Here is a 165,955-nt window from a genome sequence, read left to right as displayed (position 1 = left end):
CACCGCCGCTACTCCCGCTACCAGCTGCGCATCGCCGCCCGCGCCCGCGAACTCGTCGACCAGGGCACCCCCATCGAAGCCGCCTGCCGCATCATCATCCTCGAGGACCAGCTCGAAGAAGCACAGCGCATCAACGCCGAACACCGCGCCGCCGAAGCAGCCCAATCAGCCGAATCGAAGAAGCCCACGGCCCCGGCCTGAGGCGGCGTGCGCCTGGCGCTTCGCCTTCGCCCCCTCCCGGAACACTGTATTTGGGATGAAGCAATATCTGTAACCGCGAGGCGAGAGTTTAATGCTCCGCGCGGACAGCGTGTTTCCTGCATCGAACAGAGCGGAATTATTTACCGTACGCAGGCCGCTACCGCATGCTACTGTCGGTCCTAGTTGCAGTCGTGGTTCCCAAAAACTTCAACGCTCCCGTCGGCATTATCGGTCACGGGAAGTGTTTTGTATTTCCGGTCATTCTCCGGGCGGGGCATCATCGCGGCGACCCGGTGTCCGTGGATTACGGGTCCGGCGTACTGCCCCAAAGGAGATATGGCATGGCATCTGGCACTGTGAAGTGGTTCAACGCGGCCAAGGGTTTCGGCTTCATCGAGCAAGACGGTGGCGGCGCTGACGTGTTCGCCCACTTCTCAAACATCGCCGCCCAGGGCTTCAGTGAGCTTCTCGAAGGCCAGAAGGTCACCTTCGAGGTCGCGCAGGGACCGAAGGGCCAGCTGGCCGAGAACATCGTTCCGGTCTGACGCTGACGCACACTTCGTAGCTGGGGCCCGCATCCCTCGGGGTGCGGGCCCCAGCTGCGGATATTCCCTGGGTTTCACTGGTTTCACTGCAAGACCACACCCCTGGGACCCCTTTTCCAGGAACATGGGTTTTCTGCATCATCTCCCGTTGGTGCCCGTCCTGGATTTCACGTCTGCGCGACGCCCTCCGTTCCATCTCCTGCGCAATGTGCCAACAGGCATCGAATCTGCTTTCGCATTCTATTCGGCCCGTTCATCGGATTCTCTGCGCTGTTCTTCCGCTGCGAGAATTCCTTGGTACGTGCCGTATCAAGGAAGGTTCTGAATGAACCCCTCACGTACGAACAGTCGCTCTTCCCGCACTCGCGGCCGTACCGGCGGTCCCGCCTTCGGCTCCGGTGCCGATTCACACCGGAGCAGCCGTTTCGGCTCGTCGACCAAGAGGCGTTCTGGTGGCCAGAGCCGCCCGGGCGGCCAGGGCCGGCGGCCCGCGGCGGCCTCGGGTGAGTTCGCCCTGCCGGAGACGATCACTCCGGCGCTGCCCGCCGTCGAGGCGTTCGCCGACCTCGACCTGCCCGAGCAACTGCTGGCCTCGCTCACCACGCAAGGCATGCGCATCCCGTTCCCGATCCAGGGCGCGACCCTGCCCAACACCCTCGCGGGCCGCGACGTCCTCGGCCGGGGACGTACCGGTTCGGGCAAGACCCTCGCCTTCGGCCTGGCTCTGCTGGCGCGCACCGCCGGGCAGCGCGCCGAGCCCGGTCAGCCGCTGGCCCTGATCCTGGTGCCGACGCGTGAACTGGCCCAGCAGGTGACCGATGCCCTTACGCCCTACGCACGCTCGGTGAGGCTGCGGCTGGCCACCGTCGTCGGCGGCATGCCGATCAGCAGGCAGGTCAGTGCGCTGCGCCGTGGCGCCGAAGTCGTCGTCGCGACGCCGGGCCGCCTCAAGGACCTCATCGACCGGGGCGACTGCCGGCTGAACCAGGTCGCCATCACCGTCCTGGACGAGGCCGACCAGATGGCCGACATGGGCTTCATGCCCCAGGTCACCGCGCTCCTGAACCAGGTACGCCCCGAGGGCCAGCGGATGCTGTTCTCCGCCACCCTCGACCGCAACGTCGACCTCCTGGTCCGCCGCTACCTCACCGACCCGGTCGTGCACTCCGTCGACCCGTCCGCGGGCGCGGTCACCACGATGGAGCACCACGTCCTGCACGTCCACGGCGCCGACAAGCACCGGACGACGACCGAGATCGCGGCCCGCGAAGGCCGAGTGATCATGTTCCTGGACACCAAGCACGCCGTCGACCGGCTCACCCAGGACCTGCTGAACAGCGGTGTCAGGGCGGCCGCCCTGCACGGCGGCAAGTCCCAGCCGCAGCGCACCCGGACCCTGGCCCAGTTCAAAACCGGGCACGTCACCGTGCTCGTCGCGACGAACGTCGCGGCACGCGGCATCCACATCGACAACCTCGACCTCGTCGTGAACGTGGACCCGCCGACCGACCACAAGGACTACCTCCACCGCGGCGGCCGTACCGCGCGGGCCGGCGAGTCCGGCCGTGTCGTCACCCTGGTCACCCCCAACCAGCGCCGCGACATGACCCGCCTCATGGCCGCCGCCGGCATCGTCCCCCAGACCACCCAAGTCCGCTCCGGCGAAGAGACACTCAGTCAGATCACCGGCGCCCAGGCTCCTTCCGGCATCCCCGTGACGATCACCACGCCGGCGGCCGAACCGCGCCGGCGCAGCACGGCCTCCCGCGGCCGACGCAGCCCCGCTTCGGCGGCCCGGCGCACGAACGCGCGGCGAACCGCCTTCGACGCGGCGGCCTGAGCCCCGCGTGATCAGGAAACTGACCCATCTCTGCAGGAGGCACATGTTGACACTGGTTCAGATGCAGCCCCGTTCGGCAAGTGCCGCCCCCACGCACGGGACGGTGACCGACGCCATGGATACGGCCGGACCGCAGGTCTGCGACGACATGACCGTCGAGGTCGCCCTGTCCGTCATGGCCGGCGCCCGCACGGAGCACCTGCTCGTCTGCGACAACGACGGCCTGTGCACCGCACGGGTCACCCGGACCCAGCTCACCGCCGTCCGTGACAGCTCCTCGTACACGGACCGGTTCCAGCTACGCGACCTTCTCGACGACCAGGGGCCGCTCACCTCGCCCGTGGCCACGAGGGCCGACGCCCCGCAGACCACGCGCCAGCGGCTCGTCGCCCCGTCGGTCTTCGACGAGCAGTGCGGCACCCCGGGCGTCCTCGCCCTCGCTCGCTGAACCGCCTCACCGCGGCAGAACCATCCCCTTCTCTCCCTGTGAGGCATCATGCGCTGCGTCATCGCCCGCTTCCCGTTCGACCTCACCAAGAGTGGCGTCCTGGAATCCATGAAGGGCATCAAGCCCGAACAGGTCATCGGCGAGTCCGTGATCATCGGCCGCCGCACCTACCCCGTCAAGCAGGTCGGGCAGGTCATCACCCGCCAGGACCGCCGCGACTTCAGCGCCGGTGAAGTCCTCCGGGCCATGAGCCGGCTCGGCTTCACCTGCCGCAGCGCTCTCCCCATCGCCACGCCCACGCGTGTCCTGAGCCCGTTGCAACAGGCTTCCGCGATGCTCGGCGCCCCCGCGGCCGTCTGACCGACGGTCAGGCGCGAGCCGCCACCGACACACCAGAGAGGGCCCGACCGGGATCTACCGGTCGGGCCCTCACCCCGTCTTCGACCACCGGCCGAGTCCACCAAGACCTCCGCCATCCGCAGCCTCCACACCGCCTCGGGAGCCAGCCGCCCCGTGATGACCGCACCACCGGCGACCACGGTCAGAGCCATCTGATTGCTGTGCCCGGACTCCACCAGGGCGGCCACGTCAACAAGCAGTTCGTCAGGCTTCGACATATACGCGCGAACAGATGACGGCAGGGGCCTCCCGGCTGTCCACCACTCAGGACACTCCCGCCTCGCCCGCACCTTGCGTAGCCTGGTGCGCGGGCCGGCGGCCAGGCAGGCTAGTTTGCTCGGATGAGTCTTCTTGATGATGTGGCCGAGCGCGACGGCTGGCTGTGCTGGGTGTGTGACGAAGCAGTCGACCCGAACGAGTCGGTGAACGACGTACGGGGGCCCAGCGTCGACAGTCGGACCGCCGACCGCAAGGCCAAGGTCGCCGAGCGGCTCGCACACCGCGGATGCAACAGCCGCAAGGGCGCGGTCAAGGTGGTCATCGCCTGGCCGGACCGCCTGTACGTGGTCGAACCCGCGCCGCTGATCACCGTTGCAGGAAGGCTGGAGCGCAAGGGGGGCCGCGAGATGGTGGGCCGTTGTCCGACCAAGCGAGATGCCCAAGAAGCGGCGGATTGGCTGGTGGACCGGTTCTCCCGACTCGTACCGGGGCTGCCGTTGACCGCCGACATCGAGGCGGGCGGTGGCCAGTTCCTCGTCATCCTGTCCGCCGGCCGCCGCTGACCAGGATTCACCGGCGCACGCTCACGATTACGTAGTTGGCGCAGGGGATTGACAGTGCGGCGGTGCCCCGATCACGCGGAGACGGCCTGCGTCGCGGCGGCGGGCGGGAGCGTCGTTCCTCGTGCCCAGCCAATCCCTGACGGGGCATTGACCGTGCCGCACGGTGCTGACAACGTTGTCCCGCCTGCTCGTCGGAGATCCAGTGTGGAGGTCCCACCGTGTCACTCCCCAACCCCAGTCGGCGCAAGATGCTCGGCCTGCTCGCCACCACCGGTGCGGGTGTCGCGCTCGCCGGGGCGATGCCCAACACCGCGTCGGCCGCGGCTCCACCGGCGGGCGGCCTGTCGTGGCCGCGCGAGCGAATACTGCCCGGCTTCGCCGAACCCCGCACACTGGACGTCGCCGACCTGACGGCGGCAGACGCCGACGAACAACTGCTCTTCGCCACGTTGCAGGGCAACGTGAATCGCAGACGGCCGCGAATCGCCCTGCTGCGCGAGTCCGACGAGGGGGCGACCACCTGGCTGAAGACCGCCGGCCTGACCTACCGCACGGCCGACGATCCATGGTCGCTGCTGTCGAAGTACCGCTCGGAGATCAGCGGCGTCATCGTCACCGACCCGGCCCAGCCCGCGACCGTCAACCTCGCCACCACTCTTGCCGGCCTGCGCAACGCCGTGGCCGTCTCCCCCGACCAGTTGCCCAAACTGACCGCCGCGCCGTACGACTTGAAGATCCTGGACGACCTGCGCGGCCGGTTCACCGACGAACTGTCCGCCTACCGCTGGGCAGTGGACAATCTCTGGCCGCGCACCAGCCACCGCCTGCTGGTCGGGCTCGACCCCAGCGTCGGGGCCTATCTGCGCGACTACGCGGTTGCCACCCGGGCGCTGGTGCTGTGGATCCACGCCGACCAGCCCGCCTCCCGCGAGCTGGGCGAGCGGGTGATGTCCCAGATGCGGGCCGGCTCCCCCTATATGGGCTGGTTCCCCTCCGGCGTGGGCGGCGAGAGCGACGGCACCGAGCTGACCTCGAAGCACGGCCTCGTGGTGCTGGCCAGCGACTGGTCGCAGAACCTGACGGTCTTCGGCGGAGTGAGGGCGCCGGTGATGACTCGTCAGACAACGCTGCCGACGCCGCAGTTGGGCAACCGTATCTACGTCACCTTCACCATGACGGAGGGCGACAACCTCCAGTACAACCAGCACCGCATGCGGGTGCTGTGGGACGACCCGGCGCGCGGCGAGGTGCCGATCAACTGGTCCACCACCCCGGTGCTCGCCGACGCCGCACCCACCTTCCTCTCCTACTACCAGCGCACCGCCACCCGGCAGGACTACCTGATGGCCGGGCCCTCCGGCGCGGGCTACGCGTATCCGACGCCCTGGCCGGACGACACCTTCCGGGTCTTCACCGAGACCAGCGCCCGCTACATGCGCCGGACAGGTCTTGACAGCGCGGTGATCCTCAATCGCACGTCCGGCTCGGACGTGCCGCTCACCGGTGCGAAGGCCCGCCAGTACCTCCACGACGTGCGTCCGCTCGGCCTGTTGGAGGCGTGGACCACCCGAACCGGGACCAGCGTCCTGGAGGGCAGCGTGCCGCTGTCCGTCAGCTACCTGACCGACTCCGTGGCGGACGCCCGGGACGCGATCGCGAAGGCATCCGCCGACTGGGACGGGACCAAGCCGCTGTTCCTGTCGATCGGCACCCTCGCCTGGAACCTGACCCCGGCCGACGTGGCCGCGATCGCCGGCTCGCTCGACTCCCGTTACCAAGTGGTCCGCGGCGACCAGTACTTCCGGCTCGCCCGCAAGGCGCTGCACCTTCCGCCCGCCTGACCGACAAGGCGGACAGCCCGCCGGAGGCCGGGGCGGGCATCGACCGGGGAGCGGCGCCGCGGCCACCCGCAGCGGCCCCTCCCCGCCGTCGGCACCGTCCCGGACGAGCGCGGCGCTGCCGTGCGTGAACCCCGCGGACGCCGCCGCGTGGCGTAACCCGGTAGGCCACCCACTCATCCGCGCCGCCCGCCGCCGACGCCTGCCGATACTCCCGGTCCTGGCCAACATCCCCTGCGCCTACGCCACTAAGAACATCAACCCGATCTACGCCTGGAAGGCCCTCCCGGTCGAACTCCTCCTGGTGCCGCTGGGCCTGATCCGGGGCCTCACGGTGTACGAGAAGGGGCACGGGCCGGGGCCGGCCGCGGACGACCAGGAGGGCGCCCGGGAGGGGCCAGGGGGCAGAGCACTCACCTCGCCGTAGCGACGGCGACGGCCGCGGCCGCGGCCGCGCGCAACGCGCTCAATCCCTGCGCGATGACCGGATGTTCCTCGCCTCCACGCCGCACACAGGCGGCGAAGCGCCGAACCGGCGCGGGGGCACCGCGCAGCGGAACCCGCACCAGCTCAGGCTGCCGAGGCACCGGCGCGAGGCGTGGCACCAGCGCGATCCCGTGGCCGTGTGCGACCAGGGCGGCCACCGCGTACCAGTCCACTGCGGCATGCGAGGTGCGGGGCGTGAAGCCTGCCGCCGCACCCGCCGCCGTGAGCAACTGCTCCTGGTCCAGCGGGTCTCCGGCCCTGATCCAGATCTCTTCGGCGGCCTCGGACAGTTCGACGCCGCCGGTGCGCGCAGCGAACCGGTGCCCGGACGGCACGAGGACGTCGAGGGGCTCCTCCAGAAGCGGAAGTCGGGTGAAGCGTGCGTCGTCCCGCGCGGGGGCGCCAGGCACGGGGATCACCACCGCGATGTCGGCGCGCTCGGTGAGCAGCAGGTCGTACCGGTTCTCGCCGTGGTCCTCGCCGATCTCCACCGTCATCCGGGGATACGCGTCGAGGAGTTGCCGGGCGGCGGGCGCGATCACCGCGGCGATGGCCGTGGCCGCACCGGTGATCCGCAACCGGCCCGCATGGTCCTGTCCGTAGGCCGCCAGGTCCGCGCTCGCCTCCTCCCACCGGGCGAACAGTGCGTCGGCGTGCCGGATCAGGGCCAGCGCCGCAGGCGTGAGACGGACCCGGCGGCCATCCGGTTCAAGGAGCTGGACACCCACCTGGTCCGCGAGTTGCCGCAGCTGCTGGGAGACGGTGGAGGGGGTGAGGTGCAGCATGCGGGCGGTCGCCGTGACCGTGCCCTGATCACGCAGCACCCGCAGGGTCTGGAGCCGGGGGTCGATCATCCGGCCATCCAACCACCACCACCGTCCGCACCGTTCGGCAAGACCGCATGGTCATGAGCGGAAACATTCGATGGACGCGCACGCTCGTGACCTCGGAGACTTCCCGAATGGTCGGATCCGAACTCCTCAACGACGCCTTCCTGCCTGGCCTGTGGGCCGGCTACGCACTCGCCGTGCCGGTCGGCGCGCTCGCCGTCCTCCTCGTGAGCCTGACCGCGCGGACCTCCCTGCGAGTGGGCGCGTCGGCGGCGCTCGGAGTGGCGACCGCCGACGGGCTCTACGCGGCGCTCGCCGTGCTCGGCGGGGCGGCGCTGTCCCGGGCCGTCCAGCCCGTCACGGGGCCATTGCGCTGGGCCGCCGCCGCGATCCTGTTGAGCCTGGCGGTCCGCACCGCGCTGGCGACGGTACGGGAACGGGGTCGTGCTCCCGACGCCGTGGCCCCTTCGCCCGTCATGGCCAGACCGCACCGCGCCTATCTCGGCTTCCTTGGGCTGACCCTGCTCAATCCCTGGACCATCGTCTACTTCTCGGCGCTCGTACTGGCAGGCCCCGGTGGCGGGGGCGCCAACGGCGCGAGCCGCGCCGCGTTCGTCGCGGCCGTCGTCGCCGCCTCCGCGAGCTGGCAACTACTCCTGGCCACCAGTGGAGCCGTACTGGGCAGGGCCCTGACCGGACCTCGGGGTCGGCTCATCACCGGCCTGGTGTCGAGCGTGGTGATCGGGGCGCTCGCGGTGGCCTTGGTGGCCTGAGCCCGCCGCCCCCGAACCGAACCTGGGCGCCTTGCCGATCGACATAGTCGACATAGAGGCCCCGCCAACGACGGAGAACGGCGAGGCACCCGCTCCCGATTCACCACTGCGAGCAGCAAAAGCGTTTCGACGGGCCCCACCCTGAGCCGTTCAGAACCACGGATAAAGACCACTGATCCTGCAACAGCGGGGATCGTGACCAGCACGGAAACCAAAGACCCGACGACTTCCATCCGCCACCTGCCAGGATCATCATGCTCGTCCACCTGTGACCCGCGGCCCGCGCGTGGAGCAACATGGCAGGCAATCGCCGGTTAGCGAAACCGACACTTCTTCGGATCATTTCTCGTGCGCCGCCGGACCAAGCTGCGGGACAAAGGAGCGTCCAAGACGCCCAGACGCCTACAGCCGGGCGCACCCCGGCACCGGCATGATCCAACCTGCGAACGAGGGGCGATCTCTACGCGCTTCCTCCCGCCGCCGGAAGCAGAACACACCTGAAGGGCACCGCTAACAGGAATGCCCAGCCAGAACAGCCAATCGCTGCACGAACCGTTCAGTCCAGAGCGCATCCGATCTACCTGGAGCGGTACCGCGAGCGTCGTGGACGCCGCCCAGGTGTTCGGCATATCGAGATCAAAGGGATACGACCTCGTGCGTCGGGGGGAATTCCCTTGCCGCGTGCTGCTGATCGGCCGCGCGTCCCGCGTTGTCACCGCCTCGCTCCTAATGAGCGTGATTGACCAGGTGGTGCATGGAGTGGCTAGCAACAACCCAGGCTGTGCGCCGGCTTCCTGCCGCGGTTGCCCATGCGGAACTCGATGCCGAGGCGGTGAGCCACAGGAGGCAGCGGATGATTGCGCGCCGGGTCTTGCCTTCTTTGAGGCGGCGCTCGTAGTACGCCTGAGTGCGCGGGTCTACTCGCAGCCGGGTGAACACGATCCGGTGCAGGGCGACGTTCGCCTGCCGGTTGCCCCCGCAGTTGAGTCGACGGGACTCCCCTGCCGCCCGAGGAATACTCCACGGGGCCGGCCCCGCACAGCGCGGCGAAAGGTGCCTCACTGCCCAGGCGTTCCGGGTTGTCCCCCACCGTGGTCAGAAGCGTAACGGCGATGTCCGGACCAACCCCCACCACATCCAGCAGCTGCGGGGCACGACGAACCGGTCAGGACGGTCGCGGGCCGGCTCAGCCGCCAGGTCGTGGCGGCGGGATGCCGCCAACCGGATCGGTGCCCTCGTTGGTTGACTGCCAGAAGAAGTCGCGCAGCATGTGGTGGTGGATGTCCACGGTGAAGGTCATGGCAGTATCCGTGCTCAGTCGGCGTAGACACGCTGATAGATACGTTCGGCCAGCATGATTACCGTGACGTTGGTGGTCGAGGACAGCGCTTCGGGAATGATCGCCGCATCCACCACCCGCAGCCCGCTGACGCCCTTCACGGCCCCGACCGAATCAACGACCGCCCATGGGTCGCCGAGCCCGCCCATCGGCGCCGTCGACGTCGGATGGCCGTAGATCGCCGGATTCACTGCGATCACCCGGGCCAGCGCCTCGTCGTCGGTCACCGCGTCACCGGGCGCGAGCTCTTGCACCACGAACGGGGCAAAGGCCGGGTCACGGGCGATCGCGCGACCGAGCTTCACCGCCTCCAGCATGCGGCGGGCGTCGCGCTCAGTGCCGAGGTAGTTGGATTCGATGAGAGGCGCGTCCTGCGGGTCCCGGCCGGCCAGCTTCACTGTTCCCGCCGACTCCGGCAGAGCGAGAGCGGCCATCAGTACGATCGCCCCTCCCGTGGGGCTGAACTCCCCGGGCATCAAGTGCGTCGCGGTGACATGGAGATCAAGCTCACCGGCCGCGGCCTCGCTGGACGACGTCCATAGCAGGCTCCCTACCGCCGGTGTCATCTCGAGGTGGCCAGGAGCCAGTGCGTAGGCGTTGTAATAGCCCGGCTGGTCCTGGAGCCGCCGCCCGACGGGCAGGTCGGCCACGACGCCGATACCGAGGTCTGCCAGGTCGTCCGACGGGCCGACGCCAGAGCGCAGCAGAATGGCGGGGCTGCCATACGCGCCGCCGCAGAGGATCACCTCACGGCCTCGGTACACAGTGCCGTCCGCGGCCAGTACACCTGTCGCGAGTGTCCCCTCGAACAGCACACGGTCGACGTTCACTTCGCCCCGGATGGTGAGGTTGGGCCGTCGGCGCACCTCAGCGGTGAGATACACAAGACCCGTGTTCTGCCGGACTCCGTCGACCACGTCGACCGGGTAGCCGCCGGCCCCGTTCTGCTCGGCACCGTTGAAGTCGAGCACCCGCTTGTGCCCCTGAGCGACCGATGCCTCGATGAACCCCCGGAGCGACGGGGTCAGTTCGTCGTCCGCACGCTGCCGGATCGGCAGCGGGCCGCTTCGTCCGTGGTAGACGTCATCACCGGTGGGGGTGCTTTCCAGCAGCTTGAACGTCGGGAGGACATCATCGAAGGTCCAGCCCTCGGCACCGTGCTCGCCCCACTTGGCGAAGTCGGCCGCACGCGCCCGCAGCGCAACGCCGGCGTTGACCGCGGAGCTTCCGCCGAGCACCTTGCCCCGAGGGGTCGGCAGCGGGGGCGATTGGGCGGTGCCGCGCGAGGTGTAGCCCCAGTCGTGATCTGAGTCCGCGACCGTGTCCGCGTCCAGCAGGGGCAGCGGATACGCATCGGGAGCGTAGACCTGACCGGCCTCCAGCAGGAGGACCGTTCGCGCAGGGTCTTGGCTGAGGCGGGCCGCGAGGACGGCACCGGCCGAACCGCCACCGACGACAATGGCGTCGACAGTCTCATGCTCGTTGGACATACCGATCTCCTCGCGTCGAAGGCGCTCAGTTGGCGAGCGTGCCGTCGAAGTCGGTGGTGAGGTGACTGCCGTCGCAGAACGGCTTGTTCGCGGACGCCCCGCAGCGGCACAGGGACACCGGGTCAGGGTGCGGGATCTCCCGCCCGTCGACATCGGTCAGAGTGACCGGCCCGGACACCAGGTAGGGGCCGTCCTCGCTCGGGGTGATCGTGGCGTCTGACATGTGAAGCGCCCCTTCTCAAGAGACTCGGATGGTCTTGCTGACAGGCAGCCGGCGGATTCGGGTACCGGTGAGAGCCGCGATGGCGTTGGTCAGGGCGGGCGCCGCGGTGGGCACGCTGACCTCGCCGACTCCGGTCGGGGGCTCCTCGGAATCGATGAGGACCACATCGATCCGAGGCACCGACTGCATCCGCATGATGGGGTAGCGGTCGAAGTTCTGGGTCACGATCTCGCCGCCCTCGCCGAGGACCATCTCGCCCCAGGCGGCGGCGCTCAGCCCGTAGATCAGGCCGCCCTCGACCTGGGCACGGATCAAGTCCGGGTTGACGGTGATACCGCAGTCGAGCACGAAGGTGATCCGCTCGATGTGGACCCGGTTTCGGCTGTCGAGGGAGACCTCCGTGACCTGGGCGCTGGCGGACAGGAAGCTGCTGCAGGCGACGCCGCGAGCGCGCTCCTCGGGCAATGGGCTGCCCCAGCCGCTGCGCTCGGCGGCCAGCTCCAGCGCGCGCAAGGTACGCGGATTGTCCGCCAGCAGGCCGCGGCGGAATTCCACGGGGTCGTGCCCGGCGGCGAGCGCGAGTTCGTCGATTGCGGACTCGCGGGCGAACTCGGTGTGAGAGTTGCCGACCGACCGCCACACCATGACCGGGACGCCGGTCTCCACATTCGTCGTCTCCAGCTTGAAGTTCGGCAGTCCGTACGGCGGGTCGACGGCGCCGCTCGTCGTCATGAAGTCGACGCCGTCGGTGAACAGCACATCGGCCACGAACGGCAGGTTGACCGAGGTCGGTTGGGCGGCGATGTGTTGGTGGAAAGCAGTGACATGGCCCTTGTCATCGGAACCTGCCCGCACCCGGTGCACGGCCATAGCGCGGTAACGGCCGCTCTTGAGCTCCTCCTCGCGCGGCGACTGGAGCTTCACGGGGTACTTCCAGTCCAGCGCTCGCGCGACCTGTACGGCTTCGCTGGTCGGGTCGTGCCCGGCACTGCTGTGCAGACCGAACGAGCCGCCGGCGTGCGGGACGTGGACCCGCACCTGGTCCTTGTCGATCCCGGCCGCCGCAGAGGCCGAGATGCGGGTGTATTCGGGCCCCTCGGTGCCGGCCCATACCTCCAGCACACCGTCCTCTCCCATGCGGCACACTGCGTTGTTCGGCTCCATCGGCGCGTGCGCGAGGTACGGAAGCTCGTAGACCGCGTCCACGACATGCGCCGCTTTCGCGAGCGCGGACTCCACATCCCCGTCCTCACGTGCCACCACGGCGTCTTTCCCGGATTCCAGCTGGTGACGATGGAAGGCCAACAGTTCCTCGACGCTTCGTTGTTCGGCGTTGGCCTCGTCCCAGTCCACCCGCAGCGCTCGCAGGCCCCGCTGGGCGGCATCGAAGGTGTCGCCGACCACCGCGACGCCCTCTTCGATCGGGATCACAGCGGTGACGCCTCGCTCGGCCAACGCCGCGCTGCAGTCGACCGACGTGGGTACCGCGCCGAACTTGGGCGGATGCAGCACTACGGCGGTCAGCAACCCGGGCAATGCGACGTCGATGGTGAACTGCGTCGTACCGAGGATCTTCCCGGGCGAGTCGACGCGGAGTCGCCCCTCGCGCCCGATCAATGTGTACCGATCGGGGTCCTTCGGGCGGACGTCGTGCGGGACCTCCAATTGCTCGGCGCGCGTGGCGAGTTCACCGAATCCCGCACGCATGCCGCTCGGGTGGCTCACCGTCCCCGCCTCCACCTCGACTTCCTCCGCCGGCACTTGCCACGTCTCCGCCGCAGCGGCGACCAGCCGCGCCCGCGCCTGGGCTGCGGCCAGCCGGTAGCGTTCCCAGTACCCCTGCGTCGAGGTGGACGCGCCCGAGAGCTGGATGAACCCGCCGCCCGCCGGGGTCGCGTACACGTCACCCTTGGCACTGGCTCCATTTGCCGCGTTGACCACGCGGACCGAGGCCATGTCCGCATCGAGTTCCTCGGCCACGATCGTCGCCAGGCCGGTATGGGCACCCTGCCCCATCTCGATCTGGTTCGAATACGCGACCACGGTCCCATCTGGATGGATGCGGACGTACGGATGGACTGGATCGGCCAACTCCTCCGGTGTCAGGGGCTGCACCTCCGGCGCCGGGTCCGCAGTGTCCAACCTGTTCGGAGTGCGGCCCTCGGCCAGTGCTTCGGCGGCGTTACCGATCGCCTCCCGGATCCGCGGGTAAGTGCCGCACCGGCACAAATTCCCGTTCATCCACCGGGTGATGGTCGCTTCATCCGGCGATCGGTCGGACTCCAGCAGGGCTGCGGCAGCCAGGGTCTGACCGGGCTGGCAGTATCCGCACTGGACCACGTTGCCTCGATACCAAGCCTCCCGGACCGCGTCGACGACCGGTCCCGACGCCCCCTCGACGGTGGTGATCGCCTTCCCGGTGGCGCGCTCGGCCGGAGTCTGGCACGCCTTGGTATTGCGTCCGTCGATCAGCACCGTGCACGCAGCGCAGGACCCGATCCCGCACCCGTACTTAGTTCCGCGCAGTCCCAGCACGTCCCGCAGCACCCACAACAGCGGGCTGGCTGCGGCAGCGTCGTCAACTTCGAATTCGGCACCGTTCACGTTCAGCTTCACGAAAGCCTCCCGGGCCTCGGAGCTGGCGGTGAGGAGACAGCCTCCGCCCGCCGGGGCTTGACCACGTCAGACTCGTCAGCGGCTCGGTGAGAGGACATCGCCGGATTCCGGTGATTCGTCCGGCCCAAGCGGCGCGTTCGTCGCTACGCCCATGTGGTCAGCGCTCACCCTGCCCTCGTGCGCTCGGGAACTCCGCAGGGGTGTGCGACTGCTGAGCAGCCGCACACCCCTGTCGGTCTGCCCTATCGTTCGGGCGCGGACGCCGCGTCCGCGGACGTAAAGTCCGGCAGAACGCCCATCTGCGCGAACATGCTGGTCATACCTACATGGCAGTTGAACTCCTGGACCTTGCCGTCGCGCACATACCAGAAGTCGGCGGTAGGGATGTCGAGCTTGGCCCCCGTCGGCTTGATCACGCCGGCAGGTGTCTCGAAGGCTCCGAGGAAGGTGCCTTGGATCGACAGCTCGATCGCGACGACGTCCCCGAGTACGTTGACCCGGTGCAGTTCCCGGTGAACGTCGGGAAGTAGCTTGCCCATCCAGACGACCACGTCGCCCAGGCGCTCACCCCGGTAGCTCTCCCGGGGAATCACACCGCCGATGCCGTTCATCACAGCGTCCTCAGCGAACAGGCTGACGAACCCCTGGACGTCCAGGACGTCACCCTCCGCCAAGTGGTACGCGCGGCGAACGAGTGCTTCGTTGCCGGTTGCCACAGTAATCTCCCATCGGGCGTCGATTCGGACGAGTCAAAGGCTCACCTCTGGGAGGGCGGGAGGCCATCACCGGATTCCGGTGATTCTCGAACGGCTTTGCCGAACACGCGGACACCTACGCCCGAGCACGTCGCCCATAACGAACGCGCCGATCGCGTCGGCCGGCCTCACCGTTCACCGCCCGGCCGGGTGCGCCGCCGGCTCCGGCCGCCAACGCCACTCGATCACTCGTCGTCCTGGTCCGTTCAGTCCGGCGGTCCCTGTCCCGCGGTGTGTCCTGTGTCAGGGCCACACCGGAGCAGGCGAGTACTCATCGCCGGAATCTGGCGGCTCACCCTGCATCGTTGACATCAGCATCTACGGCTGATAGCGAATTAATGGTGTCGCCCACCGTAGGCAAGCCAGCGCAGCTGCCCGGCCGGGACCTGAACGGCTCGCCCAGCCGACTGCGGCTCATCGACCGGGACGATCTGGTGGTCGCGCTCGACCAGGCATCGGCCGAGCCGGTGACGATCATCACCGCGCCGGCCGGCAGTGGGAAGTCGTCGCTGCTACGGGCCTGGGTAGACCGTCGCGACGAGGGGCACCGGCTCGCGCTCGTCCAGGTACAGCGCGATCAGCCGGACGCTCAGATCTTCTGGCTCGCCCTGCTGACGGCCGTGCGCGGCCTGTCCGATAATCCGGTCTCCGCGGAGCAGGCGACCGCGTCCCCTGATTTCAGCGGTGCGCTGACCGTGGACCGGATCCTGGAGGAGCTGGCCGGGCAGACCGACCGGGTCAGCCTGGTGATCGACGACGTCCACGAGCTGGCCTCGCCGCAGACCTACGCCGACCTGACCCGGCTGCTGAACGGCCTCCCACCCCACGTCCACGCCGTCCTGGCGACCCGCCGGGATCTGCCCCTGCGGCTGCACCGACTGCGGCTCGCTGGACAGTTGGCCGAGCTACGAGCGGCGGACCTGCGGTTCAGCGAGGCCGAGACGCGTGCATTGCTGACCGCGGCGGGCATCGATTTGTCGGACGCGGCCGTGTCGCGGCTGCACGAGCGCACGGAGGGCTGGGCCGCGGGTCTGCGGCTGGCCGCACTCTCGATGGCCGGACGCCCGGATCCGGAGCGCTTCGTCGCGGACTTCAGCGGCAGCAGCCGTACCGTCGCGGAGTACTTGGTGGCCGAGATGCTGGAGCGGCAGCCGGAGGAGGTGCAGAACCTGCTGCTGCGGACCTCGATCCTTCAGCGAGTCAACGGTGAGCTCGCCGACCTGCTCACCGGGCGTCCCGGCACCGAACGCATCCTGCTCGCGCTCGAGGACGCGAGCGCCTTCGTCGTCTCCCTGGACCCGGAGCGGACCTGGTTCCGCTACCACCACCTGCTCGCCGACCTGCTCCGTCTGGAGCTGCGCCGGATCCAGCCGGAGGAGGTGCCCATCCTGCACCGGCGGGCTGCCGCGTGGCTCACCGAGCACGGGCCTATCGCAGAGGCGGTACGGCACCTGCAGTCCGCCGGGGACTGGTCGGATGCCGCGGCGCTGCTCGCCGATCACTCGTTCGGCATGATGCTCGACGGCCAGGAAGAGACGATGCAGGCGCTGTTGGACGGCTTTGCGCAGCACGGCGGGACCAGCTTCCCGGAGTTGAGCCTCGTACGTACGACGGTCGACCTGGTCCACGGCCGCCTCGACGAGGCCGCCGCTCACCTGGCGGTCACCGATGCCCTTTCATCGTCCGCTCCCGAGCCGAGCCAGCGGCGGCTCCGCACGGCGATCGCATCGCTCAACCTGTCGCTGGCCCGGCGTCGCGGCGACCTCGCGGACGTCATGAAGCACGCCGAGTTCCTCGATTCGCCGCCCGGCGGGGACAGCGACGAGGAGATCGCCCTGGGCAGTGACCTGCGTGTGGTGGCGCTGATGAACCTTGGCACCGTGGAAGCCTGGGCGCTGAAGCACTCCGACGGCGCGCGCCATCTCCAGGAGGGCGCCGACCTGGCGCGGAAGATCGGCAGGCCCTATCTCGAGGTCGCCTGCCTGGCGCAGCTCGGATTCGCCTCGAAGCTGCCCGACTTCACCCTCTCCCGCAGGCGCTGCGAGCGGGCCATCGCCCTGGCCGAGGAGCACGGTTGGGATACCGCGTCGATCCTCGCCCCGGCCCTGGTCACCTTGGCCTGCTCGATGGTCTGGTCGGGCGAGTTCGACAGCGCCGAGCACACGCTCAAGCGTGCCGACGTCGCCCTCCAGGCCGACCGCGGACCGGGCATCGGGACGCTGCTTCACCTCGTCAAGGGGATGCTCCATGCCGGTCGCGGCCGAAAGCCCGAGGCCGCACAGGAGTTCGCCGAGGCGCACGCCCTGCAGTCGCGGCTTTCCAACCCGCACGCCCTGACGGGCTATGTGATCGGCTGGCTGGCCGCCACCCGCGCCCGACTCGGCTCGCCGGTCGAGGCACGCGCGATCCTCGACGCACTGGGCGCTCCGCTGAGCGACTCCGGAGAGATCCGCAATGCCCGGGCCGTGCTCCAACTGACGGAAGGCGATCCGGCGGCGGCACTGGCCGCAGTCTCCACAGTCATCGACGGGACGGTGCCCTCCCTCCATGTCGCCACCGTCGTCGAAGCCCAGGTCCTGGCCGCACTCGCCTACCGGGAGGTCGACGAGCCGCGCCGGGCCCAGCAGGCCGTCGAGCAGGCCCTCGCACTCGCCGAGCCCCAGCGGCTGGTCCTGCCCTTCGTGATGGCCGGCAGCGGGCACCTCCTTGAGGGCGTGCCGCGGAGTCGGTCGGCCCACGCCGCGCTGCTCACCGACGTCCTCGACGTCATCCACGGGTCGGCTCGGCCGACGAGCGCCTTGCCGCTGACGGCAGCCGAGGCGCTCAGCCCGACGGAACTGCGGGTCCTGCGCTACCTTCCGACCAACCTGTCGCGGCCCGAGATCGCCGGCGAGTTGTCCGTTTCGGTCAACACGGTCAACACGCATGTGCGCAAGATCTACGCCAAGCTCCAGGCCACCGATCGTTCGTCAGCGGTGCGGCGGGCCCGGGAGCTGCAGCTGCTGGCCGGTGGCGTCTCCCGGTAGCTGGTGTTCACCAGATCCTGGCGATGGCAGATCACCAGGCGGGAATCGAGCATCGAGGGCATGAGCGCAGAACCGGCCCTGTACACGATCCGCGTCGACGGCCTCCTCGGCGCCACTGTGCTGTCCGCGTTCCCCTCGCTGGCAGCCCAACATCAGGTCGCGCAGACCGTGATTGTCGGTTACCTCGATCGCTCAGGGCTGTACGGAGTGCTGTCGCAGCTTGAAATGCTCGGACTCGACGTGGTCGAGCTCAGCCGCGCCTGCCCGCCGAGCCCCTCGCCGGACTCCGGCTCATGACCTCCCGCATGACAGCCGCGGCGGCCGGTGAGCGTGCTGTACGCCCCGGCGTACCGGTTCGCTTCCGCGCTCTAGCATGAAACTAGAGGTTCGGCCCGATGTCCCACACCACCGGGTGAGGAGACCGCCATGTCGCAGCACGGCAGAGGTGGATTCGGTCAGTTGGGCGGTTCCCGGTATCTGCCGATCTCCGAGCACGGCCTGATCGGTGATCTGCGTACCGCCGCGCTCGTCGCCACTGACGGCACCATCGACTGGTACTGCTGCCCGCGCTTCGATGCGCCCAGCGTGTTCGCGTCCATACTCGACGCCGACCGGGGCGGCAGCTTCGAACTGTCCGCGGACGTGCCGGCCCGTACCCGGCAGTTCTATTTCCCCGACACCAATGTCCTGATCACGCGGTTCTTCGCCGCGGACGGGGTGGCGGAGATCCAGGACTTCATGCCCGTCGTTGACGAGTCCCGCGAGGCGGACCGCCACCGGCTGATCCGGCGCGTTGTCTGTGTCCGCGGAGTGCTCCCGTTCCGGGCGAAGGTCGCCCCGCGCTTCGGTTACGGGACCGAGGCGCACACCGTGGAACTCGAGGGCGGCCACGCGGTGTTCCGCTCCCCCTCGCTGTCCATGGCGCTGACCGCCACCGCGCCGATCGAGACCGACGGCGTGGACGTGTCGTCGCACTTCAAGCTGGTGGAGGGCGAGTCCAGGGTGTTCGCCCTCGACCGGGTGAGCGCCGATGTCATCCCGCGTGCCTGTCCAAGTTGGGAGGCGGAGCAGCAGTTCGAGGCGACGGTCCGGTTCTGGCGCCACTGGCTGTCCCGCTCGCAGTACCACGGGCGGTGGCGGGAGATGGTGCATCGCTCGGCCCTGGTTCTGAAGCTGCTCACCTACGCGCCCACTGGCGCGATCGTCGCCGCGCCGACCACCAGCCTGCCCGAGCAGATCGGCGGCGAGCGCAACTGGGACTACCGCTACGTCTGGGTGCGCGACGCGGCCTTCTGTACCTATGCCATGCTCCGCCTGGGCTTCACCTCGGAGGCCGAGGCGTTCATGGGCTTCATCTCCGAGCACGGGATCATGCGGGGCACCAAGGAGACCGGCCCGCTGCAGATCATGTACGGCATCGACGGGCGCCGCGACCTGCCCGAGTACGAGCTGCCCCACTTCGAGGGTTACCTCGGGTCCGCGCCGGTGCGGGTGGGGAACGCCGCCACCGGGCAGCTCCAGCTGGACATCTATGGCGCGCTGATCGACTCCATCTATCTCTACGACAAGTGGGGGCAGCCGGTCAGCAGCGGTCACTGGGACGAGGTCGGCGCCGTGGCGGACTGGCTCTGCGAGCACTGGGACCAGCCCGACGAGGGGGTCTGGGAGACCCGCGCCGGCCGGCGCGACTTCGTGTACTCGCGGCTGATGTGCTGGGTCGCGCTGGAACGGGCGATCCGGATGGCGAACCGGCGTGGGCTCCCTGCCGACCTGCCCCGCTGGCGGCGGTCCCGCGACGCGATCTACCGGCAGATCATGGATCGCGGCTGGTCGGCCGAGCGCGGCGCATTCGTCCAGGGGCTGGACGACAAGGTACTCGACGCGTCCCTGCTGATGATGCCGATGGCCAAGTTCATCTCGCCCACCGACCCCAAGTGGCTCTCCACCCTGGATGTGCTCACCTCGGATCTGGTCTCCGACTCCTTGGTGTACCGCTACGACCCGGCGGCCAGTCCGGACGGACTTCGGGGCTCCGAGGGCACTTTCTCGATCTGCTCTTTCTGGTACGTCGAGGCGCTGGCCCGGGCGAGCCGGCTGGAGGAGGCCCGGCTGGCCTTCGAGAAGATGCTCACCTATGCCAACCATGTCGGCCTGTTCGCCGAGGAGATCGACCGGACCGGCGAACAACTCGGCAACTTCCCCCAGGCGTTCACCCATCTCTCGCTGATCAGCGCCGCCTTCAATCTGGACCGCGCCCTGGGCTGACGGTGGCATCGCAGGTGTCGGCGCCGACTTCGCGATCCTGACCCAACTGGCCATGGTGGCCTGCGGACTCGGCGTGTCACTTGTGCCGAACGCATTCCGCGCATCGCCGCGGACTGTCCTCGCTGACGCGCGCCCCTGAAGTGCTGAAGTCGGGTGTCGCCCAGATCACCCTCCCGTCCCGCGTTGACCTGGTGCGGCGAATCACTGGGATCCGGTGACGACCTCTCACCTTGCCGGCCGTGAGCCTGGGCCCATCACGAAGGCTCGCACGGCCGCCAGGGACGTGCTCCGAGGCCCAGGGAGATACCGTGCCATCACCAGCCTCCGGCGCAGACGGCGCCGCCGACCCTCCCGAATACGCGACCATCCCGCAGTCGGAGCCGGGTCCGCAATCCGCGACCGGGCGCACCACGGCCCGCGGAGGCAACCGTCGCCTCGGCCTGGCTCTGCTGGTCATTGCCACCGCCCAGCTCATGGTCGTGCTCGACTCCACCATCGTCAATGTGGCGTTGCCGCAAGTACAGAGTGCGCTTGGCTTTTCCGGCAGCGGCCTGCAGTGGGTGGTGAACGCCTACGCAGTCACCTTCGGCGGCCTGTTGCTGCTAGGCGGCCGCGCCGGTGACATTCTTGGCCGACGGCGGGTCTTCGTCTTCGGGCTGCTGCTGTTCTCCACGGCGTCCCTGCTCGGCGGGTTCGCCACCAGCGAGTGGTGGCTGCTCACCGCGAGGGCTGTACAGGGCATGGGCGGCGCGGTGATCGCGCCGACCGCGCTGGCGCTGATCACCTCCAACTTTCCCGAAGGCGGGGAACGTAACAGGGCGTTCGGCATCTACGCCGCGATGGCGGGCGCCGGCAGCGCGGTGGGCCTGTTGCTGGGCGGCATCCTGACCACGTATGTGTCATGGCGGTGGGTGATGTTCGTCAACGTCCCGATCGGGATCCTGGTGGCGGCCACGGCGCCGCGCGTGCTTGCCGAATCGCCCCGCAGGCCGGGCCGGATCGACGTGGCCGGCGCGGTCGCCGGGACCGGCGGTGTCGCGCTGCTCGTCTACGGCCTGTCCCAGGCTGCCGCCGGGGCCGACGGAGTGTCGCACTGGGGCGACGCGCAGGTGCTGGCATCGCTGACCGCTTCCGTAGCGCTGCTCGTCTCGTTCGTCTGGATCGAAAGGCGCAGCCCCCACCCGCTGCTCCCGATGCGGGTGCTCGCCGATCGGAACAGGTCGGGTGCCAACCTGATCATGCTGTGCATCGCCACCGCGCTGTTCGGCCTGTTCTTCTTCCTCACCCTCTTCATGCAGACCGTGCTCGGCTACAGCGCGATCCGGTCGGGCATCGCCTATCTGCCGTTCGCCATCGGGGTCGTGATCGCTTCCGCGCTGGCCTCGCGGCTGATGGCGCGGCTCGGCGCCCGGCCCACGATTCTGGCCGGCGCCGCCGCGGTCGCGGGCGGGACATTCTGGTTCTCCCGGCTGACCGAACACTCCAGTTACGTTGACGCGTTGCTCGGTCCGCTGCTCGTGACCTCGTTCGGGCTCGGCCTTGTGTTCGTCCCGCTGTCCCTGGTGTCCCTGCACAACGTGGCCGAGCGGGACTCCGGTGTCGCCTCCAGCCTGCTCAACGCCGGCCAGCAGGTCGGCGGGGCGATCGGGCTGGCACTGCTCGGCACCGTCGCCTGGACCGCCGTCGCGAACAGCGTCAGGAGTCAGGGCGCGCAGGTTGGCACCGCCCCGCCTGAATCCATCTACAACCACGCCCTGGCAGTCGGCTTTTCCCGTGGATTCGCTGTCGCAGCGGGGGTCGCACTGCTCGCCTTCCTCATCGCGATCGCCACCATCCGGGTCAGCCGCCAGGAATTGACCGGTGCCGTTCCCGAACCTCAACAGGCCGCACCGCAGCCCGAGGCTGTGCAGCGGCATGAGGAACGGGTCTCTTTCGCCAAGGCGGCCCGTCCTTGCCGGTACTGCTAGCCGACCGGGTCAGGCTCTCATCGTGACAGGAGACAGAGTCAACGTGGCGACGCGAAGAGCGCTGGTGCAGTGGTCGCTGCCGACGCGTTCCTCGCCGCAGCGGCACTGCTGGTCGGGATCACCGTGAACGAACCGCGCCGCCTGCTCCACGTCCTGATCATCGAGCCCGACCGCCGCATCGACGTGACCACCTGGTGCATCGGCCGCCGCCTATACCAGGCCGTCACACCCATCAAACCCTCGCCGAACGTCGAAACAGATCTCCGGGACGAATACCCGGCGCCGCGGGCGAGGTTACGCCCTGCGTTGCGCGAATCACCTTAATCCGGTGATGCCTCCTCACCTGCCAGGCGGCAAGACTCACAGTGGTCCGCCCGGCAGGGAGTTTCAGCAGCGAATTGACATGGGCGAGCCCTCCCGGGCTACGGCCGGGCGAATGTTCCAGCCGAGGAGAGGTTCACTGTGAGCGCCGAACAGCGAGGGAACCTTGACGCAATCCTGCGGCAGTCGGCCTTCCCCGTTGACAGCGATGTCAGCGAACAGCGGCGGCAGCTCCGGGAGCTGCTGTCGGGGCAGCCACTGCCCGCCGATGTGACCGTGACCGCGGCCGAACTGGGCGGCGTCCACACCGCTGAGGTCACGGTCGACGGAGTACAACCGCGGCACGTCGTTCTGTACCTCCATGGCGGCGTTTACGTCCTGGGGGACGCCTTCGGCGCCGCTGACCTGGCCTCGCAGATCGGGCGGCGGATCGGCGCCAAGGTCTTCTCCGTCGACTACCGGCTGGCCCCCGAGGACCCGTATCCAGCAGCGGTGGACGACGCTCTGGCAGCCTACGAAGCCCTCCTGCATGACGGTATCGCTCCCTCGGACGTTGTCTTCGCGGGGGAATCGGCCGGCGGCGGGCTCGCCGTCGCCACCCTGGTCAACGCCCGTGATCGCGGGTTGCCTCTGCCGGCCGCGGCCTATGCCATGTCTCCGTATGCCGATCTCACCCTGGCCGGGGCGAGCATGGAAACCAAGCGCGAGGCCGACCCGCTGATGAGCCGGGAGCTCCTCCAGGCCCGAGTCGGCGACTATGCGGCGGGAAAGGACGCCGCTGTCGGCTTGATCAGCCCGATCTTCGCGGACCTGTCCGGCCTGCCGCCCCTGATCATCCAGGTCGGAACCCACGAGGTGCTCCTCGACGACGCCGTACGCCTCGCCGGTGTGGCGGCCACCGCGGACGTAGAGGTCACTCTCGACATCACCCCCGGGGTCCCTCACGTCTTCCAGACCTATCACGCGATCCTCGACGAAGCCGCCGCGGCGCTGGACAGGGCGGGACAGCTCCTGTCGGCGCGTCTCGCCCGCACACAACCACCCGGTCCCACCGCACGCACCGGGATCGTGAACGACAGGAGTTCGACATGAGCGAAACGCTCGATTGGAACGCGAAGACCATCGCGGAGTTCCGGGCGAACGAGGGCAGGGTCGGCGGGGTTTTCGAGGGCGCTCCACTGGCCCTGGTGCATCACCGTGGCCGCAAAAGCGGGCGCCAATACGTCACCCCGATGATGTATCTCCCGCACGACACCGAGCCGGACATCATCTACGTCTTCGCAACCAAGGGCGGAGCACCCACCAACCCGGACTGGTACCACAACCTGACCACCACCGGTGACGGAGTCATCGAACGCGGAACCGCGACATACCAGGCGACCGTCCGCGAATTGACCGGCACCGAACGCGACCGCATCTACGCCGAGCAAGCACGGCGCCACCCCGGCTTCGCCGAATACGAACAACAAACGGCTGGAGTCCGCACCATCCCCGTGCTCGAACTCAGCCGGGCATAGCCCTACGTCCAACGCCCGCCCGTCCATCTGAGCCAAGACCCCTGCGCGTCGGAGAGGAGAGATCATGCCAAAGGCGGTTAGGTACGACGAGTTCGGCGGGATCGACGTGTTGCGAGTCGACGAGGTGGAACGCCCGCTGCCCGGGGACGGGCAGGTCCTCGTACGCGTGAAGGCTGCCGGCATCAACCCCAGCGAGGCGGTCATCCGCACGGGGGCGGTGGCGGACATGTTCCCGTCGACGTTCCCGTCCGGGCAGGGCAGCGACCTCGCCGGGGTCATCGAGGAGGTCGGCGCCGGTCTCAACGGATTCCGGCCCGGTGACGAGGTGATCGGGTTCAGCAACAAGCGCGCCTCCCAGGCCGAGTTGGTCCTGGTCGAGGCCGGCAACCTCACGCCCAAGCCGGAGAAGGTCTCTTGGGAGGTGGCCGGCGGCCTGTACGTCGTTGGCGTGACCGCTTGGGGGGCGGTACACGCCGTCCACCCCAAGGAGGGCGAGACCGTCGTTGTCTCCGGAGCCGCTGGAGGAGTCGGCTCGCTCGCCGTCCAACTCGCTCGCCGTACCGGGGCCACGGTCATCGGCCTGGCGAGCGAGCACAACCACGAGTGGCTGAAGAGCCACGGCGTGATCCCGGTCGCGTACGGTGACGGCGTCGAGGACCGGATCAGGGCGACCACGCCCGGCGGTGTGGACGCCTTCATCGACACCTACGGCGACGGGTACGTCGAGTTGGCTCTCGCCCTCGGCGTGGCGGCCGAGCGGATCGACACCATCGCCGACTTCGCGGCCGCCAAGAGGCATGGGGTGAAGACTGACGGTGGAACAGCGGCCGGGCCGGGCGCCAAAGTACTCGCCGAGCTGGCCGGCCTGATCGCCGACGGACACCTCAACGTACCGATCGCGCACGTCTACCCGCTGGCACAAGTCCGCGAGGCATATACCGACCTCGAACGCCGCCATACCCACGGCAAGATCGTCCTCAGGCCCTGACGGGACCGCCCTGCCCCTCACGGACGGGCAGGGCCCCTGCCCCCATCCAGGGGCCAAGCTCAGGGCGAGCGCACCAAGAAGTCGCCGAGTGCGACCGCAACGTCTTCGTCATCTCTGAGCGGCCTCCCTCACGGAGGTCTACGCGTGTCCACCGCCGGACCAGAAACGTTGAGGGTCAGCGCAGAACGAGCAGGACGGCCAGGGCGATGAGCAGCGAATCGATCCGGTCCAGCAGGCCGCCGGATCCTGGCAGCCAGCGGCCTGCGTCCTTGGCCTGCGCACCTCGCTTGACCATGGATTCGAGAAGGTCACCGGCCGGTCCGCCGACCGCCGCCGCCACTGCCATCGGCCAGCTCAGGGCGGACAGCACGGCGAGCACACCAAGGCCGGCCGCGGCCCCAGCCAGAGTTCCGCTCCACCGCTTGGCCGGCGACAGTGGCGAAAGGCGCGGCCCGCCCAGGCGTTGGCCGGCGAAGTACGCCACGATGTCGGCGACCGAGACCGCCACGAACAGCGCGAGGGCACCCGCCCCAAGTACCACCAGCGCGGCCAGCACACTCAGCCAGGCGAGTCCCAGCAGGCCGGCGCCGAGCCGGCGCAGACCATCGTCGGCGTCACCGGCCAGGAGCGGCACCGCGGCCACCGCGAGCGCCCCGATCCCGACCGCCCGGAGCTCCTGACCGGGCGCCAGCCAGGCGGCAAGGACCACGCCTGTCACCGCTGCGGCCAGCACGGCCCGGTCCGCCTTGCCAAGACGCATCAGCCCGCCGAACTCCATCGCCGCGATCACCCCGACCAGGATGGCGAGAGCCGCGGCGCCCGGGCGGCCCCACCAGAACGCGGCGGTGACCAGCGGTACTCCCACCGCCCACGCGCACCACCGCACCCGCAGCTCTCGGCGCTGGGACGCCGCCACCGCGATGCCGCCAAGGGCCAACGCCCCACCGAGGTAAGGCGCCAGAGAGGCCGTGGTGATCACCGAGCGGATCCGGCGGAGGGAACGCTCTCAGCCATCGAAACGAGCGAGGCCGAACGCGACGGCCGCAGTACGTCCAGGGCGGCCCGACAGGCGGCCACGATGCGCGCGTTCTCGGCGGTGTCCTTGACCGCGATCCGCACGGTGCGCCCCTCGTACTCCGACGACATCGGCGACAGGTCGCGCAGGTATACGTTGTGGCGACGGCACTCGTTCACCAGTTGTGCGGCGCTGGGCCCGCCGGACGGCAGGGTCACGGTGAGGAAGTTCGCCACGGCCTCCTCGACCACCACGGTCTCGTCAAGACCGCCCAGGGCTGCGGCCAGCTGCCCGCGCAGCGCGTGGGTGCGCAGCCAGCAGTCGCTGTAGTACGCCGGGGCGCGCAGTGCTGCCACCGCGGCCAGCTGCGCCGGAAGGCTGACCGGCCAGGGCGGCGTCCATCGGCGCAACCGCTCCGCGGTGTCCGGCTCGGCCACCAAGTACGCCGCCCGCATGCCGGACAGCGCGTACATCTTGGACAGCGAAGTGCAGACCACGACCCGCGGGTCCGTCGCGGCGAGGCCGGCGAGCGACTCGGTCGGATCGACATAGCCCAGGTACGCCTCGTCGATCCACCAGCGGGTTCGATCCGGCGCCGTCGCGATCACCGAACGCAGCTCAGCGGCCGGTGCGTGGCGTCCGGTCGGGTTGTTCGGGTTGACCAATACCACGAGGTCGTAGCGGCCCGACCCGACGACAGCGGACAACCGGGCGGGATCGATCCGCCAGCCCTCTTCGCGGCGCAGCCGGAACCGGTCCACCCGGCATCCGATCACTCTTTCTGTGACGTGGGCGTACTCGCCATAGCCCGGGTCCATCAGCAGCACCCTGCTCTCCCGGGTCAGCCACTGGCCGAACGCCCTGAAGATCAAGTCGGAGGAACCCGCGCCGACTGCGAGCGTCCGCGCGGGCAGCGCACGGGCCGTGGCGGTCTCCGCCAACAAGCCCTCCGCGCCGGTCGGCGGCGAGGTCCGGGCGGCCCAGGCCGGATCTTCCGTGAGCGCCGCCCGCACCCCGGGGGCCGGCGGGAACCAGGCGTCCAACACGTCGGCCGCGACCACCTGATGGCGACGGTGCAGGCTGCGGAAATCCGTGCCGATGGCGGTGAAGGAGGCTCCTCCGTGCTCGCAGCCGTCCGGCCGTGGTGCGAACGCCGCGTCAAGCCGCCAGTCGACTTCGGACTCCAGACGCTCCAACGTGGTGCGGTAGCGGTCCATCGTGAGCTTCGTCAGCTCGGCCACGCCGCCCGTCAGGACCTCGAACGTCACCGCACCGCTGTGGACGGTATGGCCGACCGGGCGCAGGCCGACCGCCAGGTACATGCCGAGCAGCTCGGTGAGCCCCATCGCCACCACCCGGCGACCGCCCCGGGCAGCGATCCAGCGCAGCGCCGCATACATCAGCAGCGGCGCCGCCGCCGTGGTCCGCCAGCGGGGCTCGACGGTGAGGATGCGCACCTCGAACAGATCATCCTCGGCCAACAGCGGCAGTTCGTCGTGGGTCAGGTATTTCTCCAGCGCGTACCGCCCCAGCCAGGGCGGCGTCAGGCTGACGAAGCCGATCCGAGCGGTTCCCCGCGCCGCGACAAGGTAGACGTTGTCGCCGTCAAGTCCGTCGCGAAGCCTGCCGGTCGGATCCGGCACGTGCTGTCCCAACTCCTGCGCGTACACCCGGTGACGCAGTTCGTGGATCCACTCAAGATCCTCCGGAGTGGCAGCACGCAGCTGCAGGTCACGACCCATGAGCACCTCTTTCGACGCAGGATGGGGGGGCCGTTGCATCATGGGGAAAGCGGATCGGCCGCGACAGGGCCAAGCAACCCAGCCAGCCTGAGTACGCGCACTCAGGCCCAGGAGCCTCCCGTGCACTCCCCCCGCAAAGATCAGTGGCAGCGATCACCAAGGACGATCTTCGTTGCCGCGTCATCGGCGGTCCGAACACTTCCATCGCGTTCTGCGGGCAGGATCGCCGCGACACGGATCAAAGAGGGCAGGCGGCCCGGCGCGCTTGAACCACCACCGTGTGTGCTGTGGGGCTCGGCAGAATCCACAAGGGCTCGCCGACTCCGCCCAAGGGTGCACAAGCTGCCCTACTGAGCGGTGCAGGCCGCACGGCGCCAGCTGTTCCCGCTCCTGCTGCACGCGGTGCTGTTCGGGCCCGACTACGCCGAGCGGGATCTGGCCGCGGCGATGCGGCAACTCACGCGGCAGGTCTATGAACTGACGGCACGTCAGGTTACGCTCCGGCGCATGACTTCCACGGTGGTCTGGGGCACCGGGAACGTGGGACGCGCGGCGATCCGAGCCGTCGACGCCCACCCCGGGCTCGAACTCTGCGGCGTGCTCGTGCACGACCCCGCCAAGGACGGCCGCGACGCGGGCGACCTGGCCGGGCTCGACCACGCCCTTGGTGTCACCGCGACGACGGACGTCGACGCGGTGCTCGCGGCCCGGCCCGGCGCCGTCTTCTACGCGGCCTCCGGCGAACTGCGCCCCGACGAGGCCCTCGACGACATCTGCCGCGCCCTGCGCGCCGGTGCCGTCGTCGTCTCCCCGGCCCTCTATCCGCTGTACGACCACCGCAGCGCACCGCCGGACTTCACGGACCCGGTGCGCGCGGCGATCGCGGCGGGCGGCGGCTCGCTGTTCGTGTCCGGCGTCGACCCCGGCTGGGCCAACGACGTACTGCCCCTGCTGGTCAGCGGTCTCGGCACCCGCGTCGACGTGCTGCGCTGCCAGGAGATCTTCGACTACTCGACGTACGACCAGGAGGACTCGGTACGCCATCTCGTCGGCATGGGACACCCCATGGAGTACGAGCCCCTGATGCTGGCGGAGTCCATACCGACGATGGTGTGGGGCGGACAGCTGAGACTGGTGGCGCGGGCGCTCGGGGTCGAACTCGACGAGATCCGCGAGACATTGGAGCGTCGGCCCCTGGAGAGCGACGTCACGACGGCGGCCATGGGCGACTTCGCCGCGGGCACCCAGGGCGCGGTCCGCTTCGAGGTGCAGGGCGTCGTGGACGGCGAGGTGCGCATCGTCGTCGAGCACGTGACCCGGATCCATCCGTCCTGTGCGCCCGACTGGCCGGTGCCGCCAGGCGGCGGGGCCGGCGCGCACCGGGTGATCGTCGAGGGCCTCCCCCGCATCGAGGTCACCGTCCAGGCCACCGACGAGGGCGGCAACCACGCGGCGGGCGGCAACGCGACCGCCGTCGGGCGCCTCATCGGCGCGATCGACTGGCTTCTGGCCGCGCCCCCCGGACTCTACGACGCGCTCGACGTGCCCGTGTCCCCTGCCGTCGGCCGACTCGGAAGGAAGCAGCCATGAGCGAAGCAGCCATGAGGATCGACATACCTGACGGCCAGGAACCCATCCCGTACGTGTGGGGCGAGATGGTGCCCGGCATCGGGCCCGCGGCGGCGCAGTTCTCCATGGCCGTGTACGACCACTCGTCCCTGGGGCTGAGGGAGTTCGAGGCCGCGCGGCTGCGGATCGCGCAGATCAACGGGTGTCTGTTCTGCCTGGACTGGCGCACCGAGCGGGACGGCGAGAAGGTCGAGGAGTCGTTCATCGACGCCGTCGAGGGCTGGCGCGAGACCGACGCGTTCGACGAGCGGACCCGGCTCGCCGCCGAGTACGCGGAGCGCTACGCCGTCGACCACCACGGCCTGGACGAGGAGTTCTGGAAGCGGATGACCGCCCGCTACAGCCAGGCCGAGATCGTGGAGCTGAGCATGGCCATCGGCTCCTGGCTGGCCTTCGGGCGGCTCAACCACGTGTTGGGGCTCGACGCGGTGTGCGTCCTGCCCAAGCCGTGAACCACCCCCGGGCGGCCGCGACTTGGGCAGGTCGCGGCCGTCACAGGTCAGTGGCGACGATCTTGGCGATATTGCGCTCGGCGAGCGCCGTGATCGTCACGAACGGGTTGACGCTGGTGTTGCCCGGGATCAGCGCGCCGTCGATGACGTAGAGGCCCTGATAGCCGTACAGGCGGCCGTAGTTGTCGGTCGCCTTGTTCAGCACGGCGCCGCCCAGCGGGTGGTACGTGAGGTGGTCGCCCCAGATCTTGTACGTACCGAACAGGTCGGTGCGGTAGATCGTGCCCTCCTTCGCGTTGATCTTGTCGAAGATGGTCTTGGCCGCGTCGATCCCCGACTGCTTCCACGCCGTCTGCCAGTTCAGGTCCACGCCGCCGGACGTCGGGTTGTACGTGAACTCGGCCCGGTGCGGGTTCTTCGTGATGGACAGATAGAAGGACGCGTACGTCTCGATGCCGGTCGGCAGCGGCGCCACCTCGGCGAAGGCGCCGCCTGCGGCCCAGTTGTCGATGCCGCCGGTGGGGATCGACGCCTGGAGCGAACCGGTCGGGTCCCACAGGTGGTTGGCGCGCCCGCACATGACGTTGCCGTTGTCGCCCCAGCCCTTGCCGATCTCGCCGTTGAGCGCGGACAGTGCGCCGGTCGCCTTGAGCCTGGTGAGGAGCTTGCTGGTGCCGACGCTGCCCGCGGCGAAGAAGACCCGGTCCGCGGTGACCTCCTTGGTGGCGGTGACGGCTCCGGTGGTGTCGAACTGGTCGATGCGCACGGTGTAGCCGCCGCCGGCGGCCGGGGCGACCGAAGTGACCTTGTGCAGCGGGGAGATGGCGACCTTGCCGGTGGCCGTGGCCCGCGCGAGGTGGGTCTTCTGCAGTGACTTCTTGCCGTAGTTGTTGCCGTAGAGGATCTCCCCCGCGAGCGCCGACTTCGGCACCGTCCCCGCGGCCTCCTGCTTCATGTAGTCCCAGTCGTACACGTCGGGGACGAACACGAACGGGAAGCCCGAACGCTGGGCGTGCTTACGGCCGACGCGCGCGTACTGGTAGCACTCGGCCGACTCGAACCAGTTCGGGTCGATGGTGGCGACGCCGAGCCCCGCGTTGGCGCGCGGGTAGTACGTGCCGTACATCTCGCCCGCGTCGACGGAGGGCAGGATCGCCGCGAAGTTCTCCCGCTTGGGTGTGACGGCCATGCCGCCGTTGACCAGGGAGCCGCCGCCGACGCCGCGGCCCTGGTAGACGGTGATGCCGGCGAAGCCCTCGGCGTCCAGGATCCCGGTGTACTTCGGGATGTCCTTGTCGATCGGGAAGCCGAGGAAGTTGCTCAGAGGCTGCTTCGTTCTGGTTCTCAGCCAGAAGGATCTGTTGTCGGGCTTGGTGGTGTTGGCGAAGATCTTGCCGTCGGATCCCGGGGTGTCCCAGGCCATGCCCATCTCCACCATCTGCACGGCGACGCCGGCCTCTGCGAGCCGGAGCGCGGCCACGGAGCCGCCGTACCCGGTGCCGATGACGAGGGCGGGCAGGTGTGCCCCGTCGACGACGGGGGCGACGGCCGCCGCGGTGGTGCGGTCGGCCGCGGCGGCGTGACCACTGAGCGCCACGGCACCGAGAAGAGAACTTGTTCCTGCGAGGAAGCCTCGGCGGGAGATCCCGTTACGGGCCACTTCAGGGCGGGTTGAGTCGGTCATTGCGGGTTCCTCACTCTCGACGGAATGGGAACGAGTTCTACTGTTGATCGCCAATCAAGTCGATGCATACCGATAGGTAACGTGCGTCCAATTCACGCCAACTTCTCCCGATCTTGGACGCCGACCTGGGAGCCGATCTTGTGCGTCGATTGGATCATGTGCGCGCGGGCCCGGCCGGTGAGCGCCGCAGTAGACCGCCCGGGTGGCTGATCGCATCGTTTGGGCCACCGGCTGTTACCGATTGGCGGTCGCGGGATAGGCCCGCAGCATCACTCCCTGCACGAGGAGCACACATCATGCGTATCCGAGTTGCCGCCGCCACCCTGGCCGCCGCTGCCATCATCCTGGGGAGCGCCCCTACCGCGCTCGCGGGCGACGGCCCGCTCGTCAGCACTGAGACGACATGGGGCACGGGCGTGCAGGTCGACAGGGTGATCAGCCTCCTTGCGACGCTCACCGGTATCCCCTTCCAGTGAACCCTTTTCCAACCTGCCGGTTCTGACCACGAGTTGGACCGTCCTGCGCCCCTCCACCCGTCCTCGATGATCTGTCCAGCCCTACCTTGCGGTTCCTGACACGCGGGGCGCCAGACATGCGCCCCGCGGCACACTCGGTCAGTCCACGAGCTCCGTCAGCGCCACCGACTCCCCCGGCTTCAAGGTGACGGTCATGCTGCGGCCGCCCGCGGTGACCGTGGCCTCGCGGCCTCCGACGCTGTGCAGGGTCGCCCGCCGTACGCGACCCCGTTCCCAGGACATGTCGACGGTGAAGCCGCCGCGCGCTCCCGCCCCCTTGAGTGAGCCGGACGCGGACCATGCCTCGGGGAGGGCCGGGAGGAGTTCGATGGTGCCGGGCCGGGAGTAGACGAGCATCTCCAACATGGCGGTGGGAGTACCGAGGTTGGCGTCGATCTGGAAGATGGCGCGGGTGTCGGAGACCCGGTACATGTCGAAGAAGTTCATCGCCGTGCCGGTGTCGCTGCCCGCCCATGGCTTCAGGTTCGTCAGGAGCAGCTGGTACGCCTTGTCGGCGTCCTTGAGCCGTGCCCAGCACGCCGCCCGCCAGGCGCAGGCCCAGCCGTAGCTCTCCATGCCGCGGGCGGTGAGGAGTGCCGTCGCGCCCTTGAGGATCTCGGGGTCACCGGCGTCGGGACGGATGCGGTCGCCGGGGAACAGGTTGATGAGCGGGGAGAGATGACGGTGGGTGGTCTCGCCGAGGTCGTCCTCGCTCATCCACTCCTCCAGCCGGCCGGACTTCGGGCTGACCTTCGGGAGATAGAGGCGGTCCCTCAACTTTCCTATGGCCGCGGCGTGTTCGACGTCGCGGTCGAGGGTGCGGCAGGCCTCTCCGTAGTGGCCGAAGAGGGACCACAGGAGTTCCTGGGTGTACGTGATGCCGCGCGCGTCCTGCGGGCCCTGCTCGGGCGACCAGTCGTGGTCGTCGATCAGGACTTCGCGGCCGTCGACCGTCGTGGTGATGAGGCGTGCCTCCCAGAACTCACAGGCGCCCTTCAGCAGCGGCATGATCCGCGCGAGGTACGCGGCATCCTGCGTGAACTCGTAGTGCTCGTAGAGGGATTCGCACAGCCAGGCGTTGCCTGCCGGATGCCACCACCAGCCGTTGCCGCCGTTCGGGTTGGTGGAGAAGGCGACGGTCCAGCCCGCGACCTTCTCCGAGGTGTTGCGGTAGCGGTTGCGGGAGTCCTGGAACCGCTCCTGGGTGACCGCGCTCCAGGCCGGCAGCTGGGCCAGACAGTAGTCGGCGAACGCGGGGAAGGTGTCACCGAGGCCGGCCCGGTCGGACAGCCAGTAGTTCATCTGGATGTTGATGTCGGTGTGGTAATCGCCCATCCAGTCCGGCGTGTTGCCCTCCAGCCACAGCCCCTGCAGGCCCATGGGCAGCCCGTCGCGCGAGCCGCAGATGGTCAGGTAGCGGGCGAACTGGAGGTAGCTCGCCTCCAGTTCCGGGTCAGGCGTGGCCCCTTCGGCGGCGCGCTCCGTGAGCCGGGACCAGGTGTCGAGCTTGCGCTGGCTCCGGGAGGAGGAACCGAGGTCGAGCGTGAGCCGGTCGTAGCGCTTGCGGTAGTCGGCGACGTGGGTGTCCCGCAGCGTCTTGCCCGAACTCTCCGCCGCCGAGGCGGCCTTGGACTCTGCGAGGCGCAGCGGGTCGACGCCCGGGGCGCGGTAGCCGGCGGCGTGGTCCGGGGCGTAGTCGGTGCCGCCGCTGATCACGACCACGACCTCGGTGCAGTCGGTGAAGGTGACGCGACTGCCCGTGGCCCTGATCGTGCCGTCGCCGGTGGCGGTGACAGCGGCCGCGTAGCGCAGTTCGTTGGCGAAGGCGGCGCTGAACGAGGCGAGGTGGCGGGCGGCGTCCGGGGTGGTCGTCTCACCGTGCGTACCGGACAGGACGAGGCTGCCGGTGAGCGCGCCGCCGCCGCTCTGGCTGAGTCTGATGATGAGGGCGTCGTCGGGGGCGCTGACGAACATCTCCCTGACGTAGCGCACCTTGCCCTTGGTGTACGCCGTGGTGACCAGGCCATTGCTCAGGTCGAGGGTGCGGCGGTAGCCGGTGACTGCGGCAGGGGCGTGTCCCGGCATGCTCAGGGTGGCGCGGGCCAGGAGCGTCAGGCTGCCGAAGTCGTCGCGGCCGTAGGGGAATTGGCCGTCGCCGTCGAGCGTGGTGTTCGCGCCGCCGGTCCACATGGAGGCATCGGTGACGTGGAACAACTCACTGTCGGGGGCACCGCCGACGAGGGCGCCGAGGCGGCCGTTGCCGAGCGGCAGCCCTTGTTCGATGAGGCGGTCCTCGTCGGCGGGCGCGGGGTACCAGAGGGTGGTCGCCTCGCCGTCGGGGACGAGCGGGGAGGTGGTGGGGCGGTTCGGCGCGGCCTGGGCCGTGAAGGCGGGCAGGGCGCTCAGGGCGAAGGCGGCGCCGAGGCCGAGGAGTGTGCGGCGGGACGGGCTGGTGCTCATGTGCGGGTCCTTCCGTGGGCCCGCCGGGTCCCGCATGCGGCGCGGGACCCGGCGGGCATCGTCTGGGGATCTGGAGCCCTTCTGACGGATCTTGCTGGAGGCGCGGGGGCTGGCACGCACTCCCCCAAGCTCGGCCGGGCGACGCTATTTTCGAGACACGCCCTACGACAGCTTGATCAGCCGGGAGCCGTGAGCCGGTACGGACGGTGCGGTCCAACTCCCCTTGAAGGAGCCGAGGTTCTCGCGGGCGACGACGTCACGCAGCCGCTGCGGGCCGTGCAGGTCCAGGTCCTTGAAGTTCACACTGATGTCGGTGGCCGAGGAGCCGAGGTTGTACACCGCCAGGTAGGTGTCCTTGCCGATGTTCTTCGTCCACACCTGCGTGTCGCCGGAGCGGAGCTGCTTCGGCAGGACGGCGGCCTGGTCGACGGCGATGACCTCGGGGTTGGTGAGGATGGCCTTGGCCTTGTCGTCGAGGAAGTAGATGTCGCCGCCGACGTAGAGCGGGGAGGACGCCATCGACCAGAAGGTCATGACACTCTGCCGTTCGGTGTCGTTGATGCCGTCCTGCAGGCCGCTGCCGGAGTTGTTGTTGATCGGCATGGAGTCGAGGTCACCGAAGTAGCTGGGGGCGGACAGCTTGGGCAGCCACTTGGGCAGGTCGCTCCAGCGGTCGTCCACGGAGCTGGTCCAGGTGCTGGTGGTCTCGCAGTAGCACTCGATGTCGGTGTCGACGCGGACGCCGTTCGCGTGGGGCCGCAGGCCGTCTCCGGCCTCCAGGTCGACGGGCCAGGCGCTCGCGGAAAGCCACATCTTGCGGCCGCTGTGGTCGATGGCGGTGGACCAGGCCTTGATATCCTCGACGTTGTCCTTCGTCACGCCGTCGATCTTGATGAAGTCGACGTTCCAGGAGGCGTAGCGGGCGACGATGGAGTCGATGTAGTCCTGGGCGCAGGGGTTGCTGTAGTCGATCTTCCAGCTGCCGCCCCACTTGTTGGTCGGGGTCAGCGGCTTGACCGCGATGTCCTGGGCATGACAGTCGGTGCCGAGGATGGGCGCGTTCTTGTCGTACACCTCCCTTTCCAGTCCCGCGGCGCCGTACAGGCCGAGCTTGAGGCCCTTGCCGTGGACGTAGTCGGAGAGCGAGGCCATGCCGCTGGGGAAGCGGTCCTTGTCGGCGTTCGGGATGCCGTTGGCGTCGGTGTGGAAGTTCCAGTCGTAGTCGAAGTTCCAGCCCGCGTCGATGTTCAGGTTCTTGTAGCCGGACGAGGCCAGCTTGCTGCTGAGCGCGTCCGCGGCGTTCTTGATGTTCCCCTCGTTCAGCCAGCGGGTCCCGTAGTCGGGGTGCGAGGACGACTCCACGCTCCAGCTGGACCAGCCCATGAACGGCTTGACGTACGGGGTCTTCGCCTCGGCCGTGCCGGTGGACAGGGTGAGGGCGAGGGGCAGTGCGCAGGCGGCGGCGAGAGACGCGCGCCGGAACGATCTGGTCACGGGAAGTACCTCCGGGAGAAGGGAGTTCAGGACTTGAGACCGGACATCGCGATGCCCTGGACGATGTGGCGCTGGGCGACCAGGAACATGATCACGAGAGGGAGGATCGCCACGACCGTGCCCGCGAACAGCTCGGGCAGATTGACGGTCTGGGACGTGAGGAAGCTGGAGAGCGCGATCTGCACGGTCCAGCTGTCCGGGTCCTGGCCGATCATGAGCGGCCAGAGGAAGGAGTTCCACGCCTCGATGAAGGACAGCGCCCCGAGGGAGGCGATCATCGTGACCGAGTTGGGCAGGATGATCCGTCCGTAGACGCCGAGGTAGCTGAGGCCGTCGATGCGGCCCGCCTCCTCGATCTCGGCGGGGAAGGAAAGGTAGAAGCTGCGGAAGAGGACGACCGCGAACGCGTTGAACAGGCCTGGCGCGATCAGTCCCCACATCGTGTTGACGCCGCCCATGGAGCCGACCACGACGAACGTGGGCAGGAAGGTCACCGCCTGCGGGATCATCAGCGTACCGACGATCAGCGCGAGGACGATCCCCCGGCCCGGCACCTTGATGCGGGCCAGCGCGTACCCCGCCATCGAGGCGAGCAGCGTCGACACCGGGGCCGAAATCACCGCGATCACCAGGGAGTTGACGATCGACCGGCCGAACGGCCGCTCCGGGTTGTCGAACAGGGACGTGAAGTTGTCCAGGCTGAGGGAGGACGGCAGCCAGTGCCAGTCGGTGGCGGTGACCTCCGGCGTCGTCATGAAGGCGTTGCGCAGCAGGACGTAGAACGGGATGAGGAAGACCACGGCCATCAGGCACAGGCCCAGGTAGGTGACGGCGGAGCCGAGGACGCCGCCTCGCATACGGTTCATGGATCAGTCCTTGTCGCGGGAGAACCCGAGGATCCGGCCCTGGAGGAGCGTGACCAGGACGATCAGGAGGGTGAGCAGGAAGGCTCCGGCCGAGCCGACGCCGTAGTCCTGGTCCTGGAGTGCGACGCCGTACAGGTGCATGAGGGGCGTGCGCACGGGCTCGCTGCCGAGCGAGGCGCCGGTGGAGAAGATCGCGTAGAACTCGTCGAAGGCCTGGAGCGCGGCGATGAGCATCAGCAGGAGGATGGCGACCGAGGTGTTGCGCAGCATGGGGAAGGTGATGCTGCGGAAGGTGCGCCAGGGTCCTGCGCCATCGAGGGACGCGGCTTCGTAGAGGTGCGGTGGGATGGACTGGAGCCCGGCGATGAAGAGGATCATGTAGAGGCCGACCTGCAGCCACAGGCGCAGCGTGACGAGCACGATCCAGTACAGGGGTGGGCTCTGCGTCTGGATCCAGGGCGTGGCGTCGGCGCCGAAGAGGGCGCCGAGCGTGTTCGCGAGGCCGGACGGCACGCCGCTGAACAGGGCCATCTTCCAGATCATCGCGGCGGCGACATAACTGACCGCGGCGGGCAGCAGGAAGGCCGTGCGGAAGAAGGCCCGGCCGCGCCGAACCCGGTTGACGAGGACGGCGAGGCCCAGGGACGCGGCGAAGGTGACGGGCACGATGAGCGCCGTGAACAGGACGATCGTCGTGAGCGAGTCACGGAACCGCTCGTCGCTCAGCAGGTCCTTGTAGTTGTCGAGGCCGACCCACTTCCCGAGGGAGATCGTGCGGCGGGCCTCGCTGAAGCTGAGCAGGAAGCTCCAGCCGATGGCGACGTAACGGAAGAGGCCGAGGCCGAGCAGCATCGGCGCGGTGAGGACGGCGAAGGCGAGGGCCTTCGACTGTCGCTCGGTCAGCCGCCGACGGCGCGGCGCCGAGGCGGGCGCCGGCCGGGCCGCACTCCTGCGGCTCTTGCCACTCTTGCGCAAGGGCGTGGTGCCGGTGACGGTCACGACGGTCAGCCCATCTGCTTGTCGAGGTCGGACTGCGCCTTGGACTGGGCCTTCTTGAGGGTCTTCTCCGGCGCGGCCCCCTTGGCGATGTCGGACGCGGCGGCGATGAACTCGGCCTGCATAGCCTGTGTCCACTCGGCCGGGAAGGAGATGCCGTACTTGGTGCCGATGGTGACGGCGTCCTTCGCCGGCCCCTTGCTCAACTCCGGTGTCTTGGCGGCCACTTCGGTCTGCGGCGGCACATGGAAGCCGTACTTGACGGCCCAGTCGATCTGGATGTCGGCCTGCTTGATCCACAGCCATTGGAGGTACTTCTTGGCCTCCGCGACGTGCTTGCTCTTGGCGTTCACCGCCTGCGTCCAGCCGCCGAGCCGGGCGACGGGCTTCCCTGCGGAGTCGTACGCGGGCCAGGGCGCGACCCCGAAGTCGTCGCCGAGCTCCTTCTCGACGGTGGGCAACGCCCACAGGCCGCACCACTGCATGGCGGTGGCGCCCTGGGTGAAGGCCCCCGCGTCGTACCAGTCGGTGGTGAAGCCGAGCAGCACCGACTTGTCGGCGTGCAGATCGCGCAGGCCGCCGATGGACCGGGCGGCGTCGGCGTAGACGACCTTCTTCCCGTCGATGAGGTCCTTGCCCTGCGACCAGGCGAGAAGGTACGGGCTGTCACCGACGCCGTCGTTGCCTACGAAGAGGCCCTTCACGTCGCCGTCGGTCAACTTCTTTGCCGCGTCGGTGAGTTCGGCGAAGGTGGTGGGCACGCTGACGCCCGCCTTCTTCAGCATCGACTTGCGGTAGAAGAGCATCATGATGTCGTCGATGGTCTTCATGCCGTAGATCTTGCCGTCGACGGTGAGGTAGTCGAGGTCCGCCTTGACGAAGCCGCTCTTGGCGGCGCCGTACACGTCGTCGAGGGGTTCGAGCTGTCCCTTGCGGGCCATCTCGGCCCGGAAGTCGCCGAGTTCGAAGACATCGGGGGCGTCGGCGCCGAGCAGGGCGGCGTTCAGCTTGGTCTCGTACTGGGAGGTGTCGGCGCCCCAGACGACGTTGACCGCGATGTCCGGGTTGTCCTTGGTGAACTCCTCGGCGTACCGCTTCACCGCGGCCTGGGTACCCTCTTCCCCGTACTGGTGGTACCACTGCGTGAGCGTGACCTTGGCGCCCTTGGCGGACGCGGCCTCCTGCGGGTTGCTGGAGCACGCGACGGCGGCGCCCGCGACGAACAGCAGCGAGGTGCCGAGGAATCCCCGGCGGGACAGGGCGGAACTGGCAGTCATGACAGGGTCCTTCCGGGGACAACGATGTGCGAGCGGCAGAACGGTGGGGCCGGGCTGGGTTCAGGCGGGTCAGGCAGGTCAGGCAGGTCAGGCAGGTCAGGCGGGTCAGGCAGGTCAGGCAGGTCAGGCGGGTCAGGCGGGTCAGGCGGGTCAGGCGGCGAAGAGTGACTGGATGCTGACGGCGGCGGCCCCGCGCGCCCACTCCTCCCAGGGCAGCGGGCGCACCACGAGCGGGCAGCGGGCGGCGGCCCCGAAGGCCTGAGTGGTGAAGGCGGCGCGGATCTGCTCCTCGAAGAGGTCGTACGCCGCCACTCCCTCACCGGAGACGACGACCCGCTCGGGCCCGACCAGGTTGACCATGGCCGCGAGGCCGAGCCCGATGGCCTTGCCCGCCTCGTCGAACACGGCGCGCACGGCGGCGTCCCCACCGTGGGCGCGGTCGATCGCCCCGGCCATGTCGAGCTCCGGATCACCCGCCGCGCGCCGGGCGCGGGTGACGATGGCCTCCTCGGAAGCGATGGCCTCCACGCAGCCGCGGGCGCCGCAGTGGCAGTCGGGACCGTCCCCGGAGGCGACCGGGATATGGCCGATCTCGCCGGCCACCCCGTAACCTCCGGTCACCAGACGGCCGTTGACGACGAGTGCGCAGCCGATGCCGACTCCTACCGTGGCGAGCGCGAAGGAGTCCGCGCCCACTCCTTCACCGAACCACTGCTCGGCGACGGTCAGTGCCTTGACGTCGTTCTCGACGGTGACCGCCAACCCCGTTGCCTCGCCGACCAGTTCAGCCAGCGGGACGTCGTGCCAGCCGAGGAACGGCGAGTAGCGCACGACGCCGCCCGGCCGGTCCACGTCGCCGGATACGGACACCCCGATGTGGTGGGTCCGCTCGGCGTGTGCGGGGGTCAGCTCCGCGACGAGTACGGCGATGTCGCGCACGACCTGCTCGACCGACCGGTCGATCACCGGGATCCGGTGAGCGGCACGGACGACTTGTGCCCTCAAGTCGGTGACCACACCGATGAGTTCGTCGGCCGTGACCTTGACGCCCACGAAGAACTCACGGTCGGCGCGGACCGCGAGGGGACGCGCGGGACGGCCCGCGCCCTCGATGGTCCGTGGCCCTTGCGGCAGTTCCTCCAGGTACCCGGATTCGATCATCGGCTTGACCGCCTTGGTGACCGCGGCGGAAGAGAGACCCGTGATGCGGGCGATCTCCGGGCGGACGACCGGACCACGCGTGAGCACCGTCGTGAACACCGTGTTGGCCGCCGGAGACGCGAGCAGCCTTGCTCGGTTCAGCAACATGGAGGCAACGTAGGGGCAATAATTTCCTTCGTCAATATTTAAATTCAAGGAGTTCGGATCTAGGCTCCGGCTCATGTCACAGGTGTCCTTCGACCAGCCCAGTCGCACGTTCCTGCTCACGACCCCCGGCTCCGCGTACGCGCTGCGCATCGACGCGGACGACAGCCCGCGGCATGTCCACTGGGGCGCTCCCCTCACCCTCGACCGGGCAGCCGCACTGCCCACGCACGACGGAGCGACCAGCAGCTTCGCCTCAATGGGCGGGGAGGAGTTGGGAGTTGAGGGCGGGGCCCGGTTCGGGGTGCCGTCGCTGCTCGTGCGGTACGCGGATGGCACACGCGGCATCGAGTGGGCCTACGAGGGCCACGAGATCGACGGCGGCCGACTCCATGTACGGCTGCGCGACCGACACTATCCGCTCGGCTGCACGCTGCGGTACGCGGTCCAGCCGGACGGTGATGTCATCGAACGCTCCCTGGAGATACGGCACTTGGGCACACTCGAAGCGAGTGACGAGCCCATCGAGATCCTGCGCTGCGACGCCGCGAGCTGGTCCGTGCCCGCAGCCTCCGGGGTGCGGCTGAGCCACACGGTCGGCGAGTGGTCGGGCGAGACACAGCTGCGGCGCACCGAAGCGCCCTGCGCCGAAACGGTGTTCACGAGCCGGCGCGGAGTCTCGGGGCACTACGGGAACCCTTGGCTGATGGTCGACGCGGGCGACGCGGGCGAGAGTCACGGCGAGGTGTGGAGCATGGTCCTCGCCTGGTCGGGGAGTTGGCGGATCACGGCGCGGCGCGACCACACCGGCGGCCCGTTCACCGTGACCGGCGGCGCCGGGCACGAGGGTCTGACGTGGCGGCTCAACCCGGGCGAGAGCCACGAAACCCCGGTGTTCGCCGGGCAGTTCAGCCCGGACGGGTTCGGCGCCACGAGCCGCGGCTGGCACCGGTACGTCGCCGCGCACATCCTGCCGCGCCCCGACGAGGAGCGCCCCGTCGTCTACAACAGCTGGGAGGCGACCGGCTGGGACGTCACCCTGGAGGGCCAGAGCGCGCTCGCGGCGCGCGCCGCCGACCTCGGTGTCGAGCTGTTCGTGGTGGACGACGGCTGGTTCGGGCAGCGCACCAGCGACCGGGCCGGACTCGGCGACTGGCATCCGCACCCGGCGCGGTTCCCGCACGGCCTCGGTCCACTGGTCGAGGAGGTCCGGCGGCTCGGGATGCGCTTCGGCCTGTGGGTGGAGCCGGAGATGACCAACCCGGACAGCGACCTGTACCGCGAGCACCCCGATTGGGTGCTGCACATGCCGCACCGCCGTCGCACCGAACTTCGCCACCAGCTCGTCCTCAACTTCGCCCGCACCGACGTCACGGAGTGGGCCTTCAAGTGGCTGGACCGGCTGGTCTCCACGTACGAGATCGACTTCCTGAAGTGGGACATGAACCGGGCGTTCACGGAGGCGGGTTGGCCGGACCACCCCGACGCCGAGCGCCTGTGGACCGACCACACCCGAGGCGTGTACGCGGTGCTCGACCGGCTGCGCCGCGCCCATCCCGGGCTGCGGATCGAGGGCTGTGCGGGCGGCGGCGGCCGCGCCGACCTCGGCATGCTGGCCCGCACCGACCAGACCTGGATCTCGGACAACACCGACGCGGTGGACCGCATCGCCATCCAGCACGGCTACAGCCAGGTCTACCCGGCCCGCACCATGTCCGCCTGGGCCACCGACAGCCCCAACCCGCACACCCGCCGCGCCACCCCACTCCCCTACCGCTTCCACGTGGCGATGGCCGGCGCACTCGGCATCGGCGGCGACCTCTCCCGCTGGACCGAGCCCGAACTCGCCGAGGCCCGCGAACTGGTGGCGCTCTACAAGGAGATCCGTCCGGTGGTCCAGTTCGGCGAGCAGTACCGCCTCGACGACGCCGTGCAGTACCGGGCGGACGACCGGATCGTGGTGATCGCCTGGGGCCTGGACCGCACCCTTCGTCTCGCCGGACTGACCCCCTCGGCGGTCTACGTCGACGACGCGACCGGCGCCGAACACGATGCGGCGACCCTGCTCACACGCGGTCTGCCACTCCGGCTACCGAGGAGTGACCGGCCGAGCACGGTGGTGCGGCTGACCCGGCGGTGACCGCAGGGGGTGGCTCCGCCTGTCCAACCGGATCGAGGCCCAGTTCACCGCCCCGCGCTACTTCACCCTCGACGGCACCGACCACGCCAACCACAAAGAGCAGGGCAGCATGATCCGCCGCACCGACGGTCAGGCCTACGCGCGGTCGTCGACAGGGCGAACCTTGCCTGACGCGGCGCTAGCAACGGAAAGGCCGCCTCCGCGATCCTGCGGAGGCGGTCCGTGACCCGACCCAAAGCCGGCAGAGACGACAGGATGTGCACCTGCACCCCCAACCTCGACTCACGACGGATCGCCGCGCCTGCCCGGCATCGTGCCGCCCACCGTCACGTTCGACCCGAGCCAGGTGGTGAGCGCCTCGGTGAGTCCGGAAGCGGCAGCTGTGGCGTCACCCCGCCGGGCCTCGGTGATCCGCTCGGCGGCCTGACGGTGGTAATCGCGGACCACAGCTGCCGCGTGCCGCGGATCTCTGGAGGCGACCGCCGCGACGATGCGCATGCGCTCCGCATGCAAGGGCCCCGAAACCCGCCCGAAGTCGCCGTCGTCCCCGCCGGACAGCTGTACGGCGATGCCGATCTGCATCTCGGTGATGAACCGGCTCAGCGCGGCGAGCAGCGGATTGCGGGAGATCTCGGAGAGCGTGGCGAAGAAGTCTCTCAGGGCGGCAGCGGACTGCTGTACGCCTTCGGCAGCAGGGATTGCCCGCGCCGCTTCACGCAAGCGGTCGACCTCCTCCTCCGTGACGCGCTCGGCGGCCAGCTCGGCTGCGTACGCATTCAACGCGCCGAGCAGGCCGAACACCTCCTGAGCACCGGCCTTCTCGACCTGCACTACGGACGCGATGGACATCGCGAGCAGGGTGTCGCCCTGCGCGGTGACGGTCGCCCTGCTGCCATTACGGGCACTCACCAGCCCCATCGCGGTCAGCACGCGGACCGACTCGCGGACCGTGGGGCCGCTCACGTCGTAGTACGCGGCGAGCTCCCGCTCGGCCGGCAGGCGTGAGCCGTCGGGCAGCGCTCCACTCAGAATCTGGCCGCGCAGATCATCCACGATCTGGTCGGCCACACGGCCACGGAAGATTTTCGCGGAGCTCTGCTGCGCGGACATGGCACTCCCCGGTCTTATGCACAGGCGGTCAGTGAAACTGAGGCTACCAGGTAGGTAGCAGCGACCGAAGGCTCACTCGAATCCCGAGGAGAACAGCAGTGACATGGTGTTTTACCCATGAATTCCCTGTGGATCCCGCCGGGACCCACTCTTCACCTTGACGCAAACCTACTAGGAAGGTTCTCTGGAGAGGCGTTGCGGTGAACGGCGCCGAAGCCGTGTGGCACTGCCCGGCCCGGCACACCCCACACCCCACCCGCGCATCCACTCTCTGCCCACCCCACACCGGAGGACTGCGATGAAGATCGCGCCATTCGACGAGAACGCCTACAGCATGGACCACCCCAAGGGGACGGTCTCGTTCAACTACTTGCTCATGGGCGACCGGACCAAGCCGCTGGAGAACTACCGCTACATCCTGGGCCGCCAGGAAGCCGACTTCCTCATGCCGCGGCACTGCCACACCTTCGAGCAGATCCGGCTGCCGCTGGTCGGGAACATGAACCTCGGCGAGCAGGGCATCCTGCGCGAGGGCGAGGTCGGCTACTTCCCAGAGGGGCAGACGTACGGCCCGCAGGACGACAAGCTCACCGACCCCGCGCAGCTCCAGCTCGTGCTGCAGTTCGCGGGTGCCTCCGGCCTCGGCATGGGCGCAGGGCGCGGTCGCGGGCCGGGGAACAAGGAGGCCCAGACCGAGCCCCGTCGGCCGCGTGAGCAGAAGTTCCCCAAGCCGCGCTACAACGGGGTCGTCATCACCAACCCCAGCCACCTCAACTGGCTGCCCGTGACCGGCTGGGAGGGCGTGCAGCGCAAGCACGTCGGCACGTACACCGAGCGCGAGTTCTACGTCGAGTTCACCAAGATCGACGCCGGCGCCGAGTGGGTCTCGCAGAGCGATGTGGCCAGGCGGCTGACCGTCGTCCTCACCGGCACCGGGACGGTCGACGGCACGGAGATCGGGCGGCTCGGCGCCCTCGAGGTCGAACCGGGCGAGAAGGCCCGTTACGCCGCGACCGACGAACTGGTGCTCTTCACCATCGGCCTGCCTCCCGTCCAGCTGCCGGTCGAGTCGGACGACGACAAATTCGTCACCGGCATCACGGACGGCGGCATTCGCTTCGAGGACCCCAAGGAAGCCGGCAAGGACTGACCCGGATACGGCGGCGTCTCGGCCGGGCCCCGCGCCGTGCAGGCCCTCATCGCCGTGATGACCTCGCTCGGCATGCGGCCGCTCGCCACGTCCGCACACATCCCGTCCGTGCGAACCGCCGTCACCGAGCCCGGCGACACGTGCACACCCGACGCGGGGCGCGTCAACGCGCTCGGCCTCTACGCCGCCACCCGCGCCGGCGACACCGCTGCCGCCCCCACCATCCCGCCGCCCACACACCCCCACCCCGACGAGACATCACCGTCGGGTCGAAATGCCTCGTCACACACCAACACCTCGTCACACACCAAGGAGCAGAACCCATGAACCCGCTGACCCTGCGTCAGGCATCCGGCATCGTCGACGCCTCCCTGGCCCACGCCCACGAACTCGGCCTGCGCCCCCTCGCCGTCACCGTCCTCGACGCCGGCGGCAACCCCCTGGTCGTCAAACGTGAGGAGACCGCCGGCATCCTGCGCCCGCAGATCGCCCACGCCAAGGCATGGGGCTGCCTCGGCACCGGCCAGGGCGGCGCCGCCGGTGCCCGGCACGCCAACCGCGACCCCGCGTTCTTCGCCGCGCTCGCCACGATCTCCGAGGGCCGGATCGCCGCCTCCAAGGGCGGGGCACTGATCCGCGACGGGGAAGGCGCCCTGCTCGGTGCCATCGGGGTCAGCGGTGACCGGCCCGACAACGACGAGGCCGCCGCGGTCTTCGGCGTGCACAAAGAGGGTCTCGCCGCCGACGTCGGCTGACCCACCGCCTGAAGGCCGGGACCGGATCAAGGCCGTCCCTGACCCGCGCCGGAATCGGATGCGCACCGCGACCACGAGCCGCATTCCCCACGAGGCGCCCGCACCCGCGCGGCAGCGCCCGGCCACGGCATCGCGCCTCCCGCACGGACAGCCGATGGGAACAAGAGGGACGTCATGGCAAAGGCGCCGGAAGACCTCACCGCACCGCCTGGCATCCCTGGGGCGAGGGGCGTCCCGGGCTCGCGGCATCCGCCGCTCTCACAAGCCGGCGACGAGCCCAGGCGCCGGCCGTGTGCATCACCGCCGCCTTCCTGACCCTGCTCGACGTCGGCATCCTTCAGCCTGGCGCTGATCCCCAGCGGACGGCTCGGTGACGAGTTCGGCCGCCGCAAGGTGACGAGCGGACACCCGCCGCGCCGGCCTGCGCGCAGTCGCTTCATCGCGTCCTGGAGCCGGTGAGTGGTCGCGGGCTACGACGTCGGGCCACCGCTCCCCGGCAGGGTGACGGCACCCAGCTCGATCAGGGACTCCGCGGTCGCCACGATGGAGTCCTTGACGTCCAGGGGCTCCCAGCCAAGGACGGAGCTGGCCTTCTCGTGGCTGATGTCGGGGGTCCTGCCCTCCAGGACGGCGGCGTCGCGCAGCGCCGGCTCGGCCTTCGCGGCCTCGCGTACCTGATCGATCGTCAATTCCGTGGCGGGCAGCCGGTCGGCCATGGCGGGAAAGCGCTCACGAAGGATGTTCGCGATCTTGAACAGGCTCGAAGAGCCGCTGTTGGCGAGGAATCGTTCGCCCGCCGCCTTCGGGTGCAGCATCGCCCGCAGATGCAGGTCCACGACGTCACGCACATCGACGACGCCGAAGTTCCAGACCGGGACCGCGGAAGACATCCCTCCGGACAGCAGGGCCTTGATCAGTCCGATCGAGCCGGAGGGCCGGTCCACGAGTTGGGGACCGAAGATGCCGGTGGGGTTGACGACCGTCAGCTCGATGCCGCCGTTGGACCGGACGTAGTCCCACGCCGCTGCCTCGGCCAGCACCTTCGACTTGTGGTACGCGGGCAGTCCGGGGGTGTCCGGGTCGGTCCAGTTCTCCTCCGTGTAGTGGTCGTCGGGCGTCAGGGTGTACCCGATCGCGGCGAAGGAGGACGTCATGACGACCCGGGGGATCCCGGCCCCGCGGGCGGCGGCGAGCACCCGCAGGGCGCCGTCGCGGGCGGGCAGGATGACCTCGTCCTCCGTCTCGGGCGGGGCGGGCGGGAAGGGCGACGCGTGGTGCAGGACGTGCGCGATCCCGTCCATGGCCTGCGCCCAGCCGGCGTCGGCGCTGAGGTCCGCGACCGCGAACTCCAGCCGGTCCGCAGGATCGACCCCGGTCTGCTTCAGCGCCGCCCGCACTTGGGCCTGCTGCGCGGGCCCGCGGACCGCCACGCGGACACGGTGGCCCTCGCGCAGCAGCCGGACGACCGTGTGGCTGCCGACGAAGCCGCTGCCGCCGGTGACCAGGACCTTCTCCTCCTGGGGAAAGGAGAGGGTGAAGTCTTCTGTGCTCATTTTGTCCAGTCCTTCTGAGTGAAGCGGGAGGCGCCGGCCGTGCGGAGCGACGTCGCCGTCGATGACCTGCTCAGCCCTGTGCGATGCGGGACACGTGCTCCCAGTCGGCCCAGGTCCGCAGGCGCTGGGCGTACACGGGCTCGATGATCTCGATGGGTTCCGTGCCGAATAGCACCCGCAGCGGCGGGTTCTCTGCGTCGACGATCCACAGCAGGGCGGCGCCCGCGTCGGCGGACTCCGCGTAGCGGGCTTCACCGAAGCGGGCCGCGACGGCCTCGCGAACCTGGTCATAGGCGGGGTTGGGCTCGGCCTGTGTGGAGGAGGAGCCGCCCCAGTCGGTGCTGAAGCCGCCCGGCTCGACGATGGTGACCTTGATCCCCTGCCCGGCGACCTCCCCGGCGAGGGCTTCGCTGAAGCCTTCGAGCGCCCACTTGGACGCGTGGTACGCGCCCAGCGTCGGGAACGCGATGACGCCGCCGACGGACGAGATCTGCACAATGTGGCCGCTGCCCTGGGCGCGCAGGATCGGCAGGACGGCCTGGCTGACCCAGAACGCGCCGAACAGGTTCGTCTCCATCTGGTCGCGCAGCTGCTGCTCGGTGATCTCCTCGACCATGCCGAACAGTCCGTAGCCAGCGTTGTTGACGACGACGTCGAGGCGGCCGAACTTCTCGTGCGCGGCGGCCACCGCGGCGGTGACGGCCGCCTTGTCGGTGACGTCGAGCGCCAGCGGCAGGACCGCGCCCTCCCCGTACTTCGTGACCAGGTCGTCTAGGGCGGCCGCGTTCCTGGCGGTCGCGGCGACCTTGTCGCCGCGCTCCAACGCGGACTTTGCGAAAGCACGGCCGAGGCCGCGGGACGTACCGGTGATGAACCAGACCTTGCTCATGACTGTCTCCTACGAGGGTCGGCCGTCCGGGACCGAATTTCCCCGGGGCCGCTTCCACGGTAACCCAGAAAATTAGACCCGTCCAATATTCGACCCATCCATCTAGCTGTCATAGAATGAGCACGTGGAGAGAACGACCATGAGCCTGCGCGAGCGCAAGAAACTGGCGACCTGGCACGCCATCCGGACCGCCGCGCTGGAACTCATCGACGAGCAGGGCTATGAGGCCACGACGGTCGAGCAGATCGCGGCCGCCGCGAATGTCTCTCGCGCGACCTTCTTCAACTACTTCGCCGGCAAGGAGGCCGTGGTTCTGGACCAGGCCCCGGAGGAACGGAGGCGCTGGCAGGCACTGATGGACGACCGCCCCGAGGACGAGCCGCTCTGGGACTCGCTGACCGCGATCCTGACCGGGTTCTGCGAGAGCCTGCGGGACCGCATGCCGACACAACGCCTCCTCAAGGCACAGTCGCCCGCCTTCGCGCAGTCCGCGCAGAACTTCGGCGAGCAGTTCTTCACCGACCTGAGGGCCTGGGTGGAGTCCCGCACCGGCGCCGCCGACCAGTCGGCCGCGACCCTGCAGCGGAACGTCGCCGTCGCCGCCACCATGACCGCCTACGAGATCTGGCCCGCGGACGAGCCCTTCGACGGCTTCATGCGGTGCCTCGAAGACTGCTTGCGCCAGGCACGGCCCGGCACGGCGGCCAACTGACCTGCGGACAGGGCCGGCTGAGGAGGAGGCCGAGCCGGCCGCGTGAGCCGTCGGCGACAGCACATGCCTCGTCCTCAACTCTCCATGGACACCGCCCCTCTTGGCGGCACGTTGTACGGCGTGACCACCTGGATCGGCGAGGGCAGGTAAGGGCCCTCGTCGGGCAACGCCTTGTGGGCCCGCATGATGGTCTGGCAGGCATGGCGCATGTCCTGGCGCAGGTCGTGGTGGAGCACCGCGGAGATGCGTTGCTCGCGCAGGAGCCGGGTGTTGTCGTGGTCCAGGTCGTGGGCGATGAACACCGCGCACTGCCTGCCGAGGGCGTCGAAGGCCGCCACGGTCGACGCGTTGCCGCCGCCCATGGAGTAGACGGCGTTGACGGACGGGTCCCGTTTCAGGGCCTCCAGTACGAGGTCGTACTGGGTGGCGTCCAGACCGTCGCTGTCCGTGACCTCGACCAGGGTCCGGTGCGGCTGGTGGTGGCGCATCGCGCTGCGGAAGCCCATCTCGCGCTCCTCCTCGCCGCGGAAGAAGCCCCGACTGATCGTGGCGAGCACGTTGCCCGGCCGGTCGCCGAGCCATTGCCCGACCAGGTACGCGGCCGTGGCTCCGGCCGCCCGGTTGTCGATGCCGACGTACGCGCGGCGGGCCGTACCGGGCAGGTCGGTCACCAGGGTCACGACGGGGATGCCGGCCGCGATCAGCCGGCCGACGGCGCCGGTGACCTCCGGCAGGTCCGGGGCCTTGAGGATGACTCCCTGTGAACCGCGCTGGGCGATCTTGTCCAGGGTCGCGGCCAGCTCCGCGGCGCGCGCCGTCTCCCGGAAGTGGAAGCGCGAACGCATCACGGCCGGGTGCAGCGCGGGCAGTTCGGCCTCGAGTGCGTCGCGCACGGCAGTGGAGAACCGGTCGGGCGTCTGCATCACGATGTCGATCATGAAGGTGCGACCGCCGATCCGGACCTGGGTCCGCTGCCGGTCCAGGTCCTTGATCGCCTGTCGCACTTCCCGAACGGTGCTCTCCCGTACGCCGCCCCGGTCGTTGAGGACCCGGTCGACCGTGGCCTCGCTCAGCCCGGCCTGACGGGCGATCTCCCTGATCGTATAGGGGTGTCGCATGGCTCGGTCCCACTTTTCGTCGATGGTCGCCTGCTGCGTCGGCGGCCATTTCTCTGATGGCTATTTGATGGGTTTCTGCGGATTGAATGACGGTCCTTGGTTCCTCAGACTGGCAGAAGAACAACGACTTCGAAAGGATCCGGGATGTCCCTCACAGATGCGGGATCACGGGCATGGCTGAGCGAAGACGACTGCACACTGGACGAGTTCCGCGCTCTGGTCGAGCAGCGCACCGACGCGCGTGACTACCCGTCAGCAGCCGGCATCGAGCAGAACGTCGTCGTCTACGACAGCGACCGGCTCCGTGATCTCGGAGCCTCCCCTGAGGGCCGACGGAGCATTCAGGGCGAGCTGACGCGGGCCCTGCTGGACGGTCCCGGCATCGTCGTCCTCAAGCGCGCGTTCACGGACCCGGCCGTCGTGGACCGGGCGTCCGAGGTCTTCCGGGCGCTGATCGAGGAAGAGCGTGCGACAGGTGCGTCGCGCGGCGACCACTTCGCCAAGCCCGGCGCCAACGACCGGGTGTGGAACGCCCTGGACAAGGCGGCCGTCCGCGCGCCGCAGGTCTTCGCCGACTACTACGCCAACGACATGCTCGCCCTCGTGTCGGAGGCCTGGCTCGGCCCCGCGTACCAGGTCACGTCACAGATCAACGTGGTCAATCCGGGTGGCGCGGCCCAACTGGTGCACCGCGACTACCACCTTGGCTTCCTCTCCCAGGAACGGGCGGCCGCCTATCCCGCGCACGTCCACCGCCTCTCCCCCGTGCTCACTCTGCAGGGCGCGGTGGCGCACTGCGCGATGCCCGTCGAGTCGGGGCCGACGCTGTACCTTCCGCACTCGCAGAAGTTCGAGCCCGGCTATCTGGCATGGCGGCGGCCCGAGTTCATCGAGTACTTCGACGCCCATCATGTGCAGCTGCCGCTGGACAAGGGCGACGCGGTCTTCTTCAACCCCGCGCTGTTCCACGCCGCAGGGCACAACCGCTCCGTGGACATCAAGCGCATGGCCAACCTGCTGCAGGTGTCCTCCGCCTTCGGCCGCGCCATGGAGACCGTCGACCGCGAGGCCATGGCCAACGCCGTCTTCCCCGTTCTGCTGCGGCGCAAGGCAGAGGGCGTCTCGGACGACTGGCTGCGCCGCGTGGTCGCCGCCACCGCCGAGGGCTACCCGTTCCCGACGAACCTGGATCTCGACCCGCCGGTCGAGGGCCTGGCTCCGCCGTCCCAGGCGGACACCCTCTGGCAGGCCGTCCGTGAGGGCTGGGACCCCGCACGGCTCCGCGAGGAACTACGGGCGGGCGCGAAGCGCCGCCAGAACTGACCCCCGTCCGAACCCAAGGAGATACAGGAGATACAGCGGTTATGGGCCTACTGGAGACCCCCCTGCTCAAGGACAAGGTCGTCCTCGTCAACGGCGGCAGCCAGGGCGTCGGCGCGGGCATCGTACGAGCGGCCGTACGCGAGGGCGCGACCGTCGTGTTCACGGGACGCCGCGCCGAGGTGGGCGAGAAGCTCGCCGCTGACACCGGCGCGCTCTTCGTCCGCGCGGATCTCACGGATCCGGCGCAGGCGCGCGACAGCGTCACCCGGGTGGTCACGGCACACGGCCGCGTCGACTGCGTGGTGAACGCGGCCGGACTCACCTCGCGCGGCTCTCTCCTCGACACCACACCGGAGCTGTTCGACGCACACATGGCGATCAATCTGCGGGCGCCGTTCTTCGCCATGCAGGCCGCGGTGGCCGATATGACGGCCCGTAAGGCACCGGGCACCATCGTCAACATCGGCTCCAACTGTGCCCACGGCGGCCCGGCCCACCTGGCGGCGTACTCCGCTGCCAAGGCGGGACTCGCCGGGCTGACCAAGAACGCGGCGCACGCCCACCGTTGGGACCGCATCCGGATCAACGGCCTCAACATCGGCTGGACCGACACCGAGGGCGAGGACGCCACCCAGCGCGCCTTCCACGGCGCGGGCGACGACTGGCGCGAACAGGCAGCCAAGGCGCAGCCGATGGGCAAGCTCGGCCAGGTCGACGAGATCGCCGACTTCGTCGTCCTGCTGCTGTCCGACCGCAGCGGCGTGGTGACCGGCTCGGTCATCGACTGGGACCAGACCGTCTTCGGCGGACTCGACTAATACCCGCCCCCTGGGCTCAAGGAGCAGGATTTTCATGCGTATAGGCATCATGGGGCTCGGCCGGATCGGCGCGTTCCACGCGCAGACCCTGTCCGGACTCGACTCGGTCGACTCGCTGGTGGTCACCGACCCGGTGTCGGCGGCCGCCACTTCCGCCGCCGAGCGGTTCGGAGCCACCGCCGTGGACTCCCCCGAAGCGGTGCTCGCCGCGGGCGTCGACGGCGTGGTGGTCGCCGCCGCGACCGACGCACACCCGGAACTGATCCTCGCCGCGGTCAAGGCCGGGGTGCCGGTGTTCTGCGAGAAGCCCGTGGCCCGCGGCGTCGAGGAGAGCCTCGACGTACTGGACGCGGTCCAGGGCAGCGGTGTCGAGGTGCACATCGGCTACAACCGTCGCTTCGACGCGGGCTGCGTGGCGGCCCGCCAGGCGGTGAGGAGCGGGGAGTTGGGGGCGCTGCACACCGTGCGGTCCACCACCTTGGACCCGGCGCCGCCGCCGGCCGGTTATGTCGCCGTCTCCGGTGGCATCTTCCGCGACTGCAGCGTGCACGACTTCGACATCGTGCGCTGGGTGACGGGCCGCGAGGTCACCGAGGTGTACGCGACCGGGGGCAACCGGGGCGCGGAGTACATCCGCGACGCGGGTGACGTCGACACGGCTTCCGCGCTGCTCACGCTCGACGACGGAACCATCGCCGTCATCTCCAACTCACGGCACAATGCCCGTGGTTACGACGTGCGCCTGGAACTGCACGGCATGAAGGACAGCATCGCGGTGGGCCTGGAGGACAAGCTGCCACTGCGCTCCGTCGAGCCGGGAGTCACCTTCCCCGCCGGCACCCCGCACGACTTCTTCATGGACCGGTTCGCCGACGCCTACCGCGCCGAACTCGCCGCGTTCACCGAGGTCGTGGCGGGTTCCCGGCCCTCGCCGTGCACCGTGGCGGACGCCATCGAGGCGAGCCGGATCGCCGACGCGTGCACGCTGTCCCTGAAGGAGCACCGGCCGGTGCGGCTCGACGAGGTGCGCCAGGGACGAGGTGCGTAGGGCATGACGGTCGAGCCCCTGCGGATCGGCGTGCTCGGCGCTTCCCGCATCGCCGAGTTGTCCATGGTCGGACCGGCCCGGTCCTGCGGTCACCGGCTTGTCGCAGTGGCGGCCCGCGACCGCGAGCGGGCCGCCACCTTCGCCGAGGAACACGGCGTCGAGCGGGTCGTCGGCTCGTACGCCGATCTCGTCGCCGACCCGGAGGTCGAGGTCGTCTACAACCCCCTGGCGAACGGTCTGCACGGGCCGTGGAACCTGGCCGCCCTCGCCGCCGGCAAGCACGTCCTCACGGAGAAGCCGTCCGCGAGCAACGCGGCGGAGGCCACCGAGATCCGCGAGGCGGTGGCCAAGGCGGGCACCGTGTTCATGGAGGGCTTCCACTACCTGTTCCACCCGGTCACGCGTCGCCTGTACGAGCTGCTGGACAGCGGGGAACTCGGAGACCTCCGCCACGTGGAGACCATGGTGGCCATGCCGGCGCCGCCCGACGGTGATGTGCGCTGGTCCCTTCCGCTGGCCGGTGGTGCCCTGATGGACCTGGGCTGCTACGCCCTGCACGCCCAGCGGTCGCTCGCGCCGTGGGCGGGTGGCGCGCCTCGCCTGATCGGCGCGCGCGGCGAAGGTCGGCCCGGGGCACCGGAGGTCGACCAATGGCTCTACGCCGACCTGGAGTTCCCCGGCGGCGCGACCGGCAGCGCCCGGTGCCACATGGCGTACGACACGTGGCAGATGAGCTGCCGGGTCGTGGGCACCCGGGGCGAGGCCACCGTGGTGAACTTCGTCCAGCCGCACCTGGACGACCGGGTCCTGGTGCGCACGGCCGCGGGTGAACGGACGGAGGAGCTGGGCCGCCGGTCCTCGTACACGTACCAGCTCGAAGCTTTCGCGGCGCATCTGCGTGAGGGCGCGCCGCTGCCGTTTCCTCTCGATGCGGAGGACGCGCTGACCACCATGGGGCTCATCGACGACTGTTACGGGGCCGCGGGGTTCCCGGCCCGACCACGCACAGCCCTTCCCGTCACGGTGTGACCCTCAAGAACGACAAGGAGGGGCGGTGCCGGACCGGCACCGCCCCTCCTTGTCGTTCTTGTCATGCATCCGGCGCCGGACCAAGAATGCCCACTCACCGGTACAAGGCGGGCCGTTCGATCAACTCGACCTCGACACGCCGCCCTTCGCGCTGCGCGAGCACGCCTGCCTCGCAGACCGACGCGGCCGCGTAGCCGTCCCAGACACCGGGTCCGGCGACCTCGCCGCGCCGGGTGGTGTCCACCCATGCCTGGACCTGGCGGTCGTACGCGTCCTCGAAGCGCTCGATGTAGTCGGGCGTGATGCGGCCGCCCCACCGGCCCTCGGAACTGACCCGCGGCCCCGGTTCGTCGCCGATGCGTGCGGTGCCGCGCTCGCAGACCGCTTCGGCGTGCACCTGGTACCCGTAGCCGCAGTGGCCGAAGATCTCGACGTCGACGACGGCGCCCGACTCGGTCTCGAAGAGGACGAGTTGAGGGTCGTCCATGCCTTCGGGCGCCAGCGTCGACGCGGCCGGCTTGAGCACGGTGACCGCGGTGATCTCCTGATCGAGGAGCCAGCGCGTCACGTCCATCTCGTGGACCACCGAGTCGTTGATGAGCATCTCGTTGGTGAACCACGGCGGCATCGACAGGTTGCGGTGCCGGTGGTGCAGCATCAGCGTCCGGCCCAATTCCCCTGTACCCAGAAGGCGCTTGAGCCTCAGGTACTCGGCGTCGTACCGCCGCATGAAGCCCACCTGGATGCGCCGGTGCCCCAGGCGCTGCTCGGCCTCCAGAACACGGAGCGCGGAGGCCGCGTCGGGGGTGAGTGGCTTCTCGCACAGGACGGGCAGATCACGGCCGAGCGCTTCGAGCAGCGCCGTCTCGTGGGCGGGTCCTGGCGAGGCGATGAGGACGGCGTCCACGTCGTCCGCCGCCATGGCGGCGGCGGGTTCGGTGTAGGCCGTACACCCCTCGATCCCCGCGGCCAGGGACTTGACCCGCTCGGCCTCGATGTCGACGACGGCGGTCACCCGCGCGCCGCTGATGACATGTTCGATGCGGCGCACGTGGTCCGCGCCCATCTTGCCGGTGCCGACGACGGCCACACCGAGTTCTCGCTGAGGTGGCATGTGCGTGATGTCTCCCTACGTGGGTCATGGGTCACTTGGTCCGCTGCCGTCAACACGGCTTCCCCCATGAGGAGATGGAACCCCCGCCCCATCTCGGGGTCAACGTCCGCCAAGACATCATTTACCCCTCAAGACAAGATGTCCTTACATACGCTTGACCCTGGTCCCGCTCGCCGACTACACCTGAAATGGCCGGGACCCACCCGACCTCTCCCCTCGCCTTCCACCGCACCGGGGAGACGTATGCCCGTACGCCGCACCCAGGAGAGCCGGAGAGCCGCACATGAACGCTCCAGATCCTTTCGACGTGATCACCATGGGCCGCACCGGAGTGGACATCTATCCGCTGCAGACCGGTGTTCCCCTGAACCAGGTCTCGACCTTCGGCAAGTTCCTGGGGGGCTCCGCCACCAACGTCGCGGTCGCCGCCGCCCGCCTCGGCCACTCTTCGGCCGTCATCACCAGGACGGGGCAGGACCCGTTCGGCACCTACGTGCACGAGGCGCTCAAGGAGTTCGGCGTCGACGACCGCTGGGTGACACCGGTGTCCGCCTACCCGACCCCCGTCACCTTCTGCGAGATCTTCCCGCCCGACGACTTCCCCCTGTACTTCTACCGGCGGCCCAAGGCGCCGGACCTGGAGATCAACACCGACGAGCTCGACCTGGCCGCCATCCGCGCCGCCCGCATCTTCTGGATCACGGGTACCGGCCTGAGCGAGGAGCCCAGCCGCTCCGCCACGCTCGCCGCCATCGAAGCACGTGCCAAGCAGGGCACGACCGTCTTCGACCTCGACTGGCGGCCGATGTTCTGGGACGACGCCGAGGACGCGCACACCTACTACGCCGAGGCGTTGCGCCACGCCACCGTCGCCGTCGGCAATCTCGACGAGTGCGAGATCGCGACCGGCGTCCGCGAACCGCACGCGTGCGCGCAGGCCCTGCTGGACGCGGGGGTGGAACTGGCCGTGGTCAAGCAGGGCCCCAAGGGTGTGCTCGCCGTGCACCGGGACGGCACGGTCGCCGAGGTGCCGCCGACCCCGGTCGAGGTCGTCAACGGCCTGGGCGCGGGCGACGCCTTCGGCGGTTCCCTCTGCCACGGCCTCCTGTCCGGCTGGGACCTGACGCACATCATGCGGTACGCGAACGCGGCCGGCGCCCTCGTCGCCTCCAAGCTCGCCTGCTCCTCCGCGATGCCCACCCAAGAGGAGTTGGGCGACTTCCTCGCCCACCGCTGATCCCCTACGCCTCGCCGAATTTCGACCCTCGAAAGAGGTCACACCTGTGAACGTCTCCATATCCGACCTCACGGCGATACGGGCCCGCCACCCCGAGGCCATCGCCGACGCCGCCGCCCGGCGCGCCCGCCGCCCTCTCGTCGGCGACGGCGGACGGCTGATGATCGTCGCCGCCGACCACCCGGCGCGCGGAGCCCTCGCCGCGGGCGGTCGGCCGTACGCCATGGCACGGCGCGCCGACCTCCTGGAGCGGCTGTGCACGGCGTTGTCGCGCCCCGGTGTCGACGGTGTGCTCGGCACCGCCGACATCCTGGAGGATCTGCTGCTGCTCGGCGCCCTCGACGGCAAGGTCGCCATCGGGTCGATGAACCGCGGCGGCCTCGCGGGTGCCTCGTTCGAGTTGGACGACCGCTTCACCGGGCACCGCCCCGAGGACCTCGCCAGGCTGCGCTTCGACGCGGGCAAACTGCTGCTGCGCATCGACTACGCGGACGCGGGATCGCTCACCACCCTGGAGGCCACGGCACAGGCGATCAACGCGATGGCGGAGCGTCAACTCCCGGTCTTCGTCGAGCCGTTCATCTCCCGGCAGGTCGGCGACGGCGCCGACCGACGTGTCCGGAACGACCTGAGCGTCGAGGCCGTCACCCGTTCCATCGCCATCGCCTCGGGCCTCGGCGGCACGTCGGCCTACACCTGGCTCAAGCTTCCCGTGACCGACGACGCGGACGACATGGCTCAGGCCGTGGAGACGTCCACGCTGCCCACCGTCCTGCTGGGCGGCGACATCGGTTCGTCCGCGGCCGAGCAGGAAGCCGCGTACGAGAAGTGGCGCAAGGCGCTCCAACTCCCCACCGTGCAGGGCCTGGTCGTCGGCCGGTCCCTGCTCTACCCCGCCACCGGCAGCGTGGAGGCCGCGGTCGACACCGCGGTGGGCCTGCTGTGAGCGGCACACCGAACGGCACCCCTTGCGAAGGAGTTCAGCCCGTGACCACCCGTCAGACCCACGAGTGCCACCTGCCCGCAGGCAGCGCCACCGACAGCCCGTACACCACTGATGTCACACCGCGGACCGCCGGCTGGGCCTACTCGAGTCTGCGCGTCGTCGAGCTGGCGCCCGGCGGCCGGCACGACTTCGACACCGAGGACAGCGAGTGGATCGTCCTGCCGCTCTCCGGGTCCTGCACGGTCGCCGTCGACGGAGACACGTTCCAACTGGCCGGTCGGGAGAGCGTCTTCACTGGCGTCACCGACTTCGTGTACGCACCCCGCGACGCCCACGCGACGCTCACCACCCGCGACGGCGGACGCTTCGCCCTCACCGGGGCCCGCTGCGACCGGCGCCTGCCCGCCCGCTACCAGCCGGCCTCGGCCGTCCCCGTCGAGCTGCGCGGCAGCGGCCAGTTCAGCCGTCAGGTCAACAACTTCGCCGCCGCAGGAGCCTTCGCCTGCGACAAGTTGATCGCCGTCGAAGTGCTGACCCCGGGCGGCAACTGGTCCTCCTTCCCGCCGCACAAGCACGACGAGGAACGTGCGGGCGAGAGCCTCCTCGAGGAGATCTACTACTTCGAGATCGCCGGTGCGGGCGGCCTCGGCTATCAGCGGGTCTCCCCCTCCGGCAACGGCCGGGGCACCGACCTTCTGGCCGAGGTCCACGACCGCGACACCGTGCTGGTGCCGGACGGCTGGCACGGCCCCTCCGTCGCCGCGCCGGGACACGACATGTACTACCTCAACGTCATGGCCGGGCCCGGCGCCGAGCGCTCCTGGCTGATCTGCGACCACCCCGACCACGCGGGCGTGCGCGACAACTGGGACGGCCGTCCCCTCGACCCCCGCCTTCCCCTGTACACCGCGCCGGACGGCCGCGACGAGCCTGTCCCTACTGGGACTGCTTCATGATCCAGTCCCGGATGCCCGGTATCGTGTAGGCGACCTGCCAGGTGGCCATGTGGGCCATGGTGGTGCCGCCGGTGGCCTTCTGCACGGTGCCCGACTGCAACGGCGTGAAGTTCACCGGGGTGGACTTCGCCGTCACGCGGCGGACGTCCGTGGCGAACTCTGCGGCGGTGGAGGTGGCGTCCCAGACCGCCGTCGTGATGTCAGCGCCCTCGGCCTTGATGACCTTGAGGATGGCCTGCTGGCCGGGGTAGGCGCCGGAGTCGTCCTGCGAGGCGAGGAACCACTGGGTCTTGTCCGCGAGCGAATCGCACTGCTCGTCCGGCCACTGGCCGGCCACCACGAATGCGGCGGCGAACAGGTCCGGATACTTGACGTTGAGGCCGATCGACATCATCCCGCCCATCGACTGCCCGGTCGTGTAGATCCGCTTGCTGTCGACGCTGTACTTCTTCGCCACCGCCTTGACGAGCTTGGCGGTGGTGTCGAACAGGTCCGTCGGCTCATAGGTGTCGTCGAGCACCACCTCCTGGTACTCGGGCGCCACCACGAGGCACTCGTTCCTCGCCTGGTCCTCCGGGCCGGCCCAGCACACAGCGCCGAGCCCCTGCACCAGCGGGCCCTCCGTCGCGACGTTGACGACGCTGGCGTCGTGCATGAAAAGGACCAGGGGGTAGGACTTGCCGTCGTCGTAGTCGGCCGGCACGAAGAGGTTGTACTTCAGGGTTCGTCCGCTGACGGTGTCCTTGTAGGACAGCTGCTGGAAGTCGTCGACGATCAGGTTCACCACCTTGCTGGTGGTCAGTTTGGCGCTGCTCGCCGCGATGCCGGTGCCGTCGGTCGTGGTCAGTGTGCCGGTCTGGCGCACGGTGCCCTTGGCGGTCTTGATGGTGCCGCCGGGGGTGTTGTTGCCGGCGACGATCTTCCCGCCGGCACCGCCCGAGGGACCGGCGCCGGGGCTCGGCTTCGGGCCCCCCGAGGCGCTCGGCTTCTGGCCGCCGCGGGACGATCCCGAGCCTCCGCCGCCCTGATCCGTCACCCACAGCAGGGCGTCCGATTCGTCGGGGTCGAGCTCGACGATGACGTAGCGCCCGTCCGTGCCCTTCGCCGCGAGCGCGGCCTTGGTGTTGGCGTAGACCTTGGTCACGGTGCGCCCCGCGACCTTGAACGCGGTCTTCTTCACGCTCGCGTTGGCGATGGTGCTGTCGTACGAGACCGCCACGGCGATGAACTTCTGGCCCGCACCGTAGACCTTCGTGATCGCGGTCGCGGACCGCATTCCGGAGCTGCCCGCTCCGGAGGAGCCGCAGAGGCTGGACACGGCGAAACTAACGAAGGCGCCTGGCAGGCGGCTGGTGACCCGGCTGTGCGCACCACACAGCCGGGTCAGGACTACAGCAGCGCCGCCGCGGTGCGGTACGCCGCCTCGGTGGCCTCACGTACGGGAAGCGCCCGGTGCGAGTCGGAGAGGATCTCCACGCCCCAGGGCCCCGACCAGCCGGCCGTACGGAGCGCCGCGATGATGCCCGGCAGGTCGAACGCGCCCTCGCCGCACAACCGGCGGCGGCTGACGGTGTCCTCGAAGAGGGTGCCGATGACCTGCGGGTCGGCGTCATTGAGCTCCACGCCCACGATGCGCGACGCGGGCACGTGTGCCAGGTCGGCCGGAGGCGTACCGGCGCGCTCGGTGTGCCATGCGTCGATGATGAGGCCGCCCGCAGGATGCCCAGCGGTCTCGACGAGTTCGAGTCCGTCGTGCAGTGTCTTGAGGTTGGACCAGGGCAGGAACTCGATCCCGAGCCGGGCGCCCACGCCGTCCGCCTGAGCCGCCAGGGCAGCGAACTCCTTGGCCCAGGTGTCGAGTTGCCAAGGCCCGTCCTCGACGTCCGGTGCGATCTTGAGATGGTGCGCGCCGAGTACCTCGACGGCCCGCAGCAGATCGCGGCGTACGGCGTCGGACGCGGCGCGCTCGGGCCCGTCGGCCCACCAGTCGGTCAGGAGCTCCAGTTCGAGGTGGACGAGTCCGTTGTCCTCGAAGAGAGACCTGATGCCGGCGATCCCGTACTCTCGCTCGGCCTCCACCAGGTCCGCGTGCAGGAGTCCGAATCCCGTGAATCCGGCGGCACTTGCCGCCTCGGCACGCTCCCGCAGCGAGAGCGGACTGCGCTGGTCGTGCCGCCCGGGTGCGGCGTCGCCGGCCGTGGTCCAGCAGGTGGCCAGCAGATCGTCAGTGGGCATCCTTCGCACCTCTCGATTCTCGCTCTTCCGAAATTGACTCGGCCACGGCTACGCCTGCGTCAGTGTCCGTGCGTGCGCGGCGTCGCGCAGGACCGAGCGGAGGTGTTCGGCGCTCGCCCACACGTCGTCGACGGGGCCCCTCCCCCGGGGCTCCTCGGCCAGGATGGTGTCCTGTTCGAGGACGTACCAGCCGTCGTATCCGCGCGAGTCGAGGTGGGTCACGATGGCCTGGACGTCGACGTCTCCCGCGCCGAGGGGGCGGTACATGCCCTCTCGCACGGCGTCGGTGTAGGCGATACGACCGTCCTGGACCTTCGCGGCGAGCGAGGCGTCGACGTCCTTCATGTGCGTGTGGGCGATCCGCTCGGGTGCCTGGCGTGTCAGTTCCGCGGGGTCGGTGCCGCCGATGAGCAGGTGCCCGGTGTCGAGGCAGAGGGAGATCGCCGAGTGCTCCAGGACCCGCTGGACCTCGTCACCGTTCTCGACCATGGTGCCGACGTGCGGGTGCAGTACGGCACGTACGCCGTGTTCGGCGGCGAGCCGGGTCAGCCGGTCGAGGTGGGACAGCAGCAACTTCCAGCCGTCGTTGTCGAGTTCCGGGCGGGAGTCGTAGCCGTCCTGGCCGGTGATGGCCGACAGGACGAGGGTGTCCGCCTCGGAGGCGGCATAGCTCTCCAGGAGCCGCTCCACCTCGGGCAGCGGGTCGTGACCGGCGACATGCAGCAGGAGCGGGGTGAATCCGCCGACGGCCCGCAGGTCGTGGTGGGCGAGGGTTCGGGCCATCGCGTCCGGTGCGGCCGGCAGGAAGCCCTCCGGGCCGAACTCGGTCGCGGACAGACCCACTTCGCGCATCTCGCTCAGCACCCGGTCGGGCGCCAACTGGTATCCCCATCCGGGGACTTCGCACACCCCCCAGGAGATGGGCGCGCCCGCGATCCGGTTCAGCGAGTTCGGCGACTGCAACGGCTGGGTGTTCATGCCATGGCCTTTCGGTGGGTCCAGTCGGGATCGGCGACCGCCGTGGGCGGCCGGCCTGCGAGCACGTCCGCGACGCCGCGGGCGGCGTCGACGAAGGTCAGGGCCATCGCTCGCCGCGTCATGCCCATCAGGTGCGGGGTCAGGACGACGTCGGGGTGGTCGAACAGCGGGTGGTGGCGGGCCGGTTCGGGATCGAACACATCAAGGCCGACGCCGGAGAGCCGGCCCGCCTTCAGCGCGGCCAGGGTGGCATCCGGATCGATCAGGGCGCCCCGGCCGCAGTTGATGAGCACCGCCCCCGGTTTCACGCGGGCCAGGAAGGCCTCATCCACGAGGTGCCGCGTCTCGTCGGTGAGCGGCACGTGCAGGGTGAGCACATCGCTCGCCTCGGCCAGTTCCCCCGGATCGGCTCGGGCGATCTCGGGTGGCGGCGGGCTGTACGGGTCGTATGCGAGGGTTCGCATCCCGAACGCCGCCGCCAGTTCGCCCACCCGGCGGCCGATGCGGCCATGGCCGACGATGCCCAGGGTGGCGCCGTCGAGGTCGCCGACCGGTACGGAGTTCCGTTCGGCCCAACGGCCCTCGCGCACCAGGTCGGTGAGCGGGCGCAGCCGCTTGGTCAGGTGCAGGGCCATGGCGAGGACGCCCTCGGCCACGGCTCGGCTGCCACTGTTCGGGGTGATGACCACGGGGATGCCGCGGGCGGACGCCGCTGCCACGTCGACCAGGTCGACGCCGACGCCGGTGCGTGCGATGACCCGCAGCCGTGGCGCCCGTGCGAGGAGGTCCTCGTCGACGTGGCGGTCGGCGCGGACGATGGCGCCCTCGGCGACGGCGAGGTCGTCGGGGGTGGGATCGGGGACGAAGGTGACGTCCTCGCCGAGGACGTCACCGACGATGGCGGGGTCGACGGGTCCGAGGCCCACGACGACGTGCTGAGACGGTTGCTCGGGCTGGGACAGTGGCGCGGTCCGGGACGCCTTGGGCATGTTCTCTCAGCTCCCTGCCGGACGGCCGAAGGTCGCCCCGGGTGCCGGTGCCGCCTTCTCCCAGGCGCCGCTCGTCGCGGACGCGGCCGCTGCGGAAATGACCTCGGCGACGGCGTGCGCGTCCTCGATCGTGGAGTTGCGGTGCTCGATGCCGGCCACGGCGGCGAGGAACTTCTTGGCCTCGATCACCTTCAGGTCGTCGTAGCCCATGCTGTTGCCAGGACCGGGCTGGAAGTGGGCGTAGTCGCCGAGGTGACTGTTGCCGAGGACGGTGGTGTAGCCCTGGTGCGGGCCGCTGCGGTCGAGGGCGACGCGCAGCTCGTTCATGCGCTCGAAGTTCCAGGTGACCGAGCCGTCGGTGCCGTAGATCTCGAAGCCGATGCCACACTGCGGTCCGACGATGGTGCGCGAGGCCTCCAGCGTGCCGACGGCTCCGCCGCCGAAGCGGACGAGGGCGGCGGCGTAGTCGTCGTTCTCGACGGCTGCCATCTCGCCGTCCTCGATCACCGCGAAGTGCGTGCCCGACCCCATCGGGAGGACGGGGCGCTCGGTGTGGACGGTGCTGGTGAGCGCGGAGACCTCGCCGATCGGGGCGACGACGTAGCTGACGAGGTCCACGACGTGGCTCATCAGGTCGGCGAGGGCGCCGTGTCCGGCTAGGTCGCGCTTGAAGCGCCAGGACAGGGCGGCGTTGGGTTCGGCGGCGTAGCCCGAGAAGAAGGTGGCGCGCACGTTGGTGACGCGGCCCAGCTTTCCCGCGGCGATCAGTTCCCGGGCCCGCTCGACCGCGGGGGCGTGCCGGTAGTTGTAGCCGATGGAGGTGACGACGCCGGCCGTCCGCGCGGCGGCGGCGACCTCGGCGGTCTCCTCCGCGCTGCGGCCGACGGGCTTCTCGATCCAGAACGGCTTGCCGGCCTTCGCGGCGGCGATGCCGATCTCGTGGTGGAGCACGTTCGGGGCGCAGATCGACACGACGTCGACGGCGGGGTCGTCCAGAACGGCGCGGTAGTCGGTGCTCGCCCTCTCGTATCCGAGCACGTCACGGGCGTGGTCCGCGCGGTCCTCGGCCGTGTCGGCGGCGTGCACCAAGCGGGGCCTGATGCCGAGTTCGGGGTAGACGGACGGCAGTGCCTGGTAGGCGCGGCTGTGGAGCTTGCCCATCCAGCCGACGCTGATCAGTCCGACGCCGACCGTGCGGGCGGCGCTCGGGGTGGTGGTCATGAGGTCGTCTCCTCGTCGTCGTGGCGGCGGGCCTCGGTGAGGGCCTTGGACAGTGCTGCTGCCAGGAGGGTCGAGTCGGAGCCGATGGCGAGGAAGGTCCAGCCCTCGGCCCGCTGGGCGGCGGCCGCGGCTCCGTCGGATACGAGCAGGCCGCATGCCTTGCCGTGCGAGGCCGCCGCCTTGCGTACGCGTTCCAGGGCCTCCCGGTAGACGGGTGCGGTCAGATCGCCCGGCACACCCAGGTCGTGGCTGAGGTCGCGGGGGCCGACGAACAGCACGTCCACGCCGTCGATCGCCGCGATCTCCTCGACCTCGGCCAGCGCGCGGGCCGACTCGATCTGGACCACGCCGAGGATCTCGCCCTCCCGGTCCAGGGCGCCGGCGTCGAGTCCGAACCGGCAGGCACGGTTGTACGTGGCCACCCCGCGGTCACCGGCCGGTGGGTAGCGCAGGTGGCGCAGCGACTCCCGCACCTCGTCCGCGGAGTCGAGGCGGGGCAGCATGATGCCCGCCGCGCCGAGGTCGAGCACCCGGCCGACCCGGATACGGGCCGCGGACTCGACGCGTACGACGACGGGCACGCCGTAGGCCGCCGCGGCGGGGACGGCGTCGCGGACCTGTTCCTCGCCGCCCGCGCCGTGTTCGAGGTCGAGGAGCAGCCAGTCGGCTCCGGCCGCGGCGCAGACCTCCGCGGTGACCGGGGACGCCGCGCCGACGAAAGTGCCCAGTGTGTCCTCGCCGGACGCGAGTCGGGCGCGCAGCCGGCCGTGATCCAAGGGAGAGCGGTTCAGGGAAGAGCGGTTCAGCGGAGAGCCAGTCATCCGTACCACCTCTGGGAAGCCAGGCCTTCTTCGTACTCGGCACGCAGTTGCGCGACCGCTTCCTGCTCGGAGACCTCGGCCGGGGCCACGTCCCACCACACGCCGGCGCCGGGAAGGTCGACGTGCGGGATCACGGGGACCACCAGGACGACCGGGCCGTCGTGGTCGCGGGTCTCGGCCAGCGCGGAACGCACCTCGTCGGCGGTCGTGGCACGCAGCGCACGTGCGCCGAGGCCCTCCGCCGTCTTGACGAGGTCGACCTGGAGATAGTCACCCTCCAGACGCGCCGCCTTGCCGGAGCCGCCCTCCGGACTGCCGATCTCCAGGCCGGCGTCGCGGTACCGGAACTCGTTCCCGAACTCCCGCCCGCTGCGCATCATTTGGAGCCGGTGGATGACCTGGTAGCCGTGGTTCTCCGGGATGACGACGGTGATCGGGAGTTTCTCCTGTGCGGCCGTGACGAGTTCGGTCGGGGCCATCAGGAAAGTGCCGTCACCGAGCAGGGAGAGGACTCGCTTCGAGGGATCGGGCTTGGCGAAGCGGACACCGATCGCTGCGGGCAGCTCGTAGCCCATGCAGGAGAAGCCGAACTCCAGGTGTGCGAAGCGGCCTTCGGTGGCGTCCCACACCTTCTGCAGGTCGCCGGGCGGACCACCGGCGGCAGCGATGATCGTGTCGCCGGACCGCGCGTGCTCCTGCAGCAGGCCGATGAGCTGGCCCTGCGTGAGATGGGCGTCGGTGTCGGGGATGGAGTCCGCGCCGGCGGGCAGCGGCGCCCGGTCGAAGGGGGTGTCCGGGTCGAGTGCTGCTGCGCGTCGGCCGCGCCACTCCTCGTCGAGGGCCCGCGTCTTCTCCTGCCACTGCGGCGACGTGGTGGTGCCGTCGCGCCGGACCGCGTCAGTCAGTGCGGCGAGTGCGCGTTTGGCGTCGGCGACGATGCCGGTCGCACCGAGCCGTCCGACGTCGTGCACGTTGACGTTGATGCTGGCGAAGCGCACGTCGGGGTGCTGGAAGAGGGACTGCGAGGCGGTGGCGAAGTCGGTCAGGCGTGAACCGATGGTGAGGACGAAGTCGGCTTCCCTGGCAAGGGTGTTGACGGCCGGGGTGCCTTCGAGGCCGATGCCCCCGAGCTGCCACCATGCGCGGCGCTGGACCGCTCCCTTGCCCGCGAACGTCTCGGCGACGGGCAGGCCCGCCGCCTCGGCAAGTTCCTCCAGTTCCTCGGTGGCGCCGGAGTACACGACTCCCCCACCGGCGATGACCAGGGGCCGCTCCGCCTCGGCGAGCATCCGCGCGACCACCGCGACCTCGTCGACGTCCGGCGCGGGCCGCCGGATCGGCCAGTCGCGCTCGGCGAAGAACTCCGCCGGGAAGTCGTACGCGTGCGACTGGACGTCCTGCGGGAGCGAGACGACGACGGCGCCGGTGTCCAGATCCGTGAGCGCGCGCATCGCCGCGGGCAGTGCGGTGAGCAGCTGTTCGGGCCGGGTGATGCGGTCGAAGAACCGGGAGACGGGGCGGAAGGCGTCGTTCACCGAGGTGTCGGCCTCGACGGGGTGCTGCAGCTGCTGGAGCACAGGACCCTGGCCGCGGGTCGCGTAGGTGTCGCCGGGCAGCAGCAGGACGGGCAGCCGGTTGACCGTCGCGAGGCCTGCGCCGGTCACCATGTTCAGCGCACCGGGGCCGATGGACGCGGTGACCGCCAGGGTGGAGTGTCGCTTGGAGGCCTTGGCGTAGGCGGTGGCCACATGGACGAGGGCCTGCTCGTTGCGGCCCTGGACGAAGGGGAGTTCGTCGCTGAGCTGGTCAAGAGCCTGGCCGAGCCCGGCGACGTTGCCGTGGCCGAAGATGCCGAGGGCGGCGGGTATCAGGCGATGACGCTCACCGTCGGCGACGGAGAACTGTCGGGAGAGGTAGGTGACGACGGCTTGGGCCACAGTGAGGCGCATGGTGCCGTGTTGCTTGCGATGGGTCATGAGTCGGCTCCTGGTAGGGGTGTGTACGGGGATGCGTCGGCCGGGTCACCAGGGGCGACCGTGCAGCACGATGGTCTTGGCCTCGGTCATCTCGGCGACCGCCGCGCGCGGGCCCTCCTTGCCGTAGCCGCTGCCCTTCAGGCCGCCGTACGGCATCAGGTCCGCCCGCCACAGCGGCGTCCAGTTGATGTGCACCGACCCGGCGTCGATCTCCCGCACGGCCCGGACCGCGCCGGCGACATCGGAGGTGAACACACCGGCCCCGAGTCCGTACGCCGTCCCGTTGGCCTGCGCCAGAGCGGACTCCCAGTCCGCGGCGGAACTGACCGCGACGGCGGGGCCGAACAACTCGTGCTGGCTGAAAGGAGAGTTGGGGTCGACGTCGGCGACGACGGCCGGTGTGACGACGGCCCCTTCGCGCTCGCCGCCGGTCAGCACGCGTGCGCCGTCCGCGCCGGCCCGCGCGATGGCCCGCACCACCCGCTCCGCCTCGCGGGCGCTGATCAGGGAGCCCATGGCCGTATCGGGGGACGCGGGGTTCCCGGTGGTGATGGCCTCGACCTTGGGGACGAGTGCGTCCAGAAAGTCGGCCGTCACGTCGGGGTGCGTGATCACCCGCTGAACGGAGATGCACACCTGCCCGGCGTTCACGTAACCGCCCAACGCAACTGCCCCGGCGGCGAGTTCGATGTCGGCATCCGGCAGCACGACGACCGGGCAGGATGCGCCCAGCTCAAGGGAGAGCTTCTTCACACCTGCGACCCGTGTGATGTGTTCACCCGTGGCCGTGGAACCGGTGAAGGAGATCTTGCGGACGCGCGCGTCGGACACGAGTGCGTCCCCGAGAACGCCGCCCGATCCGACGAGCACGGAGAGCACCCCCTCGGGCAACCCCGCATCCACGAAGCACGCGGCAAGTTCCAGCGCGGTCAGCGGAGTTGAGGTGGCCGGCTTGAGGACGACCGCGTTGCCGGCGGCGAGCGCCGGTGCCAGCTTGTGGAGCACGAGGAGTGCCGGGTAGTTGAAGGGCGTGATGGCGACGACGACCCCGCAGGGCTGACGCACCGTGAAGCCGACCTTGTCCAGGCCGGTGCCACCGTTCGCGTCCAACGGCAGGGTGTCGCCATAGAGTTGGGTGCCCTCGAAGGCCGCGAGGCGGATGATGTCCCCGGAGCGCGACGCCTCCCCCGTGGCCTCGGTGATGGTCTTGCCCGACTCCGCGCTGATGGTCGATGCGACCTTCCCCGCACGCTCGTCGGCCAACTCGGCCGCCCGCAACAGGATGCGCATCCGCTCATGGGCCGGCGTGCGCCGCCACACCGCGGCTCCCCGCTCCGCCGCGGACAGGGCCGCCTCGACGTCATCGAGCCCGGCGAGCGCCACGGTACCGACGCTCGATCCGTCGAAGGGTGAGGCCACTTCGTGGGTCCGCCCCCGCCCGGCCGGTGCCTGCCACCGGCTTCCGATCAGCAATTCCGCGGGCGCCATTGCCTTCTCCCTTCCGTTTACGTGGACGCAACGTTAGGTGTGTGAGGGCGGACCGCTGAAGAGCCAGAACCCATCATTAGCCCATCATCGGAGACGCCATTTCTCCCTCATCCCGAACCCATCAAGAAGCCCTCATCGGAGGCTCGGAGGTTTCGGCTGGACCGGCGTCGAATGAGGGATTTTTGACGGACTCCCGCGGATTGCTCGGCCATCGACAGGCTCCCCACAATGACGGGCACCGCACCGGGCCACTGGACGAGGCACCCTCCACGGCCAGGGCCGGCCGGCCGTCCCGTCGCCGGCCGTCGTCACTGCGGGACACCCGAGGCCTGAACAAAGGAGTTCCCCATGACCTCTTCCGTCAGCACACGGAAATCGGCGCTTCCACCGCTCACACCCGGACCGCACCGCGAGAGGCTCGGCCTCATCTCCATCGTCGCCTGCTTCGGAGGCCTACTGTTCGGCTACGACACAGGTGTCAGCAACGGTGCAGAGCACCCCATGCAGCTCGAACTCGGTCTGGACAACCTGTCGTTGGGTGTCGCCATCAGCTCACTGGTCTTCGCGGCGGCGGTGGGCGCCCTGCTCGGCGGGCAGGTCTCCGACGCGTGGGGGCGTCGCAGGGCGATCATCCTGTTCGCGGTCCTGTTCTTCTCAGGCACGCTGTTCGTGGTGTTCTCGCCGAACTTCGGGCTCCTGGTGGCCGGACGGATCCTGGTCGGGCTCGCGGTCGGTGGCGCGTCGACCGTGGTCCCGGTCTACCTCGCCGAGCTCGCGGCAGTCGAGATCAGGGGCTCGATCACCGGGCGCAACGAGCTGGCGATCGTGATCGGGCAGCTCGCGGCGTTCGTGATGAACGCGATCATCGGCACCGTCCTCGGCGATCTGGACGGCGTCTGGCGGATCATGTTCTCCGTCTGCGCGCTCCCTGCCGTGGCCCTGTTCGTGGGGATGCTGCGGATGCCCGAGTCGCCTCGCTGGCTGATCGAGAAGGGGCACCACGAGCAGGCCCTTGCAGTGCTGAAGACCGTCCGCTCCGAGGAGCGGGCCATCGCCGAACTGGCCGAGGTGCAGCGCCTTGCCGCGGAGGAGCGGGGACATCACCAGGTTGGCGTCCGGGCGATCCTGACGAACAAGTGGCTGATCCGGATCCTGCTCGTCGGCATCGGGGTCGCCGTGGCCCAGCAGCTCACCGGCATCAACTCGATCATGTACTACGGCCAGCGGGTACTGATCGAGGCGGGATTCACCGCGAGCGCGGCGCTCGTCGCCAACATCGCCTCGGGTGTCTTCGCCGTCATCGGTGGCATTGTCGCGCTGCACAACATGGACAAGGTCGACCGGCGCAAGACGTTCGCCATCGGCCTCTCCTTGACCACGGCCTGCCATCTCCTCATCGGCACCGCTTCGATGACACTGCCGGTCGGCAACGCGCTGCGCCCGTACGTCCTCCTGTTCCTCATCGTGGCGTTCGTCTTCTCGATGCAGTCATGCCTCAACGTCGCGGTATGGGTGTGGCTGGCGGAGGTCTTCCCGCTGCACATGCGTGGCCTGGGGATCGGTGTCGCCGTGTTCTTCGGCTGGTTCGTGAACGCGCTGCTCGCCCTGTTCTTCCCGTCGCTGGTCACGGCGGTCGGCATCACCGGGGCGTTCTTCCTGTTCGCCGGCATCGGAGCGGTCGCCCTGCTCTTCGTCGTCACTCAGGTACCCGAGACCCGCGGACGGTCGCTGGAGACACTGGAGCAGGACATCACCAGCGGCACGGCCTACGACTTCAGGAAGACCAACCGTGTGACCCAGGAAGCTCCGGCCGCACCTTCTCGGTGACCGAGCCGTGCGAACGGACCTCCCGCGTACTTGCCAACGTCACGGCGCTCACGGTGACTCAGAGGTCGGTATCCAGCCTTGCGGAGCCCGAGGTGCTGCCCGTGTCGCGTATCGCGCCGCACGGAACCAACCCGACACACAAGCCACGAGCACGCGTGAGCAGCGGCTCCGCCACATTCGTCGCGATGAATACGCGGCCTTCATCGCGCACGGCAGCGAACTCCTGGACGGGCCGTTCCACGGAGTGCCAGGAGGCGAACAAGACACTCAGAAGAGTAAGCGTGCCCTGCCGGGCGCGAGGGAGGTGGCTCCCCTCCCCCTCCCTCGCGCGGGGCCCTGCGCTAGGGGCGGAGAGTTCAAGAGCTCGCTCCGCACAGCACGCGACAGGGCGGAGAACTGGAGCCGCGTATCGTCGGCGCCGCAGCTCCAGTGGGCCCAGCAGTGCACGAGGCTCGGGGGCCCGGAGCCGTGGCGGCACAACGACCGCCGGCACCAAGCGTATTGCCGTTGCCCAGAGATGGCCCATGAAGCAAGGCCGCCACCTGTAACCCACGCAGCCTCGCGAGCGTACGAACTGCTGTCGAACCTCGCCGTGCGAGCACGGTCAGGGAAGGGCCGAGAGGCTCAGACCGCAGGCGCCTCGACGGTGGTGGCGAGGGCACTGAGCACCTGCTTGAGCTGCGCGACGGCCTCGGTGTCATCGGCCGGGTGGGTCTCGGCAAAGCGGGTCACCGAGCCCGGTATCGCGAGCTTGGCGTCCTCCACGATCGTGGCACCGGCGATACCGGCCGACTTGCGGGCGTCGTCCTGGGCCCACACGCCGCCGTACTGCCCGAAGGCGGTGCCGACGACAGCCGTCGGCGAACCGGCCAGCGCACTGGACCCGAACGGGCGGGACAGCCAGTCGATGGCGTTCTTCAGCACGGCGGGCATGGTGCCGTTGTACTCGGGAGTGACGAGCAGGAACGCTTCGGCCTGCGCGGCGGCCTCGCGCAGCCGGGTCGCAGCGGCGGGGCGCAGCGCGTCGGTGTCGAAGTCCTCGTTGTAGAACGGCACTTCGGCCAGGCCCTCGTAGAGGGTGACCTCGACGTCCTCGGGGGCGTGCTTCACGGCGGCCTCGGCGAGCTGACGGTTGTGCGAGCCGGAGCGCAGGCTGCCGACGAGGGCGAGGATGTGGACGGACATGGGTTCTCCAGACATGGGCGTGCCGACGGAAGGCGTACGAAGACGTACGAAGAGGTACGTGCGGGACCGGTGCGGGTCGCGGTCGCCGTAGCGGGCCGTGCTACTCGCGCATGGTGACTCCGCCGTCGACCGACAGGATCTGGCCGGTGATCCAGGCGGCCTCGTCGGAGAGCAGGAAGACGATCATGTTGGCGACGTCCTCGGGCTCGCCGAGCCGCGGGAGCGCGGTCTTCTCCAGGAGGGTCTGGAGGATCTCGGGGGGCGTGCCGGTGCGGACGTTCTCGGTGAGGACGACCCCGGGGGCGACCGCGTTGGTCCGGATGTTCTGCTTGCCCCAGGCGTGCGCGGTGTGGCGGGTGAGCGCGTGCAGGGCGATCTTGGAGGAGGCGTACGCGGTGAGCCACTCCTCGCGCTGCCATGCCGCGAGGGACGAGACGTTGACGATCGATCCGCCGCCCGCGGCGGTCAGTGCGGGCAGGCTCTCGCGGATCACGAGGCCGGTGCCGATGACGTTGATGCGCATCATCTCGGCCCACACGTCGGGGTCCATGGTGTCGACGCCCTGGTCGCGCGCGGAGAGTTCCGGGCTGACGGCGGCGGCGACGTTGGCGACACCGTCGAGGCGGCCGAAGTGGTCAGTGGTCTGGGCGACCAGCGAGGCGATGGAGTCCGCGTCCCGGAGGTCGAACTGGACCGTGAGCAGTCGGTCGGCGGCCTCGCCGGCCTGCTCGCGGGTCCGGGCGAGCTTGTCGGGGTTGGTGCCGGCCGCGACCACCTTGGCGCCTTCGGCCAGCAGGCGCTGTACGGTGACCGCGCCCATGCCCGATCCGCCACCGGTGACGATGAAAACCTTGTCCTTGAGCCCTTCCATGACGGGGCACATCCTTTCGCTGCGTGAGGGTGCGATGCCGGTTCGGCAGACGGGAACCAACCGGGGACGAGGAGGCGGGAATACGCCTGACGTGCCCGGCGGTTGCCGACCTGTGCGTGCAGCACAACCGCTGCGCACCAGTGCGTTGACGCCCTGGTGCGCGGCCCACTGTGCACGAACGCGACAAGGGTTACAAAAGGTACTTTTATGTTCCTGAGGAACACCGGAAGGGCGTCATCCGTGAGCAACAACGAGGGCCAGGCGGCCTCCCCCGGCGAGGCGCGGCCGAACGTACTGCCCCTCTCGGGTCCGTGCGCACGCTGGGACGAGCAGGACGCGGACTTCATCCGTGAGGTCCTCGACCTGGTCGGCGACAAGTGGAGCATGCTGGTCATCGGCGTCCTGGCCGTCAATGACGCCCGTTACTCGGACCTCGACACCGCGATCCCCGCACTCTCCCGACGGATGCTCACCCTCACCCTCAAGCGCCTTGAGCGCAGCGACCTCGTCGACCGCACCGCCTATCCGGAGGTGCCGCCCCGCGTCGAGTACTCCCTCACCGACCTCGGCGCCTCCCTGCTCTCCGCCGTCGAACCCCTGGCCGCCTGGTCCGCAGAACAGCACACCGAGATCCGGCGCCACCAGGACGCACACGACAGGAGCGCCCCGCACGGCGGGTGACTCCACTGGACGCCGGTTCATGAGCCCAGATAAACAACCCAAGTAACTTGGCGAAGTTTCTTGGGTTGTTTAGGCTTGTGGGCATGGACAAGCACCCTGGGCCGCAGGAATCCACTGCGACCGCGCAGCGCCTCAACGACGCCATCACGCGGCTTCGAGCACGGCTGCGCACGGAATCGGGCCAGCACGCGACCGGGTTGAGCGCCACGCAGCTCGGCGTCCTGGCGGGCGTCGTGCGCGAGGGACCGGTCACCGCCGCCCGGCTCGCCTCGACCGAGCACGTCAGCGGCCAGGCCATCGCGCAGAGCCTGGCCGTACTGAAGGCCGCGGGCCTGGTGCACAGCGAGCCCGATCCAAAGGACGGCCGCAAGAAGCTGATGAGCGCCGACGCGTCCGCGACCGAGCTGATCGACAAGCTCCTCACGGGGCGCGCCGCCTTCCTGGCGCGCGCCATCGACCAGGTCGTCGTCCCGCAGGAACGGAAGGACATGGACAAGGCGATCGAGCTGCTGGAACGACTCGCCGACGCCGACCTGAACGAAGCCGTCATATGAGAGCCCGCACTGCCGATGCCACCTCCGCATCGGCCGGTGTCACCCGCAAGCCCTTTGCCTGGACCTTCACCGCGCCGCTCTATGTGGGCTCCAGCCTCAACCCGATCAACAGCTCCATCATTGCGACCGCGCTGGTCCCCATCGCGACCGAGATGAACGTGGCGGTGGGCGCCACGGCCGTCCTCGTCTCCTCCCTCTACCTGGCCAGCGCCGTCGCCCAGCCGACGGCCGGCAAGCCCGCCGAGGTCCTCGGCGCCCGGCGCGTCTTCCTCGCGGGCATCGTGCTCGTCCTGCTCGGCGGGGTCGTCGGCAGCCTGGGGCAGAACCTGGCGATGCTGACTGTCGCCCGGGTCCTGATCGGCCTCGGCACCTCGGCCGGGTTCCCCTGCGCCATGGTCATGATCCGGCGCCGCGCCGAGCAGGTGGGCCTGGATCAACCGCCGGGCGGCGTGCTCGGCGGACTGGCCATCGCCGGTATGGCCACCGCCGCGATAGGCCCGCCCATCGGCGGCCTCCTGGTGGGGGCGGCGGGCTGGCGCTGGGCCTTCCTCGTCAATATCCCGGTCACCGCGATCGCCCTGGTGATGGCCCTGCGACTACCCAAGGACCCGCCGCTGGAGAGCGCGAACAGCGGGCTCCGCCAAGTCGCGCGGCGGATCGACCTGACCGGCATCATCGGCTTCGCCGGCACGATGACCTCGCTGGTCGTCTTCCTGATGGCCCTGCCCGACATCCAGTGGGCCGCCCTGATCGTGTTCGTCGCGGCCGCGATCCCGACCGCCTGGTGGGAGCTGCGCCGCAACGCCCCCTTCTTCGACCTGCGCGGGCTGGCCTCGAACGGCGCCCTGACCCGCACCTACCTGCGCCAGGCGCTCACTCTGCTCGGCGTCTACTCGGTGATGTTCGGCCTGACGCAGTGGATGCAAGCCTCTTACGGCTTGTCCGCCCTCCAGACGGGCCTGATGCTGCTGCCGATGGGCGCCGTCTCCGCTCTGCTCTCCCGGCCGCTCGCCCGCCGCAACCTGGTGCGCGGGCCGATGATCGTCTCCGCGCTGACCATGCTGCTCGGATCGGCCGGCATCGTGCTGCTCGGTTCCGACAGCCCGGCGATCGCCCTCGTACTCGTCACGCTGATCTTCGGCGTCACGTCCGCCACGAGCACCGTCGGCAACCAGACCGCCCTGTACCAGACGGCGCCCGCCGACCAGATCGGCACCGCCTCCGGCCTGTTCCGCACCTTCGGCTACCTCGGCACCATCACCTCGTCCGTGATCGGCGGCATCGTCTTCCGCGACGGCGCCGGCGACCATGGACTGCACATCCTCGGCCTCGTACTGGTCGCGGCAGGGGTCGCAGTTCTGCTGCTGACCGTTCTGGACCGCGGCCTGATGCGTCACCGCAAAGCGACCACCTGAGAAGCGCCCTCATGGCCAGGCGGTTAGGCGTCAGCCCTGGTGTCGTATGCCCGCCGGCTGCTCTGGATCTCTTCACTGTGCTCCACGGTCCAGTCGTAGAGCTGCCCGAACGGCTCGCGCAGGGACTCGCCCAGGGGTGTGAGCGAGTACTCGACGCCGACCGGTGAGGTCGGCAGCACCGTGCGCCGAATCATGCCGTTGCGCTCGAGACGGCGCAGTGTCTGGGTGAGGACACGTTGTGTGACGCCCTCCAGACCTCGCTTCAACTCATTGAACCGGGTGGGCCGCTCCAGCAGCGCCATCACCATCATCGACCACTTGTCCGCTATCTGGTCGAGGATCGGCCGGCTGGGGCAGTCCGCCCGGAAGACCGGCCGCGTTTCGGCGTCAACGCCATGCAGATCGGTGTCCTTCATGATCCTTGGTGCCCCCAAAGTGCGTTCTTGACCAGCCGGGCGCCGTCTCCGACGGTAGGTATGCATGGCAAACCTACCTGCTCAGCGGTTACCAACGGAGACCCTCATGACGAACGATGCCTACTCGACCCTGCACATGAGCAGCGAACACGGCGTCGCCCGGATCGTCCTCGACAGTCCCCCGGTGAACGCGCTCGGAACGACGATGATGCGCGAGCTGCGGACGGTGCTGAACGGCCTCCGGGACGATTCATCCGTCCGCGTGATCGTCTTCTCGAGCGCCGACCCGGAGTTCTTCATCGCTCACGTGGACATGCACATCGGCGAGGAGATGGACGCCCTCCAGGAACTCGCCGCATCCGCGCCGGCGGACGTCAACGTGTTCCAGGCGATCGGTGAGCTGATCCGCCACCAGCCCCAGGTGACCATCGTGAAGCTCGCCGGGAAGGCCCGCGGTGGCGGCGCTGAATTCGTGGCCGCGGCGGACATGGCGTTCGCCGCCATCGAGACCGCTGGACTCGGTCAGATCGAAGCGCTCATGGGCATCGTCCCCGGCGGAGGCGGAACGCAGTACCTCCGGGACCGCGTGGGCCGCAACCGTGCACTGGAGGTGGTCCTCACCGCCGACCTGTTCGATGCCGAGACCGCGGCGTCCTACGGCTGGATCAACCGGGCCCTGCCGGCCGACGAGCTCGACGAGTACGTCGACCGTACGGCCCGCAATATCGCCGCGCTGCCCGACGGTGTCATCGAAGCGGCCAAGAGCGCGCTGCCCGCCGACGACTTCAAGGAAGGACTCCTTCGTGAGAACGACGCTTGGGCTTCTACGTTCAGCCTGCCGGCCGCTCAACACCTGATCAGCGGGGGCCTGCGGGACGGGGCGCAGACACCGGCCGGCGAACGCGACCTTGAAGGGCTGATGCGCAGCGTCGCTCGCTGATTGCCGGACGGCGACTGGACACATCACCGCACTGCCCTACCTCGGGGCCCGAGTTCCGGTCTGTCCGAGGTCCTCCAGGCTGCGGCCCCGGGTCTCGGGGACGAGGGCCGCCGCGAAGACCAGGGCGGCCAGGCAGATCCCGGCGAAGAGGAAGAAGGTGCCGGAGGCCCCGATGCCGTCGACGAGGACGGGGAAGAACACCAGCCAGCCGGATGGGGTGTCCGCCGACGCCGCCGGGAAGTTCCTCGGCTGACCCTCCATCAACCTTCCTGCGGCCCGTCGACGCGGTCCGCAGGAACCGGAATACGCGAGAGCACACGCAGACCTGATGACAGCGCCCCACAGCACGTCCGGAGATCCGTCGGCGGCCATCGCCCGTGACGCCCTGCGCGTCGGCATCGGCGGTCGGCTCCCGACCACCACGCACTACCAGGACGCCCTGGGCGTGGGCTCCGGCACGGTGCAAAAGGCGCTGCGCTCGCTGCGCGACGAACAGGCCATCTCCCTGGTGGCACGGGGCCATCAGGGCACCTTTGTCACCGCCCTGGACACCGGCAAGCTGTGGTCGGCGGCCCGGCTCGCCCCCGTCCACCTGCTGCTGCCGCCGAACGCACCGCCCGAGGCCACCGACGTCGCCCGGGCGGTCGCCCGGGTCTTCGCCGACCACGGCATCCTCACCACCGTGGGTCATCTGCGGGGCGCGGAGAGCCGGTTGGCGGCGCTGGACCACGAACAGGCGGATCTCGCGCTGGTGTCGGCGGGCGCCGCGAGTGACCTGCTCGGCTCGGCCACGGCAGGCGGCCACCGGTCGATCAGCCTCCGGGAGGGCACCTACTACGCCCCGGGCACCCTGGTCGTGGTCTCCCGGACGGATGCCGCACCCACGCCGGGCCCCGGCCCCCTGCGGGTGGGCCTCGACCCGGCCTCCGACGACCACCGCCGCCTGACCCGGGCCCAGTTCCCGCCGGACGGGGTGGAGTACGTGGAGACCGACTTCACGCAAGTCCCCAGGGCCGTCCTGGAAGCCACCATCGACACCGGCGTATGGCACACGGTGGACACGCTGATCCCGCTCGAAGCCGCCGGTCTGCGCACCACTCCCCTCTCCACCGAACCGGCATGCACCCTCGCCGACGCCATCTCCCCCGCCGTCCTCGTCGCCACCACCGACAACCTCGCCGGGGTCCTCCTGGAGCGGGCGGCTCCCGATGCAATCCCCGGCCGTGCGGAGAACGCGGCCACGGACGCCGCGCTTCCCCCTGTACGGCTCGACGCGGCCGAATAACGGCGTACCAGGACCACTCTGCTCTCCGGCGCCATCGGTGCCGGAGAGCAGTCGTTTGCCTGCCTTCCTGGAGGGTGATGTGGCGTACACCTCTTGGCAGGCCACAATAATTCATATTTAATTTGTGACGTCTGCCCTCTCCCACAGGAGCACCCCGTGCACCCCGCAACCCCTTCGCCCGTGGATCGTCTCTCGTCCGGGAAGTGCGCCCTCGTCACCGGCGCCGCCGGCGGCATCGGAGCCGCCACCGCCCGTCGGCTGGCGGCCGACGGCGCCTGTGTGGTCGTCGCGGACATCGACGACAAGGGCGGCACCGAGACCGTCGACTCCATCCGCCAGGCGGGCGGGAGCGCCCTGTTCCAGCACTGCGACGTGTCGGAGGAATCCTCCTGGGCCGAGACCGTCGAAGCCGCGCACACCGCCTTCGGGCCGATCCACACACTGATCAGCAACGCCTACACCGTCCACTTGGCACCGGCCCACGCGACCAGCGTCGCCGAGTGGAACCGTCAGCTGGCCGTCAGCCTGTCCGGGGCGTTCCTGGGCGTGCGTGCCTGTCTGGACGACCTGACCTCGACCGGGGGCAGCGTCGTACTCGTGTCCTCCGTGCACGCCCTGGTGGGGCTGCCCGGACGGCCCGCGTACGCCGCCGCGAAAGCCGGCCTGACTGGACTCGCACGGCAGTTGGCCGTCGAGTACGGCGGCCGCGTACGGGTCAACAGCGTGCTCCCCGGGCCTGTCCTGACGCAGGCCTGGGACGGCATCGGCGAGGAGGAGCGCCGCGCGGCTGCGCGAGAGACCGCGGCCGGCCGACTCGGCCGGCCCGAGGAGGTCGCCGCGGCGGTCGCGTTCCTCGCAGGCGACGACGCGTCCTTCGTGACCGGGGCGTCGCTCGTCGTCGACGGCGGCTGGAGCGTCATGAAGAACTCCTCGTGACCGCGCGGGCCTCGCGTCGCCGCCCGTTCGTTCCTCACTCTGCTTGGAGCAACACCCTTGAAGATCACCCGGGTTGAGACCTTCGCCCTCCCGCCCCGCTGGCTCTTCTGCCGCATCGAGACCGACGACGGCACGGTCGGCTGGGGCGAGCCCGTCGTCGAGGGCCGAGCGGCCACCGTCCGCACCGCCGTGCACGAACTCGCCGAGTACCTCATCGGCCAGGACCCGCTGCGCGTCGAGGATCACTGGCAGGTCATGAGCAAGGGCTCCTTCTACCGCGGCGGCCCCGTACTCTCGAGCGCCGTCGCGGGACTGGACCAGGCCCTGTGGGACATCGTGGGCAAGGCGCTCGGGGCGCCGGTGCACGTGCTGCTCGGCGGCCCGGTGCGCGAGCGCGTACGGGCGTACAGCTGGGTGGGCGGCGACGAACCCGCCGAGATCACGGACGCGGTCGCGGCCCAGGTGGAGGCCGGCTTCACCGCGGTGAAGATGAACGCCAGCGGCCGGATGAACCGGCTGGCCACCCGGGCGGACGTCGACCTCGTGGTCGAACGAGCTGCCGCGGCCCGCGAGGTGCTCGGCCCCGACCGCGACTTCGCCGTCGACTTCCACGGCCGCTTCAACGTCGCCAACGCGGGCCGCGTCCTGCCCGAACTCGCTCCGCTGCACCCGCTGTTCGTGGAGGAGCCGGTACTGCCGGAGTACACCCACCGCCTCGCCGACGTGGTCGCCGCATCGCCGGTGCCGATCGCCACGGGCGAGCGGCTGTTCTCGCGGACCGACGCCCTGCCCGCCCTGCAGGCGGGCATCGCCGTCCTGCAGCCCGACCTGTCGCACGCGGGCGGCATCTCCGAGGTGCGCCGCATGGCCTCACTGGCGGAGACCTTCGACGTCCTGCTGGCTCCGCACTGCCCACTCGGCCCGATATCGCTGGCCGCGAGCCTGCAAGTGGCCTTCGCCACACCGAACTTCCTCATCCAGGAACAGAGCATCGGCATCCACTACAACGACGGCGCCGAAGTCCTCGACTACGTCGTCGACCCCGAAGTGTTCCGCTTCGACGCGGGCCACATCCGCAGGCCGCTCGCCCCCGGCCTCGGCATCGAGGTCGACGAGAAGGCGGTGCGCCGCGCCGACGGCAAGGCTCCCGACTGGCACAACCCGGTGTGGCGGCACGCCGACGGTTCGTTCGCCGAATGGTGACTCCGGCCATCCCAAGGAAGGAGTCGAGCATGGAGCACCCGCACGAACCGCCGACGCTGGACGCACGCGCTGTGCGCGCGGTGTCGCCCGACCGACTCGAACTGGGCGAGGGCCTACGGCTGTTGGACGACCACAGCGTCATCCTGGTCGACATCCTCGCCGGACGACTGCTGCGTCTGGACCCCGCGGCGGCCCCCGAGCATGCACTGACCCAGATCGCCCGGCTGCCCGAGCCACTCGGAGCCGTCGCCCCGCTGCCCGGACACGGGTGGCTCGCCGCGGCGGGCACCGGCTTTGTCCTCCTGCCGGCTGAAGGCGCGCGTGACGCCGAGCCCCGGTGGCTGCACCGTCCGGCTTCGGGCGCCGGGCCGACGCGTCGGATGAACGACGCGGTCTGCGACGCGGCCGGGCGGATGTGGGCCGGCAGCATGGCCTACGACAACACCGAGGGCGCCGGCAGCCTCTACCGGCTGGACCCTGACGGCACGGTCAGCGAGGTCGTCGCCGGGCTCACCATTCCCAACGGCCCCGCCTTCTCGCCCGACGGCACCACCCTCTACCTCGCCGACAGCGCACACGGCCACATCGACGCCTTCACCCTGGACCGCCGCAGCGGCGCGCTCTCCGAGCGCCGCCCGTTCGCCCGTTTCACCACGGACGAGGGCAGCCCGGACGGGATGGTCACGGATGCGCACGGCCGCCTGTGGTGCGCCGTGTGGGGCGCGGCGCAAGTGCGTTGCTACAGCCCCGACGGCCGCCTGCTGACCGCGGTGCCACTCCCCGCGGCCCAGCCGACCAGCGTCTGTCTCACCGGGCAGCGGCTCCTGGTCACCACGGCCGCAGTGGGGCTGGCCGATCCGGGCCCGTGGGACGGCGCCGTCCTGGACATCCCTTGCACGGCACCGCCTGTACCGACGCCGCGCGCCTCGCTGACGACGTGAGCCTCGTACGCGACAACCCCCGCAGCGGCCCGGAACACAGGTCCGCACGGCGGGGGTTGTCGCGTACGAGAGTGTCCATCAGGGACAGACGGCGGACCCTGCGCAGTTCTCCCCGTCCCCCTCGCCAAGGAACACCTCGACCACCGCACCACTCTCGACGAGGGCCAGGGGCGGCAGCCCGTCCAGGTCCAGCGGTTGCCCCGCGCGCACGAGCAGGTCCGTGCGGTGCAGGGTCGCGGCTCGAGCCCCGCGTGGAGTCACGCCCAGAGTCAGCGGGGTGTCGCTGTCGGCGCACGGGACGAGCCGCCCGCTCAGGCGGATGCCCCCGTCGGTGTCCTTTCGTAGCCCCAGGGGGAGATTCCACCAGCCCCAGGGGCCGACCTCGGTCACGGCGCCGCCGTGCGGCCCGAGGAGGACGGAGGTGTCCAGCCGCATCGACTCCCCCGGTGCCAACTCGACGTAGGGGCCGAGCACTTCGCACTCGACGATCCGGTTGGTCGGCTGCAGACCGCCCAGATGCCGCAAGGGCTCGTCCAGCGGATGTTCCAGCCAGACCTCGGCGCGTGCCCCCTCGTCGGGATAGCCCGCGGCCGCGTGCACGGGGAAGCGGTGGGCCCAGGTACCCGCCGGCCCCACGTGGGCGATCCACCCCGAGGCGGCCGGGAACCCGGCCTTGCCGACGACGTCCTGGGCCGGCACGTGGGCCAGTCGCGGACCGTGCCGCTCGACGCGGGGGTTGCCGGTCCCGGCCACGAGCGGTGTCGCGGTCGGTCCGTCCGGGGCCAGGCCGATCCACACCCCGTCACCCTCCTGCCGCGGCGGGTGGCCGGGCAGTTGTGTGACGTTCCACAGCGCCCAGCGCACCGGGCGCTCCGAGACATTGGTGCCGATCAGACGCAGCGCGAAGTCCGTCCCCCCCGCGCCGAGTTGAATCTCCCGCCGCAGTTGCAGGCCGGTGCGCGGGTCGGGGGCGCTGGTGAGGGCGACACACACCTGCCGTCCGTCGGGGCCGTGTTCGATACGGGGCACATAGGGCCCCGAGTCCAGGACGGGGTCGGGCGGTCCGGCCCATTCGTCCGGACCCGACCAGCCCTGCGGGGCGGGCCAGGTCTTGTCTCCTCCCCAGTTGCGCCAGTCGGCCATCTCTCCCCCGTGCGGTCCCACGGTCGCCGGGTCCACAGCACCGCACTCCGCGTCCAGAAGAGTGTCGGAGCGGTGGAGGAACTCTTGGCCGTCCAGGCACAGGGACAGGATGCGCCCACCGAGCTGAGGTGCCAGCACCAGGCCGAGGCGGTCGCCGACCACGTCGATGACGGTGTGTCCGCTGACGCGGCGGGGTGCGGCGTGCACGCGCCGGAGGTCTGGTGTGCCGTTCATGATGGTGCGTTCCCTCAGTTGTCGAAGACGAGACAGACCTTGCCCGCGGCGCGCCCGACGGCCGCTTCGTAGGCGTGGGAGGCCTCGGCCAGCGGGTAGCGGTCGCTCACCAGCCGCTCCGGGTGGAGCTCCTGCCGGGCCAGCAGTTCCGCGAGCCGGGTCATGCCGGGCACCGAGGTGACCCACGACCCGGAGATGGTGACCTGCTTGTGCAGTACGTCGTCGGAGACGTCGAGGGTCATCTGCCCGCCCTCGCCCACGAGCGCGAGGCGGCCGCGTACCCGCAGCGCCTTCAGGGCCAGGGAGCGCGCGGCCGGGTGACCGGAGCAGTCCACGGCAGCCTCCACCCCGGTGCCGCCGGTGAGGTCCTGGAGATCCTCCAGCGGCTGGGCGGCGGAGTCGAGGATCTCGTCGAACAGACCGAGGCTCGCCGCCCATTTCATGCGCTCGGGGACCACTTCGGCCCCGTACACGGTCCGCACGCCCAGCGCGCGGGCCACCATCGCGGCGGCGGCGCCGACCGGGCCGAGGCCCGTGACCAGGAGCCGGTCGGCGCCGCTGAGCGCGATCCGGGTCAGGGCCTCGTAGACGGTGCCGATTCCACAGGCGATGAACGCGCCGTCGACATAGGTCAGCGGCTCGGGCAGCGGGATGCAGGTGTTCTCGTCGGCGACGAGGTAGGGCGCGTGGCCGCCGTCGCGCTGCCACCCGTAGGCGGCGCGCAGTTCGGAGGTGCAGCCGATGAAGTAGCCCCGCGAGCATTCGTCGCACTGGCCGCAGCCGGAGATGTGGTAGATCGCGACGCGGTCGCCGGGGCGCAGCCGCTTGCAGCCGGGTCCGGTGGCGATGACCTCGCCCGCCGGCTCGTGGCCTGCGACGACGTTCCGGTAGGCGGCGCCGCCCTCACCGATGTGGCCGTTGTAGATGTAGTGGATGTCGCTGCCGCAGATGCCGGACGCCCGGGTGCGGATGAGGACTTGGCCCTCGCCGGGCTGTCCGACCGGGGTCTCGCGCAGGTCGACGGTGCCGTCGCCTGGCAGAAAGGCGCCGGTCATGGTGGTGGGCACGGCGGCGGAGGCATGGTGTGGCATGGCTGTTTCCTCGTGCGGGAGTGGAGAGGCGGATGTCGAGATGCGGGAGGCGGAGCTTACGGTGAGTCAGGCGCCGGAGCCGTGGGCCGGCACGGCCGCCGACGTCACGGGCCGGTCGTCGGTGGGGGCGGGGCGCCGCTCGCCGGGGTCCTCGTCGACGCGGAGGTACTTCCAGGTGAGCACGGCGCCGACGGCGTACATCGCGGCGTAGATCACGACCACGCCGGTGTGGCCGACCAGCGGGTCGAACATGGCGTACGTGAGGGGGCCGATGAACGTGGACAGTCCGGCGGCGAGGCTGTAGATGCCCATGGCGTTGCCCTTGTCCTGTTCCGGAACGAGGGACGGCAGCAGCGCGGACAGCGGGATGTAGCCGGCCAGCATGACGCCGTAGAGCACGGTCGCGACGAGCGCCAGCGCGTAGTTGCCGGGGGCGAGTTGGGGCAGCCAGTACAGGACGAGGACGCCGAGCGAGCAGCCGATGCCGCCGGCCCAGGCGATGGTGTGCCGCCAGCCGAACCGGTCGCTGAGCCGTCCGAAGACGGGGTCGGCGAGGATTCCGATGACACCCATGAAGGCCACCAGGGCCAGGTACTTCGAGGTGCTGATGCCCATCCTGTCGGTGAAGAACGAGGGCAGGAAGACGAAGAACCCGAAGTACGGCGTCGTATTGATCATGCGGACCAGGGCGGCGATACCGATGCGCGGATAGCGGCGCAGCACGCTGACGCCGCGCAGCAGTTCGGCGCGGGCGCTGTGTCCGGGGGCGGTGATGTCCACCATGGGCCGGGCCCCGCGCGCCTCGCGTACGGCGAAGGAGCCGATCAGGGCACCGACGGCGACCAGACCGCAGGAGAGCCAGAAGGTGCCGTACGCACCTATCAGCGGAATGCTGACGGCGGCGACGGCCGAACCGATGGTGGGCAGTCCCGCGCTGTAGGCGAACCAGAACCAGCCGGCCGCCGAGCCGCGCAGTTCCTTGCGGGTGGTCAACTGCACCCAGAGCAGGAACGCGTAGGCGAACAGCGGGTACGCGATGCCGCGCAGCCCGTAGAAGATGTACACCAGCGCCTGGTTGCCGCTGGGGAGTGCGACGCCGAGGAAGAGGATCTCAAGAACCAGCCAGAGCACGGCGCCCAGGCGCATCACGCGCCGCGGCCCCCACAGGTTCGACAGGGCACCGGAGAGCCAGGAGCCCAGGGCGACGAAGGCGCCGTAGACGCTGATGACGAGGCCGGCGGAGTGGGAGCTGAAGCCCCAGTCTGCGAGGTAGGGCTCAAGGTAGTTGGACTCGACGCCGTCTCCGATCATGAAGATGAGGACGGCGACGTATCCCCACATCAGAGGCCTGGGGATACCCATGCGCTCCACTCGTGGGATCGCACTGCGTGTACTCATCCGAGTCCTTCCGGCCAGCGTGTGGTTCACCATCGAACCCGCGCTATTAAATATGAATTAATAGCGGGCATCAATGGTGGCCTGCCTCACACCGCCGATCCGACCCGAGCCCCACACTCGGTGTATTCATATTTATCCTGGAGTGCCGGATCCACCCCACCCACCAGCCGAAGAGGAACCGACATGGCGTCGTACACCGGCCGAGGCGTGCACGGACACGTCGTGCACACCCTCGGGGCCCGCGTCGTCGGTGGCGCCCTGCCCGAAGGTGCCACCGTCGACCTGCGGCTCCTGGGCGAAGAGCTTGGTGTCAGCATCACCGTGATGCGAGAGGCCATGAAGGTGCTGGCCGGCAAGGGACTCGTCGACGCACGCCAGAAGCGGGGCACCTTCGTGAGGGAGCGCAGGTATTGGAACCTGCTCGACGCCGACATCATCCGCTGGCAGATGGAGAGCGGCAGGGGACAACGGATGATGCGCGACCTGGCCGATGTCCGTTCCATCATCGAGCCCGCAGCCGCCCACCGGGCCGCGCTCGGCCGCACGGGCGAGGATCTGAGCGCGCTCGAGGCTGCCCTGGAGGCGATGTCCCAGGCTCGTACGGGCACGGATCAGGACGCGGCGGAGGCCGACGCCGCGTTCCACCGCGCGCTGCTCAACGCCACCGGAAACGAGATGCTGGCCCGCATGGATCTCCTGCTCGAACCCGGTCTGCGCGAGCGGGACCGCGTCGTGCACGCGCACAACCAGGACGATGACCCCGTCCCCAGCCACCGTGCCGTGTTCGAAGCCGTCCGTGACCAGGATCCCGCCCGCGCCGAGCTCACCATGCTCGATCTCCTCGCCAAGGCGACACATGACCTGGATCAGGTCACCCGCGTCGCGGCCTCCACTCAGCGGGACAGCTGAGCCCTATCTGAGGGCTACGGTCCGTCATCTCATGTCGTGCGAAGGCGAGTTGACGGCGCGGCCACTGCCCGCGGCATGCACGAACTCGGCTGCCGTTGACGCAAGGTGGTGGCCTCCATGGCCGATGAACACAGTGCGCACCCACTCGCATTGATGCTCTTATCGCATGGACAGATCTCGGTTTGATGCTGGACTCCGATCCTGTAGTGCTCCGAAACTCTCGCCTAGCACCTCGGCCCGCACGCTCCCCCCAGGTGCCTTTGTGGGTGGATCCGGTCGATCGGCCCCGAACTCCCGGAAAGGGGCCGCACGTTGATTGCCTGAGCGGCAGGCGTGGGAGCTCCGGGTGCCTCACCGACTGAGACGAGGACCCATGAAAGGGCTCACCAGACGCACGGCACTCATCGGCGCGGCGGGTGCGGTCACGGCGCCGGCCGCCGTGAGCATGGCAACCCCCGCGTCCGCCGACACCGCAACAACCACGGCCTCGGCCGAGGGACGGCAAGCGGTCTCCGGACCCAACGCGGTCCTGCGCACGGATCTCGTCACGCGGGTGACTCCGCGGAACAACTGGCTGGTCACCGCCGTCGCCATCCAGTACGCGCACCGCATCGACCTGCGCGGCGTCGAGATCCCGGCCTCCGCCTTCCAGGTGATGGCCACGGTGGGCGGACGTACAGCCGCTCGCACGGTGACCCGGGCCTACACCAACACCGCCGCCGCGGTGGACGACCGAACTCACCCCGGACGGCCGGGGACCCACCTCATCGTCGAACTCGACCCCGACGACCCGAACGCGCGGGCCGCCGGCACCGATCCCCTGCCGCTCGACCGCGCGTACTCCGTCAGACAGGTGGCGGACGTGCGCACCCCGGGCGGTGAACCGGTTCTCGAAGCGGGTGCGTTCGCGAGCCGGAACGACGGCGTCATCAGTCCCGTGGTGGACGACTTCATCGCCTGTTCCTTCACCGACTCCACGGGTTTTGAACTGGACTTCCGGCTCTACCGTCCCGAGGGCTTCACGCAGCACCCTCAGACGCGCACGCGGTACCCGCTCGTCGTCACCCTGCACGGCGGTGGCGAGGTCGCGGACAACAACATGACCCAACTCACCGGCAACCGCGTCGCCGTCACGTTCGCCAAGCCGGAACGACAGCGCCGCGACCCCGCGTTCGTCCTCGCTCCGCAGATCCCGCTGCCTCGTCCGATGGACGGACCCGACGGCACGGACTGGACCGACGCCGAGGTCCAAGCCGCGCTGAGCGAGCTCGTCGACACCTTCGTGAGCGAGCACTCCCGAAACGTGGACAAGGCCCGGCTCTATCTCGTCGGTCTATCCTCGGGCGGACGCGGTATCTACAGCCTGCTGGCGAAGCGACCCGACGTGTTCGCGGCCGCGCTGCCCACGGCCGGCTGGGGCGACCAGGCCACCATGGAAAAGATCACGCACATCCCGATGTGGGCCGACCACTCCATCGACGACCCGGTCGTCCCCTACCGGGAGGGCCGCTTCGGCAAGCCCGGCACCTGGACACTGATGAACGCGCTGGAAGCCGCCGGTGCACACGTCAGCCGTGGCGAGTGGGCCAACGATCTGCCGAAGGCACAGTTCGAGGCCCGGTCCCGGGCACTTCTGCGGCAGGCCCGAGCCGCCGACAGCCACGTCCTGTTCACCAGCTACACGGCCGGCACGACACCGGTGAACCCACACTTCGCATGGGCCCAGACGTACGAGAACGACGTCGTCATCGACTGGCTCTTCGACCAGTCCCGCTAGGCCTGTCGCGTCACATTCCGTCCGGCTACCGCGCTGTCACCACTCTCCGGAGGTACATCGATGCGTCCATCCATACGTTCGACCGTCACGACCGCACCCTTACGTAGCAGACCCTTACGTAGCCGACCCCTACGTAGCCGACCCCGCACCTTGAAGGCACTGATCTCACTGGCGACCACCCTCGGCTTGGCGCTCACTCTGCTGGCAGGCGCCGCCCCGCCGGCGGCCGCCGCCGACCTGCTGTCCCAGGGCAAGCCCGCGACCGCCTCGTCCACCGAGAACACGTCAACTCCCGCGTCGGCGGCGCTGGACGGCAACACCGGCACGCGCTGGTCGAGCACGTTCAGCGATCCGCAGTGGCTGAGAGTGGATCTGGGCTCCACCGCCGCCATCAGCCAGGTCGTGCTGCGCTGGGAGACCGGGTACGCCCGCGCGTTCCAGATCCAGACCTCCGACAACGGCACCGACTGGACCTCCGTCTACTCGACCACGACGGGCACCGGCGGCGAGCAGACCCTCGACGTGAGCGGCAACGGCCGGTACGTCCGCATCCTCGGCACCCAGCGCGGCACCGCCTACGGCTATTCGCTGTGGGAGTTCCAGGTGTACGGCTCCGGTGGCGGGAACCCTCCGGGCAACGGTATCCCGAACCCGACGACCGCTTCCCTCGAAGCCACGAACGGGCCGCTGCCCACCGCGAGTTACACCGTTCCCAGGCCGAGCGGGTACGGCTCGGGCACGATCACGTAGCCGACGGCCGGTGGCTCGTACCCCAGCATCGTGCTGATGCCCGGCTATCAGGGCACACAGCAGAACCTGCAGTGGCTCGCACCCCGCCTCGCCTCCTGGGGCTTCGTCGTCGTCAACGTCGGAACCAATACGCTCACCGACGACCCCGAATCACGCGGCCGCCAGATCAGCGCCGCAGGCACCCAGCTGCTCGCGCTCGGCAACGCCACCGGCAACCCGATCTCGGGGAAGGTCAACGGCACGCTGGGCGCGGCCGGTCACTCGATGGGCGGCGGTGGCGTCATGGCGGCCCTCCGGGACGACCCGCGCTTCCGGGCGGGTGCACCCACCGCCCCCTACCACCCGAACGGAAACTTCTCGGGAGTCACCGAGCCCACGTTCTTCCTGACCTGCAAGAGCGACCCCGTCGCCCACGGCGACACCTACGCGGTGCCCTGGTACAACTCCATGTCGCAGGCCGAGAAGCTCTACATCGAGGTCCCTGGCGACCACCTGTGCCCGATGACGGGCTACGGCAACAAGGCGAAGCAGGGCAAGTGGCTCGTGTCGTTCTTCAGCCTCTGGCTGCGCTCCGACACCCGCTTCGGCCAGTTCCTGTGCGGTCCCGCTCGTGACGCCGACAAGAACAACACCTCCCTGGTCACACGCTGGATGGACACCTGCCAGTTCTGACCGGCTCGCTCGGAGCGCTCCGCGACCGGCCACGGAGCGCTCCGATCACCCGATCACCCCGTCGAACACAGCGGTGCTGGATGGCCCGGCTCCGTTTCTCCGTGCACACCCCTTGTTCCCGACCGCGGAATGTAACTACCGTCACACCACTGCCCGTTGAGTCGATACGTATCGACGGCGCCGCACCGCCGCACCACCGCGCACCGCTCCGCTCCGCCGAGGCAGAGGAGGTACCGCACATGGTGACCAGCCGCGACGTGGCCCGCCTCGCAGGGGTCTCGCAGAGCACCGTCTCGTACGTGATGAGCGGGCAGCGCTCGATCTCCCCCGAGACCCGGCGCCGAGTGGAGGAGGCGATGGCCGCACTGCGCTTTCGGCCCCATGCCGGCGCCCGGGCCCTCGCCAGCCGCCGCAGCCGGGTCGTCGGCCTGATGGTGCCGTTCTCGCCCGGGGCCGACACCACCGGTGTGCTGCCGTTCATCGAGACCATCGCCCGGTGCGCCCGCGAGCGGGACCACAACGTGCTCCTGGCCACGGAGGACGAGGGGGCGGGGGCGCTGGAGCGCCTGGCCGGGGGTGCACTGTGCGACGCGCTGGTACTGATGGACATCGAGGCGAAGGACCCGCGCACCGCGGTGGCGGCCGGGCTCGAACTGCCGGTGATCCTGATCGGCGTTCCCGAGGACACCGGCCAACTCACTTGCGTGGACCTGGATTTCGAGCAGGCCGGACGCCTCGCGGTGGACGAGCTCGCCGCCTGCGGGCACCGGCGCATCGTCGAGCTCGGGTATCCGCGGGCGCTGGTCCGCCGCGACGTCAACTTCGTGCGCCGCTTCGGGCGCGGCGCCCTGGCCGCCGCCCGGCGGCACGGCATCCCGTACACCCGGGTCACCCCCGAGGACGCGGGGCGCACGGCGGTCGACGCCGCCCTGGCCGAGGCCCTGGCCTTGGCCGACGGCACGGACGATCTCGGCCTGGTCGTACCCGAGGGACGGATCGTGCCCGCGGTCCTCGCCCGTCTCGCGGAGAGCGGCCTCACCCCCGGCCGCGACCTCTCCGTGCTCGCCGTGTGCACCGACGACGCGGCGGAGGCGACCCACCCCCCGGTCAGCAACATCTCGACGGAGCCGCGCACGGTGTCGCGCACCGCGATGGACGCCCTCTTCCGACTCCTGGAGGACGGCCCCGAACCAGCCCGCGTCGGCCTCGTCCTCCCTCGCCTCACCCGGCGGCACACCACCGTGCCCCACCCGTACCCGCTGCCTTAGAGGCTGCCGCGCGCCGACCGCCCACGTACGCCCGTGTCGGCAGTCGGCGAGGCCCGCTCCACACACGGCGCCACCGATCGAACGACGAGACCGATGAGACCGATGAGAGAGAGCGACCGTGACTCAACGACGAGCACCCCGCGCCCCCTTCGGCAGAGCACGATGGCCGACCGCCCTGGCCCTCCTGACCCCGCTCATCCTTTCCGGGTGCGGCAACAACGGAGTCCGCAATGACGCCCACACGCTGCGCGCCATGGACTACTACGTGGACGAGCCGCACAAGACCATCTACAACGAGACTCTCAAGGAGTGCGGCCGGCGCAGCGGAGTCGACGTCGAGCTCGAACATGTGCCGGGCCCCTCGCTGATACCCAAGACCTTGCAGCAGGCCGCCTCGAAGACGCTGCCCGATCTGCTGATGCTGGACAATCCCGACCTCAAGCAGATCGCCGCCACCGGAGCCCTCCACCCGCTCGGCGACTTCGACCTGAACACCCGCGGCTACACGAAGGGGGCGGTGGACGCCTCCACCTACCGGGGCAAGCGGTACATGCTGCAGCCCGCGGCCAACACCCTGGCCCTGTTCTACAACCGGGACGTGCTCGCTGATGCGGGGGTGCGACCGCCCACCACCTGGTCCGAACTCAGGGTGGCGGCCAAGAAGTTGACGAAGGGGGACCGCTACGGGATCGCCTTCAGCGCACCCGCCAGCTACGAGGGAACCTGGCAGTTCCTGCCGTTCATGTGGACCAATGGCGGCGACGAACGCACCCTTGCCTCCCGGCGCAACGCCGAGGCTCTGCAGCTGTGGGTGGACCTGGTCGACGACGGCTCCGCGTCCCGCTCGGTGACCAACTGGCCCCAGACCGATGTGGCCGACCAGTTCAAGGCGGGCAAGGCCGCGATGATGGTGAACGGGCCCTGGCAGATCCCCGCCCTGAAGGAGGCCAAGGGTCTCCACTACGCCGTCACCGAGATCCCCACTCCCCGGGCCGGCCGCACTCCCGTGGTGCCCCTGGGGGGCGAGGGCTGGTCGCTGCCGCGTTCCGGGAACCCCGAGCGGGAGGCGAAGGCGGCCGAAGTGCTCGCCTGCGTCAACTCCGACGCCATGCAGCTCTCGCTCTCGGTGCGGCGCCAGATGGTGCCGACGAAGACGGCGCTGATGGGTCGGTTCGCCAAGGCGCACCCGAACATGCGGGAGTTCACCCAATTGGTGCGCGGCACCCGGGCGCGCACCGGCGAGTTGGGCCAGGCCTGGCCCGCCACCGCCACCAGGATCGCGAACGCCATCCAGACCGCCCTGACCCACGGTGCGAGCCCGCGGCAGGCACTGCGGGAGGCCGAGCATGACTGAGCTGACGGAGACTTTCGCGCCGCCGCGCTGGTGGCAGACCCAGCGCGGCCGAGAGCGCCTGTTCCACCTGCTGTTCCTGCTGCCCGCCGTCAGCTACCTGGTGGCGTTCTTCGGTTACCCCGTGGTGCAGAACCTGCTGATGGGTTTCGAGAAGTACGGCATCTCCACCTTCTACACCGGCAGGGCGCCCTGGGTCGGCTGGGACAACTACGCCGCGGTGGTCTCCTCCACCGTCTTCAGCAGGGCAGCGCTCAACACGGCGCTGTTCACGGTGGGTTCGATCCTGGCGCAGTTCGCCATCGGCCTGGCGATCGCCCTCTACTTCCGGAGGCACTTCCCGCTCGGCGGCATGCTGCGTGCACTGCTGCTCCTGCCCTGGCTGGTGCCGGTGATCGTCTCGGGCACGGTGTGGCGCTGGATCCTCGACCAGGACAGCGGCGTCCTCAACCGCGTCCTCGGCAATCTGGGGCTCGGCACTCCCGGCTGGCTCACCGACACCTCCCTCGCACTGCTCTCGGTGATCATGGTCAACATCTGGCTCGGCATCCCGTTCAACGTGGCCCTGCTCCACAGCGGTCTTCAGGAAATCCCCCGGGAGTTGTACGAGGCCGCCTCGATCGACGGGGCCACCGGGCGGCGCGCCTTTCGGCATGTGACGTGGCCGCTGCTGCGCCCGGTGGTGACCGTGGTGCTCGTCCTCGGTGTCGTCTACACGCTCAAGGTCATCGATCTCATCCTCGGCGTGACCGGCGGCGGACCCGCGAACTCCTCGCAGACCCTGGCCACGCAGTCCTACCAACTGTCCTTCCGTACCTTCGACTTCGGGCAGGGCGCGGCGCTCGGCAACATCCTCATCGCCGTCTCGCTGGTCTTCGCCCTCCTCTATCTGCGCGCCAACCGGCGCGCCCTCGACGAGTGAGGCCGCGATGCCCCCGACGACCACCGCCCCGCCCACCGCATCCGTACGGCACGCACCCGCCCCGCCCCCGGTACGACCCAAGCACCCGCTCGGCCCGTGGGGCCACACGGTGTGCGCCGTGCTGATCGTGGCCGTGATGCTCTTCCCCGTGTACTGGATGGTGAACGTCTCGCTGCAACCCCGGGGCTCCACCATCACCACCCCGCTGATCCCGACCTCGCTGCACTTCGACGGCTACGCCAGGGCCCTGCACGATCAGGGCCGCAACCTGCTGACGAGCCTGATCGTGTCTGTGGCGAGCGTGGCCTTCAGCCTGCTGGTGGCCGCCCCCGCGGCGTATGCGCTGGCGCAGCTCAGGGCGCGCTGGGCGGCGCCGGTGCTGCTCGCGATCCTGTTCAGCCAGATGATCCCGGGCATCGTCGTCGCCAATGCCCTGTTCAGCACGTACAACCAGCTCGGCGCGCTCAACTCGATCGGCGGCCTCATCCTGGCCGACTCCACCCACGGCGTCCCCTTCGCCATCCTCATCCTGCGGGCGTTCATGAGCAACGTCCCGTCGTCGCTGGTGGAGGCGGCCCGGGTGGACGGAGCCGGGCGGATACGGGCCTTCTGCTCCATCGTGCTGCCGGTCAGCCGCAACGCACTGATCACCGCGGGCCTCTTCACGTTCCTGTTCACGTGGAGCGACTTCCTGTTCGCGCTGACACTGACCACGACCGAGGACATCCGGCCGGTCACGCTGGGCCTGTACGAGTACCTGGGCGCGCATGTCGCCGACTGGAACACCGTGATGGCCACCGCCACGCTCTCCTCGATCCCCGCCCTGATCCTGCTGGTCGCGGCACAGCGCTACATCGCCGCGGGGGTGGGCTCGGGCGCGCTCAAGTGACCCGCCACGACCTCCCGTACACCTCGTACACCCCATCTGGAAGGGACCCCTCGATGACCGTGACCACGACCCCCTTGCGTGTGACCGTCTGGGGCGAGAACCGCCACGAGAAGCTCGAAGAGCACGTCGCGAAGATCTACCCGGAGGGCATGCACACCACCATCGCCCAGGGCATCGAGGAGAACCTGGGCGGGGCCGTCGCGCTGCGCACCGCCACGCTGGACGATCCCGAACACGGCCTGACGGACGAGGTGTTGGCCGCGACCGACGTCCTGACCTGGTGGGGGCACGCCGCCCATGGCGAGGTCAGTGACGAGGTCGTGGCACGGGTGCACCGGCACGTACTGTCCGGGATGGGCCTGGTGGTGCTGCACTCCGGCCACTGGTCGAAGATCTTCGTCAAGCTGATGGGGACCAGCTGCACACTGCGCTGGCGCAGCGAACGGGACCGTGAGCTGGTGTGGACGGTGGACCCGACGCACCCCATCGCCGAGGGCGTCCCGCATCCGCTGATCATCGACCAGCAGGAGATGTACGGGGAGTTCTTCGACATTCCCACGCCCGACGAGCTGGTCTTCGTCAGCTCCTTCTCCGGCGGCGAGGTCTTCCGCAGCGGCTGCACCTTCCGCCGCGGCCACGGCAAGATCTTCTATTTCAGCCCGGGTGACCAGGACTTTCCCGTCTACCACCACAAGGACGTCCGCAAGGTGATCGCCAATGGGGTGCGGTGGGCACGCGCGGACCGGCTCGATCGCCGGATGCCCGAGCTCCTGCGGTACGAGACCGGCGAGTTCTCCAAGGGCGGCGCCTACCAGGGGCCGCTGCGATGAGCCACGCGACGATCGACTGCGGAACGCATGCCCCGCTGCGGGTACTTGTGGTCGGCGCGGGGCCGATGGGCCGCACCTGGCTGAAGGCGGTCAGCGCGTCCGACGAGGCGGACCTGGTGGGCCTTGTCGACCTGGATGTCGACGCCGCCCGACATGCCGCGGCCCAGCTCGGCCGCCCCGAACTACCCACCGGGGACGACCTGTTGGAGCTTGCGGCCCGCACCGACGCGCAGGCCGTCGTCAATGTGACGCCCCCGGCCGCGCACCACCAGGTCACCACGACGGCACTGTTCGCCGGTCTGCCGGTGCTCGGCGAGAAGCCCATGGCCGCCACCCTGGCGCAGGCCCTGGCGCTGGCCGCGGCGGCGGAGGTCAGCGGCCGGCTGTTCATGGTGAGCCAGTCGCGCCGTTGGAACCCCCAACTGTTCCATCTACGGGACATGGTCGCGCAGTTGGGCGCCATAGGAACGCTCACCACCGAGTTCTACAAGGCGCCGCGCTTCAGCGGATTCCGCGAGGAGATGCCCCACCCGCTCCTGGTCGACATGGCGATCCACGCCTTCGACTCGGCGCGCTTCCTCCTGGCCACCGAGCCGGTGTCGGTGTACTGCGAGGCGTTCAATCCGCCGTGGAGTTGGTACCGAGGGGACGCCAGCGCGTGCGCCACCTTCGAGATGGCGGGCGGAACGCGCTACCTCTACCACGGCAGTTGGTGCGCACCGGGCGCCGAGACCTCCTGGAACGGCTCCTGGCGTGCGAGTGGCGAGCACGGCACCGCGCGGTGGGACGGCGAGAGCACGCCGGCCCTCGACATCAACGGCCCGGCGAAACCCCTGGACGCCCATACCGGCCCCTCGGACATCGCCGGAGCGCTGCACGCCTTCGTGGGAGCCCTGCGTACCGGCAGGACGCCGATGGGCGAAGCGCACGAGAACGCGATGAGCCTGGCGATGGTCGAAGCCGCGGTCGAGTCGGCACGCACCGGACGGCGCGTGTCCTTCGCCGCGGTACTGGAGCAGGCGCACGCGCAGGCGTTGACGGATGAGCGACGGCCCCAGGTACGTGCGGCACTGGAACGTCCGGTCGGAAGTCGAGCCTGCGCGGGATCGCGAGATGGGGAGCACTCCCCCACCACTGGGGCGGTCGCTCGCGGCCCCGCTACGAGAGATGGCGGGTGAAGAAGGTCCCGACCCGGCGCCGCACCTGAGCCAGTGTCACCGCCGGGTCGCCGGTGCCGACGAGCGCCGCCCGCGCCGTCGCGGTCATCAGCCCGCTGGTCTGGAGCTGCGGGACGAGCGGACCGTAGTCGGTGAACGCCCAGTGGTTCGCGTCGGCGAGGAGCGCACGGCGGCCGCGAAGGTTCACCCAGGAGGACTCGATACGGGGTGCGCCCTCGAACCTTTCGGTGCGGAACAGCAGCAGCGGCCGGTCGACTTCCACCGGCGTCGGGTACAGGTCGAGATAGCCCTCCAGGTTCGCCACCGCGCCGACCCGGCGATCACCGCGGGCCGCGTAGACCGCCGCCGTGCCGCCCGCCGAGTGCCCGTACAACCCGATCCGGCAGGAGTCCATGACCGGGGCGAGCGGCAGGCCGCCGAGCCGGTCCAGGACCAGGCGGAGGTCCGCGATCCGCGTGTCCACCATCGTGCGGAAGGTCGCCGGGTCCGGCGGTCCGGTCAGGACGGTGGTCCTCATCCCGGTCGGCAGCTCCACCTGGGAAGCGTCGCCGGGGTGGTCGACGAGGACGACCACCCGGCCGTGGCTCGCCAGGTCCTCGGCGAGGCTCGTGCCGAGCGTGCGGGAGTCGCCGCCGCCCGGTGAGTACACCAGCACCGGTCGCCGCCCGGGCAGCGGCGGCGCACCCACGTACCCGTGCGTGAGGACCGCGCCCCAGTCCACCGCTCCCGGCTCCGGCAGCCCCGGGTGGATGTGTGGCGCGTACTCGGCGAACACCGCGGCCTCGTCCGGGGTGAGCTGCGGGGCCCGGGCGCAGCCGCGTACCGATCGGGCCGGGTACAGGACGGTCAGCATCACCTCCCGCACGCCGCCCACCCATGGGTCGGTACGGGCAGGATCCGTCAGATGGACCGTCCGCATGCCTACGGGGTACGGGCCGGTTGGCGCGGGCAGCCGGAGGAACGGGCCGCCATCGGTGGCGGTCGCAGGCGTGGGCAGCAGGGCGGCGGCACTCCCGAATAGGGTGCCTTTCAGAAGCGTGCGTCGAGAAGTCATACGCACACCCTTGGGGCGGGGCCGTCACGACGCGAAGGTTCAGGCCCTGGCCGAAAGGCTGGCTCAGGACGAGGAGTTGTGCGGGTGCTGCGAATCCACTTCACCGCGCAGGACTTCGCCCGGATCCGCTTCGCGCCCCGTCCGGCACCGCTCCAGGAGTTGCACGCCGCCCTGACGACAGCCGTGGCCCACCATGGCGGGCCGCTGTTCGCACCGTGGCGCGGCCGCGTCCTGCGCTCTCTCCCGGCTGCGACCGAGGCGCTCGCCGACCTGGTTCCCGCGGGCCGCCCGCCCTCCTTCCTCGACGTCCTCGGCGACACCATGGCCGACGGCTTCGAACAGATCCGTGCCACACGCCCCGACCTTGTCCGCTCGGAACTGGAGCGTGTCTACGGGACGGTGCCCGCGCCTCGCTGGATCCGCGGCCTGCACGCCGGCGACGAGACGGCCTGGCGCACCGTGCACCGCGCCCAGCGGGCCGCGTACGAGACGGTCCTCGCCCCGGTCTGGTCCGTCGTCCAGGATCTGCACCGTGAGGAGTTCACCCGCTACGCCCTGGCCGTCGCCGAGCACGGCGTGGCCGCCACGCTGACCGGCCTGGCCCCGGGCGGCCGACTCCACGAGGGTGTGTGGGAATGGCCCGACGCGGCGCCTGCCCGCGATGTCCGCCTCGATGGGCGCGGCCTGGTTCTGCTGCCGACCTTCCACCACCCTGCGGGCCCACTTCTTCAGGACGCCCCGAGCCGTCCCGCGGTCCTGACGTATCCCGCCGGTCCCGGGCTGCCACCCACCCCGGAGCGACGCGTCGAAGCCCTGGCCACCGTCCTGGGCCGCACCCGGCTCGACGCCCTGCGCCTCCTCGCCGAGCCGCACACCACAACCTCCCTGGCATGCGCCCTCAACGTCAGCAACGCGACAGCCTCATCGCATGCGACGGCGCTCAGATCGGCAGGAATGGCGACAACGACCCGCACGGGCCGCGCGGTCATCCACCAGCGCACGGCTCTCGGCACACTGATCGCGGGTGGCGGGGCGCCGTAGTCCGCCAAGGACCCCCGTCGCCCCACGCCGACCTTCCTCATGCCCCGCACTGACGCGCGACGCCCGCCTCGGTGCACCGAGGCGGGCGTCGCGGAGTCAAACAGCTCAGGCGGGGGTGATGTTCTCCGCCTGCGGGCCCTTCTGGCCCTGGGTGATGTCGAAGTTCACCTTCTGGCCTTCCTGGAGCTCACGGAAGCCGGAGGCGTTGATGTTCGAGTAGTGGGCGAAGACGTCCGGGCCGCCGCCGTCCTGCTCGATGAAGCCGAAGCCCTTTTCCGCGTTGAACCACTTGACAGTTCCGCTGGCCATTTGTCCTCCAAGGGGACTCGTAGTCGGTTCCCGCACCCTGCGGGAACCGGAGGTGGTCGTCTTGGTCCTCAGAGACTCTGAACAGCAAGTTGCCCGTGAACTCGCGTCCACGGGCGGTACTTCGGAACCACGACTGCTGACTCGAACGCTACACGGCTCAGTGCCATGGAAGCTACGGACACGAGACATGTCCTGCCCGCAACTTCGACAACCGCGACCGAAACAGGCCCTGCTGGGGCTATCCAGCCGGGTGAATCAGTGCGCCGAGACACCCGGCGGTCGGACAGTTCACCTGATGGCATAACCGCAGAAATGCCAACCAACGGAGTGATACGGCCGGCGTGGGCGACGGCTCTGCGCCTCTTTCCATGCCGGAAACAAGCCGCTACTCTTTCCGTCATGGAAACTAACGGGGTACGACCGACGCCGGAGCAGGCCCGTTCCGCCCTGGCCGACACCGAGCACATCCGGACCTCGGCCGCGGCACTGTCGGCCACACCATGGCCGAACTGGTTCTTCATCACGCTGACGCTCTACATTGCCGCGCTCCCGATCATCTACGGGGGCGTCGTGGCCGACTCGGACTGGCTGCTGCCGGGCCCCGCCTGGGTAGGCATCATGCTGGCGGTCACCGCGGCGTACGGGGTGCTCCTCGCCGTCGCGGCCAAGGGGTGGCGCAACAGGACCGGGGTGGCGCTGCGGTTGGACGTGCTGCCGAAGCGGGTGACCGTGCCGCTCCTGGTGGGTCTGCCCGTGCTGGTGGTGGGGGCGGCATTCGCGTTCCGCGTCACGGGCCGGCCGGTGTGGCTGATCGCGGCCTCGCTGGTCAGTGCCGCCGTGTCCGTCGGCTGCCACCTGACCTTCGCACGTCTGCACCGGAAGACCTCGTGAGCGCCGAAACCCGCGACCTTCTGGAGGGTTTCGACACCACCATCCACGCCCCGAACCGGCTGCGCATCTGTGCCCTGCTCGACACCGCGGGCGAGGCGGAGTTCGGCCTGGTCCAAGAGCAACTCGACGTCTCCGCCTCCGTGCTGAGCAAGCACGTCACCGTACTGATGGACGCCGGCTACGTCGAGCAGCGCAAGGCCGTCCGCGACACCCGGCAGCGCGTGTGGCTCCGCCTGACCCCGCGAGGCCGGGATGCCTACCAGGGGCATCTGGCGGCGCTGCGGGCGATCGTGGGGCCGCCGGATCCGGCCCGCTGACCACAACCGGCCAGCCGAGGTCTTTCGTGGTCGGCCAGCGATGAGTTCGGCCGCCTCCGTCAGTCTGCATGTGTGTCATGCGGCCCGATGCCAACATGGCACCCCGCAACTACTACTTCACTACTACTTCCGGAGAGAAGCCGTTGTCCGACACCACCTGTCACATGTCGATCTCGCTCGACGGCTTCGCCGCCGGACCTGAGCAGAGCCGAGACAATCCGCTGGGCAAGCGCGGTCAAGAGTTGCACGGCTGGCATATCGGCGACCCGCGCGCGACCGAAGCCGACACGACGGCCAACAACTGGCTGATGCGCCCGCGCGGCGCCTACATCATGGGCCGAAACATGTTCGGGCCCATCCGAGGCGAGTGGAACGAGTCGTGGGACGGATGGTGGGGACCCGAGCCCCCATATCACGCCCCGGTCTTCGTGCTCACTCGCTACGCCCACGAACCGATCGAGATGAAGGGAGGGACCACCTTCCACTTCGTCACCGACGGCTTCGACGCCGCTTACGCGCAGGCGCTCGAAACCGCCGACGGCAAGGGCGTGGACATCGCCGGTGGCGCTTCGACGGTTCGACAGGCACTCAACGCCGGCGTGATCGATGAACTCGCCCTCGACATCGCACCCGTCCTGCTCGGCAGCGGCGAGAGCCTGTTCGACGGCGTCGAGACCTTCGACTTCGAGCCCGTCGAGGTGCTCCACTCACCGCTGACCACCCATATCCGCTACCGCAAACGCGACGACGCCGGCTGAGCAGCAACCGGGCCTTCGCGCGTCTCGATCGCGGATCCCCATCAGCACGGACCGAGCGGAACGGAAGGCGCGACTCAGGGGCGGCGGAGCCAGACGAATCTTGCTCCGCCGCCCTTGACCGCATCGGCGAGCGGAGGTTCAGAGACGGGCTCTTGACGGAGTGTTTTGTGCCGCTTCACGGCGATGCATTCAGCCGCTTCGCTTGACCTGGTGCGCCCAGCCGCTCCGTCGCGGACGCCCCGTCGGCTCCGAGCCGCTGTGTGATCCGGTCGAACAAGTCCGTCAGTGGCGCACCGACGTCCTGACCGAACTCGGTCAGCCCGTAGGTGACTTGGGGTGGCGTCGTCGGCTCGACCTTCCGCCAGACCAGATCGTCCTGGACCAGAGCGCGCAGGGTCTGAGCGAGCATCTTCTCGCTGATGCCCCGGATGCTGTCGCGCAGCTCGTAAAACCGAAGGTCGGTGCTCCGCAAGGAGATCAGGACCCAGATACCCCACCGGCTGGTCACGTGGTCGACCACGTCGCGCGCCGGGCAGTCGGTGTGAAACACCTCATACCGAGCGCCCGCCTCGACCTGCGTCAGCTGCACACCTTCCCCCATGTCTGGAGCTTACCTCCAGGTATGTTCTTACGGAAAGTAAGCCTGCCTCCTAGCGTCAATTGCCGCAGCGCACAACGGACTAGGAGCTGAACATGATCGTGGTGACCGGAGCTACCGGGAATGTGGGACGGCCTTTGACGCAGGCCCTGGCCGACTCGGGCGAGCAAGTGACGGCGGTGTCACGGCACGCGGCGGCCATGCCGGTCGGGGTCCGGCATGTGGCGGCCGACTTGGCCGATCCGCAGGACCTCACCCCCGCTTTGGAGGGGGCGAAGGCGCTGTTCCTCCTGCTGTCCGGCGACCTGCACGCCCCCGAAGCCAGGCCGGCCGACATCATCGACCTGGCCGTCGCCAGCGGAGTCCGCCGGGTCGTCCTGCTGTCTTCGCAGGGCGTGGCGACCAGGCCGCTCGGCCCGACGCGGGTCGCGATGCGCGCGGTGGAGGACTCGTTGAGAGAGTCCGGCCTGGAATGGGCCGTCCTACGACCGGGCGGCTTCGCCTCCAACGCCTTGGCGTGGGCGGAGTCCGTCCGCACGCAGGGGACGGTCGCCGCGCCCTTCGGTGACGTCGGGGTGCCGGTCGTCGACCCGGCGGACATTGCCGAAGTCGCGGCGGCCTGCTTGCTGGACGACCGGCACACCGGCGGAACATTCGAGCTGACCGGGCCCGAGGTGATCACGCCCCGTCAGCAGGCGGAGGCCATCGCCGCCGCGCTCGGCTCGCCGGTGCGGTTCCACGAACTCACCCGCGAGGAGGCCAAGGCCACGATGACCCGGTTCGTGCCGCCGGAGCTCGCCGACGACACCCTGGACATCATCTCCGCCCCGAACTCCGCCGAACTGCGGATCAGTTCGGACGTGGAACGAGTCCTCGGTCGCGCTCCGCGCCCCTTCAACGACTGGGTCGCCCGCAACATCGCCGCTTTCCGCTGAGGCACAACTCAGCTGAAGCGCACGGGGTTGCCTACGGGACGTCACCGCCCACCACCACGCCGGTGAAGTTGTAGAAGGTGCCGTCGTGGAGCGTCACGCAGAGCACACTGATCAGCCGGCAGCGCCGTCGTCAACCTTGAAGTCCATGCTGACCTGGCCGTTGACGACCGACTTCGCGGTGACCCGCACGCCGTACTGCTTCCCCTCCGACGCCAACTGGCAGCGAATGACGGCACCCACCTTGGCCGGGAGGTCCTCGGGGCAGGTGAAGGCGTCGGGCGCCTTGCCGACCTGCGCCGTCAGGGCGGCCTTGCCCTGACGGGCGACCTCTGCCCTGCTCACCGACTGGCCACCGGTGTCGGTGCCGGTGCTCGCCGCGTCGGTGGGCTCCGGATCCGCGGAGGCGCCGGCGCCCTCGGCTTCGTCGACCTTGAAGTCCATGTTGACCTTTTCGCCCGAGATCGACTTCGCGGTGACCGTCAGGCCGTGCTTCTTGCCGCTGTCGGTGAGTTCGCAGCGTACGGTCGCGCCCACCTCGGCCTTGAGGTCGTCCTCGCAGGTGATGTCGTCGGGCTCCCGGCCGACCTTCTTGCCCAGGGCCGTCGAGGCCTGCTTCGCCACCTCGTCCTTGCTCACTTCCTTCGAGCCCACGCTCGCCGAACAACCCGCCGCGAACGCCACCGCCAGCAGCGCCCCTGCTGCTCGCACGGCGATCCGGCTCCCGGTTGACTGCTGCATATGGACTCCTCCTAGGTCAAAAACTGATCACACCAAGCTCCGTGACGCGTAAAGTCGCCGCCCGGTTCCCGGTTTCGGCCACGATCTACGCCGCATCATCGAACAGCTCGCTACTCAGCAACGAATGGTGCGTATCCCGCCTGGACCTCGCGTACCTGGAGGTCGGAGAAGACCAGGGTCAGATCATGCGCGTTGGTCTCCATGCGTACCGCATGGAAGTCGATTCCAACGGCCTTCGACCAGCGTCGAGTTGTCTCCGACTCCGGGAGGAGTTTGGCTCCTGGGTACAGACCGTGCCACTTCACTCCCCAGACATATCCGTTGAGGTCAACACCGGTTTCGTGGTCGATGAGCCGGTCGTCCAAAGAGACCCGCCAGGTCTCGGTCGGCACTGACGTCACGCACCGCGCATCAACGCAGTACCTGAAGAGATATCGCAGGTGGGCCGGCGCGATACCGGTACGCGGATCAGCCGTCGCGTAGACGATGACCTCGTAGTCGCGCATGTAGTTGGTGTATCCGTGGTGCACGACAGCGTGATCGAAGCTCTCGTCCAGCATCTGTTCAAGCACGGCGGTGTCCATCCCGCCCTTCTACCTCACCCGGCGGGGTTGAGGAGATCGACGTGCGACCCGGGCGCCATCTGAGGCTGATGCTTGGACGGCAACGACCGGCTGGCCGAGAGTACGCGGACGGGTCCATACCGTTCCGCAACGACGAGTAGTTGGGACGGCTCCGGGAGGGAGAACTCGACGCCGGGGTCGTGCGCCATCCCTCCGACACGGTGGGTCTCGAAACCGGCCCCGTCGCCCGACGAGAGCTGGGCGTGTTCCTAATCGAAGGGGCTCGCAGAGGCGGGGCACCGCTTCGAGCCCTCGGTCCTCGCAGGCCGGCGGGTGCTGTTGGCCGAGACGGTTCCGCAGGTCGAGGCACCCCGGCTGCTCAGGTGGGGACGGGCTCCAGGCCGGCGTCGTCAAAGGGCGGATAGCTCTCGCTGCCCATCCGCTCGGCCTCGTCGATGTAGACGGCAAGAGCGTCGCGGGATTGAGCGAGCCTGTCCATCTGATCGTCCAGTCGCTGTAACCGTGACCGCATCGCGGCCAACAACTCGGAACAACCGGGCAGTTCCGGGGCTTCTCCAACCGCACAGGGCAGCAGGTACGCAATGTCCTCGGAGGACAATCCGGCACCGAGCAGGTGCCGGATCTGCTTCACCCGCAGCACGGCGTTCTCGTCGTACTCGCGGTATCCGTTCGCGCGGCGGTCTGCCTCCAGCAAGCCCTGGGCCTCGTAGTAACGCAATTGATGGGCGTTGACGCCCGTCCGACGACCCAGTTCCCCGATCCGCATCAAAACCTCGCTTGACCTTCACACCGGTATGAACGTTGACGATGGTGCCATGAACAACAAAACCGCTACACCCGTGACAGTCATCGGACTTGGACGGATGGGCCAGGCACTCGCCGGCGCGTTCCTGAAGGCCGGGCATCCCACAACCGTGTGGAACCGAACGACCTCCAAGGCCGACCAGTTGGTGGTCGAGGGAGCGCGGCTGGCGCCGACGGTTGGTGACGCGCTCAAGGCAAGTTCCCTGACGGTCATCTGCGTCACCGATTACAAGGCCATGCACGAGTTGCTCGGCGCGAACGACATCGAGCTCGACGGCTCGATGTTGATCAACCTGACCTCGGGCGACTCGGCCCAGGCCCGGGAGGCCGCCCAGTGGGCCGAGCAACGCGGCGCGCGTTACCTGGACGGCGCCATCATGGCCATCCCGTCGGCCATCGGGACCGCCGAGGCGGTGATTCTGCACAGCGGGCCGCAGTCGGACTTCGAGGCACACAGGTCAACTCTCGACGCGCTCGGCACCGTCACCCACCTTGGAACGGATCATGGGCTGGCGTCTCTGTACGACGTGGCCGGCCTGGCCATGATGTGGAGTGTGCTCAACGCCTGGCTCCAGGGCACTGCCCTGCTGAGGACGGCCGGTGTTGACGCCGCAACGTACGCGCCGTTTGCGCAGCAAATCGCTGCCGGTGTGGCCGAGTGGCTGCCTGGCTACGCCAAGCAGATCGACAACGGCTCCTTCCCGGCCGAGGTGTCGGACCTGGAGACGGAGGTGCGGTCGATGGCGCACTTGATCGAGGAGAGCGAGGCGGTGGGCGTCAACGCCGAACTGCCGAAGCTGATCAAGGCGATGGCCGACCGTTCGATCGCCGCCGGACACGGTGGAGAGCAGTATCCCGTGCTGATCGAAGAGTTCGGCGCTGGGAGATGACGGCCTGCGAGGTATGGAGGGTGGCTGCGAGCAAGTGGACGGCCTTGCCAGTGTCGGTGCGTGAGCCGCGCACAGCTTTGCCGTCGACGGCGAGACCGCGCAGGGGAGGGCGCCGGGTTCGTGAACGGGGTCGGTGGCGTATCGGCCGAGCCAGGCGCCGATGGCGTCTTCCAGGGCCTTGCCGTCCAGGCGGGCCAGAGGCGGCCCCAGGATCGTGATCTCACTCGTGAACGGCGCTTCTCCGCCTACCCAAGTTCACCGAGACGGAGGGCGTCCTCAATCTCGCTGAGCTTCGCAGAGGACAGGACGCCCGCCCGCTCGATCAGGTCGTCCCGGGACACGGTGGTCAGCCACGTGCAGGGGGTAAAGCCCGGGCGCGGGAACGCGAACCGCAGCACGCCTTCAATGGGCAGTCCTTCCATGGCGCCTACTTGCACTTCGACGCCCAGACCACTGATGTCGACGCCCGCAGGAGTGACGACCTGCATCGCCCGGATCCTGGACGCGTCGTCCGCCGCCAGCAGTACGACCAGCCGCCGCTCGTCGAACTCCACCCACCAGACTTCGCCACGTTGCACATGTCCTCCTGACTCAGGACGGCAGGCGGAACTGCGCGACCCTGACGCGTTGTGGAGACGGGTGCGGCCACCGTTGATCATCGTGAGTTGTATGGACTGACGAAGAGATGGTGGCCGCAGGTCACAGCATAGAACCCGCCCGTTGGCGGGACGCGTTCGAGGGCCTGATGGGCCTGATGGGCCGGATCGCGGGGCGCTTCGCCCGGATCGAACCCCGGCGCAGGACGGCGCGGTTGGTGCTCGGTCTATTGGCCGACCTGCCGCGCAAGAACTGTTGGACCATCGCCGAGTGGGCTGGCGAGACCGCTCCGGGCGGCATGCAGCACCTGTTGGGCAGGGCCAAGTGGGATGCCGATCAGGTCCTCCGCGACGACGTGTGCGCGTACGTGGTGGAGCACCTGCACGACGACCGGGCGGTGCTGGTCGTCGATGAGACCGGCGATGTGAAGAAGGGCACTGGCACGGTCGGCGTCCAGCGCCAATGCACCGGTACTGCCGGCCGGATGGAGAACTCCCAAGTCGCCGTCTACCTGGTCTACGCAGACAAGCGCGGCCACGCCGCAGTGGACCGGGAACTCTACGTTCCGCGCTCCTGGGCCTCCGGCCCCGACCGTTGCCGCGCCGCGGCCTTGCCGTGAAAAACACCTTCGCCACCAAGCCGGAGCCGGCCACTCGTATGGTCGCCCAGTTCCTGGACGCCGGCCTCCAGGCCGCATGGGTTGCCGGCGACGAGGTCCACGGCGGCAACCCGAAGCTGCGAACCGCCCGGGAGGAACGCGGTACCGGCTGCTACTTGCCCGCGCCCGTGCCGCTGACCGTGCTGGTCAGAGTCGCCGGATCAACATGGCGGGTGGAGGAGTTCTTCCAGTCGGGCAAGGGCCTGGCCGCACGCGACGAGCACCAGGTCCGCCGCGATACCTCCTGGTCCCGCTGGGTCACCCTCGTCGTCCGACCCGTCCACGACACAGCCCACCGGCTCGGCTGCTGCGCCGAAACCCCTCCAAGGAAGCGGAGTTGACGGTCCTGCAGCACGAGAACACGGTTCTCGGCCGCCGTCTTCCAGAGAGGCCCGAACGGGCCCAACCGCCTTGAAAGGGGAAGTATTCGGGAAGCCCATACGGTTGGATGACCCCATGAGCCCCGATAGCCGCCCCCTACAACTGAGGCCTGCACAACCCGCCGACGCCGAGGCGGTCGCCGATATCTGGTACCACGGATGGGGCGACGGCCACCGGGGCAACGTTCCCGACGCGCTGGTCGAGGCCCGCCCTCGGGACTCCTTCGATGAACGCGCCGCACAACGCGTCAAGGACACGGTCGTCGCTGTGGTGGACGGTCAGGTGGCGGGCTTCGTCATGGTGGCCGGCGACGAGGTCGAGCAGGTCTACGTCGGTGCCGCCCACCGTGGCACGGCCGTCGCCCCCGCCCTGCTGTCCGCCGCCGAGGACCGGGTCGCGACGGCCGGCCACCTGCGGGCCTGGCTCGCCGTCGTGGCCGGCAACGCCCGTGCCCGCCGCTTCTACGCACGCCACGGCTGGCAGGACGAGGGCCTCTTCGACCATCACGCACCCGGTCAGGACGGACCGGTACTGGTGCCGGCCCACCTGTATGTGAAGGATCTCTCCGGCGAGTGAGCGCTCACCAGGACGACCTCCAAAGTGCGCGGTCCGTGCGCGCCCTCGACCCGGTCGAGTTCGACGTCGCTGGCAGCGGCGACGGCGACCGCGCAGGCCGTGCCGAGCCCCTCGGCCCCGGACTCACTCGGAGCGCAGCCGCAGTCCCTGCATGCCGCCGTCCACGGCCAGGTCCGTGCCAGTGGTGGCGCCGGAACGCGGGCTCGCCAAGTAGGCAACCGCGTGGGCGACTTCGGCGGCGCTGACCAGGCGACCGCTGGGCTGGCGGGCAGCCAGGGCGGCGCGCTCTGCCTCGGGGTCGTCCGCGGCCGACAGGAGCCGGTTCACCCAGGGGGTGTCCGCCGTGCCGGGGTTCACGCAGGTGACTCGGATTCCCTCGCGCAGGTGGTCGGCCGCCATGGCGCGGGTCAGTGCCAGGACCGCACCCTTGCTCGCCGAGTAGAGGGCGCGCTGGGGCAGCCCGGCGGTCGCCGCGATGGAACACATGTTGACGATCGCCGCGTGTCCCTCCGCTCCGGCGGCCGCCTTGCGCAAGGCAGGCAGGGCCGCCGCTGTCACACGGGCGATGCCCACGACGTTGACATCGAGCACGCGGTGCCACTCGTCGGGGGCGTTGTCCTCCACTGTGCCCTGGGCGCCCATCCCGGCATTGTTGACCAGGACGTTCACTCCACCGAGGCGGTCGGTCACCGTGTCGATGGCCGTGCGGACAGCGGCGTCGTCCGTCACGTCGCAACGCACGTGCAGGAACGGCTCGTCCGACTCGGCCAGGTCGAGCACGGCCACTTCGGCGCCACGGGCGTCCAGTTCACGGGCCGTGGCCAGGCCGATCCCGGACGCGCCGCCGGTCACCACGGCGACGAGACCCGCATACTCGGAGGTGCGTGTCGCCGCAGTCATCGGTGTCCTCTTCTCGGTCATCGGGTTCCCTCCGCGGCCATGGTCTGGCGCTGCTTTCCGAGCCCTTCGCCCTCCAGCTCGACGACGTCCCCGGCCGCGAGGTAGGGGAAGCGTCCCGACAGGGCGACACCCTCGGGGGTGCCGGTCAGGATCAGGTCGCCGGGCTCCAGGGTCATGAACTGGCTGAGCCGGTAAAGGACTTCGGGCACGGAGAAGATCAGGTCCACGGTGCTGGAGTCCTGCCGCGGCTCGCCGCCCACCCGGCTGCGCAGCCGAACCGCCGCCGGGTCCAGTGCGTCGCCGGTGACCAGCCACGGTCCGACCGGCGTGAACGTCGGCGCGCACTTGCCCTTGGACCACTGGCCGCCCGAAGTGTGCAGCTGCAGCTCGCGCTCGGAGACATCGTTGACGAGGACGTAGCCGGCGATGTGGGCGGCGGCGTCGGCCGGTGAGTCGAGGTAGCTAGTGCGCTTGCCGATGACGACGCCGAGTTCGACCTCCCAGTCCGTCATGGTGCTGCCGCGCGGGATGGTGACCGGGTCGTCGGGGCCGACCACCGTGTTGGGGTGCTTGAGGAACACGACCGGCTCGGTGGGCGGTTCGGCGCCGGACTCGGCCGCGTGCTTGGCATAGTTCATGCCGACGCAGACGACCGCGGTGGGCCGGGTGATCGGCGGGCCGAAGCGCAGGCCCGCCGCGTCCGGGAGTTCCGGCAGGGTGGTCAGGTCGAGGGCGTTCAGGCCGTGTTCGAGGAACTCCGGTGTCACGTCCGGGGTCACACCGCGCAGATCGAGTACGCGGTCGCCGTCGAGGACGACGGGAATCTCCTGGCCGGGACGGCCGAGTCGGGCGATACGCATGATGTCTTCTTGATGCCTTCCGATGGCCTCCTGAACACTGTCCTTGCGGGCGCGTTCAAGAGGGCCTGTTCGATGGTTGGTTCAGCGGTACGTGCCGGTCGAGGCACGCAGTTCGGAGACGGTGGTCGCGGAGAGGTCGCGGCCCCGTGTCTCGGGGCCGAGGGCCACCGCCGCGCAGCCGACGACACACGCGGCGACGACGAACAGGGCGAGCCCCCAGGAGCGGTCCCCGGCCGCGGCGACCAGGGCGACGGCGATGAGCGGGGTCAGTCCACCCGTCACCGCGCCGGCCACCTCCCGGTACAGGGCAAGCCCGGTGAAACGGGAGCGCGCCGTGAACAGCTCGCTGAAGTAGGCGGCCTGCGGGGCGAACATGCAGCCCACGCCGATGCCCATGCTCACCACGACGGCCAGGGTGACGGGGAGCGAGCTGTGCGCGTGGTCGATGATCCAGAAGTACGGGAAGACGAAGACGGCGGAGAAGAGGGTCCCTGCCAGGGCCACCGGCTTGCGGCCGACGCGGTCGGTGAGCCAGCCGAACAGCGGGAGCGACACGGCCGTCACCGCCGTGCCGACCGTGACGGCGAGCGGTCCCGTCGAGCTGGACATCTTGAGGGTGTCGGTGAGGTAGGCGGCCAGGAACGTCAGGTTGAGGTAGGCGACGACGTTCTGCGCGGTCTGCAGGCCGAAGAGGACAAGCCCGGCCTTCCATTCGTGGCGCACGACGTCCCGTACGGGCGAGACCTCCTGCGTCTCCGTACGCTCCTGCGCCGCCTCGAAGGCGGGGCTCTCCGTCAGCCGCAGCCGGATGACCAGGGCCAGGGCGATGACCAGCACGCTGGCCGCGAACGGGATCCGCCAGCCCCAGGCCAGGAACTGGTCCTCCGGCAGCTGGGTGACCAGCGCGAAGGCGCCCGAGGCCATGAGGATGCCGATGTAGACGCCGACACTGGGCGCCGCCCCGAACAGTCCGCGCCGTCGCGGCTCGGAGAACTCCGCCGCCAGGACGGCGGCCCCTCCGTACTCGGCGCCGGCGCCCAGTCCCTGGATCGCGCGCAGGACGACCAGCAGGATCGGGGCGAGCACGCCCACCTGCTCGTACGTCGGGACGAGTGCCATGCCGACGGTGGAGAAGCCCATCACCAGCAGCGTGAGAACCAGGACGCGTTTGCGGCCGAACAGGTCTCCGAGGCGGCCGAAGATGATGCCGCCGAGAGGCCGCACGAAGTAGCCGATGGCCAGTGTGCCGAACGAGGCGAGAAGTGCGGCCGTCGTGTCGAACGACGGGAAAATGATCTTGTTGAAGACGAGGGCAGCGGCGGTGCCGTAGAGATAGAAGTCGTACCACTCGAGGGCCGATCCCACGAGCGAGGCAAGCAGCACTCTGCGGCGCTGCACTGCGGCCGTGGGGTCGGGTCTGACCGTGGTCAGGGTGGACATCGTCGTCCTCCTGGTGCGGGAGCGGACAGCGGGACGGTGCGGGATGCTCGGTCGGCAGACGCGGGTCAGGCGACGCGGCGGTCGTCGATCGCGTCGCGGTCCCAGGCGATGCCGAGCCCGGGCTCGGTGGGCGCGTGGGCGAGGCCGTCGGCGATGTGCACCTGACGACTCGTCACCGCGCGGAGCTGCGGGATGTACTCGACGTAGCGGGCGTTGGGCACGGCGGCGGTGAGGCTGACGTGGATCTCCATCAGGAAGTGCGGGCAGACCTCGACGTTGAAGGCCTCGGCGAGGTGCGCCACCTTCAGCCACGGCGTGATGCCGCCGATCCGGGACACGTCGGGCTGCACGATGCCGGCGGCGCCGCGCTGCAGGTACTCGCGGAAGTGCCCCAGTGAGTACATGGACTCGCCGACCGCCACGGGGATCGTCGTCGAGGCGGCCAGTCGTTCGTGCCCGGCCACGTCCTCGGCGGGCAGCGGCTCCTCCAACCAGCCGATGTCGTACGGCTCCAGGAGCGCGGCGCGACGTACGGCCTCGGCGGCGGTGAAGGCCTGGTTGGCGTCGACCATGATGTCCATGCCGGGCCCGACGGCCTCGCGGACCGCACGGATACGCGCCGCGTCCTCGCCGGGGTTCGGCTTGCCGATCTTCACCTTGACTCCGGAGAAGCCCTGGTCACGCGCCGCGAGGGCGCCCGCGACCAACTCCCCCTCGTCCAACTGGAGCCAGCCGTGCTCGGTGTCGTACACCGGCACCGCCGACCGGTGTCCGCCGGCGACGCGCCACAGTGGCTCGCCCGCCCGCAGGCAGCGCAGGTCCCACAGAGCCAGGTCCACCGCGGCCAGGCCGAGGGCGGTGATCGCGCCGACCATCGTGGCGCGCGTGCTGTTGTACATCGCCCGCCAGGCGCCCTCGATCTCACGGGAGTCGTGCCCGATGAGCGAGGGCAGCAGGTGGTCGCGGAGCATGGCGAGCACCGCGCGGCCGCCGGTGCCGATCGTGTACGAGTAGCCGGTCCCGGTCAGCCCGTCGTCCGTCGCCACCTCGACGAAGAGGGTCTCCTGCTTGAGGAAGGCCTGCGTCGCATCCGTACGCACGGTCTCCACCTCGATGTCGACGAGGTAGGCCTCCGCCTTGATCACGTGTGCCACTACTGCTCCTGACGCTTGAAGGGGTCGTGTGGTGTTGCGGCCGCGAAGGACGTGGTGTCGAGCGCGGCGACGAGCGCGAGGACCGCCGTGCACATCGGCACGGCGAGCGAGTGTGCGCGGGCCCGGCGGACCACCGCCCCGAGCAGCCCGTCGTACTCCAGATGACGGCCGGCGACACGGTCGGCGAGCATCGACGAACCGGCCCCGGCCGGGCGGGCGTCGATCCATGGGAGTACGTCGTCGACGGCCTCGGCAGGCAGCCGCGCGCCCTCGGCACGGCCCACCTCGGCCACTTCGGCGAGCATCGCGGCCGACAGGACCCGGACGGACGGGTCACCGAAGACCTCGAGCCGGCGGCAGGTGAGGGCCGTGACGGGGTTGGCGATGGCGTTGACCATGAGCTTTTCCCAGGCCGCCGTGGTGAAGTCGGCGCTGGTGTGCACACCGAGTCCGGTCCGGTCGAGGAGTGCGCGGGCACGGCGTCCCGGAGCGTCGTCGCCGACGACCAGACCCGGACCGTCCTGCCGGATGTCCACCAGGTCCCGGTCGCGCCGCTCGGCGTTGAAGTGGACCAGAACCGGGGCGACTTGACCCGCTGCGGCGTGCGGCGCCACCCGCTCGCGGTGCTCGATCCCGTTCTGCGCGACGACGACCAAGGTGTCACGGTCGACCAACCGCTCCAACCAGGCCCGGGTCGCCTCCCCTTGGTACAGCTTGGTCGCGACCACCACCTGGGCGAAGGGACGCACCGCGGCCGGGTCGCCGCACCATTCGACGTCGACGGTCCGGGTCTCGCGCCCGTCGCTCCACGTCACCGAGGACACCGGCGGGCTTCCGGGCCTGCCGCACAGGGTCACCGGGTGCCCCTGCCCGGCAAGTCGGGCCGCGAGCGCGAGTCCTACGGAGCCGGGGCCGACCACCGCGACGGGGTCGAGCCGGGGCGTACTTCCCCTCACCGCGCACCTCGCGTTCCTATAGGAAATGCATGCGCGGCACAGAATGCTATAGGAACGGGCGCATGGCAATGGGTTGCACGCGGGGCATTCCGACCGACTACCTCGCGACCGCCGGGCCCTCAGGCAGACCGACGCCCCATCCAGCCGAGGCCCGGATTCTCTATGATTCCTGCCATGGTGGATGAGAATCGACACGATGTGCTGACCGATCGCGTGTATGAGGCCGTCAAGGCCATGGTCATGGACCATGAGATCGAGCCCGGCACACGCATGAGCATCGACGGCCTGGCCCGTCGGCTCGACGTGTCGGCCACCCCCGTACGCGAAGCCCTGGTCCGACTCGAGTCGGACGGACTGGTCGTCAAGCGTCCGAACGCCGGCTATCGCGCCACCGACCTGCTCGATCCGGAAGCACTCAAGGACCTGTTCGAGATGCGACTGCTACTGGAGCCCCGCGCCGCGTCCCTCGCCGCCGAGAACGCGGACGACGAGGATCTGCGGCAGTTGCGGTCCATCGTCGAGGAGATGCGCCGACACCCGGAGACCGGCGCCAAATACTCCGCCTACCGGCAATTCGCCCTGCTCGACCAGGACTTCCACGACGCGCTGGCCTACGCGGCGGGTCGCCCGCTGCTGGCCGAAGCGGTGACCCGCCTCCATGCCCACCTGCACATGTTCCGGCTCAACAGCGCACCGGGAGCGGCCGAGCCGACGATCGACGAGCACGAGCGGATCGTGGACGCCGTGGCCCATCGCAACCCGGAGAAGGCCGCCGTGGCGATGGCCGCCCACCTGCGCTCGAGCCGAGTCCGACACCGCCCGCACGCCCCCTCGCCGCGCCCGGCCCGACGCACCGGAGCCGCCCGCGGCTGAACCCCCGCAGGGCAGCCGCAAAGGTGCGACCCGCCGCACCCCGAACGCACGTATCACCACTGGAACTTCAGCCCGGAAGGGTTGACTGCCCCAGAAGTCTGCCCCAGCATGGCCGGGCCGGATCATATTGGATTTCCGGCCAAGGCGTGGAAGACGAACAGGATCGGCGTCGATTGCGTCAGGGCCGCATGCCCAGCGAGTCGACGCTCCTCGAGATCGCCAGATCGCTAGATCGCTACCGATCCCCATTCACCGGTGGGCGGACGAAAGGGGTATTTCACCGCATGGAACGCGTAGCACAGGTGATCCGGGTGCGTCCGGAGCGGATCGACGAGTACCGCGCACTGCACCGCGACGTACCCGAGGCAGTCCTTGACACCTTGCGTCGCTGCCACATCGCGAACTACTCCATCCACCTGCTCGGTGACCGGCTGTTCAGCTACTTCGAGTACCACGGTGACGACCTGGAGGCGGACGTCGCGCGGATGGCCGCCGACGAGGCGACGCAGGAGTGGTGGAAGCTGACCGACCCCTGCCAGGAGCCGGTCGAGGAAGCCGGCCCTGACGGCTGGTGGGCACCGATGGAACAGGTCTTCCTCATGGAGTGAGGGCCGGGCCGACTGACCTTCGTCCTCGACCATTCCGGCACCGCCACCCGCGTGTACGCGCTCGCGGACTGAGGTGCCGTCCGCGAAACACCGAAGTGCCGGCGCGGACCGAACGGCCAAGGCGGTCCCTCCCCTCCTTCGCACCCTCTCTCCCCTCCGTGCCCAACGAGAGGTCACACCATGACGCAGACACCCACGTCCCGCCACGCGGACAGCGAGCCAGAGCCACGCGAGCACGCCGACAGTCCGGGCCCCCTGCCCCGCCGCGTGTACACGGTCGCCGTCCTCGGTGGCCTGTCGGGCATCCTGTACGGCTACGACTCCGGGGCGATCTCCGGGGCGCTGGCCCCGCTCACCGAGGAGTTCGGGCTCAGCACCACCGGCCAGGGCCTGGTGACCAGCCTGCTACTGCTCGGGGCACTGCCGGCGATCGCCGCCGGAGCCGTCGCCGCGCGCCGCTGGGACCGGCGCCACCTGCTGATCCTCGCCGGGGCGATCTTCGTCCTCGGCTCGATCGGCTGCGCGGTCTCACCGAACGCCCCCGTGCTCATGGCGTCCCGCTTCATACTCGGCTTCGCCGTGGGCCTGGCCAACATGTTCGGCCTCATCTACCTCAGCGAACTGGCGCCCAAGCATCTGCGCGGCCGCATCACCGCGCTGTACCAACTCGCTGTCAACGTAGGGATCCTGCTCGCTTTCACCGTCGGTGACGTGCTGTCGGCGTCGGGTGCCTGGGAGTGGATGCTCGGGCTCGGAGCGATTCCGGCGATCGTCTTCTTCATCGGCATGGTCACCAGCCCGGCGGGACCGCGCTGGCTGATGATGCGCGGCCGCGAGGCCGACGCCGAGGCGGTCCTTACGACACTGCGCACCAGCCCGGCGGACGCGGCCGCCGAGGTCGCCGAGATCCGCGGCAGCCTGGCCCAACAGCACACCGGACTGCGGGAGTTGTTCACCGGCCACTATCGCGCGCCCCTGCGCATCACGCTGATCCTGACCTTCTTCCAGGTGTTCACGGGCATCAACGCGGTCGTCTACTACGCACCGATCATCTTCGAGCACCTCACCGCCGACTCCGGCAGTGCGGGGACCATCGCCAACTACTGCGTGGGCGCGGCCCTCGTGGTGTCCACCGCGGTGTCCCTGCCGTTCATCGAGCGGCTCGGCCGGGTCCGCCTGCTGACGCTGTCCCTGGTCGCCCAGGTGCCGCCGATGATCGTGCTCGCGTTGTTCCCCGACGTCACCGTCGTCGCCGTGACGTGCGTCTTCGTGTACACCTTCGCCTTCGGCATCGGCCTCGGCCCGGTCTTCTGGCTGTACTGCCCCGAGGTACTGCCGCTGCGCGCCCGCGCCGTCGGCATGGCCGTGATCACCTTCACCCAGTACCTGATGAACTTCCTGTTCTCGCTGGTCTTCCCTGATGTGCTGCACGCGATCGGCGCCGCGGTGTTCGGTGTGTTCGCGCTGCTGTCCGCGGGGGCCGCCTGGTACGTGGCACGGAAGGTTCCCGAGACCGCCGGCAAGTCACTTGAGGAGATCGAGGCGCTCTGGCTGCGTCAGCCGGTGCGCGCCGCGACGCCCTGATCGTGGCGGTGGTGTCCCGCAAGGCGCCGCCGATCGATGCTCGTCCTCCGCAACAGGACAAGGAAGGAATCCCGTTGCCGACACCGGCCGCGCGGATCACCGCGTTCGACACCTACGACATCACATCCGCTTCCCGGCCTCCCGTGAGCTGGAGGGTTCGGACGCCATGAACCCGGACAGCGACGGCAGAGCCACGGACACGCCCCGCCCGCTCCCCCGCGCCCCGCTGGGTCGCTCCGCCGCGTGGACCACCCCGCTCGCCTTCGGCGGCGCAGGGGTCGGCAACCTGTTCCGCGCGATCGACGACGAGGAGGCCGCACGCGTCCTGAAGTGCGCCTGGGACGAGGGGTTCCGCACCTACGACACGGCCCCGCACTACGGCCTCGGCCTGTCCGAACGCCGACTGGGCGACGCGCTGCGCACCCACCCCCGCGACGCGTACACGCTGTCCACCAAGGTCGGCCGGGTACTCGAACCGCTCCCCGCCCCGCACGGCGACGACCTCGCGGCGGGCGGCTTCGCCGTGCACGCGACCCACCGCCGCAGGCAGGACTTCACCGCCGACGGCGTACGCCGCAGCCTGGAGGACAGCCTCGGCCGACTCGGCCTGGACCGGGTCGACATCGTGTACCTGCACGACCCGGACGACCATGAGCGGCAGGCTCTGGACGAGGCCTACCCGGCGCTGGAGCAGCTGCGCGCCGAAGGCGTCGTCAAGGCTATCGGCGTCGGCATGAATCAGTCCGCCATGCCCACCCGTTTCGTCCGCGACACCGACATCGACGTGGTCCTTCTCGCCGGCCGCTACACCCTGCTCGACCAGAGCGCACGGGACGACCTGCTGCCGCAGGCACTGCGCCGGCATGTCTCCGTCGTCGCCGGCGGTGTCTTCAACTCCGGGCTCCTCGCGGCCCCTCGCCCGGACTCCACGTACGACTATGCGACGGCACCCGCCCACCTCCTCCGCCAGTCCCTTCTCCTCCAGGAGGTGTGCGGGAGGCATGGCGTCCCCCTGCGCGCCGCCGCCGCCCGCTTCCCACTCGGCCACCCCGCTGTCGCGGGCGTCCTCCTCGGACTGAGCAGCACCGAGCAGGTACATGACGCGGCGGCTCAGTTCCGCCGCCCCGTCCCCGACGCCATGTGGCGGGACCTGAAGGCGGCCGCGTCTTCTCATGCGTGCGGCCGGCCGTCGGTCAGCGGGTGTGACGGCGGACCGCGTCAAGGAGCTGGTCGATGTCGTCCGCGCTATGGGAAAAGGCGGTGACGAACCGTACGATCCCCGGCTCCCATCGGTCGTGGTAGAAGGCGTAGCCCTCGGCAAGGAGGCCGTCGGTGACGTGCTGGGGCAGGCGGCAGAAGACGATGTTGGCCTGCGGGACAGCCAGGAGTCCGGTCTCGGGGATGGCCTTGAGGCCGTCGCCGAGCCGGGCGGCCATCGCGTTGGCCTGGCGGGCGTTGTCCAGCCACAGGCCGTCGGTGAGGTAGGCGTCGATCTGGGCCGTGTGGAAGCGCATCTTGGAGGCGAGCTGCCCGGCGCGCTTGACGCGGAAGGCGAGTTCGGCAGCGATCGCGGGGTCGAAGGAGACAATCACGTCGGCCGTCATCGCGCCGTTCTTCGTGGCGCCGAACGACAGGAGGTCGATACCGGCCTTCCAGGTCATCTCGGCCGGGGTGGCGCCGAGATGGGCCAGGGCGTTGGCGAAGCGCGCGCCGTCCATGTGGACCCGTAGTCCCGCGTCCTTGGCGATGGCGGACAGGTGGCGGATCTCGTCCAGGGTGTAGACGCTGCCGCTTTCGGTGGCCTGGCTGATGCTGAGTACGGACGGCTGCACGCTGTGCACGTCACCGGCCCGTCGGAGTACCGCCTTCTTCAGCAGGGCAGGGTCGATCTTTGTTTCGTGGCCCGCGACGTCGACGAGCTTGGCGCCGCCCGTGAAGAACTCCGGGGCGCCGCATTCGTCGTGGTTGATGTGGCTGTCGGGGTGGGAGAGCACGCTGCCCCATGGCGGGGTGAGGGCGGCCAGGCTCAGGCCGTTGGCGGCGGATCCGGTGGAGACGGGGAAGACATCGACGTCCCGCTCGAAGATCTCACCGAGCCTGCGGCGGGCACTGTCGCTGTAGGGGTCGTTGCCGTACGGCAGGACCTGCCCAGTGGCCGCATCGACGACGGCCTGGGCTATCTGCGGGGACGCCCCGGCCATGTTGTCGCTGATGAAGGCGCGACCGGAGGGGGTGGTGACGATGGTGGTGCTCATGCGCGGGGGAACTCCTTGGTACTCAGGTACTGATGGGGGAGGCGAAGACGACGGTGATGTCCACTTCCTCGGCGCCGGTGCGGTAGAAGTGCGGGGCGTCACCGGCGAAGGCGAGCATGTCGCCGGGCCCCAGGTCCTGCGGGGCGCCGACGGGGCCGGCGGTGACGTACCCAGTGGCGATGAGCAGGTGCTCGATCGTGCCGGTGGCGTGCGGGACACCCGGCAGCTCCGTCTCCGGCGGAATGCGCAACCGCCAGATCTCCAGGCTGTTTCCGCTGCTGATACGGCGCAGCAGCTCCCGGGACACCTCGCCGGGCTCGGCGTCGGTGCCCGCCCGGAAGACCGGACCGGTGTCTGCGTCGCGCGCCAGCAGGTCGGCGATCGGGATGCGCAGGGCGATCGCGATCGCATCCAGAGTGTCGATCGTCGGATTGCCGTTGCCGGCCTCCAGGTGCGACAGCGTGGCCTTGCTCAGTCCGGCTCGGCGGGCCATCTCCGCAGCGCTCATGCCTCGCTGCTGGCGACGCAGCCGGATCTTCGCGCCGACCGCGGTTGCGGTACTGCTCACCGGCTGACGGCCGGACGGCGAGGGCACCATCAGCGACTCCTGATTGAATGAACCATTCGTTCACTATACCGAACCCTCTCGAACCGGATAGATCTATCCGGTTACTGTTACGGTGGCCCCGCAGCCGCTGACCCGGCCGTGACGCCCACCGCCCACGAAGGAACGGGACCACCAAATTGAGCAAGACGGACGAGATGGACACGGCGAAAAGGGATCGCATGCCCCGCGGAACCGGGGCAGTCCTGGCGGGCGCGGTCGTCCTGGTGGTGAACGCGCTGCAGTGGGTGATCGCCGAAGCCGTCACCGCTGCGGCCTGGGCCGATCCGGCCTACAGCTACGCGACGAACTACATCAGCGACCTCGGCGTATCGCAGTGCGGCACGCAGTTCCAGGGGCGTGACCTGTGTTCGCCGCTGCACTCGCTCATGAACACGTCGTTCGCGCTCGAAGGAATCCTGTTCGCGGTCGCCGTGGTGCTACTCGCCCGTGCGGTCGAGGGCCGCACGCGGCGTGTCGTCACCGCACTCGCCGTCGCGCACGGCGTGGGAATCGTGCTGGTCGGAATCTTCCACGGCTCCGCGGACGGCTCGGGCCCCGGCCTCGCCCTCCACGTCACGGGGGCGGCGATCGGGATCGTGTGCGCGAACACGGTGGCGATCGTCGCCGGATCGCTGCGGAGCCTTCAACTGCCCACCGCGTACCGTGTCTTCAGCATCTCCGTCGGCGTGCTCGGCCTGCTGAGCGAGGGGCTCGTCGGCATGTCCGCGGGCACGGCCGGGGTGTTCGAGCGCGGCGGTGTCTACTCATGGCTGCTGTGGAGCACCGTGACCGGCGGGCTGCTCCTGGTCAGGCACCTGGGCCGGTCGCGCCGGTCCAGGGTCGTGGAGAATGTCGCGGTGTGAGCCAGCACAGGGAACGTCCGCTGCGCGCGGACGCGGAGCGAAACCGCCAGTTGATCATGCGTGCCGCCGACCGCTTGTTCGCGCGGCGCGGGACCACGGTCCCCCTCAACGACATCGCGCACGAGGCAGGCGTCGGCGTCGGCACGGTGTACCGACGCTTCCCCGACCTGCAGGCACTGATCGACGCCCTGTTCATTGAGCGGTTCACCACGTTCCTGCGGCTCGCGGACGAGGCCGAGCGGCAGCCGGACCCCGGTGGGGCCCTGCTGCACTATCTGCTCGCGGCAGCCCAATGGCGGGCACGGGACCAGGCGTTGGACATCGTTCTCGCCCACGCGGACCTCGACGCGAAGCCGGCCTCCGGGATGCGGGACGAGCTCGGCCGGCACGTCGACGGCCTGGTGGAGCGTGCACGCGCGGCGGGTGCGGTCCGCGACGACTTCGAGTCCGCGGACGTATACGCCTTCCTGTACATGATCGGCGCCGTCGCCGACCGCACCCACGCCGTCGCCCCCGACGCCTGGCGCCGGTACGCCGAGGTCCTGCTGAGTGGCTTCGGCATGGATCTGCCCGCCGCCGCGCGCACGTCCGCCATGACCGACGGCCAGGTACGCCGGTCATGGCCCGAGCCTCCGCCCGCGCCGCCCTCGTAGCCCCTCCTCATAGCCCGTCCTCCTGGGCCCGGCCCTTCCTTCCGGACCCGCGTCAGTGCCACAACAGTCCGAGGCCGACGGGGGTACGTACGCTGAACCAACACCGCGGGCGGTGTCATCGTCGAACGCCTTGAATCCTTCCTTCGACGCAGCGGCCCGCAGGCACCTCAGCCGGTGACCCGCACCACCGCTGTCGCCCCTGCCCGCACCGTGGGCGTCGCGTACGTGTACGTCGCGCCGTCGACCGTCTTGGTGTGCACGCGCTGCGGGACACCGTCGACGGTGATCATCTGGTGAGCGCCGGGGAAGCGGGCCTCCCAATTGACCGTGTGTACGCGGGAGTTGTTGGTCAGGCTGGTCCTCGTCGCAGCGTCGTGCCGCACGGTGACCGTGTCCGCGCCGATGGGGACGTCCGCCGCCTGGAGCCACTTCATGCCCGACGGCAGCCGCGACTGGGTGGTCACCTTGTGGGCCGCCGCGTCGGGGGCGATACCCATCAGACCCTCGACGGTCTGACTGACCAGGGTGAACGACACCTCGGGGTAGTCACCGTTGGGACCCTGACTGGCGTTGACGTGCTGGAGCTCCCGCTGGCCGTAGATCTTCTTCATCCATGCCCAGGCGGTGTCGTTGCGGTTGTTCTTGAAGAACATGTCGGGCAGGTACGTCGTCGACTCGATGTTGGTCGACCCGTCGGGGCCCAACTCCTGTGCCTGGATGTAGTCGAGATAGGCGTCCCTGCGCGGGCCGGGGGCGATGATCTGCTTCATCGGCATGAACACACTGTTCTCCTTGCCCCAGCCGGTGACCGGGGTGCCGGAGGTGGTGTAGGCGCGCACCATGTCGGCGCCGCTTCCCGCGCCGCTCCAGGTGGTGTTGAAGTACGCCTTCAGATCGGCGGCACGCTTGGTGTACGTCCTGGCCAGCGTGGTGTCGCCCTTGCCGTGCGCGAGCGTGGCCATCGCCAGATACGCCTGGTACTGCGCGGCGATGCCGTCCCCGGCCTCGGCGAGGCCATCGCCGTCCTGCTCGTTGTAGCTGGCGGCCCCTTCGAAGATGCCCTTGCCCGTCCCCTCGGCGACCTTGACCTCGCCGTTGGGCTTGGCGGAGTTGTGCAGGTCGATGAAGTCCTCGGTGGCGTGCCGGTAGAAATCCCACAGGGCCGGATCGTCCACGTATCCGCGGTCGCCGGTCCAGCGGTAGGCCTGGGCTGCCTTCTCGACGAGTTCGAAGGTGGCCGGTACTTCGCGCACGAAGTTGTCCGGGCTCTTGTAGTCGATGCTCAGGTACGTCTTGGCGTCGAAGTTGAGGGACCACACCGGGAAGTACTTGTGCGCGGCGGTGGCCGACTGCGCGTACGAGCGGAGCATCGTCTCGTTCGCGGTGTCGAGGCCGAGGAGGTGAGCTCCGGCGAGCTGGTGTGTCATGTCGCGGGAGTAGTAGGCGCTGCGGTTGGCGTATCCGGCCCAGTAGGTGGGTGCGTACGGCGCGGTGCCGGTGCCGCCGGTCTGGTTCTCGTCCACATTGACCGGCCCCGTCGTACCGGGCAGCTGCGCCCAGCTGTTGGCCTTCTTCTTGGCCCAGCCGAACATCTCGGCGACCTCGGGGTCGGACGAGGTGACCTTGGGGTCGGCGGCCGCCGCGGGCGAGATCATCAGGTCGTCGGCGTTGACCCAGCCACTGCCGGATCCGAACGCGATCCGCAGCCGGTCGCCCGCCTTCAACTCGACGCCGCTGATGGTGTATCGGGCGTACGAGCGGCGCTCGGGCAGGGCTATCGTCTCGACGGTCTCACCGCCCCGCCGGACCGCGTACGTGCCGCCGGTGCCGGCGCTGCCGACCCACGCCGAGAGGTCGTACCTGCCGTCGCGGGGCGCGACGACGGTCAGTTCGGCGCTCTTGCCGACTCCGGCGTCGAGATAGAGGAAGCGGTCACCGCCATGGGAGTTGCCGGTGCCGACGCCGGTGCCCGCGCCGAAGGTCCAGCCCGTGCCGCCGTCCTCGAACCCGGGGTCGGGGATCTCAAGTTGAGCCCGGGAGGCGGAGGCGGGAACCTCGCCGCTTCCGGGAGCCGCCGTGGCGGACAGCGCAGGGGCCATCGGGGCGAGCAGGGCAACAGCGGTGAGCAGCATGAGCCTTGAGGGCTTCATCGGGTCTCCCGGTCTTCGGTGGCGGCGGAAAGCTAGCAGGGCCGGAAGCCGGGGTTCAATGGTCGTGCGCGACATGCCTGCAAGAAGTGCAGCCTCAATGCCGCGACTTGAGGATTCTGAAGCAGAAAGATTTCACGCTTCTCTTGCAAGTCGAATCGGCTGCTTGCTAGCTTCCAGCACCGCGACATGTGACGGAGGGAACCGGATGAAGGTCGGCATCACGGAGGTCGCGGACCGGGCGCAGGTGAGCGAGGCCACGGTCAGTCGCGTCATCAACCGGCGCCAAGGCGTGGCCCGCAAGACCCGCGAGGCGGTCGAGCAGGCGATGGCCGACCTGGGGTACGAGCGGCAGACGCGGGGCCAACTCGTCGCGGTCATCACGGAGTTCATCTCCAATCCGTTCTTCGCCGACGTCTGCGAGCGGATCGAGTCCACCCTCGCCCCGCACGGCCTGAAGACGGTCCTGTGCCCGTGCTTCCCCGGCGGCGTACAGGAGTTGGACTTCGTGACCTCACTCGCCGACCGGGGCGTCGCCGCCGTCGTCTTCCTCTCGGCCAGCAACACGATCGAGGGCGCGGCCCCGGAGGCGTACGAACTCCTGAACTCGCGCCGGATCCCGTTCGTCGGCGTCAACGGGCGGTTCGAGGGCGTGCCCGAGGTGCCGGTCTTCTCCACCGACGACCTGCTGGCCGCCGAACTCGCCGTCGACCACCTGTACCGCCTCGGTCACCGCCGCATCGGAATGGCGTCGGGCCCCGTCGGCAACCGGCCGGCCGACCGCCGGGTGCGCGGCTTCGTCTCCGCGCTCACCAAGCGCGGTGTGGCGGACCCGGAGCAGTGGGTGGTCCGGCAGTCCTACACCGTCGAGGGCGGCCAGTCCGCCGCGGTCTCGCTGCTCGGCCGGGGCGCCACGGCCGTCGTCGCGGCCAGCGACTACATGGCCCTGGGCGCGATCAGGGGCGCGCGCCGCCAGGGGTACGACATTCCGGGCGATGTGTCGGTCGTCGGCTACGACGGCGCCATGATCATGGACTTCGTCGATCCGCCGCTCACCACGGTGCGGCAGCCGGCCGATCGTCTGGCGTCGGAGGTGGCACGCGGAGTCCTGGCCCTGGTCGGCAACCGGGACGTGCCCGTCGGTGAGCTGCTCTTCGACCCGGAACTGGTGATCCGCGCAAGTACGGCGGCGCCGAGGGCGTCAGCCGGAGTCTGATCAGGAACTTCTTGGTCGGGATCCTTTTGGAGGGGCTATGGCTCGGTCTCGGTTCGTGTTGTCTCTTGGGGTGGCGCTGGCGCTGCTCATCGGCGGAGGCAGCCCTGCCTCCGCGGCGCCGACACCGACACCCAGACCGGTGGTGGTCGACGTCGACGACTTCGGCGCCGATCCCACGGGACGTACGGACTCGGCGACCGCCGTCGCGGCGGCGCTGCGGCACGCCAAGCGCGTCGACGGCGACCGGCCGGTCAGGATCGAGTTCTCGAAGGGCACCTACCAGCTCTACCCGGAGCGGGCCGAGAAGCGGGAGCTGTACGTGTCCAACACCGTGGGCGCCGACCAGCGTTACCGGGACAAGAAGATCGGCCTGCTCGTCGAGGACATGCACGACGTCACCGTCGACGGCGGCGGGGCGAAGCTGATCTACCACGGCCTGCAGACGGCGTTCGCGTCGATCCGCTCGACCGATGTGACGTTCCAGAACTTCTCCTTCGACTACGCGGCCCCCGAGGTCATCGACGCGACCGTCGCCGACACCGGTGTCACCGACGGGCACGCCTACCGGGTCCTGAAGATCCCGGCCGGCAGCCCGTACCGGGTCGACGGCACACACATCACGTGGCTCGGCGAGAGGAGCCCGGCGACCGGACAGCCGTACTGGTCGGGCCTCGACGGACTCCAGTACACGCAGATCCACGACCCCGAGGCGCAACGCACCTGGCGCGGGGACAACCCCCTGTTCAACGACGTCGCCTCGGTCACCGACCTCGGCGGCCGCCGGATCCGGATCGACTACAGCACCGCGGCACAGCCCTCGGATGCCGGACTCGTCTATCAGATGCGCCTCATCGAGCGGACGGAGCCGGGCGCGTTCATCTGGCAGTCGAAGGACGTCACGATGCGCTCGATGAACGCCTACTACCTCCAATCCTTCGGTGTAGTGGGACAGTTCAGCGAGAACATCTCCCTCGACAAGGTGAACTTCGCCCCCGATCCGAGGTCCGGTCGGTCGACGGCGTCCTTCGCCGACTTCGTGCAGATGTCCGGCGTGAAGGGGAAGGTCTCGATCACCCGGAGCGTCTTCGACGGGCCGCACGACGACCCGATCAACATCCACGGCACCTACCTCCAGGTCGTCGGGAAGCCGGGGCCCAACACGCTCACGCTCGCCTACGAACACCCGCAGACCGCCGGATTCCCGCAGTTCGCGCCCGGCGACGAGGTCGAGTTCGCGACCAAGACCACGATGGCCGCGTTCAAGGACGCGCACGCGAAGGTCATCGCGGTCGACGGGCCGAGCGGAAGGGACCACGACAAGCCGCTGACCACGATGACCGTCACCTTCGACCGCCCCGTTCCCGACGGCGTCGAGATCGACGGCACCGTCGTCGAGAACATCACGGCCACACCCTCGGTCGCCATCTCCGGCAACGTGTTCCGCAACGTACCGACCCGCGGCATCCTGGTCACCACCCGCAAGCCGGTCCGGATCACGGGCAACCGGTTCGACGCGATGTCCATGGCGAGCGTCTACGTCTCCGCCGACGCCTACCAGTGGTACGAGTCCGGGCCGGTGGCCGACCTCACCATCCGCGGAAACTCGTTCACCCGGCCCACCGGTCCTGTCATCTTCGTGGAGCCGACGAACCAGGTCGTCGACCCGGCGAACCCGGTGCACCACAACATCTCGGTCGAGGACAACGCGTTCGACATCGGTGACGTCACCGTCGTCGACGCCAAGAGCGTCGGCGGGTTCGCCTTCACCGGCAACACGGTGCGACGCCTCGCGGGAGCGGACCAACCGCCGTACACGTCCCCGCTGTTCGTCTTCCACGGCAGTTCGGGCATCCGGATCGCGGGCAACCACTACGACAAGGGACTGAACACCTCCGTGGTCACGGACTGAGACGGGGGTATCGGTACACCCGGAAGGCCGGGATCAGCGGCCGATCCACTGGGGAGGGCGCTTTTCGGCGAAGGCCCGCGGGCCTTCTTCCGCGTCGTGGGATGTCAGCATGGCCCGGTACGCGGGCAGGTCGCCGTGGCGCAGTCGCTCGTACTCCTCCTCGATTCCGGAGGTGGCTGTGGTGCGCAGGATCTCCTTGATCGCCGACACTGCCAGCGGTGCCCCGGCACAGATGTCGCGTGCCAGACTCATCGCCGTCTCCTGGAGTCGGGCCGCTTCGACGACACGGTTGACCAGGCCCCACCGCTCCGCCTCGTGCGCGCCCATCCGCCGTCCGGTCATGAGGAGTTCCCTGGCCACGGCCTGCGGGAGGCGCCGGGGAAGGCGCAGTACGCCGCCGGAGTCGGGGACCATGCCGAGTGTCACCTCCGGCAGCGCGAACTCGGCGTGGTCCGCGGCGACGATCAGGTCGGCGGCCAGGGCGAGTTCGAATCCGCCGCCCAGCGCCAGGCCGTTGACCGCCGCGATCACGGGCTTGTCGAGAGCGAACAGTTCGGTGAGACCGGCGAAGCCACCCGGGCCGTGATCGGCGTCGATCGCCTCTCCCCCGGCCGCGGCCTTGAGGTCCCACCCCGCGGAGAAGAACCGCTCCCCGGCGCCGGTCACTACCGCGACCCGCAGCGTCTCGTCCCGGGCCAGCCTGTCGAAGGCCGAGTACAGCGCACGGCTGGTGGCGACGTCGATCGCATTGGCCTTGGGACGGTCCAGGGTCACCACCAGGATGCCGCCGTCGGCCTTCACCCGTACCGCGTCATTCATCGCGTTCTCCTTCTCCTTCATCGTCTTCTCCCTCTCCTTCACCGTCGGTCCCCAGCCTGATCAGGACGTCCGCGGCCACCACACCGCCTCGGTCGGGCAGGACGAGCAGCGGGTTGATGTCGAGTTCCCGCAGCGTGCCGGCATGGCCGCGCACGTAGTCGGCCACGGCCGTCACCGCGTCGAGGACCGCTACGACATCCCCCGGCGGCTGACCGCGGAAGCCGGACAGGAGCGGCCAGATCCGCAGGCGCCGCAACGCGGCGCGGATCTCGTCGCGTTGCACGGGCAGCAGCAGGGTCACCGCGTCGTCGAGAAGTTCGACCATCACGCCGCCCGCTCCGATGGTGATCGCCGGACCGAACTGCGGATCCCGGTGGACTCCGACGATCAGTTCCGCCACCGCGCCGCGCACCATGCGCTCCACCAGGAAACGGTCCGAGAGGTCCGTCATGTCGGCCACCGCGTCACGCACTTGCGCCTCGTCGGTCAGACCGAGGCGCACCCCGCCGACGTCGCTCTTGTGCGCGAGTGTCTGTGACACCGCCTTCACGACGACGGGGAAACCGATGTCGCGGGCCGCTTCGGCCGCCCTCGCGGCGCTGGCCACGAGGGCGCCCCGAGGTACGGGCACACCCCACTCGGCGAGGTCCCGCTTGCCGTTCCACTCGTCGAGTTGAAGCGTCCCGGTCGGTGATCCGGTGACCGCGTCCAGGGGCAGGACGGCATCGGCCGCCTCCTGTGCCACACCGACCTGGCGCGCCGCCGCGACGGCCGTCAGGCATTCGGCGATCCCCTGCATCGGGGCGACACCTTCGTCCAACAGTCGGCTACGCACCGCCCCCGGCAGCCCTTCCGGCAGCGAACTCACCACGCACGCGGGGGCGCCGGTGTGCCGGCACGCGGCCATGTAGGCGTCCACGGTGGTCTGCCATGCCTGGGGAGAGCAGCGGTCCGCACGCGGGAAGTCGAGCACCAGGAGGTGCATGTCGAAACCGGCGGTGAGGAACTCGCGGAAGCAGTCCCGCTGCGCGTCGAAATCACCCCAGACGTAGGTGTGGTAGTCCAACGGATTGGCGACCGGGACGCGTTCACCGAGCACCTCGCCCACCCTGCGCGCGGTGTCTTGCGGCAGCGGAGGCAGTTCGACCTCGCGGTCGTGGGCGAGGTCGGCCAACAGCGACGCCTCACCGCCCGAACAACTCGCGGACGCTATCCGCCCACCGGGCAGCGCCCCGTGCACATGCAGGAACTTCAACGTCTCCAGGAAGGTGCTGACCTGGTGCACCCGGGCCATTCCCACGCGGTCGAAGAAGGCGTCGCACAGCACGTCCGAGCCCGCAAGCGAGCTCGTGTGGCTCAGATTGGCCCGACTGCCCAGTTCCGACCGGCCCGTCTTCAGTACGACGATGGGGACGCGCCGGCGCAGCGCGCGCACGGCGGCACGGGACAGCCCGGCGGGATCGTCGATGCCCTCCAGGTGCAGGCCGATAGCGGTGATCCGGGGATCGTCCAGCATGGCTTCGACGAGTTCGGCGACTCCCGTCACGGCGGCGTTGCCGACCGTCACCAGGCGGGCGAGCGGCAGCGATCTGCGCTGCATGGTGAGGTTCTGGCCGATGTTGCCGCTCTGGGTGATGACGGCGACGCCGCGGTCCACCCGCCGCCCGCCGTGCTGGTCGGCCCAGAGCGCGGCGCCGTCGAGGTAGTCGAGGATCCCGATGCAGTTGGGCCCGATCACCGCCATCTCGCCTGCGGCGCGCACGAATTCGCGTTGCCACCGCGCACCGTCCGGTCCGTGCTCGGCGAAGCCGGACGCGTGGCAGACCGCTCCGCCAGCACCGCGCGCAGCGAGTTCCGCCAGCACCGATACGGTGGTTTCCCTCGGTACGGCGAGGAAGGCCGCGTCCGGTGCGTCGGGCAGCGCCGCGGTGTTCGGGTAGCAGGCGATGCCTTCGATGCTCGTACGCCTGGGGTGGACCGGCCAGATCGTCCCGTCGAAGCCTGCCTGGCGGCACTGCCGGATCGCCCCGGCCGCGGCGTCGCCGCCGAAGACCGCGATGTGGCGCGGGTTCATCAGGCGGCGGAGGTTCTCCCTGGTCCGCATCGTCAGGACCCCAGGGGACGCAGCAGGGACCGGGAGATGATGTGGCGCTGGATCTCGCTGGTGCCGTCCCAGATGCGCTCGACGCGGGCGTCCCGCCAGAACCGTTCGATCGGGAGTTCCGCCATGAGCCCCATCCCGCCGAAGATCTGCACCGCACGGTCGGTGATCCGGCCCAGCGCCTCGGAGGCGAACAGCTTCGCCATGGCCGCGTCCTGATCGGTCATGACGCCCTGGTCGTGCCGCCACGCCGCCCGCATGGTCAGCAGTTCCGCCGCTTCCAATTCCGTTGCCATGTCAGCCAGTTGGAAGCTGACGCCCTGGAACCGGCCGATCGTCTGGCCGAACTGGCTGCGTTCGGCGGCCCACCCCGTGGCGAGTTCGAGCACGCGCCGGGCCCGCCCGACGCTGGTGGCGGCGACGCTGAGCCGGCTGGCCCCCAGCCACTCGCCCATCAGATCGAAGCCGCGCCCCTCTTCGCCGAGGCGCTGCGCGGCGGGGACCCGGCAGTCCGTGAACGACAACTCGCACTGGTGGTAGCCCCGGTGCGACACGGACGACGAGCCACGCGTCACGGTGAGGCCCGGCGTGTCGATGTCCACGAGGAACGCCGTGATCGGGTTCCTCCGTCGGCCTCCTGAATCCTGCGCCGTTTCGTCGACCCCGGTGGCGGCGAACAGGATCACGAAGTCCGCGGCGTCGGCGTGGCTGATGAAGTGCTTGGTGCCGTTGATGACATAGCCGTCGCCGTCGGGCTCCGCGCGCGTGGTCATCGAGCGCACGTCGGATCCGGCGCCGGGCTCGGTCATGGCCAGGCAGTCGTGACGCTCCCCGCGTACGGTCGGGAGCAGATACCGCTCCCGTTGCTCGCCCGCACACGCCTGAAGGATGTTGCTCGGCCGCGCGACGAGCATCTGCAGCGCGTAGCCGGCCCGGCCCAACTCCCGCTCCACGAGCGTCATGCTGGTCGCGTCCAGGCCGCCGCCTCCCAGCTCTTCGGGCATGTTCGCCGCGTAGAGCCCGGCGGCGATGGCCTTTTGACGGATCCGGTCGGCTATTTCCGCCGGAATGTCGTCGAGCCGCTCGACTTCGTCCTCGTACGGCTCCAGTTCGGCGGTGACGAATTTGCGCACCGTGTCCACGATCAGGCGCTGCTCGTCGGTGAGTGTGAAATCCATGATGGCTCCTCAGGAGTGCGGGAGGGGAGCGAGAAAGGCTGCGCTGCGCGAGGGAAACGGGCCGGCTCAGCCGCGGCGACGAATTCCCATCGGACGGCCCACCGATTCGGGGCGGGGCAGGGTGGCGTGCGCCTGCTGGATCGCTGCCAGCCGGTGGAGCAGGCTCGTGGGCATCGGACACGACCGGCCTTGCGCCATGTCGACATGAACCAGCAACTGTTCGGCCGTGGCCAGCAGGGTGTCGTTCGTGCCGTGATGCATTTCGTGGAAGATGTGGACCCGCTTGGCGTCGTGATCCAGCACGCGGAGGGTCAGCCGGATCGGCTCGCCCTCGGCCACCTCACGGAGGTTGTGCACGTGGGTTTCGACCGTGTACAGCGAGTGGCCCTCGGCCCGGTACTGCTCGTCGATACCGATGTAGCGAAAGAACGCATCGGAGTTGTCGCCGAAGACGAGCAGGTAGCAGGACTCGCTCATGTGGCCGTTGTAATCCACCCACGCCTTGCTGACCGTGGTGCGGTGCAGAGACAGGGGCGCGGAAACCTCAGCGGTATCGTCCCATTCTCGATGCCCGGTGCCCTCGTAGGGGGTGATCACCCGGCTGCTGTTTCCCTCGGTCATGTCGTCGCCAGTGGCCATACCCGGCTCCATTTCATGCGTCGGTTCGTCGGTGCGTGAGTGCTCGGTGCGTGAGTGCTCGGTGCGTCAGTGCTCGGTGCGTCAGTGCTCGGTGCGTCAGTGCTCGGTGCGTCAGTGCTCGTGGATGATGACGCGGCGCGCTGTTTCGCCGCGGATCATGGCGTCGAACGCATCGTTGATCTCGTCGATGCCGATCGCCCGCTCGATCAGGGAGTCCAGCGGCAGCCGATCGTTCATGTACAGGTCGACGAGGATCGGGAAGTCGATCGGGGGTCGGCAGGATCCGTAGTTGCATCCGGTCAGCGTCTTTTCGCGGTCGGACATGACGAACGGGTCGATGCTGATCTTCTTGCCTTCGGCGACCTGACCGACGACGACGGCGGTGCCGCCGGGGGCCAGGGCCTCGTAGGCGAGTTCGATCGTGGCCGGCAGTCCGATCGCCTCGAAGGCATAGTCGACGCCGGTCTTCCCGGTGATCGCCGGCAGAGCGGACAGCACGTCGTCGGTGCGACTGTTGAGGGTGTGGGTCGCGCCGAGCGCCCGGGCCCGGTCGAGGTTGGCGTCGTTGATGTCGACGGCGATCACCTGGCTCGCACCGGCGATGGCGGCGCCGCTGACGGTGGACAGGCCCACCCCACCACAGCCGATGACCAGCGCCGACGAACCCATGTGGACGCGCGCGGTGTTGGCGACGGCGCCGATCCCGGTCGCGACCGCGCAGCCGACCAGTGACACCTTGTCGAGGGGCGCGTCGTCGCGGATGCGGATCGCGGCGGTCTCGGGGACCACGGCCCAGTTGGCGAAGGAGCCGGTGGCCAGGTAGCTGTAGACCGGTTCGCCGGCCTGGGACAGCCGGGTGGTGCCGTCGAGCATCACGCTGTTGTAGGCGGTGGACTCGACCAACTCGCAGAGATTCGGCCGCCCGGCGAGACAGTAGTGGCAGCGGCGGCAGTACGGCATCCAGGAGAGCACGACGTGATCGCCCGGGGACACCGTGGTCACCCCGGTGCCGACCGCTTCGACGATGCCGGCACCTTCGTGGCCGAGGACCAGCGGCGCCGATGTCGACCACTCGCCCTTCACCACATGCAGGTCGCTGTGGCAGATCCCGCTGGCTACGACCTTGACCAGCACTTCGCCGGCCTCTGGACCGGCCAGTTGCACGGTTTCGATGGTCAGCGGCTTTCCGGGTTCGCGGAAGACGGCGGCAGTGACGTTCACACATTTCTCCAATCGCTCGTGCCGGGACGACGAGCTCACAGGGGGACCGGGTCAGGGGTGGTCGCGCCGATTTCCTCGTCGTCGATACCGACATCGAGCTGCGCGATGAGGGCGCGCTCGCCGTCGAGGTCGAGGTTGCGGCACACCAGGTAATAGAGGGCCGATGCGACCACCAGGCCGGGCAGCATGGCGATGTCGGCGCCGCCGAGCATCTCGGCGATCGGTCCTGTCCACCAGACGGTGACGAAGAACGGGCTCATCGCGGCGAAGCCGATGACGTAGGAGAAGATTCCTCGCCAGTCCCAACGCCCGTACATTCCCTGGAGGTTGAAGATCTCGCGAATGGAATAGTGGCCCTTGCGGACGAAGTAGTAATCGACGAGGTTGATCGCTGTCCACGGCGTGAACAGGTACAGCATGACCGCGAGGAAACTGCCGAACTCGGCCATGAAGTCGTCATTGGCGTTATTGGCGATGAAGATCGCGACGACGCCCGCGACCAGCAGCGCGACGATGCGCTTGAAGAGCGTCGCCTTGATGGGCCGCACCGAGTCCACGGCGCTGAGGATCGTCAACGACGATCCGTAGAAGTTCTGCGCCGCACTGGTGATCAGTCCGACCAGGGCCAGGACGGTGATGATCTCGCCGAACCCGCCGAAGACATGGTTGCCCGTCTCCACCAGCGCCTGCGCGACGTTGAGCGCGGGATACATCGCGGCCACCGCGGCGCCGATCAGCATCATCCATGCCCCGCCGACGGTCGCCCCGAGGTAGGTCCACCAGAACGTCGCCCGGGTGTTGACCCTCGCGGGCAGGTACCGGGAGTAGTCCGATACGTAGATCGCCCAACTCAGTTGATAGGCGGCGGCGGTGAAGAACTGCGCGAGAAAGGCGGTCGCCGAGAACCCGTCGAAGCTGAGCTGCCCGTCGGGGAAACGGTCGAACAGCAGCGTATGCACGGTGAAGACCAGCATCGCGGCGATGAGGACGAACGACAGGTACCGCTGCAGCTTGTGGAACCAGGAGTAGCCGAGGAAGGCCATCACCATGGCCAGGAAGGTGAATCCGAGGGCGGAGCTGCCCGCATCGACACCGAGGACGTCGTGGAAGGTCTGCCCGGCAAGGATCTGATTGAACGCGTTGTACCCGATGTACGTCGCGATGGCCACGGCGAACACCAACAGCGCCCCGACATAGCCGAACTGCGGCCGGGACTGGATGAGTTGAGGCAGTCCCATGTGGGGGCCCTGCGCCGAGTGAGCCGCCATGAACAGGGTGCCGAAGACACAGCCGCCCACGATCGCGAGGGACGCCCACATCAGGTTCGTGCCCAGGCTCACCCCGATGACACCCACGGCGAGGGTCGTCAGATGCGCATCACCGCAGAACCACACGGGCCACAGATGCCACGCCTTGCCGTGACGCTCGGAGCGGGGGACGTAGTCGATCGACCGGCGCTCGACTCCGTTGCGACGGGGTGGGGCGGACGTGGCCTCGTCGCTGGGCAACTCCACGGGTGGTGACACGCCAACTCTCCTGACAGGTCTCTTTTGTTCGTTCCTCACGCATAATCGCAACAATCTGATGGGTCAGTCAGTCGCCACTATGATTTCCCCCTCGGCGACTGTCAACCCCATCGCGTTGAAGCGTCATCACCTTTGCGTTCAGGCCCCGCCCTGCGCCGTCGTGGTGCATCGACTCGTGCGCGACATCTTGCGATGTAGGGTCAGGAGGTGGACGGAAATCGGATTCGTGATGCGATCGCGCGGGCAGCCCGCACCCAGAGCAGCGTCGCTGCCGAGATCGGGCTCGCACCCCACAAGCTGTCCAAGTCCCTGGCCGGCACCCGCGCGTTCAAGCCCGCCGAGATCGCAGCCCTCGCCGACGCCCTCGGCTTCTCCACCGAGTACCTGCTGACCGGCCGGGGGGACGACGGCGGCCACCCCGACTCGCCGCTGCCGGAGCGGCGCATTCTCGACTCCGCGGCGCAGCTGATTGCCACCCGGGGCTTCCACATGGTCCGGATCGCCGACATCGCCAAGGCCTGCGACGTCAGCACCGGAACCGTGCACTATTACTTTCCCACCAGGGACGATGTCCTCACCGCGGCGCTCCAGCACTACGCCGAGCGGATGTTCGTCCGCGTGCGGGCTCGACTCGACCAGCTCCGTGACGACCCCACCGCACAGCTCCACCACCTGATCGACAGCCAGCTACCGGTGGATCCCGTGGTCCGCGACGAGTGGTCCGTCTGGATCCAGTTCTGGACCGAGGCCATCCTGGTCCCGGCACTCCGCCCGGCCCACAACGACCTCTATGAGCGGTGGCGGTCCCTCATCCACACCGTCGTCGTCAACGCCCAACACGCGGGGGCCATCGGAGATCGGGACCCCGGCATGATCGCCGCGCGGTTCACCTCCCTTGTCGACGGCGCCGCCACCCAACTGCTGACCGGCACACCGGGAATGAACGTCGAGCTGATGCGTGCGCTACTCACCGAGGTGTTCTGGCCTCCGTACGAAGCTGCCCGGTGAGCGCCAACTCCCGCACAGACTCCTCTTACCCGACCGTTCCTCAGTCGACAGTGACGACGACCGAGTGCCGGCCGGAGGCTCCGTCGGGGATCGTCGGGGTGCGTTCGGCTGTCTGCGTCGTGCCGGTGCGGTCGGTGGCCCGGACCGTGAGGGTGTGGCTGCCCTTGGTGGCCTCCCATTCGTAGGACCACTGGCGCCAGGTGTCGCGGGTGTCCTCGGCCGCGAGGCGGGCTTCCTGCCAGGGGCCGTCGTCGACGCGGACCTCGACCTTGTCGATGCCGCGGTGCTGCGCCCAGGCGACTCCGGCGACCATGACAGTGCCTGCCTTGGGGCGTGCGAAGGGTTTTGGTGTGTCGATGCGGGACTGGGTCTTGATGGGCGCGCGCCGGGCCCAGTCCCGCTTGACCCAGTACGGGTCGTAGGCGTCGAACGTGGTCAGTTCGATGTCACGGATCCATTTGCAGGCGGACACGTAGCCGTACAGTCCTGGCACCAGCATGCGGACGGGAAAGCCGTGCTCGAAGGGCAGCGGCTGTCCGTTCATGCCGACGGCGAGCATCGCGTCCCGTCCGTCCATCACGTCCTCGACCGGGCTGCCGATGGTCATGCCGTCCACTGAACGTGCCACCAACTGATCGGCGGGGCCGCCCTTGGACGGCGGCCTGACTCCGCACCGTTCCAGGAGGTCGGCCAGGCGGACGCCGACCCAGCGGGCGTTACCGGCGTACGGGCCGCCGACTTCGTTGGACACACAGGTGAGGGTGATGGTGCGTTCGATGAGCGGCATCTTCAGCAAGTCAGCGAAGGACAGGGTGAGTTCGCGGTCGAGGCCCTTGCCGTGGATGCGCAGCTTCCAGGTGGTGGCGTCGACCTTGGGGACGACCAGGGCGGTGTCGACGCGGTAGAAGTCCGCGTTGGGTGTCACGTACGGGCTGATGCCGCCGATGCGCAGGGCGGCGCCCCGAGGCGTGGGCGTGGCCTCGGACGCAGGCGAGGGGATCACCACGTCCTTGCGTGAGGCGACGGCGTTCTGCCCCTGCGAGCCGTTCAGGGCGCGGCCCACGAGGCCGGCTCCGGTGGAGGCCGCGGCCGCAGCGGTGGCGGCGAGGATGAAGCCGCGCCGGTCCCAGTCGGACGGCTCGGACACCGCAGCCGAGGTCCCGGCAGGGCGTCCGAGCCGTCCGACCAGCCAGTACAGCAGTGCGGCCCCGGCCACCCCACCGGCAGCTGAGGGCGGTGCGTCGGTCACGCCCGTCGAGTCGGGGCGGCCGGTGGCGGCCAGCGCGCCCGCGGCGCCGAAGGCCAGGACGCCGAGCGACCCGATGAGGCGCCATCGGGTCGCGAGGATGCCCAGCGTCAGCGCAAGGAGCGACAGCACGGCGAGGATGCCGAGTTGCAGCACCAGTTTGTCGTTCGTGCCGAACTGGCGGATCGCCCAGTCCTTCACGGCGGGCGGGGTGCGGTCGATGGCCGCTCCGCCGACCGCGACGATCGGCCCCGATTCGGGCCGCACTGCCGCGGAGACCAGTTCGGCGACCGCGATGGCCGCGTATCCGGCGAGCAGGCCGCTCAGCGCGCCGAGGGACAGCCGTTTGATGCCTCGGGGCCGGGTGTGTGTCACGTCGTCGTCCATGCCCCGGAATACGTCCTCGATCGGTGGGGCGGATTGGTCGGTGCCGCCATCGGCGGGTGGATCTTCACCCGTTCGGGGAATCGACCAATCCGCATTCCCGTCCACCCCGGATTACAGGTGCCGGGAGCAAAGGTGCTCCCACTGATCCGATTGTGGAGGGATTGCCATGCGCACTCGAACCCGCCGTGCCGCCGTCGCCGTCACCGCTGCCGCCCTGCTGCCGCTGGCGCTGGCCGCCTGTTCCGACAGCAGCTCCAAGGACACCGGCTCCGACAGCTCTTCCGCCTCCGCGTCGAAGGGCACCGAAAAGGACAGTCCTTCGGACGGCACGAAGACGATGAGCGAGCCGTTCGGTCCCGGCTGTGCGTCGGTGCCCAAGGATGGTGCCGGCTCGTTCGCCGGGATGGCGAAGGACCCGGTCGCCACCGCCGCGTCGAACAACCCGGACCTGTCCACCCTGGTGACCGCCGTGAAGAAGGCCGGTCTCGTCGACACGCTCAACAACGCCGAGAACGTCACCGTCTTCGCGCCCACCAACGACGCCTTCGCCAAGATCCCGAAGGCGGACCTGGACAAGGTCCTCAACGACAAGGCGCAGCTCACCAAGATCCTGACCTACCACGTGGTGGGCCAGAAGCTCGCGCCGAAGGACCTGGAGAAGGGCTCGTTCGAGACGCTGGAGAAGTCGAAGCTGACGACCTCTGGCTCGGGCGAGTCCTACAAGGTCAACGGCTCGGCGAACGTGGTCTGCGGCAACGTCAAGACCGCCAACGCCAACGTCTACATCATCGACAGCGTCCTGATGCCGAAGAGCTGACCCGGAGTCGGCGCCATCACGTGTCCCCCTCTCCCAATCCGATGCGTGATCGGCGCCGGATTACCCGTGAGAAGGCTTTCGCAGGACTGAGAGGAGAGGCGATGTCGATGGCGCCAGGGGGCAGACCGGGGGCTGCCGCCGCGGGGACGGTGAGTCGGCGGCGCACTGCCGTGATCGGGAGTGGCATCGCCGGGCTCACCGCCGCGCACGTGCTCGCCCGCACACATCACGTCACGTTGTACGAGGCCGACGACCGGCTCGGCGGGCACGCGCACACCCACGAGGTGGACTCTCCCGACGGGGCGAGACACCATGTCGACTCCGGCTTCATCGTGCACAACCGTCACACCTATCCGAATCTGCTGCGCCTGTTCGCCGAACTCGGCGTCGCCACGCAGGAGTCGGAGATGAGCATGTCGGTGCGGTGCGAAGGCTGCGGCCTGGAGTACGCCGGTGCGCGCGGCCCCAGCGGACTGTTCGCGCGGCCCCGCAACGCCCTGCGCGCGGACTATCTGCGTCTGCTGAGGCAGGTGCCCGCGTTCCACCGGGCCGCGCTGCACCTGCTGGAACAGGAGCCCGACCAGGCCCTCAAGTTGGGTGAGTTCCTGGACCGCGAGGGCTTCTCCGGCTATTTCCGTACGCACTTCGTGACTCCGCTGGTGTCGGCGGTGTGGTCCTGTGACGCCGCGACGGCACAGCGCTACCCGGCCGCGTACCTGTTCCGGTTCCTGAGACACCACGGGATGCTGTCGGTGAGCGGTTCGCCGACCTGGCGCACCGTGACCGGCGGCTCCCGCAGCTACGTCGACGAAGTCGCCAAGGGGCTGGACGCAGTGCGTACCGGGGCTCCGGTCCACGCCGTGCAGCGGCATCCGGACGGCGTGACCCTCACCGCAGCCGACGGCTTCACGCGCGCGTACGACTCGGTGGTCGTCGCCACCCACCCCGACCAGGCATTGAAGCTGCTGGCCGACGCGACGCCACGGGAGAAGGAGGTTCTTGGGGCGTTCCGGTACTCCCGCAACGTCACGCTTCTGCACACCGACACCCGCCTGCTGCCGCGCGCCCGGGGTGCCCGCGCCTCCTGGAACTATCTGATGCCGTCCTGCGCGGCGGGCGCCGACCGGCTGCGGGTCAGCTACGACATGAACCGGCTCCAGCGCCTGGACGCACCGGAGACGTACGTCGTCACGCTCGGCGGTGAGGACCGCGTCGATCCGGCCCTGGTCCGTGCCCGCATGGTGTACGAACACCCGGTCTACACACCGGAGTCGGTGGCTGCTCAGCGACGGCTTCCCGAACTGAGCACCGCCGTCACGGCGTTCGCCGGGGCGTATCACGGGTGGGGCTTCCACGAGGACGGCTGCGCCTCCGGTGTCGCGGCCGCCGCGGCCCTGGGGGTGCGATGGTGAGCACCACCACCCCGGCCCTGTACCGCGTAACGGTCGCCCACGTACGGACCGCGCCGCGACGGTACGCGTTGCGCCATCGCACGTACATGTGGCTCATCGACCCCGACCACCCACCCGAACTGCCGACAGCACTACGGCCGTTGGCGGGCTTCGACGCCCGTGATCACTTCGAGGGCGACCGGCCGTCCATCCGCGCCGGCCTCGATGCCTTCCTGGCCGAGCGCGGAGTGGACCTCCAGGGTGGCCCGGTCGTGATGCTCGCTCACGCGCGCGTGCTCGGGTACGTGTTCAACCCGCTCACCCTGTACTGGTGTCACGGGCCCGACGGCGCGCTGCGGTGTGTCGTCGCCGAGGTGCACAACACGTACGGGGGGCGCCACAACTATCTGCTGCGTCCCGATGCCTCGGGTCTGGCGGTGACCGACAAGGAGTTCTACGTCTCGCCGTTCTTCCCCGTCGACGGCCGCTACCGCATGCGGCTGCCCACCCCCGGGGACCGGGTCGACCTCACCGTGCACCTGGAGCGGGACGACGGCAGACCCTTCACCGCAACCGTGCGCGGCACCCGGCACGAAGTACGTACACGAACCCTGCTGGGCCTCGCCGTGCGCAGGCCGTGGTCCACGCTCGCCGTGTCCACGGCCATCCGCCTGCACGGCATCCGGCTGTATCTCCGGGGACTGCCCGTCCAACCCCGCCCCGACCAGCATGAACACAGCACTCCGGAGCACACCTCATGAGAACCGGCGACACCCACCCCACCACGGCGCCCCCGGCCGGGCCCCCGCACTTCCCGGTGGACCCGATCCGATGGCCCGACGTCGCCGCGCCACCGCCCGCCTCGCCGCCCCGGACCGCCGTCGCCGCGGCCGTCGTCCGCCGCGCCCTGCGTCAACTGCCGCTGCGTGTGCGGTTCGCCGACGGCACCGAGCTCGGCAAGGGCGGGCCGGTCCTGCACATCCACCGGCCAGAGGCGTTCCACCGCCGCATAGGCAAGCAGGGACTGGTCGGGTTCGGTGAGTCGTACATGGCCGGTGAGTGGGACGCCCCCGATCTCGTGGCGGCCCTCACCGTCCTCGCCTCCCACGCCTCCAAGCTGGTGCCCGCGCCCCTCCAGCGTCTGCGCGGGCTGTGGGCGCTGCGTCAGCCTTCGGCCCGGCGCAACACCCCACTCGGCTCCCGGAGCAACATCAGCCACCACTACGACCTGTCCAACGACCTGTTCGCGCTCTTCCTCGACGAGACCCTCAGCTACTCCTCGGGCGTCTTCCGTGGCCTGCCCGCCACCTGGGGGCTGCTCGCCGACGCCCAGCGCCGCAAGACCGACCGGCTGCTCGACCTCGCCGAGGTACGCGAGGACAGTCGGGTGCTGGAGATCGGCACCGGCTGGGGCGAGCTCGCGATCCGCGCCGCCGCGCGCGGGGCCCGGGTCACGTCGCTCACCCTCTCCAGCGAACAGCGCGACCTCGCGCTCGAACGCGTCGCGGCGGCCGGGCTCGCCGACCGTGTCACCGTCGAACTGTGCGACTACCGCGAGGCGCGCGGCACCTACGACGCCGTCGTCAGCGTGGAGATGATCGAGGCGGTCGGCGCCGAGTTCTGGCCCACCTACTTCCGTACCCTCGACGAACGCCTGGCGCCCGGCGGCCGGGTCGCGCTACAGGCCATCACCATGCCGCACGAGCGGATGCTGGCCAGCCGGTCCACGTACACCTGGATCCAGAAGTACATCTTCCCGGGTGGGCTGCTGCCGACCGTCGAGGCGATCGCCGGGACCGTACGCGACCACACTCGCCTCGCGATCGTCCGCCGCGACAGTTACGGCGCGCACTACGCGGAGACGCTGCGGCTGTGGCGGGAACGGTTCACCGAGCGGGCCGGCGAGGTCGCCGCGCTCGGCTTCGACGAGACGTTCCGCCGGATGTGGACGTTCTATCTCGCCTACTCCGAGGCCGGATTCCGCTCCGGGTACCTCGACGTACAGCAGTACTCGCTCACCAAGGAGGAGATTGCCCGATGACCGGTGCCGCCCACCGCCTCGCCGCACTCGCCGAGACCACATTCGGCGGATCGCTCCCGGTCCGCCTGCGCACCTGGGACGGCGCCGAGACGGGCCCGGCCGACAGTCCTCTGGTCGTCGTGCACTCCCGTCGCGCCCTGCGCCGACTGCTGTGGAAACCGGGCGAGTTGGGTCTCGCGCAGGCGTACGTGACCGGGGAGATCGACGTGGAAGGTGATCTCGCGGCCGGGCTGCGAGCCATGTGGTCCGCGGCCCGCGAACGGAACCTGCACGCGCCCCGCCTCTCCCTCACCGGCCGCGCCCGTGCCGCGGGAACGGCCGCCCGGCTCGGCGCGGTGGGCCCTCCCCCGGCACCGCCCGCGTCCCAGGCACGGCTGCGCGGTGCCCTGCACACCAGGTCCCGCGACCGGGCCGCCATCAGCCACCACTACGACCTGTCCAACGCCTTCTACCGGCTGCTCCTCGACGAGACGATGGCGTACTCGTGCGGCTACTGGGCGGGCGGCGGACCGGAGTTCACCGCGGCAGACGCGCAGCGCGCCAAGCTGGAGCTGATCTGCCGCAAGCTCGGCCTGGCACCCGGGGCCCGGCTGCTCGACATCGGCTGCGGCTGGGGTTCCCTGACGCTGTACGCGGCGGAGCGGTACCAGGCACGGGTCACCGCGGTGACGTTGGCGCGCGAGCAGGCGGCGTACGTGGATGAGCAGGTGCGCGAGCGCGGACTGACGGACCGGGTGAACGTGGTGTGCCAGGACTACCGGGACATCATCGGCGGCGACTACGACGCGGTCGCCACGGTCGAGATGGGTGAGCACGTCGGGGATGCCGAGTACCCGGCGTTCGCCACGGCGCTGCACCGGATGGTCCGGCCGTCGGGGCGGATTCTGGTGCAGCAGATGTCGCGCGGTTCGGTGGCTCCGGGCGGCGGCGCGTTCATCGAGGCGTACATCGCCCCGGACATGCACATGCGTCCGCTGGGCGAGACGGTCGACCTGTTGGAGACGGCAGGTCTTGAGGTGCGGTCGGTGGAGTCGCTGCGCGAGCACTACGTGCGTACGGTCGCCGCGTGGCATCGCACGTTGGAGGAACGCTGGTCCGACTTCGTGGCGCTCGTCGGTGAGGAAACGGCCCGCGTGTGGCGCCTGTACCTGGTGGGCGGCGCCCTTGCCTTCGAGGAGCGGCGCATGGGCGTCGACCAGATTCTCGCCGTCCGCCCGACGGCCACCGGGCACAGCGGCGCGCCCGCGACGCCGCGGGACTGGTATCCCGGCCTGGACCGGCTGTGAATGGCTTCGCCTGGGGCGACTTCGCGGTGGGCCTTGCGTGGTCGGCCGTCGCCTCGCTCGCCGTCATGCTCTTCACCTTCGCCGTGGCCGTCCGCAAGGGCGTGCATCGGATCGTCGACGTGGCGTGGGGGTTGGGGTTCGCCGCGGTCGCCGGGGTGAGCCTCCTGGCGTCCGCGGGCGCCGGCGATCCGGGGCGGCGGGTCCTGGTGACCGTACTGACGGCCGTGTGGGGGCTGCGACTTGCCGGGCACATCGCGCGGCGCGGGCGCGGGCACGGCGAGGACCCGCGCTACGAGCGGATGCTGGCCAAGGCTCGCGGGGACCGGAACCTGTATGCGCTGCGCATGGTGTACCTGCTCCAGGGGGCGCTCGTCTGGCTCGTTTCGCTGCCCGTGCAGGCGGCGCAGTACGTGCCTGGCGCGATGTCCGGCGTCACCTGGGCCGGTACCTCACTGTGGGCCGTCGGCATGTTCTTCGAAGCCGTGGGTGACGCCCAACTGGCCCGGTTCAAGGCGGACCCTGCGAGCAGAGGTCGGATCATGGACCGGGGGCTGTGGCGCTACACCCGCCATCCCAATTACTTCGGGGACTTCTGTGTCTGGTGGGGCTTGTTCCTGATCGTGTGCGACTCGCCGGCCGCGGCGGCCGTCAGCGTCGTATCACCGCTGGTGATGAGCCTGCTGCTCACCAAGGGCAGCGGCAAACGGCTGTTGGAGCAGCACATGGCCGAGCGTGCGGGCTACGCCGAGTACGCGACCCGTACCAGCGGCTTCTTCCCACTGCCGCCCCGCCGTTGACGTGTGTGGAGACCCCGTATGCCGGTGCGGGGCCTCCACACTCACCAAGCCCGGGTCCGCTCAGGCCGGGAAGCGCATCAACGCCACGGGATCAGTGGTCGGCTGGTCCGAGCCGCCGGCCGGCTCGACGGTGATGCCCATGCCCGACGCCCCGTCCACGGCACCGCTCAGCAGCACGGCCTGGTCACTGCGGGCGGTGTCCATGAGCCCCGCCGAGCGCATGGTTCCGGCATCGTCGAACCAGAGTTGGTAGACCTTGCCCTGCGGCGGGTGCGCCATCCCCGAGGCGATGAACACGGCCCGGTCCTCGCTCTTGGAGACGACGACGGTGCCGCCGGCGCCGCCGCCCAGTTTCGCCGAGCCGGTCTTGGCGTCCGGCGCCGCGAGCACGGCGGCGATCCGGTCGTTGCTCTGTTCCGCCTGCCGGGCCAGTTCCTGGGCGTCCTGGGCGCGCTGGTGCTGCCACACCGCGGTGCCACCGAGCGCGGCGGCAGCCGCGAAGCAGGCAGCGAGCGCCCACCGCGACAGCGTCCGCCGACGGTTGGCCGCCGTACGCACCGCCCGGGACTGGACCGGCTCACGGGGCGCGTCCTGGCGGACCGTGGTGATCCGGCGCAGGACCGGCTCACGCAGCTCGGGGCGGGGGGTGACCGTGGCGGCCAGGCCCAACCGGGCCGCGGTTGCGGTCAGTTCGGCACTCTCCTGGGCGCAGGCCTCGCAGTCCGCGAGGTGCCGTTCGAAGTCCGCCCGCTCCTCGTCGGAGAGGGCGTGCAGCACATAGGCGCCGGTCAGGGTGTGCAGATCGGCGGCAGTCATGCGGTCACCCCCAGGCAGTCACGAAGCCGGATGAGACCGTCCCGCAGCCGCGTTTTGACCGTGCCCAGGGGCAGGGTCAGTGCCTCTGCCACCTGGCGGTAGGTCAGTCCGCGGTAGTAGGCGAGCGTGACGGCCTGACGCTGGATCTCGGTCAAGGTACGCAGACAGCGCCGCACCTGCTCGCGTTCCAGGCGCGCCTCCACCTGTTCGGTCACCTCGTCGAATTCCGGCGTGTGGTCGAGGAGTGCGGCCTTGTGGTCACGCGCCGAGGCGGCCTCCACGGAGCGGACCCGGTCGATGGCGCGCCGGTGGGCGAGGGTGAGGATCCAGTTGATCGCCGTTCCGCGGTCGGTGCGGTAGCGGGGAGCGGTACGCCACACCTCCACCATGATCTCCTGCGCGACCTCCTCGGACTGCGCCAGGTCGCGCAGGACGGCACGTACGGTGCCGAGGACAGGGCCCATCACGGTGTCGTACACCGACGCGAACGCATCCTCGTCGCCGAGGGCCACGCGCCCCACCAGCGCCTCCAGGTCCGGACCGGCTGATGGATTTCTGCCGATGTGTACGGCTTCTTTCACGGGACCCTCCGTGGTCGGGAACTGTCACAGGTAATCCGGACTCCGCGAGGCCGCGGATTGGCCTGATCGACCAAACCGTGGCACGTAGCGTGTCGAATGATCAGTAATGGGCGTTCCACGTCGCGTCCCGGAGCGGAGGGAGGACGGGTGACCGGTCCTGAGCAGCATGCCAACGGGGCAGCCACGGGTGGTGCGCTGATTGCGCGCCGCATTCCGCTCGGAGCGCGTGCCGCGGTGCTGTTCCTGCACGGCGGGCGCGCAGACAGCCGTTCCCCGTCACGGCCCTGGCATCTCGCGGCACTGCGCATGCGGCCCTTCGTGCGCGCGGTCTCCGCGACTCTGGCGGACGATCCGGTCCTCCTGGCGCAGGTGCGATACCGCGTGCGCGGCTGGAACGGGCCCGATGCCGACGCCCTGCACGACGCCGAGCAGGCGCTCCAGGAACTGACGCGCCTCGTCGGCGACGTACCGGTGGTGCTCGTGGGCCACTCGATGGGCGGCCGCGCCGCCCTGCACGCCGCGCGAGCGCCCCAGGTCAAGGCCGTCGTGGCGCTGGCCCCCTGGTGCCCGGAGGATGAACCCGTCGCGCACCTGAGAGGCAAGGACGTCATGGTGCTCCACGGCGACCACGACCGTGTTACTGATCCGCAGGCCTCGGTGGCGTTCGTCCGACGGGCACGTGCGGCCGGCGCCAGAGCGGACGTGTCCCTCGTGCCCGGCGGCGACCATGCGATGCTGCGCGGCAGTGCACGCTGGCATCGCACCACCGCCTCGACTGTGGCGAACTTGGCCCTCCGCACGTACTCGCCACCGTGATCTCGCCTTGAGGCCACGGGAGGTCTGCGGGTCTGTCTTCGCGGGTAGGTCCGGCGCCCGCGCTCATCGGGCGTGACGGTGCGGTCGTAGGCCGCATCGAACGGTCCGGGCGACGCCGCCCGGCAGCTCCGTGGCTGCCTTCTGGGTCCGTAGTGTGCCGAACACCGTGCCGATGCCGGACCCGGGCGGTTCAGCCACCGGCAGCATCTGGTCGCCGCCGACCGTCACGCGTTGTCGGTGAAGGCGTGCTGCACGGGAATGCCGTCGCGTGTGTACTGCTCCGCCGATATGTTGTCCCGTCCGTTGGGCGACTGTCGATCGTCGCGTGAGAGTGGTTGAGCCCGCCCGGACATCGCCCTGGCGGGCTGCGGTGTGGTCGACGGTTCTTGGCCGTGGACGAAGTGCTGCCGCAGGTCGACGAGTTCTACCGTCTCCGCGACGTCATCTCTGTGACCATGTGAGAGCTCGCCACGAGGGGCGTTGAGCGCGCATGGTCAGTCATTGGTGCCGGATCACCGTGAGCTTGCTCCTCACGGAGTGTGGCGAGCATCGGGCGGCAGGTCCGCGTCCTCTGGGTACGTAGCTTGGTGGGCGGCCGTGCGGATGTGCAGCGCCGCCTGGCGGGCCTTGCGGGCGTGGCTGCGGTGCTCTTCCGCGGTTGACGCCTCGCTCTGGGCGACGCGTTCATGGTGTTGGGCCTCCATGTCGTGCGCGTCGGCCAGCTTGGCTGCGGCGGTGAGGTATCGCGCGTGGAGTTGCTGCACGTGGATGCCCAGATTGCTCTCCCGCGACCGACTCGCGGGGTCGAGCAACCGTCCTGAAACGGCGATCTCTTGCTGCAGGGAGCCGGGGGGCTGCTGCGCCGGTATCGCGGGCCCTTCGGTCCGCGTGCTTCTCCCGGGCATTCAAGGCCCGTTCGCGCTCATCGGCAGCCGCCTCGCGATCGTCGGCCTGCAGGTCGCGCTCACCTGCGCCGTCGGCCCATGGGATGGGCCGATGACGTCGCTGAAGGTTGACCGGTCTGGCGGTTCCGCGCCCACCTTGCCAGTATTTCCATGCCGGGCGCGGCCATCAAGCCGCATCCCGAATCGGTCCGCCGCTCACCGGCCGAGCAGCAAGGCACAGCGCGGGTCCAACAGCGGTATTCCGTAAGGGGTTCCTGAGGTGTCCCGCCATCCCCAGGACCGCAGTGCCGCGAGGGCCTTCACGTCGGTGCGGTCGACCAGGGTGAGGCCGGTGGCGTGACCGTGGTCGTCGAGCAGGCGCCGCTGCAGCCGACGGGCCAGGTTCCAGTCCCGGCTCGGGGACTGCTCCCGCACCCGCTGCGGCACGACGATCTCCCTGATCTCGAAGAGCCCTCCGCGGAAGGGGAATCCGTACGCGCACCCCGTCAGCGGCGTGTTCTCCGCGACCACCAGTGCGAAGCCGGGACGCCTGAGGTCCGTCACCAGACGCCGCAGGAACGCTCGGCTCCGCCACTCCCGTTCCTCAGGCCGCACGACGGAGTTGGCCGCGTACAACGCGCCCAGTTCCTGGAGACGGTCGGCGATCTGGCTCCTGGACAACGGGCGGACCCGATCCGCTTCCCAGGGGGAAGGGCACTGGGAACTCATCCGTGCATGCGACTGCGCATCGGTCGATCGGAACGCACGCTCTGCCATGTGGCGAACCCTGTCCCGGGCACCCCCGAAGCGGGCCCAGTGTCATCGATCGCCGAGAACGGCACGGGCGCCGGGCCGATGCACGAGGAACCCTCGGTCTTTCCACCGTACTCCGGCAGTTACTGGACCAGCTCCTCCTCGCCCTTTGCGCCTCCGGAGCTCACCAGCGCCCTGCTCACGCCCGCCGCACCGTCCATGATCGGCCCCGCGGCCTCCTCGGTCGTACCCGGAGGAACGACGAGCAGGTCCCAGCGCCCGTGGCCGGGGGCGAGGAGGACGACGGTGTGCGTGGCGGCCGTCGGGCTTCTGCGCAGGCGGACGACCTCGCCGGCGACGAACATCCGGCCCGGCGCCGGCGACCACACCGCGCCGTTGTACATGACGCTGGCGATATGACCCCAGGCTCGGGGCAACCCGGCGAGCAGAGAGGGGAGTTCGACCAGCAGGTCGTACGAGCGCGGCCACCATGCTCCGTCGATGGCCCGGGGCCCACCGGCGTGGAGCGCCAGGCGCAGACGCAACAGGGACTGCGAGGGATGAGGAGGGTGAGGGAGGTGAGGGGGGTACGTTCCGAGGGTCATGAGATGCGTCTCCTGCCGACTGCCTTGCACGGACGGGCGGTTGACGATGGTCGTCAGATGCGGCGGGCGGCGACGCGGACCGATGTCGGTCGGCGCATGGGCAGCCGGCCGTGACGTTCGAGAAACGAGGCGGATAAGGCGGCAGGCGGCTCGAGCTGACTGCGATCGAAGCCGTGCCGGGCGCGACCGCGGTGATGGTGACCTGTTCGAGCGACGGCGAGGGGAAGGGCGCTCCGAGGTGCTCGGGCACCGATATACGAACGGCCTCGCTACGCTCACCGTACTCCTGCCTGAACGGAATTCGGCCGAGCGGAACGCCGCCTTGCTGGAGCCGTTCTGATGGCGGCCGAAAGCCTGCCGAAGTGACGCACGGATGACGGTTGGTGACGGGGCCGTCACGAACCGCGGCCGTAGGGGTACCGTGGAGCTACCAAGGGCACTTCGCACTCCGGCATCCACGCGGGTCTCGTCCTCGGCGAGCAACAGCATCGGGGACGACCTGCACGTCGCCCCCGAAGACGGGTCCGCGTCATGACCGCGACCACCACGCCCATCCGCGCTTCCCTGCCTCCCCCGTCCCGGCATCCCGCGGCTCGTGCCGCGCTGTCCCCGACGGGCTGCGGCCGCTCCGCCGCCTGCGATCCGGCCGGGCCCGCGTGCGGCGCGACCTCCACCCGCATCATCCGCCTGACCGCGAGCCGGTGACCGCCATGGACACCGCGCTCACCGCAGCCACCTTCCTGGTACTGATCGCCGTCGCCGCGTATGTGATCCAACGCCGGAACACACAGCAGGCCGAAAGGAACGCCTTGCGCACCTACAGCCGCACCGTGTCCGACCGTCGGGCCCCCGCGGCACTGGCGGACGGCGGTGCGTCTCCGCTCCCCCGGCCCCCTGCACCCGCCGTCCCTGCCGGGCAGCACGACCATCGGGACGGGGGCCGCGGGCGGTTCCCGGCGCGCCACCGCCGTGCTCGCACCAGACGCAAGCACGCCCGCTGAGCCCCGCCGCGTCGGAGGGGCCGCGAAGGGAGTCCGAATGGCCGAGGCTTATCTGCGCCGGTTCACCCGATGGCAGGCCGATCAACAGCGAGAGGCAGTCGCCGATGTGTACATGACCGCATACCGCGACGCCGCCGGGGCCGAGTACCGGGACCGGGCGGGCTTTCTCCGCCGCTTCGAGCAGCACGTGCGGCACGACGGCTTCGATATGGCCGTCGCCGACGCGAGCGGCCTCGTCGGCTGCGCGTATGGATTCCGCCTGGAGCCCGACGGGGCCTGGTGGGCCGACTTCCCCGTCGAGGCGCCGCCACGAACGTCGGAACTCGCCGCGTCCGGGCGGGTGTTCGTCCTGACCGAGGTGATGGTGCAGCCCGCACACCGCCGCCACGGTGTCGCGACCCGCCTCGGCGACCTGCTGCTGTCGCGTCATGCCCAGGACCTGGTCGTGGCCGGTGTGGACCTCGACAGGACGACGACCGGGATCAGAGAGCTGCTCCGGGCGTGGGGCTGGAAGCAGCTGCCCGTCACGGGGCCGGGCGTGGGGGCCTCGGGCCGCGAAGCGTGGGCGCGCGGGCCGTTGCGGTGAGCGGGCGGGTACGGGTGAACCGATCGGTGCACGTCATCCCGTGGGGACTCGGATGCAAGTCAACTACTGGAATCAAGAGGTACGGAGCGATGCACCCTGACCATCGTGCCGGCCAGGTCGATTGCGCCGAGGCCCGGTGAGCGGCAGGGGGTGCGATCCGGACCCGCACCGAAGGGGTCTGCGGATGGCCTTGAAGCGCACGCCCATCACCCCCGACTACTTCATGACCCTGGCCCTGGACGGCGAGCTCGACACCGGCAGCATCCCCGCATTCTGCGAGCTCGCCTCCCAAGTCCTGGGCGAGGGCAGCCGTCACCTGATCATGGACCTGTCCCTGGTGACCCGCTGTGACAACGGCTGCTTCTTCACCGTCCTCGGCATCCGTGAGGCCATCCACCACGCAGGCGGGAGCCTCACCCTGGCCAACCCCAGTCGGTGCGTTCAGCTCACGCTGTCCCGCAGCATCCTGCGAGACCTGCTGCCCCTCCACGACCTCGGCCTCACCACCAACACGACCCTGTGACCAGCGGGATCTCTCTCAGCGCACGGTCCGACGAAGTTGACCCACGAGCAGGCGAAGAACCTCCTGGTGAGCTACTTGGCGCAGAAGCTCGGGTTCTTCTAGGGGACACGGAGGGCGGCGCCCGAACCGGGATTGTTCCCGTCAGGCGCCTTCGCTCGACCTGTTCAGCCGGAGCCGCCGGTCATGTCGCCGGTCATGTCCCGGCCGTCGCTTCAGTCTGCGTCACGAGGGGGCGTGGGGTGCGGAACGGGGACAGTCGTTCCTCGCCGACGGTGTGGCGCAGCTCGGTGTCGGTGACCCCGAGCCCCGGGCTGGGGGCCTGGCAGAGCACCGCTACCTTGCCGGTGTGCTGGTTCATCTGTACGAGCCGGGTCGCCTCGGGTAACCGGGACAGCGGGTAGACCGCGGACAGGGTGGGCACGATGTGGCCGAGCCCGATGAGTCTGTTGCAGTCCCAGGTCTCCTGCAGGCTCGCGATGTGGCTGCCGATGATGCGCTTGAGCCGCATCCACAGGTAGCGATTGTCGTAGCTGTGCTGGTGGCCGCTGCTGGAGCCGCAGGTGACGACGGTGCCGCCACGGCGGACCACGAAGACGGAGATGCCGAAGGTGGCTCGGCCGGTGTGTTCGAACACGATGTCCGGGTCGCGGCCGATCCTGGCGCGGATGATCGACCCGAGCCTCTTGCCGATCTCCAGCACTCGGTCGGGATCGTCGGCCGCGTCGTCGGTCAGGCCGATTTCCGTGCGGTCGATGACGAGGCCGCATCCGAGCCGGTGCAGTACGTCGGCGCTGTGCTGTGAGGTGACCACCCCGATGGGGAGCGCTCCGCCGTTCTTGGCGAACTGGACCGCGTAGGCGCCGAGTCCGCCGGCGGCGCCCCAGATCAGCACGGCGTCACCCTGTTTGAGGCGAGCACCGTGCTCGCCGACCAGCATCCGGTAGGCGGTGCCCGCGCACAGCGTGTTCACCGCGGCCTCTTCCCAGGTCAGGAGGGCTGGTTTGGGGACGAGTTGGCTCGCCCGGACGATGGCGTACTCGGCCAGTCCGCCGAAGTTGGTCTCGAAGCCCCAGGCGCGCTGCTCAGCGCCGAGCATGCCGTCGGCATGCGTGCCGGGCTCCTGGTCATCTACGTAGGCGGGGCTGACCACCACGTGGTCGCCGGGCTTCCAATGCCGGACGCCGGAGCCGATGCGGAGGACGACACCGGCGGCATCGGAACCGACGACGTGGTAGGGCTGGTCGTGCCGGGCGGCCCACCCACCCTGTCGGCCGAACTGCTGCAGGAACCGAAACGTAGGCACCGGTGCGAACGTGGCGGTCAACACGGTGTTGTAGTTCACCGAACTGGCCATGACAGCCACCAGCGCCTCGTCCGGAGCGAGTTCAGGCATGGGGACCGGACCGACGCGCAGCGAACGGCGCACGTCCTTGTCCGTTGAATCCCCGAACATGGCGATGTCCTCCACGCGTACGTGTGCGGCGAGATATTCGTCCGGGACCGGGATCCGCTCGACCTCGTCCTGCGTGGCCTGCCCGTTCACCAACGCTTGCGACGGTGTAGCCATCCGCACACTCCCTCTCGGTAGCTCCGGGCCTCCCGTCCACGGGCCGCCCTGTACCTCCTACGCCGCCGCCAAGGAAACGAAACCCGGCAAGACGTCAGGAAACACCCATACTGCTGCGCGTGTTCGAGCCTCCCACGGGCGGATCGCCTCGCCGCTCCTGCCTAGAGCTGGACGTGGGGCTCTGCCGATCCCCGCGAAACGTGGCGCCCCATGGCGCGCATGTTCTCGGCGTACACGTCGCCGGACATCGACCGGTAGGGACGGTACGCGGCGAGCTCCGGAGACGGCCGCCCGGTGGTGATCTCTCGGGCGGCGAGCCGGCCGAGCACCGGCGCGAGGGTGACCCCGCTGTGCGCGACGAGGTGGTAGAGGCCGGGCGCCTCAGGCACGGCCCCCACCAGGGGAAACCCATCCAGCGGCACGGGGCAGACGCCGACACGGGCGGCGGCGGGGCCGGCCCGCAGCAGCTTTGGCAGGACATCGCCCGCGCGCCGGAACAGCTCCTGAGGAAGGCCGTCGAGCGGCCCACCGAGGTGTGCGTCGATGTCCCGGGACAGGGCCAGCACTCCGCCGTCCGGCGTGGGCCGCAAGTCGATCCTCGGGGCGGCGAGGATCGCCTCCAACGGAGAGTCCGTCAGTCGGCCGCTCTCGACAAGAAGCCCGGGCACCGCCCGCATCGGCAGCCGTACGCCGGCGATCGCGGCGAGCGCCTCCGCTGCGGGTCCCGCGCAGTTGACGACAGCACTGGCGGTGAAGCGCCGCTCCCCGGCCACCACTCCCGCGACGCGGGTGCCTTCCCGCAGCAGCCCCGTGACAGGGGTGCGGTAGTGCAGTTCGGCCCCGTGGCGCGCCGCCGCCTCCAACAAAGCGTGCACGAAACGGGGCGCGTCGAACCAGGCCGCGCCGGTGTGCACGACGACTTCCTCGGCGGTGCAGGCGGCGGGGTCGACTGCGGGAGCGGCCTCGCGCAGTGCGGCGGCAGGCGCGAGGCCGCATGCGTGCCCCCACGACCGGGCCTGCAACGCGCGCTCACGCAGCGCCTGCTGCGCCGCGTCGCCGTCGGCCCACTGGATCAGGGGCGCAGGGTGCCGCCACGAGGGGCCGCCGAGCTCCTCGGCGAGACGGAGGTGCCCCTCGGAGCCCTCACGGTTCAACCGGTAGTAGGCGTGCGGGGTCTGCAGATGAGTCACGTCGATGGACAAGGTGGCACCCGACGCGCCGGACGCGGGCCGCTCCGCCTCCAGGACGATGACCTCGGCTCCAGAGCGTGCGAGATGGTAGGCGACGCTGGCGCCCAGGACACCCGCCCCGACAACGACGGCTCGATCCATTGCCCTGCGCCCTTCAGTTCCGAGAACCGGCCGGTGGAGACGGCCGCCGGGGCTCACTGGTCCCGATCACTCCTGCGCTGCCCCGGCGGGCCCCGGCCCACACCTCCTGCCCGGCTTCAGCAAGCCGGGCGGGGCGACCAAGAGACGAGTGAATGTCGGCGTCTTGTGTTGATCCATTACCCCATCAGCTGAGGTTCGTTGGGCCTGGTGACCGTTCCCCTGCTTCTAGGAGTCACCCGCTCATGCCTGAGGAATTCGTGCGTCGGCTGCATTTCAAAGGGTTCGACTATGACTGCCGAATCGTCGAGAACCCCGCTCCTCGGACAGAGCCCATCGTGTTGCTCGGTGGCTCTTTCCAGGACATGTACGCCTTCCGACGACTGGAGAAGCCATGGACGGAGGTGGCGACCGTCATCACCGTCGACCTCCCCGGGTCGGGCAAGGCCGACGACCTGCCGGCGGAGTACGGCTTCGACTTCCTCGCCGAGGTGCTGGGCGATCTGCTGGAGCAGCTGGAGCTGGGCCCCGTCAACCTGTTCGCCGCTTCCTACGGCGTCCCCATCGCGTACCGGCTGGTCCAGCAACGTCCCGAGCGCGTCAAACGCCTGATGCTGGCCGGGGCTTCCATGGAGTATCCGGCGGAGTGCCGGACCGCGCTTCGGGCCATGGTCGACAGCCTCGCCTCCGGGGGCATTTCGAGTGCCTATGGCCAGGTGACGGTCGAGGCGCTCATGGCCCACCCGGACCGTCCCGTCCGCAAGCGCGCCGTGACGGCCCGGCTGCTGGCGTGCACGATGAGCGCCATCACCGAGGCCGATGTGCCCCGGCACGCCGCGATCCTGGAGCGCGTCCTGGCCACTCCCGGTCTTCCTCCGGGGGGAATTCCCGACGTGCCGACCCTGTGCTTCACGGGTGAGTTCGACGAGTTCTCCACCCCGGACCGGGTGCGCGAAGTCGCCGCAACGATTCAGCAGGGGCAGTTCTCCCTGATCCGCGAGGCCGACCATCTGCCCAACCTCGAACGGGGCAAGGAGTTCTCCCGGCTCATCGCGGACTACTTCACCGACCAGCCGCTCGACACGCTCGACTTCCTGACCGAGGTCGAACGCCCGGCTCTGGAAAGGGTGCCTGCCTAGGCGCACTTGCACATGGCCACTCGACCACCATGACCCCCTCGACCCCCTCGACCACCTTGACCACATCGGCCGGCCGATCGGCGAACCAGTCAGGGCGTCAGGATCGCCCGGCCGCGGATGTGCCCGCTCTCCAGGTCGTCCAGCGCGTCCTGGAAGCGGTCGAGGGGGTACTTCGCGGTGTGCAGGCGGACGCGGTCCTGTGCGGCCAGGACCATCAGTTCGCACAGGTCGTTGTATGAGCCGACGAGGTTGCCGATGAAGTTGATCTCGGCGGAGATGATGTCGATGGTCGGGACGTCAATGTTCTCGCCGTAGCCGACCACGTGGTAGTCGCCGGCCTGGCGCAGCATGCCGACGCCGTCCTTGGTGGAGCCGCCCTCGCCGACGAAGTCGATGACCGTCTCCGCCCCTTGTCCGCCGGTCAGTTCGCGCACCCGGTCGACGTGGCCGCCGTCGGCGACGACGCCGTGGTCGGCCCCGATGGATGTGGCCAGGGCCACCGCGTCGGGGTTGCGGTCGACGACGAGGAGCTCGGCGGCGGTGAGGGCCTTGAGGACCTGTACGCCGATGTGGCCGAGCCCGCCCGCGCCGATCACCACGCAGCGGTCCCCCGGCCGCAGCTTGCGGGCCGCCTTGGCCGCGGCGTGGTACGCCGTGAGGCCCGCGTCGGCGAGCGCCGCGACGTCGGCCGGTTCGAGGGAGTCGTCGATCCGCACGACGCTGCGCGCGGAGGTCTTCAGGTACTCGGCGTAGCCCCCGGCCGTATCGATGCCCGGGAACTGGTTGTTCTCGCAGTGCACGTCGTCGCCCGCCCGGCAGGCCCGGCACAGTCCGCAGGTGATCAGCGGGTGGACGATGACCTTGTCGCCCTCGGCGACGTTGGTGACGGCGCTGCCGACGGCGTGGACCCAGCCGGCGTTCTCGTGGCCGATCGTGTAGGGCAGTGTGACGCCGGACTTCTGCGCCCACTGCCCCTCCAGGATGTGGATGTCGGTGCGGCACACACCGGCGCCGCCGATCCTGACGATCACGTCGAACGGGCCGGTGATCTCGGGGGTCGGGACCTCGGCCATCTCGAGGTTCTTGCCGTAGCCCACGACTTGGACTGCCTTCATGAGACGTTCTCCTTCGACTGGTCGGCCGCGGACTGCGGATAGCGGGTGCGCAGCAGCCCCCGGCAGAAGTGCGCGTTGCCGTCGATCGAGACCCGGACCGCACGGGCGAAGCGCAGCCGGAGCGGGATCTCGCCCGGCGGAACGCGCCGCCCCTCCTCGTCCACCAGCACGGGATCGGACGGCGCCACACCGAGTCCGAGCGCCTCCCGTCGCCGCAGCAGCGCACCGGAGGTCGCCGCGTCGGGGAGGTCGGCGAGGACCACGTCGTGGAGATTCTCCTCGGTGAGGTCGGGGTGCTCGCGGAGCAGGAGCGTCAACGCCCGCTCCATCGCCGCCGAATGGGCCTTGCGGCGGAACGTCAGCCGCAGCGCTTCGAGGTCCTTCTCGGCCTCGGCCCCGAACGTGCCGCGGTAGCCCGCGTCCGCGGCGAGACCCTCGTTGATCAGGTCCGAGTCGTGGTGGTCGTCGAGCAGCACCACGACGTCCCGTGTCCAGGGCAGCGCCGTCAGCGCGTCCTTGGAGTCCGAGGCCATCAGGTACGCGAAGTTGGGCGAGCAGAACGAGGTGGGGAGCCTGAGGCGGACGGTGAGCGCCCCGTCGGGGGTCACCGACACGGAGCGTACGAAGCCCAGGTCGGTGATCGGCTCGTCCAGTTCCGGGTCGAGGACGGTGTCCAGCGCGGCGCGGGCGGACCGTTCCCGTGCGTCGGCGCGCATGTCAGGCCGCCGCCGGTGCGGTGACGCCGAGGCCGGCCGGAACCTCGATGTCGTACATGGCCGCCGCGTTCAGGCCGAGGATCTTCTTCTTCTGCGCCAGGGTGATCGGCGCGTACTCGGGCGTCATGTCCTCGGGGATCTGGAAGTCGACGAACCGCTCGATCAGCCAACGGGGCGTCCAGAGCGCATAGTCGCTGGAGAACTGGATGCGGTCCTCGTCCAGCCAGTAGAGCAGTTCGCCGATGATCTGCGCGAAGTACCGCGGCCGGGTGTGGATGAAGGGGATCGCGACGGCGAGGCCCGCGTGCACATTGGGCTCCTGGGTGGCGATCCAGCAGAAGTCCTCGAGGCGGGGCAGTCCGCAGTGCTCGACGACGAAGTTCATCTCGGGGAACTGCGTGGCCACCTTGTCGACGTCCGCGACGTCGAAGGCGTCCCGGTCAAGCGGCCGGATCGTCGGCCCCTTGTGGACGTGGACGTTGTTGATCCCGAGTTCCTGACACACCTCGAGATAGCGGTACGTCCATGGGTCGTCGAGCTTGTAGCCGCGGCTGTCGCCCTTCCACTCGGCGGTGTACAGCTTCACGCCCTTGAGCCGGAACCGCTCGGCGTCGCGCCGCAGTTGGTCGAGCCCCTTCTGCTCGTACCGGGGGTCCCAGGAGTGGTTGTACGTCAGCTTGTCCGGGTGCTTCCGGGCGAGCGCGAAGGCTTCCTCCGTCTGCCCGAAGCCGCTCCGGTAGAACGCTCCCAGGCGTGCGGGCTGGAAGATGGCGTGGTCGACGTACCCGTCGGCGAAGAGGTCCTTCATCAGGCGCTCGCCGCCCTGATAGAGGTACTCCTCGTACGGCCACACCTCGGATTCCGGGCTCAGGTTGCGGTGGTAGTCGTAGAAGCAGTCGATGAACTGCTTGCCGTGGATGTTGAGTTGGTTCTCGGGTCGGGCGTCCCAGAGTGCGATGTGCGCGTCGACGATGAAGTAGTTCTCGCCGTCCTTGGAATACATCTGTCTCCTCAGGTCCTCGGTTCCTTGGTTCCTTGGTGTGCGTCAGGAGAACTGGATGCCGCCGTCGATCATGACGGACTGGCCGGTCATGTAGTCCGAGTCGCGTGAGGCCAGGTAGGAGACGAAGGAGGCGACGTCCGTGGGCTCCTCGACGCGGCCGAGCGCGATCGCCTCCGCGTACTTCTTGATGGCCCGGCCCTTCTCCAGGCCCTCCTCCTGTGCGAGGCGCTCGTCGATCAGGTCCCACATGTCGGTGCCGACGATGCCCGGGCAGTACGCGTTGACGGTGATGCCGTGCCGCGCCCACTCCATGGCGGCGGCCTGGGTCAGACCGCGTACGCCCCACTTCGACGCCGAGTAGGTGCCGAGCAGCGCGAACGGGCGGTACGCGACGATCGACGCGGCGCCGATGATCTTTCCGCCGCCGCCCTGGGCGATCATCTGCCGTGCGGCGGCCTGGTAGGAGAGGAAGACGCCGCGCAGGTTCACGGCCATGATCTGCTCGAACTCGTCGAGCCCGGTGTCGAGGAGCGGAGTGACCCTGGCGATACCGGCGTTGGCGACGTAGACATCGACCCTGCCGAGGCGGCCGGCGACCTCCTCGACGAGCGCGTCGGTCTGCTCCTTGCTGGATACGTCGGCGTGCACGGCGAGGGCCCTGCGGCCGGTCTTCTCGATGCCGGCGGCCACTTCGCCGAGCTCCTCGCTCATGCCGGGGAGGTCGGCGACGGCGACATCGAGTCCGTCCTGGGCCAGCCGCTCCGCGATGCTGCGGCCGATGCCGCGGGCTGCGCCGGTGACGATCGCGGTACGGGGTGCGTTGTCGGCGGAAGTCATGGGGGCTCCTGTGCTCGACGGCGGGCCACCGCACCCGTTGTGCGGCGCCGGCCATCAGCGTGGGGCCCGGGGGCCGCGTCGAGTTTTTCAATGTGGAACACACCGGGGCCGGCTCCCGTACCAATGCGCATACCAGTGCGCGTACCAATGCGCGTACCAGTGCGCGGAAAACGCACAGGGAGTCTTGGCGAACAGCCCGTTGTCGGGGTACAAACACGTTCGTAATATGGCGGAAACACGCCCATCGGAGACGCCATGCTCAGTGACAGCACGGAGCGGGACCGGACCATCGCGCGAGCGCGCCTGCAGTTCCTCACGCATGCGGAACCGCCTGCGCAGATCGTGCCCGAGGGCATCCGCAACTCCTGGCAGCGCTCCAAGTACCTGGGGGTCGGCACGGACGAGGTGGTCGTCCCCTACCAGCCGGACTTCGACCGGGAGAGCCGCCTGGTCCGCGCCGCCGCGCCCGTCCTCGACCGGCTGGAGCAGGCGCTGGCGGGTTCGGACGCCTCGGTGATCGTGACGGACCGCAAGGGCTGGGTGCGCGATCGCCGCGTCGGGGAGAAGCGGCTCTCGACGCACCTGGACCGGGTCCACCTGGCCCCCGGCTTCAACTACGCCGAACAGTTCGTCGGCACGAACGGCATCGGGGTCGCCCTGGAGGAGCGCCGACCCAACGTGGTCCTCGGCACCGAGCACTTCAACGAACGCCTGCAGAACGTCTCCTGCGCGGCCGCACCGATCCGCAACTCGGTCACCGGGCGGGTCGAGGGAGCCATGAACCTCACGTGCTGGAACGGCCCGGCGCGCACCCTCATGGCGGCCCTGGTGCAGGAGGCCGCCGGTGACATCGAACGCGTGATGTACGAGTTCAGCAGCTCGCACCAACGTGCTCTGCTCGAGGCGTTCCAGCAGGTGAGCCACTACGGTGACCGGCCGGTGCTCTGTCTCGGCCAAGATCTCGTGCTCGCCAACTCGGCCGCCTCCGCGCGGCTCACGGGCGACGACCACCGGCTGCTGCACGAGGCCGCCGCCGAACTGGGGCACGCGCCGCGCAGCCGCAAGGAGGTGCAACTGACCGGCGGCGGGACCGTCCTGATGCGCTGCCGCCAGGTCAACAGCTCGGCGGGCGCGGCCGGCTACCTGCTGGAGCTGGCCTTCTCGGACCTCGCCTCCGGCGGGCACCGGCCCCGTTCCGGTTCCCGTACGCGCACGGAGCAGGAGGCGAGTCGGCCGTGGCCGCTGCCGGGCCTGGCCGGGACGGATCCGGCGTGGAACACCGTCTCCCGCACGGCGTCCCGCTGCGCCCGCGATCGGACGCCGCTCCTCCTCCACGGCGAGGCGGGAACGGGCAAGTCGGCACTGGTCGGTGCCGCGCACGCGCTGACCGGGGCGGCCTCGGCCCCCGCCGTCGTGGATGCCACGGCCGCCCGCTCCACTGCCGGGGGCGACCTGCCGACCGCACTGCGCGAGGCAGCCGCAGGGGCGGGCCGCGCCCTGGTCCTGCGCAACGTCGACGCCGTGACCCCCGAACAAGGAGCCGCTGTCGCCGAGGCCTTGGAGGCCGCGGCGGCGCAAGGCACCTGGATCGTGGGCACGCTCCACCAGGCACATGGCGTGCCCGAGCCCCTGAGGCGCTGCTTCGTGGAAGCGGCGGCCGTTCCCGCACTGCGGCACCGCCTCGCGGACCTCCCCGCCCTGGTCGACTGCCTGCTGCGACGCGTCGGCGCGGACATCGAATGCGCCCCGGAGGTGTTGCCGCTGCTGCGGCGGCACGGCTGGCCCGGCAACATCCGCCAACTGGACGCCGCCCTGCGCGAGGCCGCGGCGGGCCGCCGCACCTACCGGATCGAACTCCGCGACCTGCCGCCGTCCCTGCACAGCGCGGGCGGCCGGTCCCTCAGCGCCTGGGAGGCGTCCGAGCGCGACACCCTGGTCCAGGCCCTGTTGGCGGCAGAGGGCAACAAACTGCTGGCGGCGCAGCGGCTCGGCATCTCCCGTACGACCATCTACCGGAAGATGCGGTCCTACGGCATCACGCTTCCCGGGAGCGGCTGAAGCGGAAGCACCACCTACGCGTCGGTGGGCGGGGCGGGGAGGAGCGGGCGCGGCTCGGCCCGCCTGGCCGCCACGGTGTTACGGGCTTTACCTGGATCAGCGGCGAGGGCTCGGGCCGAGGGCAGCCGGGTGCCCGACACGAGCCGCCCACTGTCAGCTGCCCACTGCTGGCTGCCCGGTCGGGCTATGCGCCGTATCCGCCGTCGATCCTCAGCACCGCGCCGGTGACGTAGGAGGCCTGCGGGCTGGCCAGGAAGGCGACGCCTGCGGCGATCTCCTCCGGCCTGCCGTACCGGCCCATCGCCGTGGTCGGAAGGAACATGGATGCGGCCGGGCCGTCGGCGGGGTTGCCTTCGGTGTCGACGAACCCGGGTTGGATGACGTTGACCGTGATGCCCCGGTGCGCCAGGTCGCGGGCCGCGCCCCGGCTGAAGCCCTCGAGGGCCGACTTCGTGCTCGCGTAGTACGCCATCCCCTGGAAACCCGCCCGCGCAGCCGCACCAGAGCTGATGTTGACGATCCGTCCGCCCTCGGGCAGCGACGGCACAGCGGCCTGGATCCCGGCCACCACGCTGGTGTAGTTGACGGCGAGTTGGCGATCGATGGCGGCCTGGTCGAGGATCTCGCTGTCGACGAGGCCGCCGCCACCAGTGGCCGCGTTGTTGATCAGAATGTCCAGTCTCCCGAACTGCTCGACCACGCGCCGGATCAGGCCCACCGCCTGCGTCGCGTCCGCCTGGTCGGCCTGGAAGGCCGCCGCACGCACCCCCTTCGCCTCCAGGTCGGCGACCACGGCCTTGGCCTGATCCGCCGAGGACGAGTAGCTGATCGCGACGTCGGCTCCCTCGTCGGCCAGCGCCCGCGCCGACGCCGCCCCGATCCCCCGCGACCCGCCGGTCACGATCGCCACCTTGTTGTCCAGCTTTCCCATGTGCTTCCCACTTCCCTGGGTGCAACGTGCCATGGAGTTCTTGACTGTTCGGTCCACCATAAGAATGGTGGACCGAACAGTCAAGAATCCGTATCCTGTCCACATGGCACGCCCGCGAACGTTCGACGAGAAGCAGGTACTGGACGCCGTCCAGGAGCAGTTCTGGGACGCCGGTTACGCCGCGACCTCGCTGGAAGACCTGATGCGGGTCAGCGGCCTGGGCAAAGGCAGCCTGTATGCGGCGTTCGGCGACAAGCGCCAGCTCTTCTTCCGGGTGTTGCGCAGCTACACCGACGATCGCCACGGCCAACTCCGGGAAGCCCTCGCCGAGACTCCACGGGCCCTGGACGCACTACGCATGCTCATCGAGGCACCGATCGACGACCCGACCGGCACCGGCGCACGGCGTGGCTGCCTGATGGCCAACAGCACCTGCGAACTCGGTAACGCCGATCCGGAAGTCCTCGACCACGCCCACCGCAGCTACGAGACGTCCACCGCGCTGATCGGTGACTGCGTCGCCCGCGCCCAACGCGAGGGCGACCTACCGGCCGCAGCGGATCCGATCGCGCTCGCGCGGGCCCTCCTGGCCGCGCAGCAAGGGCTCGTATTCATGAGCCGCACCGGGCTGGACACGGCCGCGCTCACCGCCACAGCACGATCGCTCGCGGATCAACTCCTGCCGGACCGCTCCGGCGACTGAACCAACAGGCGTGAGCGGGCCGTTCACAGCTGGAGAGCCGGATGATCCTGCGCCGCGTGCGGCACCCCGGGTCCTCAACTGGCGCGCGCAAGGTAGCCGTTGACGACCCGGTCCACGTAGGCAGCGTCGAATGCCGCGCTCACGAGGAGTCGGCGGAAGAACAGCGGACCCAGCAATTGGTCGACGGCGAAGGCCACATCGGTGTCCGCCGGCAGCTCGCCGCGGCGCACTCCGCTTTCGATGATCTCCGCGGTCGTCCTGCTGCCTTCCCGGTACAGGCCCTGCTTCAGTGCCGCGAAGGACGGGCTGATGTCGGCGCGCTCGATGATCACCCGAATCAGCCGCAGGTTCGCCGGGTCGTGCAACTGGCGGCGGATCGTGTTCAGTTCGGCGAGAAGATCCTCGCGCAGTCGCCCCTTCGGCTCGCTGTGGGTGCGGGCCATCTCCCCGGCGATCGCGTCCCGCAGCAGGTCGACGACGTCGGGCCAGTGGCGATAGAGGGTGCTGCGCCCCACGCCACTGCGCGCGGCCACCGCCGCGTGCGTGACGGCGGCCCAGCCCTCGGCGAAGAGGATCTCCCGAACCGCGGTGAGGGCGGCCGTCTTGCTGCGCGTGATGCGCGGGTCGACGCGCTTGACCGATCCGGTCGCCGACACTGCCTCTCTTGTCACGGCCCCAGTCTGGCATGGTGACCCGAACCGATACTGTGGGACAACTTGTTTCATAGTTGAGATCTAGGAGAGTCATGCCCTCCCTCACCCCTGGACGCGCGCTGCTGACGCTGACCTCGCTGAGCACCATGTGCGGCGCCTACATCGCCGACTGGAACGACACCCACATCCACAACCCGAACTGGCCCCCTCACGCGAAGTTCCACAACGCCCAGACCATGAGCACCGGCGCGGCCCTGGGCGCGATCGGCCTGTGGGCGGTGTGGAACCGCGGCGCGGGAACCGCCGACCAACGGCTGAAGCTGGCCACCGGAGCCGCATCCCTGTACTGGATCACGCAGCTCTCGGCCATCGCCTACCCGGGCACCGCCTTCATGGACCCGCCCAAGAAGGGCGCACCCCAGGCGGTCGTCGCGGGCGCCAGCCTTGCCCTCAACGGACTGGCCTACGCCCTGGAACGCCGCCGGCTGCGCGGCTGACAACGCCGACGGCTGCGCGGCTGACAAGGCGACAGATGCCTGCCGGTCGGCGTTAGCCGCGCAGGTAGCGCGTCACCATGTCGACCAGTTCGTTCTCGAAGGTCTCCACCGGGATGTCCTGCAGGTCGCAGGCAGCGGGCTGAGCCGGACTCAGCCGCCCCTGCGTACCCGCGCCGCCTTCCGCGCCTCCGCGAGCTTGCGCGCCTCGTTGGTCTTGCGGGAACCCCGGGCGCCCGAGCCGGAACCAGTTCCGGAACCGGAGCCGGTGGTGGAACCGGAGCCGGTCTTCGGGTCCTTGGTGCTGCCCAGGCCGCGGAACGGGGCGTTCTGGTTCTTGGGGCGCTGGGCGGGGCCGCCGTCGAGGGGCTTGCCGGAGGGGGCCTTGGCGCCGGTGATACGGCTCAACTCCGCCTCGCCGGACCGCACCTTGGTGACCTTCGCGGTGACGTCGGCGTCCGCCATGACCTGGCTCGTCTCGCGGCGCTGGCCCGACAGGACGAGCGACACGACGGTGCCGGAGCGGCCGGCGCGGGCCGTGCGTCCCGCGCGGTGGAGGTAGTCCTTGGGGTCGGTCGCCGGGTCGACGTTGACGATGAGGTCGAGGTCGTCGATGTGCAGGCCGCGCGCGGCGACGTTCGTCGCGACGAGCGCGGTGATCTCGCCGTTCTTGAACTGGTTCAGGGTCCGGGTGCGCTGCGGCTGCGCCTTGCCGCTGTGCAGCGCGGCCGCGGCCACACCGCTGCCCCGCAGGTGCCGGGTGAGCTGGTCGACGCCGTGCTTGGTGTCCAGGAAGAGCAGGACGCGGCCGTCCCGTGCGGCGATCTCCGTGGCGACGGACCACCGGTCCGGGCCGTGCACGACGAAGAGGTGGTGCTCGATCGTGGCGACCGCGCTCGACGCGGGGTCCACGGAGTGCTCGGCCGGGTCGCGCAGGTAGCGCTGCACCAGTTGGTCGACGTCGCCGTCGAGGGTGGCGGAGAACAGCATCCGCTGCCCGTCGGGCCGCACCTGGTCCAGGATCTCGGTGACCTGCGGCAGGAAGCCCATGTCGCACATCTGGTCGGCCTCGTCCAGGACCGTGATGCCCACCCGGCCGAGGCGGCAGCCCTTGCGCTCGATGAGGTCGTGCAGGCGACCGGGCGTGGCGACGACGACCTCGGCGCCGTCCCGCAGCGCGGCGATCTGCCGGCTGATGGACACGCCTCCCACCACGGTCGCGAGCCGCAGCCGCAGCGCCTCGGCGTACGGGGTGAGGGCCTCGGTGACCTGCTGCGCCAGTTCCCGGGTGGGCACCAGCACGAGGGCGAGGGGCTCCTTGGGCTGCGCGCGCCGCCCGGCGATCCGGGTGAGCAGCCCCAGGCCGAAGGCGAGGGTCTTGCCGGAGCCGGTGCGGCCGCGGCCGAGGACGTCCCGTCCCGCGAGCGCGTTCGGCAGCGCCGCCGCCTGGATGGGGAAGGGCTTCGTCACGCCGTGCTCGTCGAGTGTGCGCAGCACCGCTGCCGGAAGACCGAGACCCGTGAAGGACGTCACGGGAGTGGTGCCCGGCGCATCGTCCTGCTGCCGGGCGTCGTCGGCACGTGCTGATTCGCTCACAGAGAGCCTTCCTCCGAAGGTGGGACCGTACCGAGGAAGGCGCGGCGGGGACGCGGCGGCCGGCCGACGGCACCCAACGGGACACCGGCACAGCTGCGCTGCAAACGCTCAACGCTAGCACGGGACGCCGGCCGCCCTTCACACGTCTCACCGACACCCCTCCACTCCCCCGGCCCAACTCCGGTACCCACTTGCCGAGTTGAAGAGGTGCCACGTCCACGGGGCGGATAGGGTCACCGAAAGGTGGGTGGGACACACGACGGGGGGATCGCGTTGGATCACCTGACTGAAGCGGGGCCGGGCCGTGGTCGCCCCGGCGAGACCGTTTCCGAGCCGCCTGCGGTGCTGCCCGGCGCACTGCGCGCCTGGCTCGGGCTCATCGCGGCGCTCTCCGCGCTCGTGGTCGGCACGCTCGGGGTCATGTATGCCGGGCACAGCGAGTCCGGCCGGGTGGACCGGTGGTTCGTCCTGCCGACGGACGACAGTGTGCGGCCGCCGTGGCGTGGCGTCGCCCTGGCCGTCGACTTCCTGGGCGAACCCGTGGGTGCGGCGGTGCTGGTGGCGGCCGCCGTGGCGTGGTGTCTGCTGCTGCGCCGTCCTCGCGCGGCGGTGCTGGTGGTCGCCGCGGTCGCCCTGACCGTGGGGACGGTGACGGTCGTCAAGTCGGTGGTGGGCCGCACCATCCACGGTCCGGGGAACCTGTCGTATCCGAGCGGGCACACCGCCTTCCTCACCGCGCTCGCCCTCGTGGTGGCGCTGGTCGCGGTCGGGCGGCTCGGGCTCGGCAGAGCGGCCGGGGTGTCGCTGGTGTGCGGCGCGGCGCTGGCCGCGGGCGCCGTGATGGGGTGGGCGGAGGTCGCCCTGAGCGCGCACTACCCGACGGACGCGGTCGGCGGCTGGTGCACCGCGCTCGCGGTGGTCCCTGCCACTGCGTGGCTGGTCGACCGGGTGGCGGACGCCAGTCGACCAGCTCGCCTCTGACCTCACACCAAGCGGCGGAACACCGGCTTCACCGGCCGTCCGGCCATCCACGGCGTGGGGTCACCGGCGTCGACCGCCTTCCGGTACACCGCGCACGCCTCGGCCACCACGTCGACGGTGCGCTCGATGTCGCCGTCGCCGAGCGCGCTGCTCACCACGAACGAGGGGGCGAGGACGCCGCCCATGAGCAGTTGGCGCAGGAACAGAGTGCGGTACTGCTGCGACGGCTGGCCGTGCTCGTCCAGGGTGGCGAAGACCAGGTTGCTGGCCCGGCCCCGGACGAGGACGTGTTCGCCGACGCCCATGCTCGACGCGGCTTCGCGGACCCCTGCGGCCAGGCGCTCGCCGAGCGTGTGAAGGCGCGCGCTGATGCCCTCGTCCACGTAGGTGCTCTGGACGGCCATCGCCGCCGCCAGGCAGTGGGTCTCCGCGCCGTGCGTCGTGGAGAGCAGGAAGACCCGCTCGCCGCGGTGGCGCAGCCCGCCGTGCTCCATCAGCTCCCGGCGCCCGGCCAGCGCCGAGACGGCGAAGCCGTTGCCCAGCGCCTTGCCGAACGTGGAGAGGTCGGGCACGACGCCGTACAGGCCCTGGGCGCCCGCCTCCGACCAGCGCAGGCCGGTGATCATCTCGTCGAAGATCAGTACGCAGCCGTGCCGGTCGGCGAGGTCGCGCAGGCCTTGGAGGTAGCCGGGCGGGGGTTCGCTGTGGGCGGCGGGTTCGAGGATCAGGCAGGCGACGTCGTCCGCGTACCGGGTGAGGAGCGCCTCCGTGGCGGCCAGGTCCCCGTACGGGAAGGACACCGTGAGGTCGGTCGTCGCCGCCGGGATGCCCGCCGGCATCGGCGTGGTGCCGATGAACCAGTCGTCGGTGGAGAAGAACGGGTGGTCGGCGCAGATGGCGACCCTCCGGCGGCCCGTGACGGCGCGCGCCAGGCGCACCGCGGCGGTGGTGACGTCGGAGCCGTTCTTCGCGAACTTCACCATGTCGGCGGTCGGCACGGTCGCCAGGAAACGCTCGGCGGCCTGGACCTCCACGATGGAAGGACGCACGAAGTTGCTGCCGCGGTCGATCTCCCGGCGCACCGCCTCGTTCACGCGCGGGTGGGCGTGTCCGAGGCTGACCGAGCGCAGCCCGGAGCCGTATTCGATGTAGCGGTTGCCGTCGATGTCCCACACATGGGCGCCGCGTCCGTGGCTGATGACCGGGGCGAGGTGTTCGGGGTACTGGTCGTCGCCCTTGGCGTAGGTGTGCGCGCCGCCGGGGATCATGGCGTGCAGGCGCTCGTTCGCCGACCGTGACTTGGGCAGGTCCAACTCTTCGCTCTCTTCGATGGGCACGCCGTCCTCAACTCCCCTTCTGCTTCAGGACTTCGGCGAGGCTCGGCGCTTCCCGGTCCCGCTTGGACATCGAGGTGGCCGGCAGCGGCCACGGAATGGCGAGCTCCGGGTCGTCGAAGGCGATCGTCACGTCCTCGGTCGGGTCGTGCGGCCGGTCGATCCGGTACGAGGTGTCGGCGGTCTCGGTCAGCGCCTGGAATCCGTGCGCGCACCCCGCCGGGATGTAGAGGGTCACCTGCGTGTCGCCGGACAGTTCGAACGTGGCGCGGTTGCGGTACGTCGCCGAGTCAGGACGCAGGTCCACGACGACGTCGAAGATCTTCCCGTACGAGCAGCGCACCAGTTTGGCCTCGCCGTCGCCTGAGCGCAGGTGCATGCCGCGCAGCACGCCGCGGACCGAGCGGGACAGGCTGTCCTGGACGAAGGCGTGCGGGTCGAGGCCCACCGAGCGGAGCACGTCGGCGTCGAAGGTGCGGCAGAAGAAGCCGCGCTCGTCGGCGTGCGGCGTGGGTTCGAGCAGGAACGCCCCGGTGATCTCCGGGACTTCGGTCAGTTTCATCGGTTCCCCCGAGGTGCGTGGGTCCGGCCGGTGGCCGGGAACAGGGCGTCGGTCAGCGCGTTGAACTGGTGGGTGAGGTGCTGGGCGGCGGCCCTGTTCCGCTCGGCGAGGGTCTGGCGCAGTTCCGCCGAGTGCTTCTCCAGGTCCCGGAACTGTTCGATGAGCCGGTCGGCGTCGACCTCGCGCGCGGGGTGGCAGTACGCGCCCAGGCCCATCCGTTCCATGAGCGCGTCGCTCTTCGCCGCGTAGGTGAGGGCGAGGGTGGGTGTGCCGGACTTCAGGGCGCAGATGAGGTTGTGGTAGCGGGTGGCGACCACGGTGTCGGCGGACGCCGTCTCCTTCATCAGGTCGGCGAGGGAGGCCGTCTCTGCGGCGGTGACCAGCGGCGAGTCCACCGCGTCGATGATCGCCTCGACGACCGTCACGTCGCAGTCGTCCCCGGTGAGCAGCCTGACCCGCCGGCCGTCCTCGACGAGCCTGCGGACGAACCTGGTCGTCCCGTCGAGATAGCGCCGGTGGATCTCCTCGGCCCGCGCGCGGTCGTCGTTGCCGCCGTGGAAGTCCATGACGCCGACGCAGACCGTGCCCTCGTTGGGGGTGGCCGCGGGTGCGGGCAGGGCGAACGCCAGGTCCGGGTAGACCGCGTCGCGCGCGGTGTTCACTCCCATCGCCCGCATCGCGTCGCGGGACTGGGCGTCGCGGTACGAACGGTAGGCGGCGAGCCGCGCCGCCCAGCGGACCAGGACCCGCGTCGGCCGGACCCTGATCTCGGCGGCGCCGACGCTGACCAGCGCGACCTTCGTACCGAACAGCCGGCCGCTCGCGCAGAGCAGGAACAGTGAGTACGGGAATCCCCACGGCCGCAGCGGCAGGGTGGCCTCCAGGACGCCCATGCCCGGCACGATCACCACGTCGTGCCTGCGTACCCAGGCGGCGGTGCGGGCGACGTCGACGAGTTTGCCGAGGCCCTTCGTCGCGAGCGCGCCCGCGCGCGAGGCGGTCCGGTACTCGCCGCGGTTCCAGTGCAGCCGCGTCGCGGGGATCCCGTACCGGGCGGTGACGACGTCGGGTCCGCCGCACAGCGCGTCCACGGGCGCGTCCGGGTGCTCGGTACGCAGGTAGCCGAGGACGGCCTCCAGCGAGCCGTCGTTGCCGAGGTTGCCGGAGCCGAGCAGGCCGAACACCCCGACACGTACCTGAGTCACGCCTTCCTCCCCTCGCGGCCCGCGACGAGCTCGTCGATGGAGACATTGAGCTCGGCCGGGTCGACCGGCGCACGGTCCTCGACCCGCTCCCCGGTTCCCGGCCGGGCGCGGCTGGTCGCCCACGCGACCAAGTGCCGGTAGCACGCCGCCCGTTCGGCCGAGGACAGCGGCGCCCGCCGGATCGCCGAGACGAAGCCCAGGACGTACTCGGCGAGCAGCCGGGGCGTCGGGTGCAGCACACCCGCCCGGCGCGGGTCGAGGTTGACGCAACGGGAGCGCTTGGACGGGTTGGCGCGCTCGGCGCGGGTGGGGTGGTCGCGGCGGAAGTACAGCAGCTCCGGCACTTGGTAGAAGGGGCCGTGCAGACCGATCTCGGCGACGAAGGTGCGGTCGGCGTGGTGGTAGCTGTCGTGCGGCTTCACCTTGCGCAGCACGTCGGCGCGGATCACGCCGTAGAAGTCGTCGCCGCCGGGCTCGAACAGCATGCTGCGGAAGCGTTCGGGCGCGCGCGGTGAGTCGGTGTTGAGCGTGTACGCGTAGGGGACCTTGACCTTGCCGTCCTCGTCGATGACGGCCTGGTCGGCGTGGGCGAGGATCACGTCGGGGTACTCGTCGAGGGCGAGTACGCAGCGGCGCAGCAGGTCGCGGGCGTAGAGGTCGTCGTGCGAGGCCCACTTGAACAGCTCGCCGTGGCACTGGGTGAACACGTAGTTGTGGTTCGGGGCGGCGCCGATGTTGCGGGGCAGCCGGATGTAGCGGATGCGCGCGTCCTGCTCCGCGTACCTGCGGCAGATGGCCTCGGTGCCGTCGGTCGAGGCGTTGTCGGTGATGACCAGCTCGAAGTCCTCGTAGGTCTGGCCGAGCAGCGCGTCGAGGGACTCGGCCAGGTACTCCTCGCCGTTGTAGACGGGCAGGCCGATGCTCAGTCGGGGGTGGGCGCTCATGTGGTCCTCGCTTCGGGGGTGGGGTGGTGGTGCTCGCGCAGGGCGTACCGCAGGTGCAGCCACCACACGGCGGAGCCGGTGACGGTCGCCGCGGCGACGCCCCAGGCGGAGCCGACCGTGCCGCCCGCTGCCGCACCGCCGAGCCCGCCGCCGACGTAGCAGGCGGAGGCGAACAGTTGGGAGCGCAGGCTGAGCCGGGCCGCGCCGAGCGCGCGCAGTCCGGCGGCGGCGCCGGTGGCGAGCCCGGCGCCCGCG

At 69.8% G+C, this 165,955-nt stretch carries 155 protein-coding genes and 5 pseudogenes; 84 read left to right on the top strand and 76 right to left on the bottom strand.

Annotated elements, in window-relative coordinates; translation table 11 throughout:
• From OKJ99_RS05635 to OKJ99_RS05600, 8 genes and pseudogenes are all read left to right on the top strand, one after another.
• Positions 1–201 (top strand): annotated as a pseudogene (locus OKJ99_RS05635) (MerR family transcriptional regulator); the annotation flags it as partial.
• A gap of 341 nt (positions 202–542) precedes the next feature.
• Entirely contained in the window at positions 543–746 is a 204-nt protein-coding gene (locus OKJ99_RS05630; protein ID WP_326014626.1) for a cold-shock protein, read from the top strand.
• Between the two features lie 325 nt (positions 747–1,071).
• Entirely contained in the window at positions 1,072–2,586 is a 1,515-nt protein-coding gene (locus OKJ99_RS05625) for a DEAD/DEAH box helicase (protein ID WP_326014625.1), read from the top strand.
• A gap of 46 nt (positions 2,587–2,632) precedes the next feature.
• A complete protein-coding gene (locus tag OKJ99_RS05620) occupies positions 2,633–3,034 on the top strand; it encodes a hypothetical protein (RefSeq protein ID WP_326014633.1) in 402 nt (133 codons plus the stop codon).
• Between the two features lie 48 nt (positions 3,035–3,082).
• A complete protein-coding gene (locus OKJ99_RS05615; RefSeq protein ID WP_326014624.1) occupies positions 3,083–3,394 on the top strand; it encodes an SCO5918 family protein in 312 nt (103 codons plus the stop codon).
• Positions 3,395–3,774: 380 nt separating this feature from the next.
• Entirely contained in the window at positions 3,775–4,215 is a 441-nt protein-coding gene (locus OKJ99_RS05610; RefSeq protein ID WP_326014623.1) for a hypothetical protein, read from the top strand.
• Positions 4,216–4,433: 218 nt separating this feature from the next.
• Positions 4,434–6,056, top strand: a complete 1,623-nt coding sequence (locus OKJ99_RS05605; protein WP_326014622.1) for a GxGYxYP domain-containing protein — start codon at positions 4,434–4,436, stop codon at positions 6,054–6,056.
• 124 nt (positions 6,057–6,180) lie between these two features.
• The gene (locus tag OKJ99_RS05600) at positions 6,181–6,480 is read left to right on the top strand and encodes a hypothetical protein (protein WP_326014621.1); all 300 of its coding nucleotides are present in this window, start codon (positions 6,181–6,183) and stop codon (positions 6,478–6,480) included.
• Here the strand turns inward: OKJ99_RS05600 and OKJ99_RS05595 are convergent.
• Positions 6,467–7,393, bottom strand: a complete 927-nt coding sequence (locus tag OKJ99_RS05595) for a LysR family transcriptional regulator (protein WP_326014620.1) — start codon at positions 7,391–7,393, stop codon at positions 6,467–6,469. The two genes, OKJ99_RS05600 and OKJ99_RS05595, sit on opposite strands and share 14 nt — an antisense overlap.
• Before the next feature lie 107 nt (positions 7,394–7,500).
• Here OKJ99_RS05595 and OKJ99_RS05590 point away from each other — a divergent pair, with 107 nt between their 5' ends.
• Complete coding sequence (locus OKJ99_RS05590) at positions 7,501–8,142, top strand: LysE family transporter (RefSeq protein WP_326014619.1); 642 nt, start codon at positions 7,501–7,503, stop codon at positions 8,140–8,142.
• Positions 8,143–8,985: 843 nt separating this feature from the next.
• Here OKJ99_RS05590 and OKJ99_RS05580 read toward each other — a convergent pair.
• The 5 genes and pseudogenes from OKJ99_RS05580 to OKJ99_RS05560 all read right to left on the bottom strand — a co-directional run.
• Positions 8,986–9,295: pseudogene (locus tag OKJ99_RS05580) on the bottom strand (transposase); the annotation flags it as partial.
• 161 nt (positions 9,296–9,456) lie between these two features.
• A complete protein-coding gene (locus OKJ99_RS05575; RefSeq protein ID WP_326014617.1) occupies positions 9,457–10,971 on the bottom strand; it encodes a GMC family oxidoreductase in 1,515 nt (504 codons plus the stop codon).
• A gap of 25 nt (positions 10,972–10,996) precedes the next feature.
• On the bottom strand, positions 10,997–11,194 hold the full coding sequence (locus tag OKJ99_RS05570) for a CDGSH iron-sulfur domain-containing protein (RefSeq protein WP_326014616.1): 198 nt from the start codon (positions 11,192–11,194) through the stop codon (positions 10,997–10,999).
• A 15-nt stretch (positions 11,195–11,209) separates the two neighbouring features.
• Positions 11,210–13,810, bottom strand: coding sequence for a molybdopterin cofactor-binding domain-containing protein (locus tag OKJ99_RS05565; RefSeq protein ID WP_326014615.1), 2,601 nt, complete (start codon positions 13,808–13,810; stop codon positions 11,210–11,212).
• Positions 13,811–14,052: 242 nt separating this feature from the next.
• Entirely contained in the window at positions 14,053–14,526 is a 474-nt protein-coding gene (locus OKJ99_RS05560; protein WP_326014614.1) for a nuclear transport factor 2 family protein, read from the bottom strand.
• Between the two features lie 380 nt (positions 14,527–14,906).
• Between OKJ99_RS05560 and OKJ99_RS05555 the strand changes: the two genes are divergently transcribed.
• The 8 genes from OKJ99_RS05555 to OKJ99_RS05520 all read left to right on the top strand — a co-directional run bounded on the left by OKJ99_RS05555 (position 14,907) and on the right by OKJ99_RS05520 (position 24,649).
• Positions 14,907–17,591 (top strand): LuxR C-terminal-related transcriptional regulator, encoded by a 2,685-nt coding sequence (locus tag OKJ99_RS05555; RefSeq protein ID WP_326014613.1) that lies wholly within the window; start codon positions 14,907–14,909, stop codon positions 17,589–17,591.
• A gap of 60 nt (positions 17,592–17,651) precedes the next feature.
• Positions 17,652–17,888 (top strand): hypothetical protein, encoded by a 237-nt coding sequence (locus OKJ99_RS05550; protein WP_326014612.1) that lies wholly within the window; start codon positions 17,652–17,654, stop codon positions 17,886–17,888.
• A gap of 129 nt (positions 17,889–18,017) precedes the next feature.
• On the top strand, positions 18,018–19,856 hold the full coding sequence (locus tag OKJ99_RS05545; protein WP_326014611.1) for a glycoside hydrolase family 15 protein: 1,839 nt from the start codon (positions 18,018–18,020) through the stop codon (positions 19,854–19,856).
• 308 nt (positions 19,857–20,164) lie between these two features.
• Positions 20,165–21,823: an MFS transporter gene (locus tag OKJ99_RS05540; RefSeq protein ID WP_326014610.1), complete on the top strand. Its 1,659-nt coding sequence runs from the start codon at positions 20,165–20,167 to the stop codon at positions 21,821–21,823.
• Positions 21,824–21,892: 69 nt separating this feature from the next.
• The gene (locus tag OKJ99_RS05535; RefSeq protein ID WP_326014609.1) at positions 21,893–22,147 is read left to right on the top strand and encodes a hypothetical protein; all 255 of its coding nucleotides are present in this window, start codon (positions 21,893–21,895) and stop codon (positions 22,145–22,147) included.
• 138 nt (positions 22,148–22,285) lie between these two features.
• Positions 22,286–23,236 (top strand): alpha/beta hydrolase, encoded by a 951-nt coding sequence (locus OKJ99_RS05530; RefSeq protein ID WP_326014608.1) that lies wholly within the window; start codon positions 22,286–22,288, stop codon positions 23,234–23,236.
• A complete protein-coding gene (locus tag OKJ99_RS05525) occupies positions 23,233–23,661 on the top strand; it encodes a nitroreductase family deazaflavin-dependent oxidoreductase (protein ID WP_326014607.1) in 429 nt (142 codons plus the stop codon). The genes OKJ99_RS05530 and OKJ99_RS05525 overlap by 4 nt, the downstream gene beginning before the upstream one ends.
• A gap of 64 nt (positions 23,662–23,725) precedes the next feature.
• Complete coding sequence (locus tag OKJ99_RS05520; RefSeq protein WP_326014606.1) at positions 23,726–24,649, top strand: NADP-dependent oxidoreductase; 924 nt, start codon at positions 23,726–23,728, stop codon at positions 24,647–24,649.
• Between the two features lie 175 nt (positions 24,650–24,824).
• Here the strand turns inward: OKJ99_RS05520 and OKJ99_RS05515 are convergent, their stop codons facing one another.
• On the bottom strand, positions 24,825–25,628 hold the full coding sequence (locus tag OKJ99_RS05515; RefSeq protein WP_326014605.1) for a phosphatidate cytidylyltransferase: 804 nt from the start codon (positions 25,626–25,628) through the stop codon (positions 24,825–24,827).
• On the bottom strand, positions 25,625–27,406 hold the full coding sequence (locus OKJ99_RS05510; RefSeq protein ID WP_326014604.1) for a histidinol-phosphate aminotransferase family protein: 1,782 nt from the start codon (positions 27,404–27,406) through the stop codon (positions 25,625–25,627). The genes OKJ99_RS05515 and OKJ99_RS05510 overlap by 4 nt, the downstream gene beginning before the upstream one ends.
• A gap of 507 nt (positions 27,407–27,913) precedes the next feature.
• Between OKJ99_RS05510 and OKJ99_RS05505 the strand changes: the two genes are divergently transcribed.
• The gene (locus OKJ99_RS05505; RefSeq protein ID WP_326014632.1) at positions 27,914–28,996 is read left to right on the top strand and encodes an NAD(P)H-dependent amine dehydrogenase family protein; all 1,083 of its coding nucleotides are present in this window, start codon (positions 27,914–27,916) and stop codon (positions 28,994–28,996) included.
• Positions 28,997–29,007: 11 nt separating this feature from the next.
• Positions 29,008–29,487: a carboxymuconolactone decarboxylase family protein gene (locus tag OKJ99_RS05500; protein ID WP_326014631.1), complete on the top strand. Its 480-nt coding sequence runs from the start codon at positions 29,008–29,010 to the stop codon at positions 29,485–29,487.
• 40 nt (positions 29,488–29,527) lie between these two features.
• Here OKJ99_RS05500 and OKJ99_RS05495 read toward each other — a convergent pair whose 3' ends face one another.
• Positions 29,528–31,171, bottom strand: coding sequence for a GMC oxidoreductase (locus OKJ99_RS05495; RefSeq protein WP_326014603.1), 1,644 nt, complete (start codon positions 31,169–31,171; stop codon positions 29,528–29,530).
• A 296-nt stretch (positions 31,172–31,467) separates the two neighbouring features.
• Here OKJ99_RS05495 and OKJ99_RS05490 point away from each other — a divergent pair, with 296 nt between their 5' ends.
• A complete protein-coding gene (locus OKJ99_RS05490; RefSeq protein ID WP_326014602.1) occupies positions 31,468–31,647 on the top strand; it encodes a hypothetical protein in 180 nt (59 codons plus the stop codon).
• 138 nt (positions 31,648–31,785) lie between these two features.
• On the opposite strand, the gene OKJ99_RS05485 is transcribed toward OKJ99_RS05490, so the two are convergent.
• From OKJ99_RS05485 to OKJ99_RS05460, 6 genes are all read right to left on the bottom strand, one after another.
• Positions 31,786–34,146 carry a glycosyl hydrolase family 95 catalytic domain-containing protein gene (locus OKJ99_RS05485; RefSeq protein WP_326014601.1) on the bottom strand — a complete coding sequence of 787 codons (2,361 nt, stop codon included), beginning with the start codon at positions 34,144–34,146 and terminating at the stop codon, positions 31,786–31,788.
• Between the two features lie 162 nt (positions 34,147–34,308).
• Positions 34,309–35,640, bottom strand: a complete 1,332-nt coding sequence (locus OKJ99_RS05480; protein ID WP_326014600.1) for a glycoside hydrolase family 27 protein — start codon at positions 35,638–35,640, stop codon at positions 34,309–34,311.
• A gap of 26 nt (positions 35,641–35,666) precedes the next feature.
• Positions 35,667–36,506 (bottom strand): carbohydrate ABC transporter permease, encoded by an 840-nt coding sequence (locus tag OKJ99_RS05475; protein ID WP_326014599.1) that lies wholly within the window; start codon positions 36,504–36,506, stop codon positions 35,667–35,669.
• Between the two features lie 3 nt (positions 36,507–36,509).
• Entirely contained in the window at positions 36,510–37,505 is a 996-nt protein-coding gene (locus OKJ99_RS05470) for a carbohydrate ABC transporter permease (RefSeq protein WP_326014598.1), read from the bottom strand.
• Between the two features lie 5 nt (positions 37,506–37,510).
• Positions 37,511–38,779, bottom strand: a complete 1,269-nt coding sequence (locus OKJ99_RS05465; protein ID WP_326014597.1) for an ABC transporter substrate-binding protein — start codon at positions 38,777–38,779, stop codon at positions 37,511–37,513.
• A 150-nt stretch (positions 38,780–38,929) separates the two neighbouring features.
• Positions 38,930–40,087: an ROK family protein gene (locus tag OKJ99_RS05460; RefSeq protein WP_326014596.1), complete on the bottom strand. Its 1,158-nt coding sequence runs from the start codon at positions 40,085–40,087 to the stop codon at positions 38,930–38,932.
• 73 nt (positions 40,088–40,160) lie between these two features.
• Between OKJ99_RS05460 and OKJ99_RS05455 the strand changes: the two genes are divergently transcribed.
• Positions 40,161–42,224, top strand: coding sequence for an alpha-galactosidase (locus OKJ99_RS05455; RefSeq protein WP_326014595.1), 2,064 nt, complete (start codon positions 40,161–40,163; stop codon positions 42,222–42,224).
• A gap of 25 nt (positions 42,225–42,249) precedes the next feature.
• Positions 42,250–42,395: pseudogene (locus OKJ99_RS05450) on the top strand (IS630 family transposase); the annotation flags it as partial.
• Positions 42,396–42,506: 111 nt separating this feature from the next.
• Here the strand turns inward: OKJ99_RS05450 and OKJ99_RS05445 are convergent.
• On the bottom strand, positions 42,507–43,292 hold the full coding sequence (locus OKJ99_RS05445) for a FadR/GntR family transcriptional regulator (protein ID WP_326014594.1): 786 nt from the start codon (positions 43,290–43,292) through the stop codon (positions 42,507–42,509).
• A 340-nt stretch (positions 43,293–43,632) separates the two neighbouring features.
• On the opposite strand from OKJ99_RS05445, the gene OKJ99_RS05440 reads away from it, so the two are divergent.
• From OKJ99_RS05440 to OKJ99_RS05430, 3 genes are read left to right on the top strand one after another with little or no spacing between them, the layout of a single operon-like run.
• The gene (locus OKJ99_RS05440; protein ID WP_326014593.1) at positions 43,633–44,484 is read left to right on the top strand and encodes a hypothetical protein; all 852 of its coding nucleotides are present in this window, start codon (positions 43,633–43,635) and stop codon (positions 44,482–44,484) included.
• Positions 44,485–44,520: 36 nt separating this feature from the next.
• Positions 44,521–44,811 carry a hypothetical protein gene (locus tag OKJ99_RS05435; RefSeq protein ID WP_326014592.1) on the top strand — a complete coding sequence of 97 codons (291 nt, stop codon included), beginning with the start codon at positions 44,521–44,523 and terminating at the stop codon, positions 44,809–44,811.
• Positions 44,808–45,239 carry a GlcG/HbpS family heme-binding protein gene (locus tag OKJ99_RS05430; protein WP_326014591.1) on the top strand — a complete coding sequence of 144 codons (432 nt, stop codon included), beginning with the start codon at positions 44,808–44,810 and terminating at the stop codon, positions 45,237–45,239. The genes OKJ99_RS05435 and OKJ99_RS05430 overlap by 4 nt, the downstream gene beginning before the upstream one ends.
• 470 nt (positions 45,240–45,709) lie before the next feature.
• Here the strand turns inward: OKJ99_RS05430 and OKJ99_RS05425 are convergent, their stop codons facing one another.
• Positions 45,710–46,792, bottom strand: coding sequence for an SDR family oxidoreductase (locus OKJ99_RS05425; protein WP_326014590.1), 1,083 nt, complete (start codon positions 46,790–46,792; stop codon positions 45,710–45,712).
• Positions 46,793–46,862: 70 nt separating this feature from the next.
• Entirely contained in the window at positions 46,863–47,681 is an 819-nt protein-coding gene (locus OKJ99_RS05420) for an SDR family NAD(P)-dependent oxidoreductase (protein WP_326014589.1), read from the bottom strand.
• Positions 47,682–47,805: 124 nt separating this feature from the next.
• Here OKJ99_RS05420 and OKJ99_RS05415 point away from each other — a divergent pair, with 124 nt between their 5' ends.
• Positions 47,806–48,393 carry a TetR/AcrR family transcriptional regulator gene (locus OKJ99_RS05415; RefSeq protein WP_326014588.1) on the top strand — a complete coding sequence of 196 codons (588 nt, stop codon included), beginning with the start codon at positions 47,806–47,808 and terminating at the stop codon, positions 48,391–48,393.
• Between the two features lie 74 nt (positions 48,394–48,467).
• On the opposite strand, the gene OKJ99_RS05410 is transcribed toward OKJ99_RS05415, so the two are convergent.
• On the bottom strand, positions 48,468–49,511 hold the full coding sequence (locus OKJ99_RS05410) for a LacI family DNA-binding transcriptional regulator (protein ID WP_326014587.1): 1,044 nt from the start codon (positions 49,509–49,511) through the stop codon (positions 48,468–48,470).
• A gap of 144 nt (positions 49,512–49,655) precedes the next feature.
• Here OKJ99_RS05410 and OKJ99_RS05405 point away from each other — a divergent pair, with 144 nt between their 5' ends.
• From OKJ99_RS05405 to OKJ99_RS05390, 4 genes are read left to right on the top strand one after another with little or no spacing between them, the layout of a single operon-like run.
• Complete coding sequence (locus OKJ99_RS05405; protein ID WP_326014586.1) at positions 49,656–50,834, top strand: phytanoyl-CoA dioxygenase family protein; 1,179 nt, start codon at positions 49,656–49,658, stop codon at positions 50,832–50,834.
• Between the two features lie 41 nt (positions 50,835–50,875).
• Positions 50,876–51,652 (top strand): SDR family oxidoreductase, encoded by a 777-nt coding sequence (locus tag OKJ99_RS05400; RefSeq protein WP_326014585.1) that lies wholly within the window; start codon positions 50,876–50,878, stop codon positions 51,650–51,652.
• Positions 51,653–51,686: 34 nt separating this feature from the next.
• Positions 51,687–52,700 (top strand): Gfo/Idh/MocA family protein, encoded by a 1,014-nt coding sequence (locus OKJ99_RS05395; RefSeq protein WP_326014584.1) that lies wholly within the window; start codon positions 51,687–51,689, stop codon positions 52,698–52,700.
• Between the two features lie 3 nt (positions 52,701–52,703).
• Positions 52,704–53,729 carry a Gfo/Idh/MocA family protein gene (locus OKJ99_RS05390; RefSeq protein WP_326014583.1) on the top strand — a complete coding sequence of 342 codons (1,026 nt, stop codon included), beginning with the start codon at positions 52,704–52,706 and terminating at the stop codon, positions 53,727–53,729.
• A 94-nt stretch (positions 53,730–53,823) separates the two neighbouring features.
• On the opposite strand, the gene OKJ99_RS05385 is transcribed toward OKJ99_RS05390, so the two are convergent.
• The gene (locus OKJ99_RS05385; RefSeq protein ID WP_326014582.1) at positions 53,824–54,843 is read right to left on the bottom strand and encodes a Gfo/Idh/MocA family protein; all 1,020 of its coding nucleotides are present in this window, start codon (positions 54,841–54,843) and stop codon (positions 53,824–53,826) included.
• Positions 54,844–55,126: 283 nt separating this feature from the next.
• Between OKJ99_RS05385 and iolC the strand changes: the two genes are divergently transcribed.
• Genes iolC through iolB form a run of 3 tightly spaced genes read left to right on the top strand, consistent with a single transcriptional unit; the run spans position 55,127 to position 57,982 of the window.
• Positions 55,127–56,080 carry a 5-dehydro-2-deoxygluconokinase gene (gene iolC / locus OKJ99_RS05380; protein ID WP_326014581.1) on the top strand — a complete coding sequence of 318 codons (954 nt, stop codon included), beginning with the start codon at positions 55,127–55,129 and terminating at the stop codon, positions 56,078–56,080.
• Between the two features lie 46 nt (positions 56,081–56,126).
• Complete coding sequence (locus OKJ99_RS05375; RefSeq protein ID WP_326014580.1) at positions 56,127–57,026, top strand: Cgl0159 family (beta/alpha)8-fold protein; 900 nt, start codon at positions 56,127–56,129, stop codon at positions 57,024–57,026.
• A gap of 41 nt (positions 57,027–57,067) precedes the next feature.
• Positions 57,068–57,982, top strand: coding sequence for a 5-deoxy-glucuronate isomerase (gene iolB / locus OKJ99_RS05370; RefSeq protein ID WP_326014579.1), 915 nt, complete (start codon positions 57,068–57,070; stop codon positions 57,980–57,982).
• Here the strand turns inward: iolB and OKJ99_RS05365 are convergent.
• The 8 genes from OKJ99_RS05365 to OKJ99_RS05330 all read right to left on the bottom strand — a co-directional run bounded on the left by OKJ99_RS05365 (position 57,963) and on the right by OKJ99_RS05330 (position 67,690).
• Positions 57,963–59,300 carry an alpha/beta hydrolase-fold protein gene (locus tag OKJ99_RS05365; protein WP_326014578.1) on the bottom strand — a complete coding sequence of 446 codons (1,338 nt, stop codon included), beginning with the start codon at positions 59,298–59,300 and terminating at the stop codon, positions 57,963–57,965. The genes iolB and OKJ99_RS05365 overlap by 20 nt on opposite strands.
• A 71-nt stretch (positions 59,301–59,371) precedes the next feature.
• Complete coding sequence (locus OKJ99_RS05360; RefSeq protein WP_326014577.1) at positions 59,372–60,217, bottom strand: sugar phosphate isomerase/epimerase family protein; 846 nt, start codon at positions 60,215–60,217, stop codon at positions 59,372–59,374.
• A gap of 48 nt (positions 60,218–60,265) precedes the next feature.
• On the bottom strand, positions 60,266–61,195 hold the full coding sequence (locus OKJ99_RS05355) for a sugar phosphate isomerase/epimerase family protein (RefSeq protein ID WP_326014576.1): 930 nt from the start codon (positions 61,193–61,195) through the stop codon (positions 60,266–60,268).
• Positions 61,192–62,184, bottom strand: coding sequence for an NAD(P)-dependent oxidoreductase (locus OKJ99_RS05350; protein WP_326014575.1), 993 nt, complete (start codon positions 62,182–62,184; stop codon positions 61,192–61,194). The genes OKJ99_RS05355 and OKJ99_RS05350 overlap by 4 nt, the downstream gene beginning before the upstream one ends.
• A 6-nt stretch (positions 62,185–62,190) precedes the next feature.
• A complete protein-coding gene (locus tag OKJ99_RS05345; RefSeq protein WP_326014574.1) occupies positions 62,191–63,405 on the bottom strand; it encodes a Gfo/Idh/MocA family protein in 1,215 nt (404 codons plus the stop codon).
• Positions 63,402–64,226, bottom strand: a complete 825-nt coding sequence (locus OKJ99_RS05340; protein WP_326014573.1) for an HpcH/HpaI aldolase family protein — start codon at positions 64,224–64,226, stop codon at positions 63,402–63,404. The genes OKJ99_RS05345 and OKJ99_RS05340 overlap by 4 nt, the downstream gene beginning before the upstream one ends.
• Positions 64,223–66,202, bottom strand: a complete 1,980-nt coding sequence (iolD, locus tag OKJ99_RS05335; protein ID WP_326014572.1) for a 3D-(3,5/4)-trihydroxycyclohexane-1,2-dione acylhydrolase (decyclizing) — start codon at positions 66,200–66,202, stop codon at positions 64,223–64,225. The genes OKJ99_RS05340 and iolD overlap by 4 nt, the downstream gene beginning before the upstream one ends.
• Before the next feature lie 45 nt (positions 66,203–66,247).
• On the bottom strand, positions 66,248–67,690 hold the full coding sequence (locus tag OKJ99_RS05330) for an aldehyde dehydrogenase family protein (RefSeq protein ID WP_326014571.1): 1,443 nt from the start codon (positions 67,688–67,690) through the stop codon (positions 66,248–66,250).
• A 348-nt stretch (positions 67,691–68,038) separates the two neighbouring features.
• Between OKJ99_RS05330 and OKJ99_RS05325 the strand changes: the two genes are divergently transcribed.
• A complete protein-coding gene (locus tag OKJ99_RS05325; protein ID WP_326014570.1) occupies positions 68,039–69,517 on the top strand; it encodes a sugar porter family MFS transporter in 1,479 nt (492 codons plus the stop codon).
• Positions 69,518–70,141: 624 nt separating this feature from the next.
• Here OKJ99_RS05325 and OKJ99_RS05320 read toward each other — a convergent pair.
• Positions 70,142–70,702 (bottom strand): NAD(P)H-dependent oxidoreductase, encoded by a 561-nt coding sequence (locus tag OKJ99_RS05320; RefSeq protein WP_326014569.1) that lies wholly within the window; start codon positions 70,700–70,702, stop codon positions 70,142–70,144.
• A gap of 100 nt (positions 70,703–70,802) precedes the next feature.
• Positions 70,803–71,573, bottom strand: a complete 771-nt coding sequence (locus OKJ99_RS05315) for an SDR family NAD(P)-dependent oxidoreductase (protein WP_326014568.1) — start codon at positions 71,571–71,573, stop codon at positions 70,803–70,805.
• A gap of 240 nt (positions 71,574–71,813) precedes the next feature.
• Between OKJ99_RS05315 and OKJ99_RS05310 the strand changes: the two genes are divergently transcribed.
• The 3 genes from OKJ99_RS05310 (at position 71,814) to OKJ99_RS05300 (ending at position 74,223) form a co-directional block, all read left to right on the top strand.
• A complete protein-coding gene (locus OKJ99_RS05310; protein ID WP_326014567.1) occupies positions 71,814–72,254 on the top strand; it encodes a winged helix-turn-helix transcriptional regulator in 441 nt (146 codons plus the stop codon).
• Between the two features lie 83 nt (positions 72,255–72,337).
• Positions 72,338–72,808 (top strand): MarR family winged helix-turn-helix transcriptional regulator, encoded by a 471-nt coding sequence (locus OKJ99_RS05305; RefSeq protein ID WP_326014566.1) that lies wholly within the window; start codon positions 72,338–72,340, stop codon positions 72,806–72,808.
• Positions 72,805–74,223: an MFS transporter gene (locus tag OKJ99_RS05300; protein WP_326014565.1), complete on the top strand. Its 1,419-nt coding sequence runs from the start codon at positions 72,805–72,807 to the stop codon at positions 74,221–74,223. The genes OKJ99_RS05305 and OKJ99_RS05300 overlap by 4 nt, the downstream gene beginning before the upstream one ends.
• Before the next feature lie 23 nt (positions 74,224–74,246).
• Here the strand turns inward: OKJ99_RS05300 and OKJ99_RS05295 are convergent, their stop codons facing one another.
• Complete coding sequence (locus OKJ99_RS05295; protein ID WP_326014564.1) at positions 74,247–74,639, bottom strand: winged helix-turn-helix transcriptional regulator; 393 nt, start codon at positions 74,637–74,639, stop codon at positions 74,247–74,249.
• A gap of 106 nt (positions 74,640–74,745) precedes the next feature.
• Between OKJ99_RS05295 and OKJ99_RS05290 the strand changes: the two genes are divergently transcribed.
• Complete coding sequence (locus OKJ99_RS05290; protein ID WP_326014563.1) at positions 74,746–75,579, top strand: enoyl-CoA hydratase/isomerase family protein; 834 nt, start codon at positions 74,746–74,748, stop codon at positions 75,577–75,579.
• A gap of 36 nt (positions 75,580–75,615) precedes the next feature.
• Here the strand turns inward: OKJ99_RS05290 and OKJ99_RS05285 are convergent, their stop codons facing one another.
• Positions 75,616–75,840 carry an MFS transporter gene (locus OKJ99_RS05285; RefSeq protein ID WP_326014562.1) on the bottom strand — a complete coding sequence of 75 codons (225 nt, stop codon included), beginning with the start codon at positions 75,838–75,840 and terminating at the stop codon, positions 75,616–75,618.
• A 67-nt stretch (positions 75,841–75,907) separates the two neighbouring features.
• On the opposite strand from OKJ99_RS05285, the gene OKJ99_RS05280 reads away from it, so the two are divergent.
• The 4 genes from OKJ99_RS05280 (at position 75,908) to OKJ99_RS05265 (ending at position 79,944) form a co-directional block, all read left to right on the top strand.
• Entirely contained in the window at positions 75,908–76,864 is a 957-nt protein-coding gene (locus OKJ99_RS05280; protein WP_326014561.1) for a YhfZ family protein, read from the top strand.
• 180 nt (positions 76,865–77,044) lie between these two features.
• Positions 77,045–77,800: an SDR family NAD(P)-dependent oxidoreductase gene (locus OKJ99_RS05275; RefSeq protein WP_326014560.1), complete on the top strand. Its 756-nt coding sequence runs from the start codon at positions 77,045–77,047 to the stop codon at positions 77,798–77,800.
• 57 nt (positions 77,801–77,857) lie between these two features.
• Positions 77,858–79,003 carry a galactonate dehydratase gene (dgoD, locus tag OKJ99_RS05270; RefSeq protein ID WP_326014559.1) on the top strand — a complete coding sequence of 382 codons (1,146 nt, stop codon included), beginning with the start codon at positions 77,858–77,860 and terminating at the stop codon, positions 79,001–79,003.
• Between the two features lie 29 nt (positions 79,004–79,032).
• Complete coding sequence (locus tag OKJ99_RS05265; protein WP_326014558.1) at positions 79,033–79,944, top strand: SMP-30/gluconolactonase/LRE family protein; 912 nt, start codon at positions 79,033–79,035, stop codon at positions 79,942–79,944.
• A gap of 78 nt (positions 79,945–80,022) precedes the next feature.
• Here OKJ99_RS05265 and OKJ99_RS05260 read toward each other — a convergent pair whose 3' ends face one another.
• The 3 genes from OKJ99_RS05260 to OKJ99_RS05250 form a co-directional block, all read right to left on the bottom strand.
• The gene (locus tag OKJ99_RS05260; protein ID WP_326014557.1) at positions 80,023–81,321 is read right to left on the bottom strand and encodes a DUF4380 domain-containing protein; all 1,299 of its coding nucleotides are present in this window, start codon (positions 81,319–81,321) and stop codon (positions 80,023–80,025) included.
• Positions 81,322–81,335: 14 nt separating this feature from the next.
• Positions 81,336–82,412: a zinc-dependent alcohol dehydrogenase family protein gene (locus OKJ99_RS05255; RefSeq protein ID WP_326014556.1), complete on the bottom strand. Its 1,077-nt coding sequence runs from the start codon at positions 82,410–82,412 to the stop codon at positions 81,336–81,338.
• 66 nt (positions 82,413–82,478) lie between these two features.
• Positions 82,479–83,810 (bottom strand): MFS transporter, encoded by a 1,332-nt coding sequence (locus OKJ99_RS05250; protein ID WP_326014555.1) that lies wholly within the window; start codon positions 83,808–83,810, stop codon positions 82,479–82,481.
• 183 nt (positions 83,811–83,993) lie between these two features.
• Between OKJ99_RS05250 and OKJ99_RS05245 the strand changes: the two genes are divergently transcribed.
• From OKJ99_RS05245 to OKJ99_RS05200, 10 genes are all read left to right on the top strand, one after another.
• On the top strand, positions 83,994–84,719 hold the full coding sequence (locus OKJ99_RS05245) for a FadR/GntR family transcriptional regulator (protein ID WP_326014554.1): 726 nt from the start codon (positions 83,994–83,996) through the stop codon (positions 84,717–84,719).
• 373 nt (positions 84,720–85,092) lie between these two features.
• Positions 85,093–86,496 (top strand): prolyl oligopeptidase family serine peptidase, encoded by a 1,404-nt coding sequence (locus OKJ99_RS05240; RefSeq protein WP_326014553.1) that lies wholly within the window; start codon positions 85,093–85,095, stop codon positions 86,494–86,496.
• 150 nt (positions 86,497–86,646) lie between these two features.
• The gene (locus tag OKJ99_RS05235; RefSeq protein ID WP_326014552.1) at positions 86,647–87,246 is read left to right on the top strand and encodes a discoidin domain-containing protein; all 600 of its coding nucleotides are present in this window, start codon (positions 86,647–86,649) and stop codon (positions 87,244–87,246) included.
• Positions 87,247–87,282: 36 nt separating this feature from the next.
• Entirely contained in the window at positions 87,283–87,918 is a 636-nt protein-coding gene (locus tag OKJ99_RS05230) for a poly(ethylene terephthalate) hydrolase family protein (RefSeq protein ID WP_326014551.1), read from the top strand.
• A 239-nt stretch (positions 87,919–88,157) separates the two neighbouring features.
• Positions 88,158–89,186 carry a LacI family DNA-binding transcriptional regulator gene (locus OKJ99_RS05225; RefSeq protein WP_326014550.1) on the top strand — a complete coding sequence of 343 codons (1,029 nt, stop codon included), beginning with the start codon at positions 88,158–88,160 and terminating at the stop codon, positions 89,184–89,186.
• A gap of 118 nt (positions 89,187–89,304) precedes the next feature.
• A complete protein-coding gene (locus OKJ99_RS05220) occupies positions 89,305–90,540 on the top strand; it encodes a sugar ABC transporter substrate-binding protein (protein ID WP_326014549.1) in 1,236 nt (411 codons plus the stop codon).
• Positions 90,533–91,459 (top strand): carbohydrate ABC transporter permease, encoded by a 927-nt coding sequence (locus tag OKJ99_RS05215; protein ID WP_326014548.1) that lies wholly within the window; start codon positions 90,533–90,535, stop codon positions 91,457–91,459. The genes OKJ99_RS05220 and OKJ99_RS05215 overlap by 8 nt, the downstream gene beginning before the upstream one ends.
• Positions 91,460–91,466: 7 nt before the next feature.
• The gene (locus tag OKJ99_RS05210; RefSeq protein WP_326014547.1) at positions 91,467–92,348 is read left to right on the top strand and encodes a carbohydrate ABC transporter permease; all 882 of its coding nucleotides are present in this window, start codon (positions 91,467–91,469) and stop codon (positions 92,346–92,348) included.
• A 53-nt stretch (positions 92,349–92,401) separates the two neighbouring features.
• The gene (locus OKJ99_RS05205) at positions 92,402–93,178 is read left to right on the top strand and encodes a ThuA domain-containing protein (protein ID WP_326014546.1); all 777 of its coding nucleotides are present in this window, start codon (positions 92,402–92,404) and stop codon (positions 93,176–93,178) included.
• Complete coding sequence (locus OKJ99_RS05200) at positions 93,175–94,356, top strand: Gfo/Idh/MocA family protein (protein WP_326014545.1); 1,182 nt, start codon at positions 93,175–93,177, stop codon at positions 94,354–94,356. Before OKJ99_RS05205 ends, OKJ99_RS05200 begins: the two co-directional genes overlap by 4 nt.
• Here the strand turns inward: OKJ99_RS05200 and OKJ99_RS05195 are convergent.
• Entirely contained in the window at positions 94,337–95,410 is a 1,074-nt protein-coding gene (locus OKJ99_RS05195; protein ID WP_326014544.1) for an alpha/beta hydrolase family protein, read from the bottom strand. The genes OKJ99_RS05200 and OKJ99_RS05195 overlap by 20 nt on opposite strands.
• 84 nt (positions 95,411–95,494) lie before the next feature.
• Between OKJ99_RS05195 and OKJ99_RS05190 the strand changes: the two genes are divergently transcribed.
• A complete protein-coding gene (locus tag OKJ99_RS05190; protein ID WP_326014543.1) occupies positions 95,495–96,451 on the top strand; it encodes an ArsR/SmtB family transcription factor in 957 nt (318 codons plus the stop codon).
• A gap of 105 nt (positions 96,452–96,556) precedes the next feature.
• On the opposite strand, the gene OKJ99_RS05185 is transcribed toward OKJ99_RS05190, so the two are convergent.
• Positions 96,557–96,760, bottom strand: coding sequence for a cold-shock protein (locus tag OKJ99_RS05185; protein ID WP_098750155.1), 204 nt, complete (start codon positions 96,758–96,760; stop codon positions 96,557–96,559).
• A 399-nt stretch (positions 96,761–97,159) separates the two neighbouring features.
• On the opposite strand from OKJ99_RS05185, the gene OKJ99_RS05180 reads away from it, so the two are divergent.
• From OKJ99_RS05180 to OKJ99_RS05170, 3 genes are all read left to right on the top strand, one after another.
• Positions 97,160–97,651, top strand: coding sequence for a hypothetical protein (locus OKJ99_RS05180; RefSeq protein ID WP_326014542.1), 492 nt, complete (start codon positions 97,160–97,162; stop codon positions 97,649–97,651).
• The gene (locus tag OKJ99_RS05175; protein ID WP_326014541.1) at positions 97,648–97,968 is read left to right on the top strand and encodes a transcriptional regulator; all 321 of its coding nucleotides are present in this window, start codon (positions 97,648–97,650) and stop codon (positions 97,966–97,968) included. Before OKJ99_RS05180 ends, OKJ99_RS05175 begins: the two co-directional genes overlap by 4 nt.
• A gap of 143 nt (positions 97,969–98,111) precedes the next feature.
• Positions 98,112–98,726, top strand: coding sequence for a dihydrofolate reductase family protein (locus OKJ99_RS05170; RefSeq protein ID WP_326014540.1), 615 nt, complete (start codon positions 98,112–98,114; stop codon positions 98,724–98,726).
• 175 nt (positions 98,727–98,901) lie between these two features.
• Here OKJ99_RS05170 and OKJ99_RS05165 read toward each other — a convergent pair whose 3' ends face one another.
• Positions 98,902–99,327: a winged helix-turn-helix transcriptional regulator gene (locus OKJ99_RS05165; protein ID WP_326014539.1), complete on the bottom strand. Its 426-nt coding sequence runs from the start codon at positions 99,325–99,327 to the stop codon at positions 98,902–98,904.
• Positions 99,328–99,419: 92 nt separating this feature from the next.
• On the opposite strand from OKJ99_RS05165, the gene OKJ99_RS05160 reads away from it, so the two are divergent.
• Positions 99,420–100,259, top strand: coding sequence for an SDR family oxidoreductase (locus OKJ99_RS05160; RefSeq protein ID WP_326014538.1), 840 nt, complete (start codon positions 99,420–99,422; stop codon positions 100,257–100,259).
• A gap of 111 nt (positions 100,260–100,370) precedes the next feature.
• Here the strand turns inward: OKJ99_RS05160 and OKJ99_RS05155 are convergent, their stop codons facing one another.
• From OKJ99_RS05155 to OKJ99_RS05145, 3 genes are all read right to left on the bottom strand, one after another.
• Positions 100,371–100,997 carry a DUF4333 domain-containing protein gene (locus tag OKJ99_RS05155; protein ID WP_326014537.1) on the bottom strand — a complete coding sequence of 209 codons (627 nt, stop codon included), beginning with the start codon at positions 100,995–100,997 and terminating at the stop codon, positions 100,371–100,373.
• A 110-nt stretch (positions 100,998–101,107) separates the two neighbouring features.
• A complete protein-coding gene (locus OKJ99_RS05150; RefSeq protein WP_326014536.1) occupies positions 101,108–101,581 on the bottom strand; it encodes a YxiG-like protein in 474 nt (157 codons plus the stop codon).
• 358 nt (positions 101,582–101,939) lie between these two features.
• Positions 101,940–102,347, bottom strand: a complete 408-nt coding sequence (locus tag OKJ99_RS05145) for a MerR family transcriptional regulator (protein ID WP_326014535.1) — start codon at positions 102,345–102,347, stop codon at positions 101,940–101,942.
• A 49-nt stretch (positions 102,348–102,396) separates the two neighbouring features.
• Between OKJ99_RS05145 and OKJ99_RS05140 the strand changes: the two genes are divergently transcribed.
• Positions 102,397–103,275: an NAD(P)-dependent oxidoreductase gene (locus OKJ99_RS05140; RefSeq protein ID WP_326014534.1), complete on the top strand. Its 879-nt coding sequence runs from the start codon at positions 102,397–102,399 to the stop codon at positions 103,273–103,275.
• Between the two features lie 245 nt (positions 103,276–103,520).
• On the opposite strand, the gene OKJ99_RS05135 is transcribed toward OKJ99_RS05140, so the two are convergent.
• Positions 103,521–103,853 carry a type II toxin-antitoxin system PemK/MazF family toxin gene (locus OKJ99_RS05135; protein ID WP_326014533.1) on the bottom strand — a complete coding sequence of 111 codons (333 nt, stop codon included), beginning with the start codon at positions 103,851–103,853 and terminating at the stop codon, positions 103,521–103,523.
• Between the two features lie 176 nt (positions 103,854–104,029).
• Here OKJ99_RS05135 and OKJ99_RS05130 point away from each other — a divergent pair.
• Both OKJ99_RS05130 and OKJ99_RS05125 read left to right on the top strand, forming a co-directional pair.
• Positions 104,030–104,802, top strand: a pseudogene (locus tag OKJ99_RS05130) (IS701 family transposase); the annotation flags it as partial.
• A gap of 184 nt (positions 104,803–104,986) precedes the next feature.
• Positions 104,987–105,487: a GNAT family N-acetyltransferase gene (locus OKJ99_RS05125; protein WP_326014532.1), complete on the top strand. Its 501-nt coding sequence runs from the start codon at positions 104,987–104,989 to the stop codon at positions 105,485–105,487.
• 123 nt (positions 105,488–105,610) lie between these two features.
• Here the strand turns inward: OKJ99_RS05125 and OKJ99_RS05120 are convergent, their stop codons facing one another.
• The 5 genes from OKJ99_RS05120 to OKJ99_RS05100 form a co-directional block, all read right to left on the bottom strand.
• Positions 105,611–106,387, bottom strand: coding sequence for an SDR family NAD(P)-dependent oxidoreductase (locus OKJ99_RS05120; RefSeq protein WP_326014531.1), 777 nt, complete (start codon positions 106,385–106,387; stop codon positions 105,611–105,613).
• Positions 106,388–106,404: 17 nt separating this feature from the next.
• Positions 106,405–107,247, bottom strand: a complete 843-nt coding sequence (locus OKJ99_RS05115; RefSeq protein ID WP_326014530.1) for a fumarylacetoacetate hydrolase family protein — start codon at positions 107,245–107,247, stop codon at positions 106,405–106,407.
• Positions 107,248–107,328: 81 nt separating this feature from the next.
• Positions 107,329–108,687, bottom strand: a complete 1,359-nt coding sequence (locus tag OKJ99_RS05110) for an MFS transporter (protein WP_326014529.1) — start codon at positions 108,685–108,687, stop codon at positions 107,329–107,331.
• Positions 108,688–108,752: 65 nt separating this feature from the next.
• Positions 108,753–109,841: a mandelate racemase/muconate lactonizing enzyme family protein gene (locus OKJ99_RS05105; protein ID WP_326014528.1), complete on the bottom strand. Its 1,089-nt coding sequence runs from the start codon at positions 109,839–109,841 to the stop codon at positions 108,753–108,755.
• Positions 109,841–110,797, bottom strand: a complete 957-nt coding sequence (locus tag OKJ99_RS05100; protein ID WP_326014527.1) for a 2-dehydropantoate 2-reductase — start codon at positions 110,795–110,797, stop codon at positions 109,841–109,843. Before OKJ99_RS05100 ends, OKJ99_RS05105 begins: the two co-directional genes overlap by 1 nt.
• Positions 110,798–110,971: 174 nt before the next feature.
• Here OKJ99_RS05100 and OKJ99_RS05095 point away from each other — a divergent pair, with 174 nt between their 5' ends.
• From OKJ99_RS05095 to OKJ99_RS05080, 4 genes are all read left to right on the top strand, one after another.
• On the top strand, positions 110,972–111,670 hold the full coding sequence (locus OKJ99_RS05095) for a GntR family transcriptional regulator (RefSeq protein WP_326014526.1): 699 nt from the start codon (positions 110,972–110,974) through the stop codon (positions 111,668–111,670).
• A gap of 284 nt (positions 111,671–111,954) precedes the next feature.
• Positions 111,955–112,278 carry an L-rhamnose mutarotase gene (locus OKJ99_RS05090; RefSeq protein WP_326014525.1) on the top strand — a complete coding sequence of 108 codons (324 nt, stop codon included), beginning with the start codon at positions 111,955–111,957 and terminating at the stop codon, positions 112,276–112,278.
• Positions 112,279–112,458: 180 nt separating this feature from the next.
• Positions 112,459–113,862, top strand: a complete 1,404-nt coding sequence (locus tag OKJ99_RS05085) for a sugar porter family MFS transporter (RefSeq protein WP_326014524.1) — start codon at positions 112,459–112,461, stop codon at positions 113,860–113,862.
• 166 nt (positions 113,863–114,028) lie between these two features.
• On the top strand, positions 114,029–115,126 hold the full coding sequence (locus tag OKJ99_RS05080; protein ID WP_326014523.1) for an aldo/keto reductase: 1,098 nt from the start codon (positions 114,029–114,031) through the stop codon (positions 115,124–115,126).
• Here OKJ99_RS05080 and OKJ99_RS05075 read toward each other — a convergent pair.
• Together OKJ99_RS05075 and OKJ99_RS05070 are read right to left on the bottom strand one after the other, a co-directional pair.
• Positions 115,056–116,117 carry a threonine aldolase family protein gene (locus OKJ99_RS05075; RefSeq protein ID WP_326014522.1) on the bottom strand — a complete coding sequence of 354 codons (1,062 nt, stop codon included), beginning with the start codon at positions 116,115–116,117 and terminating at the stop codon, positions 115,056–115,058. The genes OKJ99_RS05080 and OKJ99_RS05075 overlap by 71 nt on opposite strands.
• A gap of 22 nt (positions 116,118–116,139) precedes the next feature.
• Entirely contained in the window at positions 116,140–116,685 is a 546-nt protein-coding gene (locus OKJ99_RS05070; protein WP_326014521.1) for a helix-turn-helix domain-containing protein, read from the bottom strand.
• A gap of 218 nt (positions 116,686–116,903) precedes the next feature.
• Here OKJ99_RS05070 and OKJ99_RS05065 point away from each other — a divergent pair, with 218 nt between their 5' ends.
• Positions 116,904–117,587: a DUF998 domain-containing protein gene (locus OKJ99_RS05065; protein WP_326014520.1), complete on the top strand. Its 684-nt coding sequence runs from the start codon at positions 116,904–116,906 to the stop codon at positions 117,585–117,587.
• Complete coding sequence (locus tag OKJ99_RS05060) at positions 117,584–118,240, top strand: TetR/AcrR family transcriptional regulator (protein WP_326014519.1); 657 nt, start codon at positions 117,584–117,586, stop codon at positions 118,238–118,240. The genes OKJ99_RS05065 and OKJ99_RS05060 overlap by 4 nt, the downstream gene beginning before the upstream one ends.
• A 167-nt stretch (positions 118,241–118,407) precedes the next feature.
• Here the strand turns inward: OKJ99_RS05060 and OKJ99_RS05055 are convergent, their stop codons facing one another.
• Complete coding sequence (locus OKJ99_RS05055; protein ID WP_326014518.1) at positions 118,408–120,390, bottom strand: hypothetical protein; 1,983 nt, start codon at positions 120,388–120,390, stop codon at positions 118,408–118,410.
• Between the two features lie 205 nt (positions 120,391–120,595).
• Here OKJ99_RS05055 and OKJ99_RS05050 point away from each other — a divergent pair, with 205 nt between their 5' ends.
• Positions 120,596–121,603 (top strand): LacI family DNA-binding transcriptional regulator, encoded by a 1,008-nt coding sequence (locus tag OKJ99_RS05050; protein WP_326014517.1) that lies wholly within the window; start codon positions 120,596–120,598, stop codon positions 121,601–121,603.
• A 55-nt stretch (positions 121,604–121,658) separates the two neighbouring features.
• Complete coding sequence (locus OKJ99_RS05045; protein ID WP_326014516.1) at positions 121,659–123,512, top strand: alpha-1,3-galactosidase-related protein; 1,854 nt, start codon at positions 121,659–121,661, stop codon at positions 123,510–123,512.
• A gap of 33 nt (positions 123,513–123,545) precedes the next feature.
• Here OKJ99_RS05045 and OKJ99_RS05040 read toward each other — a convergent pair whose 3' ends face one another.
• The 6 genes from OKJ99_RS05040 to OKJ99_RS05015 all read right to left on the bottom strand — a co-directional run bounded on the left by OKJ99_RS05040 (position 123,546) and on the right by OKJ99_RS05015 (position 130,996).
• Entirely contained in the window at positions 123,546–124,352 is an 807-nt protein-coding gene (locus OKJ99_RS05040) for a carnitinyl-CoA dehydratase (protein WP_326014515.1), read from the bottom strand.
• A complete protein-coding gene (locus tag OKJ99_RS05035; protein ID WP_326014514.1) occupies positions 124,324–126,435 on the bottom strand; it encodes an acetate--CoA ligase family protein in 2,112 nt (703 codons plus the stop codon). Before OKJ99_RS05035 ends, OKJ99_RS05040 begins: the two co-directional genes overlap by 29 nt.
• 2 nt (positions 126,436–126,437) lie before the next feature.
• Complete coding sequence (locus OKJ99_RS05030) at positions 126,438–127,610, bottom strand: acyl-CoA dehydrogenase family protein (RefSeq protein ID WP_326014513.1); 1,173 nt, start codon at positions 127,608–127,610, stop codon at positions 126,438–126,440.
• A 66-nt stretch (positions 127,611–127,676) separates the two neighbouring features.
• Positions 127,677–128,249 carry a thioesterase family protein gene (locus OKJ99_RS05025; RefSeq protein WP_326014512.1) on the bottom strand — a complete coding sequence of 191 codons (573 nt, stop codon included), beginning with the start codon at positions 128,247–128,249 and terminating at the stop codon, positions 127,677–127,679.
• A 111-nt stretch (positions 128,250–128,360) separates the two neighbouring features.
• Positions 128,361–129,509, bottom strand: coding sequence for a Zn-dependent alcohol dehydrogenase (locus tag OKJ99_RS05020; protein WP_326014511.1), 1,149 nt, complete (start codon positions 129,507–129,509; stop codon positions 128,361–128,363).
• Complete coding sequence (locus OKJ99_RS05015; protein ID WP_326014510.1) at positions 129,506–130,996, bottom strand: purine-cytosine permease family protein; 1,491 nt, start codon at positions 130,994–130,996, stop codon at positions 129,506–129,508. The genes OKJ99_RS05020 and OKJ99_RS05015 overlap by 4 nt, the downstream gene beginning before the upstream one ends.
• 207 nt (positions 130,997–131,203) lie before the next feature.
• Between OKJ99_RS05015 and OKJ99_RS05010 the strand changes: the two genes are divergently transcribed.
• Positions 131,204–132,004 carry a TetR/AcrR family transcriptional regulator gene (locus OKJ99_RS05010; RefSeq protein WP_326014509.1) on the top strand — a complete coding sequence of 267 codons (801 nt, stop codon included), beginning with the start codon at positions 131,204–131,206 and terminating at the stop codon, positions 132,002–132,004.
• Positions 132,005–132,044: 40 nt separating this feature from the next.
• Here the strand turns inward: OKJ99_RS05010 and OKJ99_RS05005 are convergent, their stop codons facing one another.
• Positions 132,045–133,637, bottom strand: a complete 1,593-nt coding sequence (locus OKJ99_RS05005) for a sulfite oxidase (protein ID WP_326014508.1) — start codon at positions 133,635–133,637, stop codon at positions 132,045–132,047.
• 166 nt (positions 133,638–133,803) lie between these two features.
• Between OKJ99_RS05005 and OKJ99_RS05000 the strand changes: the two genes are divergently transcribed.
• The 6 genes from OKJ99_RS05000 (at position 133,804) to OKJ99_RS04975 (ending at position 139,969) form a co-directional block, all read left to right on the top strand.
• A complete protein-coding gene (locus OKJ99_RS05000; RefSeq protein WP_326014507.1) occupies positions 133,804–134,454 on the top strand; it encodes a fasciclin domain-containing protein in 651 nt (216 codons plus the stop codon).
• Positions 134,455–134,561: 107 nt separating this feature from the next.
• Entirely contained in the window at positions 134,562–135,866 is a 1,305-nt protein-coding gene (locus tag OKJ99_RS04995) for an NAD(P)/FAD-dependent oxidoreductase (protein ID WP_326014630.1), read from the top strand.
• The gene (locus OKJ99_RS04990; protein WP_407700646.1) at positions 135,860–136,606 is read left to right on the top strand and encodes a DUF1365 domain-containing protein; all 747 of its coding nucleotides are present in this window, start codon (positions 135,860–135,862) and stop codon (positions 136,604–136,606) included. The genes OKJ99_RS04995 and OKJ99_RS04990 overlap by 7 nt, the downstream gene beginning before the upstream one ends.
• The gene (locus OKJ99_RS04985) at positions 136,603–137,886 is read left to right on the top strand and encodes a class I SAM-dependent methyltransferase (protein ID WP_326014505.1); all 1,284 of its coding nucleotides are present in this window, start codon (positions 136,603–136,605) and stop codon (positions 137,884–137,886) included. The genes OKJ99_RS04990 and OKJ99_RS04985 overlap by 4 nt, the downstream gene beginning before the upstream one ends.
• Positions 137,883–139,172: a cyclopropane-fatty-acyl-phospholipid synthase family protein gene (locus OKJ99_RS04980; RefSeq protein WP_326014504.1), complete on the top strand. Its 1,290-nt coding sequence runs from the start codon at positions 137,883–137,885 to the stop codon at positions 139,170–139,172. Before OKJ99_RS04985 ends, OKJ99_RS04980 begins: the two co-directional genes overlap by 4 nt.
• Entirely contained in the window at positions 139,169–139,969 is an 801-nt protein-coding gene (locus OKJ99_RS04975) for a DUF1295 domain-containing protein (RefSeq protein ID WP_326014503.1), read from the top strand. Before OKJ99_RS04980 ends, OKJ99_RS04975 begins: the two co-directional genes overlap by 4 nt.
• A 60-nt stretch (positions 139,970–140,029) precedes the next feature.
• Here OKJ99_RS04975 and OKJ99_RS04970 read toward each other — a convergent pair whose 3' ends face one another.
• Both OKJ99_RS04970 and OKJ99_RS04965 read right to left on the bottom strand, forming a co-directional pair.
• Positions 140,030–140,785 (bottom strand): anti-sigma factor, encoded by a 756-nt coding sequence (locus OKJ99_RS04970; protein ID WP_326014502.1) that lies wholly within the window; start codon positions 140,783–140,785, stop codon positions 140,030–140,032.
• The gene (locus OKJ99_RS04965; RefSeq protein ID WP_326014501.1) at positions 140,782–141,366 is read right to left on the bottom strand and encodes a sigma-70 family RNA polymerase sigma factor; all 585 of its coding nucleotides are present in this window, start codon (positions 141,364–141,366) and stop codon (positions 140,782–140,784) included. Before OKJ99_RS04965 ends, OKJ99_RS04970 begins: the two co-directional genes overlap by 4 nt.
• A 147-nt stretch (positions 141,367–141,513) precedes the next feature.
• On the opposite strand from OKJ99_RS04965, the gene OKJ99_RS04960 reads away from it, so the two are divergent.
• Positions 141,514–142,182 carry an alpha/beta hydrolase gene (locus OKJ99_RS04960; RefSeq protein WP_326014500.1) on the top strand — a complete coding sequence of 223 codons (669 nt, stop codon included), beginning with the start codon at positions 141,514–141,516 and terminating at the stop codon, positions 142,180–142,182.
• 530 nt (positions 142,183–142,712) lie between these two features.
• Here the strand turns inward: OKJ99_RS04960 and OKJ99_RS04955 are convergent.
• From OKJ99_RS04955 to OKJ99_RS04945, 3 genes are all read right to left on the bottom strand, one after another.
• Positions 142,713–143,087, bottom strand: a complete 375-nt coding sequence (locus OKJ99_RS04955) for a hypothetical protein (protein ID WP_326014499.1) — start codon at positions 143,085–143,087, stop codon at positions 142,713–142,715.
• Between the two features lie 195 nt (positions 143,088–143,282).
• A complete protein-coding gene (locus OKJ99_RS04950; protein WP_326014498.1) occupies positions 143,283–143,747 on the bottom strand; it encodes a hypothetical protein in 465 nt (154 codons plus the stop codon).
• Between the two features lie 215 nt (positions 143,748–143,962).
• On the bottom strand, positions 143,963–144,424 hold the full coding sequence (locus OKJ99_RS04945; RefSeq protein ID WP_326014497.1) for a DUF5994 family protein: 462 nt from the start codon (positions 144,422–144,424) through the stop codon (positions 143,963–143,965).
• 531 nt (positions 144,425–144,955) lie between these two features.
• On the opposite strand from OKJ99_RS04945, the gene OKJ99_RS04940 reads away from it, so the two are divergent.
• The 3 genes from OKJ99_RS04940 to OKJ99_RS04930 all read left to right on the top strand — a co-directional run bounded on the left by OKJ99_RS04940 (position 144,956) and on the right by OKJ99_RS04930 (position 146,534).
• On the top strand, positions 144,956–145,129 hold the full coding sequence (locus OKJ99_RS04940; RefSeq protein ID WP_326014496.1) for a hypothetical protein: 174 nt from the start codon (positions 144,956–144,958) through the stop codon (positions 145,127–145,129).
• Between the two features lie 333 nt (positions 145,130–145,462).
• Entirely contained in the window at positions 145,463–146,011 is a 549-nt protein-coding gene (locus OKJ99_RS04935) for a GNAT family N-acetyltransferase (RefSeq protein ID WP_326014495.1), read from the top strand.
• Between the two features lie 184 nt (positions 146,012–146,195).
• Positions 146,196–146,534 carry an STAS domain-containing protein gene (locus OKJ99_RS04930; protein WP_326014494.1) on the top strand — a complete coding sequence of 113 codons (339 nt, stop codon included), beginning with the start codon at positions 146,196–146,198 and terminating at the stop codon, positions 146,532–146,534.
• A gap of 193 nt (positions 146,535–146,727) precedes the next feature.
• On the opposite strand, the gene ccrA is transcribed toward OKJ99_RS04930, so the two are convergent.
• Both ccrA and OKJ99_RS04920 read right to left on the bottom strand, forming a co-directional pair.
• Positions 146,728–148,101 carry a crotonyl-CoA carboxylase/reductase gene (gene ccrA, locus OKJ99_RS04925; RefSeq protein ID WP_326014493.1) on the bottom strand — a complete coding sequence of 458 codons (1,374 nt, stop codon included), beginning with the start codon at positions 148,099–148,101 and terminating at the stop codon, positions 146,728–146,730.
• Positions 148,102–148,262: 161 nt separating this feature from the next.
• Positions 148,263–149,432 (bottom strand): NAD(P)/FAD-dependent oxidoreductase, encoded by a 1,170-nt coding sequence (locus tag OKJ99_RS04920; RefSeq protein WP_326014492.1) that lies wholly within the window; start codon positions 149,430–149,432, stop codon positions 148,263–148,265.
• 152 nt (positions 149,433–149,584) lie between these two features.
• Between OKJ99_RS04920 and OKJ99_RS04915 the strand changes: the two genes are divergently transcribed.
• Positions 149,585–150,568, top strand: a complete 984-nt coding sequence (locus OKJ99_RS04915; RefSeq protein ID WP_326014491.1) for an alpha/beta fold hydrolase — start codon at positions 149,585–149,587, stop codon at positions 150,566–150,568.
• An 89-nt stretch (positions 150,569–150,657) separates the two neighbouring features.
• On the opposite strand, the gene OKJ99_RS04910 is transcribed toward OKJ99_RS04915, so the two are convergent.
• From OKJ99_RS04910 to OKJ99_RS04895, 4 genes are read right to left on the bottom strand one after another with little or no spacing between them, the layout of a single operon-like run.
• Complete coding sequence (locus OKJ99_RS04910; RefSeq protein WP_326014490.1) at positions 150,658–151,683, bottom strand: NAD(P)-dependent alcohol dehydrogenase; 1,026 nt, start codon at positions 151,681–151,683, stop codon at positions 150,658–150,660.
• Positions 151,680–152,399 (bottom strand): metal-sulfur cluster assembly factor, encoded by a 720-nt coding sequence (locus OKJ99_RS04905; RefSeq protein ID WP_326014489.1) that lies wholly within the window; start codon positions 152,397–152,399, stop codon positions 151,680–151,682. Before OKJ99_RS04905 ends, OKJ99_RS04910 begins: the two co-directional genes overlap by 4 nt.
• Before the next feature lies 1 nt (position 152,400).
• On the bottom strand, positions 152,401–153,402 hold the full coding sequence (locus OKJ99_RS04900; protein WP_326014488.1) for an amidohydrolase family protein: 1,002 nt from the start codon (positions 153,400–153,402) through the stop codon (positions 152,401–152,403).
• A 42-nt stretch (positions 153,403–153,444) separates the two neighbouring features.
• Positions 153,445–154,239, bottom strand: coding sequence for an acetoin reductase (locus OKJ99_RS04895; protein ID WP_326014487.1), 795 nt, complete (start codon positions 154,237–154,239; stop codon positions 153,445–153,447).
• A 255-nt stretch (positions 154,240–154,494) separates the two neighbouring features.
• Between OKJ99_RS04895 and OKJ99_RS04890 the strand changes: the two genes are divergently transcribed.
• Positions 154,495–156,297, top strand: a complete 1,803-nt coding sequence (locus OKJ99_RS04890) for a sigma-54-dependent Fis family transcriptional regulator (protein ID WP_326014486.1) — start codon at positions 154,495–154,497, stop codon at positions 156,295–156,297.
• Between the two features lie 184 nt (positions 156,298–156,481).
• On the opposite strand, the gene OKJ99_RS04885 is transcribed toward OKJ99_RS04890, so the two are convergent.
• A complete protein-coding gene (locus tag OKJ99_RS04885) occupies positions 156,482–157,228 on the bottom strand; it encodes an SDR family NAD(P)-dependent oxidoreductase (protein ID WP_326014485.1) in 747 nt (248 codons plus the stop codon).
• A gap of 103 nt (positions 157,229–157,331) precedes the next feature.
• Here OKJ99_RS04885 and OKJ99_RS04880 point away from each other — a divergent pair, with 103 nt between their 5' ends.
• Positions 157,332–157,931, top strand: a complete 600-nt coding sequence (locus OKJ99_RS04880) for a TetR/AcrR family transcriptional regulator (protein WP_326014484.1) — start codon at positions 157,332–157,334, stop codon at positions 157,929–157,931.
• 74 nt (positions 157,932–158,005) lie between these two features.
• On the opposite strand, the gene OKJ99_RS04875 is transcribed toward OKJ99_RS04880, so the two are convergent.
• Positions 158,006–158,602 carry a TetR-like C-terminal domain-containing protein gene (locus OKJ99_RS04875; protein WP_326014483.1) on the bottom strand — a complete coding sequence of 199 codons (597 nt, stop codon included), beginning with the start codon at positions 158,600–158,602 and terminating at the stop codon, positions 158,006–158,008.
• Between the two features lie 74 nt (positions 158,603–158,676).
• Here OKJ99_RS04875 and OKJ99_RS04870 point away from each other — a divergent pair, with 74 nt between their 5' ends.
• Entirely contained in the window at positions 158,677–159,081 is a 405-nt protein-coding gene (locus OKJ99_RS04870; protein WP_326014482.1) for a DUF6640 family protein, read from the top strand.
• 150 nt (positions 159,082–159,231) lie between these two features.
• On the opposite strand, the gene OKJ99_RS04865 is transcribed toward OKJ99_RS04870, so the two are convergent.
• Positions 159,232–160,674: a DEAD/DEAH box helicase gene (locus OKJ99_RS04865; RefSeq protein ID WP_407700645.1), complete on the bottom strand. Its 1,443-nt coding sequence runs from the start codon at positions 160,672–160,674 to the stop codon at positions 159,232–159,234.
• A 282-nt stretch (positions 160,675–160,956) separates the two neighbouring features.
• Between OKJ99_RS04865 and OKJ99_RS04860 the strand changes: the two genes are divergently transcribed.
• Positions 160,957–161,655, top strand: a complete 699-nt coding sequence (locus OKJ99_RS04860) for a phosphatase PAP2 family protein (protein ID WP_326014628.1) — start codon at positions 160,957–160,959, stop codon at positions 161,653–161,655.
• 2 nt (positions 161,656–161,657) lie between these two features.
• Here the strand turns inward: OKJ99_RS04860 and OKJ99_RS04855 are convergent, their stop codons facing one another.
• The 5 genes and pseudogenes from OKJ99_RS04855 to OKJ99_RS04835 all read right to left on the bottom strand — a co-directional run.
• Positions 161,658–162,986: a glutamate-1-semialdehyde 2,1-aminomutase gene (locus OKJ99_RS04855; protein ID WP_326014627.1), complete on the bottom strand. Its 1,329-nt coding sequence runs from the start codon at positions 162,984–162,986 to the stop codon at positions 161,658–161,660.
• A gap of 13 nt (positions 162,987–162,999) precedes the next feature.
• Positions 163,000–163,551, bottom strand: coding sequence for a dTDP-4-dehydrorhamnose 3,5-epimerase family protein (locus OKJ99_RS04850; protein ID WP_326014481.1), 552 nt, complete (start codon positions 163,549–163,551; stop codon positions 163,000–163,002).
• A complete protein-coding gene (locus OKJ99_RS04845; protein WP_326014480.1) occupies positions 163,548–164,756 on the bottom strand; it encodes a polysaccharide pyruvyl transferase family protein in 1,209 nt (402 codons plus the stop codon). Before OKJ99_RS04845 ends, OKJ99_RS04850 begins: the two co-directional genes overlap by 4 nt.
• Positions 164,753–165,700, bottom strand: a complete 948-nt coding sequence (locus OKJ99_RS04840; RefSeq protein ID WP_326014479.1) for a glycosyltransferase family 2 protein — start codon at positions 165,698–165,700, stop codon at positions 164,753–164,755. Before OKJ99_RS04840 ends, OKJ99_RS04845 begins: the two co-directional genes overlap by 4 nt.
• Positions 165,697–165,955, bottom strand: a pseudogene (locus OKJ99_RS04835) (hypothetical protein); the annotation flags it as partial. The gene OKJ99_RS04840 and the pseudogene OKJ99_RS04835, both read right to left, overlap by 4 nt.

The sequence above is a fragment of the Streptomyces endophyticus genome, from assembly GCF_035798155.1.
Lineage (GTDB): Bacteria > Actinomycetota > Actinomycetes > Streptomycetales > Streptomycetaceae > Streptomyces > Streptomyces endophyticus.
This window is presented reverse-complemented; position numbering and strand designations above follow the sequence as displayed.

Bases quoted from the DNA above. Each gene is read 5' to 3' on its own strand.
- OKJ99_RS04980 (WP_326014504.1), top strand. From the start codon at position 137,883: ATGACCGGTGCCGCCCACCGCCTCGCCGCACTCGCCGAGACCACATTC.
- OKJ99_RS05155 (WP_326014537.1), bottom strand. From the start codon at position 100,997: ATGCAGCAGTCAACCGGGAGCCGGATCGCCGTGCGAGCAGCAGGGGCG.
- OKJ99_RS05630 (WP_326014626.1), top strand. From the start codon at position 543: ATGGCATCTGGCACTGTGAAGTGGTTCAACGCGGCCAAGGGTTTCGGC.
- OKJ99_RS04890 (WP_326014486.1), top strand. From the start codon at position 154,495: ATGCTCAGTGACAGCACGGAGCGGGACCGGACCATCGCGCGAGCGCGC.
- OKJ99_RS05000 (WP_326014507.1), top strand. From the start codon at position 133,804: ATGCGCACTCGAACCCGCCGTGCCGCCGTCGCCGTCACCGCTGCCGCC.
- OKJ99_RS05440 (WP_326014593.1), top strand. From the start codon at position 43,633: ATGAAGATCGCGCCATTCGACGAGAACGCCTACAGCATGGACCACCCC.
- OKJ99_RS05205 (WP_326014546.1), top strand. From the start codon at position 92,402: ATGACCGTGACCACGACCCCCTTGCGTGTGACCGTCTGGGGCGAGAAC.
- OKJ99_RS05260 (WP_326014557.1), bottom strand. From the start codon at position 81,321: ATGAACGGCACACCAGACCTCCGGCGCGTGCACGCCGCACCCCGCCGC.
- OKJ99_RS05465 (WP_326014597.1), bottom strand. From the start codon at position 38,779: ATGACTGCCAGTTCCGCCCTGTCCCGCCGGGGATTCCTCGGCACCTCG.
- OKJ99_RS05080 (WP_326014523.1), top strand. From the start codon at position 114,029: ATGAACCCGGACAGCGACGGCAGAGCCACGGACACGCCCCGCCCGCTC.
- OKJ99_RS05460 (WP_326014596.1), bottom strand. From the start codon at position 40,087: ATGTTGCTGAACCGAGCAAGGCTGCTCGCGTCTCCGGCGGCCAACACG.
- OKJ99_RS05180 (WP_326014542.1), top strand. From the start codon at position 97,160: ATGGAAACTAACGGGGTACGACCGACGCCGGAGCAGGCCCGTTCCGCC.
- OKJ99_RS05625 (WP_326014625.1), top strand. From the start codon at position 1,072: ATGAACCCCTCACGTACGAACAGTCGCTCTTCCCGCACTCGCGGCCGT.
- OKJ99_RS05030 (WP_326014513.1), bottom strand. From the start codon at position 127,610: ATGGATTTCACACTCACCGACGAGCAGCGCCTGATCGTGGACACGGTG.
- OKJ99_RS05345 (WP_326014574.1), bottom strand. From the start codon at position 63,405: ATGACCACCACCCCGAGCGCCGCCCGCACGGTCGGCGTCGGACTGATC.
- OKJ99_RS05065 (WP_326014520.1), top strand. From the start codon at position 116,904: ATGCCCCGCGGAACCGGGGCAGTCCTGGCGGGCGCGGTCGTCCTGGTG.
- OKJ99_RS05200 (WP_326014545.1), top strand. From the start codon at position 93,175: ATGAGCCACGCGACGATCGACTGCGGAACGCATGCCCCGCTGCGGGTA.
- OKJ99_RS05420 (WP_326014589.1), bottom strand. From the start codon at position 47,681: ATGAGCAAGGTCTGGTTCATCACCGGTACGTCCCGCGGCCTCGGCCGT.
- OKJ99_RS05325 (WP_326014570.1), top strand. From the start codon at position 68,039: ATGACCTCTTCCGTCAGCACACGGAAATCGGCGCTTCCACCGCTCACA.
- OKJ99_RS05150 (WP_326014536.1), bottom strand. From the start codon at position 101,581: ATGGACACCGCCGTGCTTGAACAGATGCTGGACGAGAGCTTCGATCAC.
- OKJ99_RS05185 (WP_098750155.1), bottom strand. From the start codon at position 96,760: ATGGCCAGCGGAACTGTCAAGTGGTTCAACGCGGAAAAGGGCTTCGGC.
- iolC (WP_326014581.1), top strand. From the start codon at position 55,127: ATGAACGCTCCAGATCCTTTCGACGTGATCACCATGGGCCGCACCGGA.
- OKJ99_RS05210 (WP_326014547.1), top strand. From the start codon at position 91,467: ATGCCCCCGACGACCACCGCCCCGCCCACCGCATCCGTACGGCACGCA.
- OKJ99_RS04880 (WP_326014484.1), top strand. From the start codon at position 157,332: ATGGCACGCCCGCGAACGTTCGACGAGAAGCAGGTACTGGACGCCGTC.
- OKJ99_RS05405 (WP_326014586.1), top strand. From the start codon at position 49,656: ATGTCCCTCACAGATGCGGGATCACGGGCATGGCTGAGCGAAGACGAC.
- OKJ99_RS04985 (WP_326014505.1), top strand. From the start codon at position 136,603: ATGAGAACCGGCGACACCCACCCCACCACGGCGCCCCCGGCCGGGCCC.
- OKJ99_RS05230 (WP_326014551.1), top strand. From the start codon at position 87,283: ATGCCCGGCTATCAGGGCACACAGCAGAACCTGCAGTGGCTCGCACCC.
- OKJ99_RS05240 (WP_326014553.1), top strand. From the start codon at position 85,093: ATGAAAGGGCTCACCAGACGCACGGCACTCATCGGCGCGGCGGGTGCG.
- OKJ99_RS05085 (WP_326014524.1), top strand. From the start codon at position 112,459: ATGACGCAGACACCCACGTCCCGCCACGCGGACAGCGAGCCAGAGCCA.
- OKJ99_RS05500 (WP_326014631.1), top strand. From the start codon at position 29,008: ATGAGGATCGACATACCTGACGGCCAGGAACCCATCCCGTACGTGTGG.
- OKJ99_RS05550 (WP_326014612.1), top strand. From the start codon at position 17,652: ATGAGCGCAGAACCGGCCCTGTACACGATCCGCGTCGACGGCCTCCTC.
- OKJ99_RS05290 (WP_326014563.1), top strand. From the start codon at position 74,746: ATGACGAACGATGCCTACTCGACCCTGCACATGAGCAGCGAACACGGC.
- OKJ99_RS05035 (WP_326014514.1), bottom strand. From the start codon at position 126,435: ATGCGGACCAGGGAGAACCTCCGCCGCCTGATGAACCCGCGCCACATC.
- OKJ99_RS05570 (WP_326014616.1), bottom strand. From the start codon at position 11,194: ATGTCAGACGCCACGATCACCCCGAGCGAGGACGGCCCCTACCTGGTG.
- OKJ99_RS04900 (WP_326014488.1), bottom strand. From the start codon at position 153,402: ATGTATTCCAAGGACGGCGAGAACTACTTCATCGTCGACGCGCACATC.
- OKJ99_RS05025 (WP_326014512.1), bottom strand. From the start codon at position 128,249: ATGGCCACTGGCGACGACATGACCGAGGGAAACAGCAGCCGGGTGATC.
- iolD (WP_326014572.1), bottom strand. From the start codon at position 66,202: ATGACCCATCGCAAGCAACACGGCACCATGCGCCTCACTGTGGCCCAA.
- OKJ99_RS05430 (WP_326014591.1), top strand. From the start codon at position 44,808: ATGAACCCGCTGACCCTGCGTCAGGCATCCGGCATCGTCGACGCCTCC.
- OKJ99_RS04850 (WP_326014481.1), bottom strand. From the start codon at position 163,551: ATGAAACTGACCGAAGTCCCGGAGATCACCGGGGCGTTCCTGCTCGAA.
- OKJ99_RS05005 (WP_326014508.1), bottom strand. From the start codon at position 133,637: ATGGACGACGACGTGACACACACCCGGCCCCGAGGCATCAAACGGCTG.
- OKJ99_RS05495 (WP_326014603.1), bottom strand. From the start codon at position 31,171: ATGACCGACTCAACCCGCCCTGAAGTGGCCCGTAACGGGATCTCCCGC.
- OKJ99_RS05145 (WP_326014535.1), bottom strand. From the start codon at position 102,347: ATGCGGATCGGGGAACTGGGTCGTCGGACGGGCGTCAACGCCCATCAA.
- OKJ99_RS05425 (WP_326014590.1), bottom strand. From the start codon at position 46,792: ATGAGCACAGAAGACTTCACCCTCTCCTTTCCCCAGGAGGAGAAGGTC.
- OKJ99_RS05390 (WP_326014583.1), top strand. From the start codon at position 52,704: ATGACGGTCGAGCCCCTGCGGATCGGCGTGCTCGGCGCTTCCCGCATC.
- OKJ99_RS05320 (WP_326014569.1), bottom strand. From the start codon at position 70,702: ATGTCCGTCCACATCCTCGCCCTCGTCGGCAGCCTGCGCTCCGGCTCG.
- OKJ99_RS05410 (WP_326014587.1), bottom strand. From the start codon at position 49,511: ATGCGACACCCCTATACGATCAGGGAGATCGCCCGTCAGGCCGGGCTG.
- OKJ99_RS05215 (WP_326014548.1), top strand. From the start codon at position 90,533: ATGACTGAGCTGACGGAGACTTTCGCGCCGCCGCGCTGGTGGCAGACC.
- OKJ99_RS05350 (WP_326014575.1), bottom strand. From the start codon at position 62,184: ATGCCCAAGGCGTCCCGGACCGCGCCACTGTCCCAGCCCGAGCAACCG.
- OKJ99_RS05485 (WP_326014601.1), bottom strand. From the start codon at position 34,146: ATGAGCACCAGCCCGTCCCGCCGCACACTCCTCGGCCTCGGCGCCGCC.
- OKJ99_RS05255 (WP_326014556.1), bottom strand. From the start codon at position 82,412: ATGCCACACCATGCCTCCGCCGCCGTGCCCACCACCATGACCGGCGCC.
- OKJ99_RS05455 (WP_326014595.1), top strand. From the start codon at position 40,161: ATGTCACAGGTGTCCTTCGACCAGCCCAGTCGCACGTTCCTGCTCACG.
- OKJ99_RS05165 (WP_326014539.1), bottom strand. From the start codon at position 99,327: ATGGGGGAAGGTGTGCAGCTGACGCAGGTCGAGGCGGGCGCTCGGTAT.
- OKJ99_RS05340 (WP_326014573.1), bottom strand. From the start codon at position 64,226: ATGACTGGCTCTCCGCTGAACCGCTCTTCCCTGAACCGCTCTCCCTTG.
- OKJ99_RS05575 (WP_326014617.1), bottom strand. From the start codon at position 10,971: ATGTCCAACGAGCATGAGACTGTCGACGCCATTGTCGTCGGTGGCGGT.
- OKJ99_RS05285 (WP_326014562.1), bottom strand. From the start codon at position 75,840: ATGGAGGGTCAGCCGAGGAACTTCCCGGCGGCGTCGGCGGACACCCCA.
- OKJ99_RS04935 (WP_326014495.1), top strand. From the start codon at position 145,463: ATGGCCGAGGCTTATCTGCGCCGGTTCACCCGATGGCAGGCCGATCAA.
- OKJ99_RS05075 (WP_326014522.1), bottom strand. From the start codon at position 116,117: ATGAGCACCACCATCGTCACCACCCCCTCCGGTCGCGCCTTCATCAGC.
- OKJ99_RS05115 (WP_326014530.1), bottom strand. From the start codon at position 107,247: ATGCGTATCGCCCGACTCGGCCGTCCCGGCCAGGAGATTCCCGTCGTC.
- OKJ99_RS05110 (WP_326014529.1), bottom strand. From the start codon at position 108,687: ATGTCCACCCTGACCACGGTCAGACCCGACCCCACGGCCGCAGTGCAG.
- OKJ99_RS05315 (WP_326014568.1), bottom strand. From the start codon at position 71,573: ATGGAAGGGCTCAAGGACAAGGTTTTCATCGTCACCGGTGGCGGATCG.
- OKJ99_RS04930 (WP_326014494.1), top strand. From the start codon at position 146,196: ATGGCCTTGAAGCGCACGCCCATCACCCCCGACTACTTCATGACCCTG.
- OKJ99_RS05355 (WP_326014576.1), bottom strand. From the start codon at position 61,195: ATGAACACCCAGCCGTTGCAGTCGCCGAACTCGCTGAACCGGATCGCG.
- OKJ99_RS04910 (WP_326014490.1), bottom strand. From the start codon at position 151,683: ATGAAGGCAGTCCAAGTCGTGGGCTACGGCAAGAACCTCGAGATGGCC.
- OKJ99_RS04940 (WP_326014496.1), top strand. From the start codon at position 144,956: ATGACCGCGACCACCACGCCCATCCGCGCTTCCCTGCCTCCCCCGTCC.
- OKJ99_RS05330 (WP_326014571.1), bottom strand. From the start codon at position 67,690: ATGGCGCCCGCGGAATTGCTGATCGGAAGCCGGTGGCAGGCACCGGCC.
- OKJ99_RS05545 (WP_326014611.1), top strand. From the start codon at position 18,018: ATGTCGCAGCACGGCAGAGGTGGATTCGGTCAGTTGGGCGGTTCCCGG.
- OKJ99_RS05280 (WP_326014561.1), top strand. From the start codon at position 75,908: ATGACAGCGCCCCACAGCACGTCCGGAGATCCGTCGGCGGCCATCGCC.
- OKJ99_RS05120 (WP_326014531.1), bottom strand. From the start codon at position 106,387: ATGACTGCGGCGACACGCACCTCCGAGTATGCGGGTCTCGTCGCCGTG.
- OKJ99_RS05245 (WP_326014554.1), top strand. From the start codon at position 83,994: ATGGCGTCGTACACCGGCCGAGGCGTGCACGGACACGTCGTGCACACC.
- OKJ99_RS04885 (WP_326014485.1), bottom strand. From the start codon at position 157,228: ATGGGAAAGCTGGACAACAAGGTGGCGATCGTGACCGGCGGGTCGCGG.
- OKJ99_RS04920 (WP_326014492.1), bottom strand. From the start codon at position 149,432: ATGGATCGAGCCGTCGTTGTCGGGGCGGGTGTCCTGGGCGCCAGCGTC.
- OKJ99_RS05055 (WP_326014518.1), bottom strand. From the start codon at position 120,390: ATGAAGCCCTCAAGGCTCATGCTGCTCACCGCTGTTGCCCTGCTCGCC.
- OKJ99_RS05395 (WP_326014584.1), top strand. From the start codon at position 51,687: ATGCGTATAGGCATCATGGGGCTCGGCCGGATCGGCGCGTTCCACGCG.
- OKJ99_RS05590 (WP_326014619.1), top strand. From the start codon at position 7,501: ATGGTCGGATCCGAACTCCTCAACGACGCCTTCCTGCCTGGCCTGTGG.
- OKJ99_RS05265 (WP_326014558.1), top strand. From the start codon at position 79,033: ATGGAGCACCCGCACGAACCGCCGACGCTGGACGCACGCGCTGTGCGC.
- OKJ99_RS05140 (WP_326014534.1), top strand. From the start codon at position 102,397: ATGAACAACAAAACCGCTACACCCGTGACAGTCATCGGACTTGGACGG.
- OKJ99_RS05305 (WP_326014566.1), top strand. From the start codon at position 72,338: ATGGACAAGCACCCTGGGCCGCAGGAATCCACTGCGACCGCGCAGCGC.
- OKJ99_RS05400 (WP_326014585.1), top strand. From the start codon at position 50,876: ATGGGCCTACTGGAGACCCCCCTGCTCAAGGACAAGGTCGTCCTCGTC.
- OKJ99_RS05225 (WP_326014550.1), top strand. From the start codon at position 88,158: ATGGTGACCAGCCGCGACGTGGCCCGCCTCGCAGGGGTCTCGCAGAGC.
- OKJ99_RS05475 (WP_326014599.1), bottom strand. From the start codon at position 36,506: ATGAACCGTATGCGAGGCGGCGTCCTCGGCTCCGCCGTCACCTACCTG.
- OKJ99_RS05195 (WP_326014544.1), bottom strand. From the start codon at position 95,410: ATGACTTCTCGACGCACGCTTCTGAAAGGCACCCTATTCGGGAGTGCC.
- OKJ99_RS04895 (WP_326014487.1), bottom strand. From the start codon at position 154,239: ATGACTTCCGCCGACAACGCACCCCGTACCGCGATCGTCACCGGCGCA.
- OKJ99_RS05520 (WP_326014606.1), top strand. From the start codon at position 23,726: ATGCCAAAGGCGGTTAGGTACGACGAGTTCGGCGGGATCGACGTGTTG.
- OKJ99_RS05125 (WP_326014532.1), top strand. From the start codon at position 104,987: ATGAGCCCCGATAGCCGCCCCCTACAACTGAGGCCTGCACAACCCGCC.
- OKJ99_RS04915 (WP_326014491.1), top strand. From the start codon at position 149,585: ATGTCGGCGTCTTGTGTTGATCCATTACCCCATCAGCTGAGGTTCGTT.
- OKJ99_RS04995 (WP_326014630.1), top strand. From the start codon at position 134,562: ATGGCGCCAGGGGGCAGACCGGGGGCTGCCGCCGCGGGGACGGTGAGT.
- OKJ99_RS05040 (WP_326014515.1), bottom strand. From the start codon at position 124,352: ATGAAGGAGAAGGAGAACGCGATGAATGACGCGGTACGGGTGAAGGCC.
- OKJ99_RS04990 (WP_407700646.1), top strand. From the start codon at position 135,860: ATGGTGAGCACCACCACCCCGGCCCTGTACCGCGTAACGGTCGCCCAC.
- OKJ99_RS05490 (WP_326014602.1), top strand. From the start codon at position 31,468: ATGCGTATCCGAGTTGCCGCCGCCACCCTGGCCGCCGCTGCCATCATC.
- OKJ99_RS05050 (WP_326014517.1), top strand. From the start codon at position 120,596: ATGAAGGTCGGCATCACGGAGGTCGCGGACCGGGCGCAGGTGAGCGAG.
- OKJ99_RS05300 (WP_326014565.1), top strand. From the start codon at position 72,805: ATGAGAGCCCGCACTGCCGATGCCACCTCCGCATCGGCCGGTGTCACC.
- OKJ99_RS04970 (WP_326014502.1), bottom strand. From the start codon at position 140,785: ATGACTGCCGCCGATCTGCACACCCTGACCGGCGCCTATGTGCTGCAC.
- OKJ99_RS05095 (WP_326014526.1), top strand. From the start codon at position 110,972: ATGGTGGATGAGAATCGACACGATGTGCTGACCGATCGCGTGTATGAG.
- OKJ99_RS05525 (WP_326014607.1), top strand. From the start codon at position 23,233: ATGAGCGAAACGCTCGATTGGAACGCGAAGACCATCGCGGAGTTCCGG.
- OKJ99_RS04870 (WP_326014482.1), top strand. From the start codon at position 158,677: ATGCCCTCCCTCACCCCTGGACGCGCGCTGCTGACGCTGACCTCGCTG.
- OKJ99_RS05250 (WP_326014555.1), bottom strand. From the start codon at position 83,810: ATGAGTACACGCAGTGCGATCCCACGAGTGGAGCGCATGGGTATCCCC.
- OKJ99_RS05360 (WP_326014577.1), bottom strand. From the start codon at position 60,217: ATGCCCACTGACGATCTGCTGGCCACCTGCTGGACCACGGCCGGCGAC.
- OKJ99_RS05385 (WP_326014582.1), bottom strand. From the start codon at position 54,843: ATGCCACCTCAGCGAGAACTCGGTGTGGCCGTCGTCGGCACCGGCAAG.
- OKJ99_RS04945 (WP_326014497.1), bottom strand. From the start codon at position 144,424: ATGACCCTCGGAACGTACCCCCCTCACCTCCCTCACCCTCCTCATCCC.
- OKJ99_RS05610 (WP_326014623.1), top strand. From the start codon at position 3,775: ATGAGTCTTCTTGATGATGTGGCCGAGCGCGACGGCTGGCTGTGCTGG.
- OKJ99_RS05505 (WP_326014632.1), top strand. From the start codon at position 27,914: ATGACTTCCACGGTGGTCTGGGGCACCGGGAACGTGGGACGCGCGGCG.
- OKJ99_RS05090 (WP_326014525.1), top strand. From the start codon at position 111,955: ATGGAACGCGTAGCACAGGTGATCCGGGTGCGTCCGGAGCGGATCGAC.
- OKJ99_RS05160 (WP_326014538.1), top strand. From the start codon at position 99,420: ATGATCGTGGTGACCGGAGCTACCGGGAATGTGGGACGGCCTTTGACG.
- OKJ99_RS05295 (WP_326014564.1), bottom strand. From the start codon at position 74,639: ATGAAGGACACCGATCTGCATGGCGTTGACGCCGAAACGCGGCCGGTC.
- ccrA (WP_326014493.1), bottom strand. From the start codon at position 148,101: ATGGCTACACCGTCGCAAGCGTTGGTGAACGGGCAGGCCACGCAGGAC.
- OKJ99_RS04955 (WP_326014499.1), bottom strand. From the start codon at position 143,087: ATGCCCGGGAGAAGCACGCGGACCGAAGGGCCCGCGATACCGGCGCAG.
- OKJ99_RS05510 (WP_326014604.1), bottom strand. From the start codon at position 27,406: ATGGGTCGTGACCTGCAGCTGCGTGCTGCCACTCCGGAGGATCTTGAG.
- OKJ99_RS04905 (WP_326014489.1), bottom strand. From the start codon at position 152,399: ATGCGCGCCGACGCACGGGAACGGTCCGCCCGCGCCGCGCTGGACACC.
- OKJ99_RS04840 (WP_326014479.1), bottom strand. From the start codon at position 165,700: ATGAGCGCCCACCCCCGACTGAGCATCGGCCTGCCCGTCTACAACGGC.
- OKJ99_RS05595 (WP_326014620.1), bottom strand. From the start codon at position 7,393: ATGATCGACCCCCGGCTCCAGACCCTGCGGGTGCTGCGTGATCAGGGC.
- OKJ99_RS05615 (WP_326014624.1), top strand. From the start codon at position 3,083: ATGCGCTGCGTCATCGCCCGCTTCCCGTTCGACCTCACCAAGAGTGGC.